At 67.2% G+C, this 222,272-nt stretch carries 206 protein-coding genes (1 of these 206 cut by a window edge); 86 read left to right on the top strand and 120 right to left on the bottom strand.

The features are described 5' to 3' along the window. Positions 1–115: 115 nt before the first annotated feature. Both AC3RCE_RS04365 and AC3RCE_RS04360 read right to left on the bottom strand, forming a co-directional pair. Positions 116–1,012: an amino acid ABC transporter substrate-binding protein gene (locus AC3RCE_RS04365; protein ID WP_218293249.1), complete on the bottom strand. Its 897-nt coding sequence runs from the start codon at positions 1,010–1,012 to the stop codon at positions 116–118. A 180-nt stretch (positions 1,013–1,192) separates the two neighbouring features. Beyond that, complete coding sequence (locus AC3RCE_RS04360; RefSeq protein ID WP_218293248.1) at positions 1,193–2,125, bottom strand: LysR family transcriptional regulator; 933 nt, start codon at positions 2,123–2,125, stop codon at positions 1,193–1,195. Between the two features lie 236 nt (positions 2,126–2,361). Here AC3RCE_RS04360 and AC3RCE_RS04355 point away from each other — a divergent pair, with 236 nt between their 5' ends. The 3 genes from AC3RCE_RS04355 to AC3RCE_RS04345 are packed head-to-tail and all read left to right on the top strand — an operon-like array spanning position 2,362 to position 5,299. Then, positions 2,362–2,925, top strand: coding sequence for a TRAP transporter small permease (locus tag AC3RCE_RS04355; protein WP_218340468.1), 564 nt, complete (start codon positions 2,362–2,364; stop codon positions 2,923–2,925). After that, the gene (locus AC3RCE_RS04350) at positions 2,922–4,220 is read left to right on the top strand and encodes a TRAP transporter large permease (RefSeq protein WP_218293246.1); all 1,299 of its coding nucleotides are present in this window, start codon (positions 2,922–2,924) and stop codon (positions 4,218–4,220) included. The genes AC3RCE_RS04355 and AC3RCE_RS04350 overlap by 4 nt, the downstream gene beginning before the upstream one ends. 41 nt (positions 4,221–4,261) lie before the next feature. Next, entirely contained in the window at positions 4,262–5,299 is a 1,038-nt protein-coding gene (locus tag AC3RCE_RS04345; RefSeq protein WP_218340469.1) for a DctP family TRAP transporter solute-binding subunit, read from the top strand. A gap of 141 nt (positions 5,300–5,440) precedes the next feature. Here AC3RCE_RS04345 and AC3RCE_RS04340 read toward each other — a convergent pair whose 3' ends face one another. The 3 genes from AC3RCE_RS04340 to AC3RCE_RS04330 form a co-directional block, all read right to left on the bottom strand. After that, positions 5,441–5,773, bottom strand: a complete 333-nt coding sequence (locus AC3RCE_RS04340) for a nucleotide pyrophosphohydrolase (protein WP_369641398.1) — start codon at positions 5,771–5,773, stop codon at positions 5,441–5,443. A 76-nt stretch (positions 5,774–5,849) separates the two neighbouring features. Next, entirely contained in the window at positions 5,850–6,782 is a 933-nt protein-coding gene (locus AC3RCE_RS04335) for a 2-hydroxyacid dehydrogenase (protein ID WP_492244319.1), read from the bottom strand. 147 nt (positions 6,783–6,929) lie between these two features. Then, positions 6,930–8,792 (bottom strand): ABCB family ABC transporter ATP-binding protein/permease, encoded by a 1,863-nt coding sequence (locus AC3RCE_RS04330; RefSeq protein ID WP_218293242.1) that lies wholly within the window; start codon positions 8,790–8,792, stop codon positions 6,930–6,932. Positions 8,793–8,920: 128 nt separating this feature from the next. Here AC3RCE_RS04330 and AC3RCE_RS04325 point away from each other — a divergent pair, with 128 nt between their 5' ends. Beyond that, positions 8,921–9,346 (top strand): acyl-CoA thioesterase, encoded by a 426-nt coding sequence (locus AC3RCE_RS04325; protein WP_218293241.1) that lies wholly within the window; start codon positions 8,921–8,923, stop codon positions 9,344–9,346. 68 nt (positions 9,347–9,414) lie between these two features. Here AC3RCE_RS04325 and AC3RCE_RS04320 read toward each other — a convergent pair whose 3' ends face one another. The 4 genes from AC3RCE_RS04320 to AC3RCE_RS04305 all read right to left on the bottom strand — a co-directional run bounded on the left by AC3RCE_RS04320 (position 9,415) and on the right by AC3RCE_RS04305 (position 12,775). Continuing rightward, positions 9,415–10,386, bottom strand: coding sequence for an amidohydrolase family protein (locus tag AC3RCE_RS04320; RefSeq protein ID WP_492254609.1), 972 nt, complete (start codon positions 10,384–10,386; stop codon positions 9,415–9,417). 203 nt (positions 10,387–10,589) lie between these two features. Next, positions 10,590–11,165: a bactofilin family protein gene (locus AC3RCE_RS04315; protein WP_218340474.1), complete on the bottom strand. Its 576-nt coding sequence runs from the start codon at positions 11,163–11,165 to the stop codon at positions 10,590–10,592. Between the two features lie 218 nt (positions 11,166–11,383). Beyond that, positions 11,384–11,869, bottom strand: a complete 486-nt coding sequence (locus tag AC3RCE_RS04310; protein ID WP_218293238.1) for a thioesterase family protein — start codon at positions 11,867–11,869, stop codon at positions 11,384–11,386. Between the two features lie 108 nt (positions 11,870–11,977). Further along, positions 11,978–12,775 (bottom strand): crotonase/enoyl-CoA hydratase family protein, encoded by a 798-nt coding sequence (locus AC3RCE_RS04305; protein WP_492254608.1) that lies wholly within the window; start codon positions 12,773–12,775, stop codon positions 11,978–11,980. Between the two features lie 217 nt (positions 12,776–12,992). On the opposite strand from AC3RCE_RS04305, the gene AC3RCE_RS04300 reads away from it, so the two are divergent. From AC3RCE_RS04300 to AC3RCE_RS04270, 7 genes are all read left to right on the top strand, one after another. Next, positions 12,993–13,868, top strand: coding sequence for a branched-chain amino acid ABC transporter permease (locus tag AC3RCE_RS04300; protein ID WP_218293236.1), 876 nt, complete (start codon positions 12,993–12,995; stop codon positions 13,866–13,868). Positions 13,869–13,872: 4 nt separating this feature from the next. Beyond that, positions 13,873–14,949: a branched-chain amino acid ABC transporter permease gene (locus AC3RCE_RS04295; RefSeq protein ID WP_218293235.1), complete on the top strand. Its 1,077-nt coding sequence runs from the start codon at positions 13,873–13,875 to the stop codon at positions 14,947–14,949. Between the two features lie 186 nt (positions 14,950–15,135). Further along, positions 15,136–15,975 (top strand): ABC transporter ATP-binding protein, encoded by an 840-nt coding sequence (locus AC3RCE_RS04290; RefSeq protein WP_492254607.1) that lies wholly within the window; start codon positions 15,136–15,138, stop codon positions 15,973–15,975. A 61-nt stretch (positions 15,976–16,036) separates the two neighbouring features. Further along, on the top strand, positions 16,037–16,855 hold the full coding sequence (locus AC3RCE_RS04285; RefSeq protein ID WP_218340477.1) for an ABC transporter ATP-binding protein: 819 nt from the start codon (positions 16,037–16,039) through the stop codon (positions 16,853–16,855). Positions 16,856–16,862: 7 nt separating this feature from the next. Beyond that, on the top strand, positions 16,863–18,719 hold the full coding sequence (locus AC3RCE_RS04280) for an AMP-dependent synthetase/ligase (RefSeq protein WP_492254606.1): 1,857 nt from the start codon (positions 16,863–16,865) through the stop codon (positions 18,717–18,719). A gap of 96 nt (positions 18,720–18,815) precedes the next feature. Then, positions 18,816–19,982 carry an ABC transporter substrate-binding protein gene (locus AC3RCE_RS04275; protein WP_218340479.1) on the top strand — a complete coding sequence of 389 codons (1,167 nt, stop codon included), beginning with the start codon at positions 18,816–18,818 and terminating at the stop codon, positions 19,980–19,982. Between the two features lie 127 nt (positions 19,983–20,109). Then, on the top strand, positions 20,110–21,273 hold the full coding sequence (locus AC3RCE_RS04270; protein ID WP_492254605.1) for an acyl-CoA dehydrogenase family protein: 1,164 nt from the start codon (positions 20,110–20,112) through the stop codon (positions 21,271–21,273). A 48-nt stretch (positions 21,274–21,321) separates the two neighbouring features. Here the strand turns inward: AC3RCE_RS04270 and AC3RCE_RS04265 are convergent, their stop codons facing one another. Further along, positions 21,322–21,624 carry a hypothetical protein gene (locus AC3RCE_RS04265; RefSeq protein WP_225584958.1) on the bottom strand — a complete coding sequence of 101 codons (303 nt, stop codon included), beginning with the start codon at positions 21,622–21,624 and terminating at the stop codon, positions 21,322–21,324. Between the two features lie 186 nt (positions 21,625–21,810). Between AC3RCE_RS04265 and AC3RCE_RS04260 the strand changes: the two genes are divergently transcribed. Together AC3RCE_RS04260 and AC3RCE_RS04255 are read left to right on the top strand one after the other, a co-directional pair. Continuing rightward, entirely contained in the window at positions 21,811–23,016 is a 1,206-nt protein-coding gene (locus AC3RCE_RS04260) for an acetyl-CoA C-acetyltransferase (RefSeq protein WP_492254604.1), read from the top strand. Between the two features lie 183 nt (positions 23,017–23,199). After that, positions 23,200–25,371 (top strand): 3-hydroxyacyl-CoA dehydrogenase NAD-binding domain-containing protein, encoded by a 2,172-nt coding sequence (locus tag AC3RCE_RS04255; RefSeq protein ID WP_492254603.1) that lies wholly within the window; start codon positions 23,200–23,202, stop codon positions 25,369–25,371. 509 nt (positions 25,372–25,880) lie between these two features. Here the strand turns inward: AC3RCE_RS04255 and AC3RCE_RS04250 are convergent. From AC3RCE_RS04250 to AC3RCE_RS03975, 56 genes are all read right to left on the bottom strand, one after another. After that, entirely contained in the window at positions 25,881–26,522 is a 642-nt protein-coding gene (locus tag AC3RCE_RS04250; protein WP_492254602.1) for a LysE family translocator, read from the bottom strand. Positions 26,523–26,887: 365 nt separating this feature from the next. Then, positions 26,888–29,662 carry a midcut-by-XrtH protein gene (locus AC3RCE_RS04245; protein WP_492254601.1) on the bottom strand — a complete coding sequence of 925 codons (2,775 nt, stop codon included), beginning with the start codon at positions 29,660–29,662 and terminating at the stop codon, positions 26,888–26,890. Between the two features lie 329 nt (positions 29,663–29,991). Continuing rightward, complete coding sequence (locus tag AC3RCE_RS04240) at positions 29,992–30,879, bottom strand: beta-keto acid cleavage family enzyme (RefSeq protein ID WP_492254600.1); 888 nt, start codon at positions 30,877–30,879, stop codon at positions 29,992–29,994. An 18-nt stretch (positions 30,880–30,897) separates the two neighbouring features. After that, positions 30,898–32,070, bottom strand: coding sequence for an acyl-CoA dehydrogenase family protein (locus tag AC3RCE_RS04235; RefSeq protein ID WP_218293223.1), 1,173 nt, complete (start codon positions 32,068–32,070; stop codon positions 30,898–30,900). Next, complete coding sequence (locus AC3RCE_RS04230; protein ID WP_492254599.1) at positions 32,067–34,091, bottom strand: acetyl/propionyl/methylcrotonyl-CoA carboxylase subunit alpha; 2,025 nt, start codon at positions 34,089–34,091, stop codon at positions 32,067–32,069. Before AC3RCE_RS04230 ends, AC3RCE_RS04235 begins: the two co-directional genes overlap by 4 nt. Further along, positions 34,091–34,891: an enoyl-CoA hydratase/isomerase family protein gene (locus tag AC3RCE_RS04225; protein WP_492254598.1), complete on the bottom strand. Its 801-nt coding sequence runs from the start codon at positions 34,889–34,891 to the stop codon at positions 34,091–34,093. Before AC3RCE_RS04225 ends, AC3RCE_RS04230 begins: the two co-directional genes overlap by 1 nt. A 171-nt stretch (positions 34,892–35,062) precedes the next feature. Next, positions 35,063–36,232 (bottom strand): acyl-CoA dehydrogenase family protein, encoded by a 1,170-nt coding sequence (locus AC3RCE_RS04220; RefSeq protein ID WP_492254597.1) that lies wholly within the window; start codon positions 36,230–36,232, stop codon positions 35,063–35,065. Positions 36,233–36,270: 38 nt separating this feature from the next. Continuing rightward, positions 36,271–37,401: a DNA alkylation repair protein gene (locus AC3RCE_RS04215; protein ID WP_492254596.1), complete on the bottom strand. Its 1,131-nt coding sequence runs from the start codon at positions 37,399–37,401 to the stop codon at positions 36,271–36,273. A gap of 29 nt (positions 37,402–37,430) precedes the next feature. Further along, a complete protein-coding gene (locus tag AC3RCE_RS04210) occupies positions 37,431–39,044 on the bottom strand; it encodes an acyl-CoA carboxylase subunit beta (RefSeq protein ID WP_492254595.1) in 1,614 nt (537 codons plus the stop codon). Next, on the bottom strand, positions 39,041–39,982 hold the full coding sequence (locus AC3RCE_RS04205; RefSeq protein WP_492254594.1) for an SDR family oxidoreductase: 942 nt from the start codon (positions 39,980–39,982) through the stop codon (positions 39,041–39,043). Before AC3RCE_RS04205 ends, AC3RCE_RS04210 begins: the two co-directional genes overlap by 4 nt. 30 nt (positions 39,983–40,012) lie before the next feature. Beyond that, a complete protein-coding gene (locus tag AC3RCE_RS04200) occupies positions 40,013–40,762 on the bottom strand; it encodes a TetR/AcrR family transcriptional regulator (RefSeq protein ID WP_218293216.1) in 750 nt (249 codons plus the stop codon). Between the two features lie 1,022 nt (positions 40,763–41,784). Further along, positions 41,785–42,561, bottom strand: coding sequence for an enoyl-CoA hydratase (locus AC3RCE_RS04195; protein WP_218293215.1), 777 nt, complete (start codon positions 42,559–42,561; stop codon positions 41,785–41,787). Positions 42,562–42,633: 72 nt separating this feature from the next. Continuing rightward, positions 42,634–43,494, bottom strand: a complete 861-nt coding sequence (locus tag AC3RCE_RS04190) for an acyl-CoA thioesterase (RefSeq protein WP_218340493.1) — start codon at positions 43,492–43,494, stop codon at positions 42,634–42,636. A 27-nt stretch (positions 43,495–43,521) separates the two neighbouring features. Then, positions 43,522–44,409, bottom strand: a complete 888-nt coding sequence (locus AC3RCE_RS04185) for an alpha/beta hydrolase family protein (RefSeq protein WP_218293213.1) — start codon at positions 44,407–44,409, stop codon at positions 43,522–43,524. A gap of 291 nt (positions 44,410–44,700) precedes the next feature. Beyond that, on the bottom strand, positions 44,701–45,900 hold the full coding sequence (locus AC3RCE_RS04180; protein ID WP_492254593.1) for an acetyl-CoA C-acyltransferase: 1,200 nt from the start codon (positions 45,898–45,900) through the stop codon (positions 44,701–44,703). A 15-nt stretch (positions 45,901–45,915) separates the two neighbouring features. Beyond that, positions 45,916–46,425: a DUF4442 domain-containing protein gene (locus AC3RCE_RS04175; RefSeq protein WP_492254592.1), complete on the bottom strand. Its 510-nt coding sequence runs from the start codon at positions 46,423–46,425 to the stop codon at positions 45,916–45,918. 11 nt (positions 46,426–46,436) lie between these two features. Next, complete coding sequence (locus AC3RCE_RS04170) at positions 46,437–48,839, bottom strand: 3-hydroxyacyl-CoA dehydrogenase/enoyl-CoA hydratase family protein (protein ID WP_492254591.1); 2,403 nt, start codon at positions 48,837–48,839, stop codon at positions 46,437–46,439. A gap of 85 nt (positions 48,840–48,924) precedes the next feature. Beyond that, positions 48,925–49,362: a DUF2147 domain-containing protein gene (locus tag AC3RCE_RS04165; protein WP_492254590.1), complete on the bottom strand. Its 438-nt coding sequence runs from the start codon at positions 49,360–49,362 to the stop codon at positions 48,925–48,927. A gap of 45 nt (positions 49,363–49,407) precedes the next feature. After that, positions 49,408–51,204 carry an acyl-CoA dehydrogenase C-terminal domain-containing protein gene (locus tag AC3RCE_RS04160; RefSeq protein ID WP_492254589.1) on the bottom strand — a complete coding sequence of 599 codons (1,797 nt, stop codon included), beginning with the start codon at positions 51,202–51,204 and terminating at the stop codon, positions 49,408–49,410. Between the two features lie 4 nt (positions 51,205–51,208). Next, on the bottom strand, positions 51,209–51,949 hold the full coding sequence (locus AC3RCE_RS04155; protein WP_218293207.1) for a TetR/AcrR family transcriptional regulator: 741 nt from the start codon (positions 51,947–51,949) through the stop codon (positions 51,209–51,211). Between the two features lie 177 nt (positions 51,950–52,126). Then, entirely contained in the window at positions 52,127–52,789 is a 663-nt protein-coding gene (gene slmA, locus AC3RCE_RS04150) for a nucleoid occlusion factor SlmA (RefSeq protein WP_218293206.1), read from the bottom strand. 175 nt (positions 52,790–52,964) lie between these two features. Then, the gene (locus tag AC3RCE_RS04145) at positions 52,965–54,413 is read right to left on the bottom strand and encodes a sensor histidine kinase (RefSeq protein WP_492255354.1); all 1,449 of its coding nucleotides are present in this window, start codon (positions 54,411–54,413) and stop codon (positions 52,965–52,967) included. A 95-nt stretch (positions 54,414–54,508) separates the two neighbouring features. Next, positions 54,509–55,201 carry a response regulator transcription factor gene (locus tag AC3RCE_RS04140; RefSeq protein WP_218293205.1) on the bottom strand — a complete coding sequence of 231 codons (693 nt, stop codon included), beginning with the start codon at positions 55,199–55,201 and terminating at the stop codon, positions 54,509–54,511. Positions 55,202–55,220: 19 nt separating this feature from the next. Beyond that, positions 55,221–56,111, bottom strand: coding sequence for an acetylglutamate kinase (gene argB / locus AC3RCE_RS04135; RefSeq protein WP_218293204.1), 891 nt, complete (start codon positions 56,109–56,111; stop codon positions 55,221–55,223). Positions 56,112–56,195: 84 nt separating this feature from the next. Next, complete coding sequence (locus AC3RCE_RS04130) at positions 56,196–57,299, bottom strand: MraY family glycosyltransferase (protein ID WP_218293203.1); 1,104 nt, start codon at positions 57,297–57,299, stop codon at positions 56,196–56,198. Between the two features lie 216 nt (positions 57,300–57,515). Further along, positions 57,516–58,166 (bottom strand): lytic transglycosylase domain-containing protein, encoded by a 651-nt coding sequence (locus AC3RCE_RS04125; protein ID WP_255591263.1) that lies wholly within the window; start codon positions 58,164–58,166, stop codon positions 57,516–57,518. A 53-nt stretch (positions 58,167–58,219) separates the two neighbouring features. Continuing rightward, positions 58,220–58,861 carry an acyltransferase gene (locus AC3RCE_RS04120; protein ID WP_218293201.1) on the bottom strand — a complete coding sequence of 214 codons (642 nt, stop codon included), beginning with the start codon at positions 58,859–58,861 and terminating at the stop codon, positions 58,220–58,222. Between the two features lie 17 nt (positions 58,862–58,878). Continuing rightward, positions 58,879–59,892, bottom strand: a complete 1,014-nt coding sequence (locus tag AC3RCE_RS04115) for a class I SAM-dependent methyltransferase (protein WP_492254588.1) — start codon at positions 59,890–59,892, stop codon at positions 58,879–58,881. Beyond that, the gene (locus tag AC3RCE_RS04110) at positions 59,879–60,730 is read right to left on the bottom strand and encodes a lysophospholipid acyltransferase family protein (protein ID WP_492254587.1); all 852 of its coding nucleotides are present in this window, start codon (positions 60,728–60,730) and stop codon (positions 59,879–59,881) included. Before AC3RCE_RS04110 ends, AC3RCE_RS04115 begins: the two co-directional genes overlap by 14 nt. Positions 60,731–60,774: 44 nt before the next feature. Continuing rightward, entirely contained in the window at positions 60,775–61,998 is a 1,224-nt protein-coding gene (locus tag AC3RCE_RS04105) for an ABC transporter ATP-binding protein (protein ID WP_492254586.1), read from the bottom strand. 4 nt (positions 61,999–62,002) lie between these two features. Continuing rightward, positions 62,003–62,827, bottom strand: a complete 825-nt coding sequence (locus AC3RCE_RS04100; protein ID WP_492254585.1) for an ABC transporter permease — start codon at positions 62,825–62,827, stop codon at positions 62,003–62,005. Continuing rightward, a complete protein-coding gene (locus tag AC3RCE_RS04095; RefSeq protein WP_492254584.1) occupies positions 62,824–63,687 on the bottom strand; it encodes an NAD-dependent epimerase/dehydratase family protein in 864 nt (287 codons plus the stop codon). Before AC3RCE_RS04095 ends, AC3RCE_RS04100 begins: the two co-directional genes overlap by 4 nt. A gap of 56 nt (positions 63,688–63,743) precedes the next feature. Continuing rightward, positions 63,744–64,967 (bottom strand): glycosyltransferase family 4 protein, encoded by a 1,224-nt coding sequence (locus AC3RCE_RS04090; RefSeq protein WP_492254583.1) that lies wholly within the window; start codon positions 64,965–64,967, stop codon positions 63,744–63,746. A gap of 2 nt (positions 64,968–64,969) precedes the next feature. Further along, positions 64,970–65,947, bottom strand: coding sequence for a glycosyltransferase family 2 protein (locus AC3RCE_RS04085; protein WP_492254582.1), 978 nt, complete (start codon positions 65,945–65,947; stop codon positions 64,970–64,972). A gap of 169 nt (positions 65,948–66,116) precedes the next feature. Then, positions 66,117–67,004 carry a peptidyl-prolyl cis-trans isomerase gene (locus AC3RCE_RS04080; protein WP_492254581.1) on the bottom strand — a complete coding sequence of 296 codons (888 nt, stop codon included), beginning with the start codon at positions 67,002–67,004 and terminating at the stop codon, positions 66,117–66,119. A gap of 16 nt (positions 67,005–67,020) precedes the next feature. Next, the gene (locus AC3RCE_RS04075) at positions 67,021–67,917 is read right to left on the bottom strand and encodes a hypothetical protein (protein WP_218293194.1); all 897 of its coding nucleotides are present in this window, start codon (positions 67,915–67,917) and stop codon (positions 67,021–67,023) included. Positions 67,918–68,295: 378 nt separating this feature from the next. Continuing rightward, positions 68,296–69,258, bottom strand: a complete 963-nt coding sequence (locus AC3RCE_RS04070; RefSeq protein WP_492254580.1) for a hypothetical protein — start codon at positions 69,256–69,258, stop codon at positions 68,296–68,298. 171 nt (positions 69,259–69,429) lie between these two features. Beyond that, positions 69,430–69,885, bottom strand: a complete 456-nt coding sequence (locus AC3RCE_RS04065) for a hypothetical protein (RefSeq protein ID WP_492254579.1) — start codon at positions 69,883–69,885, stop codon at positions 69,430–69,432. 75 nt (positions 69,886–69,960) lie between these two features. After that, a complete protein-coding gene (gene gspD / locus AC3RCE_RS04060) occupies positions 69,961–72,210 on the bottom strand; it encodes a type II secretion system secretin GspD (RefSeq protein ID WP_370628417.1) in 2,250 nt (749 codons plus the stop codon). Between the two features lie 206 nt (positions 72,211–72,416). Continuing rightward, positions 72,417–72,920 (bottom strand): hypothetical protein, encoded by a 504-nt coding sequence (locus AC3RCE_RS04055; RefSeq protein ID WP_255591266.1) that lies wholly within the window; start codon positions 72,918–72,920, stop codon positions 72,417–72,419. Continuing rightward, positions 72,917–73,471 (bottom strand): GspMb/PilO family protein, encoded by a 555-nt coding sequence (locus AC3RCE_RS04050; RefSeq protein ID WP_218293190.1) that lies wholly within the window; start codon positions 73,469–73,471, stop codon positions 72,917–72,919. Before AC3RCE_RS04050 ends, AC3RCE_RS04055 begins: the two co-directional genes overlap by 4 nt. After that, positions 73,468–74,469 (bottom strand): PilN domain-containing protein, encoded by a 1,002-nt coding sequence (locus tag AC3RCE_RS04045; protein ID WP_218293189.1) that lies wholly within the window; start codon positions 74,467–74,469, stop codon positions 73,468–73,470. The genes AC3RCE_RS04050 and AC3RCE_RS04045 overlap by 4 nt, the downstream gene beginning before the upstream one ends. Beyond that, on the bottom strand, positions 74,466–75,380 hold the full coding sequence (locus AC3RCE_RS04040) for a type II secretion system minor pseudopilin (protein WP_492254578.1): 915 nt from the start codon (positions 75,378–75,380) through the stop codon (positions 74,466–74,468). The genes AC3RCE_RS04045 and AC3RCE_RS04040 overlap by 4 nt, the downstream gene beginning before the upstream one ends. Next, positions 75,380–75,994 (bottom strand): prepilin-type N-terminal cleavage/methylation domain-containing protein, encoded by a 615-nt coding sequence (locus AC3RCE_RS04035; RefSeq protein WP_492254577.1) that lies wholly within the window; start codon positions 75,992–75,994, stop codon positions 75,380–75,382. Before AC3RCE_RS04035 ends, AC3RCE_RS04040 begins: the two co-directional genes overlap by 1 nt. Beyond that, a complete protein-coding gene (locus AC3RCE_RS04030) occupies positions 75,991–76,443 on the bottom strand; it encodes a prepilin-type N-terminal cleavage/methylation domain-containing protein (RefSeq protein ID WP_492254576.1) in 453 nt (150 codons plus the stop codon). Before AC3RCE_RS04030 ends, AC3RCE_RS04035 begins: the two co-directional genes overlap by 4 nt. Continuing rightward, complete coding sequence (locus AC3RCE_RS04025) at positions 76,440–76,937, bottom strand: GspH/FimT family pseudopilin (RefSeq protein WP_255591269.1); 498 nt, start codon at positions 76,935–76,937, stop codon at positions 76,440–76,442. The genes AC3RCE_RS04030 and AC3RCE_RS04025 overlap by 4 nt, the downstream gene beginning before the upstream one ends. Before the next feature lie 42 nt (positions 76,938–76,979). Continuing rightward, positions 76,980–77,423: a type II secretion system major pseudopilin GspG gene (gspG, locus tag AC3RCE_RS04020; protein WP_255591270.1), complete on the bottom strand. Its 444-nt coding sequence runs from the start codon at positions 77,421–77,423 to the stop codon at positions 76,980–76,982. A 24-nt stretch (positions 77,424–77,447) separates the two neighbouring features. Beyond that, a complete protein-coding gene (locus tag AC3RCE_RS04015; protein WP_218293185.1) occupies positions 77,448–78,656 on the bottom strand; it encodes a type II secretion system F family protein in 1,209 nt (402 codons plus the stop codon). Beyond that, positions 78,649–80,367 (bottom strand): GspE/PulE family protein, encoded by a 1,719-nt coding sequence (locus tag AC3RCE_RS04010; RefSeq protein WP_218340511.1) that lies wholly within the window; start codon positions 80,365–80,367, stop codon positions 78,649–78,651. Before AC3RCE_RS04010 ends, AC3RCE_RS04015 begins: the two co-directional genes overlap by 8 nt. A 72-nt stretch (positions 80,368–80,439) precedes the next feature. After that, positions 80,440–81,453: a glycosyltransferase family 2 protein gene (locus AC3RCE_RS04005; protein WP_369641348.1), complete on the bottom strand. Its 1,014-nt coding sequence runs from the start codon at positions 81,451–81,453 to the stop codon at positions 80,440–80,442. Beyond that, positions 81,450–82,637, bottom strand: coding sequence for a DUF1972 domain-containing protein (locus AC3RCE_RS04000; protein ID WP_369641347.1), 1,188 nt, complete (start codon positions 82,635–82,637; stop codon positions 81,450–81,452). The genes AC3RCE_RS04005 and AC3RCE_RS04000 overlap by 4 nt, the downstream gene beginning before the upstream one ends. Positions 82,638–82,639: 2 nt before the next feature. Further along, positions 82,640–83,185, bottom strand: coding sequence for a dTDP-4-dehydrorhamnose 3,5-epimerase (rfbC, locus tag AC3RCE_RS03995; RefSeq protein WP_218293183.1), 546 nt, complete (start codon positions 83,183–83,185; stop codon positions 82,640–82,642). 6 nt (positions 83,186–83,191) lie between these two features. Beyond that, complete coding sequence (gene rfbA, locus AC3RCE_RS03990; RefSeq protein ID WP_218293182.1) at positions 83,192–84,076, bottom strand: glucose-1-phosphate thymidylyltransferase RfbA; 885 nt, start codon at positions 84,074–84,076, stop codon at positions 83,192–83,194. A gap of 13 nt (positions 84,077–84,089) precedes the next feature. Next, entirely contained in the window at positions 84,090–84,980 is an 891-nt protein-coding gene (gene rfbD, locus AC3RCE_RS03985; protein ID WP_218293181.1) for a dTDP-4-dehydrorhamnose reductase, read from the bottom strand. Next, positions 84,977–86,071, bottom strand: a complete 1,095-nt coding sequence (rfbB, locus tag AC3RCE_RS03980) for a dTDP-glucose 4,6-dehydratase (protein WP_492254575.1) — start codon at positions 86,069–86,071, stop codon at positions 84,977–84,979. The genes rfbD and rfbB overlap by 4 nt, the downstream gene beginning before the upstream one ends. A 111-nt stretch (positions 86,072–86,182) precedes the next feature. Then, on the bottom strand, positions 86,183–88,171 hold the full coding sequence (locus AC3RCE_RS03975) for an SDR family oxidoreductase (RefSeq protein ID WP_369641344.1): 1,989 nt from the start codon (positions 88,169–88,171) through the stop codon (positions 86,183–86,185). 227 nt (positions 88,172–88,398) lie between these two features. Between AC3RCE_RS03975 and AC3RCE_RS03970 the strand changes: the two genes are divergently transcribed. From AC3RCE_RS03970 to AC3RCE_RS03960, 3 genes are all read left to right on the top strand, one after another. Next, positions 88,399–89,001 (top strand): phasin family protein, encoded by a 603-nt coding sequence (locus AC3RCE_RS03970; RefSeq protein ID WP_218293178.1) that lies wholly within the window; start codon positions 88,399–88,401, stop codon positions 88,999–89,001. A gap of 249 nt (positions 89,002–89,250) precedes the next feature. Further along, positions 89,251–89,913, top strand: a complete 663-nt coding sequence (locus AC3RCE_RS03965) for a TetR/AcrR family transcriptional regulator (protein ID WP_218293177.1) — start codon at positions 89,251–89,253, stop codon at positions 89,911–89,913. A gap of 76 nt (positions 89,914–89,989) precedes the next feature. Further along, positions 89,990–90,763, top strand: a complete 774-nt coding sequence (locus AC3RCE_RS03960) for a tetratricopeptide repeat protein (protein WP_218293176.1) — start codon at positions 89,990–89,992, stop codon at positions 90,761–90,763. Between the two features lie 101 nt (positions 90,764–90,864). On the opposite strand, the gene AC3RCE_RS03955 is transcribed toward AC3RCE_RS03960, so the two are convergent. After that, positions 90,865–91,632, bottom strand: coding sequence for a type III pantothenate kinase (locus tag AC3RCE_RS03955; protein ID WP_218293175.1), 768 nt, complete (start codon positions 91,630–91,632; stop codon positions 90,865–90,867). A gap of 177 nt (positions 91,633–91,809) precedes the next feature. On the opposite strand from AC3RCE_RS03955, the gene lysM reads away from it, so the two are divergent. Then, on the top strand, positions 91,810–92,292 hold the full coding sequence (gene lysM / locus AC3RCE_RS03950) for a peptidoglycan-binding protein LysM (RefSeq protein ID WP_218293174.1): 483 nt from the start codon (positions 91,810–91,812) through the stop codon (positions 92,290–92,292). Positions 92,293–92,379: 87 nt separating this feature from the next. Here the strand turns inward: lysM and AC3RCE_RS03945 are convergent, their stop codons facing one another. The 8 genes from AC3RCE_RS03945 to AC3RCE_RS03910 all read right to left on the bottom strand — a co-directional run bounded on the left by AC3RCE_RS03945 (position 92,380) and on the right by AC3RCE_RS03910 (position 100,114). Further along, complete coding sequence (locus tag AC3RCE_RS03945; RefSeq protein ID WP_492254574.1) at positions 92,380–92,799, bottom strand: rhodanese-like domain-containing protein; 420 nt, start codon at positions 92,797–92,799, stop codon at positions 92,380–92,382. 71 nt (positions 92,800–92,870) lie between these two features. Next, entirely contained in the window at positions 92,871–93,848 is a 978-nt protein-coding gene (locus tag AC3RCE_RS03940) for a M48 family metallopeptidase (protein ID WP_492254573.1), read from the bottom strand. A 4-nt stretch (positions 93,849–93,852) separates the two neighbouring features. After that, entirely contained in the window at positions 93,853–94,035 is a 183-nt protein-coding gene (locus tag AC3RCE_RS03935) for a hypothetical protein (protein ID WP_218340518.1), read from the bottom strand. Further along, positions 94,019–94,765: a lysophospholipid acyltransferase family protein gene (locus AC3RCE_RS03930; RefSeq protein WP_218293171.1), complete on the bottom strand. Its 747-nt coding sequence runs from the start codon at positions 94,763–94,765 to the stop codon at positions 94,019–94,021. Before AC3RCE_RS03930 ends, AC3RCE_RS03935 begins: the two co-directional genes overlap by 17 nt. A gap of 64 nt (positions 94,766–94,829) precedes the next feature. Continuing rightward, a complete protein-coding gene (gmhB, locus tag AC3RCE_RS03925; protein WP_218293170.1) occupies positions 94,830–95,444 on the bottom strand; it encodes a D-glycero-beta-D-manno-heptose 1,7-bisphosphate 7-phosphatase in 615 nt (204 codons plus the stop codon). A 52-nt stretch (positions 95,445–95,496) separates the two neighbouring features. Then, positions 95,497–97,638 carry a glycine--tRNA ligase subunit beta gene (gene glyS / locus AC3RCE_RS03920; RefSeq protein ID WP_492254572.1) on the bottom strand — a complete coding sequence of 714 codons (2,142 nt, stop codon included), beginning with the start codon at positions 97,636–97,638 and terminating at the stop codon, positions 95,497–95,499. Between the two features lie 11 nt (positions 97,639–97,649). Continuing rightward, positions 97,650–98,555, bottom strand: coding sequence for a glycine--tRNA ligase subunit alpha (glyQ, locus tag AC3RCE_RS03915; RefSeq protein ID WP_010462637.1), 906 nt, complete (start codon positions 98,553–98,555; stop codon positions 97,650–97,652). Positions 98,556–99,043: 488 nt separating this feature from the next. Continuing rightward, the gene (locus tag AC3RCE_RS03910) at positions 99,044–100,114 is read right to left on the bottom strand and encodes a type II asparaginase (protein ID WP_218293168.1); all 1,071 of its coding nucleotides are present in this window, start codon (positions 100,112–100,114) and stop codon (positions 99,044–99,046) included. 169 nt (positions 100,115–100,283) lie between these two features. On the opposite strand from AC3RCE_RS03910, the gene AC3RCE_RS03905 reads away from it, so the two are divergent. Then, on the top strand, positions 100,284–101,189 hold the full coding sequence (locus AC3RCE_RS03905) for a LysR family transcriptional regulator (RefSeq protein ID WP_218293167.1): 906 nt from the start codon (positions 100,284–100,286) through the stop codon (positions 101,187–101,189). Positions 101,190–101,242: 53 nt separating this feature from the next. Here AC3RCE_RS03905 and fabB read toward each other — a convergent pair whose 3' ends face one another. From fabB to AC3RCE_RS03875, 6 genes are all read right to left on the bottom strand, one after another. Continuing rightward, positions 101,243–102,457: a beta-ketoacyl-ACP synthase I gene (gene fabB / locus AC3RCE_RS03900; RefSeq protein ID WP_492254571.1), complete on the bottom strand. Its 1,215-nt coding sequence runs from the start codon at positions 102,455–102,457 to the stop codon at positions 101,243–101,245. Then, entirely contained in the window at positions 102,454–102,984 is a 531-nt protein-coding gene (gene fabA, locus AC3RCE_RS03895; protein WP_218293165.1) for a 3-hydroxyacyl-[acyl-carrier-protein] dehydratase FabA, read from the bottom strand. Before fabA ends, fabB begins: the two co-directional genes overlap by 4 nt. Positions 102,985–103,144: 160 nt before the next feature. After that, positions 103,145–104,764, bottom strand: coding sequence for an apolipoprotein N-acyltransferase (gene lnt, locus AC3RCE_RS03890; protein ID WP_492254570.1), 1,620 nt, complete (start codon positions 104,762–104,764; stop codon positions 103,145–103,147). Then, complete coding sequence (locus AC3RCE_RS03885; protein ID WP_218293163.1) at positions 104,764–105,648, bottom strand: CorC family transporter; 885 nt, start codon at positions 105,646–105,648, stop codon at positions 104,764–104,766. The genes lnt and AC3RCE_RS03885 overlap by 1 nt, the downstream gene beginning before the upstream one ends. Positions 105,649–105,745: 97 nt before the next feature. Continuing rightward, entirely contained in the window at positions 105,746–106,483 is a 738-nt protein-coding gene (locus AC3RCE_RS03880) for a GNAT family N-acetyltransferase (protein ID WP_218293162.1), read from the bottom strand. Positions 106,484–106,755: 272 nt separating this feature from the next. Next, positions 106,756–107,238: an Lrp/AsnC family transcriptional regulator gene (locus AC3RCE_RS03875; RefSeq protein ID WP_218293161.1), complete on the bottom strand. Its 483-nt coding sequence runs from the start codon at positions 107,236–107,238 to the stop codon at positions 106,756–106,758. 165 nt (positions 107,239–107,403) lie between these two features. Between AC3RCE_RS03875 and AC3RCE_RS03870 the strand changes: the two genes are divergently transcribed. The 5 genes from AC3RCE_RS03870 to phhA all read left to right on the top strand — a co-directional run bounded on the left by AC3RCE_RS03870 (position 107,404) and on the right by phhA (position 112,587). Then, positions 107,404–108,342 carry a lipase family alpha/beta hydrolase gene (locus tag AC3RCE_RS03870; protein ID WP_369641338.1) on the top strand — a complete coding sequence of 313 codons (939 nt, stop codon included), beginning with the start codon at positions 107,404–107,406 and terminating at the stop codon, positions 108,340–108,342. Between the two features lie 3 nt (positions 108,343–108,345). Further along, positions 108,346–109,341 (top strand): lipase secretion chaperone, encoded by a 996-nt coding sequence (locus AC3RCE_RS03865; RefSeq protein WP_492254569.1) that lies wholly within the window; start codon positions 108,346–108,348, stop codon positions 109,339–109,341. Positions 109,342–109,521: 180 nt separating this feature from the next. Continuing rightward, positions 109,522–110,634, top strand: coding sequence for a 4-hydroxyphenylpyruvate dioxygenase (hppD, locus tag AC3RCE_RS03860; RefSeq protein ID WP_218340524.1), 1,113 nt, complete (start codon positions 109,522–109,524; stop codon positions 110,632–110,634). A gap of 73 nt (positions 110,635–110,707) precedes the next feature. After that, a complete protein-coding gene (locus AC3RCE_RS03855; RefSeq protein WP_492254568.1) occupies positions 110,708–111,685 on the top strand; it encodes a Bug family tripartite tricarboxylate transporter substrate binding protein in 978 nt (325 codons plus the stop codon). Between the two features lie 62 nt (positions 111,686–111,747). Further along, positions 111,748–112,587 (top strand): phenylalanine 4-monooxygenase, encoded by an 840-nt coding sequence (phhA, locus tag AC3RCE_RS03850; protein ID WP_218340525.1) that lies wholly within the window; start codon positions 111,748–111,750, stop codon positions 112,585–112,587. Between the two features lie 937 nt (positions 112,588–113,524). Here the strand turns inward: phhA and AC3RCE_RS03845 are convergent. Then, positions 113,525–114,421, bottom strand: a complete 897-nt coding sequence (locus AC3RCE_RS03845; RefSeq protein ID WP_369641335.1) for an esterase/lipase family protein — start codon at positions 114,419–114,421, stop codon at positions 113,525–113,527. 93 nt (positions 114,422–114,514) lie between these two features. Between AC3RCE_RS03845 and AC3RCE_RS03840 the strand changes: the two genes are divergently transcribed. The 10 genes from AC3RCE_RS03840 (at position 114,515) to AC3RCE_RS03795 (ending at position 126,997) form a co-directional block, all read left to right on the top strand. After that, entirely contained in the window at positions 114,515–115,261 is a 747-nt protein-coding gene (locus tag AC3RCE_RS03840) for an FFLEELY motif protein (protein ID WP_218293154.1), read from the top strand. 69 nt (positions 115,262–115,330) lie between these two features. Then, on the top strand, positions 115,331–117,016 hold the full coding sequence (locus AC3RCE_RS03835) for an AMP-binding protein (RefSeq protein ID WP_218340527.1): 1,686 nt from the start codon (positions 115,331–115,333) through the stop codon (positions 117,014–117,016). A gap of 442 nt (positions 117,017–117,458) precedes the next feature. Beyond that, positions 117,459–118,412 (top strand): sugar ABC transporter substrate-binding protein, encoded by a 954-nt coding sequence (locus AC3RCE_RS03830; protein WP_218293152.1) that lies wholly within the window; start codon positions 117,459–117,461, stop codon positions 118,410–118,412. A 38-nt stretch (positions 118,413–118,450) separates the two neighbouring features. Beyond that, complete coding sequence (locus tag AC3RCE_RS03825; protein ID WP_492254567.1) at positions 118,451–120,118, top strand: sugar ABC transporter ATP-binding protein; 1,668 nt, start codon at positions 118,451–118,453, stop codon at positions 120,116–120,118. Beyond that, entirely contained in the window at positions 120,115–121,107 is a 993-nt protein-coding gene (locus AC3RCE_RS03820) for an ABC transporter permease (protein ID WP_218340529.1), read from the top strand. The genes AC3RCE_RS03825 and AC3RCE_RS03820 overlap by 4 nt, the downstream gene beginning before the upstream one ends. A 56-nt stretch (positions 121,108–121,163) precedes the next feature. Next, positions 121,164–122,189 (top strand): LacI family DNA-binding transcriptional regulator, encoded by a 1,026-nt coding sequence (locus AC3RCE_RS03815; RefSeq protein WP_218293149.1) that lies wholly within the window; start codon positions 121,164–121,166, stop codon positions 122,187–122,189. Beyond that, entirely contained in the window at positions 122,186–123,136 is a 951-nt protein-coding gene (gene rbsK, locus AC3RCE_RS03810; protein ID WP_218293148.1) for a ribokinase, read from the top strand. Before AC3RCE_RS03815 ends, rbsK begins: the two co-directional genes overlap by 4 nt. Next, a complete protein-coding gene (gene rbsD, locus AC3RCE_RS03805; RefSeq protein WP_218293147.1) occupies positions 123,133–123,522 on the top strand; it encodes a D-ribose pyranase in 390 nt (129 codons plus the stop codon). Before rbsK ends, rbsD begins: the two co-directional genes overlap by 4 nt. Positions 123,523–123,742: 220 nt before the next feature. Next, positions 123,743–125,905, top strand: coding sequence for an NHL repeat-containing protein (locus tag AC3RCE_RS03800; RefSeq protein ID WP_492254566.1), 2,163 nt, complete (start codon positions 123,743–123,745; stop codon positions 125,903–125,905). A gap of 159 nt (positions 125,906–126,064) precedes the next feature. Next, a complete protein-coding gene (locus AC3RCE_RS03795; protein ID WP_492254565.1) occupies positions 126,065–126,997 on the top strand; it encodes an MBL fold metallo-hydrolase in 933 nt (310 codons plus the stop codon). Between the two features lie 92 nt (positions 126,998–127,089). On the opposite strand, the gene AC3RCE_RS03790 is transcribed toward AC3RCE_RS03795, so the two are convergent. Next, the gene (locus tag AC3RCE_RS03790) at positions 127,090–127,689 is read right to left on the bottom strand and encodes a DUF4124 domain-containing protein (RefSeq protein WP_492254564.1); all 600 of its coding nucleotides are present in this window, start codon (positions 127,687–127,689) and stop codon (positions 127,090–127,092) included. Between the two features lie 111 nt (positions 127,690–127,800). Continuing rightward, positions 127,801–129,786: a lytic transglycosylase domain-containing protein gene (locus AC3RCE_RS03785; protein ID WP_492246358.1), complete on the bottom strand. Its 1,986-nt coding sequence runs from the start codon at positions 129,784–129,786 to the stop codon at positions 127,801–127,803. 14 nt (positions 129,787–129,800) lie between these two features. Between AC3RCE_RS03785 and AC3RCE_RS03780 the strand changes: the two genes are divergently transcribed. The 3 genes from AC3RCE_RS03780 (at position 129,801) to AC3RCE_RS03770 (ending at position 131,521) form a co-directional block, all read left to right on the top strand. Next, complete coding sequence (locus AC3RCE_RS03780; protein ID WP_218293142.1) at positions 129,801–130,373, top strand: 5-formyltetrahydrofolate cyclo-ligase; 573 nt, start codon at positions 129,801–129,803, stop codon at positions 130,371–130,373. Between the two features lie 138 nt (positions 130,374–130,511). Further along, positions 130,512–131,204, top strand: coding sequence for a glutathione S-transferase family protein (locus AC3RCE_RS03775; protein ID WP_492254563.1), 693 nt, complete (start codon positions 130,512–130,514; stop codon positions 131,202–131,204). Between the two features lie 8 nt (positions 131,205–131,212). After that, the gene (locus tag AC3RCE_RS03770; RefSeq protein ID WP_492254562.1) at positions 131,213–131,521 is read left to right on the top strand and encodes an NIPSNAP family protein; all 309 of its coding nucleotides are present in this window, start codon (positions 131,213–131,215) and stop codon (positions 131,519–131,521) included. A 24-nt stretch (positions 131,522–131,545) separates the two neighbouring features. Here the strand turns inward: AC3RCE_RS03770 and AC3RCE_RS03765 are convergent, their stop codons facing one another. Further along, on the bottom strand, positions 131,546–131,989 hold the full coding sequence (locus AC3RCE_RS03765) for a hypothetical protein (protein WP_492254561.1): 444 nt from the start codon (positions 131,987–131,989) through the stop codon (positions 131,546–131,548). Positions 131,990–132,034: 45 nt separating this feature from the next. Here AC3RCE_RS03765 and AC3RCE_RS03760 point away from each other — a divergent pair, with 45 nt between their 5' ends. After that, on the top strand, positions 132,035–133,288 hold the full coding sequence (locus AC3RCE_RS03760) for a multifunctional CCA addition/repair protein (RefSeq protein WP_218293138.1): 1,254 nt from the start codon (positions 132,035–132,037) through the stop codon (positions 133,286–133,288). 134 nt (positions 133,289–133,422) lie between these two features. Next, positions 133,423–133,881, top strand: coding sequence for a GNAT family N-acetyltransferase (locus AC3RCE_RS03755; RefSeq protein WP_218293137.1), 459 nt, complete (start codon positions 133,423–133,425; stop codon positions 133,879–133,881). A 35-nt stretch (positions 133,882–133,916) separates the two neighbouring features. On the opposite strand, the gene AC3RCE_RS03750 is transcribed toward AC3RCE_RS03755, so the two are convergent. Together AC3RCE_RS03750 and AC3RCE_RS03745 are read right to left on the bottom strand one after the other, a co-directional pair. Next, positions 133,917–134,558 (bottom strand): NrsF family protein, encoded by a 642-nt coding sequence (locus tag AC3RCE_RS03750; protein ID WP_492254560.1) that lies wholly within the window; start codon positions 134,556–134,558, stop codon positions 133,917–133,919. Next, complete coding sequence (locus AC3RCE_RS03745) at positions 134,545–135,189, bottom strand: sigma-70 family RNA polymerase sigma factor (RefSeq protein ID WP_218340541.1); 645 nt, start codon at positions 135,187–135,189, stop codon at positions 134,545–134,547. Before AC3RCE_RS03745 ends, AC3RCE_RS03750 begins: the two co-directional genes overlap by 14 nt. 207 nt (positions 135,190–135,396) lie before the next feature. On the opposite strand from AC3RCE_RS03745, the gene AC3RCE_RS03740 reads away from it, so the two are divergent. From AC3RCE_RS03740 to AC3RCE_RS03725, 4 genes are read left to right on the top strand one after another with little or no spacing between them, the layout of a single operon-like run. Further along, entirely contained in the window at positions 135,397–135,684 is a 288-nt protein-coding gene (locus AC3RCE_RS03740) for a BufA1 family periplasmic bufferin-type metallophore (protein WP_218293134.1), read from the top strand. Between the two features lie 4 nt (positions 135,685–135,688). Then, positions 135,689–136,534 (top strand): MNIO family bufferin maturase, encoded by an 846-nt coding sequence (gene bufB / locus AC3RCE_RS03735; protein ID WP_492254559.1) that lies wholly within the window; start codon positions 135,689–135,691, stop codon positions 136,532–136,534. Further along, positions 136,525–137,292 carry an HvfC/BufC N-terminal domain-containing protein gene (locus AC3RCE_RS03730; RefSeq protein ID WP_492254558.1) on the top strand — a complete coding sequence of 256 codons (768 nt, stop codon included), beginning with the start codon at positions 136,525–136,527 and terminating at the stop codon, positions 137,290–137,292. Before bufB ends, AC3RCE_RS03730 begins: the two co-directional genes overlap by 10 nt. Positions 137,293–137,301: 9 nt before the next feature. Then, entirely contained in the window at positions 137,302–137,775 is a 474-nt protein-coding gene (locus AC3RCE_RS03725; RefSeq protein WP_218293131.1) for a DoxX family protein, read from the top strand. A 15-nt stretch (positions 137,776–137,790) separates the two neighbouring features. On the opposite strand, the gene trxC is transcribed toward AC3RCE_RS03725, so the two are convergent. After that, entirely contained in the window at positions 137,791–138,228 is a 438-nt protein-coding gene (trxC, locus tag AC3RCE_RS03720; RefSeq protein WP_492254557.1) for a thioredoxin TrxC, read from the bottom strand. A gap of 206 nt (positions 138,229–138,434) precedes the next feature. Between trxC and otsB the strand changes: the two genes are divergently transcribed. Genes otsB through otsA form a run of 3 tightly spaced genes read left to right on the top strand, consistent with a single transcriptional unit; the run spans position 138,435 to position 142,402 of the window. Beyond that, positions 138,435–139,172 carry a trehalose-phosphatase gene (otsB, locus tag AC3RCE_RS03715; RefSeq protein WP_369641323.1) on the top strand — a complete coding sequence of 246 codons (738 nt, stop codon included), beginning with the start codon at positions 138,435–138,437 and terminating at the stop codon, positions 139,170–139,172. Further along, positions 139,169–140,974 carry a glycoside hydrolase family 15 protein gene (locus AC3RCE_RS03710; RefSeq protein WP_218340545.1) on the top strand — a complete coding sequence of 602 codons (1,806 nt, stop codon included), beginning with the start codon at positions 139,169–139,171 and terminating at the stop codon, positions 140,972–140,974. Before otsB ends, AC3RCE_RS03710 begins: the two co-directional genes overlap by 4 nt. A gap of 48 nt (positions 140,975–141,022) precedes the next feature. Then, complete coding sequence (gene otsA, locus AC3RCE_RS03705) at positions 141,023–142,402, top strand: alpha,alpha-trehalose-phosphate synthase (UDP-forming) (protein ID WP_218293127.1); 1,380 nt, start codon at positions 141,023–141,025, stop codon at positions 142,400–142,402. A gap of 51 nt (positions 142,403–142,453) precedes the next feature. Here otsA and AC3RCE_RS03700 read toward each other — a convergent pair whose 3' ends face one another. The 5 genes from AC3RCE_RS03700 to AC3RCE_RS03680 form a co-directional block, all read right to left on the bottom strand. Further along, positions 142,454–142,648 (bottom strand): DUF2905 domain-containing protein, encoded by a 195-nt coding sequence (locus tag AC3RCE_RS03700; protein WP_056164478.1) that lies wholly within the window; start codon positions 142,646–142,648, stop codon positions 142,454–142,456. Positions 142,649–142,753: 105 nt separating this feature from the next. Further along, positions 142,754–143,629 (bottom strand): ABC transporter permease, encoded by an 876-nt coding sequence (locus AC3RCE_RS03695; protein WP_369641322.1) that lies wholly within the window; start codon positions 143,627–143,629, stop codon positions 142,754–142,756. Continuing rightward, a complete protein-coding gene (locus tag AC3RCE_RS03690; RefSeq protein ID WP_492254556.1) occupies positions 143,626–144,651 on the bottom strand; it encodes an ABC transporter ATP-binding protein in 1,026 nt (341 codons plus the stop codon). The genes AC3RCE_RS03695 and AC3RCE_RS03690 overlap by 4 nt, the downstream gene beginning before the upstream one ends. Positions 144,652–144,664: 13 nt before the next feature. After that, a complete protein-coding gene (locus AC3RCE_RS03685; protein ID WP_369641321.1) occupies positions 144,665–145,717 on the bottom strand; it encodes an ABC transporter substrate-binding protein in 1,053 nt (350 codons plus the stop codon). A gap of 86 nt (positions 145,718–145,803) precedes the next feature. After that, positions 145,804–146,724, bottom strand: coding sequence for a TauD/TfdA dioxygenase family protein (locus tag AC3RCE_RS03680; protein WP_218340549.1), 921 nt, complete (start codon positions 146,722–146,724; stop codon positions 145,804–145,806). Positions 146,725–146,919: 195 nt separating this feature from the next. Here AC3RCE_RS03680 and AC3RCE_RS03675 point away from each other — a divergent pair, with 195 nt between their 5' ends. Next, positions 146,920–148,329 (top strand): ethanolamine ammonia-lyase subunit EutB, encoded by a 1,410-nt coding sequence (locus tag AC3RCE_RS03675; RefSeq protein ID WP_218340550.1) that lies wholly within the window; start codon positions 146,920–146,922, stop codon positions 148,327–148,329. Next, complete coding sequence (gene eutC / locus AC3RCE_RS03670) at positions 148,326–149,141, top strand: ethanolamine ammonia-lyase subunit EutC (RefSeq protein WP_492254555.1); 816 nt, start codon at positions 148,326–148,328, stop codon at positions 149,139–149,141. Before AC3RCE_RS03675 ends, eutC begins: the two co-directional genes overlap by 4 nt. On the opposite strand, the gene AC3RCE_RS03665 is transcribed toward eutC, so the two are convergent. Beyond that, positions 149,142–150,260 (bottom strand): class I SAM-dependent methyltransferase, encoded by a 1,119-nt coding sequence (locus tag AC3RCE_RS03665; RefSeq protein ID WP_492254554.1) that lies wholly within the window; start codon positions 150,258–150,260, stop codon positions 149,142–149,144. A 15-nt stretch (positions 150,261–150,275) separates the two neighbouring features. Between AC3RCE_RS03665 and AC3RCE_RS03660 the strand changes: the two genes are divergently transcribed. From AC3RCE_RS03660 to AC3RCE_RS03625, 8 genes are all read left to right on the top strand, one after another. Next, positions 150,276–151,061, top strand: coding sequence for an SDR family oxidoreductase (locus AC3RCE_RS03660; RefSeq protein WP_492254553.1), 786 nt, complete (start codon positions 150,276–150,278; stop codon positions 151,059–151,061). A gap of 29 nt (positions 151,062–151,090) precedes the next feature. Beyond that, on the top strand, positions 151,091–151,462 hold the full coding sequence (locus AC3RCE_RS03655; protein WP_218293118.1) for a dihydroneopterin aldolase: 372 nt from the start codon (positions 151,091–151,093) through the stop codon (positions 151,460–151,462). Further along, complete coding sequence (locus tag AC3RCE_RS03650) at positions 151,459–153,258, top strand: LTA synthase family protein (RefSeq protein WP_492254552.1); 1,800 nt, start codon at positions 151,459–151,461, stop codon at positions 153,256–153,258. The genes AC3RCE_RS03655 and AC3RCE_RS03650 overlap by 4 nt, the downstream gene beginning before the upstream one ends. Positions 153,259–153,282: 24 nt before the next feature. Further along, on the top strand, positions 153,283–154,218 hold the full coding sequence (gene ttcA, locus AC3RCE_RS03645) for a tRNA 2-thiocytidine(32) synthetase TtcA (protein ID WP_218293116.1): 936 nt from the start codon (positions 153,283–153,285) through the stop codon (positions 154,216–154,218). A 63-nt stretch (positions 154,219–154,281) separates the two neighbouring features. Further along, complete coding sequence (locus AC3RCE_RS03640) at positions 154,282–154,893, top strand: DUF4136 domain-containing protein (protein WP_218293115.1); 612 nt, start codon at positions 154,282–154,284, stop codon at positions 154,891–154,893. Positions 154,894–154,953: 60 nt separating this feature from the next. Continuing rightward, positions 154,954–155,592 (top strand): histidine phosphatase family protein, encoded by a 639-nt coding sequence (locus tag AC3RCE_RS03635; protein WP_218293114.1) that lies wholly within the window; start codon positions 154,954–154,956, stop codon positions 155,590–155,592. Continuing rightward, entirely contained in the window at positions 155,576–156,745 is a 1,170-nt protein-coding gene (locus AC3RCE_RS03630; RefSeq protein WP_218293113.1) for a DSD1 family PLP-dependent enzyme, read from the top strand. Before AC3RCE_RS03635 ends, AC3RCE_RS03630 begins: the two co-directional genes overlap by 17 nt. Before the next feature lie 85 nt (positions 156,746–156,830). After that, positions 156,831–158,684 (top strand): lysoplasmalogenase family protein, encoded by a 1,854-nt coding sequence (locus AC3RCE_RS03625; RefSeq protein ID WP_218293112.1) that lies wholly within the window; start codon positions 156,831–156,833, stop codon positions 158,682–158,684. Here AC3RCE_RS03625 and AC3RCE_RS03620 read toward each other — a convergent pair. From AC3RCE_RS03620 to ruvA, 4 genes are read right to left on the bottom strand one after another with little or no spacing between them, the layout of a single operon-like run. Further along, on the bottom strand, positions 158,626–159,537 hold the full coding sequence (locus tag AC3RCE_RS03620) for a hypothetical protein (protein ID WP_218293111.1): 912 nt from the start codon (positions 159,535–159,537) through the stop codon (positions 158,626–158,628). The genes AC3RCE_RS03625 and AC3RCE_RS03620 overlap by 59 nt on opposite strands. A 54-nt stretch (positions 159,538–159,591) precedes the next feature. Further along, positions 159,592–160,653 carry a Holliday junction branch migration DNA helicase RuvB gene (gene ruvB, locus AC3RCE_RS03615; RefSeq protein ID WP_218293110.1) on the bottom strand — a complete coding sequence of 354 codons (1,062 nt, stop codon included), beginning with the start codon at positions 160,651–160,653 and terminating at the stop codon, positions 159,592–159,594. A 31-nt stretch (positions 160,654–160,684) separates the two neighbouring features. After that, on the bottom strand, positions 160,685–162,226 hold the full coding sequence (locus AC3RCE_RS03610; RefSeq protein WP_492254551.1) for a trypsin-like peptidase domain-containing protein: 1,542 nt from the start codon (positions 162,224–162,226) through the stop codon (positions 160,685–160,687). 26 nt (positions 162,227–162,252) lie between these two features. Next, positions 162,253–162,828, bottom strand: a complete 576-nt coding sequence (ruvA, locus tag AC3RCE_RS03605) for a Holliday junction branch migration protein RuvA (RefSeq protein WP_218340557.1) — start codon at positions 162,826–162,828, stop codon at positions 162,253–162,255. Positions 162,829–162,909: 81 nt separating this feature from the next. On the opposite strand from ruvA, the gene AC3RCE_RS03600 reads away from it, so the two are divergent. The 5 genes from AC3RCE_RS03600 to AC3RCE_RS03580 all read left to right on the top strand — a co-directional run bounded on the left by AC3RCE_RS03600 (position 162,910) and on the right by AC3RCE_RS03580 (position 168,572). Next, complete coding sequence (locus AC3RCE_RS03600) at positions 162,910–163,863, top strand: PhoH family protein (protein ID WP_218293107.1); 954 nt, start codon at positions 162,910–162,912, stop codon at positions 163,861–163,863. Positions 163,864–163,921: 58 nt separating this feature from the next. After that, the gene (gene ybeY, locus AC3RCE_RS03595; protein ID WP_218340558.1) at positions 163,922–164,383 is read left to right on the top strand and encodes an rRNA maturation RNase YbeY; all 462 of its coding nucleotides are present in this window, start codon (positions 163,922–163,924) and stop codon (positions 164,381–164,383) included. A gap of 188 nt (positions 164,384–164,571) precedes the next feature. Next, positions 164,572–166,398 carry a hypothetical protein gene (locus AC3RCE_RS03590; RefSeq protein ID WP_492254550.1) on the top strand — a complete coding sequence of 609 codons (1,827 nt, stop codon included), beginning with the start codon at positions 164,572–164,574 and terminating at the stop codon, positions 166,396–166,398. Between the two features lie 132 nt (positions 166,399–166,530). Beyond that, complete coding sequence (locus tag AC3RCE_RS03585) at positions 166,531–167,271, top strand: sulfite exporter TauE/SafE family protein (RefSeq protein ID WP_492254549.1); 741 nt, start codon at positions 166,531–166,533, stop codon at positions 167,269–167,271. An 83-nt stretch (positions 167,272–167,354) separates the two neighbouring features. After that, on the top strand, positions 167,355–168,572 hold the full coding sequence (locus AC3RCE_RS03580; RefSeq protein WP_218340560.1) for an MFS transporter: 1,218 nt from the start codon (positions 167,355–167,357) through the stop codon (positions 168,570–168,572). A 10-nt stretch (positions 168,573–168,582) separates the two neighbouring features. Here the strand turns inward: AC3RCE_RS03580 and dtd are convergent, their stop codons facing one another. Next, positions 168,583–169,065 carry a D-aminoacyl-tRNA deacylase gene (gene dtd / locus AC3RCE_RS03575; RefSeq protein ID WP_492254548.1) on the bottom strand — a complete coding sequence of 161 codons (483 nt, stop codon included), beginning with the start codon at positions 169,063–169,065 and terminating at the stop codon, positions 168,583–168,585. Next, entirely contained in the window at positions 169,062–170,012 is a 951-nt protein-coding gene (locus AC3RCE_RS03570; protein WP_492254547.1) for a cation diffusion facilitator family transporter, read from the bottom strand. Before AC3RCE_RS03570 ends, dtd begins: the two co-directional genes overlap by 4 nt. Positions 170,013–170,130: 118 nt before the next feature. On the opposite strand from AC3RCE_RS03570, the gene AC3RCE_RS03565 reads away from it, so the two are divergent. The 4 genes from AC3RCE_RS03565 (at position 170,131) to AC3RCE_RS03550 (ending at position 173,802) form a co-directional block, all read left to right on the top strand. After that, positions 170,131–171,720, top strand: a complete 1,590-nt coding sequence (locus tag AC3RCE_RS03565; protein WP_492254546.1) for an ATP-binding protein — start codon at positions 170,131–170,133, stop codon at positions 171,718–171,720. Continuing rightward, the gene (locus AC3RCE_RS03560; RefSeq protein WP_218340564.1) at positions 171,717–172,340 is read left to right on the top strand and encodes a response regulator transcription factor; all 624 of its coding nucleotides are present in this window, start codon (positions 171,717–171,719) and stop codon (positions 172,338–172,340) included. Before AC3RCE_RS03565 ends, AC3RCE_RS03560 begins: the two co-directional genes overlap by 4 nt. Positions 172,341–172,525: 185 nt before the next feature. Next, entirely contained in the window at positions 172,526–173,023 is a 498-nt protein-coding gene (locus tag AC3RCE_RS03555) for a GlcG/HbpS family heme-binding protein (protein WP_369641308.1), read from the top strand. 86 nt (positions 173,024–173,109) lie between these two features. Then, positions 173,110–173,802 (top strand): ankyrin repeat domain-containing protein, encoded by a 693-nt coding sequence (locus tag AC3RCE_RS03550; RefSeq protein ID WP_369641307.1) that lies wholly within the window; start codon positions 173,110–173,112, stop codon positions 173,800–173,802. 52 nt (positions 173,803–173,854) lie between these two features. On the opposite strand, the gene AC3RCE_RS03545 is transcribed toward AC3RCE_RS03550, so the two are convergent. The 4 genes from AC3RCE_RS03545 to dbpA form a co-directional block, all read right to left on the bottom strand. Next, positions 173,855–174,673, bottom strand: a complete 819-nt coding sequence (locus tag AC3RCE_RS03545; protein ID WP_492254545.1) for an amidohydrolase family protein — start codon at positions 174,671–174,673, stop codon at positions 173,855–173,857. A gap of 3 nt (positions 174,674–174,676) precedes the next feature. Further along, positions 174,677–175,687, bottom strand: coding sequence for a tripartite tricarboxylate transporter substrate binding protein (locus tag AC3RCE_RS03540; protein WP_492254544.1), 1,011 nt, complete (start codon positions 175,685–175,687; stop codon positions 174,677–174,679). 122 nt (positions 175,688–175,809) lie between these two features. Beyond that, positions 175,810–176,553, bottom strand: coding sequence for a GntR family transcriptional regulator (locus tag AC3RCE_RS03535; RefSeq protein ID WP_218340568.1), 744 nt, complete (start codon positions 176,551–176,553; stop codon positions 175,810–175,812). A gap of 199 nt (positions 176,554–176,752) precedes the next feature. Then, positions 176,753–178,156, bottom strand: a complete 1,404-nt coding sequence (dbpA, locus tag AC3RCE_RS03530; RefSeq protein ID WP_369641303.1) for an ATP-dependent RNA helicase DbpA — start codon at positions 178,154–178,156, stop codon at positions 176,753–176,755. Between the two features lie 139 nt (positions 178,157–178,295). On the opposite strand from dbpA, the gene AC3RCE_RS03525 reads away from it, so the two are divergent. The 3 genes from AC3RCE_RS03525 to AC3RCE_RS03515 all read left to right on the top strand — a co-directional run bounded on the left by AC3RCE_RS03525 (position 178,296) and on the right by AC3RCE_RS03515 (position 183,110). Further along, entirely contained in the window at positions 178,296–180,395 is a 2,100-nt protein-coding gene (locus AC3RCE_RS03525) for a putative bifunctional diguanylate cyclase/phosphodiesterase (protein WP_492254543.1), read from the top strand. Positions 180,396–180,461: 66 nt separating this feature from the next. Beyond that, positions 180,462–181,943 (top strand): AMP nucleosidase, encoded by a 1,482-nt coding sequence (locus AC3RCE_RS03520; protein ID WP_218293092.1) that lies wholly within the window; start codon positions 180,462–180,464, stop codon positions 181,941–181,943. Positions 181,944–181,973: 30 nt separating this feature from the next. Then, positions 181,974–183,110, top strand: coding sequence for a GGDEF domain-containing protein (locus tag AC3RCE_RS03515; RefSeq protein ID WP_492254542.1), 1,137 nt, complete (start codon positions 181,974–181,976; stop codon positions 183,108–183,110). A 27-nt stretch (positions 183,111–183,137) separates the two neighbouring features. On the opposite strand, the gene AC3RCE_RS03510 is transcribed toward AC3RCE_RS03515, so the two are convergent. Both AC3RCE_RS03510 and AC3RCE_RS03505 read right to left on the bottom strand, forming a co-directional pair. Then, on the bottom strand, positions 183,138–183,764 hold the full coding sequence (locus AC3RCE_RS03510; protein ID WP_492254541.1) for an FMN-binding negative transcriptional regulator: 627 nt from the start codon (positions 183,762–183,764) through the stop codon (positions 183,138–183,140). 72 nt (positions 183,765–183,836) lie between these two features. After that, entirely contained in the window at positions 183,837–184,643 is an 807-nt protein-coding gene (locus AC3RCE_RS03505) for a helix-turn-helix domain-containing protein (protein ID WP_492254540.1), read from the bottom strand. A gap of 109 nt (positions 184,644–184,752) precedes the next feature. Between AC3RCE_RS03505 and AC3RCE_RS03500 the strand changes: the two genes are divergently transcribed. Then, positions 184,753–185,694, top strand: a complete 942-nt coding sequence (locus AC3RCE_RS03500; RefSeq protein ID WP_492254539.1) for an ATP-binding cassette domain-containing protein — start codon at positions 184,753–184,755, stop codon at positions 185,692–185,694. Positions 185,695–185,850: 156 nt separating this feature from the next. Here AC3RCE_RS03500 and purT read toward each other — a convergent pair whose 3' ends face one another. Then, positions 185,851–187,053 (bottom strand): formate-dependent phosphoribosylglycinamide formyltransferase, encoded by a 1,203-nt coding sequence (gene purT, locus AC3RCE_RS03495; protein ID WP_218293087.1) that lies wholly within the window; start codon positions 187,051–187,053, stop codon positions 185,851–185,853. A gap of 233 nt (positions 187,054–187,286) precedes the next feature. Between purT and AC3RCE_RS03490 the strand changes: the two genes are divergently transcribed. Further along, positions 187,287–187,862, top strand: coding sequence for a DUF3455 domain-containing protein (locus AC3RCE_RS03490; RefSeq protein ID WP_492254538.1), 576 nt, complete (start codon positions 187,287–187,289; stop codon positions 187,860–187,862). Positions 187,863–187,948: 86 nt separating this feature from the next. On the opposite strand, the gene cynS is transcribed toward AC3RCE_RS03490, so the two are convergent. Then, entirely contained in the window at positions 187,949–188,392 is a 444-nt protein-coding gene (cynS, locus tag AC3RCE_RS03485; protein WP_492254537.1) for a cyanase, read from the bottom strand. 142 nt (positions 188,393–188,534) lie between these two features. On the opposite strand from cynS, the gene AC3RCE_RS03480 reads away from it, so the two are divergent. Genes AC3RCE_RS03480 through AC3RCE_RS03470 form a run of 3 tightly spaced genes read left to right on the top strand, consistent with a single transcriptional unit; the run spans position 188,535 to position 191,252 of the window. Next, positions 188,535–189,389, top strand: coding sequence for an ABC transporter permease (locus AC3RCE_RS03480; protein WP_369641296.1), 855 nt, complete (start codon positions 188,535–188,537; stop codon positions 189,387–189,389). A gap of 16 nt (positions 189,390–189,405) precedes the next feature. Next, positions 189,406–189,900 (top strand): hypothetical protein, encoded by a 495-nt coding sequence (locus AC3RCE_RS03475; protein WP_218340577.1) that lies wholly within the window; start codon positions 189,406–189,408, stop codon positions 189,898–189,900. Further along, on the top strand, positions 189,897–191,252 hold the full coding sequence (locus AC3RCE_RS03470; RefSeq protein ID WP_492254536.1) for a GAF domain-containing protein: 1,356 nt from the start codon (positions 189,897–189,899) through the stop codon (positions 191,250–191,252). The genes AC3RCE_RS03475 and AC3RCE_RS03470 overlap by 4 nt, the downstream gene beginning before the upstream one ends. 4 nt (positions 191,253–191,256) lie before the next feature. On the opposite strand, the gene AC3RCE_RS03465 is transcribed toward AC3RCE_RS03470, so the two are convergent. Both AC3RCE_RS03465 and AC3RCE_RS03460 read right to left on the bottom strand, forming a co-directional pair. Continuing rightward, on the bottom strand, positions 191,257–191,994 hold the full coding sequence (locus AC3RCE_RS03465) for a hemerythrin domain-containing protein (RefSeq protein WP_218340579.1): 738 nt from the start codon (positions 191,992–191,994) through the stop codon (positions 191,257–191,259). A 190-nt stretch (positions 191,995–192,184) separates the two neighbouring features. Beyond that, complete coding sequence (locus tag AC3RCE_RS03460) at positions 192,185–193,774, bottom strand: GMC family oxidoreductase (RefSeq protein ID WP_218340580.1); 1,590 nt, start codon at positions 193,772–193,774, stop codon at positions 192,185–192,187. Between the two features lie 116 nt (positions 193,775–193,890). Here AC3RCE_RS03460 and AC3RCE_RS03455 point away from each other — a divergent pair, with 116 nt between their 5' ends. The 10 genes from AC3RCE_RS03455 (at position 193,891) to AC3RCE_RS03410 (ending at position 202,803) form a co-directional block, all read left to right on the top strand. Beyond that, complete coding sequence (locus tag AC3RCE_RS03455) at positions 193,891–194,739, top strand: 3-hydroxybutyryl-CoA dehydrogenase (RefSeq protein ID WP_218293079.1); 849 nt, start codon at positions 193,891–193,893, stop codon at positions 194,737–194,739. An 83-nt stretch (positions 194,740–194,822) separates the two neighbouring features. Further along, positions 194,823–195,644: a crotonase/enoyl-CoA hydratase family protein gene (locus AC3RCE_RS03450; protein ID WP_492254535.1), complete on the top strand. Its 822-nt coding sequence runs from the start codon at positions 194,823–194,825 to the stop codon at positions 195,642–195,644. 178 nt (positions 195,645–195,822) lie between these two features. Beyond that, the gene (locus tag AC3RCE_RS03445) at positions 195,823–196,287 is read left to right on the top strand and encodes a MarR family winged helix-turn-helix transcriptional regulator (protein ID WP_369641294.1); all 465 of its coding nucleotides are present in this window, start codon (positions 195,823–195,825) and stop codon (positions 196,285–196,287) included. A 77-nt stretch (positions 196,288–196,364) separates the two neighbouring features. Continuing rightward, entirely contained in the window at positions 196,365–196,781 is a 417-nt protein-coding gene (locus tag AC3RCE_RS03440; protein WP_218293076.1) for an organic hydroperoxide resistance protein, read from the top strand. Positions 196,782–196,784: 3 nt separating this feature from the next. Further along, entirely contained in the window at positions 196,785–197,168 is a 384-nt protein-coding gene (locus AC3RCE_RS03435; protein ID WP_369641293.1) for a DUF1304 domain-containing protein, read from the top strand. A 148-nt stretch (positions 197,169–197,316) separates the two neighbouring features. After that, entirely contained in the window at positions 197,317–198,075 is a 759-nt protein-coding gene (locus tag AC3RCE_RS03430) for a metallophosphoesterase family protein (RefSeq protein ID WP_218293074.1), read from the top strand. A 111-nt stretch (positions 198,076–198,186) separates the two neighbouring features. Further along, the gene (locus AC3RCE_RS03425) at positions 198,187–199,638 is read left to right on the top strand and encodes a protein kinase domain-containing protein (protein WP_492254534.1); all 1,452 of its coding nucleotides are present in this window, start codon (positions 198,187–198,189) and stop codon (positions 199,636–199,638) included. Positions 199,639–199,712: 74 nt separating this feature from the next. Next, the gene (locus AC3RCE_RS03420) at positions 199,713–200,813 is read left to right on the top strand and encodes a DUF2855 family protein (RefSeq protein ID WP_492254533.1); all 1,101 of its coding nucleotides are present in this window, start codon (positions 199,713–199,715) and stop codon (positions 200,811–200,813) included. Positions 200,814–200,858: 45 nt separating this feature from the next. Then, positions 200,859–201,911, top strand: a complete 1,053-nt coding sequence (locus AC3RCE_RS03415; RefSeq protein ID WP_492254532.1) for a serine/threonine protein kinase — start codon at positions 200,859–200,861, stop codon at positions 201,909–201,911. A 199-nt stretch (positions 201,912–202,110) separates the two neighbouring features. Further along, on the top strand, positions 202,111–202,803 hold the full coding sequence (locus AC3RCE_RS03410; protein WP_218293070.1) for a response regulator transcription factor: 693 nt from the start codon (positions 202,111–202,113) through the stop codon (positions 202,801–202,803). Positions 202,804–203,013: 210 nt separating this feature from the next. Here AC3RCE_RS03410 and AC3RCE_RS03405 read toward each other — a convergent pair whose 3' ends face one another. After that, positions 203,014–206,424, bottom strand: a complete 3,411-nt coding sequence (locus AC3RCE_RS03405) for an IPTL-CTERM sorting domain-containing protein (RefSeq protein ID WP_492254531.1) — start codon at positions 206,422–206,424, stop codon at positions 203,014–203,016. A gap of 382 nt (positions 206,425–206,806) precedes the next feature. Here AC3RCE_RS03405 and AC3RCE_RS03400 point away from each other — a divergent pair, with 382 nt between their 5' ends. Then, positions 206,807–207,115 carry a hypothetical protein gene (locus AC3RCE_RS03400; protein ID WP_218293068.1) on the top strand — a complete coding sequence of 103 codons (309 nt, stop codon included), beginning with the start codon at positions 206,807–206,809 and terminating at the stop codon, positions 207,113–207,115. A gap of 146 nt (positions 207,116–207,261) precedes the next feature. Here the strand turns inward: AC3RCE_RS03400 and htpG are convergent, their stop codons facing one another. Then, positions 207,262–209,238 (bottom strand): molecular chaperone HtpG, encoded by a 1,977-nt coding sequence (gene htpG / locus AC3RCE_RS03395; RefSeq protein WP_492254530.1) that lies wholly within the window; start codon positions 209,236–209,238, stop codon positions 207,262–207,264. 329 nt (positions 209,239–209,567) lie between these two features. Between htpG and aqpZ the strand changes: the two genes are divergently transcribed. Then, entirely contained in the window at positions 209,568–210,263 is a 696-nt protein-coding gene (aqpZ, locus tag AC3RCE_RS03390) for an aquaporin Z (protein ID WP_492246303.1), read from the top strand. 11 nt (positions 210,264–210,274) lie between these two features. Here the strand turns inward: aqpZ and AC3RCE_RS03385 are convergent, their stop codons facing one another. The 6 genes from AC3RCE_RS03385 to AC3RCE_RS03360 all read right to left on the bottom strand — a co-directional run bounded on the left by AC3RCE_RS03385 (position 210,275) and on the right by AC3RCE_RS03360 (position 217,690). After that, positions 210,275–211,210: an exopolyphosphatase gene (locus tag AC3RCE_RS03385; RefSeq protein WP_218293065.1), complete on the bottom strand. Its 936-nt coding sequence runs from the start codon at positions 211,208–211,210 to the stop codon at positions 210,275–210,277. 111 nt (positions 211,211–211,321) lie between these two features. Then, the gene (locus AC3RCE_RS03380; RefSeq protein WP_492254529.1) at positions 211,322–212,611 is read right to left on the bottom strand and encodes an esterase/lipase family protein; all 1,290 of its coding nucleotides are present in this window, start codon (positions 212,609–212,611) and stop codon (positions 211,322–211,324) included. A 64-nt stretch (positions 212,612–212,675) separates the two neighbouring features. Next, the gene (locus tag AC3RCE_RS03375; protein WP_492254528.1) at positions 212,676–213,701 is read right to left on the bottom strand and encodes a pseudouridine synthase; all 1,026 of its coding nucleotides are present in this window, start codon (positions 213,699–213,701) and stop codon (positions 212,676–212,678) included. Positions 213,702–213,807: 106 nt separating this feature from the next. Then, on the bottom strand, positions 213,808–216,147 hold the full coding sequence (locus tag AC3RCE_RS03370; RefSeq protein WP_492254527.1) for a putative bifunctional diguanylate cyclase/phosphodiesterase: 2,340 nt from the start codon (positions 216,145–216,147) through the stop codon (positions 213,808–213,810). Next, positions 216,147–216,725 (bottom strand): methylamine utilization protein, encoded by a 579-nt coding sequence (locus AC3RCE_RS03365; RefSeq protein ID WP_218294373.1) that lies wholly within the window; start codon positions 216,723–216,725, stop codon positions 216,147–216,149. Before AC3RCE_RS03365 ends, AC3RCE_RS03370 begins: the two co-directional genes overlap by 1 nt. A 68-nt stretch (positions 216,726–216,793) precedes the next feature. Further along, a complete protein-coding gene (locus AC3RCE_RS03360) occupies positions 216,794–217,690 on the bottom strand; it encodes a DUF4394 domain-containing protein (RefSeq protein ID WP_492246300.1) in 897 nt (298 codons plus the stop codon). Between the two features lie 395 nt (positions 217,691–218,085). On the opposite strand from AC3RCE_RS03360, the gene AC3RCE_RS03355 reads away from it, so the two are divergent. Next, positions 218,086–219,789: a methyl-accepting chemotaxis protein gene (locus AC3RCE_RS03355; RefSeq protein ID WP_492254526.1), complete on the top strand. Its 1,704-nt coding sequence runs from the start codon at positions 218,086–218,088 to the stop codon at positions 219,787–219,789. A gap of 13 nt (positions 219,790–219,802) precedes the next feature. On the opposite strand, the gene AC3RCE_RS03350 is transcribed toward AC3RCE_RS03355, so the two are convergent. After that, positions 219,803–220,540, bottom strand: a complete 738-nt coding sequence (locus AC3RCE_RS03350) for a Crp/Fnr family transcriptional regulator (protein WP_218293061.1) — start codon at positions 220,538–220,540, stop codon at positions 219,803–219,805. Positions 220,541–220,700: 160 nt separating this feature from the next. On the opposite strand from AC3RCE_RS03350, the gene AC3RCE_RS03345 reads away from it, so the two are divergent. Beyond that, complete coding sequence (locus tag AC3RCE_RS03345) at positions 220,701–221,888, top strand: ABC transporter substrate-binding protein (protein WP_492254525.1); 1,188 nt, start codon at positions 220,701–220,703, stop codon at positions 221,886–221,888. 82 nt (positions 221,889–221,970) lie between these two features. On the opposite strand, the gene AC3RCE_RS03340 is transcribed toward AC3RCE_RS03345, so the two are convergent. Next, positions 221,971–222,272, bottom strand: the 3' portion of a protein-coding gene (locus AC3RCE_RS03340) for a glycosyl hydrolase family 18 protein (protein WP_492254524.1). 2,104 nt of this gene lie beyond the right edge of the window; the window shows 302 of its 2,406 coding nt (coding positions 2,105–2,406); the start codon falls outside the window, past its right edge; the stop codon is at positions 221,971–221,973.

Here is a 222,272-nt window from a genome sequence, read left to right as displayed (position 1 = left end):
TGGTATCTCCTTGTGTGTGAAGCGAAAAAAGGGATGGATTCTAGAGATTCGACCCTGCCGGGGGTACCGGCAGACCGCATTCTCCAAAAATGGAAACCTCGACCAGGGATATTAGTCAGAACGGGACCTGGTCGGTAGGGTATTTCCAGAAGTCCCGCAACAAGTAGCTGACCGGAAGGTTCAGCACCGTGTTGTTCGGGGGGATGGGTTTGTTGAACCATTTGTCATAGATCGGGTAGATGTCGCGGCTGGTGATCAGGCGGCGCATCTCCTCGTCGATGAGCTTCTTGAACTCGGGGTCGTTCCTGGGCAGCATGATGGCCAGGGGCTCGGTGGTCATGAAGCGGCCCACCACCTTGAGCGCCTTGGGGTCGGGCCGCCCGGCCGCCAGGCCGTACAGCAGCACGTCGTCCATCACGAAGGCGTCGGCCTCGCCCTTTTCCACCATTTCGACGGCCTTGGCATGGTCGGGCGCCTCCACGATGGTGATGCCCATCAGGCGTTCGCGGTTGGCCTGGTCGGCCGCCTTCAGCGGCGTCGTGCCCTTGGTGGACACCAGTTTCTTGCCGTTGAGGTCTTCCACGCGGTCGATGGGGCTGGCGGACTTCACCAGCAGGCGCGCGCCGGTAATGAAGTGTGGGATCGTGAAGGCCACTTTCTGGCGCCGCTCGGCGTTGTTGGTGGTGGAGCCGCACTCCATGTCGGCCTTGCCCTGCTCGATCACCGCGATGCGGTTGGCCGGCGTGACCGCCACGAACTCGACCTCCATGTCCTTCTTGCCGGTCTTCTTGCGCACCACCTCGGCCAGCCGCAGGCACAGATCCATCGCGTAGCCCACCGGCTTGCCGGACTGGGTGTCGATGTACGAGAAAGGCACCGACGATTCCCGGTGGGCGATCACCAGCTTGCCGCCAGCGCCGATGCGCTCGAGCACCGAGGCCTGCGCAGAAGTCGCAAAAGCGCTGCACAGGGCGGCAAGGCCCCAGGCAATTCCCCAATGCTGAACGTTCATACGGTGTCTCGGTGAGTGGATGGATCGGATTTGCAATGTTCGTGCCACCGTGGGGCCTTCAGAGGGCGCGCGCTGCGGTAACCGACCCGTCGATGGCGCAGACTGTACGTGTCGTTACCGTGAAATTCCAATGCCGTTTGCGCGCGCAACTATGCAAAGTGTTTATATCCGTATTTACCCTTAGCATGACCCTGCCTGGGATTGCAGGTAAGTCCACAGGGCCTGCGCCGTGCCCTTGGGGGCTTCCTTGCCTGCGGGCTTTTCGCGGTAGGCGCGCACGTCCATGGTCATCTGCAGTCCTTCGGTATCGGGCGGCGCCGCACTGACCAGGCGGCGCGAGCGCAGTTCCTTCTTCACCGCGCTGTGCGGCAGGAAGGCCACGCCATGGCCCTCGAGCGCCATGGCCTTGAGGCCCTCGGCCATGTCCGTCTCGTACACCCGCTCCAGATGGATGGGCGTGCCGGACTCCTTGAGGATCAGCTCCGTCACGCGCCCCAGGTAGGCACCGGGCGCATAACCCAGGTAGGGCAGCGGCTGCCCGGCGCGGCCCGGCAGGCGGTGCAGCGGCTGGCCTTCCGCGTCGGCCTTGCTGTAAGGGGAGAGCACCTCCTGCCCCAGGCTCACCATCTCGTAGCGGTCGGCATCGAGCTGGAACGGCTGCGACGGGTGGTGGTAGGCGATCAGCAGGTCGCAGCCCCCCTCCACCAGCCGCATCACGGCGTCGTGCACGTTCAGGGCGATGAGGCGGCTCTTGAACGGGCCGAACTTGTCGTGCAGGCTGGACACCCAGGCGGGGAAGAAGGTGAACGCGAGCGTGTGCGGCACCGCGAACTCGATCATGTCCTTGCCGGCGCTGGTGTGCGCGCGCAGCATGGCGCGCGTGTTCTGCAGTGCCTGCAGCATTTCCAGCGCCTGGTCGTACAGGGTCTTGCCGGCGGGCGTGAGGCGGGTGGGGTAGGAGCTCCGGTCCACCAGATCGGTGCCCGCCCAGGCTTCCAGGGCCTGGATGCGCCGGGAGAAGGCGGGCTGCGTCACGTGGCGTAACTGGGCGGAGCGGCTGAAGCTGCGCGTTTCCGCAAGACTGACAAAATCCTCTAGCCACTTGGTTTCCATGGGCGCATTATCCGCGCGCGCCTGCGGACGTGCTTCGTAAAGATATGAGGGTTTTCACAGCCCGCCCCAGGCGCACCAATGGTGTGCATGCATAGCAACCATCGCATAATAGAAAGCAGCGCTTACCGCGCTTTTTTTGCGCTCGGGGCGGGATTCGCCCCAGCCCCCGGTGCACAACACCGCCGGGCAGGGCTGCCGGCATTCGCATATGTTTGTTCCCCTCCACCCCTGCTCCCATGTCCTCCTCTTCCCCCCCCGGGCCCGCGGCCGATGCATCGCCCGGCGCTGCCAGCCCCGACGCCGAGCCCCGCTCGCTGCGCCTTGAAGACTGGCTCACCGTCCTCGTGATGGCGGCGCTCGCGCTCATCACGTTCGCCAATGTCCTGGTGCGCTATTTCACCAACTCCTCCTTCGCCTGGACGGAGGAAATCTCCGTGTTCCTGATGATCGTGCTGGCCCTGGTGGCGGGCTCGGCCGCCGTGGCGCGCGACCAGCACATCCGCATCGAGTATTTCGCCGAAGGCGGCTCGGCCCTGCGCAGCAGGCGCCTGGCGCAGCTGGGAGCCATCACCGTGGCCCTGCTGTTCGGGCTGATCGCGGTGCTGAGCGTGCGCGTGGTGTGGGACGACTACCGCTTCGGCGAGACCTCGCCCGGAATCGGCGTGCCGCAGTGGTGGTATTCAATCTGGCTGCCCGTGCTGTCCACGCTGATCGCGGCGCGGGCCGTCGGGCTGCTGGTGCGGCGCACGCGCGCGGCGCCCGGGGCCACCGATGAATCTGCCGAGGACGCCCGGCCATGATCGCCACGCTCCTGTTCGTGGCCTTCCTGGGCCTGATGTTCGTGGGCGTGCCGATCGGCGCCGCGCTGGGCCTGGCGGGCGCCGCCGCCATCGCGCTGGCCAATGCCGACAGCCAGTGGTTCGGCCTGCTGGCCGTGCCGCAGAACTTCTACGCCGGGCTGGGCAAGTACCCGCTGCTGGCCATCCCCATGTTCGTGCTGGTCGGCTCCATCTTCGACCGCTCGGGCGTGGCGCTGCGCCTGGTCAACTTCGCCGTGGCCATCGTCGGACGCGGCCCGGGCATGCTGCCGCTGGTGGCGATCGCCGTGGCCATGTTCCTCGGGGGCATCTCGGGTTCGGGCCCGGCCAACGCCGCCGCCGTGGGCGGCGTGATGATCGCGGCCATGTCGCGCGCGGGCTACCCGCCCTCGTTCTCGGCCAGCGTGGTGGGCGCGGCAGCGGCCACGGACATCCTGATCCCGCCCTCGGTCGCGTTCATCATCTACTCGGTGCTGGTGCCCGGCGCCTCGGTGCCGGCGCTGTTCGCCGCCGGCATGATCCCCGGCATCCTGGCAGGCATCGCGCTGATCGTGCCGGCCGTGTGGATGGCCCGCAAGCACAAGATGGGCGCGCTGGAAGCCACGATGCCCCGCCCCCCGTTCTGGAAGAGCCTGCGCGAGGCCACCTGGGGCCTGGCCGCGCCGGTGCTGATCCTGGGCGGCATGCGCGCCGGCTGGTTCACCCCCACCGAGGCCGCCGTGGTGGCGGTGTTCTACGGCCTGTTCGTGGGCATGGTGATCCACCGCACGATCAAGGTGCGCGACCTGTTCCCCATCCTGCGCGAATCGGGCGAGCTGTCGGCCGTGATCCTCATCGTGGTGTCGCTCGCGGGCATCTTTGCGTATTCGCTGTCCACGCTGGGCGTGATCGACCCGGTGGCCAACGCCATCGTGAACTCCGGCCTGGGCGAGTACGGCGTGCTGGCGCTGCTCATCGTGCTGCTCATCACCGTGGGCATGTTCCTCGACGGCATCTCGATCTTCCTGATCTTCGTGCCGCTGCTGCTGCCCATCATGCAGTTCTACAAATGGGACCCTGTCTGGTTCGGCGTGATCCTGACCCTGAAGGTGGCCCTGGGCCAGTTCACACCGCCGCTGGCCGTGAACCTCATGGTCTCGTGCCGCATCGCCGGCGTGCGCATGGAATCCACCGTGCGCTGGGTGGGCTGGATGCTGTTCGCCATGTTCCTCGTGATGGTGCTCGTGATCGCCTTCCCGCAACTGGCCCTGTGGCTGCCCGCCAAACTCGGTTATTGATTCACACATTGACCCCTGATTTCTACAAGGAGACTGAAACAATGAAACTGCGCACTTTCCTCACTTCCGCCGTCGCCACTGCGGCCGCCCTCGCCTTCACCGCCCCCGCCGCCATTGCCCAGACGGCCTACAAGAGCGAGTACCGCATGTCGCTGGTGCTGGGCACCGCCTTCCCCTGGGGCAAGGGCGGCGAACTCTGGGCCAACAAGGTCCGCGAGCGCACCAGCGGCCGCATCAACATCAAGCTGTACCCCGGCGTCTCGCTGATCCAGGGCGACCAGACGCGCGAGTTCAGCGCGCTGCGCCAGGGCGTGATCGACATGGCTGTGGGCTCCACCATCAACTGGTCGCCCCAGGTCAAGCAGCTCAACCTGTTCTCGCTGCCCTTCCTGTTCCCCGACTACGCGGCGGTGGACGCGGTGACGCAGGGCGACGTGGGCAAGCAGATCTTCCAGACCCTGGACAAGGCGGGCGTGATGCCCCTGGCCTGGGGCGAGAACGGCTACCGCGAGATCTCCAATTCCAAGAAGGCGATCAAGACCCCCGAGGACCTGAAGGGCCTGAAGATCCGCGTGGTGGGCTCGCCCCTGTTCCTGGACACCTTCACCGCGCTGGGCGCCAACCCCACCCAGATGAGCTGGGCCGATGCACAGCCCGCGTTTGCCAGCGGCGCCGTGGACGGCCAGGAGAACCCGATTGCCGTGTACATGGCCGCCAAGCTGCACACCGTGGCGCAAAAGCACGTGACGATGTGGGGCTACGTGAACGACCCGCTGATCTTCGTGGTCAACAAGGACATCTGGGCGTCCTGGACACCCGCCGACCGCGAGATCGTCAAGCAGGCCGCCATCGATGCCGGCAAGGAGGAGATCGCCATTGCCCGCAAGGGCATGGTCGAGGCCGACAAGCCCCTGCTCAAGGACATCGCCGCCAATGGCGTGACCGTCACGCAGCTCTCCACCGCCGAGCGCGATGCCTTCGTGAAGGCCACGCGCCCCGTGTACGAAAAGTGGAAGGGCCAGATCGGCGCCGACCTGGTGGGCTCGGCCGAGAAGGCGATCGCCGCGCGCAAGAAGTGAGCAATGCCATCACCGGCGCACGGAAGTAAGCCGGTGCGTGCAGCATGAAAAAGCCCCGCCCTGGCGGGGCTTTTTCATGGGCGTCCCGTCACCGCCAAATGGAGAGCACCCGGCATGCAACACCGGTGCAGGCGCCCTCGTTCACTTCAGGTTTTCTGGTGCGGGGTGCTTGACGGCGTTCTTGCGCAGCTTGTGCTCCACCGCTTCGGCCAGGTCCACGCCCGCATGGTCGGCCAGCTGCAGCAGGTACAGCAGCACATCGGCCACTTCATCGGCGATGGGCTCCTTGAACGCCGGGTCGTCGCGCACCGACCGCGACTGCTCGGGCGTCATCCACTGGAAGATCTCGGCCAGCTCGGCCGCCTCCACCATCAGCGCCATGGCCAGGTTCTTGGGGGTGTGGAACGGCTGCCACTGCCGTTCGGCCGCAAACACACGCAGCCGGGCCTGCAGCGCATTCAAATCGACGGACATGAGTCGCTCCTGATGGAATAGCTGCCAGCGCTTGTCCAGCAAGCGCCAGCAGCCGATATCACTATTGAACCTTCTGTCACACCACCGTGACGGGCGCCTCGCCCGCCAGGTGGCGCCGGGCGTTTTCCATGAACCGGTCCACCGAGGCCTGCACCGCCTCGGGCGACCAGCCCGCCACGTGGGGCGTGAGCACCACGTTGTCCAGGTCCAGCAGCTCGGCCGGGGGCGCGGGCTCGCTTTCGTACACATCGAGGCCCGCCGCCGCGATGCGGCCTTCGCGCAGCGCGGCGGCCAGGGCGGCCGTGTCGATCACGCTGCCGCGCGCGATGTTGACCACCACGCCGCGTGCGCCCAGGGCATCCAGCACAGCGGCATTGACGAGGTGCCTGGTACCTGCACCACCCGGCGTGGCGACCACGAGGAAGTCCGCCCATCCGGCCAGCGCCGCCACGTCTGCGAAGTAGCGGTAGGGCACATCGGTGCGCACGCTGCGGTTGTGGTAGCCCACCTCGATCTCGAAGCCCAGCGCGCGCTGCGCGATCTTCTTGCCGATGGTGCCCAGCCCGATGATGCCCAGGCGCTTGTGCGACACGTTGGGCGGCAGCGGCAGCGCCGTGCGCCAGATGCCCGCACGCGTGGCCTTGTCCAGCGCCAGGATGCGGCGCTGCGCCGCGATCAGCAGGCCCCAGGTGTGGTCGGCCACGCAGTCGTCGTTGGTGCCCGCGCCCGTGGCCACCACGATGCCGCGCGCCTTGGCGTGCGCAACGGCCACGTTCTCATAGCCTGCGCCCAGCACGCAGATGAGGGTGAGCGCGGGCAATGCGTCGATCTGCGCGGGGCTCAGGCCCACGGCACCGATGGTGAGCACCACGCGCACGCGCCCGCCATGCTGCGCAATGGCAGCCGCGGCCTGGGGCGCGTCGGGGGCGTAGACCACCTCGAAGGTCTGAGCCATCTGGGCGATGTGCTCTTCGGACAGGAACATGAGGGCAAGCAGGACAGGCTTCATGGGTCAATGCAATGTCAATGGAAAAAAACTGCGAGAACAAGAGCCGTGCGGCGTGCATCGTCTCCTTGCGCGCAGAGCGTACAAAACCGGCGCGGCCCGCGCGAGAGGCACCCGGCAAGGGCCGCCCCATGGCGGGGGTGCCGCCCCTCAGGGGGAAAGCGCCGCAGGCGACTCGGGGGGGCTTTCCTGTTGCAAGGACCACATGCCCGCGTAGCGGCCACCCAGGGCCAGCAGCTGGGCATGCGTGCCGCGCTCGATGATGCGTCCCGCGTCCATGACCAGGATCTCGTGCGCTTCCACCACCGTGGAGAGGCGGTGGGCGATCACCAGGGTGGTCTTGTTCTGCGAGACGTTCTGCAGCTCGGCCTGGATCGCGCGCTCGTTGGCCGAGTCCAGCGCCGAGGTGGCTTCGTCAAAGATCAGGATGGGCGGGTTCTTGAGCAGGGTGCGCGCAATGGCCACGCGCTGCTTCTCGCCGCCCGAGAGCTTGAGCCCGCGCTCGCCCACCATGGTGCCGTAGCCCTTGGGGGTGCTGGCGATGAAGTCGTGGATGCGGGCGGAGCGCGCGGCCGCTTCCACCTCGGCCTGGCTGGCGCCGGGGCGGCCGTAGGCGATGTTGTAGGCCACCGTGTCGTTGAACAGCACCGTGTCCTGCGGCACGATGCCGATCGCCTGGCGCACGCTGGCCTGCGTCACGGCGCGGATTTCCTGCCCGGCGATGGTGATGCGGCCCTGCTGGATGTCGTAGAAGCGGAACAGCAGCCGCGCCAGCGTGGACTTGCCCGAGCCCGAGGGCCCGACCACCGCCACCGTCTTGCCCGCGGGGATCTCGAAGCTGATGCCCTGCAGGATGGGGCGGCCGCTGCCAAGGTCGCCGCCCTTGCGCACCTCGTAGGCGAAATGCACGTCCTCGAAGCGCACGGCGGGCTGGTCCAGCCCGGCCAGGGGCAATGCGCCGGGGCGGTCGGCCACCTCGCGCTCCTTGTCCATCAGCGTGAACATCTTGTCCAGGTCGGTCAGGCTCTGCTTGATCTCGCGGTAGATCACGCCCAGGAAGTTGAGCGGGATGTACAGCTGGATCATGAAGGCGTTGACCATGACGAGGTCGCCCAGTGTCATGCGGCCATCGACCACGCCCTGCGTGGCGCGCCAGAGCATGGCCACCAGCCCGGCGGCGATGATGAGCTGCTGCCCCGTGTTGAGCAGGGACAGCGTCGTCTGGCTCTTGAGCCGCGCGCGGCGCAGGCGCTCCAGGCTTTCGTCGTAGCGGCGGGCCTCGAAGCCTTCGTTGTTGAAGTACTTGACCGTCTCGTAGTTGAGCAGCGAATCCACGGCCTTGGTGTGCGCGGCCGAATCGAACTCGTTGGCCTCGCGCCGGAACTGGGTGCGCCACTCGGTCACCAGCACCGTGAAGACGATGTAGAACGCCAGCGCCGCCAGCGTGATCCAGGCAAACCAGGCGTCGAACTTCACGGCCAGCACGGACAGCACCAGCACCACCTCGACCAGCGTGGCCACCACGTTGAACAGCGTGAAGGAGATCAGCGACTCGATGCCGCGCACGCCACGTTCGATGTCGCGCGTCATGCCGCCGGTCTGCCGCTCCAGGTGAAAGCGCAGGCTCAGGGCATGCAGGTGCTCGAAGGTCTGCAGCGCAATGGAGCGCGCCGCCCCCTGCGTGGCCTTGGCGAACACCAGTTCGCGCAGCTCGGTGAACAGCGACGTGGACAGCCGCAGCGCGCCGTAGGCCACCAGCAGCCCCACGGGCACCACCAGCAGCGCCGCCGGGTCTCCGGGCTTGAAGCTCATCGCATCGACCAGCGTCTTGAGCAGAAGGGGCACGCCCACGTTGGCCACCTTGGCACCCACCATGAACACGATGGCGGCGATCACGCGCCACTTGTACTGCCACAGGTAGGGCAGCAGGCGGTTCAGGGTGCTCCAGTCGGACTGTGCAGGCGGTGCAATGGTGGCAGTGGCGGAAGGGGCGGTTTCGCCGTGGTGGCGCATGGGGGACAATTCCAGTTGTTGTTTTTACCGACCCGGCTGATGCCCAGGTGGTTTTTTGCAGGGCGCGAGCCTGTGATGAAACCCCTGGTTCCCCAAGGATTGGCTCAGCCCCAACCGAGATTGTGCCCATGTCTGCCGTTTTCAGCCCGCCCCCCGCCGCATTGCCCTCCGACAAGGAACTGGTGCTCAAGGTGATCCCCATGCCCGCCGACACCAATGGCAACGGCGACATCTTCGGGGGCTGGGTGATGGCACAGGTCGACCTCGCCGGCTCGGTGCTGCCCGCGCGCTACATGCAGGGCCGCATGGCCACCGTGGCAGTGAACGAGTTCATCTTCAAGCAGCCCGTGCGCGTGGGCGACATCCTGTCGTTCTTCTCGTCCATCACGCGCGTGGGCAACACCTCGGTCACCGTGGAGGTGGAGGTGTATGCCGAGCGTTTTGCCGAGCAGGGCCGGTACGTGAAGGTGACGGAGGCGCGGCTCACCTACGTGGCCATCGACGAGCAGGGACGCCCGCGCCCCGTGCCCAAGCTGGCGCCGAATCCGTCGTAGGGGAGAAACGGCCCGCATGGCCCGGCCTTTGCGCAGGCTTTCCGGGAAGGCCCGGACCGGCATGCGGCCTAGGGCTGCCCGAGCCCCACCAGCCGCATCAGCGTGCCCCGCGCCACCTGCTGGCGCGCGCCAGGCGACAGCTGGGCCAGGAAGCCCTGCACGCTCGCGTACTTCATGTCGTCGCTCGCGGCCGAGCGGTGGCTCGCATCCGTTCCCACCAGAAAGCGCCCGGGCTGCTCCTCGATGAGCGCCAGCCACTCGGGCCAGACGCGCGTGCCATCGCGCAGGATGGTGTAGTCCGGCGAGCGGGGATGGTGCGGCCAGGTGCGCGCACTCAGTTCGTAGTAGAGGTTGGGATGCCGCTCCAGCATGCGCCGCGCCAGGAACAGCGGCGTATAGCCCCCGTGCGCCCAGATCACGGGCACATCCGGGAACCGCTGCAAGAGCTGTGAAAGCTCCGCCATGCGCGTGCTTTCGACATGCACCATCACCGGCACCTTGTGCTTGCGGGCCAGCTCCAGGATGCCCGCCATCATCGGGCCGGCCACGCCGAAGTCCGTCTCCGCGAAGCCGGCCGAGGGAAAGTGCGCCACAGAGATCTCGCCGATGCCCTTGTAGAGGCCGGTCGCCAGCATGGCGTCGAGCTGTGTGAGCAGCTCGACGCCGTTGTGCTCCCAGTGCGGCCGGTACGCCGTGCGTTCGGGCGATATCGAGGCGAACGGAATCAGCACGCCGGGGTGCTGGCGCGCGGCCTCGGCCACGGACTCATTGCTGCTGCGCCCGCCCCAGAACACCACCGCGTGGCTGGCCCCCCAGCGCGCCATGAGCTCCAGCTGCATCGGCAGGCTGTTGAGGTGCACATGGGCATCCACGAAGGGCGTGAGGGCGCCGGCCGGTGCGGGTGCCTGCGCGGGGCCGGGCGCGGCATCGCGCTGCACCGGCTGCCGCGTGGCGCGCCGCACGGGCTCGGACGGCTCGGCCTGCGGCCAGGCGTTGAGCGCAGCCAGGGCAAGGCACGTGGCAAATAGAACTCGTGTCATGGTGGCGATGGCGCGAAGAAAGCGCGCCCGGAGTGCAGGACGACGTGGAAATTTTACAAAGCCATTTCCATGCCGCCTTCTCCGCACCCGCGCCGCGCCGCCACCGGCACGCAGGACGGCACAAGGCACCCGTGACGGCTCCAGCCAGGCCGGGCTGCCGCGGGTGCCTGAATGCCCTGGTTATCTGTGTGCCGCGATGCGGATCAGGCCGCCATCGCCGTGGGCTCGGCCCGCAGCGGTGCAGACGCCGTGCGCTGCGCGCCGGACGACGACGCGCCGCTGGCAAAGCCCGCCTCGATCTCGCCCGCGAGCTGCCCGCCCTCCTCCACCACCAGCTTGCCGTAGCGGATCTTGCCGTTGACCTTGCCGGTGCTGTAGATCACGAGCTTCTGGCGCACGGTGAGCGTGCCATTGAACTCGCCATGGATTTCGGCGATGTCGATCTCGGCCGAGCCGCGGAAGGCGCCGTTTTCAGAGATCTGGATGACGCGCGAATCCATGGTGGCCTCGACCGTGCCTTCGACCACGAGCGTGTCGCAATCGGTGATCTCTACGCCCTTGAGTTTGATGTTGGGGCCCACCGTGAGCTTGCTGCCCGAGGAGTCGCTGGAAGACCGGTTGGCGGCGGTGCCGGCCACGGACTGCGCCGTCGCCGCGCTGCTGGCCGCCGTGCCGCTCAGGCTGGAGGCGGCAGATGAGGATGATGAAGTGGTGGTGCCATGGCGGGGTTGGAACGACTCAGGTTCACGCTTGCCAAAGAAGGGATTTTGCACGGCCATCAGATCTCCTTGAAAAGAAGTCATCGTAGGTTTGGGGCCCTGTGAAAGATGCCTTCGTTACGCAAGAACGGTAACCAAACGGTTCGTCCGTAGCATGCGCTTGCAAGGCTTGCGGGATCACACATCCACGCGATGGGGCGCGGCAACGGCCGTGACCTCGCCCCCGTGTCCGAAGAGGGTGCGCGCGCAGCGCGTTGGCGGTGAAGCCGCTCAGGGCGCTACGACACGATGTACGCCGCGGCCCCCGCCGACATGATCTCCCCGTCCGGGCCGAGGAATTCCATGCGCGTGCTGGCCACGCGCGAGCCCAGCCGCAGCACGTTGGCGCGCAGCTCGAAGTGGCTGCCGATGCCGGGGCGCAGGTAGTCGATGCGCAGGTCGATGGTGCCCAGCTTGGCAAAGCGGTGCAGGCGCTGCTCGGGCGCCTCGTCCATGTGCTTGGCGCCGATGGCCGCCATCACGGCCAGCCCGCCCATGGCGTCCAGCCCCGCGCTGATCACGCCGCCGTGGATGCGGTTGTACGCATAGTGGCCCACCAGGTCCGGCTTCATGTCGATGCGGCCCACCACGCCATCGGGCTTGAGGGAGGTGATCTTGAGGCCCAGCACCTGGTTGAACACGATCTTCTCTTCAAAGATGGCCTTGAGCCCGGCAATGAAGTCGGGCTCGAAGGCTTGCGGGGGCGGTGTGGTGGATTTGCTCATGGGTTTCCTGGGGGAGTGCGCGCGGGCAGCTCGGGCCCACGAACGTCATTTGCTATATTTTATATAGCGCACCACGCTTTCACGATAAGCGCTGGCGGCCATTTTCACTCAAAACTCACCATGGCGTCCCTGCCCGTCGGCGAACCGCGCCGCTCCCCGCAGGGCGTCGGCCAGGCACGCCCGCCCCCCCGCCCACTCGCGCAGCAGGGCCTCCTGCAGCGGCAGCCCTTCGGCCGCGAGCGCGCTGGCCCGGTCGGCACGCAGCGTGGCCTGCGGGAATGCAGCGATCTCCCGCGCCAGCGCGAGCGACGCCTGCAGCGCCTGCCCCGGGGGCACCACGCGGTTGCACAGCCCCATGCGCAAGGCCTCCGCCGACCCGACCTTGCGGCCGGTGAGGATGAGGTCCAGCGCGTTCGACAGGCCCACCAGGCGGGGCAGGCGCACGGTTCCGCCATCGATCAGCGGCACGCCGAAGCGGCGGCAAAAGACACCGAAGTACGCGTCCTCCTCCATCACGCGCAGGTCGCACCACAGCGCCAGCTCCATGCCACCGGCCACGGCCGCGCCGCTGACCGCGGCGATCACCGGCTTGGTGAGGTGCAACCGGCTGGGGCCCATCGGCCCCAGCGGCAGCGGGGTGTCGGCCGTGAAATCGAGCGATCCGGCCAGCGCCTCGGCCGCCACGCCCTGCGCCTGCAGCCGCGCCCCCGACTGCAGGTCCCAGCCCGCGCAGAAATGCCCGCCAGCGCCATGGAACACCGCCACGTCGGCCGCGCCGTCCTGCTCGAACGCCAGGAACGCGGCGTGGAGCGCTCGCGCGGTCGCCGCGTCCACGGCATTGCGCACGTCGGGGCGGTGCAGTGTCACCAGCGTGACACGGTCCTCGGTCTCTATCTGTACGGACATGGCGTTCTCTCAGAGGGTGTTGCGCGCCTTCCCCGGCCCTGCCGGAGGGCGCCCCGGGGTGCGCCTATCGGACGCAACCCTTATTGCGCCCCGCCGCGCACTGCGTCAATATGCGCCGGGACCGATCAGGGTTAGCCCCGAGTGCGGGATGCGTCCGGCACAGGCACCATTATTTATGCAAAGCAATCGCTTTGTAAAAATATTCTGGAGCGCCAGGGTGCAATTCTTGCAACTGTTGATCAGCGGTATCTCCCAGGGGTGCATCTACGGCCTGATAGCGCTGGGCTTCGTGCTCATCTACAAGGCCACGGAGACCGTGAGCTTCGCCCAGGGCGAGCTGATGATGCTGGGCGCGTTCTGCGGCCTGGCGCTCATGACGGTGCTGGGCTTTCCCTTCTGGGTGGCGGTGCTCGCCAGCATCCTGGCCATGGGCCTTTTCGGCGTGGTGCTCGAACGCGCGGTGATCCGCCCCATCCTCGGCCAGCCCGCGTTCTCCATCGTCATGCTCACCATCGGCATCGGCTACGTGCTGCGCGGGCTGGTCACCATGATTCCCAACATCGGCACCGACACGCACACGCTGCCCGTGCCCTACAAGGACCTGTCGTTCCGCCTGGGCGCGCTGGTGCTCAACGCCGAACAGCTGGTGGTGATCGGCGCCACGGCCGCGCTGTGCGTGCTGCTGTTCGCGATGTTCCGCTACAGCAAGCTGGGCATCGCGATGCAGGCCTCGTCGCAGAACCAGCTGGCCGCGTACTACATGGGCATCCCCGTGCAGCGTCTGAACGGCTTGGCCTGGGGCCTGGCCGCCGCCGTGGCCGCCGTGGCGGGGCTGCTGCTGGCGCCCATCACCTTCGTGCACGCCAACATGGGGCTGATCGGGCTGAAGGCGTTTCCCGCCGCCGTAGTGGGCGGCTTTGGCAGCCTGCCGGGCGCCATCGTGGGAGGGTTGGTCATCGGGATCGTCGAATCGCTCTCGGGTTTTTATCTGCCCGACGGCTTCAAGGACACGGCGGCGTACATCGTGGTGCTGATCATGTTGATGGTCAAACCGAATGGACTGTTCGGCGAAAAGCTGCGCAAGAAGGTGTGACCCCATGAGATTCATCTTCAAGACCAGCTACGAACAAGACCTGCGCCTCGCCAAACATGGCGGGCATGTCTTCTGGTACAGCCTGCTGGCCGTAGGGCTGGTCGCAGCACCCTGGGTGGCGCCCGAGTACTGGCTGGCCCAGCTCACCTTTGTGCTGATCTACGCCATCGTGGGCCTGGGGCTCATGCTGCTGGCCGGGTTCACGGGCCTGTTCTCGCTGGGGCATGCGGCCTTCCTCGGCGTAGGGGCGTACACGCAGGCGGTGCTCACGGGCATGGGCTGGCCGTTCGCGCTGTCGCTGGCCTGCGCGGCGGGGCTGTCGGCCGCCGTGGGCGTGGTGGTGGGGCTGCCCGCGCTGCGCGTGAAGGGCATCTACCTGGGCATGGCCACGCTGTCGTTCGGCTTCATCGTCGAGGAGGTGTTCGCGCGGTGGGAGTCGGTCACCGGGGGCAACTCCGGCAAGCACCTGGTGCCGCCCGAGATCTGGGGCTTCAAGTTCGAATCCACCGAGTCCTTCTACTTCCTGTGCCTCGTGATCGCCGTGGTCAGCACCCTGGCCATCCTGAACCTGCTGCGCTCGCCCACGGGCCGGGCCTTCGTGGCAATCCGTGATTCGGAGATCTCGGCGCAGAGCATGGGCATCCACCTCGCGCGCTACAAGACGCTGTCGTTCTCGATCTCGGCGGCCCTGGCCGGCATCGGTGGCGCGCTGTATGCGCACAAGCTGCAGTTCATCTCGCCGGACCAATTCAACATCCTGCAGTCCATCGACCTGCTGCTGATGATCGTGATCGGCGGCCTGGGCTCGGTGCACGGCGCGTTCCTGGGCGCGATCTTCCTGATCTCGATGCCCCAGCTGATCTCGCTGAGCAAGGACTGGCTGCCCGCCGCCGTGGGCCAGGCGCCGGGCCTGCAGGCGGTGGTCTATGGCGCGGTCCTGATCGCCTTCGTGCTGTTCGAGCCCATGGGGCTGTACGGCCGCTGGCTCAAGGTGCGCACCTGGCTGCAGATGTTCCCGTTCTACCGCAAGGGCCTGTTCAAGCGGCAGAAGTCCTTCCAGAAGTCGGACAGGCTGAGATGAAGCACCCCCTGAGTCGCTTCGCGCCTTCCCCCTCTCTCGACCCGCTGTGCGATTCGGGAGGGGAACGCCCCCAGCGCGGTGGGGCGGCCCTTGCGCGGGGGCATTGGCCTCGGTCACGCCAGTCGCAAAGGCAGCGAGCGGCATTCAGCGCAATGGACCAGTGAAATGACCCCAATTGCTGTACCCATGACTGACGACATCTTGCTCAGCGCCCAGAACCTCAGCGTGCGCTTTGGCGGCGTGCTGGCGGTCAACAACGTGAGCTTCGACGTGCGCCGGGGCGAGGTGTTCACCCTCATCGGCCCCAACGGCGCTGGCAAGACCACGGTGTTCAACCTCATCAGCCGCATCTACACGCCCACCACCGGCACCATCGCCTACGCGGGCCCGGGGGGCGCGATGCTGCCGCTCACCGACCAGCCGCCGCACAAGGTGGCGGGCCTGGGGATAGCGCGCACCTTCCAGAACATCGAGCTCTTCGAGCACGCGAGCGTGCTGCACAACCTGCTGATCGGCCGCCACACGCGGCGCGAGACCGGCCTTTGGGCCGACATGCTGTTCACCCGCAAGGTGCGCGACGCCGAGGTGCGAGCCCGCGAGAAGGCCGAGCAGGTCATCGACTTTCTCGACCTGCAGCACTACCGCGACACGCTGGTGGCCGGCCTGCCCTACGGCGTTCGCAAGGTGGTGGAGCTGGCCCGCGCGCTGTGCACCGAGCCGCAGCTGCTGCTGCTCGACGAACCCTCGTCGGGCCTGAACGTGGAGGAGACCGACGACATGGCCTTCTGGATCCAGGACATCCAGCACGAGCTGGGCATCACCGTGCTGATGGTGGAGCACGACATGTCGCTGGTCTCCAAGGTGTCCGACCGCGTGCTGGCGATGAACCAGGGCGAGGTCGTGGCCATGGGCACGCCGCGCGAGGTGCAGTCGCACCCCGGCGTGATCGAGGCCTACCTGGGCACCATCGACGATGTGAGCAACCTGCGCCGCCCGGCGGGTTCCCACCTGGGGGTCCGGGCATGAGCGCCGCCCCGGGCCGCCCCCAGCAAGCTCGCACCGCAGTGCGCAGCACGGAGGTTTCCGAATGAGCGCCGTACTTGCCGCCGTCAACACACCAGCCGCCGCGGCGGCCGACCAACCTCTGCTGCGCCTGCAGAATGTGGAAAGCGCCTACGGCCCCATCAAGGCCATCCGGGGCGTGAGCCTGCAGGTGCGGCGCGGCGAGATCGCCGCCGTGCTGGGCAGCAACGGCGCGGGCAAGACCACCATCCTGAAGACCATCAGCGGCATCATCGATCCGCGCAAGGGCTCCATCGAGTTCCAGGGCGCCGACATCACCGCCAACGACCCGGCGGCCATCGTGCGCCGGGGCCTCATGCATGTGCCCGAGGGGCGCGAGGTGTTCGCGCTGCTGTCGGTGCGCGACAACCTGCTCATGGGCGCCTACACCCGCGGCGACGCCGACGCGGTGGCGCGCGACATCGAAACCGTGTACGGCTACTTCCCCATCCTGAAGGAACGCGCCGCGCAGGACGCGGGCCTGCTCTCGGGCGGGCAGCAGCAGATGCTGGCCATCTCGCGCGCGCTCATGGCCAACCCCGAACTCATCCTGCTCGACGAGCCCAGCCTGGGCCTGTCCCCGAAGCTCACCAAGGAGATCTTCGAGATCGTGGTGCGCATCAACCGCGAGCGCGGCACCACCATCCTGCTGGTCGAGCAGAACGCCAACATGGCGCTCAACGCATCGGACTACGGCTACGTGCTGGAGAACGGCCGCATCGTGATGGAGGACAGCTGCGAGCGCCTGCGCGAGAAGGACGACATCAAGGAGTTCTACCTGGGCATGAAGGATGTCGGCGTGCGGGGTGAGCGGCGGTGGAAGAAGAAAAAGACTTGGCGGTGAGGACTACATGAGCAATCTCTGGGACCTCGATCACATCCAGCCCGCCGGCACCGACGTGCTGGCCGGCAGCACCATCTCGGCCATGTTCTGGAACGCCGTGGCCGAGCGCGGCCCGCGCGTGTGGATGCGCCAGAAGGAAATGGGGATCTGGAAGAGCTGGACCTGGGACCAGACCGCCGAGGCCGTGCGCGAGATCGCGGGCGGACTCATGTCGCTGGGGTTTGCGCGCGGCGACTGCGCCTCCATCCTGTCGAGCACCAACATCGAATGGGTGCTGGCCGACCTGGCCGTGCTCAGCTGCGGCGGCGTGTCCAACGGCATCTACCCCACCGACGCGGCCGCCCAGGTGCACTACCTGAGCGAAGACTCCAGCACCAGCGTGCTGTTCGTCGAAGACGATGAGCAGCTCGACAAGGCACTGGAGGTGCGCGCCAACCTGCCGCTGCTGCGCAAGATCGTCGTCTTCGACATGGAGGGCCTGCGCGGCCTTCAGGACCCGGGCGTCATCAGCCTGGATGCGCTGCGCGACATGGGCCGCGCCTGGAACCAGCAGAACCCCGACGCGCTCATGCGCCGGGTACAGGCCTGCCAGCCCGAGGACGTGGCCATCCTCGTCTACACCTCGGGCACCACCGGCAAGCCCAAGGGCGCGATGCACACGCACGCCGCGCTCACCTACACGGTGCGCGGCTACAACACGCTGATATCGCGCACCGAAGACGACGAGGCCATGTGCTTCCTGCCGCTGTGCCACATCGCCGAGCGCATGGGCGGCGAGTACTTCTCGCTGTACACCGGCTCGCGCCTGAACTTCGTCGAGAACCCCGACACCGTGCCCGAGAACGTGCGCGAGATCGCGCCCACGGTGTTCACCGCCGTGCCGCGCGTGTGGGAGAAGTTCTATTCGGGCGTGATGATCGCGCTCAAGGAATCCACGCGCCTGCAGCAGGCGGCCTATGCCTGGTCGATTGGCGTGGGCACCCGCATTGCAGACCGCGTGCTGGCGGGCCAGCCGGTAGGGGGACTGCTGAAGGCGCAGTTCATGCTGGCGCGCATTCTGGCGCTGAACAACGTGCGCAAGCTCATCGGCATCCACCGCGCGCGCTTCCTCGTCACGGGCGCAGCGCCCATCTCGCCCGAACTGGTGAAGTGGTACCTGGCCCTGGGCGTGCCCATGCTGGAGGTGTGGGGCATGACGGAGACCTGCGGCGCCGCCACCGGCGTGCCCGCCAGCCGCATCAAGCCCGGCTCCATCGGCCCGGCGGCCAGCTACAACGAGGTGCGCATCGACCCCGCCACGGGCGAGATCCTGGTGCGCGGCCCCAATGTGTTCAAGGGCTACCTCAACCTGCCCGAAAAGACGGCCGAGACCATCGACGCCGACGGCTGGCTGCACACGGGCGACGTGGGCACCATCGACGCCGACGGCTACCTGCGCATCACCGACCGCATGAAGGACATCATCATCACGGCCGGGGGCAAGAACATCACGCCCAGCGAGCTGGAGAACGAGCTCAAGTTCAGCCCCTACGTGACGGACGCCGTCGTCATCGGCGACAAGCTCCCCTACCTCACGGTGATCATCATGATCGACCAGGAGAACGTGGAGAAATATGCGCAGGACAACGACGTGCCCTTCAGCAACTACGCCAGCCTGACCCGCGCCCGCGAGGTGCAGGACCTGATCCAGGCTGAGATCGACCGCGTGAACACCCGGTTCGCACGAGTGGAGCAGATCAAGAAGTTCTTCCTGCTCGACACGCAGCTCACCGCCGAGGACGAGGAGCTCACGCCCACCATGAAGCTCAAGCGCAAGCTGGTGCAGCAGAAGTACGCGCCCCAGATTGACGCCATGTACCGCTAGGCAGCCTGCGCCAGGTGGCGCGCGGCATAGGGAAAGTGCTGGTGCCCCACCCAGGGCATCGTTCTATAACGACTGATCCATTCAAGGAGACGTGCCATGAAACTTCATCACATTGCCGCGCTGGCCATCGTGGCCATGGCCGCAGGTGCTGCGCAGGCGCAGCCCAGCCAGGGCGTGAGCAAGGACACCATCACCCTGGGCTCCATCCAGGACCTGTCCGGCCCGCTGGCGGGCTTTGGCAAGCAGGTGCGGCTGGGCATGATGCTGCGCGTGGACGAGGCCAACGAGCAAGGCGGCGTCAACGGCCGCAAGCTCGACCTGAAGGTGGAAGACTCGGGCTACGACCCGAAGAAAGCCGTGCTGGCCGCGCAGAAGCTCGTGAACCAGGACAAGATCTTCATGATGGTGGCGCACATCGGCACGGCACAGAACCTGGCCGCCATGCCCGTCCAGTTCAGCAAGAACGTGATCAACTTCTTCCCGGTCACCGCCGCGCGCGAGATGTACGAGCCCTTCCACAAGCTCAAGTATTCGTTCGCCGCCACCTACTACGACCAGATCCGCCTGGCCGCACCCAAGCTCATCAAGGAAAAAGGCGCCAAGAAGGTCTGCACCATCTACCAGGACGATGAATTCGGCCTGGAGGTGATGCGTGGCGGCGAGGCGGCGCTCAAGTCCCTGGGCATGGAATTCACCGAGAAGACGTCGTACAAACGCGGCGCCACCGACTTCTCGTCGCAGGTCGCTAAGATGAAGTCGTCGGACTGCGACTTCGTGATCCTGGGCACCATCATCCGCGAGACCATCGGCACCATCGGCGAGTCGCGCAAAACGGGCTTCAACCCCACGTTCCTGGGCTCCAGCGCCGCGTACACCGACCTCATCCACAAGCTGGGCGGCAAGCCCATGGACGGCCTGTACGCCACCATGACGGTGCAGCACCCTTACCTGGACGAGGCCAGCCAGCCCATCCGCTTCTGGGCCAACAAGTACAAGACCAAGTTCAATGAAGACCCCACGGTGTTCTCGGTCTACGGCTACGGGGCGGTGGATGCCTTCATCAAGGCAGCCCAGAAGGCAGGCACCAGCCTTACCACCGACAGCTTCATCAAGGCCATGGACACCATGGTGATCCCGCCCGACATGTTCGGCAGCGCCGAGGCCACCTACGGCCCGCAAAAGCGCCTGGGCAGCGATCTTTCGCGCCTGTCGCAGATCACCGATGGCAAGTGGAAGGTGGTGTCCGACTACGTCAAGCCATGAGGGCCTGACCACCCGCTCCCAAGCCGCCTTCGGGCGGCTTTTGTGTTTCAGGGGATGCGCTCGGCCCCAGTCGGTGGCAGAATTTAACCAAGCAGTAACTTTGCATAAATAGACCGAATCCACCGCCATGATCGAACGCACCCTCTTCCAGCCCGACCACCAGGCCTTTGCCGACAGCTTTCGCCGGTTCATCGACAAGGAGGTGGCGCCCCACCACGCCGACTGGGAAGACCAGGGCTACGTGGCGCGCGAGGTGTGGAGCCAGGCGGGCGCCAACGGCTTTCTGTGCATGAGCCTGCCCGAGGAATACGGCGGCGCCGGGGCCGACAAGCTCTACTCCGTGGCGCAGATGGAAGAGCTGGCGCGCGCCGGCACCACGGGCATCGGCTTCGGGCTGCACAGCGAGATCGTGGCGCCCTACATCCTGCACTACGGCACCGAGGAGCAAAAGCGCCGCTACCTGCCACAGATGGCCAGCGGCGCCATGGTAGGCGCCATCGCCATGAGCGAGCCTGCCGCGGGCAGCGACCTGCAGGGCATCAAGACCACCGCCATGAAAAGCGCAGATGGATCGCACTACGTGCTCAACGGCAGCAAGACCTTCATCACCAACGGCTGGCATGCCGATGTGGTGATCGTGGTCGCCAAGACCGACCCGGCGGCCGGGGCCAAGGGCACCAGCCTCTTCCTGGTGGAGCGCGGCATGCCCGGTTTTGAAAAAGGCCAGCGCCTCAAGAAGATGGGCATGAAGGCGCAGGACACCTCCGAGCTGTTCTTCACCGACGTGAAGGTGCCCGCCGCCAACCTGCTGGGCGGCCCCGCCATGGAAGGGCGCGGCTTCATCTGCCTGATGGAGCAGCTGCCGTGGGAGCGCCTGCAGATCGCCATCACCGCCGTGGCGTCCGCGCAGGCCGCCATCGACTGGACGGTGGACTATGTCAAGCAGCGCAAGGTCTTCGGCCAGAGCGTGGCCTCGTTCCAGAACACCCGCCACACCCTGGCCGAGCTGCAGACCCAGGTGCAGGTGGCCCGCGTGTTCGTGGACAAGTGCTGCGAGCTGATCGTGGAGGGCCAGCTCGACACCGATACCGCCAGCATGGCCAAGTACTGGACCACCGACCTGCAGTGCAAGGTGATGGACGAATGCGTGCAGCTCTTCGGCGGCTACGGCTACATGTGGGAATACCCCATCACCCGCGCCTACGCGGATGCGCGCGTGCAGCGCATCTACGGCGGCACGAACGAGATCATGAAAGAGGTGATTGCGCGCGCCATGGGCCTGGGCAAATAGCACCATGACCAGCGCCACGGACTGCGCCGCGACGGGCGCCCAACACCGTCACAGGTACCAGGCGGCGCGGGCTTCCTCGGGGCTGAGCGGCGCGCCGGGGCGGCGGTCGGTGACATTCAACCAGGAGCGGACACCCTGGCTGCCGCTCAGGGCACGCATCAGCAGCAAACCCGCGCCGATGCCGCGAATGGCTGCCGAGCTGCGGCTGGGTGCCATGAAGGCCGCCACCGCCAGCGCGCTGGATGCGGCCAGTACCACATGGTGTTCCAGCGCAAACCCATCGCGCGTGTCGTCGTATTCCACAGCGCCACGGACCATGCGCTGCAATGCAGAGGATGTATTTCGTTTCATAGCCAAAAATGAGAGAGCAACCGCAGAAAGATAGTGCAAAAACCACCGCACGCGCGTCAGAAAGCGCGCTGTTGTGGTGTGCGCCGCCGAGGCACCGCTCGCTGCCGACCCGCATGGGGCGCGCCTCCCAAGCGCCTGCCCAATCACCCAGCGAGCTTCCAGTTTAAAGACCACCGGAGACCATTCATGACCGAAGCCTATGTATTCGACGCGCTGCGCACCCCGCGCGGCAAGGGCAAGAAGGACGGCACCCTGCACGAGGTCAAGCCCATCGACCTACTCGTGGGCCTGCTCACCGAGCTGCAGGCTCGCCACCGCTTTGACACGGCGGCGGTGGACGACGTGGTCATGGGCATCGTCTCGCCCGTGGGCGAGCAGGGCTCGGTGCTGCCCAAGGTGGCCGCACTCAAGGCCGGGTGGGACTTTCGCTGCGCGGGCGTGCAGGTCAACCGCTTCTGCGCATCGGGCCTCGAAGCGGTGAACCTGGCCGCGCAGAAAGTGCGCAGCGGCTGGGAGGATTTGGTGGTGGCGGGCGGCGTGGAGAGCATGAGCCGCGTGCCCATCGGCTCCGACGGCGGCGCCTGGGCGCAAGACCCCGCCACCAATTCGGAAACCCTGTTCGTGCCCCAGGGCATCGGCGCCGACCTGATCGCCACGCTGGATGGCTACACCCGCGCCGACGTGGATGCCTTCGCCCTCGAATCGCAGCGCCGCGCCACCGCAGCGCGCGCAGCGGGCTACTTCAAGAACTCGGTCGTGCCCGTGCGCGATTTCATCGGCCAGACCATCCTGGCCGAGGACGAATTCATCAAGCCCAAGACGACCCTTGAAGGACTGGGTGCGCTCAAACCTTCGTTCGAGCAACTGGGCGGCATGGGATTTGACGCCGTGGCGCTGCAGCGCTACCCGCAGGTGGAACGCATCCACCACGTGCACCACGCGGGCAACTCGTCCGGCATTGTGGATGGCGCCGCCGCCGTGCTCATCGGCAACGAGGCCGCCGCCAAGGCCCATGGCCTGACGCCGCGCGCACGCATCGTGGCCACGGCGCTCAGCGGCGCCGACCCCACCATCATGCTCACCGGCCCCGTGCCCGCCGCCAAGAAGGCGCTGGCCCGCGCGGGCATGACCATCGACCAGATCGACCTGTTCGAAGTGAACGAGGCCTTCGCCGCCGTGCCCATGCGCTTCATGCGCGAGCTGGGCGTGCCGCACGACAAGGTCAACGTGAACGGCGGCGCCATCGCCATGGGCCACCCGCTGGGCGCCACGGGCGCCATGATCCTCGGCACCCTGATTGACGAACTGCACCGCCGGGGCCAGCGCTATGGCCTGGCCACGCTGTGCGTGGGCGGAGGCATGGGCATCGCCACCATCGTTGAACGCGTATGAGGAACAACCCCCTGAGCGGCTGCGCCGCTTCCCCCTTCTCTCATCGCTGCGCGATGGGAAGGGGGACGACGCCACTGGCCTGGCAAAGCCAGTTCCACGGCGTCCGCTGGCCTCGGCCACGCTTCATCCAAGGCCGCGCCCCATAGCTGCGCCATGGCGCATTACCGATTCGGAGACATCAGCATGCAAACCATCCGCTACGAACTCATCCCCGCCCAGGACACCGAAGGCCAGGTCGCCGTCATCACGTTTGACGAAACCAACTCGCCCGTCAACACCATGTGCCGCCAGTGGCAGCAAGAGCTGGGCGAGGTCACCGCACAGGTGCTGGGTGACCGCGAACGCCTGGGCGCTGCGCTCAAAGGCATCGTGCTGGCATCCGCTAAGACCAGCTTCTTTGCCGGTGCCGACCTCAAGGCCACCATGCGCCTCACGCCCGCCGATGCGCCCAACGCGTTTGGCGAAATCGAGCGCATGAAGAAGCACTTCCGCACGCTCGAAACCTTGGGGCTGCCGGTGGTGGCCTGCCTCAACGGCGCCGCGCTGGGCGGCGGGTGGGAGGTGGCCCTGATCGCCCACTACCGCATCGCCGTGGCCGACCCCAAGATCCAGTTCGGCCTGCCCGAGGTCACGCTGGGCCTCATGCCCGGCGCCACCGGCGTGACCAAGATGACGCGCCTGCTGGGCCTGATGGGCGCGCAGCCCTTCATCCTGGAGGGCAAGCTCTTCAACCCCGCCGAGGCGCTGGAGCTGCAACTGGTACATGAACTGGTGGCTACCCGCGATCAGCTGCTGCCCGCCGCCCTGGCCCACATCGCCACCCACCCGCACGCGGTGCAGCCGTGGGATGACAAGAACTACAAGATGCCTGGCGGCACGCCCGCCAACCCCAAGATCGCCAGCGCCCTGACGGTGGCGCCCGCCATGCTCAAGAAGACCACGCGCGGCCGCTACCCCGCGCCCGAGGCTGCCTTGGCCGCCATGGTCGAAGGCGCCATGGTGGACTACGACACCGCCCTGCGCATCGAAAGCCGCTACCTCGCCCGCCTGATGACCGGCCCCGTGGCGCGCAACATGATCAACACGTTCTTCTTCGACATGAACGCGATCAAGAGCGGCAAGTCGCGCCCCGGCACCACGCCACGCTACAAGCCCCAAAAGGTCGGCATCCTGGGCGCCGGCATGATGGGCGCGGGCATCGCCTGGGCTCAGGCCAGCCGGGGGATCGCCACCGTGCTCAAGGACGTGAGCGCCGAGAAGGCCGAGGCCGGCAAGGCCTACAGCGCCAAGCTCACGCAAGCCCGCGTGGACAAAGGCCGCATGACGGCCGAGGCGCAGCAGGCGCTGCTGGCGCGCATCACGCCCACCGCCAGCGCGGCCGACCTGGCGGGCTGCGACCTCATCATCGAAGCCGTGTTTGAAAGCCGCGACCTCAAGGCCAAGGTCACACAAGAGGCCGGACCGCAATTGGCGCCCGGCGGCTTCTTTGCCAGCAACACCTCCACCCTGCCCATCAGCGGCCTGGCCACGGCCAGCAGCCGGCCCGAGAAGTTTGTCGGCATCCACTTCTTCAGCCCCGTGGACAAGATGAAGCTGGTGGAGATCATCCGCGGCAAACAGACGGACGACGAGACCGTGGCCCGCGCTTTCGACTATGTGCAGGCCCTGGGCAAGGTGCCCATTGTGGTCAACGATTCACGCGGCTTCTACACCAGCCGCACCTTTGGCACCTTCGTGATGGAAGGCGCCGCCATGCTGGGCGAAGGCATCCCCGCCGCCGCGATTGAAAACGCCGCCATGCAGGCCGGCCTGCCCGTGGGCCCGTTGGCCGTGCTGGACGAAACCGCGCTGACCCTGAGCGTGCATGTGCTGGACCAGACCCGCGCCGACTACGCGGCCGAAGGAAAAACCTACACCGCCACACCCGGCGAGCTGCTGGTGGAGCGCATGGTCAAGGAACTGAAGCGCCCCGGCCGCGCGGGAGGCGGCGGCTTTTATGACTACCCCGCAGGCGCCAAGAAGCACCTGTGGCCGGAGCTGAAAACGCTGTTTGAGAAGCCCGGCGTGGAGTGGAGCGTGCAGGAGATTCAGGACCGCCTGCTCTACCGCCAGGCCATCGAGACCGCGCGCTGCCTGGCAGAGGGCGTGCTGACCAGCGTGCATGACGCGAACATCGGGTCGATCTTTGGGATTGGGTTTCCGGCGTGGACGGGGGGGGCGATGCAGTTCGTTTATGGAACCGGGGTGGAGGCATTCCTTCAGCGTGCCGATGAACTGGCGGCGAAGTACGGGGCAGGGTTTGTTTTGGAAGCAAAAGCCCGAGATGTCATTCGAGATTTTCAGCCGACCTATTGACTGACCATAGTTCAGTCAAACCGGATAGCTAAAGGAGCTCGCTTCTGGCACACCCAGCGCATCCCCGACCAGCTGCCATATCTGCTGATTCGGTGTTGTGGAGAGCACAAACCACAGCTCTGCGATGCGCAGAGCTGGAAGCATCAAATCTTCCAGCGAGAAGCGTCCTTCCCTATTGAGACAGATCGCCACAACCAAATCGTCACCAGAATACTTGCTCAGTCCATCGACCCAACGCCTGGACTGTTGCGCTTGCGTTCAAATGATCAGGCACCAGCTCTTGAGGACAGCAGCATGGCCAAGATCTTTCAATTTCTTGCCAGGCGTACACACCAATTCTCACGCGAGTCAGTGACTGATAGCCGCTAGAACGGCGCGCTTGATCCTGTACTTAAGAAATGCGGTTCGCCAACCCGGGTTGGCAAGGATCCCTGATTCGGTGCGCCCCGGAAACATCCCTGCAAATTGATCGCACCCCGATCAATTTGCAGGGATGAGAATTGGCGGAGTTACCGCGCCACCATCCGCAATCCCAGCGCAATAAACACCGTCCCCGCCAGCCGATCCAGCCATACACCCACCTGGGGCTTGCGGTTGATCCACCCACCGACGCTGCCTGAGAAGTAGCCCAGCAACCCGAACAGCACCGCCGCCTGGGCAGTGAACAGCAGCCCCAGCAAGCCCAGTTGCAGTTCTATGCTGCCGCGCGATGCGTCCACGAACTGCGGCAGAAATGACAGGAAGAACAGCACGACCTTGGGGTTGATGGCGTTGGCTATCAGGCCCTTGCAGAAGGTGCGGCCGAGAGATTCAGCAGCGGGTTGGCTGCTGGAGTTGCTATTGGCGCTTTCGATGCGCACAGCGCCTGCGTGGCGCAGGGCCTGGGTGCCGAGCCAGATCAGGTACCCGCCACCTGCCCACTTGAGCGCAGTGAAGGCCACTGGCGATGCGGCCAGGATTGCGCCTACGCCGATGACGGCCAGCACGGTGTGGCTGAGACAACCCAATGCGCAACCCAGGCCAAACACGATGCCAGCGCGGCGGCCTTTGGACATGCCGACGCTGAGCACCATGAGGTTGTCGGGGCCGGGCGTGGCTGTGAGCATGACGGCGGTGAGAAGAAACGCGATGGCTTGGGCGGTGGTCAACATGGTGGTGGATGCTTGGCTTTTTATTGCTGGCCGCCCCTGGCTGGCAAGGGCAGACGGTGATGGTGCTGTGCTGAGCTTGCCCTGAGCGTCCAAGGCATCGCAATCAATTACATACTATCAAATCAATAGCAATCACTCCTTTACCAACAGGCGGCAGAGGCCTAAAAATATTGAAATCTAGTATGCCAACGGCCGCCACTTGGGCTGCAGGGCCAGATGCCAGGCTGCATCCAGGGGGTCTAAGGACCAGCAGCCCAGCCGCCAACCGCTCGTGGCTGCATCGGAGCCGGGCTGATGCCCTGCCTGTCAGATACACCCCCGCCCGCAACGGCAGGCACTGGCCGAGCCCGGCCAGCTCGCCGCCATCAATCCACGATGAGTTTGTTGTTGTTCAGCAGCTGGGTAATGATCTGCTGGTCTGTGGTGGCGCCCGAGTAGAGAGACTGCAGGTCGTCCCCCGAAAGAACGATCTGCTGGGTTTCGGTGGCGCTGGTGTAGGCCGCTCCTACGATGTGAGAATCCGCAGCAAACCCACCCGTGTGGCTGATGTGGATGATGGTGTTGCCCCCCGATATCTCGAAGTGCAGATAGTTCGCCAGGTTGCCCGCGCCGTTGGATGGGCCCACGTGCTCTCCTTGCAGCAGGTCGCGCAGGTCAAGCACGTCGCCTCCCGCGGTATTGCTGCCCGCTGCCGCCGTTGAGAAGTTCTCAATGGTGTCCACCGCAGGAGTCCCGGCAGCGCCCTGGTCGCCCAGGTTCCAGACAAACACGTCCACGAAGCTTTCACCTGCATCGCCGCCGATCAAGGTGTCGTTGCCCGGGCCGCCCGAGATCACGTCGGCACCGCTGCCGGCGTTGATGGTGTCGTTGCCGCTGCCGCCGTAGAGCATGTCGGACCCGCTACCAGCAGAGAGGTCGTCATCGCCACCACCACCGTGGACGATGTTGTTCCCATTGGAGGCATTGATGGTGTTGTTGCCATTCCCACCCTGGATGAATTCGCTGGCCGAGCTGCCGGTGTAGCTGCCACTCTCCGTCGTGGCGATGTCTATCGTGGTGTAAGCCGCCTTGAGCGTCACGATACTGCTCACGCTGGCAGTGACGCCACCGTTTATTTCTGTGGATGTGACCTGAACGGTCAGGTGGGTTGCATTGGTGGCGTAGCTGCCTGGAAGATTCAGCATCAGGTTGGGCAGGTCCGCCTCGACAAGCTGCCACACGCCGCCACCCAGGTTGAGCCCTGCATTGAATGAAACGCCCGTGGGCACGTTGCTCACCCTGATCGACAGGCTCTCGGAGCCATCCGTGTCTCCAAGGGTCGTAGTGATAGGGAACCTGGCGCTGATTCCGCCAGTGCCGTGCGCATTGACCACCAGGGACCTCAAAATCACCAACGAAGGCGTTGTGGCCGAGCCGACAGTCATATTGACCGTGGCCGTGCTGCTGGCACCGGAGGGATCCTCTATGGTGTAGGTGAAGCTGGCGGCGCCTTCGAAGCCGCTGGCTGGCGTAAAGATGACGTTGTTGCCGATGCGGCTGACCGTGCCGTTCACTGCCGCCTGTACCGACACCAGGGTCAGCACGTCTCCATTCGCATCGGTGTCGTTGGCCAGTAACATGGACACGGGAATGGAAATGGCCGTATCCATGCGCGTGAGGGCCGTGTCGTTGGCAGCGACCGGCGCCTGGTTACCGATGGGATTCACGGTCATCGTGACGGTGCCGGTACCTGTATTGCCATGTCCATCGTCGACGGTGTAGGCGAAGGTGTCTGTACCGGTGAACCCGGCATTGGGGGTGTAGATGGGGTTGCGTGTAACGGCATCGATCACCACCGAGCCATTGGCGCCCTGAGTCACTCCAACAATCGTGAGCGAATCGCCATCGGGGTCCGTGTCGTTGCTGCGCACGGCAATGATCACCGAGCTACCTTCATCCACTGTCGCAACATCGTTATTGGCCACGGGCGCGCCATTAGACGGTGCATTGACCGTGACCGTGACGGTTGCGGTGGATGTTGCGCCTTTGCCGTCGCTGATGGTGTAGGTGAAGCTGTCACTACCGACAAACCCTGCGTTGGGTGTGTAAATGGGGTTGTTCATGACGGTATCGATCACCACCGAGCCGTGAGTGCCCGCAGTCACACTGGCAACGGTGAGGGGGTCACCGTCGGCATCGGTGTCGTTGCCGCGCACAGCGACGGTCACCGGGGTGTTGGCATTGGTGGAGACTGTGTCATTCACCGCCACGGGCGCATGGTTCACGGTGATGCTGAGAGTGCTGGACGCGCCCGTGTGCACGGTGTAGGTCACCGCCAGCGGGCTGGCGCCAGTGAACGGCGAGGCCGCCACAAAGGTGTAGGCACCGTTGCTCTGCATGGTCAACATGCCCAGCCCTGCCACCGTGGCCGGCGTGCCGGCCTCGTACCGCGTGCCCTGGTAAGTGAAACTGGCCAGCACCAGCGGGCCGTCGGGGTCCAGGTCATTGAGCAGCACATCGCCCGTGGCCTGCGCTCCCGCCACCACCGACACGGTATCGGCCTGCAAGGTGCTGGACTGATGGCCCTGCGCCGCGGTGGCCGCAGCAGCGCACAGTGCCGCCACATCGGCCCAGCACGCGCCGCCTGCAGGCAGTGCAGTGCCAACGGCACATACGGTGCCCGGGCGGGCCGGTGTCACAGGCAGGGGCGACGGAATGCCCAGTGGAAAGCAGGTGCTCCAGGTCGGCTGCGTGATGCTGGTGATGCGCAAGCCGGTCGCTGTCTGGTTGGTGTAGACCACCGGCAGGAATCCCGAAGGATCGCCACCGGGGGTGGTGCCCGTGGACTGCACGGGAATCGTGAGCGTTTCTCCACCCGCCTGGTTGAAGGCAGCCTGCAGTTCCTGCAACTGGGCCTGCACAGCATCACCCCACACCACCAAGGCGCCCAGCACCATGGCCATGGCACCCAGCGCCACGCTGCGCAAGGTGGAGGAAGACACGAGGCCCTTGTTGCGCACCATCCAGCCCATGCAGGCCACCATGGCCACTGCCAGCAGCAGCAAGGCGCCAGGGTGGTCGACTGGTATCGCTGAGGTCGCGAGCGCGCCTGCCGTAATCGTCTGCGCCTGGGCCGCCGGTAATGCGGTCACCATCAGCATTGCAGCCGCCAGGCGCCGCAGTGCACTGCGTGCAACGAGAGGGACAGCGAAAAATTGGGCGCAAGACCAAGGGCGCAACATCGATAGTCCTTCGTTGTTGGAAGAATGAAAGCTAGTGGGGGTGCCTGCTGGGCATGCCTGCGCAAGACCTGCGGCAGGCCGCCTAGGTGGGTGGCGTCGGCACTCTACCTTGTAAAGGCAGGTAAGCCATCATAGAAAATTGCAACAGACCAACGGGGCACAAAGACCTTGCTCGAATGCCGGTGGGGGTGCAAGTACGCGACCTGCCTGCCAAAGCCGCGCCAGAGGCGGGCAATGCGTGGCCTGCGCTATGCGCCAGCCAACCCCAACATCCCACGCGCCTCCTGCGGCGAAGCCACCTCCCGCCCCGCATTGCGCGCGTATTGCGCCAACTGTTCAATCAACGGTCCATTTGAATCCGCCTTCGTCCCATCCGGCAGATAGAACGTGTCCTCCAGCCCACTGCGCAAATGCCCGCCCAGCTCGGCCACGCGCTGGTGCACGGGCCAGATCTCGCTGCGGCCGATGACGGTGGCTTGCCAGGGGGCGTCCTTGATTTTCAGCTTGAGCAAGATGGGCAGCAGGTCCGCGTCCGCAGGCATGCCGGATTCAACGCCCATCACGAAGTTGTATTCAGGCAGGCCCTGCGTGTACATACCGGTCTGCACATACATCTCCACGCAGCGCACGATGCCCACGTCGAAGCATTCGAACTCGGGCAGCGTGCCGGTCTCCAGCATCACGTCGATGAAGTCCTTGACCTTGGCGGGCTGGTTGTCGAACAGCATGGGCGGCCAGGCCCAGGTGCCGTTGCTGCGCACCTTCAGGTAGTTGAGCGAGCCGGCGTTGCACGCCGCCATCTCGGGGCGGGTGGCACGCAAGCAGTCGAGCGGGCCCTGGTAATGGGGGCCGACCACGCCGGTGGTCTGGTTGATGATCAAGCCCGGGCAGGCCTCGCGCATGGCTTGCACGCAGTCGCGTGCCACCTGCGGGTCCCAGCTGGGCAGGTGGCCTTTGCCGGGCTCCTGGTTGCGAAAGTGCACGTGAACCACGGCGGCGCCTGCGTCGTAGGCGCGGCGGGCTTCTTTCGCCAATTGCTCGGGCGTGACGGGCACATGGTGCTGGCCGGGGTCCGTCAGCACGCCGGTGATGGCGCAGGTGATGATGGCTTTGCTGCCGTGGTCGGTGCTGTGCATGGGGCCTGTCTCCTTCATTCAAATGCCGAGCTGGCGTGCAGCCAGGTCTTTCATGATTTCTTCCGCCCCGCCGCCGATCATCATGACCTTGACCTCGCGGTAGATGCGCTCGCTGACGGTGCCGCGCATGAAGCCCATGCCGCCCAGGATCTGCACGGCCTGGTCGGCGCAGAACTGCATGGTTTGGGTGGCGTGGTTCTTGAGCAGACAGACGTTTGCGACCCATTCAGGGCCTGTGCGGCCTGCATCAGCCTGTGCGGCCACGGATTCGCACCACGCGGCGGTGGACTGGATGCGCATCTGCATGTCCACCAGCTTGTGGCGGATGACCTGGTGCTCCACCAGCGCGGCGCCAAAGGTCTTGCGCTGGCGGGCCCAGGCCAGGGCCTCGTCGTAGCAGGCCTCGGCAAAGCCCAGGGCCGATGCGGCGAGGCCAAAGCGCTCGCCATTGAAGTTGGCCATGATGATGCGAAAGCCCGCGCCCTCTTCGCCCAGCAGGTAGCGCGCAGGCACGCGCACGTTGTCAAAGCGCAGGTGGGCGGTGTCGGAGCAGAGCCAGCCCATCTTGTCGAGCTTGCTGCGCGACAAGCCTGCGCTGTGGCCGGGCACAAGCAGCATCGATATGCCGCCACTGCCCTTGCTTCCAGCTTCTCCCGTTCTGACAGCGACCGTGATCCAGTCCGCGCGCATGCCGGAGGTGATGAACACTTTTTCGCCGTTGACGATGTACTCATCGCCCTCGCGCCGCGCGGTGATCCGTAGCTGGGCTACGTCTGACCCGCCACCGGGCTCAGTAATCGCCAATGCCGCGATCTGCTCGCCTGCCAGCACGGGCGGGATGACCTCGGCACGCACAGCGTCGCTGCCATGGGCCAGTACCGGCGGCAGGCCGATGTTGTGCGACAGCAGGCTGGCCAGCACACCGCCGCTGGCGCCGTGGCGGCTGAGCGCGCGCCACAGCGGCAAGCGCAAGGCGTAGCTGGCAGGCGTGCCGCCGTACGGCTCGGGGTAGCCCAGGCCCAGCAGGCCCAGGTCGGCCGCGCGGCGGTACAGGCTGCGGGGGAACTCACCGGCGGCATCCCAAGCATCCACATGCGGCGCGATCTCGGTGCGGGCAAAGCGGGTGACGGTGTCGGTGAGTGCGGTGCGGTCTTCGTCGCTCACAGAACTTGCATCGGACGTGGCGGTCATGCGGGCGCTCCTTGCGTGGCGGGTGCAAAGCGGGCCAGCACCTGGCCGGGCGACACCTGCTGGCCGGGCGCTACCAGCAGCTCAGCCACCGTGGCGGCGGCGGGGCTGGCCAGGCTGTGTTCAAGCTTCATGGATTCGATGACCACCACCGTATCGCCCGCCGCCAGCGCCTGGCCTGCAGCCACGGGCAGCGCGACGACCTTGCCGTTGAAGGGCGCGCGCAGCTCGGTGGCGCCACCAGTGGCGCCCGCGCGGGCTGCCGGCTCCCACGATGCGTCTTCCACCCAGCCGTCCACACCGCCGATCTGCCAATGCCAGCGCAGCGGCTCCACGGCGACGTAGTGCACACCGCGCTGAGGCAACTGCAGCGTGATGGTGGTGGGCCCTACCCCGGCCTGCTCTACCTGCAGCCGCCCCCTGCCCAGCTCTCGCACGGCGACGGCGTGCACCTCGCCCTGGTGGCGCAGGCGCAGGGGCCGCGCCATGGGGCACGGCAGGATCGATGCGGGTTTTGAAGCAAGAATGGCCTCCAGCGCAGGAGGGAAAAGCGCTGATAGCTCCTCTTTCAATAGCAATCCTTGCAAGCCAGCAGCATGTTCTGCCAGGAACGGCACCAGCGCCTCCCCGCTGGCAAACACCGGGTGCTGCAGGCACGCCGCCAGAAACGCGCGGTTGGTGGGCAGGCCCAGCACGCGGGTGCTGTGCAGCGCTCGGACCAGCGCGTCGACGGCCTCGGCCCGCGTCGGCGCATGCACGATGAGCTTGCCCAGCATGGCGTCGTAGTGGGGCGAGACCTCGGCGCCCTCTTCCAGCGCATGGTCAAAACGCAGCGCGCCGGGGGTGGCCCGTTCAAACGCGGTGGCTTGTGGCGCACTGAACTGCAGCACGCGGCCGGTGTGGGGGCGGAAGTGCGCGTCTTCGGCACACAGGCGCACTTCGATGGCGTGGCCTTGCAGATGCACATGGTCTTGCGCGAGTGGCAGCGGTTCGCCCCGTGCCACGCGGATTTGCCATTCCACCAGGTCCAGCCCCGTGAGCGCCTCGGTCACCGGGTGCTCCACCTGCAGGCGGGTGTTCATCTCCATCAAGTAGAAACTGGCCCCCACGCTCCCCGCGTCGCGTGGTTCGCTGCCCCCCGAGGGGGCCTTCGCGACTTGGGGCGGCCCGGCGTCGCTCAAGCCACTGCCATCCAGCAAAAACTCCACCGTGCCCGCCCCCAAATAGCCAGCAGCCTGTGCCAGCGCCACGGCACAGGCGCCCATGCGTTCGCGCAGCGCGGCGTCCACGGCCGGGCTGGGGGACTCTTCGATGATCTTCTGGTGGCGGCGCTGCACCGAGCAATCGCGCTCGCCCAGGTGGATGCACGCGCCGTGGGCGTCGGCAAAGATCTGCACCTCCACATGGCGCGGCTGCAGCAGCGCGCGTTCGATCAGCAGGTCACCACAGCCAAAGCCCGCCAGCGCCTCCGACCGGGCACTGGCCAGCGCGGCAGGCAACTGCGCCAGGTCGGTGACCAGGCGCATGCCACGCCCTCCCCCGCCTGCCACGGCCTTGACCATGAGGGGTGTACCGATGCGCGCAGCCTCGGCGGCAAAGCGCTCGTCGCTCTGGTCATCCCCCGCGTAGCCGGGCAGGCAGGGCACGCCATGCGCCTGGGCCAGCGCCTTGGCACCGGCCTTGCTGCCGAGTGCACGGATGGCGCCGGGAGGCGGGCCGATCCAGGTCAGGCCCGCATCCACCACGGCCTGGGCGAAGTCGGCGTTCTCGCTGAGGAAGCCATAGCCGGGGTGCACGGCATCGGCCCCGGCGGCGCGGGCGGCGGCCAGCAGCTTGTCGGTGCGCAGGTAGGTGTCGGCGCTGGTCTCGCCACCCAGCGTCACGGCTTGGGTGGCTTCGCGCACATGCAGGGCGTTGGCATCGGGGTCGGAGTAGACGGCAACCGTTTCGATGCCCATACGGTGGGCGGTGTGAATCACCCGGCGGGCGATTTCGCCGCGATTGGCGATAAGGATTTTTTTCATCAGGTCGCACTCCACGGCGGCGCCTTGCGCGCAGCAAACGCCGCCAGCCCTTGCGGCGCCTCGGGGCCACGCAGCGCTTGCGAAAAAGCAATTGCTGCTTCGTCCAGCAGCGCGGGCAACGGCGTTTCGACTTGGGCCAGCAACAAACGTTTTGTGGCGGCCACGGCCTTCGGCGCTGCGGCGGCGTGGCGCGCGATGGCGGCTTGCACAGCAGCCTCCATGTCGCCAGCTACCACCTCATCCACCAGCCCCGCACGTTGAGCCGTCGCGGCATCCCAGCGCTCGCCCGTCAACAAACACCGCCGCGCTGCCGCTTGTCCAATGCGCCGCACGACAAACGGCGCGATCTGCGCCGGCACGATGCCCAGCGTGACCTCGGGCGTGGCGAACTGCGCGCTGGTGTGGGCCAGCACCTGATCGGCACAGCACACGAGCCCAAAGCCACCGCCCATGGCAGCGCCCTCCACCGCCACGATGAACCACTGCGGCAACGCACACAGGGCCTGCAGCAACGCACCAAAGCGGCGGTTCAGCGGTACCAGCGGGTCAGCTTCGCCCGCAGCCAGCGGCTGGCCAATCGTCTTGGCAAAGTCGCCCAGGCTGCCACCCGCGCAGAAATGCCCACCGGCACCCCGCAGCACCACGCCGCGCAGATCGGAATCGGCCGCAGCCCGCTCACACGCGGACAGCAGGGCGTCCACCATCGCCTCGGACAGCGCATTGCGGCTGGCCGGGTCGTTGAGCGTCCAGGTTTCCACACAGCCGCTGGCCAGCGGCGCGCGGGTTATCTGTAAAGGCATGTCAGGTCTCCACCGTGCTGCGCGCTACGCACGACATACGAAACTGGCGCGGCCCAGTGCCAGGGCAGCCGAGCAAGGGCCGCCCCGCAGCGAGGGCTGCGTCCCCCTGCCCGCACTGCGCAGCAATGCGAGAGCGGGGGGAAGCGACGAAGTCGCTCAGGGGGGTGTTGCTCATCTCTTGGCGATGCCCATGAGCTTGGCGAGGATGCCCAACATCACCTCGTCGGCGCCCCCACCAATCGACGCCAGCCGCCCGTCCCGGTACATCCGCGAGACCTTGTTCTCCAGCGTGTAGCCCATGCCGCCCCAGAACTGCAGGCAGGTGTCGGGCACCTCGCGGTTCAGGCGGCCGGCCTTGAGCTTGGCCATGCTGGCCAGCTCCAGCACGTCCTGCCCGTTCACATACAGGTCGGACGCGCGGTAGGTGAGCGCGCGCAGGGCCTCGACCTCGGTCTTGAGTTCGGCCAGCTTGAACTGCACCCACTGCTGGTCGGCCAGCGTGCTGCCAAAGAGCTTGCGCTCCTGCGCATAGTCGATGGTCCACTGGATGCAGTGGTTCAGCGATTCGAGCGTGCTGGCGGCACACCACAGGCGCTCCTCCTGGAACTGCTGCATCTGGTAGATGAAGCCCTGCCCCTCCGCACCGATGCGATAGCGCTGCGGCACGCGCACCTCGTCAAAGTAGATCAGGCCGGTGTCGCTGCTGTGCATGCCGATCTTGCGGATCTTCTGCGCCACCTCGACGCCCGGGGTCAGCTTGCCGCCGGGGCCATCGCGCAGGGGCACCATCACCAGGCTCTTGTTCTTGTGCACGGGGCCTTCGCCGGTGTTGACCAGCATGCACATCCAGTCCGCCTGCAGGCTGTTGGTGATCCACATCTTCTGGCCGGTGATCACGTAGTCGTCACCATCCTTGCGCGCCACGCTTTTAATGCCGGACACGTCGCTGCCCGCCGCCGGCTCACTCACGCCGATGCAGCCCACCATGTCGCCCGCGATGGCCGGGGCGAGAAACTGGCGCTTGAGCTCTTCGCTGCCGTAGCGCGCGAGCGCCGGGGTGCACATGTCGGTCTGCACGCCAATGGCCATGGGCACGCCGCCGCAGTGGATGTGGCCCAGCGTCTCGGCCATGGCCAGGCTGTACGAATAGTCCAGGCCCTGCCCGCCGTATTCCTCGGGCTTGCACAGGCCCAGCAGGCCCAGGTTGCCCATCTTCTTGAAGACCTCGTGCGCGGGGAAGATCTCGGCCGCCTCCCACTCGTCCACGTGGGGGTTGATCTCTTCGTCGATGAAGCGCTTGAGGGTCTTCTGGATCTCGCGGTGCTCGTGCGTGAACTGCATGGTGTTTGTCTCCGGTGTTTTGTTTGTGTGGATCTCGATCACGACAACTGGAACTGCCCCAGCGGCTGCGGCCGCCCGTTGAGTACCAGTTCCACCTGGTGCGCGCCGGGGTAGTGGGTGCGCGTGGTCATCTGCTGCAGCGACAGCGTCTTGCCAACGGCCACCGTGGCGCCAGGCGCTATGTCCAGCGTTTGCAGCTTGAACACCTTGGGCGCGGCACCGCCGTGGGCCTTGACGTAGTGCACCTTCAGGTCGGCCAGCACGCGCTGGGGCCGTGGCGTGGGGTTGTGCAGCTCGGCCTCGATGCGCACCTTGTCTCCGATGCGTGCGCTGGCAGGCAGCACGCGCGCGGCCCGCACGTCCAGCGCCACGGCATGCCCCACGCCCAGGGCATCGAGCGCACCAGCGTCGCCACGCTTGATGAGAAAACGCAGGCCGTGGCGCACCAGGGCTTCACGCGGGGCGGATGCGCCCTGCAGCCAGGTGCGGGCGGTGCCCACGGCCAGGTCGGGGTGATCCTTGGCGATGTCGCCTAGGTGGTTGGCCACCGAGCGGCGCACATAGGACGACGGGTCGTCCTTGAGCGCATCGAGCAACGGCAGGGCCAGTTGCGGGTTGGCCTGGAACGCGGGCAGGCGCGGTGCCCAGGGCAGGCGGGGCCGCGTGCCTTCGCTCACCAGGCGGCGCACGTGGGCATTGCCGTCCTGCGCCCAGTTCCGCAGCCGCGCGAGCGTGGCGCCCTGGTGGTGCAGCAGGTAGGGGCGGATGCAGAACTCGGCGGTAAAGCGCTGGGTCAGCGCGTGCTGCGCGGCCATGGCCGCCTCGAAATGCGGCAGGCCGTGTGTGCCGATGTAGATGCTGTGCGGCAGGTACAGGAAGGCGCTGTAGGGCCGGTCGCCCGCGTCGGGTTCGCCAGCGGCATCGAGGCCCATGGGTGGGTCCATCGAATCGACCAGCACGGCCAGTGCGCGCGGTATGTCTTGCGGCAGGTGCGCCTGCAGGGACTGCGCGATGCGCTGGCCGCGTGCCATCAGCTCCAGCGATTCGTAGCCGGGCTCTACTTGCTGCAGAAACGCGGTGGTATCGAACTTGCGCCACGCACGCCGCACCATGGCCGCAATGCGCGGCGGCACGGTGTCGTTGAGCAGGTGTTTGAGAGGCTCGGCCATCGTGGTGATTGCGTGCTTTGGCGTGGCTCTTACATCCGCGCCACGCCAAAGCTCAGGGGCCGCAGCGTGCGGGCCTGTGCCTCGGCGCAGGTGTCCAGGCAAAACGCCAGCACGGCACGGGTGTCACGCGGGTCGATCACGCCGTCGTCCAGCAACAGGCCACTGGTGTAGAACGCATCGGCCTGGGCCTCGAACATGGCGACGATCTTGTCGAACTGGGCCTGCGACTCGGCCGGGTCGGGCGTGATGCCTTTGCGCGCCAGTGCCGCCTCGGTCACGATCTGCATGGTGCGCGCGGCCTGCTCGCCGCCCATCACGGCTGTCTTGGCCCCCGGCCAGCTGAACAGGAAGCGCGGCGCATAGCCCCGCCCGCACATGCCGTAGTTGCCCGCGCCAAAGCTGGCGCCGCACTGGATGGTGATCTGCGGCACGGTGGCGTTGGTCACGGCCTGGATCATCTTGCTGCCGTGCTTGATCATGCCGCCCTGCTCGCTGTCCTTGCCCACCATGTAGCCCGTGGTGTTCTGCAGGTAGATGATGGGGTGGCCCAGCTGGCACATCCACTGGATGAAGTGCGTGGCCTTGTTGGCACCCGCCACGTCGATGGGGCCGTTGTTGCTGATGAAGCCCACGGCGTGCCCGCCGATGTGGCCCTGCGCGCACAAAGTGGCCATGCCGTAGCGTGCCTTGAATTCGAGCAGCTCAGAGCCATCCACCATCCGCGCCATCACCTCGCGCATGTCCACGGGTTGGCGCAGGTCGGCAGACATCAGGGACAGCAGGTCGTCTGCCGGCAAGAGAGGTACAGGCGCGCTCGGTCGCTGGGGCATGCTCCAGCCCAGCTGCGCGACCACATCGCGCGCCAGGCCGATCGCCTCGCGGTCATCCTGGGCCAGGTATTCGCCCAGGCCCGAGACGGCGGTGTGCATCTCGGCACCGCCCAGTTCCTCTTCGGTCGCCACCTCGCCCGTGGCGGCCATGAGCAGCGGCGGCCCGGCCAGGAAGGCGCGCGAGCGGCCCTGCACCATGATGACCACGTCCGACAGCCCCGGCATGTAGGCCCCGCCCGCAGTGCCCGAGCCGTGCTGCACGGTGATCACCGGAATGCCCGCCGCCGACAGCCGCGCGAGGTTGCGGAACAGTGTGCCCCCGTGCACGAAGCCTTCGACCCGGTAGCGCATGAGGTTGGCGCCGGCACTCTCGACGAGGTGCACGAAGGGCAGGCGCTCGCGCAGCGCGATCTCCTGCACGCGCAGGATCTTTTCCAGTCCCATGGGCTGGATGGCCCCCGCCTCGATGCCGGAGTCGCTGGCTACCACCATGCAGCGCACGCCACTGACAAAGCCGATGCCCGCGACCATGCCGCCACCGGGCACGGACTTCTCAGGGTCTTTCACATCCTGCAGGTAGCCCGCCAGGGTGCACAGCGGCAGCCAGGGCTCGCCCGCATCCAGCAGCAGCGCCACGCGCTGGCGCGGCAGCAGCTGGCCGCGTTTGTCGAACTGGGGCTGCGACCGGGCCGAGGCGGCGGCGGCACGCTCTTCCAGCGCGCGCAGGGCATCGAGGCGCGCGGCCAGGGCAGCGCGGCGCTGTTGCGCATCGGGTGCGCCGGAGTGAAAGCGCGAAGCAAAGGCGGTGGTCATTCAGAGTCCTTGGACGCACTGGAAGCCTGCTCGGCAGACGCCGCAAACACGCGCGGCACCTGTGCGCGGTGAAAGCCCCCATAGGGCTTCACGGCGGCGCGCTGCTGCGTGGCGGCATCGGGCACGCGCAGCGGCCAGCCCAGGCGCACCTGCGGCCGCGCGCCATCCACGCGCAGCGTGCTGCCGCTGATGAAGCTGGCTGCCGGGCTGAGCAGGAAGACGATGGCCGCCGACACCTCGGCCTCGTTGCCGAAGCGGCCCAGCGGCACGGTCTGCGGCATGGCGCGCAGCGTGTGCGCGGCGGCGGGAGGGTAGTTGTCCATGCCGCTCGATGCGATGTAGCCCGGCGCGACGGCGTTCACGCGCACGCCGCTGCAGGCCCATTCGAGCGCGGCGGTTTCGGTGAAGCTGACCATGCCCGCGCGCGCCGCGCCGCTGTGCCCCATGCCCGGCATGGAGCCCCACATGTCGGCCACGATGTTGACTACTGAGCCGCCGTTCGACGCCATCCACTGCCGGTAGCACTCGCGCGCCACCAGGAAGCCGCCGGTGAGGTTGGTGTGCAGCACCGCCTCCCAGCCCTTGGCGCTGATGGATTCGAGCGGCGACATGAACTGCCCGCCCGCGTTGTTCACCAGTCCATCGATGCGCCCGTGCGCGGCCAGCACCTGCTGCACCAGCACCACCACCGCGTCTTCGGAGCGGATGTCGCACGCGTGCCAGGACGCTGGGCCGCCATCCGCGGCAATCTCATCGGCAACGGCCTGCAGCTTCTCTGGCTTGCGGCCCACCAGCACCACCTGCGCGCCCAGGCGGGCCAGCTCGTGCGCTGTGCAGCGGCCGATGCCCGAGCCGCCGCCCGTGACGACGACCACCTGGCCGGCGAACAGGCCCGGGGCAAACACAGACTGATAAACATTCGGAGCCGTCGGGGCCATGGTGGTCCAGCCTTTTTTGTATTTTTTTGTTTATGCGCGGATGAAAAGGGCCAGGGCCTCGTCGGTCAGCGCATCGAGCGACTTGCCCTTCTTGGGCGAGAACCACTGCACGGCCCAGTTGAGCGCGCCAAAGATGAACAGCCGCGCCACGCCAGGATTTGCCTGCAGCGCGCCCTGCTGCGCGAGGGCATCGAGCGCGGGCATCCACGCGGCCTCGTAGCTGTCCTTGATGCGCGCAATGCCCTTGCGCTGCGCGGGCGTGAGCGAGCGCCATTCGTAGAGCATCACCGGGATGAAGCTGCTGCGCGGGCCGAGCAGGATCTCGAAGTGGTGGCGGATCAGCGTGCGCAGCTGCGCGCGTGGCGCTGCGCCAGCAGGCAGGGCCTCCAGCGCCTGCTGCTGGCTCTGCGTGGCCATGGTCATGCCCTCGCTCATCACGGCGTAAAGCAGCGCGCTTTTGCTTTCGAAGTGGTAGAAGGGCGAGCCGCTGTGCATGCCTGCGGCGGCGGCAATATCGCGCGTGCTGGTGGCCGCGAAGCCCTGCGTGCGGAACAGTTTGGCGGCGCCGTCCATGAGCTTGCGGCGGCGGTTGCCGTCGTCGAGTTCTTCGGCGGTCTTGCGCGGGCGGCCGCGGGGGCGGCGTGGGGGGTCTTCGGCTGCCGTGGTTTCTGTGGGGATGGGGTTGGCGACGAGGGACGCTGCGGCCTTGCCACGGGGGCGGGCCGGGGTTTTCTTTTGCGGGGGGGTGATGGCGCGGGCGCGCGGCACGGGTGAGTCCATGCAGGCACGATAGCAAAACTGTTTATTTTTAGCAAGCAAGTGCTTGGTAAAAATAGGTGCTGCGATTGCGGGTTGTTTTGCCTGGCGGGATTTTGGATGTTTTTTTGCCTTTAGCGCTTATCCATCAAGCGCTAGAAGCTATTGTTTTTATAGTATGCAGCGTGCCTGAACGAAGGGCGGAGGCCGGGGTGTGCGCCCGGCGGCGCAGTAACTTTCTCTTGGGTCGCCAAGAGAAAGTCACCAAGGAGAAGGCGACCCTGCCGTCTGCGACCCCTTCGCTGCGCTACGGGGCAACCTGGGGTGCTCGGTCACGGGGTGCACCGCAGAACTCGCTGCGCGCCGTTGGCGCATCCAGAAGGGAACCCGCAGCCGGACATCCATTCGGGCCGTCGCTGCGCTCGGCCCAGCCTGCGCAGCGCGTGGCGCTTGGCGCTTGCGCCCGCGAGATGGGGCCGAGCGAAGCAAAGGCCCGTGTGGCTATTCGGCTGTCTGGATGTTTGGCGGTCCACCCCCCCTGCTGGCTGCGCCTGCGGCGGGGCGGTTGCGGGGTGAGCATGGGCGTCGCAGCGCCCATGCCTCGTGCTCTGACTCGCCGTGGTTGTCCGAGCGGCGCTGCGCAGCAGCAAAGCGAGTTCCAAGGCGCACCCAGCAACCGCCCCGACGCAGGTGGCCCCTTCGCACTGCGAAGGGGTCGCAGACTGGGGGGCGCCCTTTCTTTGGTGACTTTCTCTTGGCGACGCGAAAGAAAGTTACTCGCATGCCGGGCGACTCCCGGCCTCTGCCCTCAAACCAAGCATGCTTTTCAAACCAGCACGCCCTGGCTTCGATGGGCTCAGCCCGAACGGTAGGCAGAAACTCGATAACTATAAAAACGATAGCTGCTAGCGCTTGATAGAAAAGCGCTAGCAGCCAAAATGACCAAGAACCGGGGGCCCAGAGTGCGCCGAAATCCAGCCGGCGCTTTTACCAAAAGATCGTTCAGCCCGCTACGCGGTCTGCACCGCTATCGCGGCGGCCAGATTTCAGCTCTTGCTGAAATCTGGCTTTCTCTTTTCCATAAACGCCGAGAACGCTTCCCGCGCTGCCGGCTCGCGCAGCATGCGACCAAAGCTCGCGCCCTCTTCCGCCATCACCGCCAGCACCTTCCCCGTCTGCCCCCCCTTCATCAGCCGCTTGGTCTCGATCAGCGCCGACAGCGGCTTGGCCGCCAGCTTGCGCGCCTGCGCCTGCGCCACGCCATTGCACTCGGTCGGCGGCACCACGCGGTTGACCAGGCCCACCTCCAGGGCGGCCTCGGCCATGAACGGCTCTCCCAACAGCAAGGCTTCCGCAGCGCGGTGATACCCCAGCATCTGCGGCACCAGCAGGCTCGATGCGGCCTCGGGGCACAACCCCAGGTTCACGAAGGGCATGGAGAACGCCGCGTTGTCGCCCGCATAGACCAGGTCGCAATGGAACAGCATGGTCGTGCCGATGCCCACGGCGGGGCCACACACCGAGGCGATGATGGGCTTGGGAAAGGCCGCGATGCCGTGCAGGAAGCGGAACACGGGCGAATCCTGCGTGGCGGGCGGTTGCTTCAAAAAGTCGCCGATGTCATTGCCCGCGCTGAAGATCGCCACGTCGCCCTGGAACACCACCACGCGCACGCTGGCATCGGCCTCGGCAGCGGCCAGGGCATCGGCCATGGCGGCATACATGGTGGTGGTGATGGAGTTCTTCTTGTCCACACGGTTGAAGGTGATGGTGGCCACACCGGCTTCGGTGTGGACGAGGATGTCTTGGGTGGCGTCGGTCATGGTGGTGAAGGTTCCGGGGTCGGATGGATGAGGACGGGAGGAATGCACGGTGCAGAGCAACAGGCCGACTTCCTATTCCTTGTAGTAAACGATCTGGTGGCTCGTGGCCAGCATGGTGCCAGCCTCGTTCCACAGCTGCACGGTCTGGTCGAAGAAACCGTTGCGAAACTCCTGCCCGCGCGCCTGGCCGAGCAGGTAGCCGGAGCCCGTGGCCTGCAACTGCTCTGCCGTGGCATGGAAGTACACGGTGATGGACACCGTGCCCGCAGGCACCTGGCGCGCACGGCGCAGCCACACGCGGGGGAAGAACACGTCGGCCAGTGCCGCCAGCGAGGTGAAGTCGAGCGGGCGCGGCGGCGCGTCGCGCATCCACAGCTGCGTGAGGCTGTGGTCGCCGCTGCCGTCCCAGGTGCGCGGGATGAAACCCGCGATGGGGCGCATCTCATAGCGGCTGAGCCATTCCACCGCCCCCTTGGGCGCGACGATGGCCTTGTGCTCCGCGGGGGGAGGCACCTCGGGCATGGGCACATCGCCCACACTCCAGGTCTCACGGCGCACCGCCGTGACGGCCGTGGCGGTGGTGGTGACCACCTGCGCGCCGTCAGCACCGGCCTGCAGGATCGACAGCGTCCAGTGCTGGGTAGAGCGGTTGGTGCGCACGGGCGTTGCCTGCACGGTGAACACACCGGCTGTCAGTGCGCCCGCGTAGTTGACGGTGAGCGACAACGGGTCGCCGAGCCGGTCAGGGTGCTGCAGGATGGCCTGTAGCAGCGTGGCGGCGGTGATGCCACCAAACGGGCCCACCATGTTCCAGTAGCCGGGGTGGGTTTGCCCTTCGTACTGGCCGGTCGGAGCGGACGAGGCCGTCAGTTGCAGCGCCTCGTCCAGCGGGTGGGCTGCGGAGGACGAAGAAGTGGATGAAGAGGAAGTCATGCTGCGAGTGTGCCGCGAAACGACCGCTCAGGCCGTCGTACCGGAGACTTCGCCGTGGTGCACGCCGCCACCCAGGGCGGCCAGCGCAGCCGCCGCGCGCGGCCACAGGCTCTGGCGAAACTGGTCGCGAAAGAAACCGAAGTGCCCGATGCGGCGCACCTGCAGATCGGCCGGCGTGATGCTCTCCACGCGGCGCTCGGTGTTGGCGTACAAATTCACCAGGTTGTGCGTGCCCCGCAAGGTCATCAGCTCATCGTCGGCCATCGACAGCGCCAGCACCGGGAACCGCACCGCGCCATAACTCTGCGCCACCGCAGGCCCCTCGGCACCCACGCTGTAGGCAGGATGCAAGCACCAGCGCCGCCACTGCAGGATCACCCCCGCAGGCAGGTCGCCCACCTTCTTGAGCGTGCGCCCCGGAAAGTACCCGCACAGCCGCGTGGCCAGCGGCACCAGCACCCACCAGAAATACGGAACGATGCGCTTGAGCTGCGGCGCGTTGTCGCGCCAGTAGCCGCTGCCCGCGGCCACGCTCAGCAAGCCATCCACCTGCTCGGGCTTTTTCAACAGGCCCGGCAACTGCGCCCCCAGGCTGTGGCCCAGCAAGTACAGCGGCTGCGACGGCAGCGCGGCCTTGGCGGCTGTGATCACCGCCTCGTAGTCCTGTGCCCAGTCGAACAGATCCGCCTTCACATCGCGCATGGCGCCCTGCAACGAATCGCCATGGCCCCGGTAGTCGAACGTGGTGACCCGAAACCCTTGCTGCGCCATCCACAGCGCAAAGGCCTCGTAGAACGACTGCCGCACCCCCATCGCGCCGCCGATCACGACACTGGCGCGCGGAGCGCCCTCGGGTTGGTAGACACGCAGCGCCAATGACACTGCCCCGTTGACCTGCAAAGTTTGCTTGTCCATGTCTGTCTCCTTGGTTCGAAACCGATCTGCGCCGGCTTGAAAAGAAAACTATCGCTGAGGGCAGAACCCTGGCTTCGACAGGCTCAGCCCGAACGGGCGGGGTCGGGTAAGGGTCGGGACGAGACCATCCAAATACCTGCCCCGGTTCCCCTGCCTTCACACCCCACCTTCCAGGGCGCAGCGAGCGGGATCAGCTGCTAGGCGGACGGAGCGGAGCCACCGGAACGTACTCAAGGTACGTGAGGATGGCGAGCACCGCCCGACGACGCAGATGACCCGCGCAGTAGCCAGTTACAACGCTTCAATAATTCCAGCTGCACCTTGGCCGGTACCTACGCACATGGTGACCATGCCGTACTTCAGCTTGTGCCGGCGCAGCGCATGCACCACCGTCGCCGCCCGGATCGCACCCGTGGCGCCCAGCGGGTGTCCCAGTGCGATCGCGCCGCCCATCGGGTTCACCCGGCTCGGGTCCAGCCCCAGCGTATTGATCACGGCAAGCGACTGCGCGGCAAAGGCTTCGTTCAGCTCGAACCAGCCGATGTCTTCGTGCTTCAGGCCTGCATACCGCAGCGCCGCAGGAATCGCCTCGATGGGACCAATGCCCATGATCTCCGGCGGCACGCCACGCGCTGCGTAGCTCACAAAGCGGGCCAGGGGCGTCAGGCCGAATTGCTTCACTGCCTTTTCGCTGGCCACGATCAGCGCACCGGCGCCATCGCTGGTCTGCGAGCTGTTGCCCGCCGTGACGCTGCCGCGCGCGGCGAACACGGGCTTGAGCTTGGCCAGACCTTCGAGGGACGTGTCGGGCCGAGGGCCTTCGTCCAGGTTCACGGTGCGGCGCTTTTCCACCACTTCGCCGGTAGCGAGGTTGGGCGAACGCTCCACGACCTCGAAGGGCGTGATTTCGTCGCTGAACTCACCGGCCTTCTGCGCCTTGATGGCGCGCAGGTGCGATTCGAGCGCGAAGGCGTCCTGCGCCTCGCGGCTGATCTTCCACTGCTGCGCGACCTTCTCGGCCGTGAGGCCCATGCCGTAGGCGATGCCCACGTTCTCGTCGCGCGCGAAGATCTCTGCGTTGAACGATGGCTTGTTGCCGCCCATGGGCACGAGACTCATGGACTCGGCGCCGCCGGCGATCAGCACGTCGGCCTCGCCCACGCGGATGCGGTCGGCGGCCATCTGCAGCGCGGTGATGCCCGATGCGCAAAAGCGGTTCACGGTCACGCCGCCCACGGGGTGGTCGAACGCCAGGCCCACGGCAATGCGTGCCATGTTCATGCCCTGCTCACCCTCGGGGAAGGAGCAGCCGATGATGGCGTCCTCGATCGCCTTGGGGTCCAGCGTGGGGACCTGCAGCATGGCGCTCTTGATGGCGGCGACCAGCAGGTCATCGGGGCGGGTGTTCTTGAAATAGCCGCGGCCCGAGCGCCCGATGGGCGTGCGCGTGGCGGCAACGATGTAGGCGTCCTGGACTTGTTTTTGAGCCATGGTGTTGAAACTCCTTCAATGCTTGGCGGGGCGGCTGGAAGGAATCCAGGCCCACGTAAATACACATTCGACCGGCTCCACGCCGGCTTCGTCGGTCACGGTGACGGTGACCTGCACCTCGCCCTTGTCGCTGGCCAACATGGCGGCGCGCTGCTCGGCGGTGAGCGTGGCCACGGCCTTCAAGCCACCCGTGGCGCGCTTCTTGAACGCCATGGAGAGCTCCTTGGCCAGCGGTATGCAGTCATCGCGCACGTTCATGCCCACCACCATGCCGGTGGCCGTCTCGGCCAACAGGTTCATGGCCGAGGCGTGCACGCCGCCGATGTGGTTCTGCACGCGGTGCTCATTGGGCAGGCGCACTTCCACACGCTCGGGCGTGAGCGACACGAACTTCACCCCGGCCGTGCCGGTGAAAGGCACGGCCCGGCGCAAGATGATGTTCTGCACGAAGCCGCGCAGGAAGGCGGGGGCCTCGTCCAGGCGCATCAGCGAGCGCTGGAGTTTGTTGGGGGCTTGGCTCGTCATGGTGATGCCGGTCAGTTGCGAACAGGCTTGCCCGTGGAGAGCATGCCCAGGATGCGCTCGTGCGTCTTGGGCTGGGCGATCAGGTGGCAGAACACCTTGCGCTCCAGCGTGAGCAAATATTCCTCGCTCACCATCGCACCCGCATCCACATCGCCGCCACAGACCACCTCGGCGATCATGGTGCTGACCTTGAAGTCGTAGGCGCTGATGAAGCCGCCGTCGCGCATGTTCACCAGCTGCGCCTTGATGGTGGCCAGGCCGCTGCGGCCCGCCACGGGGAACAGGCGCTTGTGCGGCGCGCGCCAGCCGCTGGCGGCCATGGACCTGGCCTCGTTGATGGCCACGAACAGCAGTTCGTCCTTGTGCGGGACGATGACGTCGGACTCCAGCAGGTAGCCGAGCTTGCGCGATTCGAGCGCGCTGGTGCCCACCTTGGCCATCGCGGCGGCGGTGAAGCCTTCGGTCAGGAAGGGCAGGATGTCCTTGCCGGTGGATGCCGCCATGTTCTCGGCCGCGCGGCGGGCGATGTAGGTCAGGCCGCCCGCGCCGGGCACCAGGCCCACGCCCACTTCGACCAGGCCGATGTAGCTTTCCATGTGGGCCACGCGCTTGGCGGAATACACCGCCAGCTCGCAGCCGCCGCCCAGCGCCATGCCGTGGATGGCCGCGACGACAGGCACCTGCGCGTAGCGGATGCGCATCATCAGGTTCTGCAGTTCCTGCTCGATGCTTTCGACCGCATCGGCGCCGCCGACCATGAAGGCGGGCATGGTGGCTTCCAGGTCAGCGCCCACGCTGAACGGGGCGTCGCCGGACCAGATGACCATGCCCTGGTACTCGGCCTCGGCCAGCTCCAACGCTTCCATCAAGCCTTCCATCACTTCGGGGCTGATGGCGTGCATCTTGTTCTTGATGCTGGCGATGAGTACCTGGCCATCCAGCGTCCACGTGCGCAGGGCTTTGGACTCTGCAATGGTCGTGCCGGCGGTGCGCCAGTCGGGCAGGTTGGTCTCGCCCAGCAGCGTCTCGGGGAAGATCTGGCGCTCGTACACGGGCAGCTGGCGGCGCGGCACGAACTTGTTCTGCGATGCGCTCCACGAGCCTTGCGCGGTGTGCACGCCACCGGCTTCGGCCACGGGGCCCTTGAAGACCCACTCGGGCAGCGGTGCCTTGCACAGCGCTTTACCCGCGTCGATGTCTTCCTGGATCATCTTCGCCACGTCGAGCCAGCCGGCTTCCTGCCACAGCTCGAAGGGGCCCTGCTTCATGCCGAAGCCCCAGCGCATGGCCTGGTCCACGTCGCGCGCGTTGTCGGCGATGGTGCCCAGGTGCACGGCGGCGTAGTGGAAGCCGTTGCGCAGGATGGCCCAGAGGAACTGGCCGGGCGCGCCTTCGGCGTTGCGCAGCAGGCGCAGGCGCTCGGCGGCGGGCTTCTTGAGCATGCGGGCATACACCTCGTCGGCCTTCTGGCCGGCGGGCACGTACTCTTCGCTGTCCAGCTCGAAGCGCATCACGTCGCGGCCGACCTTCTTGAAGAAACCGGCCTTGGCCTTCTGGCCCAGGTTGCCCAGCTCCAGCAGCTTCTTCAGCACCGCGGGCGTGCCAAAGCTTTCGTAGAACGGATCGGTCTCGATGCTCAGGTTGTCCTGCAGCGTCTTGATCACGTGGGCCATGGTGTCCAGGCCCACCACATCGGCGGTACGGAAGGTGCCGCTCGATGCGCGGCCGAGCTTCTTGCCCGTGAGGTCGTCCACCACGTCATAGGTGAGGCCGAAGTTCTCGACCTCCTTCATCGTGGCCAGCATGCCGGCGATGCCCACCCGGTTGGCCACGAAGTTGGGGGTGTCGTGCGCGCGCACCACGCCCTTGCCCAGGCCGCTGGTGACGAAGGCTTCGAGCTGGTCGAGCACTTCAGGCTGCGTGGTGGGCGTGTTGATCAGCTCCACCAGCGTCATGTAGCGCGGGGGGTTGAAGAAGTGGATGCCGCAAAAGCGCGGCTTGATGCTCTCGGGCAGCACTTCGGAGAGCTTGGTGATCGACAGGCCCGAGGTGTTGGACGCCAGGATGGCGTGCTTGGCCACGTGGGGCGCGATCTTGGTGTACAGGTCGAGCTTCCAGTCCATGCGCTCGGCAATCGCCTCGATCACGAGGTCGCATTCCTTGAGCAGGTGCAGGTGCTCTTCGTAGTTGGCCTGCTGGATCAGCGCCGCGTCGTCGGCCACGCCCAGGGGCGATGGCTTGAGCTTCTTGAGGCCTTCGACGGCCTTGGTGACGATGCCGTTCTTCGGGCCTTCCTTGGCGGGCAGGTCGAACAGCACCACGGGCACCTTCACGTTGACGAGGTGGGCGGCAATCTGCGCGCCCATCACGCCTGCGCCGAGCACGGCGACTTTCTTCACTTGAAATCGGGACATGGGTTGGTTCCTTGTTGGTGGCCTGGCGCCGCCGCGCGCCGGGCACGGCGCAGGCAGACGGGCAGGCAGGCCACGGGCGTTGGGTTTACTGGACGCGGATCCAGGTCTGCGAGCGGCCGAAGGGGCCGATGGAGCCCCGCACTTCGAGCTTCTTGCCGCCGTCGATGGGGGTCATGCGCAGGGTGTAGTTGCGGCCGTTCTCGGGGTCGAGGATCTTGCCGCCTTCCCACACTTCCTTGCCCTCGGCCTTCTTGGCGCCACGGATGATCTCCAGCCCCAGGAGGGGCTTGCCCTTGCGGTCGTCCGAGCATTCGTCGCAGACATCGTCGGGCTTGGCGTCCTTGGACAGGCGCTTTTCCAGCGCTCCGTGCAGCACGCCGCCGCCGATGTCGCGGATGCGGATCTCCGCCTTGGCCTCGCCGGTCTTGTCGTCGATGTTGCGCCACAGGCCTTCAGGCGTCATCTGCGCCCAGGCCGGCACCGCACCCGCTACCAAAACAATAGCTGCTACCGCTTTGTACATAAGCGCTCCGTGGCAAAAAGGCTTGAAATCCGCACGATGCACCGATCAGGCCAGGGCCAGATCGGTGTCCATCAGCACCTTGCTGCCGGCACGGGCCGTGCGCATCAGCGTCGCCGTTTCAGGGAACAGCTTGGCGAAGTAGAAACGCGCGGTCTGCAGCTTGGCGCCGTAGAACGGGTCGGTGTTGCCGGCGGCGATCTCGCGCAGCGCGACCTGGGCCATGCGGGCGAACAGGTAGCCAAACACCAGGTGGCCGGCCACGCGCAGGTAGTCCACGGCGGCGGCGCCCACTTCGTCGGGGTTTTGCATGCCCTTGAAGCCGATTTCGGTGGTGAACTTGGTCATCTGGTCACCCAGCATCGCGACGGGGTTGATGAACTCGGCCATCTTCTCGTTCACGCCTTCTTCTTCCACCAGCTTGCCGATCAGCTTGCCCAGCTTCTTGAGCGTGGCGCCGTTGTTGCCCAGGATCTTGCGGCCCAGCAGGTCCAGCGACTGCACGGTGTTCGTGCCTTCGTAGATCATGTTGATGCGGTTGTCGCGCACGTACTGCTCCATGCCCCATTCCTTGATGAAGCCGTGGCCGCCGAAGACCTGCATGCAGGCGTTGGTGCTGATGTGGCCGTTGTCGGTGATGAAGGCCTTCACGATGGGCGTGAGCAGCGCCACCATCTCTTCGGATTCGGCACGCACCTTTTCATCGGGGTGGCTGTGCACCTTGTCCAGCAGCAGCGTGCAGAAGATCTGCAGCGCGCGACCGCCTTCGGCGTACGCCTTGGCGGTGAGCAGCATCTTGCGCACGTCGGGGTGCACGATGATGGGGTCGGCATCCTTGTCCTTGGCCTTCACGCCCGACAGGCTGCGCATCTGGATGCGGTCCTTGGCGTAGGCCAGTGCGTTCTGGTAAGCCACTTCGGTCAGGCCCAGCGACTGGTTGCCCACGCCCAGGCGGGCGGCGTTCATCATCACGAACATGGCGGCCAGGCCCTTGTTGGGCTGGCCCACCAGGGTGCCGATGGCGCCATCGATGGCGATCTGCGCGGTGGCGTTGCCGTGGATGCCCATCTTGTGCTCCAGGCCCGTGCAGTAGATGGGGTTGCGCTCGCCCAGCGAGCCGTCGGCCTTCACGTTGAACTTGGGCACGACGAACAGGCTGATGCCCTTGCTGCCCTTGGGCGCGTCGGGCAGGCGGGCCAGCACCAGGTGCACGATGTTGGCGGTCATGTCGTGTTCGCCGGCGCTGATGAAGATCTTGTTGCCGGTGATCTTGTAAGTGCCGTCGGCCTGGGGCTCGGCCTTGGTGCGCAACAGGCCCAGGTCGGTGCCGCAATGGGGTTCGGTCAGGCACATGGTGCCGGTCCACTCGCCGCTGGTGAGCTTGGGCAGGTAGATCTTCTTTTGCTCGTCGGTGCCGTGGGCGTGCAGGGCTTCGTACGCGCCGTGCGACAGGCCGGGGTACATGGTCCACGCCTGGTTGGCCGAGTTCATCATTTCGTACAGGCACTGGTTCAGCACGAAGGGCAGGCCCTGGCCGCCATAGGCGGGGTCGCACGACAGCGCCGCCCAGCCGCCTTCGACGTACTTGGCGTAGGCGTCCTTGAAGCCCGACGGGGGCTTGACTTCGTTCGTGGCCTTGTCCAGCACGCAGCCTTCGGTATCGCCGCTGATGTTGAGCGGGAAAGTCACTTCGGCGGCGAACTTGCCGGCTTCTTCCAGCACGGCATTGATGGTGTCCACATCCACCTCGGCGTGGGGCGGCATTGCCTTGAATTCATCGCTGACCTTGAGCACTTCGTGCATGACGAATTGCATGTCGCGCAGGGGCGGCGTGTAGGTAGGCATGGGTTTACTCCTTGGAGGTGGTGGTTTGGTTGGAAACTTTGCGGCGCTTGGCGGCAGCAGGGGTGGCTGGCGCGGCGGCGGCCGGCGTGTCGGCGCTGTAGCGCGCCAGGATGTTGTGAAAGCCCTGCACGGCCCGGCCCATGGAGCCGGGGGTCTGCAGGAAGCGCGCTTCGTAATGCAGCGCGAGGATGAGGCCGTGGATCTCGAACAGCATCTGCTCGGCATTGGTGTCCGCGCGCAGCTCTGCGAGGCCCTTGCACTGCTCGATGGCGCGGCGCATGGCGGCGTGCCATGTCAGCACCGAGCTGGCCAGCGCGTCGCGCACGGGGCCGGTGCGGTCGTCGAACTCGACCGCGCCGCTGATGTAGATGCAGCCCGAGTCGATTTCGATGGAGGTGCGCTTCATCCAGTTGTCGAACATGGCCGACAGGCGCGCCACGCCGCGCGGCGCGGACATCGCGGGGTAGAACACCTCCTGCTCGAAGCGGGTGTGGTATTCGCGGATGACGGAGATCTGCAGCTCTTCGCGCGAGCCGAAGTGGGCGAACACTCCCGACTTGCTCATGCCCGTGACATCGGCCAGCGCCCCGATGGACAGGCCTTCCAGCCCGATGTGCGTGGCCAGGCCCAGCGCCGCCTCGACAATGGCCGCCTTGGTTTGCTGGCCCTTTTGCAGGGCGCGGCCGGTACCGCTGCGGGCGCGCGGGATGCGGGTGACCTGGCTGGATGAAGAGGTGGCGGACATGCTGGCAAATAAAAACGAACGTTCGTTCTATTCTGCAGCAAATTCAGCGACCGGCCAAAACCCCGGGAAAAAATAGGGAGCGGCCCCCAAATCACCCGTTGCGGCGGCGCCACCGCCTGGCGGGCCCGCTCTCCAGCGTGCCGGGGCCCCGCCGGCGGCACCGCCAGCGTGGCGGTGCTAGAGGATCAGCGCGAGGCTGGCTTCCAGGTGCTCGGAAGGCGGGCGCTTGAAACCCGAGCGCGCATAGCGCTGCAGGCGACCCACCGCAAACGCCGTGAGCACGCTGGCCGCCACCTGGGCATCGACCGTGGGCGTCGCGGAGCCCGCCGCGGCCGGGCGCAGGCACTGGCGCAGGGTGGACTCGATGCGGTCAAAGAACTGGTTCATGCGCTGCTGCAGGCGCTCGTGCTCGAACACCAGGGCGTCTCCCACCATCACCCGCACCATGCCGGGGTTGCGCTCGCCAAACTGCAGCAGCACGGCCACGATGCGCGCCGCCTGCCGCTGGCCCACGTCGGGCGGCTGGGCGGGGTCGGGCACCTCGCGGCCGGTGATCTGCTGCACGAGGGTGAACACGGACTGCTCGATGAAGTCGATCAGCCCCTCGAACATCTGCGCCTTGCTCGCGAAGTGGCGGTACAGCGCCGCCTCGCTCACCGACAGGCGCGCCGCCAGCGCGGCGGTGGTGATGCGCTCCGCGCCCGGCTGCTCCAGCATGGCCGCCAGCGCCTGCAGGATCTGCACGCGGCGCTCGCCCGGCTTGGGCCGCTTGCGCGCGGCCGGCGTGTCACCCGCGTCGTCGGTACTGGCGGGCTCTGGAAGGGGAGAAAGTTCGGACATGCAGGACAGGGGCTCTGGTAGGGCCATGCGGCCAGTGGCACCCGGCGCCCGGTTCACATGCCGGATGGGCATGCACGGGCCAGCGGCAGGCGTAAATCATGTATGGAAATGATTCTCGCACAGGCTTTTGCCCGGCCCGCACACGGACACGCGCAAGGAGCGCGCGGGGGCGGATCTACAGCGGAAACACCACAGCCACCAGCAGCCCGTGCCCTTGGGGGCCCGTCCCGAGCGTCAGGGAGGCGCGGTGCACGCGCGCGATCTCGTCGGCGATGGCCAGCCCCAGGCCCGTGCCCTCCCCCACCGTGCCAGGCACGCGGTAAAAGCGCTGCATGACGCGGGCGCGCTCCGCCTCGGGCACGCCCGGGCCGTCGTCCTCGACCTCCAGGTACACGCGGGGTGGCCCGGTGCGCCCCTGGCGCATGCCGCAGCGGATGGTGACAATGCCCCCCGCCGGCGTGTACTTGATGGCGTTGTCCACCAGGTTGGACAGCAGTTCGCGCAGCAGCCAGCCATGGCCGGTGACATGCACGGGCTGCACGTCGAGCCCCAGGTCCAGCCCCTTGCCGGTGGCCGGATCGAGAAAGGTCTCGAGCAGCGCCTCGCACAGGTCCTTCAGGTCCACGCGCTGCGGCGGCTGCGCATCCAGGCTGCGCGCGTCGGCGCGCGACAGGGCCAGCAGCTGGTGCGCGAGCTGCGAGGTCCGGCGCGTGGCATTGCGCAGCTTCTCGATCTGATCAACTCCTAAAACAATAGCGCCTTTCGCTTGACCATCCTGCGCCAGCGGCATTTGTCGATCAAAATCCGGCAGCGGTACCCGCGGGCCGGCGGCCTTGGCCATCATCGCCCAGGCCTCGACCTGCGCCTGCAGGCCCGCCAGCGGGGTGCGCAGCTGGTGCGCCGCGTCGGCCACGAAGCGGCGCTGCCCTTCCGCCTGCGCATTGACCAACGCGAACAGCCGGTTGAGCGAATGCACGAGCGGGCGCACCTCGGCGGGCGACGAGGCCTCGTCGATGGGGCTGAGATCGCGCGGCGAGCGGTGCTCCACCGCTTCGGCCAGATCCACCAGCGGCTTGAACGCACGCCCCACGGCCCAGTGGATGGCCAGCGCGGCGGCGGCCACGAGCACCAGGTTGGGCAGCAGCACGCGCAGCAGAAGCTGCTGCGCCCATTGCTGGCGCGGGTCCGACCCGTCGGCCAGCGCCACCACCAGCTCGCCGGCCCCCGTGCGGCCGCGCTGCACGGCCACCCGGTAGGTCACGCCGCCAAATTCGACGCTGTGGAATTCGGGGGCCTGCGTGGTCGGCACGGCGCTGTGCACCCAGTCGTCCCCCAGCAGCAGGCGGCCCGAGGCGTCGCGCACGCTGTACCCGGCAAACCCGGCGTTCTGGCGCAGGAAGTCCTCGACCGGCGGCGCCAGCAGCAGCAGGGGCGGCTCGTTGTCACGGATCGCGGGTGCCAGCACCGAATCGGCCAGCGCCGGAAGCAGCCGCAGCAGGCGCTGGTCATGCCGTCCGGCGGCCTCATCGGCCGAGCGGTAGTCCAGCCACACGCCCGCGAGCGCGAGCAGGCACAAGGGCAGCACCAGCAAAAGCAGCAGCCGGTTGCGCAGGTCGGAGGTCATGGCGCGCAGGCCAAGCCGCTGGGAAGGAGGGGCCCGGTCCGGCATCGTCATGGTGGGTCTTCACCGGCGCGGGCGCTGAGCCAGACCGATTCCGCTCAGGCGGCCTGGAGTTCCAGCCGGTAGCCGAACCCGCGGATCGAGCGCAGCGCCACGCCATGCGGCTCGAGCTTGCCGCGCAGGCGCGAGACGTAGACCTCCACCGCATTGGGCGTGATCTCCTTGTCCCACCCCGTCAGGGCCTGCAGGAGCTTGTCCTTGCTCGCAGGCTTGGGGGCGTTGATGAGCAGGTATTCGAGCACGGTCCATTCACGGGGACCCAGTTCGATCACCTGCTCCCCTTCGCCGGTGCGGATGCTCGCGCGGCGGCCTGCCGTGTCCAGCTCCAGCGGCCCGAAGCTGAGCACCGCCGTCGTGGCGGCCTGCGAGCGGCGCAGCAGGGCCCGCAGGCGGGCCAGCAGCTCGGGCAGCTCGAAGGGCTTGACCATGTAGTCGTCCGCCCCCAGGTCCAGCCCCTGCACGCGGTCATGCAGGGCATCGCGCGCGGTCAGGATCAGCACGGGCATGGCGGGGCTGATCATGTCGGGACGGCGCAGGCGGCGGGTGAGCTCCAGCCCATCCATGGCGGGCAGGCCGATGTCGATGATGGCCGCGTCGAAAGACTCCGTGCGCAGCACCTCTTCGGCGCGCTCCCCGCTGCCGACCCAATCCACGGCGTATCCGGCGTCGGTCAGGCCCAACTTGATGCCGCTGGCCACCATGACATCGTCTTCAACCAACAGCAGGCGCATAGCAGGCTACGAAAAAGGGTCAATGCGAGCGGATCATGGTCCCGTAGGCCTGGTCGGTCAGGATTTCGAGCAGCATGGCATGCGGCACACGGCCATCGATGATGTGCACGGCGTGCACGCCGGCCTTGGCGGCATCGAGCGCGCCCGCGATCTTGGGCAGCATGCCGCCGGAGATGGTGCCATCGGCGAACAACGCGTCGATCTCGCGGGCCGTGAGGTCGGTGAGCAGGTTGCCCGCCTTGTCCAGCACGCCGGGCGTGTTGGTCAGGAGCATGAGTTTTTCAGCTTGCAGCACCGTGGCCAGCTTGCTGGCCACCACGTCGGCGTTGATGTTGTAGCTCTCGTTGTTTTCGCCGAAGCCGATGGGGCTGATGACGGGGATGAAGGCATCGTCCTGCAGCGCCTTGACCACGCTCGGGTCGATGGCCACGATGTCCCCCACCTGGCCCACGTCGTGCTCGATGCTCGGGTTCTTGTTGTCCACCATCTTGAGCTTCTGCGCGCGGATCATGCCGCCGTCGCGGCCCGTGAGCCCCACGGCCTTGCCGCCGGCCTGGTTGATCAGGCCCACGATGTCCTGCTGCACCTCGCCGGCCAGCACCCACTCGACCACTTCCATGGTCTCGGCGTCCGTCACGCGCATGCCCTGGATGAACTCGCCCTTCTTGCCCAGGCGGTTCAGGGCCGTCTCGATCTGCGGGCCGCCGCCGTGGACCACCACGGGGTTCATCCCCACGAGCTTGAGCAGCACCACGTCTTCGGCAAAGTCGGCCTGCAGCGCGGGGTCCGTCATGGCGTTGCCACCGTATTTGATGACCATGGTCTTGCCATGGAACTTGCGGATGTAGGGCAGCGCCTGGGCCAGGATTTCAGCCTTGTCGCGCGGAGCAATCGAAAGAAGGTCGGTCATGGAGGCGGGCCATCCAGAGAAAACGGTGAGGCGCAAATTGTGCCGCATTCGCGCGGCACCCTGGGGTGGCCTGCGCAACAGCCCTCAGTGGCGCAGCCAGTGCGGCACCTTGAACCGCACGATGGCAAGGTATGCCATCACATAGCTGATGACGAACAAGCCGCAAAACGCCATCAGCAGCGGGGTATTGCTCCAGAACAGCACCGCCGGCACCACCGTGAGCAAGGTGAAGCCCCAGAGGTAGGGCGACGTGCGGTTGTTGCGCATCAGCACCCTGCGGGATTCGTCGTCGTGGAAAACGCCCCGCACGATGCGCCGGTAGATGAGCTGGTGAAAATGCAGTGCATCGGCCACGCCGGGTGACACGCCCCGCACCGTCTTGCGATAGATCGAGAAGATCGTTTCCCAGACAGGGTAGATCAGCAAAAGCATGGGGAACCACGGTGACACGTCGGCGTTGCGCTGCACCAGCGAAATGCTGGCCAGGGCGATGACCACGCCCCAGATATACGCCCCGCCATCTCCGGCAAACAGCATTCCCCGTGGGTAGTTCCACACCAGGAATCCCCCGGTGGCGGCGGCGGTGGACACCAGCAGCGCCGCCAGGGCGCGATCCCCCACCTGCAATGCCACGTGCGCCAAGGCCAGGCACACGATCAGTGCGACCATGCCCGCCAGGCCGTTGTAGCCGTCGATGATGTTGAACGCGTGGGGCAGCCCCGCAACGGCAAGGACAACGATGGCGATGCCCAGCCACGGGGCAGCGGCCAGCACGGAGTCCAGCCAGGGCCACCCCATGCGGGGCAGGGACAGGTCCAGCAAGACCACCGCCAGGGCACCGGATGCGCCCGTCAGGCTTAACCGATACCGGACGGACAGGCGCTGGGTCATGTCCTCCGCGATCCCCCCCAGAGCAGCCGGCAGCATGACCACCAGCCAGCCGCCGACCCATGCCCCCAACCTGAGGGAACCAGGATCTCCCCAATGGGACGACTGCAGCATGCCCAGGCTCCAGCTGCACCCGATACCCAACAGCAGCGCCCCTCCGCCCAGGCGGGGAATATCCCCGAGGTGAAAACGCTGTGGCATGGCGCTGCCATACACGGAAGCGTGGCTGCGCATCCACCGCACGATGAACCCTGCCGCCAACGCTGCAACGATGAATGCCACCACAGATAACCAGATCATGAGCGGCCGATGGTACCCGTACTCTGCGCGGATGCCTGTAAGAAAGCGCTAGCTGGCGCTGCCCGCGACGGCATCCCCGCGCCGTTTGCGTGAAATACGGCCGCCCGCCGCAGGAAGTCGGCAGTGGCGCCTCGGCTGCCTGGACACAGGGTCAACCCAGGCCAGCGCCGGCGCAGACGGTTCACGAAAAAGCCCACGCTGCAGGGTCCAGGGCCACTACCGCGCCATGCCGCGGTAAAAGCGCATCACCTTTTCCACGTATTGCTGTGTTTCGGGATACGGCGGAATCCGGCGGCCGTGCTTGATCACGGCTCCTTCCCCGGCGTTGTAGGCCGCCAGTGCCAGCTCCTTGTCGCCATCGAACATGCGCAGCAGGTCCGCCAGGTAACGGGTGCCGATCTGCGCATTCACCTTGGGCTCCATGGCGGCATGTTCTCCCTCTGAAGGCGGACGGGCCGCGACCCCATAGCGCTCGGCCGTCGCGGGCATCACCTGCATCAGGCCCAGGGCGCCCTTGCGCGAAACGGCCTTCACATTGAAGGCCGATTCCGCAGCGGCAACGGCGATCACGAATGCCGGATCCAGCGACTGCGCCTCCGCCGCCGCCTCCAGGTGCTGCTTGACATCGTCGTAGCCAGGAAACTGCAGTGCGGAGGTGCCGCGCTCCTTGCTCCTCATCACGGAGGCAGGAGGCACACGTTGGAGCCAGACCAGCCCCCGCGACGCGGCCGCCCCCGGCGCCACGTTGCCAATGTGTGTCACTCCATCCTTGTCCACGAACTCCCACACCTGGTCGGCCCAGGAAGAGGCAGGGAGCCCCATCAGGAAGATCACTGTGAGCGCCGCCCTGCGCAGGCTTTCCACCATGTTCGATCCCCATCCGCGCCCGTCGGAGCTTCTGCGAAATTCACTCTTGCTTGTCATTTGGCACCGCGTCCCTGGTACAAGAAGCTCTTCAGCCGGACCCCGACCCGTTCAAACCAGGGGGATGGCACGGGGGCCTGTGCCGCCGGCCATGCATCGCCACGGCGCGAGCGCAGCAGCCGAGCGGGCATTCCCGCCGCCACCATCCCCGCGGGAACATCCTGCCGCACAAGCGCACCGGCAGCCACCACCGCGCCGCGCCCGATGGTAACCCCCTCGAGCACGATGGCTCCAGCCCCTATCCAGGCGCCGTCCTCGACGACGATCTTTGCGCGGGTGATGCGGTTGCGCGCGATGACCGCATCCCCTTCGTCTATGGCGTGGCCGGCCGACAGCAACTTGACGTGGGGGCCGATCAAAACGTCCTCGCCAATCTCCAGGCCCCCTTCGCCAGACAGATAGCCGCCCACGTTGACAATGGTGCGGGCGCCGATGCGGATTCCCACGCAAGGGTCCGCGACCACATCCCCCAGCACCAGCCTTGTCTGCGCGTAGATGCTGACCCCGTCCGACAGGCACAGCACGCCAGGGCGCTGCCCAAACCGCATGACGGAAACGGACGGATCGATCCGGCAATCCGCACCGATGCTGTCCACGCCGTCATGCGATGCCGTGAAATCAGGAACCCCGAGCAACATGTCCGTTCCGCAATCCGTCACGCGCCGTCCGCGCGGCCCAGGAGTCTGCGCTGCAGCCGCAGCCATGGGCCTGCCGGAGGAGGAGGTTCGGGCTGGGGCTGCGCTTGCAGCGCGGAGAGTTCGGCCTCCACCGCGGTCTTTTCCGTCCGCAGCAGCTCCATGTCAGCGCGCAGATCCTTGATCTCCAGCTGCATCTTCGCGATGATTTCCTTGGCTTCCGAAAAGGCTTTCTGGTGCTCCAGCAACGATGCACGCTCACGCTGGTGCACCACCGTGAGGGCCTGCAACTCGTCGCGCAGCCTGTCCGCTGTGCCACGTGCCTCGGCCAACTCCCAGGCGGAAGCGTCGATGGAGGGCGTGACCACCACCATCCACTGGTACACATCGAAATCCTGCCACCCCGCCAGCAAGGCCTGGCGCTGCTCGCCGGGTAGGGCGCTCCAGTACCAGGCGAATTCGCTGCATTCGACAGGCACCCTGTTGGCCTCCCAGATCCGGGGAGCCCACCCGCAGTCCAGCAGTACTTTTTCAATGCTGCGCTTGGTAAAGAACCGGACATGGGTCCTGTCCAGCTGGCCCTTGTCCGAGTAGTCGAAGATGCCATTGCGCATCGCCGCCAGCACCCCGGCATAGGCAATGTTCGGGACGGAGATCAGCAGGCGGCCCATGGGGGCCACAAATTCGCTCAACCGCTGCAGCACGTCCTCCGGTTTTCTGAGGTGCTCCAGCACATCGCAGGCCATCACCGCATCAAACCGCCTGCCCGCGATCGCATCCAGCCAGTCCGTGCCATCCAGATTTCCGGGAATGACCTCCACGCCCAGCGTCTTGAGCACCTCCAGTGCCTCGGGGTCGTTTTCAACCACCGTGACGCGATGGCCCCGCGCCAGCAGGACGCGGGTCATGGCGCCGGGCCCGGGCCCCAGCTCCAGCACCGAGCCTCCGTCGGACGGAATACGGCGCAGCAACCGGGCCGCCCACTCCTTGCCGTCCGGGTCGAATGCGTAGTCGTATCGCTCAATATTGGTCATGCGTTGCCTCCGATGCGGACGGTGTCCACATCTGCTCCCACTGCCCCCAGTGCCACCAAGCCCATGGACGCTCCCGTACATCCTGCTCCAACCGTTGAATCACCGCATCAATGGCCTGGCGTGGATTCTCTGGCAAAGTCTCCACCACCACCCGAAGCCGATCAGGTCGCTCCGAATATGTCACCGCGTGCAACAAAGGGACCTTGGCTGCTTCCGCAAGGCGCTCGATCCCTGTAGGCAGGTGCAACTGTCCTCCGAGGAAAGGGTGGCTGCGCAATCGGGTGAACCCTGGAGCCCATGCATCCGCAAGAATTCCCCACGCCTGCCCCGCCCTCAAGCTCTCATACACCGGGCGCATTCCCTCGGTGGAGGTCCGCCACTGGCCCCGGGCGATCTGCGTGAATGAACGCACCTTCCGAATCAGAAAGTCACGCTGGACAACTCCCAGACCAGGATTTTCGAGAATCGGCATTGTCAGCGTGTTCAGCGACAGCCCTCTCAGAGCCAATGCGACTGCCGATGTCAGCAAACGGTCGAAATGATTCAATACCAGAACAAAGCCTTGCTTTCTTCTAATCAGGGCATCCACATGCTCCCATCCTGTGACCTCAATGGCAGGACCATTGGGCTGTCCCAAACGGTGCAGCGCGGACGCATCCATGATTTCCTGAGCCAGCATCGCCAAATGCGCACGCGCCCACTGACGATGAGCCACCGCCGTGGATTCAGGGAATACCTGCTCAAAACGCGCCACTAGAAATTGCTCTGTCAGACGACGTGCCGAAGAAGGGTCGCGCCCGATGACCGAGGCAAGGTGCCACGGAAGGGTGGTGGGCATTCTGCTCAGAGCAGGGAACGCAAACCGCAGGCGCCACTCATTGATCATTCGCTCGGCAGCCATTCGTGATCCAGCCACACAAGACCCACTTCGCGATTCTTCTGATTCAACACCGTGAACGGCTGAATCAGCTCGGCCATGTCCAACACCTGAAGGCCCGTATCGTCCAAGGTGTAGACATTCCAGAGATACTCGCCAGAGAGCAAGGGCAGACGAGGAAATCGGACACGCAGCCGATGCGTTCCTGCTCCGCACAGAGGGCGCGGAGGATTGTGAAACTGCGTGCTGGTTCCAAACACGTTGTCCTTGTCCGGCCGGACTATGGAGAAGCCTATGTGAAATTTGGCATCGCAGTAGGATTCGACCTGTATTTCTACCGTCAGGTCCTGGAACGAGTCGACTTGCGCCGGATTGGTGCCATCGCTTGTTTCCGTAATCAGGTGTGTGATTTTGACAAGCGGGGCCGTGGTGATTCCCGCCGCGGTCGCGGGAGACGCGGCATTCGGGGGAGCATCGGCCACTGCATCCGTCCGCAAATGGGCGTACCGGCGCCGCTCGTGGGCTTCATAGGCAGTCACTACACCCTCGGTGGCACCGATGGCCTGTATGCGGCCACCGTGAATCCACGCCGCCCGCTGGCACAGGCTGCGCACCTGGTACAGGTTGTGGGAACAGAAAAGCACGGTGGCGCCACGCTCGCGCAGCTCCAGGATGCGGTTCAGGCTCTTCTTCTGAAAATGCAGATCCCCCACCGACAAGGCCTCGTCCACGATCAACACGTCGGGATCGATGGCCGTCGCTGCGGCAAATGCCAGCCGCATGAACATGCCTGAAGAGTAGGTCTTCACCGGCCGTTCGAGCGTCTCCCTGGTCAACTCGGAGAATGCGGTGGCCCGGACGATGAAATCCTCCATGGCACCGCCTTCCAGGCCATGCAGTGCGGCCATGAAGCGGATATTGTCGTAGCCTGACTCCTCCGGGTGGAATCCGGCACCCAGTTCCAGCAGCGCGGCAACACGGCCTTCCTGCGACACCTGGCCATGGGTAGGCCGAATGGTGCCGGCGGCAATCTTCAGCAAGGTGCTCTTGCCCGCGCCGTTTTCACCGATCAGCCCAAACGTTTCTCCTGCCTGGACTTCAAAGTCCACCCCGGTCAGCGCCACGTGCACGCGGTGGCGCTGCCTGCGGGTCACCCACTCCCACAGCCTGTCCTGGGGGCGGCCGTACACCATGTAGGTTTTTTCTATGCCCTCAAAGCGTATGGTCATGGCGTTACAAGGCCTCGCCCAATGCCGACTTCATGGAACGGAAAAACCACCATCCGCCCCCCGCCAGCAGCACGACCCAGACGGCCAGGGCCACCGGAGTTCCCGGCGGGACAGGCATGTGCAGCACCGTGCTTTGCACCATCAGCACCAGGCACGCCAAGGGATTGAAGAGGAACCAGCCATGGAACTTCTCGGGCACCTGGGACAGCGGGTAAACAATGGGCGTCACATAGAACCAAAGCTGCAACGCGAAAGCCACCATCGAACCCACATCACGCCAGAGAAAGTGGGCCATGCTCAACAACAGGGTAAGGCCAAAGGTCAAAGCAATCTGTGCCAGCACCAGCACAGGCAGCCACGCCATCGATGCGTAGGGCCCCACGCCCTGCGCCACGGACAGCACCAGCAGCAACCCATAGCCGATCCCGAGAACCAGCAGGCTCCCGCCCACCGATACCGCAGGCAGGATTTCGGCCGGCATGGGCTGCTTGCGCAGAAAATCCTCATAGGCGGCCAGGCTTCCCACGCCCCGTCCAATCGCATCGGTGAAGGGGAGCCAAACGGCCAGCCCGGCGAGCAAGTGCAGCAGGTAGCCATTGCCCACGTCCAGTCCCGGAACGCGCACGGCAAGAACCAGACCAAACAGGACGTAGAAGATGGCCAGGGTGGCAAGGGGTTGGACGAACGCCCACGCAAAGCCCAGTACCGAGCCCGCATAGCGGGTCTTGAACTCACGCATCATCCAGTACCGCCACAACACCCACAACTGGCGCGGATTGCGTGGCGCGGCCGAAGACACGGCGGACGAAGAAGATACAGGACGCGTCATGCCACCGTCCGGAGCCATTCGACCGACTTGGACACCCCTTCATCGAAAGCCATGGCCGGCTTCCAGTGCAGTTCTTCCTGGGCGCGCTGAATGTCCAGCACATTGACGGGCGGATCAAACGGGCGTGCCGGAAATACACGCCGTTCCACAGGGTGCCCGATCAATTGTTCCAGCGTGCGCACGATGTCATTGACACTGTGCCCCGCGCCGCCACCAATGTTGAAGACCCGGGTCTCCCCCTCATGGCGCGAGGCGGCCACGAAAGCCCGCCCCACATCGGCGGCATAGACAAAGTCGCGCACCACGGAACCATCCCCCCATACATCCACAGGCAGGGCCTTGAGCGCGCGGTGCGCAAAAACAGCGATCACCCCCTGGACGCCGTGGGGCTGTTGCCATTCCCCATACGGATTGCTCAAACGCAGTATCCGGCACGGCAGGCCGTGTTGCGCCTCCTCGATGCGCAAATGGTGCTCGATCGCCAGCTTGGTGGCCCCATAGGCGCCCATGGGCATGGTGGGGTGTGTCTCTGCCAGAGGTACCGACTGCGGCCGGCCATAGACGGCGCCTCCCGAGGATGCGAACAGCAACCTGGGACGTGCAGCCTTCTGACGCAGCGCCTGCAGCAGGCGCAAGGTGCCCACCAGATTGGTCTGCACGTCCTGGATCGGATCTTGACTGGCCGTGGCTGGCACCGTGGAGGAAGCAAGGTGAACGATGACGTCCGCCCCTCCCACCGCATCCCACCAGGAGGGCAAGTCAAAACAGTCCGCCTGCACTGCGCCAGCCAACCAGGGGGCGCTGCCCGGCGCGGGCAATGCGCGGTCGACCGACCACACATGTGCTCCTTCGGCCGCCATGGCCCGGCCAATGTGGCGCCCCAGGAAACCCGCCCCTCCGAGAATCGCGCAACGCATCAGGATTCGCCCCGCGGATTCTGGGCCCGGGCATGCAACAGGGCCGACTCGAAGTCCTTCGCCACCATGTCCCAGGTCTGCGCCCGGGCAAACACTTCGGCGCGCTCGCTCAGGGCATGGCGCCGCGCATCGTCCTGCAGCAGCGCGCAAACCGCATTGGTCAAGCCCTCCGGAGAAGAATCGGCGAGCATGGCTACGTCGTCGTTGAGCAGCCATTCCACATTGGGGCCCCGGTTGGACACCACGGCGCAGCCGGAGGCCATCAGCTCCAGGGGCAGCAACGAGGCATTCGTCAGCGAGAGCACCAGCGCCACGTCGCACTGGCTGTACAGATCGGGCAAGTCATCCAGCGCCACGGTGCCGCAGGCAAGGTGGGGGAACGGAATATGGTAGCCGGCGGTGTCCCAGCCTGCGAGCACGAACTGCGTGTCGGGCATGCGCTCCCACACGGCATTCAGCACCAGCAGGCCAATTTCAAATGCCCGCCGGGGCGTGGGCGGGCGCGCATAGAAGAAAACCCGGCGTATCTCGGGCTCCCTGCGCGGCAGGCGCCGGTAGCGCTCCAGTTCCACGCCGAACCCCACAGGATGTGTGACCATCCCATACTCCTGCGCCAGCTTGGTGGCCAGCCAGCCCCCTGCCGTGATGCCGAAGAAACCGAAGTGGTAGGTATTCTGCGCCAGCACCGACTCCGACCCCACCGGGTAGAAATGCGGCTCGTAATCCTGCACAAAATACAGCTTGTGCGTGGCACCGGTGAATGCGCGGACCGCGTACGCCGTGTCCCAGCCTGTGGCAACCGCAAATTCGCATGGCGGCAAGTTCTCCAGCCCCAGAAGCACCTGCGCCTGCAGGGGAAAGAAATGCTCGCGAATGGCATCGCGGGCCTCTTGCGCATCCTGGTGCATGACGGGCGCACCGATCACGATGCTGGACGTGTACCCCATCTGCTCCAGATGCCAGATGGTGCGGAAAATATTCAGATGACCGCCGGAGCCGAGATTGAAGTCCGGGATGAACCACAGCAGCGACCCCTTTGCGGGCTCGCCCGGCTGGGCCGGCAGGACATAGGGCAACGCAAAGCCGTAGTGCCGAAAGACATCGACATACCGCCCAGGCCCCTGGCGCAGGCGGCGCACCACGGCCCGCAAGGCGGCGAACACCCCTTCCTTGCGCGCCATCTCCTTCACGCGCCAGAGCTTCTTTGACAGGTTCAACGCCATGGTCAGGCCGCCCCCGCGCGCTGCAATTGCTCATCGCGCGACACCGAGCGCAATAGCCATGCCGGCAAGCGGTCGTGCCGGGTGCCCAGGTACTGCCCTGCGACCCGCGCCATTTCCACGAGGCTCATGTAGCCCGCGTTCTTGAAGAGCCGCCAGCCGCGCAACCCGCCGCTGCGCAGCCAGCCCAGATCACGCTTTGCAAGGTGCACGCCGGACTTCAAGGCCTGCACCAGGCTGTCCTGAATGCGGTAGCCAAAATAGAGGTTGAAGGAGCGCGCTTCGTCAAAATTGCGCTGCAGTGTCTCCCAGACACCAAAGTCGTGCGAGTGGTACACCATGGCCTCAGGCGCGTAGGCCTTGCCGTAGCCCGCCTCGATCGCTCGCAAGGCCCAGGTCTGGTCCTCTGCAAAAGCCACGTCCGGCAGCGGAAGCCGCTCCCACACCGACCGGCGGATACAAGAATTGTTGCTGGAGAAAAAATGCAGCCACTGGCGGTAGCCCGGATCGACCGCAAAACGGTTCTTGTCCTCCAGGCGAACCACCGAGAGTTTGTCCCCAAATCCCGCGAAGTGCAGGCTCAGTTCGCAGTGCGTGACATGCCTAGCATGGGGATGTGCTCTGTGGGGGCCAAACGCCCCAGCCACGGACTCTTCTGTGCTGCATGCCTCCACCATATGACGCAGCCAATGCGCACTCGCAGGTTTGGCGTCCTGGGTCAGAAAAACTAGGAATTCCCCCTTGGCCAGAGACGCAAGAAAATTCCGCGTGCGGCCATGACCGAACTCTTCTGGTGGGATGACTTCGCACCGCACGCCGCGTCCCCGGACCAGTTCCACAGATCCGTCCCTGGACCCCGAATCCACCACAATGACTTCAAAAGGCCAAGGGGTTTGCTGCTTCAGAATGGTGTCCAGCACTTCACCGAGCAGGAGGCCGCCGTTTTTGACAGGGATTAATACGGAAGCGCGGACATCGGTCATTCAATAGGGCTGCTGTTGCAGTCGCTCAAAGGGAAGGCTTGACTAGCCCGAAGGCTGCAGAACGTTTGGCATGGCAAAGCGCTCCGTTCCAGGCAACCTAGTATTGTACTGTTCACCTCTTGCGAGGCAAGGCCACTTGTAACCGAGCCAACACACCGCTTCGACAGCTCTATTTGGACTTTGGCTTGTCAAACAAGCTGTTGATAGCCGCGGGATCCATGACCACGCCGTACTTGGCAAGCAGATCAGCTTCGAGCTTCTGTGTGCCGACCTGGCGGCAATAGCTTACCGCCCGCGCAGGAACCGAAACGGCCACCTCGTCCCAGGCAAGCTGACGCCCCTCGCGCTTCTCGACCATTGAGAAAAAGTACACAAAGTCCCCTTCTCGCACGGGCCCCACCATGTCTCCCGCCTTGGCCGATGCCAGCGTGCGCAAAATAGTGTTTTCATTCACAAGCGCCACCCAGCCGACGTCACCTTGGGGATCTAGGCGGTAAAGGGTGTCGGCCTTCTTGACGAGGTCGTCGAAAGTCTTGCCCCCCGCTGCAATGGCCTGCGCCTGCGCCATCAGCCACGCCATTGCGTCCTGCGACTCGATCGTTTCCCCCGCTGGCAACATCACCCGGCTCACACGTGCCATGGGGGGCACGAGGAATGCCTTGGGATTCTCGTCGTAGAATTTTCGCGCAGCTGCGCTATCTGCCGGCGGACTGCAAGCCGGAGCCAGCTTTTTGAAAATGGCAAAGGCATAAGCATCGTCAAAGCGCTCAGACTCCTTACCGGACGGACGCGGTTCGCCCATGCGCGTACCCTCCTGTGTGAGGGCACGCGCAATCGCCATCTCACGGAGGACTTTCTCCACGCCCCATTTGTTGCGGACGCTAGCCCGCAGATCCACTCGGCGGTCCAGGTACTGCGACAGATCTGACGAGGTGATGACTTCACCATCCGCGAACTTGACCAAGTCAGCGGCCCCGGCCGGTACACCCCAAATACCCGCCAGCAACAACAAGGACGCGCCCAGAACACTGCGGTAACCACCAAAACATTTACTCATCTTTTTTACAACTCCATCAGCGTGCGCGTTTCCGCGGCACACGTTGCACCTTGGCGCCATCCCAAAGAGGGCCGTACACGACATCAATTACCTCGCCACCAGAATTGAAAACGACCACATCGCGCTCACCGTCCTGGTCCACATCCAGAATCTGCAGACGCGTTGCGAAGCCGCTGACGTTCTGCCAACGGGTTTCAAGAACCTCGCCCTTGGCGCCCAAACGCTGCAGATAGAGCTCCTGATCCTCTCCCCACATGACAAGATCGTCTTCAAGGGGTGCAACTGACACGCTGCCGGTCAGAGGGGATTGAATCCATTGGAGTTCCCCGGTTTCCATATGGACGCGGGCATTGCGAGCACCCGTTTCCAGCGAAACATACACCCAGTCGCCCGACGGGGAAGGCGCGGCATTGCGCGAAATGACAGGGAAGGATGCCAGAACGACCGGCGATGACAGCACGCTGGATTCGGGAACCGCAACCAGGCGCTTGCCATCCAGACACGCCACGGCGATGGCTGGCCCGGTGATGCCGCGCGCACGGCTCAGCTTGACGGGATGCCAAGGTGCTTCGCACCAGCCCACCTTCTTGACAGTGGGTGCCTGGCGATCATCGACAGACCAGTCCATCACCCATGCAACCTCTTTACCACTATAAGGAGTAGCCAACAATGTGTACCGGCCCCGCTCCGCTTTTGCCACCATCACGTCACGCGGCGGAAAACCCACAGGGATTTGCTGCAGACGCTCGAGCTTCGAACCTTTGACGCGAAAGACGTCCAGACTGGCCGTGGCCTCCACCGCGGCCACGAGCAAGTCATCCGCTAGCCACACGGCTGAATCGGGATGGTATGCCACGGGCTGGCGGTCGAGTTGCACGGATTTGCGACCGTCTACGCGATGCAATGCAACCATATTGTTTTCGTGCTCCACCGCCACGAGCAAACACCCCCCCGTACCACACCGCAACTCCCCCCCCCAGGAAACAGGAACCGGGATCGAAAGCTGCCGTGAGACTGGAGCGGGCTCGGCGCCACGCCCTCCCGCAGAATCCTCTTGTAAGCCAGCCGTCTGACAGCCCGCCAGAATCCCTGCGGCCATAAAAACCAATGCGCAGCAAGACACAAATCGAGACTTCAATGCCATAACCCACACCCCCTTACAACGCAAAAAAAATAGCGCCTTGCGGCGCTATTTTTATTGCCATCTGCATGCCGCCCTCTTGAGAACGGCAACGATCAGGCGAATCCTAATAAGCAAGTGCCGTAGCACTTGCAATATCAGGCTGTCCTATTAAGGAGCGACAACGGTGTGCGCGCCCAGCAGGGTTTGCACTGCACCGAAGGCCGTCGAGCTGATCGACGAGTACGTGAACACGGAACCTTGGGTCTGCTGAGCCAGAGCCGTACCGGGCGTGCCGCCCAGAGCAGCGAAGTCACCAGGAACCACGTTCGGCGTCCACTCGATGAAGCCATCGGTGAAGGTTGCGGGCAGGCCCAGGATGGTTTCTGGATCGAACCAGTCCAGCTCAGCCTTCTTCAGAGCGAAGTTGACAGACTTGCGGTTTTGCTTGTCGTCATAGATGTTGACGGTGTGCGTGCCGCGGTGGTCACCCGTGGACCAGACAACAACAGCCGTGTCCAGGCCGAGTTGGGCTTGGTCGATGGCGTAACGCATGCTGAACGTAGGAGCAACTGCACCAAAGGTCTGAGCAGCGCCGGCCACAGCGACCAGGCTGTTGGCATCCATCTTGGTGATGTCAACGGCCGAACCGATCAACAGAGGGCCATCGATCACGGGCGTGAAAGCGACGTCCTTGGCAACAGCGTTCACTTGGAATGCGTTGGCAGAAATGCCAACAGCGTCCGTACCGGTAGCCAGCACAGCGGCGCCAGAGCAAGCAGTTTGAGCAGCGCCACCAGCGGTGGTTGCACCCAGCGCGAACACCAGGTAGCCACGCACGTTGGTCAGGCTGCCGCCCGATTCGTTAGCCCAGATGAAGGACTGGTAGTCCCGGTTGGTCATGGGGAAGCAACCGTCGGTGATGTGGTTGGAGTTCTGGTCGAAGAACGTCCAATACACAGCACGGGTGCCGCCGGATTGGTTGATCAGGCCAACTGCGGTCGTGTCTGCTGCGCCGTTGTGGATCACGTTAGGAACCACCACGCCATTGCTGTACGTACCCACGGTGTACGCCTGCGCCACACCAGCACTCAGCGCAGCGGCTGCAACGGCTGCCACTGCAAATTTTTTCATCTTCTCAGTCCTTAGATAATTGAAGGAAGCTTTCCCACCCTGTGCGGGATCTGCAACCCATCCGTACTCCGTTTGGGTTGATGCAATCTTATACTGATACCTTTAATTTTTTCAACCTATTTCCACCAGAAACTCGCTCCCTGTGCGTTTGTTGCACTCAAACAACGACGCTCACTCCTTGTCTTTGGTGAACATCACGCTGCGGCGAAGAACGTGGTGCCATACGCCATCAATGCGGCGCCATTCATCTTCTACTGCTGTTTCCTGATTTTTGAGGCGCAGCAGCGGGAGCGAATAGCGCATCCACAAGTTCACCACAGCACGGTCGCCTTCGATGCTACGCACGCCTCGCACCTCCACCGCGTCATAGGCCACTCCGCCGCGCTTGAGGTATTCCTCCACCGTTGCTTTCGGGTCCTTGGACGCTTCCTCATAGGGCCATGCCCCCAAGCTGTCATTGGCGCGCAACAATGCCCAATAGGCTTGGGCACGTTTCAGCAAAGCAGCCTTGTCCGCCTCGGGCGACACCGCCCCACCAGTGGTAGCACACCCCGCCAGTACAAGCATGACGGCAGCCGGAGCTGCAAGGTTCCTGAACAAGTGGCGGCGGGTAAAAGATTGCGTCATGTAAAGAATCTCCTGATGTCTAGGTGTCGGACGTGGGCTTAACGCTACTGATACTGACTCTGTCACAGAGACAGCTCAGCGCCATGGCTGAAGCGGCACATCGGCGGGACGAATGTTGAAAGGCTGCGCCTGCAAGGACAGCGAACGCATGCGCTCGCGCATTTCAGCGCTGGCCGAACGCAATTGGTCGTCATCCTCCAGGGCACGCGGCGTCATCAGCACCAGCAATTCGGTGCGATTGCGCTTGTTGGACGTGGTGGAGAACAATGAGCCCAACACCGGGATATCCGCCAGGCCTGGAATACCGCTGCGACTTCCGCTGTCGTTTTCACGAATCAGCCCACCCAGCACGATAGGCTCACCCGAACGCACGGCAACGCGCGTCTGAATCTGGCGGGTCTGGAACACCCGTTGAGTCGTCGCGATGTCTTGCTCACCAACGTCTGTGACCTGCTGGGAGATATCCATGCTGATCAATCCCCCCGCATTGACAGAAGGCGTCACTGAAAGCATCACCCCCGTGTCCTTGTAGGTGATGGATTCGGTCACCAAATTGCCTGTCGTGACCGCGGTAGAACTCTTGATAGGCTGCTGCTGGCCCACTTGGATGGTGGCGTTGTGGTTATTCAGTACCAGCACGGAGGGGCTGGACAGCAAGCGCACCTGCGACTTTTCGGCGAGTGCGTTAAGCGTGGCGCGCACCAGATTGGCCTTGCTCAAGTTCACGATGCTGTACGAAAAACCCGGTTGCTTTGGCCCTATTCCCCCGCTCGTGTTCATGTTCAGCGACGCCTGCCCTTCACGGCCGCCACTGAGGCCATTCTGCAGATACCACTCAACGCCGTACTCCAGATTTCCCGTTAGGCTCACTTCCACGATGCTGGCCTCAATCAGCACTTGCATCGGCGCCTTGTCAAGCTCCCGCAACGCCTGCTCAATGCGGCGGTACTCGGTTCGTGGGGCGCGGATCAGGAGGGCATTGCGTTTTTCATCAGCTACAACCCGCACATTGCCATCCAACTGGCTGGTCGAAGTGAGCGATGTGTTGTTGGGAGATGTTGTTCTATTCCCGCCGGCACCGAGGGCACCCCCCAGGGAACCGCTGCCCATGCCGCCCGTGCTGCCCGTGTTGCCAAAGGGGCTGGAACTGCTGCTTGAAAGACCGGAGCCAGCACCAAATCCCCCCCCACCCAGACCCGCGCCCTGGGAAAACTGCGTGGGAGCAGAGCCCGATGCCACACCGCCGGATCTGCCTTGCCCGGATTGCCCCCCACCGAACAGGCCATTGAGCATTTCAGCCAGTTGCAAAGCCGAGCCGTTTTGCACCGGATAGACAAACAGACTGGCCTCCAACGTATCGGTCGGGCGATCCAGGCGCCGAATCCAGGTTTCCACCTGGGCCAGCAGGTGGCTTCGCGGAGTGACCACGACCAGGGCATTGAGACGTTCAACCGGGAACACCCGAATGAGCCCGCCCAAGGGAGTGGCCACCTGCGCGGATGCTCCGCCGCCTCCAGCGCTCGCTCCGCCACCCGCATTTGGCAATCCACCCACTCCCGCTGGTGCTGGTGCCGCGCCTCCTGGTGGCGCCGCACCGGTGCCGCTGTCCGCACCCAACATCGCCTGCAGCGCATCACGCACTACATTGACGTTGGCATTCTCCAGCACGAACACTCCCAGCGACATTCCGGAAAGGAAATCCACGTCAAAGGCTTCGACCATCTCCAGCCAGCCACCCAACTGGGCCTTGCTTCCTTGCAGCACCAGCAGGTTGCGCATGGCATCCACGTAGACGATGGCTTCGCGCGGTGCGATGGGCGCCAGTATCTTGGCCATTTCGGCCGCAGCGATGTGGTTCAACGGAACGATGACGGTCCCGGCCCCCGACAAATCCTTGAAACGCGACGCGCCCACTACCGGGCGAGCTCCCAAGGTGACGGTGCGCTTGGTAACGTGGTAAACGCCTGCGTTGTCGCGGACGATCGCCAGGTCATGGGGAAGGAGCACAGCGTCCAGCACGTCCAGGACTTGGCTGCGCAGCAGCGGCTGGCGGGTATGCAGGCTCACCACCGTTTCGCCGCCGGCGTCAATGGTGTAGTTGAGCTTGAGCAAGTCACCCAGCAACGCCACCGCCAGATTGCTGACCGTGACATTCTCGAAGTTGAGTGCGACCTTGTCTCCTTTGGCGAGGACGGGGTCTACTTGCGGCGCAACGTCACGCTTGAAGAACTGGTCATTTCCAGGAAAAAGGCGGGTGCTGGAAGGCGCACTCTTTTGCTCCGGGACCTTGGCCCCCTTCGCAGCCTCCGCAGTATTGGGTGCCACAGGGGCAATTGGCGCAGGCGCAGCCGCCTTAGGCGACGGGCTTGCAGCAACATCGGATGATGCCGCCACCGTTTGCTCGGGCGAAGGAGCCGCGGCAGGCCCGCCCTGTGTGCTGGCGCAACCCGCAGCCAGCAACGCCAGCAAAAGGATGGATGGCCGAATGTTCATAGAGATATAGCTCCAATATGGGGGTATGCCGCAGTGGCTTACTGATTTATGGTGGGCCTGCGCAGGCGATCGCCAATAGGACCGGCTTTGGGCGCCGCAGCGCTTCCTGCTTCCAGCGGGCGTTCTACGCGTTGATCGTCCGCAGATAGAAACACCGCGTTGCGGCCGTCAAATGACTCTATCCGCCACGGTTTTGTTTCCCCGGTGATCTTGAGTGTGGTGCCATCCGCACGCTGAAGGATAGCTACACGCTGCAGGCCGGATTCCAGTACGGCCGTAAGGCGTGACTGCGTCAATTCCGTAACCAAGCTGGTCTTCTTTTCATCCACAACCACCGGGCGCCGAGACGTCCAGAACAATGGACGCTCTACGGCCTGCTTAGCGCGGACGCTTATTGGCTCGGGCATGGGTTCGACCTTGGGGAGGTCAGGCTTGCGCGGCGGCGGTGGACTCCATCGATCTTTTTCGTTATGCCACCAGTAAGCACTGGCCGCCAATGCGGCAACCGCCAGTACCGGGCCAAGATGCCAAGGTTTGATCATGGCTTGACCTTTTCTGGTGCCAAGGGAGCCTCCAATTGCAGCGTCAGACGGGCAGTCTGGGGACCGGGCCCGGAGCTCCCCCCCTCGCGCATGATGTTGGCAGTGCGCACCCAGAACGGCGCACGTTGCGTTTGCAAGCTTTCCATGAAATTCACAAGTTTGGCCCATTCGCCGCTGACGGTGGCCGTCAGGCGGATGCGCGCCAGCTTGCCCTCCCCCCCTGGCTCCAACGCAACCTGGGAGGAAACCAGCGTACTCCCAGAGGCCATGATCAACTGGCGGATCTTCTGCTGGATATCGTTCTGCGCAGCCTCACCGGCGGGGTGAAGCAAAGGGGCAACGGTATTGCTCGCGGAGCTGAGCAGCGTCTCGATTTCAGAGCCCGCGTTGACCACGCCCTCCAGCCGCTCGCTGCGAGGCTCCAACTGATGCAGCGCACCTTCGTAGCGTACCCAGAGTGCTCTATAGACCAATGCAGCACATGCCAGCGCACCAATGCACAGCACTAGCAGCAAAACGATCGAATGACGCCGCCAAACATTCATCTTCATGGCTTTGCCCCCTCACCTCGCCAGCGCAATTCGATCGTGAAGCGCTCCTTGTTCAACGCGCCATCGCGCACGTTCGCAGCAGTTGCCCGGACATCAGCAAATCCCGGTTGCCGTCCGAGGTGCCCAATGAGTTCGGTGGCATTGGCAGTCAGGCCAGTGATCTTTATCTCGGATCCATTGACTTCGAGACGATCGAGCCAGGTGTCGGCCGGGATCGCAGATGAGAGCCCGTCAATCACGCTGGCCAGAGGCATGTCGATGGCGATACTCTTGCGCAACTCTTCCGCCATTCCAGCCTGACTGCGCAGTTCATCCATCTTCTGGCGCAGAGGAGCCGCCTTGGGCTCAAGCATGCCGACATGCTGCACAGCGCGGACCACCGCCTGCCGTTTTAGTACGAGTGGCATCAATGCGGGCAGCGACAAAGCGACCAGCAACAGCAACAAAAATGCTGCGGCGGCTCCATCTATCCAGTGCTGGCGGCTGCTCTGCTTTTGCCATGCCGCACCATGGACAGGGAGAGCGCGCCCTTGGCGGACCATGTACACCGGTGCATTCCCCGCAAATCCGTGCTGCGCCAGTTGCTGCTCCAGGGAGCTGCGCCGGCACATACCCCACTCGACCACCCATCCGCCCTGGGCCTTCGGCTCAGCACGCCAGGCAGCCACGATTTGCTCTGGAGGCATGGGTGAAACCCGCCAAAGGGCTTCCTCCACCCCCCCGGCCAGGGAGCGCTGGGGCATGTCCGGCAACTGCACCGTGCCCCATAGGCAGTCAGCTTCTGGCACCAGCAGGCTGGCCGCCTTGCGGTTGTTGGTGCGCTTGCGCAGACGCGTTCCTGAAATGGACCAGCGTCCGCCATCGGAAGCCACGGCGGGATTCGCGATCGAGGGCCAAGCCCCATGCTCCACCAGGACTCGCTTCAGATCACCAAAACCCCAGGCCATTCGGTCCAGCACCTTTTGCGCACGAAGAGATAGTTGCCCCCAACCTGTCATGGCTTGAATTCCTGTTCTGGCTTGTTAAAGCGGCGTGTCGGCTCCAGCGAGAGCATTGTCCACGGCGTCAAGTTGCCTGGACGCTCGCTGAGATCAACCCATGCCTCACGCTGCCACCATCGATCACCCTCAGTCCGCACAAACGCCTTGACACGCACTGTTTGCCCACCGCCTGCCCGGGTAGGCGAGAAAAAGTCGGCTGCGGCTCCTGTTTGGAGCGCCGCAGCCCGCATTTCTGGAGAGGAGTTGTGGATGCGAGCCCCCAAGCCTGGCTGCCCCGAAAGGGCGTCGATCAGTGCTGGAGGAGCCGAACCGGTTTCGATGCGTTGCTGCCCATTGATACCCAAGTGGGGCGCGATTATCTCATAGAGCTCCGACGTCATTCCCAGCACCGATCTCAACTCAGAGAGGTCATCCAGGGCCGCATTGCGGGGCTTGGCGGGCCAGCCCGCCGCACGGTACTGAGCCAACTCGGCCCCCCCCACACCGCCAGGCGTATCGTCAGGATCGATGAAATCCCGCACGCGCGAAGCCAGGATAGCGGCTTCGCCGGATGTCAGGCCGCCCGCCCGTTGGAACAAGGCCTGCATCAAGGCTTCACTTGCGACATTCACATCCACCAGCCCGCCGGAGGGCGTGATCTCCACCCAAACTTCATTGCCCCCCAGGGACAAACGCTGAATGCGGTATCCACTGTCCGCAGTCTTCTCCGACATGACCCGCTGCACCGCCAGCTGGATGACCGCATCCAGCACGGTCTCCGAACGCATGCGCTCCAGATCTAGAGCCGCGCGTTGTGTCTGCTGACGAACACCCCGAGCACTCGCCATCACAACCAATGACAGGGAAGCCACCAGCCACAGCACCAGAATCAACGCTGCGCCTTTGCTACGGCGTTTACTGCGGGCCATCATCTTGCCCTCGTCAAAGGGAAAATCAGCATGGGCCAGTCCCCCTGCGCATCGGCAAGCTCAACCTTGACCCGCGCAGGATACTGTGCTTTGGTGGAGTCCCACTGTTGCGTCCACTCCCCTGTCTGACCATCCTGGTAGTACCACTGGAGTGTTCGAACGTCCGGCAAAAGCGTCTCTCGCAAGGCACGACTCCAATCCAACGCCATCAGAGCCCCGTCATAGGGGATAGCCTCGACAGACAGATCGACACGACCATTCTCATGGCGCAACGGTGTTGTGCGGAACACATACAGCCCTCCCGCATCGCCACGCTCCGGCAAAGGGGCTACCCAAATGACACCCGCCGCATTGCCGCTGAAAAATGTCACAACCTTGTTTTCGCTCGTACGCTGCATCAGCAAACGCAGGGTGTCAAACTTGCGCCCCAGCCACTGGCTGACCACCATCATCCGCTCGGACCGGTCGATCACCCGCTGGTTGCGCTCCTCGGAGCGGCCTATCACGCCGACACCCGCAAACATCAGCGCCACCACGGCTGCCGTGACGGCCAGGGCGATCAGCAGCTCCAGCAAGGTGAACCCGCGAGAGGTTTTGCGAAAGGCCTGGCTCATGACGCAGACCTGTATGGTTTCCAGGTGGTCCACGTCACCGCGGTCACCCCATCTCTGCTGACCTCCACCGTGACCCGCGCCGCGCGCACGGGCCCTCCTGGCGCAGGACGACCGCTTTCGTCCATCATGGGAACCTGCTCGGGCACCACCTGGATGCGCCAGCGCCACACGCCCGACTGCCCGGAATCCTGCTTGATCAGATCTTCGGCATAAACCCCGGCGGCCAGCGCTGACTTGGCCACCAAAGAGGCCTCCACGCGAGCCTCCACATCCATGACATTCTTGGAGCTTTGCCCCACGCTTCGATAGAGGCTTGCCAGTGCAATGGAAGCGATGGCCATGGCAACCAGCGCCTCCAGCAGGCTGAACCCCCGCTGCGGTCGAGGCTCTCGCCTGCATTGCTGAAAAAGCGGGTTCAGAAAAGGGGGCAGGCAGCGTTTCACCGTCATGACGGGGCCACGGTCGTGGCTTGCTCCACCGTTCCGAGCAACCAGTTCACGCGAAAAGTGACACCTTGCCCGCCGCGCAGGACCGCCAACCGCCCGCCTCGAGCACCACCGTCTGCACTGAATACAAAAATCGGCTCTCCCGCTGCGCCTGCTGCAGCCTTGGTGGACTTGGGATTGCGTTCGATGGCTTCCCACTGAACCAGCAATGGTCCAGGCACGTCCAGGGTCAACCGTCCGTCCACTACAAGCCTGCGGATTTCCGGCTGGTAGGTCACGGTCACCGGCCGACCCTCCTGGACACTGAGTGCGCGCGCCTTGTTGAGCTGGCTGGAGACGTCCCGCACCACCTGGCTGTAGCGAGACCGCTCCATGTACGCCTGCCCCCCGGCGCCGACCACCGACACGGTAATGGCGGCCAGTACCAACACGACCAGCATCTCCAGCAAAGTGAAGCCCTGGACGCGGCGCAATGGCGCCATCAAGAGAGGGCTCATGCGAAAGAAACCACCAAGCGGTGCTGCAAACGGGGACGCGGCTCAGTTAAAAACGTCCGAGTTTTCGCCATCCCCGCCCTGCTTGGCATCGGCCCCCAGGGAAAACACGTCCGGCCCCCCGTTGCGGCCCGGGTTCTTGTAAAGATAGGCGGCACCCCATGGGTCAGAGGGCAAGCCCTTCTTCAGGTACGGTCCATTCCAGCCCGGCGCTGTCGCGGGCCGGTCCGCCAGGGCGCGCAGCCCCTCGGCGTCGTTGGGGTAACGGCCCACATCCAGTTTGAAGAGATCCAGGCTTTGTTCGATTTCAGAAATCTGAATACGGGCGGTCTTGGACTTGGCGCCGCCAAGCTGATCCAGCACCTTCGGGCCCACCAGCCCTGCAAGCAGCGTGAGGATCACCAGCACCACCAGCAATTCGATCAGTGTGAAGCCCGACGAACGCTTCGCCCGCGCCATTCCGTTGCTGCCAGAATTCTTTACATTCATATCAAATCTCTTAAACAATCAAAATCAAATTGTGTCGTTAATCGACAAGACACCACCCAGGATTGCAATAATGATGAATGCAACCAAGGCCCCCAGAATAATAATTATCAAAGGCTCCATGGCCGCCAAGACACGCCCCATGGTCCGGCGGCCCTCATCCTCGTAGCGATCCGCCAAGCCCAGCAGCGTAATATCCAGTTGGCCGGTTTCCTCTGCCACGCGAATGAGCTGCGGAGTGCTGGATTTTGCAAAGTACGGAGACGAAAAACCCGTGGAAAGCCGCTTGCCGGTTTTCACGATACCGACCAGCGGCTCGATATCCTTGCGCAGCGCGGTATTGGTCAACGTATCCACTGCAATGCGCAAGGCATCCACCATCGGAACGCCCCGCTGCAGCAAAATGCCGAAGGTCCGGAAATAGATGGCGAACTGCAGGTTCCGCAGCACCTTGCCGAACAGGGGAAGATCCAGCAGCACGCTGTCGAGACGCAACCGCCCCGTGGGCGTTGCGCTCCATCGCGAGCCCAGGAACAGCGCAACTGCCAAGCCTAACAGGATCGCCATCCAGTGGGAGCGGATCAGATCGCTGAGGTCGACCACCAGCCGGGTCGAATAGGGCAGCTTGTCGCCCATGGAGTCGAAGATTTCCCGGAACTGGGGAACCACGAACGCCAGCAGGAGAACGACGGACAAGACAGCGACCACCAGCAAGATGACCGGGTACGTCATGGAAGAAATGACGTAGTTGCGCAGCTTGTCCTCGGCCTCGAGCTGGACCGTGAGTTCCTTCAGGACCACATGCAGCGAACCAGAGGTTTCCCCAGCCCGTATCAGGACCAGATACTGGCGCCCCAGGTCCCGCTCGAAAGGCAGCAGAGACTGGTACAGCGATTTCCCGCCCCGTACCCCCTCCTCCACCTTGGCAATGAATGCTTTCAGCCGCTCCGTGTTCGCCGTCTCCTTGAGCATGACCAGCGCCTTGTCGAGCGGCATGTTGGCCTGCTTGAGATGTGCCATCTCACGGCTGAACAGCAGTATTTCGCTGCGCTTGAGCTTTGCGCCCCGACCTTGCGGCTCATCCTGGGAGACCGCCCCCGATCCATCCGCGATGCGCACCGGTGTCACGCCCTGCCCGATAAGCCGCAGCCGCGCACTTTCCAGATTCAGCGCGCGGACGGTCCCCTGGCAGGCCTTGCCGTCGGACGTGATGCCATCGTATTGAAATTCAATCATTTTGACGAGCGACGCGCAGGACTTCTTCTGCCGTTGTCAGACCCTTGAAGACCTTGGTGGCGCCATCCTGCAACAAGTTCCCCCCGGCATAGGCGCCGTCTTCGCTGCTGAGCTTGGAGCCCCTCTCAAGGACCACCTTCTTGACGTCTTCCGTAAGGACCAGCAGTTCATGGACGGCGATCCGCCCCCGATAGCCCGTGCCCCGGCAGGCGGCACAACCCACGGATTTGTAAATGACCTGCCCCTCTTGCAAAGGCACCCCCAGGGATGCCGCCGCGGCCTGCGCCTGGTCCGGCAAAAGCGGGGTCTTGCACTCCTCGCACAGCTTGCGCACCAGGCGTTGCGCCAGCACGCCGACCACGGATGCCGTGATCAGATAGGGCTCCACCCCCATGTTGATCAGGCGGACGATGGCGCCGAGCGCACTGTTGGTGTGCAGCGTGGACATGACCAGGTGACCCGTCAGCGCGGCCTGCACGGCGATTTCGGCGGTTTCGCCATCGCGCATTTCTCCGATCATGATGACGTCCGGGTCCTGGCGCAGGAAAGAGCGCAGCACCTTGGCAAAGGTCAGTCCGATCTGGGGCTGCACCTGCACCTGGTTGAGCCACTGCAACCGGTACTCCACCGGGTCTTCCACCGTCAGGATCTTGAGGTTTTCGCCCTCCAGCTCCTGCATCGAGGCATACAGCGTAGTGGATTTACCCGACCCCGTGGGCCCTGTCACCAGAAAGATGCCATGCGGCACGCTCAGAAGCTGGCGCATGGTTTTCAGCGTGGGCGGCGTGAAATGCAGGCTTTCCAGTGAAAGCAGGTCGAAGTTTTTTTCCAGCAACCGCATGACGACGGATTCGCCGAACATGGTGGGGATGGTGGACACGCGCGAGTCCATTTCCTTTCCATGCACGCGCAGCTTGGTGCGGCCATCCTGGGGCATCCGGCGTTCCGCAATGTCCAGTTGCGAGAGGATCTTGATGCGGGACACGACCGCGGGGGCATCCTTGTTGTCGATCTCGTCGATGGGATACAGCTCGCCGTCCACCCGAATGCGGACCACCGATTTTTCTTCGTAGGTTTCGATATGGATGTCCGAGGCCTGGGCTGCCACCGCCTGTGAAAGGATGTGGCTCACCCGCTGGATGATGGGGGCCTCCGAGGCCATGTCCCGCAGGTGCTCGATGAATTCGGAGGCCTCGAACTGGTCGCCCCCGGTTTCTTCGTTCTGTTCGGGGTCCTGGACGTACCACTCGTTGAGCTGGCTGGATATTTCGGTTTCGAGGCCGAAGAATATCTTCGGCACATCCCCGAACACCAGGCGCAATGCATCGCGCAATGCAGCGCTCCGGGGGTCCACCGATGCAAACTCCGGCATGGAGTCCGCATCCTCCGCATTGCCCAGGGGAAGCAGGTTGTTGGCCAGCAAGAAGCTGGTATTGAGCCGCGACGTGGCGGGCTTCTCCTTGGGGAAGGCGTCTTGGCGCACCAGAGGCAGGTCAATCTGCCGGGAGAGTGCGGCGTACACGTCGACCTCGGAAACCAGTCCCAGGCTGATGAGCAGGCGGCCCAGGCGTCCGCCCATGGAGCGCTGGACCTCCAGCGCCCTCTCCAGGTCGTTGCGCGACAATTTCTGGTCCGCAAGGAGCATCTCCCCGAGCCTGGGCGCAGCGACATCAACGCTTTCCACTTCACCTACTTCAGCCGAGAGCTTCATTACCGACGCCTTTGAACATTCTTTCAACAACCAAAATACCCAGGCATGATTTGCATCACCCGCAGGGGCGAATCACTTGAACCACAACAAACAGCGGCTTAATCGATCCAGCTCGGGACCCACATAATATTGGCGATATCCCACAATCCTCGCCACAAGCGGCCCGTCCCTCCACGCCAAGTATTTTGACACGTAGCCCTCGTCCAGCCCCAGGGCTCGCAACCGCTGCTGCAGCGCCCGGGCCTGCAGATAGGTGCCCTCTCCCAGCGACCTGACGCGCCTGACGACCCCGCGGCCGTTGGTGAAAAAGCGCAGCAAGCGCGTCCCCAGGCTGCGGTCCTTGGCGCCCAGTTGATTGGCGCCATGCTGGCGGTACAGGATCTGCGGGGTGCGAAGGAAGCTCCGACGGCCACTCCCGCTCACCAGCGCACACCACCAGTCATGCATGATGGCATGGGGCGGCATGGGCAAGGCCATCTGCAGCAGGGTGCGGTTCACCATCATCGTGCATCCCGTCACCTCGTTCACGCTGAGCAGGGAGAGCGGGGAACATTGCCGGGGATCCATCCTCTGGTACGCGGCGAACGAATCGGAGATCACATTCAGGCTCTCGTCGACCACGGTCAGATCGCCATGGACCAGGCAGGGCAGGCCACGCCCTCCTTCCTCCTCCATCCGCATCATCTCCTGCAACGAAACCTCTATTTTCCGGGGCAGCCAGACATCGTCCTGGTCCGAGAACACGGCCCATTCCGCCAGCCCGTCACGCAGGCTGGCTGCCATGAGATTCTCGAAATTGCGGACAACCCCATGGCCACGCGACGGATGGGGCAGCACCACCAGCTGCTCGCCAAAGCGCTCCTTGGAGCGCTCCAGGATCGCCAGCGTCGCATCCGAGGAGCCATCGTCGCTGACCAGGAGCCGGAAGTTCCTGTGTGTCTGGGCCCAGATCGAGTCGAGCTGGCCTTCGAGGTACTTGGCCCCGTTGTAGGTTGCCAGCAGCACATCCACCAGCGGCAGCGCCGTGGTGGCAGCCCCGCCGGATCCAGCGGGCAAGGAAATGGGCCCATCCGCGTGGGAGATCACGGCGCCCTCGTGCCTGCCGCCGCGCTGCGAGGGCGGCATTCCGAATGCATCAGCGCCTCATAGGCATCCGTGATGCCATCCCAGGTGTAGTGCTCCGCCACAATGCCCCGCGCGCGCTGGGCGCGCCGGTGCCGCAGGGCGTCCGACTCGCGCACCACCAGATCCAGGCTGCGCGCGAGCTGCTCGGGGGTCGCAAAATAGTCGGCCGCATCGCGCGCAACCTCGCGGTTGAACGGGTTGTCGTGCGCGATCACCCAGTTTCCACAGGCCAGGGCCTCCAGAAGCGAAGGGTTCGTCCCCCCCACCGAATGGCCATGCAGGTAGCAGGCGGCATGCACGCGCAGGCTCGCCAGCTGCCCGCCGTCGTAGATGCCCCCGATGAACCGCACGCGCTCACTCGCGTGCTGCTGCAACTGCCGCTGGTAGGCCGTGGCACCCGAGACATCCCCCACGATGACGAGTGGCCAGTCTCCGCCGTGCATCACATGGCCCTGGATGATCTCGAGGATATGGTTCTCTGGCTCGGGCCGCGCCACCACCAGCATGTACCGATGGGCTTGCAGGCCCCAGAGGGAAAGCACGGCAGGGTCCACTTGCCGCCCCTCGACCAGTTCCGCGCCGTAGGCGATGAAGCTCGACGGCGCCCCCCGGGGATAGGTCTGGCGGAACCGCTGCGCAATGGCCTCGGCGTCGGCGATGAGGCGCGTCGCGGCCTTGGTGGTTACCCATTCCATGCAACGCAAATACAGGCGCGCGCCCCGGCCCCATTTGCTGCGGGCCCATTCGAGCCCATCCACGTTGATCCAGACCGGGACACCGAACACCCGGGGCCACCAGCAGGCCCATGCAGCGCCATAGCCCAGCATGTAGACAAGGTCGTAGCCACGGCAGGCATCCCAGAGGCAAGCACAATCGTAGGCCAGGACCGATGCCGCCCCCCACCGCGGACGGCGCTTGTACCGCACGCGAACACCCTGGTAGAAAGTGTCCTGCACCGACGACTCGCCGGTTTCCGCATACACGGTGACCTCATGGCCCCGCGCCACCAGGCGGGTAGCGAGCTGTTCGGCGAATGTCTCGAACCCCCCATAACTCGCCGGAATGCCCCGGGCTCCGAGGATGGCGATCCGCAGCGCGGCCGGATTTGTGCGGGCGCCGGTCGCAAGCACCTGCGTCGGTGCCAAGCTCAAAGGTCCGCCTCGGCGAACCAGCGTCCCGCCTGGTCCTTCGCGGACAGCTGGATGGCGGCATCGACGGCAGGCCAGGCGATGGCCAGCTGTGGATCGTCCCAGCGGATGCAGCGTTCGTGCTCAGGGCTGTAGTAATCGGTGGTCTTGTAGAGGAAATCAGCCGATTCGGACACCACCAGGAAACCATGGGCAAGCCCCGGCGGCACCCAGAGCTGCCGGTGGTTGTCTTCCGTCAGCAGCGCTCCGACCCACTGGCCAAAGGTGGGCGATCCCTTGCGGATGTCAACGGCGACATCAAACGCCGCGCCCCGCACCACCCGCACCAGCTTGCCCTGGGCCCTGGGAGGCAGCTGGTAGTGCAGGCCACGCAGCACGCCCTGGCTGCTTCGGCTGTGGTTGTCCTGCACGAAGTCGCACTGGACGCCGGTAGCCTCCTGGAAGGCCTGCTGGTTGAAGCTCTCGTAGAAGAACCCCCGGCTGTCGCCGAACACCTTGGGCTCGATCAGTACGACATCAGGGATGGATTGGCGGATGGAATGCATGGCGGTTCAATAAACTTTGTCGTTCAGCAGGCGCTGAAGGTACTGGCCGTAACCGTTCTTGGACAGAGGCTGGGCCAGGCGCTCGAGCTGGGCACTGTCGATCCAGTTCGAGCGCCAGGCGATTTCTTCAGGGCACGCGATCTTGAGGCCCTGGCGGTGCTCCAGCGTGGCAATGAACTGGCTGGCCTCCAGCAGGCTCTCGTGGGTGCCCGTGTCCAGCCAGGCGTAGCCACGGCCCATGATCTCGACATTCAGCTGGCCCTGGTCCAGGTACAGGCGGTTCAGGTCGGTGATTTCAAGTTCACCCCGTGGCGACGGCTTGAGGCTCTTGGCCATCTGTGCCACCTGGCTGTCATAGAAGTACAGGCCGGTGACGGCATAGCTGCTCTTGGGCTGGGCGGGCTTTTCCTCCAGGGACAGCACCTTGCCCTGCGCGTCGAATTCAGCCACGCCATAGCGTTCCGGGTCGTGCACATGGTAGGCAAACACGCTGGCACCCACCGTGCGCTGCTGTGCATTGCCGAGCAGCTCATGGAAATCATGGCCGTAGAAGATGTTGTCCCCCAGCACCAGGGCACTGGGCGCGCCGTCCAGGAATGCTTCACCGATGATGAAGGCCTGGGCCAGGCCATCCGGGCTGGGCTGCACGGCATATTGCAGGTTCAGCCCCCACTGGCTGCCATCGCCCAGCAGTTGCTCGAAGCGCGGGGTGTCCTGCGGCGTGCTGATGACCAGGATGTCACGGATGCCCGCGAGCATCAGCGTGCTCAGCGGGTAGTAGATCATGGGCTTGTCGTAGACCGGCAGCAGTTGCTTGCTGATGGCCAGGGTGGCCGGGTGCAGCCGGGTGCCAGAGCCTCCGGCGAGGATGATGCCTTTGCGTTGCGTCATGGTCAGGTGCCGTTCAGAGAGTTTCAGCCAGCATGCGCGCCACGCCAGACTGCCAAGGCGGCATCTGCAAGCCAAAGGCGGCCTGCAGCTTGCCGGTGTTCAAGCGCGAGTTGTGCGGGCGCACCGCAGGGGTGGGGAATGCGCTTGTCGGAACTGGCGCCACTTCTTTTGCTTTTATTTCAATAGCAGGTTGTACAAGCTGTGCTTGCGCAAGAACGTATTTTGCGTATTCGTTCCAGTTCGTCTCGCCGGCCGCCACGCAGTGGTAGAGCCCGGCGTCCTGCGGGCGCTGCTGCAGGTGGCGCAGTGCATGGGCGGTCACATCCGCCAGCAGGTCCGCGCCGGTGGGGGCTCCCCACTGGTCATCGATGACGGTCAGGCGATCGCGCTCCTGGGCCAGGCGCAGCATGGTCTTGGCGAAGTTGCCGCCGCGCGCGGCGTAGACCCAGCTGGTGCGCAGGATCAGGTGCTTGGCACCGGCCTCTGCGATCAGCTGCTCGCCTTCGAGCTTGGTGCGGCCGTAGACGCTCAACGGGGCAGGCGCATCGGTCTCCACCCAGGGGCGGCGGCCGCTGCCGTCGAACACATAGTCGGTGCTGTAGTGCACCAGCCAGGCGCCCAGCCGCGCAGCCTCCTGCGCGATGGCGCCGGGAGTGGTGGCATTGAGCGTGCGCGCAAAGTCGGCCTCGCTCTCGGCCCTGTCCACGGCGGTATGGGCCGCGGCATTGACGATGACGTCGGGGCGCAGGGCGCGCACCGTGTCGACCACCCCCGCCGGGTTGGCAAAGTCGCCGCAGTGGTCGGTGCTGTCATGGTCCAGGGCCGTCACCGTGCCCAGCAAGGACAGGCTGCGCTGCAGCTCCCACCCGACCTGGCCGCCCTTGCCAAAGAGCAGGATGTTCATGCGCTGGCGTCCGCGACGGCAGCGGCTGGTGCCTCCTGCGCGTACTGGGTCTGCACCCAGTCGCGGTAGGCACCGGTCTGCACGCTGGCCACCCAGTCGGCATGCTCCAGGTACCACTGCACCGTCTTGCGGATGCCGGTGTCGAAGGTTTCGGCAGGCTTCCAGCCCAGCTCGCGCTCGATCTTGCGCGCGTCGATCGCGTAGCGGCGGTCGTGGCCGGGGCGGTCCTTCACATAGGTGATCTGGGAGCGGTAGCTCTGGCCGTCGGCACGGGGGCGCAGCTCGTCGAGCAGCGCACACACCATGTTCACGATCTCGATGTTGGGTTTCTCGTTCCAGCCGCCCACGTTGTAGGTCTCGCCGGGCGCACCGGCTTCCAGCACGCGGCGGATGGCGCTGCAATGGTCCTTCACGTACAGCCAGTCGCGCACCTGCATGCCGTCGCCATACACGGGCAGGTTCTTGCCGGCCAGGGCGTTGACGATCATCAGCGGGATCAGCTTCTCGGGGAAGTGATAGGGACCGTAGTTGTTGCTGCAGTTGGTGGTGAGCACCGGCAGGCCGTAGGTGTGGTGCCAGGCGCGCACCAGGTGGTCGCTGGCGGCCTTGCTGGCGCTGTAGGGGCTGTTGGGCTCGAAGCCGCGTGTCTCGGCGAAGGCCGGGTCGGTGGGGGCCAGCGATCCGTACACCTCGTCGGTGGACACATGCAGGAAGCGGAACGCCGCGCGCTCGCCCTCGGGCAGCGCGCTCCAGTGGGCGCGCACGGCCTCCAGCAGGCGGAACGATCCCACGATGTTGGTCTGGATGAAGTCTTCCGGCCCGTGGATGGAACGGTCCACATGCGACTCGGCCGCGAAGTTGACCACGGCGCGGGGCTTGTGTTCGGCCAGCAGGCGGGCCACCAGGGCGGTGTCGCCGATATCGCCCTGCACGAAGATGTGGCGCGCATCACCCTGAACACTGTCCAGGTTGTGCAGATTGCCAGCGTAGGTGAGCTTGTCGAGGTTGACCACGGGCTCGCTGGAGGCAGCAAGCCAGTCAAGAACGAAGTTGGCGCCAATGAAACCCGCGCCGCCAGTAACCAGAATCATAGGGAGGGCTGTGTGAAATGCCAGCTCGGCAGAACCCGCGATTATCCCACCCTGCCCGGCCACCAGGTAACAGAGTTCAACGCATGGGCATCTGCGCGGGCCGGACGGTCATCAGAAGTGGATGCCGCGCATCATCTGCTGCAGCGCCACCGCCTCGGCCGACAGCTGCGGCTTGGCGCCCTTGTCACCCTTGGCGGCGGCAGTGGAATCCGGGAACATGCGAAAGCTGGTGTTCATCGTGATCTGCGCCACGCGGGGCACCAGCGCATGCAGCAGCTGGCCGGTGATGCCCAGGCGCGTGGCGATGCGCACCGGCTTGAAGATGCAGGCCTGGGCGATCATGTCGGCCGCCTCCTCGGGGCTCAGCGTGGGCACGTTGTTGTAGATCTTGGTGGGCGCGATCATGGGCGTGCGCACCAGCGGCATGTTGATGGTGGTGAAGGTGATGCCCTGGTCGGCGAACTCGCTCGATGCGCAGCGTGTCCAGGCATCCAGCGCCGCCTTGCTGGCCACATAGGCCGAAAAGCGCGGCGCGTTGGTCAGCACGCCGATGGAGCTGATGTTGACCACATGGCCCTTGCGCTTGGCCACCATGCCGGGCAGAAAGCCCATGGTCACGCGCAGGCAGCCGAAGTAGTTGAGCTGCATGGTGCGCTCGTAGTCGTGGAAGCGGTCGTAGCTCGACTCGATGGCACGGCGGATGGAGCGGCCCGCGTTGTTGATCAGGAAGTCCACGCCGCCGTGGTTGTCGATCAGCAGCTGCACGAAGCGGTCGCAATCGGTCATGTCGGCGATGTCGGCCGAATACGCGATGAAGGCGTAGCCCTTGGCCTTGGCCTCCGCGCACGCCTCGTCGAGCTTGTCCTGGTCACGCCCGCAAATGATGGTGGTCGCACCCGCCTCGGCGAACTTGTGCGCCGCCGCCAGGCCGATGCCCGAAGACCCCCCGGTGATCAGCACGACCTTGCCCGCCACCGTGCCCTTGAGCGTGCGGTCGATGAACAGCTCGGGATCAAGATTGCGCTCCCAGTAGTCCCACAGGCGCCAGGCGTAGTCCTTGAGGTTGGGGCAGGTCACGCCCGAGCCCTTGAGCGCCGCCAGCGTTTCGCGGCAGTCAAAGCGCGTGGGGTAGTTCACGAAGGTGAGCATGTCCTCGGGCAGGCCCAGGTCCTTCATGACGGCATTGCGCACGCGGCGCACGGGCGCCAGGGCCATCAGGCTTTTCTTGATGCTCTTGGGGATGAAGCCGAGCAGCGCGGCGTTGACGAACAGGTTCATGCGCGGCGCATGCGCGGCGCGGCTGAAGATGTCGAGCACATCGCCCACGCGGTAGCCGACCGGGTCCACCAGATGGAAGCACTTCTTGCCGATGTCCTTCTGGTGGCTGATGACGTTGAGCGCGTTCACCACGAAGTCCACCGGCACGATGTTCACGCGCCCGCCCTCCAGGCCCACGGTGGGCATCCAGGGCGGCAGCAGCTGGCGCAGGCGCTGGATGAGCTTGAAGAAGTAATACGGGCCGTCGATCTTGTCCATCTCGCCGGTCGTGCTGTCGCCCACCACCATGGCGGGGCGGTACACCGTCCAAGGCACCTTGCAGTCCTGGCGCACGATCTTCTCGCTCTCGTGCTTGGTCTGGAAGTACGGGTGGTCCAGGCCCTCGGCCTCCTCGAACATGTCCTCGCGGAACACGCCTTCATACAGGCCCGCGGCAGCGATGGACGAGACGTGGTGGAAGTGCCCGGCGTCGATGGCCTTGGCCAGATCGACCGTGTTGCGCGTGCCCTCGATGTTCACGGCGACCTGGGTTTCCTCGTCGGCGGAGAGGTCATACACGGCGGCCAGGTGGTAGAAGTGGTCGATCTGCCCCTTGAGCTTCTTGACGTCTTCCGCAGCCACACCCAGCTTCTTCGCGGTGAGGTCGCCAAACACGGGAATGGCGCGCGTGGCACCCACGCCCCAGAAGCTGCGCAGGTCGGCCACCTTGTCCGCGCTTTCCTTGCGGAGCAGGAAATGCACCACCGCGCCCTTGCGCTCCAGCAGCTTCTTGACCAGCCGCTTGCCAATGAAACCCGTTGCCCCCGTCACGAAATACTGCATGGAAAACTCCTGTGAGATAGCTTCATTCTTGCCCAAGGCCTGCGCGCACCGATTCAGCAGAAACCCGCGCCGATCCTAGGGCCCGCAGCCCGGCGCGGGCTAGACGGCACGCTCTACATTTTTAGGAGCGCGCGCCTACACCTTGCGCGCCGCGCGGCGTACAGTGCGGCCATGCGTCAGAAGCAATCCGCCCTGGCAAACCCACCCAACCGCACAACGGAGGCCCCATGGTCAAGAAACTGCAGAAACTCAGCGCCGACAAGAAAAAGAGCAACGCCCAACTGTCCAGCACCGTCAAGGACTCCGCCCAGCAGATCTGGCTGGCGGGCCTGGGCGCCTTCTCCAAGGCGCAGGAAGAAGGCGGCCGGGTGTTCGAAGCCCTGGTCAAGGAAGGCCTGACCATCCAGCGCAAGACCCAGGCCGTGGCCGAGGAAAAGATCACCGAGGCCACCAGCCGCGTGACCACCATGGCCAGCGACATCGGCTCCAAGGCCCAGGGCCAGTGGGACAAGCTCGAGAACATCTTTGAAGACCGCGTCGCCAAGGCCCTGTCCAAGCTGGGCGTGCCATCGGCCCGCGACCTGCAGGCACTGAGCGCCCGCGTGGATGCACTGGCCAAGGGCGGCAAGGCAGCCCCCGCCAAGGCCGCAGCTGCCGCAAAGCCCGCCGCCAAGGCCCCGGCCAAGAAGGCCCCCGCGAAAAAGGCGGCCCCTGCCAAGGCGGCTGCAAAGCCCGCCGCCAAGGCCGCTCCGGCCAAGAAGGCCGCCGCCAAGAAGCCTGCCGCACGCGCGGCAGCCGACACCGGCGCCAACACCCCATCGGGCAGCTGATTGCACATCAGGCAGGCGGCAGGCAACACCACCGTGCCGCCCCTGAAAAAAGGCGGTCAATGCGCGAGAGCGTGTTGGCCGCCTTTTTTTGGCCGGAGCCCACGCCTTCGCGCCAGGCCGCCCACGGCAGGGCTACAGCGGCGCTGATATGCAGGCGCGATGCCGCAGTGCAGCATTTCTGTGTCGGTTAGAGTAACCACCAGAGACATCGAAACAACGACGCAAAACGACGCGAAGGGGCCCGCACACATGGTGAAGAAAGCGCCACGCCGCACCGCAGAACGCATTCTGGAAGTGACGCTGGACCTGTTCAACCGGTTCGGCGAACCCAACGTCTCCACCACCCTGATTTCCGCCGAGCTGCGCATCAGCCCGGGCAACCTCTACTACCACTATCCCGCCAAGGATGAGCTGATCAACGCGCTGTTCGACCGCTACGAACGCTCGCTCACCGAACTCCTCACGGCCAGTGACGGCGTGCGCAATGTGGAGGATGCCTGGTTCTTCATGCACACGCTGTTCGAGCTGATCTGGCAGTACCGCTTCCTGTACCGCGACCTGAACGACCTGCTGTCCAAGAACCGGCGCCTGGAAACCCACTTCCAGGCCATCCTCAAGAACAAGACCCGGGCCGTGCGCGCCATGCTCGATGGCATGGGCCGCGCGGACAGCCTGCACATCGACTCGCGCGAGCTGGAAGCCACTGCCACCAGCATGGTGGTGGTGCTGACCTATTGGCTGAGCTTCGAGTACGTGCGCGACCCGCGCCGCGCGCTGGAGCCTGAAAGCGCCCAGGCCGCGCTCCTGCGCGGCGCCCACCATGTGCTGAACCTGCTCATGCCCTACCTCGAAAGCAGCCAGCGGGCCCACCTGCTGGAGCTGGTGGGCGCTTACGCCGCTGCGCCGGGATAGGCGCAGACAGCAAGCACCCGCCTCACGGCAGCACGACAGGGCCCCCCTCCCACAAGAACTTCAGGAGACACACACCATGGCCAAATGGACCCCCTTCCCCCACGCAGGCGACTATGCGTTCGACGCCGCGAGCGTCAAGAAGCACTGGGCCCGGCTGCACAGCGGCGATGCCGAGCCCTGCCCCAAGGACACCGCGGTGCTCGAAGCCTGGGCGATGTTCCACAACGGCGACTTCGAGAAGGCAGCGGCGGCCGGCCTGGCGGCTGGCGGCCCTGGCATCACGGTGGCCAACAAGGCAGCCTCCATCTACGCCAACTACCTGGAGCAAAGGGAAAAGACCCGGCTCGACCTCTTCACCCAGGTGGCGGAGCGCGCCGAGGCGCAGGCCGCGGCGGAGCCCGGCAACGCCAATGCCTGGTACTGGCACGCCTACGCGCTGGGCCGCTACAGCCAGGGCATCAGCGTGGCCAAGGCGCTGGCGCAGGGCCTGGGCGGCAAGGTGAAGGAATCGCTGGAAAAGGCCATCGCGCTGTCGCCCAAGCACGCCGATGCACGCATCGCACTGGGCGCATTCCATGCCGAGGTGATCGACAAGGTGGGCTCGCTGATCGGCGGCATGACCTACGGCGCGAAGAAGGACACCGGACTCAAGCTGTTCCAGGAGGCCCTCAAGCTCAACCCCGGCTCGGCCATCTGCATGATCGAATACGCCAACGCCCTGGTCATGCTCGAAGGCGACAAGAAGATGAAGGAAGCCACCGGGTTCTACGAAAAGGCCGCCGCCAGCGAACCCGCCGATGCGATGGAGCGCCTGGACGTGGAGATGGCGCGCGCCGAACTGGAAGATTGAATTCGGAACACCCCCTGGCCTGGCCGCGCCCGTCCTGAAAATCCAGGACCGCCCGTGGCGCCGCGGAATGCGGCCGGGCCGCGAAGCCCGCGCGCTCCAGGTCAGCCGGCAAAGCGGCGCAAGGCAATCTCCAGCAGGCCGTCGAAGATCAGGTTGTCCACCAGTTCGAAAGGGCGCGTCATGCTGGGCGCCATCTTCCAGCCCGCGCCGCCGGTCATCAGGCACGCCGGCTCCTCGCCGCAGTGCTGGATGACGTGCTGCACCATGCGCTCCACGGCCCCCGCGATCGCATAGGTGCCGCCGCTGGTGAGGGCATCGCTGGTGTTGGTGGGAAACATGCGCACCTCGCCCGTGGGCACGTGCAGCCCGGCGGTCCCGGACTCCAGCGCGCGCAGCATGATGCCGTGGCCCGGCAGGATGAGCCCGCCCATGAACCGTCCCTCGGTGTCGATGCACTCCACCGTGACCGCCGTGCCCACCATGACGACCACCAGCGGCCGCGCCGGGCCCTGGCGCAGCACATGGTGGCGCGCACCGACCATGGCGACCCACCGGTCGGAGCCCAGGCGCGAGGGATGGTCGTAGCCGTTGGCAAGGCCTGCCTCCTGCGCCGACGACACCACCCACGAGGGCTCGACGTTCCAGATCTCCATCTGCTCCTCGACCCGGCGCTTGACGGCGTCGCCCGCCACCACGCACCCCAGCATGCGCTGGGGGTGCGGCAAGGGCGCCCAGCTGCCCTCGGCCAGGCGGTCGATGTGGTCCAGAAACTCGGCGCCATGCGCCAGCAGCGCAGCCCCGGGGCGGGGAGCGTCGTACAACGCCCATTTGAGACGGGTGTTGCCGACGTCGATGGCCAGAAATGTCATGCGGGGGATTATCCCGAGTTTTGCGGCGCCCCCGCGTACCCGCGGCGACAGGCGCCGGCGGCGGGATGGCGCGGAAAGAATGTCAAAAATCGTTTCGCGCGCCTGTGCGACACACCAGCGCCACGCTTTGCACGCTACAGTGGTCGTTCCTGTTTCTGCAACTTTAGGAGGTACGACATGGGTCTTTTCAGTTTCATCAAGGAAGCCGGCGAAAAGCTGTTCGGCGGCAAGGAGGCCCAGGCAGCCACGGCCGCTGCGCCCACGCAGGATGAACTCAATGCCAAGGCGGCCAAGGCCATCGAGACCTACATCGCGGCCCAGAACCTGGGCGCCAGCAACGTGCAGGTGGCGTTCGACGGCACGCAGGGCAAGGTCACCGTGAAGGGCACCGCCCCCACGCAAGGCGCCAAGGAAAAAGTCACCCTGTGCTGCGGCAACGTGGCCAGCGTGACCAGCGTCGAGAACCTGATGGAGGTGACCAATCCCGAGCCCGAAGCCCAGTACCACGACGTGGTGCGCGGCGACACGCTCAGCGCCATCGCCAAGAAGTTCTATGGCGACGCCAACAAGTACCCCGCGATCTTCGAGGCCAACAAGCCCATGCTGACCCATCCCGACAAGATCTACCCCGGCCAGAAGCTGCGCATTCCGCCGCTTTGAGCAGGGCAAGACGTCCTGACGGGCAAGCGGGCCACCAGGCCCGCTTTTTTTTGGGCGCGCCCATCGCGCGCACCGGCGGGTCGTCTCTCAGTTCTGCCGCCAGGGCAGCCCGTGAAAGCGCCAGCCGCCCGTCCTGCCGCGCTGGCCCTGGGCGTCGGCATCTCCCTCGAAACCTTCCAGGATGTTGTAGGCCGTGAAGCCCAGTTCGGTGGCGCGCCGCGCCGCGGCGATGGAGCGCACGCCGCTGCGGCACAGCATCACCAGCGTGGCGCCGGCGGGTGCGGCCGCGCGCAGCTGGGTGTCGAATCCAGCGTTCAGGGCCATGCCTGGCCACTGCTTCCAGGCCACGGCGGCGCCCCCGGGCACCTGTCCCACCCATTCGCGTTCGGCGTCGCTGCGCACGTCCACCAGCACGGCCTGGCCGGCCTGCATCCACTGCCAGGCCTGCTGCGGCGTGACATCGCCCGCGTAGCCTTCGGCGGGAGTGATCGTTTGCGGGATGGTCATCAGCTAGCTCCTTTCATCTCGGTTAACCGGTCCACGGGACGGGCCCACGGCCCGCCACAGGGGCGAATGCGTCACTCCCACAATGGAGCGGGTTCATCGCGCAGGCGGCTGCGCAGCACCGCGTAGTCGGGCACCACGGTGGCCACGGTGTCCCAGAAGCGCGGGCTGTGGTCCATCACGCGCAGGTGGGCCAGCTCGTGCGCCACCACATAGTCGATGATGGCCGGGCGGTAGTGCAGCAGGCGCCAGTTCAGGCGGATGGAGCCGTCGGCCTTGGCGCTGCCCCAGCGGGTCTGCGCGCTGGACAGGCGCAGGCTGGCCCAGCGCACCCCCAGCAGCGGGGCGAAGTGGTCCAGCCGCGCGGTGAAGTGGCGGCGTGCATCGCGCATGAGCCAGGCCTGCACGGCGTCGCGGATCTGGGCGGCGCTGGCACTGTGGGGCAGGCCGATGTGCAGGCTGCGGGCGACGGCAATGCCCTCTTCCCCGGCCGAGGGCGGCGCGGACGGCACCAGCGCCCCGCCCCTGCCGGCAAAGCCATGGCTTGGGTCCAGCACCACCGTGAGCGGCTCGCCCAGGTACGGCAACACCGCGCCATGGGCCCAGAGGATGCGGCCGCCCTCCATGCGCTGTTGGCGCTCGCGGGCCTCCGACAGCTTGCGCAGGACCCAGTCCGACTTGTCGCGCAGCGCGGCGTCCACCGCCGAAAGGGTCACCCAGCTGGGCGCGCGCACGGACAGGCCATCCGCGCCCACGGTGAAGCCGATGGTGCGTCGCCGTGCGCGCTGCAGCGCATAGGCGACCACGGCGTCGCCCAGCAGCACTTCGCGGCTGGCCTGCGGGTGGCGGAACTCGGCCGGGGACAGCAGGGACGGCAAGGGCACCGCCGGTGCCGCAGGCCTGCTTGCTATCGTTCTAGGAGCTACCGGCGCTTGATCATTCTGCGCCAGCGGCGCTCCAGGCTTGAAACCTGAAGCCTGCGCCGCCGATGCCGCAACCGGTGCGGCCGGCGGGTCGAAAAGGTCGAGCGCCAATTGCACAAGCCGGTGCATGGAATCAATAGCTCCCCAGCGGCGAGCAGCCATCCAGGGCATCCGCCACCGGCGCTGCCCAGGCCAGCAGCCGCCGCGCCAGGGCCGCCCCGCCACGCTGGCGGCGCCTTGCCGGCATGCGCTGGTGGCGCCCTCCCTCCCGCGCGGCGCGGCACTTCAGGAGGAGCAGCTCAGGGGGTGTTCTCATAGGCCTCGGGGTCCAGGCGGCGCATCTCGGCCTCGATCCAGGCCTCGACCTCGCGCATCAGCTCGTCGGGCTGGCGGCCCACGCTGGAAATGGGTTTGCCGATGGACACGTCCACCACGCCGGGCCGTTTGATGAAGGCCTTGCGCGGCCAGACCTTGGCCGAGGTCACGGCGATGGGCACCACGGGCGCGCCGGTGTCGATGGCCAGGCGCGTGCCGCCGGTCTTGTAGTTGCCCTTGCGCCCGCGCTCGATGCGCGTGCCCTCGGGGAACATGATGATCCAGATGCCCTTGGCCAGCAGGTCCTTGCCCTGCTGCACCACCTTGTTGAACGCCTGCGTGCGCTGGTTGCGGTCGATGTGGATCATGTCCAGGCGGCCAATCGCCCAGCCAAAGAAGGGAACGTAGAGCAGCTCCTTCTTGAACACGTAGGCCAGCGGGCGCGGCATGATCGTGGGCATGAGGAAGGTTTCGTACGTGGACTGGTGCTTGACCAGCAGCACGGCCCCGGCGTTCTCGCCCTGCGGGAGGTTTTCCATGCCGGTCACATGGGCGCGGACGCCCAGGATCACCCGGGCACCGCTGATGCACAGCGACAGCCATGCCCGTGCGATGCGGTACAGCGGCCCTCCCCGCACGCCCAGCAGGGTGCCCAGCATGATGGCCAGCGCATAGGGCACGACGGTGATGCCCATCCAGAGAAGGTGAATGACGGAACGGATAAAAGCCATTTTTAGGAGTTTTCGGCTGCCAGCGCTTGATCATCAAGCGCTGTCAGCTATTAAATTAATAGCATCAAGACGATGGGGCACTGCCGTGCAGGGGCAGGGGAATGGCCGCCAGCGCTGCCGCCGGCACCTGCACCGCGGGCAGCAGCTGGTCCACGAAATCCCCCAGGCTGGCGTGCACCAGCGTGCCCGCCGGAATGCCCGCCGGCAGCGGCCCGCCGGGGTGCACCTGGGCCGACTGCCCCGTGCACACCAGGTGCAGCTGCGCGCCCAGCGCGGCGCCGGCCTGCAGATGGGCGGCACAGCTGCCCACCACCCGCACGTCCTGCCGCTCCACGCCATAGCGGTCGCTGATCTGCTCCAGCAGGCCCGGGGCGGGCTTGCGGCAGGCGCACTCCTCGTCGGCCGCGTGCGGGCAGTAGAACACCGCGTCGATGCGCCCCCCCACGGCGGCCACCTGCCGGTGCATCTTGGTATGGATGGCATTGAGAGCCACCACGTCGAACAGCCCCCGGCCCAGCCCCGGCTGATTGGTCGCCACCACCACATGCCAGCCGGCATGGTTCAGGCGCGCGATGGCTTCGAGCGCGCCCGGCACGGCGGTCCACTCGTCGGCGGAGGTGATGTAGTCCTCCCCCAGCGGGTTGAGGGTGCCGTCGCGGTCGAGGATGGCGAGTTTCATGGGGCTTGGTTACCTTGTGAGAATCGCCAGCCTATCAGCTTGGGCCATCCGGTCAAACGGCCAGGCGCGAGAGGTCGGCCACGCGGTTCATCGCGTTGTGCAGCATCTTGAGCAGGCCCAGGCGGTTCATCCGCACATCCAGCTGCTCGGCGTTGACCATCACGTCGTCGAAGAACGCATCCACCGGCGCGCGCAGCACGGCCAGGGTCTGCAGGCTGGCCGTGTAGTCGCCCGCGTCGAACTGGGCGTTGGCCTCGGGCACGAAGCGCTGCAGCGCGGCGTACAGGTCCTGCTCGGCCTTTTCCTGCAGCAGGTCGGGGTTCACGTGGGCATCCACCGGGCCCTCGACCTCGGCCTTTTTCAGGATGTTGCCCACGCGCTTGTTGGCCGCGGCCAGGGCCGGGCTTTCGGGCAGTGCGGCAAAGGTGCGCACGGCCGCCAGTTGCTTTTCGACCAGTGCCAGGCGCTGCGGGCGCAGGGCCATGACGGCGTCGACCTCCTGTGCGCGGTAGCCCTGCTCGCGCAGGCTGCCGGCGAGGCGGTCGTAGATGAAGTCGGCGAGTTGCGCGGATGCGTCGGTGATCTTGTCGCCAAAGGCGGGCACCGCACCGGCGAGCAGGTCGTTGAGCTGCAGCGGCAGGTCTTTTTCGACCAGCATGCGGATCACGCCCAGCGCATGGCGGCGCAGCGCGAACGGGTCGCGGTCGCCGGTGGGCAGGTTGCCGATGCCGAACATGCCCACCAGGGTTTCCAGCTTGTCGGCCAGCGCCACCACCACACCGGCGGTGTTGCGCGGCAGCGTGTCGCCCGCAAAGCGGGGCTTGTAGTGGTCTTCGATGGCGTGGGCCACGGTCTCGCCCAGGCCGTCGTTCAGGGCGTAGTAACCGCCCATGATGCCCTGCAGCTCGGGGAACTCGCCCACCATGTCGGTCACGAGGTCGGTCTTGGCCAATTGCGCGGCTTTGTCGGCATCAGCGACCAGCGCAGCATCGCCCAATTGCGTGGCAATGGCTTTGGCTATTGACCTAACGCGCTCCACGCGCTCGCCCTGTGTGCCCAGCTTGTTGTGATAGACCACCTTGGAGAGGCCCTCGACGCGCGAGGCCAGGGTCTTCTTGCGGTCCTGGTCGAAGAAGAACTTCGCGTCGGCCAGGCGCGGGCGCACCACGCGCTCGTTGCCGCCAGTGACGAAGCTGGTGTCTTCGGGGCTGATGTTGCTCACCACCAGGAACTTGTGGGTGAGCTTGCCCGCGGCGTCCAGCAGGGGAAAGTACTTCTGGTTGGCCTTCATCGTGAGGATGAGGCACTCCTGCGGCACATCGAGGAACTCGGTCTCGAACGAGCAGGTGACCACGTTGGGGCGCTCGACCAGCGCGGTCACTTCGTCGAGCAGCGCCTCGTCTTCAATGGGGCGCGCGCCGTTGCCCACCTGGGCGGCGGCCGCGGCCAGCTGGCGGGCGATCTCGGCCTTGCGCTCGGCAAAGGAGGCGATCACGGCGCCGTCCTTCTTGAGCGTGGCGGCGTAGCTGTCGGCGTCCTGCAGCACCACGGGCGACACGGCGGCTTCAAAACGGTGGCCCTGCGTGCTGTTGCCCGCCGTGAGGCCCAGCGCCTTCACCGGCACCACGGTGCTGCCGTGCAGCGCGACCAGGCCGTGCGCGGGGCGCACGAAGTTCACGCTGGTCCAGCCGGGCAGTTCGCAGTCGGTCTCGAGCTGGTAGCTCATGACCTTGGGGATGGGCAGCTTGGCGATGGCTTCCTGCAGCGCTTTCTGCAGGCCGTCCTGCAGCGTCGCGCCAGGCACCACGCTGTCGTAGAACAGGGCCTCGGCCTTGCCGTCCTGCGCGCGCTTGAGCGCCGCCACGGCGGCTGCCGGGTCGGACACATCCGCACCCAGGGCCTGCAGCTTTTTCAACAGCGCCGGGCTGGCGTTGCCGCTGGCGTCGAGCCCCACGGTCACGGGCATGAGCTTTTGCTGCACGGCCTTGTCAGCCGCCTTGCCGGCCACGCCGGTCACATGCGCGGCCAAGCGGCGGGGCGAGGCAAAGGGCGTGACCACGGACGCTGCCGTGGCCAGGCCCTGCGCCTTGAGCTGGTCGCCCAGCACGGTGGCAAAGGCATCGCCCAGCTTCTGCAGCGCCTTGGGCGGCAGCTCTTCGACAAACAGTTCAACGAGAAGGTTTTGGGTTGTCATCGTCATTTCTCTCACGCAGCCTTCTTCGTCATCTGTTCCACCCACTCGCGCGGCGCCATGGGGAAGCCCAGGCGCTCGCGGCTCTCGTAGTAGCTCTGCGCCACGGCACGGGCCAGGTTGCGGATGCGGCCGATGTACGCGGCGCGCTCGGTCACGCTGATGGCGCCGCGCGCATCCAGCAGGTTGAAGCTGTGCGCGGCCTTGAGGACCTGCTCGTAGGCGGGCAGCGCCAGCTGCTGCTCCATCAGGTACTTGGCCTGCTTTTCGTGCGCGTTGAAGGCGGTGAACAAGAAGTCCGCGTCGCTGTGCTCGAAGTTGTAGGTGGACTGCTCCACCTCGTTTTGCTTGTACACGTCGCCATAGCTCAGCGTGTCGGTCCACTTGAGGTTGTAGACGTTGTCGACGCCCTGCAGGTACATGGCCAGGCGCTCCAGGCCGTAGGTGATCTCACCGGTGGCGGGCTTGCAGTCGATGCCGCCCACCTGCTGGAAGTAGGTGAACTGCGTCACCTCCATGCCGTTGAGCCACACCTCCCAGCCCAGGCCCCAGGCGCCGAGCGTGGGGTTCTCCCAGTCGTCTTCGACAAAGCGGATGTCGTTCTTCTTGAGGTCGAAACCGAGGGCTTCGAGCGAACCCAGGTACAGCTCCAGGATGTTGGCCGGCGCGGGCTTGAGCACCACCTGGTACTGGTAGTAGTGCTGGAGGCGGTTGGGGTTCTCGCCGTAGCGGCCGTCCTTGGGGCGGCGGCTGGGCTGCACATAGGCGGCCTTCCAGGGCTCGGGTCCGATGGCGCGCAGGAAGGTGGCGGTGTGCGAGGTGCCGGCGCCCACTTCCATGTCGTAGGGCTGCAAAAGAGCGCAACCCTGCGCGTCCCAGTAGGACTGCAGCTTCAAGATGATTTGCTGGAATGTCAACATGGCGTCTGTGGCACTGGCAAGCCAGGGCCGGGCAAGTAGGAGGAGAAAAGAAAACGATGCAAGGCGTGGGCGCAAGGCCTGCCGACCACCCCGGGCAGCACGGACGGGCATCGCACACGCGAACCGATCATTTTACGGCGCCGCAGCAAGGCCGCCCTGCAAACACCGCGACGCCACCGCCAGTCGCTGCCAGCAGCCAGAGGTCGAAACCGCCCGCCCCATGAAAAAAGGCCAGAGCCCTCGTGGAGCCCCAGCCTTTCCAACCCATCCGCGCCGCCCATAAGCCACCGCGTGCAGGTGCCGCCCTTGCAGGCAACCATCGGCGCACAGCAGCACGCCAAATCAATAAAAATCCGTCGCTCGACTCGCACAACCCAAGGTCCAACTGGACACGCGGACATCGCGAGAGCACCCGTGGATCTGGCTCCGCCAGTCCACCAGGTGCGTCCCCCTCAGGGGGGAAGGCGCGCAGCGCCTCAGGGGGGAGCTCAATACTCCCAGAAGATGCGTTGCAGCTCTTTGCTGTCGTTGGTCTTGGTGAGCGCCACCATGGCAAGGATGCGGGCCTTTTGCGGACGCAGGTCATGCGCCACCACCCAGTCGTACTTGTCGTCGGGCTGCTCGGCGTTGCGCAGCACGAAACCGTCGGGCACGCGGGCCGAGCGCACGATCTGCACGCCCGCCGCACGCAGCGCCTTGAGCGAATCCACCGCCTGCGCGGCCACCGAGCCGTTGCCCGTGCCGGCGTGGATCAGCGCCTTCACGCCAGCCTTGCCGTAGGCCTCGATGCCCGTGGTGTTCATGTTGCCGTAGCCGTACACGATGTCCACGGCGGGCAGGGCCTGGATCTCGTCGATGTTGAACTCGGAATTGGCGGTGTGGCGCTTGACGGGCGCGCGGAACCAGTAGTTCTTGCCCTCCACCACCATGCCCAGCGGCCCCCACTGGCTCTTGAAGGCCTCGGTCTTGATGTTGATGGTCTTGCTCACGTCGCGGCCGCTCTGGATCTCGTCGTTCATGGTGACGAGCACGCCCTTGCCGGCGGCGTCCTTGCTGGCCGCCACGCTCACGGCGTCGTACAGGTTCAGCGCGCCGTCGGCCGACAGGGCCGTGCCGGGGCGCATGGAGCCGACCACGACGATGGGCTTGTTCGTGCGCACCACCAGGTTCAGGAAGTAGGCGGTTTCTTCCAGGGTGTCGGTGCCGTGGGTGATGACGATGCCGTCCACATCAGCCTGCTTGGACAGGGCCGAGACACGCTGGCCGAGCTTGAGCAGGTGCTCGTTGGTGAAGCTCTCGGAGGCGATCTGGAACACCTGCTCGCCCGAGACCTTGGCGACGCTGGCCAGCTCCGGCAGGCCCGCCAGCAGCTTGTCGACCGGCACCTTGGCCGCGGCGTAGGTGGCGCTGTTGGCGGCCGAGGCGCCCGCACCGGCGATGGTGCCGCCCGTGGCAAGCACCACGACATGGGGCTTGGCGGCCTGGGCCATGGCCACGGCCGAGGCGGCGGACAGCAGCAGGCCGGCCAGCCAGCGGTGCACGGGGGGGGAAATGCGCATGACAGAAATCTCCAGACAGTTGTTATGAAGAGGCCGCCAGCGGAATGCGCTGACAGCCCGGCCGCTCGTTGGCGGTGCCGGATCGTATGAGAGAGTCACACACATCGTTAGGGAATAATCAGCCTCTTCTTGTGAATTTCACTCATACCCCTACCACCGGACCCTGGCCATGAACCTGCGGCAACTCGAGGTGTTCCAGGCCGTTCTGCAAACCGGCAACATGAGCGCCGCGGCACGGCTGCTGTGCATCACGCCCTCGGCCGTGAGCAAGGCCGTGGCGCACACCGAGCTGCAGCTGGGCTACCGGCTGTTCGTGCGCACGCCGGCCGGCCTCACGCCCACGCCCGAGGCGCAGGTGCTGGCCACCGAGTCCACGGGCATCCACCGCCAGCTCGACGCCCTGCGCCGCACGGCGCGCAACCTGGGCACCAGCGACACGGGCGACGTGCGCCTGGCGGCCATCCCCTCGATCACGCACGAGTTCCTGCCCCTGGTGCTGCAGGAGCATGCGCTGCGCTACCCGCAGGTGGGCGTGGAAGTGCGCACCATCCACCAGGACCAGATGACGCAGGCCCTGCTCACTCGCAGCGTGGATTTCTGCCTGGGCTTCTACAAGCACCCGCACCCGCAGATCCGCAGCGATCTGCTGGTCAGCGGGCGCATGTACCTGGCGGTGGCGCAGTCCGTGTGGACGCGCGCGCCGCGCGCCGTGGCGCCCAGCGCCCGGCTGGCGCAGGTGCCGGTGATCCGCCTGGTGGGGGACGACCCCATGCGCCAGTCCATCGACGACCTCGCACAGCGCCTGGGCACGCCCGCGGGGCCGGGCCTGCAGGTGCAGACCTCGCGCCTGGCGCTGGACCTGGTGCGCCGGGGCATGGGCTGGACGGTGATCGACTTTCTCACCGCCACCCAGCTCGACCCCGGGACCATGGTGGCGCTGGAGCTGCACGAGCTGCCGCCCATGTCGCTGTACAGCTACCACGCCCGCGCCCTGCCCCAGGGCCTGCCCGCCACGCGCATGCTGGCCATGCTGCCGGGGCTGCTGCACCGAGCCCTTTCGGCAAAGGCGGTATGAAAAAACCCGCCCATCCCTCGCAGGATGGCGGGTTGCGCTGAAAACCTCGCGGCTCAGTTATCCCAGCGGCGCAGCACCAGGCTGGCGTTGGTTCCGCCGAAGCCGAAGCTGTTGGACAGTGCCGTGCGGATGGGCGCATCGCGCGTCTCGCGCACCAGGGGCATGCCCTCGGCGGCGGGCTCCAGCGTCTCGATGTGGGCCGAGCCCGCGATGAAGCCCTGGCGCAGCATCAACAGGCAGTAGATCGCCTCCTGCACGCCCGTGGCGCCCAGCGAGTGGCCGGTGAGCGACTTGGTGGACGAGAACGGCGGAATCGCGTCGCCGAACACCTCGCGGATGGCGCGCAGCTCCGGCACGTCGCCCACGGGCGTGGAGGTGCCGTGGGTGTTGATGTAGTCGATGGGTTCGCTCACGGTGGAGATGGCCTGGCGCATGCAGGCGATCGCGCCGTCGCCCGAAGGGGCCACCATGTCGGCGCCGTCGGACGTGGCGCCGAACCCGATGACCTCGCCCAGGATGGTGGCGCCGCGCGCCTGCGCATACTCCAGGCTCTCCAGCACCACGGCGCCGCCGCCGCCCGACAGCACGAAGCCGTCGCGGTTGGCGTCATAGGCGCGCGAGGCCTTCTCGGGCGTGGCGTTGTAGGCGCTGGACATGGCGCCCATGGCGTCGAACAGCAGGCCCATGCCCCAGGTGACCTCCTCGCCGCCGCCGGCGAACATCACGTCCTGCATGCCCCAGGCGATCTGCTGGGCGGCCGCGCCGATGCAGTGGGCCGAGGTGCTGCAGGCCGAGGTGATGGAGTAGTTGATGCCCTTGATGCCGAAGTTGGTCGACAGGCAGGCGGACACGGTGGAGCTCATGCAGCGCGTGACCTGGTAGGGCCCCACGCGGCGGATGCCCTTGCTGCGCAGGATGTCGGCCGCCTCGATCTGGTTGGCGGGCGAGCCGCCGCCCGAGCCCATGATGAGGCCGGTGCGCGGGTGCGACACCTGTTCGGGCGTGAGGCCCGATTCGGCGATCGCGTTGGCCAGCGAGATGTGCGCATAGGCTGCCGCATCGCCCATGAAGCGCAGCTGCTTGCGGTCGATCAGCTCTTCGAGGTTGATCTGCGGCACGCCCGCCACCTGGCTGCGCATGCCCAGCTCGGTGAACTGCGGCATGGCACGGATGCCCGAGCGGCTCTCCCGCAGCGACTGCGTGACGGTGCCCATGTCGTTGCCGATGCACGAGACAATGCCCGCGCCCGTGATCACCACGCGTTTCATGCTGCGGCTCCTTGTGCGGCGCCATCTTCCTCGCGTTTGAACAAGCCCACACGCAGGTCGTTGGCCACGTAGATTTCCTTGCCATCGGCCAGCAGCCGGGCATCGCCAATGGCCATGACCAGCTTGCGCTTGATGACGCGCTTGATGTCGATTTCGTAGGTGACGAGCTTCACGTCCGGGCCCACTTCGCCGGTGAACTTGACCTCGCCCGCGCCCAGCGCCCGGCCGCGGCCAGGCAATTGCAGCCAGGTCAGGTAAAAGCCGATGAGCTGCCACATGGCGTCCAGCCCCAGGCAGCCGGGCATGACCGGGTCGCCCTGGAAGTGGCAGGCAAAGAACCAGAGGTCCGGGCGCACGTCAAGTTCGGCGCGGATCTTTCCCAGCCCGTGCGCGCCACCATCGCTGTCGATGTGCGTGATGCGGTCAAACATCAGCATGGGCGGCAGCGGCAGGCGCCCGCTGTCAGCGCCGAACAGCCGGCCCTCGCCCGAGGCGATCAGTTGTTCGTAGGAAAAGGAATCAGCCATCTTCAGTCGTGCTCCAGAACAGCGGTGGGCCCGCTTCAAATCATCGTTGTATGCAAACACAAGCCCCCGCTTGTGGGGCTCCATTATCAAGGCAGAGAAAGACACATCCCGGTTTTGGCCCGGCAAGGCACCGGGACACCCCGGCAGCACATGACCTGGATCAATTCCCGCGCACCGTCTGCCACCGCCTCGCCACCAGGGCAAAAACCAGGGCCAGCCCCCCGAAGATCCACAGGGGCACCAGCCCCCAGCGCGACACCCACCACGCGTACGGGGTGATGTGCCAGCCACTGGCAGCATCCATCCCCCGGCCCCACACCTCGCCCTTGAGCACGCCCCGCGTGTGCCGCGCCAGCTGGTGGGTGACCACGCCCCGGTGGTCGATGATGGCGGTGGCGCCCGTGTTGGTCGCGCGCACCATGGGGCGCTCGAATTCCAGCGAACGCATGCGGCTGATGTGCAGGTGCTGGTCGATGGCCACGGTGTCGCCGAACCAGCCGATGTTGCTGAAATTGACGAACACCGTCGGCGCCTGCGCCGGGTTGGCGAACCGCGCGCCCAGTTCCTCGCCAAAAAGGTCTTCGTAGCAGATGTTGGGGGCGATGCGCTGGCCTGCCCAGGCAAACGGGGCCTGGCCCACGGTTCCGCGGTTGAAATCGCCCAGCGGGATGTCCATCATGGCCGTGAACCATCTGAAGAACGGCGGGATGAATTCCCCGAACGGCACCAGGTGGTGCTTGTCGTAGCGGTACGGCGTCTTCTGGTGGCCGGGGCCGATGCCCAGCACCGAATTGGTGTAGCCCAGCGTTTCGCTGCCCAGCGGAATGCCCAGCAGCGCCGCCTGGGAGCCCTGCGCGTAGCGCTGCTGGATGCCTTCCAGGTAGCCCGGCATGAGCTGCTGGGGCAGCAGCGGGATGGCGGTTTCGGGCGCCACCACCAGGTCGGCCCTGGCGTCGCGCAGCGCATCGGCATACCACTTGAGCGCCATCGGCACGCCGCTGCCCTGCTGGAACTTCTCGTCCTGCGGGATGTTCCCCTGCAGCAGTTCCAGGGTCATCGGCGGCGCCGCGCGGGCCGATGGCGTATGGCACAGGTTCACCGCGCAATGGCGCTCCAGCGTGGCGCCCGCCAGGCCCGCCGCGAGAACGCCGGCCAGCCCCCACAGGCGCCAGTGGCGCAGGTCCCCCGGGCGCCATTGCACGGCCAGCATCGCCAGCATCGCAGCCACCGCCCCGATGCCGTACACGCCCAGGATGCGCGCCAGCACCGCCAGCGGCCCGTCAACGTGGGCGTAGCCGCCCGCGCCCCACGGGAAACCCGTCCACAGCGTGCCGCGCGCCAGTTCGGCCAGCAGCCAGAACGCTCCGAAAACAATAGCTGTCAGCGCCCTGTTGGCAAGCGCCAGGCGGCAAAAAAGCCCCAGCATCACCGCGTAGTAGCTGCCCAGGAACGCCGCGAGGCCCAGCACCGCCGCCACCGCCAGCGGCGCGGCCAGCCCGCCGTAGGTGTGCATGGAGATGAAAAGCCACCAGAACGTGCCCGCGAGCCAGGCCGTGGCGAACAGGCCGCCGATGGCGGCACCGCGCCGCCAGGCCACGGACGCGGTGGCCTGCGGGCGCACCAGCCAGGCCAGCACCGCCATGGAGGCGATCTGCAGCCACCACAGGGGCTCGCCGCTCCACGGCCAGGCCAGCGAGGCCGCCTGCGCAACGCCGGCAGCCACGGCCAGCAGCGCCTGCAGGGCCAGCGGCAGCCCCGGCGTCGTGCGCGCGCGGGCCATCAGCCGCCGGCGCTGGCGTCTTCGACCCGCGACACCTTGAACCAGCGCACGGCGCCGCCCTTGGTGTGCAGCACGACGAAGTGCAGCCCGCCCAGCTGCAGGTGCTCGCCGCGCTTGGGCACATGGCCCATTTCGTGGGCGATCAGGCCACCGATGGTGTCGAAGGTTTCGTCGGGGTCGCTGCCCTGGACCAGCACGTCGAACGCCTCGGAAACCCGTTCGACCGAGGTGTCGCCGCTCACGCGGTAGGTGCGGTCGGCCAGCCCGAAGATGTCGCCGTCGTCCTCGGGAATGTCGAACTCGTCCTCGATCTCGCCCACGATCTGCTCGAGCACGTCCTCGATGGTGATGAGCCCGGCCACGCGGCCGAACTCGTCGATCACGATCGCCAGGTGGTTGCGGTTGCCGCGGAATTCGCGCAGCAGGTCGTTCAGGCCCTTGCTTTCGGGCACGAAGACGGCGGGGCGCAGCAGCGCGCGGATGTTCAGCTCGGGCGCCCGCTGCAGCTTGAGCAGGTCCTTGGCCATGAGGATGCCGATGATGTTCTCGCGCTCGCCCTGGTACACCGGAAACCGCGAATGCGCGGTGTTGATGACAAGGTGCAGCAGCTCGTCGAACGGCGCGTCGATGTTGACGAGGTCCATGCGCGGCGCGGCCACCATCACGTCGCCCGCCGTCATGTCGGCCATGCGGATGACGCGCTCGAGCATCACGCGCGATTCGGCCCCGATGACCTCGTTGTCCTCGGCCTCGGCCAGGGTTTCGATGAGCTCTTCCGTGGAGTCCGGCCCCGGATGGATGAACTCGGCCACTTTCTGCAGGAAGGTGCGCTTGTCTTCCCTCTCGGGCAAGCGCCCGGGGTGCGCAGGGTGCGGGTCAGACACTGAGGACGTGCGGGTAGTGAATCAGGCCCCTAGGATAGCGGATTGTTGTGACAGCGCGCCATGGCGCCCGCGCCTTGCGGCCCGGGCCCGCCGCTGGTCACTCGGCGGACTGGTGGCGCGCGTGCTGCACGCCGCTGCGCACTTCCTGCACGCCCGCCAGGAAATCCCAGAACTGCTTGGCCTGCTTCTTGATCTGGTAGTCCACCTCGGCAAACTGCTGCTCCACGATCTCGGCCATGCGCGTGTCCAGGCTGGCGGGCTGGATCTGGAGGTAGGCCTCGGACTCCGAGCCGTCGCGGCGCACGGTGGCGCCCGCCTTGCGGGCAATCTTGAGCATCGCGGTGTTCTCGGACAGCGCATGGATGAAGACCATGTTCACGCCTTCATTGCGCGCATGCATCACCGCGCGCTCGAACAGGCGTGCGCCAAAACCACGGCCCCGCGCCTGCTTGAGCACGGAAACGCCAAACTCGGCGCAGTGCTTGTGCTCGGGATGCTCCGAGAACGCCAGGTGGGCCATCGCGATGAGTTCCAGGCGGCGGTTGTAGATGCCGAAGATCTCGTCGCGGTTGAAATCGAGGTGCTCGGCATACCGGCGGATCTGCTCGTCATTGGCCGCGTAGCCGAAGCGCAGATAGCGGTCCGCCGGTTCGAGCTTCAGCAGATGCTGGGTGATCCGCTCGCGGTAGGACGGGCCCAGGGCGCGGATGGGAACCATCATGGGCACCTCCTGCTTTGCGTGCGTGTCATGGGGAGACGGGCCGCCCGTCACCGGGCGCAGCATGTCCCTGCCTGCGTGCCAGGATGCCTTGAGCCAGTCTTTCGTTGCGAACATGGCTGTAAATATAAGGGTTTTCCCTCATTATTTCCAGTACAAATTGCTGCATTGCAGCAAAGTAGTGAGATGCCTCAAATCAAGGCAGAAAATAGCTCTCGGCGCTTTGTCCATGGGCGCTATCCGCTACTAAATTCATAGCAATTGCCTTGCACCAGGGCCCACGGATGTCTTCTGCGCGACCCATCCCGGCCCCGCAGCGCCGGGTGCCGGCCGCCCGCAAGGGTATAGCGGCGGCCATCGCGCGGCAAGCGGCCCGGGGCGCGAGGCCATCACACCGGCACGGCGGTGGTGGCCTTGACCCGGTCGAGCACGAAACTGGTCTTGCAGTCCTGCACGCTGGGGTGCTTGAGCAGGGTGTCCATGATGAAGCGGCTGTAGTGCGCCATGTCCGCCACCACCACGCGCAGCAGGTAGTCCATCTCGCCCGTGAGCGATGCGCATTCCACCACTTCGGGCCACGTCTGCACGCTGGCGCGGAACAGGTCCATGGGGTTGCGCTTGTGGCTTTCGGTGTGCTTTTCCAGCCGCACATTGAGGTAGGCGGTCAGCCCCAGGCCCACGGCCTCGGGGGGCACCAGCGCCACGTAGCGGTCGATCACCCCGCTTTCCTCCAGGCGCTTGACGCGGCGCAGCACCGCGCTGGGCGACAGGCCCACCTGCTCACCGATGACATCATACGTCTCCCGGCCATTTTCTTGCAGACGGCGCAATATGGCCCTGTCCAGCTTGTCGAGTGCGCTTGAGGCTTGCATAGCGCAGGATTCTATGGAATCTGCGCATTTTTCGCTTGCCAGATTGCATGATGGGGTATGTCCCGATAGTGACACCACGCCCGGACCAGAAGAATGAATCCCGCAAAAACGCACGGTCGTTCGTTTTTTGCAGGCACAAAAACCATATCCAACGGAGACAACCACATGACCGGATTCCTCAGCCGCATTCTGCGGCGCCTCGCGCTGGCGGCCAGCGCCGGGCTCTTGCTCCTGGGGGCCAGCGCCCAGGCCCAGAGCGGCTACACCCAGACGCGCTACCCCATCGTGCTGGTGCACGGCCTTTTCGGCTTCGACTCGGCCCTGGGCATCGACTACTTCTATGGCATTCCCGACGCCTTGCGCCAGGGCGGCGCGAAGGTCTACGTGGCGCAGGTGTCCGCCGCGAACAGCACCGAGGTCCGGGGCGAGCAGCTGCTGGCGCAGGTCAAGACCATCCTGGCGATCACCGGAGCGGCCAAGGTCAACCTCGTGGGCCACTCCCATGGCGGACCCACCACGCGCTATGTGGCGGGCGTCGCGCCGCAGCTGGTGGCGTCGGTCACCTCGGTGGGCGGGGTCAACAAGGGATCGCGCGTGGCGGACATCCTGCGGGGCGTGGCCCCCGCCGGTTCGGTGTCGGAGGCCGTGGCCAGCGGCGCGGCCAGGGCGCTGGTCAGCCTGATCAACCTCACATCCGGAGGTTCGGCCCTGCCCCAGATGCCGACCGCCGCGCTCGATTCGCTGACCACCGCCGGGCTCGCGGACTTCAATCGCCGCTTTCCGCAGGCCCTGCCCAGCGGCTGCGGCAGCGGTGCGGAGCTGGCCAACGGCGTGCGCTACTACTCCTGGACGGGCACGCAGCCCCTGACCAACGTGCTCGATGCCAGCGATGGCCTGCTGAGCGTGCTCAGCCTGGTCTTTGGCGAGGCCAACGACGGCCTGGTCTCCGCCTGCTCGTCGCGCCTGGGCAAACACCTGGGCGACCACCGGCAGAACCACCTGGACGAAGTGAACCAGCTGCTGGGCCTGCGCGACTGGTTCTCCACCGACCCGGTGACGCTGTACCGCCAGCACGCCAACCGCCTCAAGGCGCAGGGTCTGTAAGCCGTGGAAAGAAGGTCCCGCGCCTTCGCCGCCGCAGTGGCCCTGGCCGCCGCCACGGCCGCCGTGGTCTGGTGGACGGCCCCGCACGGCCTGCAGGGCGCGGAGGACCCGCATCCAGGCGCCGGCGCCGCCGGCCCGCAGGCCGGCAGCGCGCGCCAGAACCCGTCGGGCTCGGCACGGCCGATGGAGAGCAGCTTCTTCGCCGCCCGCCGCGCCGCCGGCCCGGACCGCCACGAAGACCCCCTGCTGGTGCACGGCCTGCGCGATACGCTGGAGGCGCTGCTGATGGAAGCGCAGGACGGCGGCGCGGCGGACCCCGCCACGCTCAAGCAGCGCCTGGCGGGCCTGGTGGGCAAGCACTTCCCGGCGGCACTGGCCACCCGGGCACTGGCATTGGCCGAGCGCTACGTGGACTACCGCGTGGCGCTGGGCCAGCTGCGCACGCCCCCGGACCCGACCGACCCCGGCGCGCTGCGCGAAGCGCTGGAGGCGCGCCACAAGGTGCGCCAGCAGTTCTTTGACGGCCCCGAGCACGACGCCCTGTTCGCCCGCGAGGCGGACCTGGACCGCTACACGCTGGCGCGTCTGGAGATCGAGCGCAACCCCCGGCTCACCGCCGAACAGCGCACCCAGGCCTTGCGCGATGCAGAGAACGAATTGCCCCAGGCGCGCCGCGCGGAGCGCGCAGCGGCCACCGAACACCTGAGCGCGGCGGCCCAGACCGCCGCGTTCAACGCACAAAACACCGACGAACGCACCCGCCACGCCGCGCGCAGCGCGCAGTACGGCGAGGCCGCGGCCCACGCCATGGCCCAGCTGGACCGGGAGGAGCAAAGCTGGCAGCAGCGCCTGGACCAGTACAGCCAGGCCCGTGCCCAGCCGGGCGACGGCAGGGCACTGGAATCATTGCGCCAGCAGCTGTTCTCCCCGCAGGAGCAGCAGCGCCTCGATGCCGCCCTGGCGCTGCGAAAGCTCCCGCCGGCCACGCCGGGCTCCTGAGCGCAGGGCGCCGGTGTCATTCGACGGCGCGCCCGGGCGGCGCGCCTGTCCTGCGCCATTTTTTGACCATTCGCAACATTCCTGCAAATCAAAGGCCAAAGCCTCTTGATTTCGCCAGAAACATGAGGCAGGGCACGCCTACAGTCCATGGCATTCCTCAACGAATGCCGGAGACACCCCATGAACGCCGCCTTGCCCCAAACAACCGCCACCCAGCTGGAAGCCTGGGACAACCCCATGGGCCTGATGGGCTTCGAGTTCGTCGAATTCACCTCGCCCACACCCGGCGTGCTGGAAGCCGTGTTCGAGAAGCTGGGCTTCACCCTGGTGGCCAAGCACCGCTCCAAGGACGTGGTGCTGTACCGCCAGAACGGCATCAACTTCATCCTCAACCGCGAGCCCCACAGCCAGGCGGCCTACTTCGGCGCCGAGCATGGCCCCTCGGCCTGCGGCCTGGCGTTCCGCGTGAAGGATGCGCACAAGGCCTACAACCGCGCGCTGGAGCTGGGCGCCCAGCCCATCGAGATCCCCACCGGCCCCATGGAGCTGCGCCTGCCCGCGATCAAGGGCATCGGCGGCGCGCCGCTGTACCTGATCGACCGCTTTGAGGACGGCAAGTCCATCTACGACATCGACTTCGAATTCATCGAAGGCGTGGACCGCCGCCCCGTGGGCCACGGCCTGAACCTGATCGACCACCTCACGCACAACGTGTACCGGGGCCGCATGGGCTTCTGGGCCAATTTCTACGAGAAGCTGTTCAACTTCCGCGAGATCCGCTACTTCGACATCCAGGGCGAGTACACGGGCCTGACGTCGAAGGCCATGACCGCGCCCGACGGCAAGATCCGCATCCCGCTGAACGAAGAGTCCAAGCAGGGCGGCGGCCAGATCGAGGAATTCCTGATGCAGTTCAACGGCGAAGGCATCCAGCACATCGCGCTGATCTGCGACAACCTGCAGGACGTGGTGGACAAGCTGGGCATGGCCGGCGTCTCGCTGGCCACCGCGCCCAACGACGTCTACTACGAGATGCTGGACACCCGCCTGCCCGGCCACGGCCAGCCGGTGGCAGAGCTGCAGTCGCGCGGCATCCTGCTCGACGGCACCACGGCCGACGGCACGCCGCGCCTGCTGCTGCAGATCTTCTCCACGCCCATGCTGGGCCCGGTGTTCTTCGAGTTCATCCAGCGCGAAGGCGACTACCGCGACGGATTCGGCGAAGGCAACTTCAAGGCACTGTTCGAATCGCTGGAGCGCGACCAGATCCGGCGCGGGGTGCTCAACACCTAAGACATCAGACATCCCGGGTTAACCCTGACCAGATGCCTATACTGCGCGCTCCCCGGAACTCAAAAGGATCCCGATGTCGCTCCGTAGCACCTTGTCCAGTGTTGTTCTCGTCCTGCTCTGCGCCGCCACGGCGGCGCAGGCGCAGAACCCGTCCGCCCCCCTCACCATCGTGGTCCCCTACCCTGCCGGCGGCCCGCTGGACACCTCGGCACGCATCGTGGCCGAAGGCGCCGCAGCCCAGCTGGGCTCCATCACCGTGGAGAACAAGCCTGGCGCCGGCGGGGGCACCGGGGCCGACCAGGTGGCCAAGGCACCCAAGACCAGCAACCAGATCCTGATGGGCGCGGTGGCCACGCATGCGGTCAACCCCTGGCTGTACAAGAAGAACTTCCCGTACAACCCGCTCAAGGATTTCAAGCCCCTCGTGCTGGTGGCGCGCACGCCCAATGTGCTGGTGGTGAACGTGGAGCAGGCCGCCAGGCTGGGCATCAAGACAACGCCGGACCTGGTGCAGTACCTCAAGAAGAACCCGGACCAGGCCAAGTACGGCTCGGGCGGCAACGGCAGCATCGGCCACATCTCGGCCGAGATGTTCAAGTCGCTCACCAACACCCGCATGGGCCACACGCCGTTCCAGGGCTCCAAGCCCGCCCTGGCGGCGCTGGAGTCGGGGCAGGTGCTGATGGTGTTCGACAACCTGGCCTCGGCGCTGCCGCAGATCCAGTCGGGCAAGCTGCTGGCGCTGGGCGTGACCACGCTCAGCCGCAACGAGTCGCTGCCCAGCGTGCCCAGCATCAACGACAGCGTGCAGGGCTTCAACGTGTCCACCTGGTTTGGCCTGTTCGCGCCCGCCTCGCTGCCGGACGCCGACGCGCGCCGCTACGCCAACGCGTTCTCGGCGGCCATGCAGTCGCCCGCTGGCAAGGAGAAGTTCAAGAAGATGGGCATCACGCCCGAAGAGCTGACGCTCGACGGGTTCGCGCAATTCGTGCGCTCGGAAAACAGCAAGTACGAGTTCCTGATCCGGGCCGCAAAAATCAAGATCGAATAACCGCCGCCCGGGCAGGTGCGCGCCACCCGGCGCGCCGCACCAGGACGGCCAAGGAGCAAAAAATGGGACAAGCCCCCGTCGTCTATGGCCAATCCACCCGCCCACCCCGGGGCGACTACTCGCGCGCCAGCGAGGACTACACCTGCCCGCAGGACTACGCGGCCTATACCGCCGCAGACCACGACACCTACCGCCGCCTGTACGAGCGCCAGCGCGCCCTGCTGCCGGGCCTGGCGAGCCAGGCGTTCATCGACGCCCTGCCCTCGCTGGGCGCCAGCGACCGCATTCCGCGTTTTGAGGAAGTCAACGAGCGCCTTTACAAGGCCACGGGCTGGGAGCTGGTGGGCGTGCCCGGCCTGATCCCCGAGGTGCCCTTCTTCACGCTGCTGGCCCACCGCAAGTTCCCGGTGACGGACTGGATCCGCAAGCCCGAGGAGTTCGAGTACATCGTCGAGCCAGACATTTTTCATGACCTGTTCGGCCACGTGCCGCTGCTGTTCAACCCGGTGTTCGCGGACTATGTGCAGCGCTATGGCCAGGGCGGGCTGAAGGCGCAGGGGCTGGGGTCGTGCGAGATGCTGAGCCGCCTGTACTGGTACACGATCGAGTTCGGGTTGATCCGCGAGGCGGGGCAGTTGCGGGCGTACGGCGCGGGGATTCTGAGTTCTTCGGGCGAACTGGCGTATTCCGTGCAGAGCCCGGAGCCACAGCGCATTGCGCTGCAGCTCGAGCGCACCATGCGCACGCGCTACAAGATCGATACGTACCAGCAGACGTATTTCGTGATCGACAGTTTCGAGCAGCTGTTCGAGATGACGGCGGCGGACTTTGCGCCGATCTATGAGCGGCTGCGGGGGTTGCCGGAGTTTGCGGCGGATGAGCGGGAGGCTGTGGCGGCTTGATTTTTGGTGATATTGGCTGCTAGCGCTAGTGAATCATGCATTGACAGCTACGTCTTTGATAGCACCCCTTTTTGCACCCAGCAATACTTGGCCGAGGCTGTCGGAGGTTGTGGATGTATCGGTCTCTGTGCCTGGGTTGAGGGCGGAGGCCGGGAGTCGCCCGGCATGCGAGTAACTTTCTTTCGCGTCGCCGAAAGAAAGTCACCAAAGAAAGGGCGACCCTACTGCGCGCGTCCCTTCGCTACGCTACGGGCAACCTGCGATGCTCGGACAGGGGGTGCGCCGCAGAACTCACTGCGCGCTACGCGCTCCGTTCAAACAACTGCGGCAAGTCAGTACACGAAGTGCGTGTGTCCTTCGGCACACGCACGCACCCCCTGCCCTGCGCTTCTCGGCACGCGCAGAAGGGAACCCAAAAACGGACATCCACACGGGCCATTGCTTCGCTGGGCCCCCTCTCGCGGGCGCAAGCGCCACGCGCTGCTCAAACTGGGCCGAGCGCAGCAATGGCCCGAATGGATGTCCGGCTGTTCGGTTGTTTGGATGTTCTGCTGTCCACCCCCTGCTGGCTGCGCCTGCGGCGGGGCGGTTGCGGGGTGGCATGGGCGTCGCAGCGCCCATGCTTCGTGCTCTGACTCGCCGTGGCTGTCTGAGCGGCGCGCGCAGCGCAAAACGAGTTCCACGGCGCACCCCGCAACCGACACGACGCAGGTTTGCCCCGGAGCAAAGCGCAGGGGTCGCAGACTGGGGGTCGCCTTTTCTTTGGTGACTTTCTTTTGGCGAAGCAAAAGAAAGTTACTCGCCTGCCGGGGAGACAACCCGGCTCCCGCCCTCAGCAAAGGCATACGGCCAAATCAGCACACCTAACAAAAACTACAAAATTGATAGCTACCAACGCTTTATAGAAAAGCGCCAGCAGTCAAAAAAACTCACAGAATCACCCTCGACCTATCTCCTCCAGACAAGCCTCCATCACCCCAGGGTCAAACGCCATCTGCACATGCGCGACGCCCTCCACCAACCGGTTGTCCGCCCCTGGCAACGCCGCGGTGCTCGCCGGGAACACGATGTTGTCGCAGTTCGAATACCAGCACGTGAACAACGCCGCCCGCCCCGCCGGCTCGGCCCGCTGCAGCGCCACCACCCAGTCCCCCGCCAGGCTCATCTGCCGCCCATTCACCGCCCGGCTGAAGCGCCCGAGCCACGTGCCCCCATGCGGCGTGCCCAGCGTCAGCACCCGGTGCACCCGCCCGTCCGCCTGGTGCGCGCGCAGCCAGGCCCGCACCGCTAGCCCGCCCATGCTGTGGCACAGCAACACCGGCGCCTGGCCCGTGGCCGCCGTCACCTTGCGCACGGCCTCTTCGATGATGTCGGCGTACTCGTCAATCGAGCCCATCACCGGCTCCAGGTTCACCGCCACATGGGCATGGTCCCGGGCTTGCAATGGCGCGAACCACGGCAACCACAGGCCCCGGTTGCACATGAAGCCGTGCACCAGCACCACGCCGCGCTTTCCGGTCGGCTGCGCAGGCAGCCAGTCGGGCAATGACTGGTGGCGAAACGGCTGGCGCCAGCCAAAGACCATCAATGCCACCCACACCTCGGCCCACCAGGCGGCCAGCACCTGGGAGAGGCGCGCACGGGGCGCGGCGTCCTGGCGGTTGGTGAGGTGCATCAGCACAAACTCCACCGCCATCACCGCGAGGTATATCCCCAGGGGCAGCAACGCCCCCAGCACGGCCCGCAAGGGCGAATGCGGCCACTGCCACACCAGCCAGGCGGCCATGGTCAGCAGGATGAACAGGAGCAGGGTTCGTTGCCAGCGCGCGATCATGGTGGTGATGGGCAGATGTTGTAATTGACCAGCCGCATTGTGCGGTCTGGGCCCTGCCCTGGCGCCCCCCGCACGTAGAAAGGACCCCGCCCCATGGATGCCGCCCAGACCATCCGCGACTGCATCGCCGACGTCACGGCCCTGCGCCTGCACCGCACCGGCGATGCCGCACTGGGCGCGGCGGTGGGCCAGGTCAAGACCCTGCAGGCACGGCGCTTCAGGGGCACCTATGCCGACCTCATGGGCTCGCCCTCGTTCGGCCCCGCGGCCCGGTTCTTCCTCGAGGAGCTGTACAGCGACACCGACTACACCGAGCGCGACCTGCAGTTCGGCCGCATCGCGGGCACGCTGCAGACCATGTTCCCCCAGCCCGTGGTGGCCACCGCCGTGGCGCTGGCCGTGCTGCATGCGCAGACCGAGGGGCTCGACCAGGAGATGGGCCGCGCCTGGCTCGACGCCTCCGGCGGGGGCGGCATGCCGGACGCCGCCCGCTACACCGCCGCCTGGCGCGCCGTGGGGCAGCGCCATGCGCGCCAGCAGCAACTGCAGCGCGTGCTGGCCATGGGCACCGACCTCGCCCGCCTGACCCGCACCCCCGGCCTGCGCATGATGCTGCGCATGATGCGCGCGCCCGCCCAGGCGGCCGGCATGGGCGCGCTGCAGCGGTTCCTGGAGGCGGGCTTCGACACCTTTGGCCAGCTCGCGCGCCAGCGCGGCGGGGTCGAGCAGTTCCTGGCCACCATCCAGGAGCGCGAAGGCGCGCTGATGGCGCAGCTGTTCGATGCCGATCCTGTCACCTGCGAGACCCAACTGGCGCGCACCCTAGGACAAGCCCGGTAGCTGACTGCACGCCCGCGCTTCCACAATCTGTGCCCACCCTTTCACTGGCGAGCACAAGGAAACAAGCGCATGGAAAAGATCTGGCTCAAGAGCTACCCCCCGGGCGTACCGCACGATGTGCAGCCCGAGCAATACCGCTCCGTGGCCCACCTGCTGGAGGAATCCTTCCGCAAGCACGCAAAGAGCCCCTTCTCGGTCTGCATGGACCGGTGGATGACCTATGGCGAACTGGAGCGCCGCTCGGCCGCGCTGGGCGCCTACCTGCAGAGCCTGGGCCTGGCCCCCGGCGCGCGCGTGGCCATCATGCTGCCCAACATCCCGCAGTTCGGCGTGACCATGGCGGCCGTGCTGCGCGCGGGCTACACCTGCGTGAACGTGAACCCGCTGTACACGGCGCGCGAGCTGGAGCACCAGCTCAAGGACTCGGGCGCCACGGCCATCGTGATCCTGGAGAACTTCGCGCACACGCTGGCCGAGGTGGTGGACCGCACCGCCATCCAGCACGTGGTGATGACCTCGATGGGCGACCTGCTGGGCGCCGCGTTCGGCGCCTGGATCACCTTCGCGGTGCGCCACCTGGCCAAGATGGTGCCGGCCTACGAGCTGCCCCTGACCGGCGGCCGCAAGCTCGTCACCTTCAAGAAGGCGCTGTCGCTGGGCGAGCACAAGTCCCTGGCCCCGAGCCAGGCCACGCTCGACTCCATCGCCTTCCTGCAGTACACGGGCGGCACCACGGGCCTGTCCAAGGGCGCGGTGCTCACCCACCGCAACATCGTGGCCGCCACGCTGCAGGCCGAGGCCTGGTTCACGCCCGCGCTGTCGAAGGTGGGCGACATCAGCAAGGCCAACTCCATCGCCGCGCTGCCGCTGTACCACATCTTCGCGCTCACGCTGTGCCTGCTGGCCATCCGCCAGGGCTCCAGCCTCACGCTGATCCCCAACCCGCGCGACATTCCCAAGTTCGTGGCCGAGCTCAAGAAGCGCCCCTTCCACATGCTGCCCGCCGTGAACACCCTGTTCAACGCGCTGCTGCAGAACCCGCAGTTCCGCACCCTCGACTTCTCGCACCTGTGCGTGTCGCAGGCCGGCGGCATGGCCGCCAGCGAAGGCACGGCCAAGCAATGGCAAAAGGTCACGGGCAGCACCATGATCGAAGGCTGGGGCATGAGCGAGACCTGCGCCATCGGCACCAACAACCCGGTGAACAACACCACCTTCAGCGGCACCATCGGCCTGCCGCTGCCGGGCATCGACATCGCCATCAAGGACGACGCCGGCCACAGCGTGCCCCAGGGCGACCCGGGCGAGATCTGCATCCGCGGCCCCAACGTGATGACGGGCTACTACAACCAGCCCGAGGAGAACGCCAAGGCCTTCACGCCCGATGGATTCATGCGCACGGGCGACATCGGCATCATGGACAGCGAGGGCTACACGCGCATCATCGACCGCAAGAAGGACATGATCCTGGTGAGCGGCTTCAACGTGTTCCCCAACGAGCTGGAGCAGGTCATCAGCCTGTGCCCCGGCGTGGTGGAATGCGCGGCCATCGGCATCCCCGACGAAAAGCAGGGCGAGGCGATCAAGGTGTTCATCATCAAGAACGACCCCACGCTCAGCGAGGAAGACGTGGCCCGCTACTGCCAGGAGAACCTCACCGGCTACAAGCGGCCCAAGTACATCGAGTTCCGCGACGAGCTGCCCAAGAGCAACGTGGGCAAGATCCTGCGGCGGGAATTGAGAACCGCCGCCTGAGCGGCTCCGCCCCCTTTCCTCTTCTCCTTCCTTTCCCCCTTCTCCTCACGCGCTTCGCGCCAGGAAAAGGGGGCACAACACCGGCGCGGCGGGGGCGGGCCTTGCGCGGTGTTTCTGGCAAGGCAGCGCGCAGGTTTCCACGCCCTGGCGCCACGGCCCGGCCCTTGCTCTTTTCTGCGGGGCCCCTCCTCCCATCCACCCCCTCCAAGCCCCGCGAAGCCAGGGCCGGGCTCCGCGCAGGGCGGCACGGCGGCAGAGCCGTTCCCGGCTTTCTCCCCGCCAGGCCATTGCGTGCTATTTCAGGGTTTTCACCAACCAGCAAACGTTTGCGCAAACGTTTGCTTTCGATATGATTCGCGCCGCGGCATCGCTTTGGCGGGTCGCCCGAAGCGTTTTTGTGGGCGCCGCTGGCGCTTGAAGCCCCATTCCAACAGGAGACACCATGCAGTTCACCCGCCGTTCCGTTCAGACCGCCGCCGCCCTTGCCGTCGTGGGCAGCCTGCTGGCCAGCCCTGCGTTCGCGCAGGACAAGCCCAAGATCGCCCTGGTCATGAAGTCGCTGGCCAACGAGTTCTTCCGCACCATGGAAGACGGCGCCAAGGCGCACCAGAAGGCGCACGCCAGCGAATACACGCTGGTGGCCAACGGCATCAAGAACGAGACCGACACCGCCGCGCAGATCAAGATGATCGAGCAGGCCGTGGCGCAGAAGGTCAGCGCCATCGTCCTGGCCCCGGCCGACTCCAAGGCGCTGGTGCCCGTGGTCAAGTCCGCCATCGACAAGGGCATCCTGGTGGTCAACATCGACAACCAGCTCGATGCCGACGCGCTGAAGGAAAAGAACATCACCGTGCCCTTCGTGGGCCCCGACAACCGCGCGGGCGCCAAGCTGGTGGGCGACCACCTGGCCAAGACACTGAAGGCCGGCGACAAGGTGGGCATCATCGAAGGCGTGTCCACCACCTTCAATGCGCAGCAGCGCACGCTGGGCTACCAGGACGCGATGAAGGCCGCCAACATCACCGTGGTGGGCGTGCAGTCCGGCAACTGGGAAATTGAAAAGGGCAACACCGTGGCCGCCGGCATGATGCGTGAGCACCCCGACTTGGTGGCGCTGCTGGCCGGCAACGACAGCATGGCCCTGGGCGCCGTGGCCGCCGTGAAGGCCGCCGGCAAGACCGGCAAGGTGCAGGTGGTGGGCTACGACAACATCGGCGCCATCAAGCCCATGCTGGCCGACGGCCGCGTGCTGGCCACCGCCGACCAGTACGCCGCCAAGCAGGCCGTGTTCGGCATCGAGCTGGCGCAGAAGGCCCTGGCCGCCAAGACACCCCAGGCGCAGCTGCCCGCCCTGGTGAAGACCGACGTGGTGCTCGTGACCAAGGGCAGCAAGTAAGACGCACCCCGACCCCAGCCGCACCCGCTTCGCCCGCCATGCCCCGCACGACCGCCGCCCCCGCCCTGGCCACTCCCCTGCTCACGATCGACGCCGTGGGCAAGGACTACACGGCCACGGTGCTGGACGGCGTGACGCTGGCGCTGAACGCGGGCGAGGTGCTGGCGCTGACGGGCGAGAACGGCGCGGGCAAGAGCACGCTCTCCAAGATCATCTGCGGGCTGGAGTCGCCCACGCGGGGCGGCATGCGCCTGGCGGGGCAGACCTACACCCCCGGCTCCCGCCGCGACGCCGAACGCCAGGGCGTGCGCATGGTGATGCAGGAGCTGGGCCTGGTGCCCACGCTCACCGTGGCCGAGAATCTGCTGATGGGCCGCCTGCCGCACCGCCTGGGCTGGCTGCGGCGCGATGCGCTGCACACGGCCGCGCGCGCGCAGCTGGACAAGATTGGCCTGCGCGGCATCGACCCCGCCACGCCGGTGTCGCGGCTGGGCATCGGCCAGCAGCAGATGGTGGAGATCGCGCGCAACCTGCAGGACGACACGCGCATCCTGGTGCTCGACGAGCCCACGGCCATGCTCACGCCGCGCGAGACCAACTACCTGTTCGAGCAGATCGCGCACCTCACCGCGCGCGGCGTGGCCATCATCTACGTGTCGCACCGGCTCGAAGAGCTGCGGCGCATCGCCGACCGCGTGGCCGTGCTGCGCGACGGCCGCCTGGTGGACGCGCGCCCCATGGCCGGAATGAGCGAGGACGACTTGGTGCAGCGCATGGTGGGCCGGTCGGTGAGCGACCTGGAGCACCGCCCGCGCCGCCCCGCCGGCCCGGTGGTGATGGGCGCCCGGGGCCTGGGCCGGGGCACCGCCGTGCAGGACGTGAGCCTGGAACTGCGCGCGGGCGAGATCTTCGGCATTGCCGGGCTGGTCGGCTCCGGCCGCACCGAGCTGGTCCGGTTGCTGTTTGGCGCCGACCGGGCAGACCGGGGCAGCATCACGCTGCACCCGGAATTTGAGCAAAAACAGCCCCCAGCGCTTGATGGACAAGCGCAAGCAGCTACACAAAACATAGCAAACCAGGGGGCCAAGGCGCCCCTCGCCACACCACGCACCATTGCGCGTGGCTTCGCCTCCCCCCTGCAGGCCATCGCCGCCGGCATGGGCCTGGTCACCGAAGACCGCAAATCGCAGGGCCTGCTGCTGGCGCAGCCCATCCGCATCAACGCCACGCTGTCCGACCTGTCGGCCGTCTCGCGCGGCGGCTGGCTGCTGCGCGGGCTCGAAAGCCGGCTGGTGCAGGGCTTTGTGCGCACGCTCGGCATCCGCTGCCGCAGCCCCGAGCAACCCGTGGGGCAGCTGTCGGGCGGCAACCAGCAAAAGGTGGTGTTCGCCCGCTGGCTGCACCGCCAGGGCCGCGTGCTGCTGCTCGACGAACCCACGCGCGGCGTGGACGTGGGCGCGCGCGCCGAGCTGTATGGCGAACTCGACCGCATGGCCTCGGAAGGCCGCGCGCTGCTCATGGTGTCGTCCGACCTGCGCGAACTCATGGCCATGGCCGACCGCATCGGCGTGATGAGCGCGGGCCGCCTGGTGGCCGTGTTCGAGCGCGGCGAGTGGTCCGAGCAATCGCTGCTGGCGGCCGCGTTTTCCGAGCCCGGCGGCCGTACCGGCACCACCCCTTCCACCCCTTCTCCTGTCACCGCATGAACGCCCCCGCACACTCTGCCGCCCCCGCGGCGGCACCTTCCGCCTCCTCCGTCTGGCGCAGCCAGCTGGGCACCTACCTGGGCCTGCTGGCCGTGCTGGCGGGCATGGTGGCGCTGTTCTCGTCGCTGTCCGACTACTTCTGGAGCGCCGAGACCTTCATCACCATCGCCAACGAGATCCCGGCCCTGGCCGTGATGGCCGTGGGCATGACCTTCGTGCTCATCATCGCGGGCATCGACCTGTCGGTGGGCTCGGTGATGGCGCTGGCCGCCGCCACCTCGGCCGCCGCCATCCTGCAATGGGGCTGGACGGTGCCCGCCGCCGCAGCCCTGGCGCTGGCCACCGGCCTGGTGTGCGGCACCATCACGGGCGCCATCTCGGTGGCCTGGCGGCTGCCCTCGTTCATCGTGTCGCTGGGCATGCTCGAAGCCGTGCGCGGCAGCGCGTACGTGGTCACCGACTCGCGCACGCAGTACGTCGGCGATGCGATCTCGTGGCTGTCGGCGCCGTTTTTCGGCGGCATCTCGTTCGCCTTTCTGCTGGCGGTGCTGCTGGTGGTGGTGGCGCAGCTGGTGCTGTCGCGCACCGTGTTCGGCCGCTGCGTGGTGGGCATCGGCACCAACGAGGAAGCCATGCGCCTGGCGGGCGTGGACCCGCGCCCCATCCGCGTCATCGTGTTTGCCATGACCGGCCTGCTCGCGGGGCTGGCGGGGCTGATGCAGTCGGCCCGGCTCGAAGCCGCCGACCCCAACGCCGGCACCGGCATGGAACTGCAGGTGATCGCCGCCGTGGTGATTGGCGGCACCAGCCTCATGGGCGGGCGCGGTTCGGTGGTGAACACCGCGTTTGGCGTGCTCATCATCGCGGTGCTGGAGGCGGGCCTGGCCCAGGTGGGCGCGAGCGAGCCCAGCAAGCGCATCATCACGGGGTTCGTGATCGTGGCGGCCGTCATCGTGGACACGCTGCGCCAGCGCCGCGCCGCCGCCTGACACCCCTCCCTCCTTGCCCACCGACTTCCTCTCCTCCCAATTTTTTTCTTCTTCCCATGGCCACTATCAAGGACGTTGCGCGCCACGCCGACGTGTCGGTCACCACGGTGTCGCACGTGGTCAACGGCACGCGCCGCGTGAGCCCCGAGGGGCGCGAGCGCGTCGAAAAAGCCATCCGCGCGCTGGGCTACGTGCCCAGCGCCATCGCGCGCAGCCTCAAGAGCAACAACACGCGCACGCTGGGCATGCTGATCCCCAACAGCTCCAACCCCTACTTCGCCGAGATCGTGCACAGCGTGGAAGACCGCTGCTTCGGCGCGGGCTACAACCTCATCCTGTGCAACACCAACGACGAGGCGCACCGCCAGGGCACCTACCTGCAGGTGCTGGCCGAGCGGCGCATCGACGGACTCATCGTCGTCTCCACCGGGCATGACGCCACCCTGCCCACACAGCTGGCGGGCCTGTCCATCCCCACCGTGCTGGTGGACCGCGAGATCGAGATCGCCGAGCAGCCCTGCGACCTCGTCGAGACCGCGCACATGCAAGGCGGGCAGCTCGCCACGCAGCACCTGCTGGACCTGGGGCACCGCCGCATCGCCTGCATCAGCGGGCCCGAGGGCCTGGTGCCGAGCGAGCAGCGCATCGCGGGCTGGCGCGCCGCCCTGTCCGCGGCTGCGGATGCCCGCGGCGAGGCGCCCATGCTGTGCAACGGCCACTTCACCAGCCAGGGCGGCTACGACGCCATGCACGCCCTGCTGCGCGCGGACACGCCGCCCACCGCCGTCTTCGTCTGCAACGACCTCATGGCCATGGGCGCGCTGTGCGCCGCGCATGAACGGGGCCTGCGCGTGCCCGAGGCGCTGTCCATCGTGGGCTTCGACGACATCGAGCTGGCCGCCTTCACCAGCCCGCCGCTGACCACCGTGGCCCAGCCCAAGCAGCGCATCGGCGCGCTGGCGGTGGACATGCTGCTCGAACGCATCGACGGCAAGCGCCAGGACGCGCGCAAGGTGATGCTGCAGCCCGAGCTGCGCGTGCGCGCCTCCACCGCGCCGCCCGCCCTGGAGACCCGCGCATGAGCGCCTCCGCCGCGCGCGTGCCGCGCATCGCCGTGGTCGGCAGCCTGAACATGGACCTGGTGCTGCAGGTGCAACACGCCCCCGGCCCCGGCGAAACCGTGCTGGCCGACGCCCTGCACCTGGTGCCCGGCGGCAAGGGCGGCAACCAGGCCGTGGCCTGCGCCCGCCAGGGCGCCCGGGTGGCCTTGTTTGGCCGCGTGGGCGACGATGGCTACGGCCACACGCTGCGCGCGGGGCTTGACGCCGACGGCATCGACCACGGCGGCGTGCAAACCGACACAGAAACCACCACCGGCGTGGCCGCCATCACCGTGGAGGCCAGCGGGCAAAACCGCATCGTGGTCGTGCCGGGCGCCAATGGCCGCTTTGTGCTGGATGCCGCCGCGCTGGGCACCGCACTGCAAGGCGCAGGCGGCCTGGTGCTGCAGTTTGAAACGCCCCTGCCCCAGGTCCTGGCCGCCGCCGAGATGGCGCATGCCGCTGGTTGCCCTGTGGTGCTCAACCCCTCGCCCATCCAGCCCCTGCCCGAAGCCCTGTGGCCGCTGGTGCACACGCTGGTGGTGAACGAATTGGAAGCCACGGCGCTGGCAGGCCAGAACGTGACCACGCCCGTGGAAGCAGCCAAGGCCGCGCAAGCCCTGCGCGCCAAGGGCCCGGCCCAGGTGGTGGTGACGCTGGGCGCGGCAGGCGCCGTGGCCGCCGACGCTGCCGGCAGCCGCCACCACCCCGGCAGGGTGGTGCGGGCCGTGGACACCACGGCGGCGGGCGACACCTTCCTGGGCGCGCTGGCCGTGGCGCTTGCGCGCGGCGAGCCCCTGGATGCCGGCGTGCGCGACGGCATCCGCGCCGCCGCGCTGTGCGTGACGCAGCCGGGCGCCCAGCCCTCCATCCCCACCCGCGCCGCCGTGGCGCACAGCCCCCTGCCTCCCGACTGGATCGCCCTGTGAAACGCACCACCCTGCTGCATGCCGAACTCTCCCACGCCATCGCCAGCCTGGGCCACGGCGACATGCTGGTGATCGGCGACGTGGGCCTGCCCATCCCGCCCGGCCCCCGCCGCATCGACCTGGCACTCACCCCGGGCATCCCGGCCGTGGCCGACGTGCTGCGCGTGGTGCTGTCGGAGATGCAGGTGGAAAAGGCCGTGATCGCCACCGAGGCCGTGGAGCGCGGCGCAGGCCATCTGCCCGGCTGGTGCCAGCTCCCGGTGGAGCCGCAGGCCGTGCCCCACGACGACTTCAAGCGCCTGACCCAGCAGGCCCGCGTGATGGTGCGCACGGGGGAGTGCACGCCGTATGCCAACGTGATCCTGGTGGCGGGTGTGACGTTCTGATGCCCGCTGCCTCAACCTCAGGCTGTGATAGACGACCAGCCTACAAGATCTGAGGGGTGCTTTTTCAGGTCTGCAGTTCTCCAAGGCCCACAAGGCGCCAGAGTCGACTTGCAACGGATTGAAACAGCGGTCACGTTTTTTTAATGTCTACGCATAATCATTTCACAGACAAAGCACCACATTGGTGCGGCTTTTTTACACGCATCGGGAGAATCCGCCCATGAAAACCATGTCGCGAAAGCGCCCGGCTGCCCGTACCTGGCTGGCCTTACTTCTAGGTGCGTCCGTTCTAATCATCTCGTGCGGCGGCGGAAGCGATCAGGGTACGCCGGTTACACCACCCGCAGTCAAGGCTTCGCTCAGCCTGCTCGCTGGGGCCACCAGCGGCTCTGGCTATCTAGATGGCCCCGCTGCTGACGCACTTTTTGCCAGTGCGCCTGCACTGGCGCTCTCCTCCACGGGCGACTTGCTGCTGGCCGACACGGGCAACCACGCCATCCGCAAGTTGACGGCCTCCGGCATGGTCAGCACGGTGGCTGGCGGCAAAAGCCCCGAACCATCCCCGTCCATACAGGGGCAATACGCTGATGGACCGGGTACTACAGCCCGCTTCTACTATCCATCGGCGATCGTGTCGGACGCAGCAGGCAATACCTACGTGGCGGACACCGCCAACCACCTGGTGCGCAAGATCGACAACACAGGCGCAGTCACCACCTTCGCGGGCAAGGCCGGGGTGTGTGGCAATACAGACGGTGCGCCACAGGACTCGACAGTCTGCGCCCCCCGGGGGCTGAAGCTGGACAGCGCCGGAAATCTCTATGTCGGCCAAAGCTCCTACACCTATCCGAAAATTCGCAAAATCACGCCCGCGGGTCTGACGAGTACGCTGGACGCTGCATTGCCGATACCGGAACGCTCCAGCTTCGTCGTGGATGCCTCCGGCACCATCTACGTCACGGATGGCAGTTCCATCAAGAAATATGCCCCGACTGGCGAACTGACCCACATCTCCGGCGACAAAGACATCCAAGGAACAACCGATGGTGATGCAACAACGGCCCGGTTCGGCATCCTCCAGGACCTGGCAATCGATGCTGCCAACGAGCTCTACGCGCTGGATGGACTCCGTTCCGCCACCATTCGCCACATCGCCAAGAACGGAACAGCATCCACAGTAGCGACCAATGCTCCTGAGGCGCTGGGCGGCACCAGCCTGGTGATTGATCGCAGCGGCAACTTCGTTGCCAGCCTCTCCAACGGCCTATCCACGTGGGTCCAGAAGTATCAGCGCGACGGCACCCGCACCATCCTTGCCGGTAGGCCGACGCAACCAGATCTCGAAGGCCCCCCGCCCGATGGACCCGGCGTGGATGCACGGTTCAGGGCACCTCTGGCCCTGGCATTGGCGAAGTCTGGCTCTTTGTATGTGAGTGACTACGACAAATCGCGGATGCGCATCGTCAACCCGGATGGCACCACGAGGACCCGCGCGCTTCAGTGGCCCGCAGGCGCTGAAGGCCCTTCCTGGCGGGCCATGGCGGTGGACGGACAAGACAACATCTACGTTGCGTCGACGGCCAGCATGCGGGACTCGCCCAATCTCATTTACCGGTTCACCCCCGCAGGCCAGGGCGCTGTATTGGCAGATGTGTCCACATGGATCGCCCCCTTTGTATCGGGCGGTCGGACCTACAGTTACTTTGCAGGCATCAATGGGATTGCTGCCGACGACGCTGGCAACGTGTACGCAAGTGGCGTCAATGGCGTCATCCTCAAGATCACTGCGGCGGGCTCGGTCAGCGTGCTGGCCGGAAGTCCCGGCACTTTGGGCCATGTAGATGGGCCGGGCAGCACCGCACGCTTTGCCATCCTGGGGAACATGACTCTGGATCAGGCAGGTAACCTGTATGTGGTGGATGGACTCAACGACGCGTTCACCGGCATTGGCCCCACCATCCGGAAGATCACCCCGGCAGGCATGGTGAGCACCATCGCCGGTCGAGCCGATCTGCCTGCGGGCCTGGCGGATGGCCCTGCCGGTAGCGCACGCTTTGCTGTCGCCAGTTACAGCACCTATACGGCCGGCGGGGTCTACCTGGGCCAGGACTTCGGCTCCAGCCACGGGGAGGATGGCGCAACGGCCAGTCTTGCCGTGGACTCCAAGGGCCATTTGTACCTCACCGACCCCGTCAATAGCGTAATCCGCAAGATCTCCGCAGAGGGCCAGGTGACGACCTTGGTGGGCCAAGCAGGGCAAAGAGGATTCGTGGGCGGAGATCTCCCAGGAGTGATCCACACGCCTGTGGGCGTCGCGGTGCGCGACTCGAAGCTGTACTTCACCACGCGCAATGCTGCATCACAAGTGAGCCTGCCGCAGTAGCGACGCGCTGCCAGTTACCGCCACCCGGCCGCAGCAGCCATCGCAGGCCGAGCTGCGGGTTTTGGAGGGCTTCGGGCGGCCCCCACCTGCGGTACGCTGGGCAGCAGCCCACGGCGCGGCACGCATGCCCGCCACAGACGCCATCGAATTCCCGCCCCCATGCCCACCACCGCGCCCCACGACCTCCTGCCCCCCGAAATCACCGTCCTCGAACGCGGCTGGCTGTCTGCCAACAACATTCTCTTCATTGGCCACCACGACACCGCGCTGGTGGACACGGGCTACTGCAGCCATGCCGAGCAGACCGTCGCCCTGGTGCGTGACGCGCTGGCCGGCCGCCCGCTGGACCGCGTGCTCAACACCCACCTGCACAGCGACCACTGCGGCGGCAACGCCGCGCTGCAAAAGGCCTGGCCGGGCGTGCTCACGGCCATCCCGCCCGGCCAGGCGGACCATGTGCGCCAATGGGACGCCTATGCGCTGAGCTACACCCCCACGGGCCAGGAATGCCCGCCCTTTCGGGCCGACACGCTGCTCACGCCCGGCTCCTGCGTGCTGCTGGGCGACAAGCCCTGGCAGGTGCATGCCGCCCCGGGGCACGACCCGCATTCGGTGGTGCTGTTCGAGCCCCAGGGCCGCGTGCTGATCTCGGCCGATGCGCTCTGGGAAAGCGGCTTTGGCGTGGTGTTTCCCGAGCTGGAAGGCGACGATGCCTTTGCCGAGGTGGGCGCCACGCTGGACGTGATCGAGAAACTCTCGCCCCAGGTGGTGATCCCCGGCCACGGGCCGGTGTTTGCCGATGCGCCCCGCGCCATCGACGGCGCGCGCCGGCGCCTGGACGGCTTCGTGCGCAACCCGGCCAAGCACGCGCTCTACGCCGCGAAGGTGCTGCTCAAGTACAAGCTGCTGGAGTGGCAGCAGATCAGCATGGCCGACCTCACGGCCTGGGCCGACGCCACGCCCTATTTCGGGATGCTGCGCGAGCGCCACTTCGCGGAGCAGACGCAGGCCGAATGGCTGCGCAGCCTGGCCGATGACCTGGTGCGCTCCGGCGCCGCGCTGCGCCAGGGCGAGGTGCTGCACAACGTGTAAGCCGCGCGGGGGCGGCTGCAGGCGGCCGCGCCACCGCACGCGGCCCGGCGGCGCCCCCCCTGCGGGAAGGCGCGCGGCGCCTCACGGCAGGCTCAATGCTTGTACTGCTTGTCGCACCCCATCACGTGGTTGTAGCTGCTGGACATGCACTGGTAGAACGACTTCTTGTTGCCCGACGCGCCCTGGCAGTCCGACACGCTGTACTTGCCCTTCGCCTCGCGGATCTTGGGCACCGTCTTGTCGAAGTCGGCCTGGGCCATGTAGCCATCGCGCACATTCTTCTGCCCCACTTCCAGCATGGAGTCGGCCTGGTCGTGGATGTTGCCCACGGCGGCCTGGCAGTTCAGCGGCACCTGCTTGCTGTCGACCGTGCCCAGGGCCTTCGTGGCCCCCTCGGCAAACTCCTGCACGTCCTTGGGAATCTTCTTGGTGCCGTCCGCGTTGTACTGGACGCTGCCGGGCTTGCCGCCCCCTTTGCCGCTCGCACCGGCGCCACCGGTTCCGTTGGTGCCCTGCAGCTTCAGCGGCTCGGCATCCTGCTTGGACGGCGGCGGCTGGGAGCCATAGTGGGTCTTGCCCTCGGCATCCACCCATTTGTAGACCGGCTGCGCCTGGGCACCGGTGCCCAGGACCATGGCCATCACCGCCACCGCCATGGCGGCACGGGCCGCCATCTTTTTGGCATCTCTCATCTCGCTTCCCTCCGTAGTTTTTGATTCCAATGGGCTCCACCGCTTTTCCCCAAAACGCCGACAGCTCATGTTTTTATAGCAATCCCATGCGGCGGCCACCCCCTCCCCGTGTCAGGGAAGGTCCTTGTTCACCTCGGGCGCGGAGGCATCGCGCGGGCCGATGGTGCCCAGGCGGCTCTTGAGCGACTGGGGCTGGCCCGTGAGCATGGCGGCGTAGTTGGTGGTGTTGGACAGCACCTTCTTCACATAGTCGCGCGTTTCGGCAAAGGGCACGTTTTCGGCCCAGATGGCGGCGTCCAGCACCGGGCCGTTGCGCCAGCTGCGCGGGCGCCCCGGGCCGGCGTTGTAGGCAGCCGCCGCCATGGGCATGGAGCCCGCGAAATCGTCCAGCGCGAGCTTGAGGTAGGCCGTGCCGATGGTGATGTTGGTGTCGCGGTCGTTGATCTGGTCGGGCGTGAAGTTGGCGAGGCCGATCTTCTTGGCCGTCCAGCGCGCCGTGGCGGGCATCACCTGCATCAGGCCCGAGGCGCCCACGTGGGAGCGCGCATCCATGATGAAGCGGCTTTCCTGGCGGATCAGGCCGTAGACATAGGCCGGGTCGAGGCCGATGCCGGTGGCGCGCTCCACCACGGCGCTGCGAAACGGCGTGGGAAAGCGCTGCGTGGTATCCACGACGGCCTTGGTGCGCTCGCTGGTGTTGATGCAGCGGTCCCACACCTCGCGCTGGCACGCGAAGTCGGCGGCGGCCAGCAGCTCGCGGTCGGCCATGCCGCCGCTCTGGTGCAGGTTGGTGGTGTAGTTCCACTCGCGCACGCCCTCGCTGCGCAGGCCGAGCAGGATGGCGTACAGCGCGCGGTTCAGGCCCGGGTTGGCGCGGGCTGCCGCCTTTTCTTCCGGCGTGAGCGGCGCGGGCGCGGGCGGCACGGTGATGCGCTGGCCCAGTTCTTCCAGCGCGAGTTGCTCGTAGAAACCGCGCGTGCTGGCAATGCCTTCGAGCAGCTGGCGCGCCTCGGCGCGCTCCGCGTCGGTCACGCGGCCCGCCAGGAGCGAGCGCGCCTTCCAGTACACCCAGGTGCTTTCCTGGCGCGCCTCGGCGCCCATGGCGTCCACGGCCTTGCCCACTGTCTTCCACTGGCCGGCGCGCAGCGCGGCCCGCACCTTCCAGCCCAGCAGGTCGTCGTTCAGGTCGCTGTCGCGCGTCACGTTGGCGAAGTAGCCGTGGGCGTTGCTGGCCAGCTTCTGCGCGGCGGTCTTGCCGATCACGGCCCAGGCCCAGTTGCGCTCCTCGGACGAGAGGTGCACGCCCCACTTGCTGTCGAGCTGGTGGGCAGCGCCTTCCGGGTCGGTGGTGGCCAGCTTCAGGAGCGCGAGCAGCACCAGTTCCTGCCTGGCCTTGCCGGCGGCCGTGGCGCGCGAGAGCAGGTACTTGGCGGGCGCGTCGAGCACCTCCTTGACCTGCGGCAGCGATTCGGGCGAGACGATCTCGACCGCCGTGCGCACGACGCGGGGGCGGTTGGCCTCCACGCCCAGGCGGGCCTTGCGCCAGATGTCCAGGGCCGACAGCTTCTTGTAGCCATGCAGCTCCCGCGCCGCGTGGGTGCAGCCGTCGTCGCCATCGCGCTGGGCGTACCAGTTGCTGCGCACGTCCTCGGCCACCGTGGGGCTGGCCGTTCCCTTGATCTGGTCGATCAGCAGTGCGTAGCAGCGCACCTCGCGGTCGTCCGACATGCGGTAGCCAGGGTGCTGCTCGGCGAACTGGCCCCAGTCGCGCCGCTGGCCCAGCAGCAGCAGCCAGTCGTTGCGCAGGCGGTCTTCCTGGTAGCTGCCCGCGTAGCGCTGCAGGAAGGACTGGATCTCCGATGGCGACGCCTCGCCCAGGCGCAGCTTGAGCTCCCAATAGGCCGCCCAGGGCTCCAGCGCATGGCCGCGTGCGGCGGGCAGGAGCTGCTCGAGTTTCTTGCGGTCTCCCTTGCGGAAGGCCTGCTGCATTTCGAGCAGGGTATCGTCACCACGGTTTTGCGCCATGACAAGGGGCGCGGTGGCGGCCAGCAGGCTGGCCGCGACAAGGGGTGTCAGAATCGCTCTGAGAAATTGCATGGGGGAATTATCTGATGGACAAAGCAGCCCTTCGGCGCGCGTTGATAGAAGAACGCCTCAACCTGCCCGACCGCCTACAGCGGGCCGACCTGTTACAGCAGGTGATGCGCATCTGGCTGGTCAACCGGCCCGACACCGTGATCGGCGCCTACTGGCCCATCAAGGGCGAATTCGACCCCCTGCCCGCCCTGCACCGCTGGAAGGAAGACGGCGAGCTGCTCGATGAACCCCAGCTGCGCCGCATCGGCCTGCCGGTGGTGAACAAGCTGCACAAGACCCTCACCTTCCACGCCTGGTACCCCGGCTGCCCCATGGAGGAAGACGCCTACGGCATCCCCAAGCCCAAGGACACCGAGGTCATCGTGCCCACCCTGCTCTTCGTGCCCTGCGTGGGCTACGCGCCGGGCGGCTACCGGCTGGGCTATGGCGGCGGCTTCTACGACCGCACCCTGGCCACGCTGCAGCCCAAGCCGTTCACCGTGGGCCTGGGCTTCACCCATGGCTACCTGGACGACTTCGAGCCCGAAGCGTTCGACCTGCCGCTCGATGCCATCCTGAACGACAACGGCGTGGTCTGGCCGGTCTGACCCGCCAACAGGGCCAGCACGGCCCGTGATGCGTGCCGCGCATCATTGAGGCCGCGTTTTCGCATCGCTGGCGCGCGCCACTGCCGCTAGCATGGCGGGCTGGCTTTCTTTTCTCTGATTTCCATCGGCAGGTGCCCCATGCTCAAGCTCTATATCGGCAACAAGAACTACTCGTCCTGGTCCATGCGCCCCTGGGTGCTGCTCAAGCAGGCGGGCATCGTGTTCGAGGAAGTGCGCGTGCGCTTCGACAGCTTCGAAGCCAATTCAGAATTCAAGCGCGCCATCGGCGCCGTGAACCCCACGGGCAAGGTGCCCGTGCTGGTCGACGGCGACCTGGTGGTGTGGGACACCCTGGCGATTGCCGAATACGTGGCCGAAACCCACCCCGTCCAAAAGCTCTGGCCCGCCGATGCCAAGGCCCGCGCACGCGCCCGCAGCATCTGCGCCGAGATGCACAGCGGCTTCACCGCCCTGCGCAGCCACTGCCCCATGAACATCGAGGCCAACCTGGCCGACACCGGCGCCCTGATCTGGCGCGACCAGGCCGGCGTGCGCGCCGATGTGCAGCGCCTGGTGGACATGTGGAGCGCGCTGCTGCAGGAACATGGCGGCCCCATGCTGTTCGGCCAATTCACCGTGGCCGACGCCTACTTCGCCCCCGTGTGCATGCGCCTGCACACCTACGCCCTGCCCGTGCCACCCCACATCGCCGACTACGTGCAGCGCGTGCGCGCCCTGCCCGGCGTGAAGGACTGGATCGACGAGGCCCTGGCCGAGAAGGACTTCCTGGACTTCGAAGAGCCCTACCGCCTGCGCCACACGCAAGGCTGAGCAGCGCCATGGCCGTCACCATCTACCTGCGCTACGTGCTCAACACCAGCAAGTTGAAAGAGTTCGAGCACTACGGAAAACTTTGGATCCCGCTGGTCGAGAAGTTCGGCGGTAAACACCACGGTTATTTCATGCCCAGCGAGGGCGCCAACAACATCGCGCTGGCGCTGTTCACGTTCGAGAGCCTGGCGGCCTACGAGGTGTACCGCCAGCAGTCGATGCAGGATGCGGAATGCCAGGCGGCGTTCCGCTATGCCGAGGAGACGGGGTGCATCGTGAGCTACGAGCGGAGTTTTTTCAGGCCGGTGTTCAGCTGAACGGGCACGGGCAGCCCGGCCACGCTACCGGAACTGCTTGCGCAAGAACGGCTTGTGCCGCGCGATGTGCGCCAACTGGGCGGGGGCCACGGTGCCGCCCAGGTCCTCCTCTTGCGCGTTGAGCACCTGGTTGGCATAGGCCAGCGCACGCGCCACCACCTCTTCCTCGCTCACCCCCTGCTGCGCGGCCAGGTCCAGCGCCACGCGCTTCATGGCGCGCTGCGACAGCATCCACATCGCGCCAAAGGCATCCCACGCGGCCATCGCTTCCTTGAACTTGTCGCGGTCGGCCAGGATTTCGTTCAGCGGCTTGGCCAGGATCTCCTGCAGGTCGTCCACCTTGGCTTTCAGGGCTTCGAGCTGCGCCTCGCGCTGCAGGGCCTCGGCGGCCGCGTCGGGCGCCGTGGGCACGGGCACGCTGCCGTCGGGGTTGAGCTGGGCAATGGTGAGGTCGGACGATAGGGGCATGGTGGGCTGGAATATACGGCCGGGGGCCCGGCCTAAACTACACCGATGCAAATCTACATGGTGGGCGGCGCCGTCCGCGACAAGCTGCTGGGCCGGCCCGTGAACGACCACGACTGGGTGGTGGTGGGCGCCACGCCCGAGCAGATGCTGAAGCTGGGCTATCTGCCCGTGGGGCGCGACTTCCCCGTGTTCCTGCACCCCGAGACGCGCGAGGAATACGCGCTGGCCCGTACCGAACGCAAGAGCGGGCGGGGCTACCGGGGTTTTGTGGTGCAAAGCTCGCCCGACGTGACACTGGAAGAAGACCTGTCGCGCCGCGACCTTACTATCAATGCGATAGCTAGCAGCGCCGATGGGACAAGCGCCACAGGCCTATTTGATCCCTATCTGGGAGCCAGAGACATCGCGGCGCGGGTGCTGCGCCACGTGACGGATGCCTTTCGCGAAGACCCGGTGCGCATCCTGCGCGTGGCGCGGTTTGCGGCGCGCTTCACCGACTTCACGGTGGCGCCCGAGACGATGCAGCTGATGCGCGAGATGGTGCAGCACGGCGAGGCGGACCACCTGGTGGCCGAGCGCGTGTGGCAGGAGCTGGCGCGCGGGCTGATGGAAGAAAAGCCGTCGCGCATGTTCGAGGTGCTGCGCGAGTGCGGCGCTCTGCAGGTGCTGCTGCCCGAGGTGGCGCGCCTGTGGGGCGTGCCCCAGCGGGCGGAGTACCACCCCGAGGTGGACACGGGCGTGCACCTGATGATGGTGCTGGACATGGCCGCCCGCCTGCAATCCCCGTTGACGGTGCGCTTTGCCTGCCTGGCGCACGACCTGGGCAAGGGCACCACGCCCGCCGACGTGCTGCCGCGCCACATCGGGCACGAGGAGCGCAGCGCCGCGCTGCTCAAGGACGTGGCCGAGCGTCTGCGCGTGCCCGTGGACTGCCGCGAGACGGCCGAGGTGGTGGCCCGCGAGCACGGCCACATCCACCGCAGCAACGAGCTGTCGGCCGCCGCCCTGGTGCGGTTGCTGGAGCGCTGCGACGCCATTCGCAAGCCTGCGCGCTTTGCCGACATCCTGCTGGCCTGCGAATGCGATGCGCGCGGGCGCCTGGGGTTCGAGGAATCGGCCTACCCGCAACGCCCCCGGCTCCTGGCCGTGCTGGGTGCCGTGCAGTCGGTGGCCACGCGCGACATTGCCGCGCAGGCGGCGGCCAAGGGCCTGAGCGGCCCGCAGGTGGGCACGCTGATCCACCAGGCGCGGGTGGCGGCGGTGGCGCGGTGGCAACACCCCCGCAGCGAGGCTGACTGACCCCGCGCAAAACGCCGCCACAGCGCGGGCAGAACCCTGCCTACAATCCGCGTCCGCTCGCACCCCCTCCGGGGTGCGCCTCTTGCCAGCCCCGGGGGCGCATTTTCGCGCCCCGCGGCCCTCTCCACGCCTCCATGACCACTGTGCACATCCGCCTGGCCACCCCGGCCGATACCGACACCATCGCCCCGCTGTTTGATGCCTACCGGCAGTTCTACGAGCAGGCGCCGGACCTCGCCGGAGCACGGGCATTCATTGCGGAGCGGCTGGAGCGCGCAGAGTCGGTGATCCTGCTGGCGCAGGACGCGTCCCGGGCGGCAGTGGGCTTTTGCCAGCTGTACCCCACGTTCTGCTCGGTGGAGGCGGCGCCCATCTACACGCTGTACGACCTGTTCGTGGCCCCCACGGCGCGCAAGGCGGGCGCCGGGCGCAGCCTGCTGGTGGCCGCCGAGGCCACGGCCCGCGCCCACGGCAAGGTGCGCATGGACCTGACCACGGCGCACACCAACACCGCCGCGCAGGCGCTGTATGAATCGCTGGGGTGGACGCTGGACACGGTCTTTCGCGCCTACAACAGGCGGGTGGCGGCCTGAGCGGCGGCCCGCCGCCGGGCCTGCGCCGATAGCGGCTACCAGCGCAGCAGGCGCGGCCCCAGCACGGCCCCCAGCGCCGTCGGGAGGGCCATGCCCGCCAGGTACCAGACCGCCAGGAACGGCGCGGCCATCTCGGGGCAATGCAGGGCATACACCAGCGCGCCCAGCGCGCCCGCCAGCAGGCCGGCACCCGCGCCCGTCCAGGCCAGGCGGGTGGGTGCGGCACCCTTCAGGGCCCAGAAGCCCGCGGCCAGCGCAGGCACCGACAGCGCGGCGATATTGAACGGACAGGTGCGCCAGGTGCTGCCCAGGATGAGCGGCACCCGCTCCGCCGCCGTCACCTGCGACAGGGCCAGCAGGGCCAGGGCCCACAGCAGCAGCGGCGGCACCGCCAGCAGCAGCGCCGCAGGCCGCACCGCCATGCCCGGCCGGGCCATGCGGCGCAGCAGCGCCAGCCCGGCGGCGGCCAGTGCAGCGGCAAACACCAGCTTGCCCCAGAACATGGGCTGCGCCAGGGTCGCCGGCAGGTCCGGGCGCAGGCCGAACAGGCCCAGCATCAGCACCCCGGCACCGGCAATGCCCACGGCGGCGGCCACGGCAAACCGTTGCTCTATCGCGGTGGTCCGCACCGGTCCGCCATCAGCGGCCAGCAGGTGGATCAATTCATCGGTTTTCATGCCATTCCTCCTGGGACTTGCGCAAATCAGGACGCGCCAACGACCCGTCGGCCGTGGCGGGGGATTTGCGCAAGCCCTGTTTTGCGTGAGTCATATCCCTGATCCTGGCGGCCAGGGCCTTGAGCCCCCGGTGCACGCCGACCTTGACGGCCGACTCCGACAGCCCCGTGAGGCGCGCCGTCTCGACCACCGACAGACCTTCCAGCTTCACGTACTCGATCGGCAGGCGCTGCTTGTCCGGCAAGGTGCGCAGCAGCTGCCCCAGGTCGCGCCGGGCTTCGGCGGCCTCGCTGTCGCTGCTGGCAAACAGCTCGCTGGCATCGTCCAGCGGGTCGTTGCGCCCTTCCTTCACGGCGTGCGAACGCAGCCAGTCGATGAGCTTGTAGCGCGCAATCGCATGCGCCCAGGCCGTCACCGGCATCTCGGGCCGGTAGGTGTGGCGCTGGTTGTGCACCGCCAGCAGTGTTTCCTGCACCAGGTCCTCCACCTCATCGGGCCGCTGCGCCAGGCGGCGGCGCAGGAAGGCGCGCAGGTGCGCGCTCAGCTCCTTCAGAAAGCGCTGGTAAGCGGCTGCATCGGCATCCAGCCCCTGCAGCAGCAAACCGCGCAGGCGCTCTTCCACAATCTCCATGGCGTCTCCCTGCAGGCAATTCGTATGCCGGGGCCAACGGGTTACAGGCACCGCAAAAAATTTTCTTGCACTGCCACCGCATTTTTTTGCGCAGCGCCGTAACCGGCCCGCCGCACTGCGCGAATTACAACGCAGATCGGGCAGCTGGAATCCACCTTCGTGCAGCGCCCCGGTCGGATGCAACTCTCAACCCTTGGAGATCCCACCATGACCACACGCACCCTCAGCCTCGGCGCCCTGGCCCTTGCCGCCCTGGCCTCTGGCGCCGCCATCGCCCAGACCGCCCCGATGGACGGCGCCAAGCCCGCCATGGAGAAGTGCTACGGCGTCTCGATGGCCGGAAAGAACGATTGCGCCGCCGGCCCCGGCACCACCTGCGCCGGCACCTCGAAGATGGACTACCAGGGCAACGCCTGGAAGTTCGTGCCCGCGGGCACCTGCGCATCGATCAAGACGCCCAAGGGCATGGGTTCGCTGACACCCGCCAAGGCCTGAGGCCATGGCGCTTTCCACCGCCGGCCTGGGCCTCAAGCCCCTGCACTACGACGAGGCGCTGCGGTGCACCGCCCCCGGCCTGTGGTGGGAGGTGCACCCCGAGAACTACCTGGCCGACGGCGGCCCGCGCCTGGCCTGGCTGGAAGCCATCCGCGCGCGCCACCCCGTGGCGCTGCATGGCGTGTCCCTGTCGCTCGCTGCCGATGAACCGCCCGACACAGCGCACCTGGCCCGCCTGGCCGCACTGGCGCGGCGCGTGGAACCCGTCCTGGTGTCCGAACACCTGGCGTGGTCCCGCTGGCGCGGGCAGTACCTGCCCGACCTGCTGCCGTTTCCCCGCACGCACGCGGCGCTGCACCGCATCGCTGGCAACATCGCCCGCACGCAGGACGTGCTGCAGCGGCCCATCGCCATCGAGAACCCCGCGCACTACCTGCACATCGACGGCCACGACTGGGCCGAAACCGAATTCCTGGCCGAGCTGGTGCGCCGCACCGGCTGCGGCCTGCTGCTGGACGTGAACAACGTCCATGTCAGCGCGAGCAACCTGGGCTTTTGCGCGCAGGCGTACCTGGAGGCGTTCCCTCTGCACGCCGTGGCCGAGATCCACCTGGCGGGCCACCACGCCGACCCGGTGCATGGCAACGCCTTGCTCATCGACAGCCACGACGCCCCGGTGGCGCCCGCCGTGTGGGCGCTGTACCAACGCGTGATCGAGCGCACAGGTCCCATCCCCACCCTCATCGAGCGCGATGGCAACCTGCCCGGCTTCAGTGAACTGCTGGGCGAGCGCAACCAGGCCCACCACGCACTCATGGCCGCGCACGCCGGGGAGGCCGCATGCAGCTGACCGAATTTCAGGACGGTTTCTCGGCCGCCCTGCTCGGCACCGGCCGTGCCCCGGCCACCGCGTGGTCAGCGGCCCTGGAGGCCCAGCCCGGCTTTGCCGTGTACCGCAACACCGTGCTCAAGGGCTGCATCGACGCCCTGCAGGCCAGCTACCCCACGGTGTGCCAGCTGGTGGGCGAAGACTGGTTCCGCGCGGCAGCGGGGGTGTATGCCCGTGCGCGGCCGCCCCGTGACGGGCTGCTGATGGACTACGGCGCGGGGTTTGGCGGTTTTCTGGCCGGGTTCGAACCGGCCGCCGGGCTGCCCTACCTGCCCGCGGTGGCGCGCCTGGACCGCTGCTGGACCGAATGCCACCTGGCGGCGGATGCCACCGCCGTGGACCGTGGCTGGTGGGCCCGGCAAGCGCCCGGTGCGCTGCCCGGCATGCGGCTGCGGCCGCACCCCGCAGCGCGCTGGCCCTGGTGCGACGAACACCCCGCCTACGCCCTGTGGCAAAGGCACCGCGATGGCCTGGACATCCCCACGCACCTGGCCTGGGTAGGTGATGGCGGCCTGCTCACCCGGCCCCGGGCCGAAGTGGCATGGCGCCCCCTATCGCGTGCGGGGATGGCCCTGCTGGACGCCTGTGCCGGGGGCCTGCCCCTGGAGGCTGCCGCCACCTGCGCACTGGCCACCGACCCCGCCACCGATCTTGCCGCGCTGATGGGCGCCCTGCTGGACGCGGGCGCCCTGGTCCCGCCCCCTTCACACACAGGCTGAGGAGCCCCCATGGCAACAACCACCCACTTCCCCACCGCCCCCGCCAAGGGCCCCCGCGTGCTGCTGGCACGGCTGGCCGATGCCGCCGCCCGCCTCACCCCGCACGGCCTGCTGGCCCTGGTCAACCGGGTGGCGGTGGCGGGCATCTTCTGGCGATCGGCGCGCACCAAGGTCGAGGGCTGGTTCACCCTCTCCGACAGCGCCTATGCGCTCTTCCGCGAGGAGTACCGGCTGCCCCTGATCGCGCCGGAGCTGGCTGCGCAGATGGCCACCGTGGCCGAACATGTGTTCCCTGTCCTTCTGGTGCTGGGCCTGTGCACGCGCCTGTCCGCACTGGCCTTGCTCGGCATGACGCTGGTCATCCAGGTGTTTGTCTACCCCGATGCCTGGCCCACGCACCTGTCGTGGGCGGGGTTGCTGCTGTACCTGGCGGGGCGCGGCGCGGGCAAGGTGTCGCTCGACCGGGCGCTCGGAATTCGCTGACGCGTGGGCTTTTTTTTAGCCCACCGCCGTCCGCACCCAGCGCACGATGTCCGCCGCGCCGAGCGCCCCCGAGATGCGCGCCACCTCGCGCCCCTGCTGGAAGAGGATCATGGTCGGAATGCTGCGGATCGCATAGCGCGCCGCGATCGCCTGGTGCTCTTCGGTGTCGAGCTTGGCCAGGCGCACGCGCGGCTCCAGCTCGCGGGCGGCCTGCGCGAACGCCGGGGCCATTTGCCGGCATGGCCCGCACCACGGCGCCCAGAAATCGACCAGCACCGGGATGTGGCTTCGGCCCACATGGCGATCAAAAGTGTCGGCGTCGAGCGCAAGCGGCGCGCCCGCGAACAGGGGCTGGTGGCATTTGCCGCAGTCGGGCGCGCTGGCCAGGTCGGCGCCTTGCACGCGGTTGGTGGTGTGGCAGTGCGGGCAGACGATGTGCAGGGCGTCGGTCATGCGGTGGACGTGGTGGGTGGAGGGGTAAGGGGATCGCTTCCTTCTGCACAGTGCGGCCAAGGCGCGGCATTTCAAGCCGCGGCCGGCAACTCTTCGCCCGGCGCAAACCCGCGCACGGCCAGTGGCAGGAAGTTACGCACGATTACCACGGCCAAAGCCCCCTTCCACGGGAGGCGGTTTAGCGCCATCTGCTAAGGTCCTGCCCCATGCAGCTGCTCCCGTTACTGACAACTGCCCATGCGCTTTTTCTCGATTTCGACGGCACGCTGACCGAGTTGGCACCGCGCCCCGAGGCGGTGCGCGTAGCCTCCGGCCTGGTTCCCACACTGGCGTCCCTGCATGCCCATCTGGGGGGGGCGCTGGCCATCGTGACCGGGCGGCCCGAGTCCGACATCGATGGATTCCTCGCGCCGCTGCGCCTGCCGCTGGCCAGCGAACACGGGGCGCAATACCGCCTGGGCGACACCTCCCACCCCGCCATCGAGCCGCCGGACCTGGCGCCCGTCCTGCAGGCCGCGCGGAACCTCGCGGCGCGGCACCCCGGCCTGCTGGTGGAGGCCAAGCGCGCCAGCGTGGCCTTGCACTACCGCCTGGCCCCCCCGCTGGAAGCGTTGTGCCACGACACCCTGGTGCGCGCGATGCAGCATGTGGACGGCGTGGAACTGCTGCGCGGCAAATGTGTCTTTGAAGTCAAGCCCCGTGGAGTCCACAAGGGCCAGGCCATCGTCGACTTCATGACCCAGCCGCCGTTCGCGGGCCGCACGCCGGTCTTCGTGGGCGACGACGTCACCGACGAGGCCGGCTTTGCCGCCGTGCAGGCGCTGGGGGGATGGGGCATCAAGGTCGGCGAGGGGCCGACCATGGCACAACACCGCTGCATGACATCCGCCGCGCTGCGCGGCTGGCTGTCTTCTGCACGCACCACCTGGGAGCGCGAACGATGAACACGCCAGCCACCGAACCCCAGCCCGGGTCCTTGAACCTGGGCATGATTGGCAACTGCGCCATCAGCGCGCTGATCGACGACCACGCCCGCATGGTGTGGTGCTGCCTGCCCCGGTTCGACGGCGACCCGGTCTTCAACGCCCTGCTGCAGCCCGGCGATGAGGGCAGCCACTTCGCCGTCGAACTGGAAGACCTGGCCTCGGCCCACCAGTGGTACGAGCCCAACACCGCGATCCTGCGCACGCAGCTGTTCGACAAGGCGGGCCACGGCATCGAGATCACCGACTTCGCCCCGCGCTTCTACAGCCGCTCGCGCTACTTCCGGCCCATGACGCTGGTACGCCGGGTGCGCCCCATCCAGGGCGCGCCGCGCATCCGCGTGGCGCTCAAGGTGCGCTACGACTGGGGGCAGACGGAACCCCGGATCACGCGCGGCAGCAACCACATCCGCTATGTGGGCGAGGGCATGACGCTGCGCCTGTCCACCGATGCGCCGGTCTCGCACGTGCTGTCGGGCCAGGCCTTCGTGCTCACGCGCGAACACAACTTCCTGCTGGGAGCCGACGAGACGCTGGTGGAGGGCATCGCCGACACCGCCCGCCTGTTCGAGCAGGAAACCACCTCGTACTGGCGCAACTGGACCCGCGCCCTGGCCGTGCCGCTGGAGTGGCAGGACGCGGTGATCCGCGCGGCCATCACGCTCAAGCTCTCGCTGTACGAGGACACCGGCGCCATCGTGGCCGCCATGACCACCAGCATCCCCGAATCCGCCCACAGCGGGCGCAACTGGGACTACCGCTTCTGCTGGCTGCGCGACGCGTTCTTCGTGGTGCGCGCGCTCAACAGCATCTCCGAGGTCGGCACCATGGAGGACTACCTGCGCTGGCTCAGCAACGTGGTGGTGGAAGGCGGCGACGGCCACATCCAGCCGCTGTACGGCATTGGCCTGGAGCACGACCTGCCCGAAAGCCTCGTGCCCCAGCTGGCGGGCTACCGGGGCATGGGCCCCGTGCGCGTGGGCAACCAGGCAGCCGAGCATTTCCAGCATGACGTGTACGGCAACATCGTGCTGGGCGCGGCCCAGGCCTTCCACGACCACCGCCTGCTGCACCGCGCGGGCCTGGCCGAATTCACGCGACTGGAACAGGTGGGCGAGAACGCGGTGCGCGTCTATGGCCAGCCCGATGCGGGCATGTGGGAGCTGCGCACGCGCGCCCGGGTGCACACCTCGTCCGCGCTGATGAGCTGGGCGGCCTGCGACCGGCTGGCCAAGATCGCCGCCACCCTGCAACTGGCAGACCGCGCCAGCCACTGGCAGCAGCATGCGGACCGCATGCGCGCCGAGATCCTCGACAAATCCTGGTGCGAAGCGCGCCAGGCGTTCGCCGAGAGTTTTGGCGGCCATGAACTCGATGCCAGCGTGTTGCTGATGGCCGAGGTCGGCCTCATCGACCCCAGGGACCCGCGCTTCGTGAGCACGGTGGAGGCCATGGAAAAGAGCCTGTGCGACGGCCCGTACATGCGCCGTTATGAAGCGGCCGACGACTTCGGCAAGCCCGAGACGGCGTTCAACATCTGCACCTTCTGGCGCATCGACGCGCTCGCGCGCATCGGCCGCAAGGCCGAGGCCCGCGCCATCTTCGAGACCATGCTGGCCGCGCGCAACCCGCTGGGCCTGCTGTCCGAAGACACGCACCCCGAAACGCGCGAGATGTGGGGCAACTTCCCGCAGACCTATTCGATGGTGGGCGTGATCAACGCCGCCGTGCGCCTGTCCGCGCCCTGGGACAGCGTGATTTGAGGCCGTGTCCGACAGGCGGCGCCCCCCAACCCCGCCGATGATCGGGGGATGAGCCGCCTCGTCGTCGTATCCAACCGCATCGCAGACCCCCGCAAACCCGCAGCCGGAGGTCTGGCCGTGGCACTGGGCGACACTCTCAACCGTACGGGCGGCCTGTGGTTTGGCTGGAGCGGCAACATCGCGGAGGCGGGCACGCCCGGCGAAGGCGAGCTCCAGACCCGCCAGGCGGGCCCCGTGACGCTCGCCACCGTGGACCTGTGCCGCGAAGACCATGACACGTACTACCACGGCTACAGCAACAGCGTGCTCTGGCCGGTGTTCCACTACCGGCTGGACCTGGCGGACTTCAACACCCGCTACATCGCGGGGTACCGGCGCGTGAACCAGATGTTCGCGCGCAAGCTGCTGCCCCTGCTGCGCGACGACGACATCATCTGGGTGCACGACTACCACCTGATTCCGCTGGCCGCCGAGCTGCGTGCCATGGGCTGCAGGCAGCGCATCGGCTTCTTCCTGCACATCCCCATGCCGCCGCCGCTCATCATGGCGGCCATCCCGCAGCACGAATGGCTGATGCGCTCGCTGTTCGCCTACGACCTCGTGGGCCTGCAGAGCGAAGCCGACGTGTCGCACTTCACGCGCTACGTGCGCAATGAAGGCAGTGCCGAGGAGGTGGATGCCCAGCGCCTGCGCGCCTTTGGCGCCACGGTGCACGTCAAGGCCTTTCCCATCGGCATCGACGTGGACGAGTTCACGCGCCTCACGCAGGCCCCCGACGCGGTGGAAACCTACGAGAACATGCGCGACGAGTACTCGCGCCGGCGCCTGCTGCTGGGCATCGACCGGCTGGACTACTCCAAGGGCATACCGCACCGCGTGCGCGCCTACCGCGAGCTGCTCGACCGCTACCCCGAGAACCGCAACAGCGCCACCATGATCATGATCGCCTCGCCCTCGCGCGACGACGTGCATGCCTATGCCGACCTGCGCCAGGAGCTGGAGGGGCTGTGCGGCGCGGTGAACGGCGACTATGGCGAGCTGGACTGGATGCCGGTGCGCTACATCCACCGCATGGTGGCGCGCAAGCGGGTACCGGGCCTGTGCCGCGCCGCCGCCGTGGGCCTGGTCACGCCGCTGCGCGACGGCATGAACCTGGTGGCCAAGGAATACGTGGTGGCGCAAGACCCGGACGACCCGGGGGTGCTGGTGCTGTCCCGCTTCGCGGGGGCGGCCGAGCAACTCAAGGAAGCGCTGCTGGTGAACCCCTACGACACCCAGGGCATGGCCGACACCATCCAGCAGGCGCTGCAGATGCCGCTGGCCGAGCGCCAGGCTCGCCACCAAAAGCTCATGGCCCGCATCCGCGAACATGACGTGCACTGGTGGCGCAGGTCGTTCCTGCAGGCGCTCCAGGCGGCAGGCGACTGAAGCCGCCACGCGCGGCGGCACATTCTGCCCCGGTGCGCGTGCCGCAGGGGGTCAGAGCAACTTCGTGAGCAGGCTCACCACAAAGCTCAGGAGCAGCGTCGACGCCAAGGGCACGTCCCAGTCCCGGCCCAGCCAGCGAAAGCGCAGGTCGCCGGGCAGGCGGCCAAACCCCATGCGCCTGAGCAGGGGCGACAGCCAGCTCAGCAACATCAGAGCCAGGAAGATGACGAGAAGCCAGCGGATCATGCCCACAGTGTAGGGCTGCAGACCCGGTCGCCCCCCCACGGCGCAGGCATGCGGCGTGCCCTCACGGCATCCCGCGCCACGAGCGCCGGGCTGGCGCCGACCCCTTCAGCGCTGCACACCCCAGCGCCGCACCGTCAACCGTTCCAGCGTGTGGAAACCCAGGCTCTCCACCGCCAGGCCGATCAGGATCACCAGCACCAGTCCCGCGAACACCTTGTCGGTATAGAGCTCATTGCGGTTCTGAAAGATGTACCAGCCCAGGCCGCCCTTGCCCGACGAGGCGCCGAACACCAGCTCGGCCGCGATCAGCGTGCGCCAGGCAAAGGCCCAGCCGATCTTCAGGCCCGACAGGATGGACGGCAGCGCGGCCGGCACCAAGATCTGCAGCACATAGCGGATGCCGGTGAGGCCGTAGTTGCGGCCGGCCATGCGCAAGGTCTCGGGTACGGACTGGAAGCCCGCGTACGTGTTGAGCGCCAGCGGCCACAGCACCGAGTGGATGAGCACGAACACCAGGCTGCCCTGCCCCAGGCCGAACCACAGCAGCGCCAGCGGCAACAGCGCGATGGCTGGCAAGGGGTTGAACATGGAGGTCAGCGTGGACAGCAGGTCGCGCCCGAACTGGGTGGACACGGCCAGCGTGGTGAGCACGAAGGCCCCGAGGATGCCCGCGAGGTAGCCCTTGAGCAGCACCGACAGCGAGATCGCCGTCTTGGCGATCAGCTCGCCCGAGGCCAGGCCTTCGACCAGCGCCCTGGCGGTCTGCAGGAAGGTGGGCAGCAGCAGGTCGTTGTCCTGCCAGCGCGCCACCACCTCCCACAGCACGGCCAGCACCGCCAGGATCACGAGCTTGCGCACAAAGGCCTGCTGCCAGATGCGCGCGGCCAGGGGCAGGGGCAACACGGGCGCGATACCGCCCAGCGGCTCCAGGCTGCGCTCGAACTCGGGGCGCACGGGAGGGGTCAGCAGGGAGGCACTCATACGGAAATCTGGAAGGGCAGCGAACCCGCAGGCCGCTGTGGGGGAATGAGCGGCACGCCACCACGGCGGCCAGGTGCCAGAGCTTCGGCATCGGCCTGCACCGACCCCGGCACGGCCCCGGCATCGGGTTCGTCGAACAGCAGGCGGTGGATGCGCTGGGCCGTGGCCTGGAACTCGGTGCCGCCCAGGCTGTGCAGCCCGAACTGGTGGCTGTTGACCTCGGCGCGCAGCCGCCCCGGGTGCGGCGAGAGGATGGCGATGCGGTTGCCCACCACCAGTGCCTCTTCGATGGAGTGCGTGACGAAGATCAGCGTGAAGCGAAACTCGTCCCACAGCGAGAGCAGTTCTTCCTGCATGCGCCGGCGCGTGAGGGCGTCGAGCGCGGCAAAGGGTTCGTCCATCAGCAGCACCTGGGGCTGCATGGCCAGCGCGCGCGCAATGGCCACGCGCTGCTTCATGCCGCCCGAGAGCTGGTGCGGATGCACGTCGGCGAACTTGGACAGGCCCACCTTGTCGATGTACAGAGCCGCGCGTTCGGCCGCCTCCTTGCGGCCCACGCTGCGCGAGGCCAGCAGCGGGAACATCACGTTCTCGCGCACGGTCTTCCACGGGGGCAACTGGTCGAACTCCTGGAACACCACCACCCGGTCGGGCCCGGGCCGCGTGACGGCGCGGCCGTCCAGCAGGATCTGGCCCTCGCTGGGCGCGATGAAGCCGGCGATCGACTTGAGCAAGGTGGACTTGCCGCAGCCCGAGGCCCCGAGCAGCACGAAGCGGTCGCCCGCAAACACGTCGACACCCACGCGGTGCGTGGCGCGCACCACGCGCTCGCGCGTGCGGTAGTCGATGCTCACGCCCTGCACCTGCAGCAAGGCGGCGTTGGGGCGGGTGGGCGCGGCGGAGGCACGGCCCTCGCCCATGGCCCAGCCCAGTGCCAGTGCCTGCGCCTCGTCCTCCAGCGCATTGCGTTCGCTCTGCAGCGGCGGCGAGAAGGGGCCCATGCGGAGGGTGTGCTCGCTCATGCCCGAGACTCTCTCAGTTGCCCGACGCCGTGTGCGCGTCTTCGAAGAAATAGTCCTTGAGCGCGGTCGGCTGGTTCTTGATGGCGCCCACGCGGTGCAGGAACTGGCCCATGCCCAGCGTGTTTTCGGGGCGCACCTTGAACTGCACCTCGGGGTTCTGGATGATTTTGAGCAGCAGGCCCCGGTCGGTATTGCCGCCCGACACCTTGAGGTAGATGTCGGCCGCCTTCTCGGGGTTGGCGGCGACGAACTTCGCGGCCTCGTCGAGCGCATCGACGAAGGCCTTGTAGGTCTTGGGGCTCTCGGCGCGGAACTTCTCCGTGGCGTAGAGCACGGTGGCCGATGCCGGGCCGCCCAGCACGTCGTACGAGTTGAGGACGATCTTCGCCTTGGGGTTGCCGGCCAGCTCCTGCTCCTGGAAGGGCGGGTTGCCGAAGTGGCCGGTGATCTCGGTGCCGCCTTTGATGATGGCGGCCGCCGCATCGGGATGCGGCAGGGCCACCTGGTTCTTGTCCAGGCGGTTGAACTCCTTGTCGCCCCAGAGCTTGGCCGAGGCCATCTGCAGCACGCGCGACTGCACCGAGACACCGACGGCCGGCAGCGCGATGCGGTCCTTGTCGGTGAAGTCGGCAATGGTCTTCACGGCCGGGTTGTTGCTCACCAGGTAGTAGGGGAAGTTGCCCAGCGAGGCCACGCCCTTGACGTTCTGGCGGCCCTTGGTGCGGTCCCACAGCGTGAACAGCGGGCCCACGCCGGCACCGGCGATGTCGATGTTGCCCGACAGCAGCGCATCGTTGACGGCCGAACCGCCCGACAGCTGCAAAAACTCGACCTTGATGTCCACGCCCGCGGCCTTGCCGTGCTTCTCGATGAGCTTGTTCTCCTGCGCCACGTTGAGCAGCAGGTAGACGATGCCGAACTGCTGCGCGATGCGCAGCTGGCCTTCAGCAGCATGGGCCGTGGCGCTCAACCCACCGGCCAGCAGCAGGCCCGTGGCAGCGAGCCACGCGGCGGTCTTGCGGCCGAGGCTTCGGCGGTCAAAACGGTGGTGGGTGGAGGTGGTCATGGAAGTCCTTCAAATCAAAAATCAAACAAAATATGGCCTCAGCGCTTATCCAACAAGCGCTGACAGCTATTAAAAACAGAGCAAACTCAGAAAGGCAGGTCGCCTTCGATCGTGGTTCTGTACAGCTTGCGGCGTTCGGTGTCTGGCGTGCCCGCCGCCAGGTGCATGACAGACCGGTTGTCCCAGAACACCAGGTCGTGCGGCTGCCACGGGTGGCGGTAGGTGAACTCGGGGCGCACGCTGGCGGCGAACAGCTCGGCCAGCAGGGCCTGGCTTTCGTCCTCGGGCAGGCCGACGATGCGCGTGGTGAAGTGCTCGCTCACGAACAGGGCCTTGCGGCCCGTCTCGGGGTGGGTGCGCACCACGGGGTGGATGGAGGGCGCCACCTCGGCGATCTGCGCCTGGGTGAGCTTCGGGCGCCAGGGGCTCCTGGCGCGCAGTTCTTCGTACTTGGCCAGGTAGCTGTGCTCGGCCTGGAGCGGCGCGATGCGCGCCTTCAACGCTTCGGGCAGCGCATCGTAGGCGGCATGCTGGTCGGCGAACAGGGTGTCGCCGCCTTCGCCCGGCAGCTCCTGCGCGTGCAGCAGCGAGCCCAGGCTGGGCTTGTCCTTGTACGACAGGTCCGAATGCCAGTAGTGGCCCGCGTCGCCCAGGCCGATGGGCTGGCCGGCCGCATCCTTGATGTTGGAGACGATCAGGATCTCGGGGTGGTCCGCGAGCTGGAAGTTCTTGAGCACGTGGATCTGCAGCGGCCCGAACAGGCGGCTGAAGTCGATGTGCTGCTGCGGCGTGATGCGCTGGTCGCGGAACACCAGCACATGGTGGTCCAGGTGCGCGCGGTGGATGCGCGCGAAGTCCTCGCGGCCCAGCGGGCGCGACAGGTCCAGGCCCAGCACCTCGGCCCCCAGCGGGCCGGCAGAGCCCGCCACAGTGCGGATCACCAGACCTTGCGGTGGCGCGTCGCCATCGGTGGCGGAAAGGGACGGGAATGACGGAACAGCCGACATGGGAGCCTCGTGGGGAATGGGGACAGGCGTGCCCCGAGGTCTGCACTCTAGGCCGCGTTGCTTATTCAGGGAACGAAGGTTTTCTCAGTTGTTAACAACCAAAACAGCTAACGTGCCCTGTGGCTCCCACCCGCTATGGCGCTCTGCGGCACGCACATGCCATCATCGCCACCGGGCCCACTTCCATCCTTGCCGATGCCTGCGACCTACCACCACACCGTCAGCGGCCAGCGCTGGTCGTTCTGCGACCTGCGCGAGGTGATGGCCAAGGCCACGCCCGCGCGCTCGGGCGACACGCTGGCCGGCATTGCCGCAGGCTCGGCGGTGGAGCGCATGGCCGCGCGCATGTGCCTGGCCGACGTGCCGCTGGCGCGCTTCCTGAACGAGGCGCTGGTGCCCTACGAGAGCGATGAGGTCACGCGCCTCATCATCGACACGCACGACGCGGCGGCTTTTGCGCCCATCGCCCACCTCACCGTGGGCGGGCTGCGTGACTGGCTATTGGCAGCTGACACGGCCGCCCTGACCGCCGTGGCACCGGGCCTCACGCCCGAGATGGCGGCCGCCGTGAGCAAGCTCATGCGCAACCAGGACCTGATCGCCGTGGCGCGCAACTGCCGCGTGGTCACGCGCTTTCGCAACACCCTCGGTCTGCCCGGCCACCTGGCCGTGCGCCTGCAGCCCAACCACCCGACCGACGATGTGCGTGGCATCGCGGCGTCGATGGTCGATGGCCTGCTGTACGGCGCGGGCGACGCGGTGATCGGCATCAACCCGGCGACGGACAGCATCGCTGCCCTCACGGGGCTGGTGCACATGCTGGACGACGTCATCACCAAGCTGCAGATTCCCACGCAGTCGTGTGTGCTCACGCACGTGACGAACACGGTGCAGATGATCGAGCAGGGCGCGCCGGTGGACCTGGTGTTCCAGTCCATCGCAGGCACCGAGAAGGCCAACACCGGCTTCGGCATCAACTTGGCGCTGCTGCGCGAAGCACGCGAGGCGGCCCTGTCCCTGAAGCGCGGCACGGACTTTGGCGATGGCCGGGGCGACAACGTGATGTATTTCGAGACCGGCCAGGGCAGCGCGCTGTCGGCCAACGCCCACCATGGCGTGGACCAGCAGACCTGCGAGGCCCGGGCCTACGGCGTGGCGCGCGCGTTCTCGCCGCTGCTCACCAACACGGTGGTCGGCTTCATCGGCCCGGAGTACCTGTACGACGGCAAGCAGATCATCCGCGCCGGCCTCGAAGACCATTTCTGCGGCAAGCTGCTGGGCGTGCCGCTGGGCTGCGACGTCTGCTACACCAACCATGCCGAGGCCGATTCGGACGACATGGACACGCTGATGACGCTGCTGGGCGTGGCGGGCGTGGCCTTCATCATGGGCGTGCCGGGGGCGGACGACATCATGCTCAACTACCAGAGCACTTCCTTCCACGACGCGCTGTACCTGCGCGAGGTGCTGGGTCTGCAACGCGCGCCCGAGTTCGAGGCCTGGCTGCAGCACATGCACCTGGCCGATGGCGCGGGCCGGCTGCTGCCTGCCGCACAGCAGCAGGCCGCCATTGCGCAGCTGCGGCAGATCGGGATGCGGAGATGAGCGAGCCGGCCCCTATCACCGGCCCTCTGCCCGACCCCTGGGATGACCTGCGCGCCCACACCGCCGCGCGGCTGGCGCTGGGCCGCGCGGGCACGGCCGTCCCCACGCGCGAGCTGCTCCGTTTTGGCCTGGCCCACGCGCAGGCGCGCGATGCCGTGCACCTGCAGCTCGGCGCGGAGGCGCTGGCGGCACAAATCAGGGCGCTGGGCTGCAGCACGCTGCAGGTGGCCAGCGCCGCACCCGACCGCGCCACCTACCTGCTGCGGCCCGACCTCGGCCGGCGGCTTGGCGATGCGGATGCGGAGCGGCTGCGCGGTCTGGGGGACGGCCACACACCCTGCGACCTGCTTGTGGTCGTGGCCGACGGGCTCTCGTCCCTGGCCGTCGAACGCAACGCCGTGCCCCTTGTGGAAAACATCGTGCGCACCGCGCCGCAGGGCTGGCGGATCGGCCCGGTGGTCGTCGCCACCCAGGCCCGCGTGGCGCTGGGCGACGAGGTGGGCGCGCTGCTGGGCGCACGCCTGGTGGCGGTGCTGATCGGCGAACGCCCGGGCCTGAGCTCGCCCGACAGCCTGGGCATCTACCTCACCTGGCACCCGCAGGTGGGCCGCAGCGATGCCGAGCGCAATTGCATCTCCAACGTGCGGGCCGAGGGGCTGGCGCCGTCGGCTGCCGCAGCACGCCTGTGGTGGCTGTGCCAGGAGGCCCGGCGCCTGGCCCTGACGGGCGTGGGCCTGAAGGACCGCAGTGATGGCGTGGTGGTGGGGAGCGCGGCAGGCAAGGTGTTGCCCGGCGGGCCCGCCACGGCCTGACTACAGCCGGTGCGACCGGTCCCCGTGCACGAACCCCACGGGCTCCCACGCCTCGCCCGCGCCGAGGGCCAGCACCTTGAACAGCTCGCCCATTTCATGTTCCATGATCAATTTGGCCGCTATCGCCCGCTGTGCTTGCGGTAGTTGCTCCATTTTTTGCAGCAACCCGCAGTTGATGAGGAAGTGCGCCTGCGTGGTGTAGCCCAGCACGTTCAACCCGGCCTCCTGCGCGGCCAGGGCCATGGCGGTGAAGTTGACATGGGCGGTGATGTCCTTGCGCCCCACTTCCACCAGCGGGTCGCCATCGGCCTGGTGGCCTTGGTGGCACATCACGGTGCCCATGTGGCGCTGGGGGTGGTAGTACTCGCTCTCGCCAAAACCGTAGTCCAGCAGGAAAGCCGCGCCGCGCGTGAGCCGGTCGGCCAGCGTGCGGATGAAGCCCTCGCCCTGGGTGTGGATCTCGGTCAGGTAATCCTGCGGGCCGTCGATGTCGACGGGCGGGCGCAGGCCGGTGGGGACGTCGGCCCAGGCAAAGCTGCCGTCAGCCTGCACCACCACGCCGCGCTCGTGCCACGCCCCATTCTGCTGGCCGCCGTGGCGGGCGAGCAGTTGCACGGGCATGGCATCGAGCACTTCGTTGCCCACCACCACGCCGCTGAATTGGTCGGGCAGTGCATCCACCCAGCGCAGCTTGTCGGCATGCGCCACCAGCTTGGCCTGCTGGCGAGCCCGCAGGCTGCCCGACAGATCGACGATGGTGTAGCGCCGCACCTGGTCGCCCAGGGCATCCAGCAGTTGCAGCGCCAGCGCGCCTGAGCCCGCGCCAAACTCCCACACCTCGGAGGTACCAGTCTGCGCCAGGGCCTCGCCCACCTGCACGGCCAGCGCCTGGCCGAACAGCGGGGTCATCTCAGGTGCGGTGACGAAGTCGCTGCCGGACTCGGGCATGGCGCCGAACTTGGTGGAATCGTTGGCGTAATAGCCCAGGCCCGGGGTGTACAGGGCCAGCGCCATGAAGCGGTCAAAACCCAGCCATCCCCCCTCGGCGGCAATGGCCTGGGCAATGTGCTGGTGCAGGGCGGTCGTTAAACTGTCGGGTCTTTGGGTCACGGCCCGCATTGTCTCCCACCCCACATGTCTCACCCCGCCCCCGCACGCACCGTTCTGGTCACAGGCGCCGCCAAGCGCCTGGGCCGCAGCATTGCGCTGGCCCTGGCGGCGGGGGGCTGGCAGGTGGCGGTGCACTACCGTTCATCCAAGCAGGATGCTATCGATACCGTAGCTGCTTGCGCACAGCTGACAAGCGCCAGCGCCCATTTTGACGCTGATTTCGAGGACGAGGCCGCCGTGCGTGGCCTGCTGCCCCGCGTGGTGGCGCACTTTGGCGGCGTGGATGCGGTGGTCAACAGCGCCTCGCTGTTCGAGCATGACAACGCCGCCACCTTTGGCTTTGCCGCGCTCGAAAAGCACCTGCGCAGCAACACCGCCGCCCCCGTGCTGCTGGCCCAGGCGCTGCACCAGCACGTGGCCGACCGCGTTGCCAAGGGCGAGGCCGACGCGCAGGGCGCCGTGGTCAACCTGCTGGACCAGAAGCTCTGGAACCAGAACCCCGACTTCGTGAGCTACACGCTGTCCAAGGCGGCGCTCGAAGCCGCCGGCACCATGCTGGCGCTGGCCCTGGCACCGCGGGTGCGCGTGGTCGGCGTGGCTCCCGGCCTCACGATCACGAGCCACATGCTGGCGCAGGAAAAGTTCCAGCAGCTGCATGCGCTGAGCCCGCTGGGCCGATCGTCCACGGCCGAGGACGTGGCAGCGACCGTGAAATTCGCGCTGGAGAACCGCTCGATCACCGGCACCACGCTGCTGGTCGACGGCGGCCAGCACCTGATGAAGTTCGAGCGCGACTTCTCCATGATGTGAGCACATGCTCACGCAGAAAGCATCCATCCATGAACAACGCCGCTGGCACCCAGATCCTCACGCTCACCGGACTGCGCTTTGACGCCAACCTGGGCATCCTGTCGCATGAGAAGACGACGCCGCAGCCCATCCAGGTGGATGCCGAGCTGAGCCTGGGCGTGCAGCCGCTCACGCCGCGCGACGACGACATCCTGCATGTACTGGACTACCGCAAGGTGCGCCAGATCATCATCGACGAATGCCGGGCCGAACATGTGAACCTGCTCGAGAGCCTGATCGGCAAGCTGGCCCACCGCCTCATGCAGCTGCCCGGCGTGCTGGGCGTGCGCGTGAAGATCGCCAAGCTGGAGATTTTTGATGACTGCGAAGTGGCGATTCGCGTAGAGACAGGACAGTGGTGAGCAAGCGCAGCACTCTTTTTTGGAGCTTGATTCTCGCCCTGGCATGCACCGGTCTGATGTTCGTCCGGCTCTCCCACATACGCCATGCCATCGTTCTTGCCACCGACTGCCGCCATTGCGGCTGGAGCTGGGAAGCCCCAGCTTACGATGCGGGAGTTTTTGGACTGCTGGTGCTTCTGCTAGGGTTTGCCGGAGTACTACCTCGCTGGGCCCGGCCTTTGAAGGCCGCCGTGGGAGGAGTGATTCTCCTGCTTTACAGCACGGACGTTTTTGTTGCCGATCTGCTGAACATTCGCCTCGACATCGCCGACATCATCAAATATGCGGACGATGTAGAACTGAACAAAACCGTGGCCCTACCCCACTTCGCGTCACCATCTGGGGCGGCGCTGTTCACCTTGACCTTGGCGGGATGCCTCGCATTCTGGGTGTTGGCGCTGCGCATGCGCCATGGCGCCAAGCATTTGGGCGTGTTCACGGTGGCGGCGCTGGGCCTTCTCGCGGCCCGCACCCTCCCAGCCACGACGCCCTACGCTGCTGGGCAGGTCTACACGGACTACATCACCAACAATCTCCCCAGTGGCATCGACACGCCCTACACACCGCAAAAGCGCGCAGAGTTGGAGCGTCAGGCACCGCCCGCGCAAACATGCGCCAAGCCCCGGCATGCACCTCGCCCCGTGATCCTGCTGGTGGTCGAATCACTTTCGCTTTACCACAGCAAGAAGTTTTCCGGCATCGAAGACTACACCCCAGAACTGGACACCATCGCGAGCAAATATGGTCATCTGGAGTCCTTCTATGCCAACGGGTTTTCCACCGACGGCGGGCTGATTGCGCTGCTGACCGGCTATGCCCCCATTCCCAACATCAACCGTTACCACAGTATCGACATTTACCAAGGGTATGACAGCCCAAAGCAGGATATGTTGGGCCCGCTGCAGGCGGCAGGTATTCCAACGTCGTATTTTTCGACTTCCGACCTGGGGTTTATCGGCATGGGGGACTGGCTGAAAAAACTCCAGTTCTCGTATATCGAAGGGCCCGAACACCCCTTTTACAACAGCATGCCCCGGGGCTCGTTCAATGATCCTGGAGACGAAGCCCTATACCAACGCTACCTGCAGTGGTTTGATCACGAACGCGCTCCTGGGCCTTTTTTCTCGGTGATACAAACCATCACCACCCACCCGCCCTTCGTGATCCCGGGCTCCAGTCAGCATGGCGAGGAGGCTGCGGTGCGGTACGCGGACCGCGCCCTGGGTCACTTCGTGCGCCAGCTGGAAAAGCGGGGCTTTTTGGACCAAGGCATTCTGATCATCATGGGGGACCACCGAAGCATGACCATTCAGCGCCCCGGTGAGGCCAGGACCATTGGACCTGCGGCGCATGCGCGGGTTCCGGCCGTCATCGCTGGCGTTGGCTACCGAGGCATCGGCAGCATTGCCGGGCAATGGCAACAGGCAGACCTCGTTCCATCGGTGCTGTCCACCCTGGGCATGCGCTCATGCACCAGCGATTTTCAAGGCCGCTTTGTCGAGCCTCGGCAGCAGCCAAGGTACATCTTTCACGCACAAGGAATGGAGAGAGACCGCGTGCTGATCAAGGTCAAGGACGAGCCTGATCTGCTGTTCGTGCAGCTGGACGGCGATCGCACACACTGGGTACGCCCACCCGATCCGCCCACAGCGCATCACGGCGTCATTGCCGAAATCAATCGACAGAGAGCGCGCGTCCCCCCGGCGGAGGCCAATCTGGCGGCGGGGTTCTTGCGCTGGAAAGGCCTGATGCCCTGAAGGCCGAAGGGCGATAATCCCGCCATGCTTCCTACCGCCCAGTCCGCCTCCGTTAGCCTGCCAGAAGGCATCCCTGCGCCACTCAAGATCGAGCGCGAAACCCACAAGCTCGAGAAGCGCCTGTGCCGCGAGGTCGGCAAGGCCATCGTCGACTTCAACATGATCGAGGAAGGCGACAAGGTGATGGTCTGCATGTCCGGCGGCAAGGACAGCTATGCCCTGCTCGACATCCTGCTCAAGCTCAAGGCGCGGGCGCCCATCCATTTCGACCTGGTGGCCGTCAACCTCGACCAGAAGCAGCCCGGCTTTCCCGAGCACGTGCTGCCCGAGTACCTCCGGAGCACCGGCGTGCCGTTCCACATCGAGAACGAGGACACGTACAGCATCGTCAAGCGCCTGATCCCCGAGGGCAAGACCACCTGCAGCCTGTGCAGCCGCCTGCGCCGGGGCATCCTGTACCGCGTGGCCGACGAGCTGGGCTGCACCAAGATCGCGCTGGGCCACCACCGCGACGACATCCTGCAGACCCTGCTGCTCAACATGTTTTTTGGCGGCAAGATGAAGAGCATGCCCCCCAAGCTGGTGAGCGACGATGGCAGGCACGTGGTGATCCGCCCGCTGGCCTACGTGGCCGAGAAGGACACCGCCCGCTGGGCCGCGCACCGCGACTTCCCCATCATCCCCTGCAACCTGTGCGGCAGCCAGGAGAACCTGCAGCGCAAGCAGGTGGGCGAGATGCTGCGCGAGTGGGAGAAAAAATTCCCCGGCCGCGTGGAGAACATGTTCAACGCCCTGCAGAACGTGGTGCCCTCGCACCTGCTCGACGGCGGCCTGTACGACTTCAAGAATGCCAAGGCCACGGGCGTGGCGAACGAGGACGGCGACAAGGCCTTCGACAAGGAGGAGTTCTCGGCGCCGGCGCCCTCGCTGCCGGGTGTGCAGGTGGTCCAGCTGTCGTGAACCTCCCGGGTGCCGCAGCACTCTGACGGGAATCCCTTTTCCTTCCGCCCAGGAGGCTTCACCATGACGCGCCGATGGATTTCCACCCTGTTCCTGCATGCGGCCGCGGCCGTCCTGATGGGCTGCAGCAGCGCCCCCCGGATCGTCGAGGGCCAGGTGCAGAGCTTTTCCACCCTGGCGGCCCTGCCCACGCCCGCCACCTACCGCATCGAGCGCCTGCCATCGCAACAGACGCCGTCGTTCGACCCGATCGCCACCCTGGCTGACCAGGCGCTGGCGCGCGCGGGCCTGCAGCGCGACGAGACCGCCCCCCGGCTGCTCGTGCAGATCGGCGCCCACGCCGACGCCGTGCCGCGCCACGACCCCTTCCGTCCGTACGGCCCCTACGGCCCCTATCCCTGGGGTTTTGGCGGCTGGTACGGCCGGGGCTGGGGCATGCAGGGCGCCTGGCGGTTCAACGAACCCACGCCCCTGCACCGCCGCGCGGTCAGCATCGTGCTGCGCGACGCGGCCACGCAGGCCGTGGTGTACGAGACCTCCGCCGTGCACGAGGACGTGTGGGTGAGCGACCCGGCCGTCTATGGCGTGCTGTTCGATGCCGCGCTCAGCGGATTCCCCAAGCCGCCCGGCGGGGTACGCCAGGTGCGGCTGCCGCTGGCGCCGCCCGCGCCCTGAAGAACGCTCACCAAACACTGTTTCATTTCCGCCCGCCCGCCCACACACACCGCCACCTGCATGCACGCCACCCGCATCGTCGCCATCCGCCACGGCGAAACCGCCTGGAATGTGGACACCCGCATCCAGGGCCACCTGGACATCCCCCTCAACGACACCGGCCTGTGGCAGGCCGACCAGGTCGCCCGCGCCCTGGCGGGCGAGTCGATCGCCGCCATCTATACCAGCGACCTTCAGCGCGCCCAAGCCACGGCCCAGGCCGTGGCCCGCGCCACCGGTGCGCCCCTCACGGCGGAGCCCGGCCTGCGCGAGCGCAGTTTCGGGCATTTCCAGGGGCGCACCTTCTCGCAGATCGAGGCCGAGCTGCCCGAAGATGCCCTGCGCTGGCGCAAGCGCGATCCGCACTACACGCCCGAGGGCGGCGAATCGCTGGTGGCGCTGCGCGAGCGCATCGAGCGCACCGTGACGGCCCTGGCCCAGCAGCATGTGGGCGAGCAGGTGGTGATGGTGGCGCACGGCGGTGTGCTGGACGTGCTGTACCGCCTGGCCACCCGCCAGGACATCCAGGCGCCGCGCACCTGGCAACTCTCCAACGCGGCCATCAACCGGCTGCTGTGGACCCCGGATGGCCTGACCCTCGTGGGTTGGGCCGACACCCAGCACCTGGACAACGCAGCGCGCGATGAAACCCATTCCTGACGCCCTCCAGGCCACCGTCGGCCTGCGGGTGGACCTGATCGACACCCCCTCCCTCGTCATCGACCTGGACGCCATGGACCGCAACATCCAGCGGATGGCCGACTTCGCGCGCAAGCACCAGGTGCGCTGGCGCCCCCATGCCAAGCTGCACAAGAGCGCCGAACTCGCGCTGCAGCTGCAGCGCGCGGGCGCCCAGGGGGCGTGCGTGCAGAAGGTCGCCGAGGCCGAGGCCCTGGCGGCGGGCGGCGTGGACGACATCACCATCACCAACCAGGTCATCGCCATGCCCAAGCTGCACCGCGTGGCACGGCTGGCGGCCCTGCTGGCGGCACGGGGGGGCCGCCTGGGCCTGGCGGTGGATCACCTGGAGGGCATCGAACGCCTGAACGAGGCGATGGCGCAATCCGGCAGCGACGCGGGCATCGACGTGCTGGTCGAGATCGACGTCGGCCAGGGCCGCTGCGGCGTGCCGCCGGGCGAGGCCGCCGTGCCGCTGGCACTGGCCGTGGCGCGCAGCCCCCGCCTGCGTTTTGCGGGGCTGCAGGCCTACCACGGACGTGCCCAGCACCTGGCCAGCACGGTGGGCCGCAGGGAGGCCATCGCCGCCGTGGTGCGCGCCGCGGAACACACGCGCCAGCTGATCGAGGCCGCCGGCGTGCCCGTGCCGCTGGTCACGGGCTCGGGCACCGGCACGCTGGTGCACGAGGCGGCCAGCGGGGTGTTCGGCGAGCTTCAGGCGGGATCCTTCCTGTTCATGGACGCCGACTACGCGCGCAACGAACGCGAACCCGCGCAGCCCCCGTTCGAGCACGCGCTTTTCATCAAGACCCAGGTGGTATCGGTGCGCGACACCCATGCGGTGTGCGACGCGGGCCACAAGAGCCACGCCATCGACTCCGGCCTGCCCACCGTGGCCCTGCTGCCCCCGGACCGCGCGCTGCGCTTTTCCAATGGAGGCGACGAACACGGCGTGCTCCACGCCGATGGCCCCAAGGCCCGCCTGCCCGCGCTGGGCCGCATGCTGTGGCTCATCCCGGGGCACTGCGACCCCACGGTGAACCTGCACGACTTCATGACCGGGGTGCGCGGCGGCCTGGCCGCGGGCGTGGTCGAGCGCATCATCAGGGTTGATGCCAGAGGCGCATTGACCTGATTGGGGCAAGAATGCTGCGGCATGAGCGCCGCACCGGGCCGCGCCAGCCAGCTCGCACCGCAATGCGCAGCACCGAGGTAATCCAGTGAGCCCCAGCCAGATCATCGTTCTCGCCACCCCCGTCTTCTTCCTGCTGATCGCCATCGAGCTGGTGGTGGGCTACCGGCGCCGGCGCAATACCTACCGGCTGGCCGACGCGGTCAGCAGCATCAGCCTGGGGATGCTCAGCCAGACGAGCGCCGTGTTCACGCGGCTGCTGCGCATCGGCATCTACACCGCCCTGTTCGAGCACGTGGCCCTGTGGCGCAACGACGCGTTCTGGACCAGCCTGCCCGGCTGGCTGCTGGCGCTGGTGTTCTACGACCTGTGCTACTACTGGCTGCACCGCATGGGGCACGAGTCGGCGGTGCTGTGGGCGGCGCATGCCGTGCACCACCAGAGCCAGGACTACAACCTGTCCACCGCGCTGCGCCAGACCAGCTCTGGCGCAGCGCTGGGCTGGATCTTCTATGTGCCCATGGCGCTGGCGGGCGTGCCGCCGCTGGTGTTTGCGGTGGTGGCGCTCATCGACCTGCTCTACCAGTTCTGGGTGCACACCGAGCAGGTGGGGCGCCTGGGCTGGTTCGACCGCTGGTTCTGCAGCCCCAGCAACCACCGCGTGCACCATGCGGTGAACGACGCCTATCTCGACAAGAACTACGGCGGCATCCTCATCGTGTGGGACCGCCTGTTCGGCACCTTCAAGGACGAAGACGACCAGGACCGCTGCGTGTACGGCACGCGCGGCCTGCTCAACAGCTGGGACCCGCTGTGGGCCAATGCCCAGGTATACGCGGGCCTGGCGCACGACAGCTGGCATGCGCGCAGCTGGGCCGACAAGCTCCGGGTGTGGCTCAAGCCCCCGGGCTGGCGGCCCGCCGATGTGGCAGAGCGTTTTCCCAAGCCCCCCTTCAGCATGGCGCAGATGCAGCTGTACCACCCGCCGATGGCACGCGCGGTGCAGTGGTTCGCGCTGGTGCAGTTCGCGCTGCTGCTCACGGGGGTGGCGGCCTTTCTGTGGCAGGCCGACAGCGCGCCGCTGGCCAGGAACGCCGTCTGGTTCGCCACGCTGTTGGTCGCGCAGTGGGCGCTGGGCGCGGTGATGCAGGGGCGCATCGGCATGCTGATGGCCCTGGTGCTGCAAAGCGGCGCGCTGGCCACGGCCACCAGCGCGCTGGGGTTCGTGCAGTGGCACTGGGTGTTCAAGCCGCTGACCATGGTGATTGCTATTGTCTTGGTAGCTGCCAGCGCTTACCAGTCAAGCGACAGGGGCAGATTTGCATCAAAAACCCTGGCACTGCTGGGTGCCGCGCTGGCAGGGTCGCTGGCGGGCGATGTGTTTCTGATGTTCGAGGGCTTTTTCATCCCCGGACTGGTGAGCTTCCTGGTGGCCCATCTGTTCTATGTGGCGCTGTTCAAGACCGGGCAGCGGTGGTTTCCGCACCGCGGCGCGCTGGCGGGCACGCTCGGTGTCGGCGTGGCGATGTATGCCTTTCTGTGGATGGGCGGGTTGCCCGCCGCGCTGCGGGGGCCGGTGGCAGCCTATGTGCTGGTGATTGCACTGATGGCCGCGCAGGCCATCGGTCGGGCCAGCGTGCTGCGCGATGGAGCGTCGGTGCTGGTGGCGGTGGGGGCGGTGTTCTTCATGCTCAGCGATTCCCTGCTGGCCACCCACCGCTTCGTGCAGCCCCTGCCGTGGTCGCAGGTGTGGGTGCTGGGCACCTACTACGTGGCGCAGGCGTGCATCGTGGCGGGGGTGCTGAAGGCGTTGCTGGTGCCTGCGCTCGAGGCCACGGTGCCTGACAGCCCGCCGGTCGTTGTTGCTTCTGTTCCTGTCGTGGCTAATGCGACCACGTGCGGGCCAGCGCTGCGGCCGGAATGTACGCCGCACCCGCAATGAACAGCACACCGGCGAGGGTGAACGAGCCGGCGCTCAGCAACCACAGCAGGGTGTCGGCGTTGTACCAGCCAGGCCGCGCCTGCAGCAGGGCGGCCATGGCCGCTTCCTGCACGGCAATCAAGCCCCGCCCGGCGGTGTAGTGGTACACGGCGCCTCCCAGGGCCCAGAAGCCGGTCAGCACCAGCGCCAGGCCATAGAAGGCGTACCCGGTGCGCCACCGCTTGGTGGAGCCTGCCGTGCACCACACCCCCAGGCAACCGGCCAGCACCGCACCGGCCACCAGCCAGGCCTGCAGGCGGTCGCTGGCCACCGGCAGCAGCCAATGCCAGGCCCAGGGCAAGGGCGCCAACAGCCATTCCGATTGCGCGGCCAGCCCCGGCCAGCGCTGCGCAGGCAGGTCCATGGAGAAGCGCGGCCTGTCCACCATCCACAGCACAAAGGTCACCGGCACCAGCACGGCGAACAGGATGTAGGCGCTGGCACGCCACACCAGCAGGCGGTGCGACCACGCGGCGGTCGTCCTGCCCCGCCTGTGGCCGTCGATCAGGTGCAGTGCCAGGCCTGCCACCAGTGCGGCCTCGGCCACCGCCGCGCACACGGCGACGCGGCCGCGCAGGTCGGCAAAGCCTTCCAGCACAAAGATGGACAGCTGGCCATAGATGAGCGCGCCCAGCGCATGCAATGCGACCGTGCCCGCCAGCAAGGCCACGGCGCAGGACCGCAGGAACTGTTGCTCGGGCACGGTCACGGGTCCGTCCGACCCCGCCCAGCCCCGCGCAGCGCGCGTCCGGGCCTCGGCGCGCAACTGGCGGCGTCGGTCGCTCTTCTTGGGATGCTTGCGCGGTGTTGCCATGGCGGTGCTGCGCGGCCTGGGCGGCGGCGGACGTGAAGGTCGGTAGGAGGCTTCTCAGGCGCCAAACAACCCCGGCGCCCCGGCGCTGGGCGGCGCCACCCCCAGGTGCCGGAATGCCGCCAGCGTGGCGATGCGCCCGCGCGGCGTACGCTGCAAAAAACCTTGCTGGATGAGATAGGGCTCGATCACGTCCTCGATGGTGCCGGCCTCTTCGCCAATGCTGGCGGCGATGTTGTCCAGGCCCACGGGGCCGCCGTCAAAGCGGTGGATCACGGCTTCGAGCAGCTTGCGGTCCATCACGTCAAAGCCCTGCGGGTCCACGTCCAGCATGGCCAGCGCCTTGTCGGCAATGCCTTTGGTGATGCGGCCGTCACCCTTGACCTCGGCATAGTCGCGCACGCGGCGCAGCAGCCGGTTGGCGATGCGCGGCGTGCCGCGCGAGCGGCGGGCGATCTCGAAACCACCTTCGTCGTCCATGGGCGCGTTGAGCAAGCCAGCGCTGCGCTTGACGATGCGCGCCAGCTCTTCGGATGTGTAGAACTCCAGCCGCGCCACGATGCCGAAGCGGTCGCGCAGCGGGTTGGTCAACATGCCCGCGCGCGTGGTGGCGCCCACCAGGGTGAAGGGCTGCAGGTCGAGCTTGATGCTGCGCGCCGCGGGCCCTTCGCCGATCATGATGTCGATCTGGTAGTCCTCGAGCGCGGGGTAGAGGATTTCCTCGACCACGGGCGAGAGGCGGTGGATCTCGTCGATGAAGAGAACGTCGTTCTTCTCCAGGTTGGTGAGCAGCGCCGCCAGGTCCTTGGGCTTTTCGAGCACAGGGCCGCTGGTCTGGCGCAGGTTCACGCCCAGTTCGGCCGCGATGATGTGGCTGAGCGTGGTCTTGCCCAGCCCCGGCGGGCCAAACAGCAGGACATGGTCGAGCGCCTCGCCGCGCTTCTTCGCCGCGCCGATGAAGATCTCGAGCTGCTCGCGCGCCTTGGCCTGGCCCACATACTCCTGCAGGAGCTTGGGGCGCAGGGCGCGTTCAATGGCTTCTTCCTGGGGCGATGCGGGCGCGGCGGAGATCACGCGTTTGGAGGGCGCAGGGGCGAAATCGTCGGTCTGGATGGTCATCTTTTTGTGTGCGCTCTCGCCGTCTCCGGCATCAGGAACCGGGCATCAACCAGGTCTTGAGAGCCAGCTTGAAAGGCAGGTCGAAGCGCCCGTAGTGGTCAAGGCCCGTGGGCGCCGCGCAACTGGACGATCCGCCGTAGAGCTGGCCGACCAGGTACCGCCTGGAGCCGATGGTGAAGAACAGGCCGGAGCCGCTGCTGCCGCCCTCTGTCGTGCCCTCCGTCCATCCCACCGCGTAGAACTTTCCGTCCTGCTGCGTTTCGGGGAAGCACCGTTCGCCGCTGCAATAGCTGAACTGGGCCACCGAGCCAGCGCTCGTCTTTTGCAGGTCGCCACGGGGATGGTGGATGCCTACCACGGCGGCGGAGGTGTTCACGGACCCGACGTACGAACCCGCATACACAACGCCCTGCGGCGGCGCGCTGTTCAGGCGCATGAAGGACGTGTCAGTCTGCGAGTCGGCAAACAGCAGCTCTGCGCCGCCCCTGACCTTTTGCGTACCGGGATTTGCGGTAGCGTTGTTGCAGGCCGACGAGCGGTAGAACCAGTCGGTGGTGAGGGACGATGCGACCGTCTGGGTGGAAATGCAGTGGTGCGCCGACAGGAAGTGCGGCTTCTTGCTCGACGGGGCGTCGTTGAGCAAGGTGCCCGTGCACAGGAAACTGCCGCCCTCGACGACAAACACCATGCGCGCCACCGATCGGCTTTCGGCGCTGAGTTCGGGCTTGCAAGATACGTCGATGTTGCAGGTGCCGGATTCACCCACCTTGGCAAAGCTTGCGGCCGTGGCCTGGTCGGGCGACACGAAGAAGTGCGAGAGCATGGGCACCGCGATGTCCAGTTCCTGCTCCAGCCGCGCGGCCACGGGAACCTCCAGCTCCAGCGTGGTCTCGGCCCCGCCAAAATCCGGACTCCAATAGGTGCGTGCCGCATCGCCGGTGTCGCCGGCATCCAGGTTGCGCTGGATGCTGCGCAGCACTTCGGCGTCCGAAACCTGCACCGAATCGCCGCCGGCCTGGGCGTAAAACCGCAGCACCGTACCAGCGGGCAGTTGGCGCACCACCAGCCCCAGCCGGACGCCGAGGGCGCCCTCTGCTGTGAAACTGATGGCGGCCCGCTGCAAGCCCGCACCTACCGGCTGCCAATTGAGCTGGCCCATCAGGTCGCGCGCCTTGGCGGTGGCCGCCACCGGGCGGGCCACACCAATCTGCTGGGGATCACCCTTGGTGAGCCCCGCGGGTTGCATGGCCTTCTTCACGAGGGCCTGGGTGTCGCCTTCCAGCGGGCCGAGGCGGATGGACGTCGCCTGCACGGCGGTGCCGCTACGCACTGCGACCTTGGCTCCGGCGCTGCTGGCGGATTTGGGAAGCCCCGTGTCGAGCGGCTCGATACGGTCGGTGCTCACCGGCGTTGGCGTGACGGGAACGGTGGGGGTGGTAGGCTGTTCCGGGCCGGCCGGGGTGGTCGGCACCGGGGGCGCTGCAGGTGAATCCCCCCCGCCGCCGCCGCCACAAGCCGCCATGGCCAGCGCGACCAGCAGTCCGGCAAATTTGAACGAAGCGCGATACGTCATCTCGGTTATCCCTCCGGTTGAACCCGTTACTTGGCCAGCGCCTTCAGCGCCAGCTTGATCCCGTCACTTACCCCTACGTCCGCCGGCAGCGCCTTGAGCGCCGCCGCGGCTTCCTTGTCGTTGTACCCTAACGCCAGCAATGCCTGGAGGATATCCGCCTGCGCGTCGCTGGTGGCGCCACCGTGCACGGCCCCCATGTCGGCCCCCAGCTTGCCCTTGAGCTCCAGCAGCAGCCGCTCGGCCGTCTTCTTGCCGATGCCCGGCACCTTGACCAGGCGGCCCGCTTCCTGCAGCGTGATGGCCTGCGCCAGGTCGGCCACACCCATGCCGGACAGGATGGACAGCGCAGTGCGCGGCCCCACGCCCGAAATCTTGATCAACTCGCGAAATGCCTGGCGCTCCGGCGCCGTGGCGAAGCCATACAGCAGCTGCGCGTCCTCGCGCACAATGAACTGGGTGAGCAGGCTCACCCGCTCGCCCACGGCGGGCAGGTTGTAGAACGTGCTCATGGGCACATTCACCTCATAGCCCACGCCGTGGCAGTCCAGCAGCACCTCGGGGGGATTCTTCTCCAGCAGGGTGCCGGTCAATTTGCCTATCATTGATGTCCTTTGACGCCGCTGGCATGACACCCTGCGCCGTCGTTCTTGCTGTTTTTCCGTTGCCTGACTGGAATTATCCGCGTGATCCTGCGCCACACCTTCACCCCCCACAACAACACCCGGCTCACGCACCTGTGCGGGCCGGCCGACGCGCACCTGCGCACCATCGAAGTGGCCCTGCAGGTGAGCATTGCGCACCGCCATGAGCAGTTCAAGGTCGATGGCCCCAAGGCCAGGGCGACGCAGGCTATGGAACTGCTGCAGGCCCTGTACGAAATGGCGGAACGCCCCATCACCGAGGACTACCTGCAGCTCATGCTGGCGGGTGATACCGCTCTGGTGGAGGCGCCCGAGGGCGCCATCGTGCTCAACACCCGCCGAGCCGACCTGCGCGGCCGTACGCCCACGCAGAACCTGTACCTTGAAAACATCGCCAGCCACGACATCACCTTCGGCATCGGCCCCGCGGGCACCGGCAAGACCTACCTGGCCGTGGCCTGCGCCGTGGATGCGCTGGAGCGCAGCGCCGTGCAGCGCATCGTGCTCACCCGCCCGGCGGTCGAGGCCGGCGAACGCCTGGGCTTCCTGCCCGGCGACCTGGCGCAGAAGGTGGACCCCTACCTGCGCCCGCTGTACGACGCGCTGTACGAACTGATGGGCTACGACAAGGTGCAGAAGGCCTTCGAGCGCAACGCACTCGAAATCGCGCCGCTGGCCTTCATGCGGGGCCGCACGCTGAACAATGCCTTCGTGATCCTGGACGAGGCACAGAACACCACGCCCGAGCAGATGAAGATGTTCCTCACCCGCATCGGCTTTGGAGCCAAGGCGGTAGTCACGGGAGATGTGAGCCAGATCGACCTGCCCAAGGGCGCGATGAGCGGCCTGATCGACGCCGAGCGCGTGCTCAAGCGGGTGAAGGGCATTTCCGTCACCCGCTTCACCTCCGCCGACGTGGTGCGCCACCCGCTGGTCGCGCGCATCGTGGATGCATACGACGCGCCACGCCGTGCGGCGCCCGCTGCGCGCCGCTGAGCATTTGCTCCTGTTTCTATAGCTATCTGCGCCTTCCAATCAAGCGCCTGAGGCCCCAATGCCCTTGAACCACCTCTCCCTGTCGTTGCAATTCGGCGCATTTGACGGCGCGGCGGCACACCGCGCCGTGCTGCCACGCCACAAGGTCACGCGCTGGATTCGCCACGCCCTGGCCACCGACGCCGAGATCACCGTGCGCATCGTGGGTGAGGACGAGGGCCGCCAGCTCAACCACGCGTACCGCAAGAAGGACTACGCCACCAACGTGCTCACCTTCGACTACACCCAGGAGCCGGTCGTGACCGCCGACTTGGTCCTGTGCGCCCCCGTGATCGAGCGCGAGGCCAAAGAGCAGAACAAAAGCCTGGAAGAGCACTACGCCCACATGCTGGTGCACGGCACGCTGCATGCGCAGGGGTGGGACCACGAGACCAGCGAAGAAGATGCGCAGGAGATGGAAGCGTACGAAACCGACATCCTGCGGGAGCTGGGATTTGCCGATCCGTACGCGACCTCCTGAACGCCATCCCTACTGCCGAGGGCAGCGGCGCAATTTTTACCATTTGGTACAAAGTGCTCGCATCTGCCGGGGCCCGGCGTTGTCTTGATAAGCGACGATTGACTCCTCCAGTGGGCGTCTCGCAGACCTGCCAGCACTCCCGCCGCGCGCCCTGCCTGTCTTCCCCCATTCTTTCAGGAGTCTTCTCTGTGACCAATTTCCCGCGGCACCCTGCCCCCATGGCAAATTCGGGCCTCCCATCCTTGCATCGCGCATTGCTGCTGGCGGCGCCACTCGTTCTGGCGGCGTGCGGGGGCGGCAATGGCGAATCGGAGCCCGCCGGACTCTCGGCCCCTTCCGGCTTCAGCGTGGCGAGCTACGGCCCCAAGACCTACAACTTCGGTTGGGCCGTCACCCCGGGCGCGATACGCTACGAACTGTTCGAGGACCCTGATGGCGCGGGAGGCTCCCAACCCGAATCGCTGTTCGGCAGCGCCAACGCCAACAACGTCACCAGCTTCTCTCTACAGATTCGGGTGCCGCTGCACGAGCGGGTGAACGCGAGTTACCGGCTGCGCGCCTGCGACGCGAGTGGCTGCGGCCCGTTCACTGCCGCGGTAACACCCGACCTCACCCAGGCAATAGGGCGCTTCGACCTTGCTGGCGGCGATCCGACCAAGCGATTAGGTGCCTACACGAACGCAATTGCCCTGTCGGCCGACGGTGCAACGCTGGCCGTCGGTTCGCCCAGCGAGGGCAGCTCAGGTGACCTGGCAGGGGCGGGCGCGGTGTACGTCTTCAGCCGCAGCATGCCAGGCCCAGGCCACAGCATGCCAGGCGACAGCATGCCAGGCGGTGCCTGGAGCCAGCGGGCGCGGCTGGAAGGCGGCATTCCCGCCGCAAAGATGGCCTTTGGCGCCAGCCTGGCACTGTCGGCCAACGGTCGCACGCTGGCAGTGGGTGCACCAGAGGAAAGAAGCAATGCACGCGGCATCAACGGCGATGCGGCCAACCGCGACGCGTATGGCGCGGGGGCTGCGTATATCTTCATGGACAACGGCAGCACCTGGAGCCAGCAGGCCTACATCAAGTCCCGCAACACGCCTGCGAAAGTCGAAACCTGTAGCCGCCTGGACATCATGGGCACGGCTATATTTCCCTGCACCCCCCAACACTTTGGCTTCAGCGTGGCTCTGTCAGCCGACGGGAACCTGCTGGCGGTAGGAGCGCCCGAAGAAGGCGCTAACTTCACCCCGGGGTCTGCCGCCGTGTTGGGTGGGCTCTCCTTCACCGGCGAAACCATTTTTGGGGGCGGCGTGGGAGCCGTTCACACCTTTGCCCGCAACAACGGCGGCTGGGCCGAGCAGGCGCACCTGCCAGGCAGCAGCGCCGACCCGACCATGGCCCGCTTCGGGGCGGTTGTAGCCCTGTCCAGCGACGGAACCGTGCTTGCGGCGAACACCGACAAGGACGTCTCGGTCCTGACCCATCTCGGGGGTGCCTGGAGTGCACCCACGCAGGTGTGGCGCGTTCCAGCCGCCGGTGTGCTACCGGCTTCGCACAATCCCTTTGCAATGTCCAGGGACGGAAGCACACTGGCCGTCTTGGACCGCTCTGGAGGTACTGACGTTCAGCTGCGAACATTCACACGCACGGCGGGGGACGCCTGGACGCAGCAGCCCGCACTGCCGGTCAAGGCTGCCGGCGGGTTCTTTACAAACAGTGTCATGTTGTCGCTTTCTGCGGACGGCCGCACGCTCGCCGTGGGCGACCTCAACGATGCCAGCAACGCCTCTGGCATCAATGGCAACCCCAACAACCAGGCCTTATATTCAGCCGGAGCCGTCAATGTCTACCGCCGCGACGGCACGACTTGGGGCCACCGCGCCTATCTCAAGCCCCCCCAACCGCAAGCACTCGCGAGCTTCGGCGCTGGCGTAGCGCTTTCCGGTGATGCCAGCACCCTGGCCGTGGGCACCAGCAGCGCTACGGATGGCGTAACACCCGCCGTGCCCAACGCAGCCTATCTGTACTGAGGCGCTGAAAGCGCCGGTCGTTGTGCGGCCTTGGCCGCAATGGCAACCGGCCCCCATCGACGTGGTCGCAAGCAAAAGTGTTGCATCCGCGCCGTCGCCAATGGCGGCAGCGCCACCCCCTACCATCGGTGCATGCTCGACATCCCTTTGCTGCTCACCGCCGCCTTCGTCGCCGGCGCCCTCAACGCCGTCGCCGGAGGCGGCAGCTTCCTGACCCTTCCCGCCCTGGTCTTCACCGGCGTGCCGCCCGTGGTGGCCAATGCCACGGGCACGGTGGCGCTGCTGCCGGGCTACATGGCCGGCGCATGGGGGTTTCGAGAGGACACGGCACCGCCGCCAGGGCTGTCGATGCGGCTGCTGGTGGTGTTGTCGCTCATCGGCGGCGCGGCGGGTGCGGCGCTGCTGCTGGTCACGCCCGACGCCACCTTCCGCCGCGTGGTGCCCTGGCTGCTGCTGGCGGCCACGGCGCTGTTTGCATTCGGGCCTCAGCTGCGCCGGATGCTGGCGGGCGGCAAACCCTCCACCGCCAAGGCCACGGTGGGCGTGCTGGCGGTGGCCGCCTATGGCGGCTACTTCAACGGCGGGCTGGGCATCCTTCTGCTGGCGCTGTTCGGCCTGCTGGGGCAGACGAACCTGAACGCCATGAACGGCCTCAAGAACTGGGTGTCGGCCCTGCTCACAGCCATTGCCGTGCTCATCTATGCAGCGGGTGGCGTGGTGCTGTGGCCGCAGGCGCTGATGATGATGGTGGCCGCCACCGCTGGCGGGTACGGCGGTGCACGCGTAGCGCGCAAGCTGCCTGCCAACGTGCTGCGCTGGGGCATTGTGGCTACCGGGCTGGTCATGGCCGCTCTGTTCTTCTGGCGGCAGTGAGCGGCAATCCCCTGCCGTCCTCGTCGGCGCCTCCATCCTTGCCCGCGGGCAGCGGCCGGCCATCACCGCGTGCGCTGTGGGCCATGCTGCTTGCGCTGCTCAGCGGGTTTGCACTGAGCCAGGCCTTTCGCACCACCACGGCCATGGTGGCCCAGGGACTGACGGCGGACTTCGGGCTCTCGCCAGGGTCGCTGGGCGCGTTTGCGGGGCTGTTTGGCCTTTCCTTCGGCGTGGCCCAGTTGCTGATGGGCGTGGGGCTGGACCTGTACGGCCTGCGGCGCACGGTACTCACGGCGTTTCCGCTGGCGGTTGCGGGGTCGGCGCTCTCGGCCACCGCGCCGGCCTACCCCTGGCTGATGGCAGGGCAATTGCTGATCGGCGTGGGCTGCTCGCCCGCGTTTCTGGCCTGCACGCTGTTCATTGCGCGGCATTTTCCGGCAGAGCGGTTTGCCTACCTGTCGGGCGTGGCGATGGGTGTGGGTGGCCTGGGCCTGCTGTTCACCGGCACGCCGCTGGCCTGGCTGGTGCAACACGGCGGCGGCTGGCGCACGGGTTATGCCGTGTTGGCGGTGCTCAGCGCGCTGTCGTGGCTGCTGATCTGGCTGCGCGTGCATGAGCCCACCCCGCTGGTGCAGCCCCCGGCGCAGCGCGAAACCTGGGGCCAGGCGCTGCTGGGCTTTGGCCAGTTGCTCACGGTGCCGCACACCTGGGGCATCCTGCTGCTGGGCATGTCGGGCTACGCCGCGTTTCTGTCATTGCGCGGCCTGTGGCTGGCACCGCTGCTGATGGACCGCTACCACCTCTCGCTGGTAGACAGTGGCAACGTTGCGCTGGGGCTCTCGCTGATTGCCCTCTTCGCACCGGGTCTGGGCGGTCGGCTGGACCCGGGCATCGCCCGCCGCAGGCGCTGGATCGGCAATGCCTCGCTGCTCATGGCGAGCCTGTTCATCGTGCTGGCGTTCCTGCACGGGAACGCTTGGGCCAGCGTGGTGCTGATTTTGCTGATGGGCCTGCTGTCGGGCTACGGCGTGCTGCAGTACGCCGATGTGCGGGCCTCCTATCCGCCCACGCTCACAGGCCGGGCACTGTCGGCCTACACCATGGCGATGTTCCTGGGGGTGGCGCTGATGCAGTGGTTCACTGGCATCGTCGCCACCTGGGCGCAGCGCCAGGGGTGGGATGCCTACACGGCCGTCATGCTGGCCATTGCCACCTGGCTGGCGCTGGCGTCGGCAGGGTTCCGGGTGCTGCCGGTGTCGCCCTTGGTTTCCCTCGAAAACAAGAAGGAAACAAGGCCATAGCGATTATCCATCAAGCGCTGAATGCTATCTTTTTTGACTGCCAATCCGCTCTAGGAGGTATCCGCAGCGGGATGGTCACCGGGCCGTCATTGATGAGATGCACCTGCATATCGGCGGCAAACTGGCCCGTGGCCACCTCGGGGTGCACCTTGCGCGCCTGGGCAACCACATAGTCGTATAGCCGCCGCCCCTCATCGGGTGCAGCCGCCTGGGTGAAGCTGGGGCGGTTGCCGCCGGTGGTGTCTGCCGCCAGGGTGAACTGGCTGACCAGCAGCAGGCCGCCACCGGTGTCCTGCACGCTCTGGTTCATCTTGCCTGCGGCGTCCGAAAAAATGCGCAGCTTGAGGATCTTGGCCAGCAGCTTGTCGGCCTCCATCTCCGTGTCACCGCGTTCGGCACACACCAGCACCAGCAGGCCTGCGCCGATGGCGCCCACGGTCTGCCCGTCCACATCTACGCGCGCTCCGCGCACACGTTGCAATACGCTGATCACTTCACGGCATCCTTCAAATCGTCACGGGGGTCGTCGAAATGCGCTTCCACGTCGGAGGGCAGCAGCTCGATGGTGGCGCGCAGGCCGGGCACGGCGGCCATCAGCGCGCGCTCGACCTGGCCGCGCAGCTCGGCGGCGTGGCGCAGGGTCCAGTGGGCGGGCATGTGCAGGTGCATGTCCACAAACCGGCGCTGGCCCGCGCGGCGGGTGGAGACATGGTCGAACCGCACGGCGCCGGGCGCCTGCGATTGCACGAACTGCTGCAAGGTGGCGTCGATGGTGGCTTGCACCTCGGGTTCCACCGCCGAATCCATGAGGCCCTGGGACGAGCGCCAGACCAGCTCCAGCCCCTCTTTCAGGATGTTCAGCGCCACCACGATCGCCGCCAGCGCATCCAGCCACAGCCAGCCGGTCAGGGCCGCGCCGGCGATGCCCACCAGCACGCCGGCGGAGGTCCACACATCGGTGACAAGGTGGCGGGCATCGGCCTCCAAAGCGATGGAGCGGTGCTCGCGCGCCGAACGGAACATGAGCCAGGCCAGCAGGCCATTGAGCACCGAGCTGAGCACCGACAGGCCCAGGCCCCAGCCGACCTGCTCCAGGGGCTGGGGCGCCACCAGGCGGTGGCCTGCCGCCCACAGGATGCCCACGGACACGCCCACGATCAGGATGCCCTCGAACCCCGACGAGAAGTATTCGGCCTTGTGGTGGCCATAGGGATGGTCGTCGTCGGCCGGGCGCTGCGCCACGGTCACCATCGCCAGCGCGAACATCGCGCTGGCCAGGTTGACGAACGACTCCATCGCATCCGACAGCAGCCCGACCGACCCCGTCACCAGCCAGGCCAGGGTCTTGAGCAGGATGGTGACCACGGCCACCGCCACGGAAGCCCACAGCAGGTTGCGGGGCGAGAACCAGCGATGGACCACGGGGGCAGTTGCAGGCATGAGAGAGGCATCCAGACGCGACAGGGGAAACGGAAACCGGCGAGCGCAGCCGATTACACCAGAGCCAGAGAGGCTGCGCCGCGCAGCCACCGCCAGGGCCCCATGCCAGAATCGGCGCATGACCAGGGCATGGCGCCGCCGTTTCGCGCGGGTTCATTTCACCGGCCTGCTGCTGTGGGCCGTGGTGGCCTGCGCGGGCGCGGGCTGGCTGGTTCACGCGCGCCTGCAGCAGCTGCGGGAGGCCTTCGAGACCGATGCCCGCATCGTGCACCGGCTCCTGAGCCAGCGCGTGGTGCAGCACGACGCGGTGATGGCCACCCTGGCCCTGCTGCAGCCTCCGGAGCCAGGCGCCACCCCGGATGCCGCGCGCGCCATCGAAGAGGCCACGGCAGCCTCCCCGCTGCCGCGCCTGCCTTCGGTCTACCCGCAGATCCTTTCCGTGCTGCAGCGGCCTGCGGGGGGCGCATGGCCCACCGCGCTGCAGCCGGCCCTGGCGGCCGCCGAGGCCGCATCGCGCCAGTCAGGCCATGCCGAAATGGCACTGCCCGACCTGCCTGCGGGCCGCTACCACCTGGTGCTGGCCAGCACCCCCGCAAGCTATGCGCTGCAGATTGACCTGCGCATGACCATCCCCCGGGACGAATGGCCGATGGCCGTGGACAGCAGTCCGGTGCGCGTCACGCTCGCCCAGGGCGGCACGGCCTTCGTCGTGCAGCCGGGCCGCACGGGACCGGGCCGCTGGGGCCTGGGCTGGTCGTATGGTTTTCACAAGCTGCTCGCGGCGCCGAGCCAGCCCCTGGATGTGGTGGCGCAGCGCCATGTGGGCCTGCGCGAGCTTCCCTGGCTGGGCATGCTGGGCTGGTGCGTGCTGACCGCCGCGCTGTGGGCGGCGGGCCGGGCGCTGTGGCGCCAGCGCATTGCGCGCCAGCGGGCGGAAGAGCTGCTGCGGCTCGGCCAGGTCGCCCGCCTGAACACCCTGGGCGAGCTGGCCGCGGGCATGGCCCACGAGCTGAACCAGCCGCTCACGGCGCTGCTGTCCAGCACCCAGGCCGCGCAGCGGCTGCTGGCGGACGACCCGCCGGATCTGGAGACGGCCCAGACAGCCATGGCGCGCGCGGTGGAGCAGGCCCGGCGTGCCTCCACGGTGGTGGGCCGCCTGCGCCGCCTGGTGGAGCGACCCGACCTGTCGGCGCAGGCCCAGCCGCTGCACCTGGCCACGGCGCTGCAGGATGTGCTGCACCTGCTGGAGCCCGAGCTGGCGCAGCGCGCCATCGCGGCCGAGGTGACGGTGGCGCCCGACCTGGCGCCCGTGCTGGCCGAGCCCGTGGCCTTGCAGCAGATCATCCACAACCTGCTGATGAACGCCATGCAGGCCATGGAGCAGGTTCCCCCCGCCGAACGCCGGCTCACGCTGCGGCTGTCGGCGCGGGATGGCACGCGGATCGCCCTGTCGGTTCGCGACCACGGCCCCGGCGTGCCGCCCGAAGCCCGCGAGCATCTGTTCGAGCCCTTCTACACCACGCGCTCGGGCGGCCTGGGGCTGGGCCTGACACTGTGCGAAAGCCTTGCCCAGGCCATGGGCGCCAGCCTGGAACTGGCCCCTGCGGCGCCAGGCAACGCCGCCGCCCAACGCGGCGCCGAGTTCGTGCTGGTGCTGCCCGCGGCGCCTGGCACCCCTGCCGCCGCGCCACCCTCTCCGCAGCCATGAGCGACAGCGCCACGTCCCTTTCCCCCCTCATTCACCTGGTGGACGACGACGCCGCCGTGCGCGACAGCCTGGGCCTGCTCATCAGCACCGTCGGGCTGCGCGTGCAGACCTGGGCCGACCCGCATGCCTTCATGGCCGGGTTTGACCGGGCCAGCATCGGCGCCATCGTGCTGGATGTGCGCATGCCCGGCATCAGCGGCCTCGCGGTGCTGGAGCAGCTGCTGGCGCAGGGCGTGGACCAGCCGGTGGTCCTGCTCACCGGCCACGGCACGGTGGAGATGTGCCGCCGCGCCTTCAAGACAGGCGCGGCGGAGTTCCTGGAAAAACCGGTGGATGACGAGGTGCTGATCGAAGCCCTGCAGAACGCCGTGCGCCAGCATGTGCGTTCGCGCGAACGCCACCAGGCCGACCAGCAGGCCCGCGAGCGCTACGCCCAGCTCTCGGGCCGCGAGCGCGAGGTGCTGGGCCTCATCGTCGAGGGCCTGACCAACAAGGAAATCGGCCGGGTGCTGGCACTCTCGCCCCGCACGGTGGAAACCCACCGCGCCAACCTGTTCGCAAAGCTCGGGGCCGAGTCGCTGGCGCAACTGATCCGGCGCTACGCAGCCCTGGTGCAATAGCCAGCCCGCGGGCTGCGGATGCGGCCTTCATCCCGCCCACCGCCTGGCGGGCACTGCGTAGTTCTACGGAGGCTCTGGCGTAGGCGTACGAATGGCCGGAATCCACGCCGTTTCCTACAGTTCTCCCACGGCGCCACAACGGGTGGCACCGGACCCGAAACCACCGAACGCCCACGGAGAACACCATGCAGAACCCCCTTGCCAAAGCCGCCGCCCTCACCCTGTCCCTGGCCGCCTGCGCCGCTGCCAGCGCCGAAGGCGTGCGCACCGAAAAGAACATCTCGCTGGACCTGGCCAACCAGATCGCCGCCCACACCGTGGCCGCGTGCACGGCCTCCGGCTACAACGTGACCGCCACCGTGGTGGACCGCGCCGGCACCGTGCGCGCCGTGCAGCGTGCCGACAACGCCGGCCCCCACACCCTGGAAGCCAGCCGCCTGAAGGCCTACACCTCGGCATCGGCCAAGAACACCACGCTGGCCATCATGGAAGGCTCGCAGAAGAACCCCGCCGCCGCCAACCTGGGCCAGATCCCCGGCTACCTGCTGCTGGGCGGCGGCGTGCCCCTGAAGGTGGGCAATGAAGTCATCGGCGCCGTGGGCGTGGGCGGCGCGCCCGGCGGCCACCTGGACGAGCAATGCGCCATGGCCGCCATCGCCAAGGTGGCGGACCAGCTGAAGTAAGCCCACAGCGCAGCGCCCCGTCCTGGGGCGCTCGCCCGCTGCGCAGACACCCGCCAAAGCACCACGAACCGCTGAACGGACACGCCATGAACCGACACACCGCAATGCCCCTGGCCCTGGCCGCGGCCCTGCTGCTGGCGCAGCCCACCCAGGCGCAGATGGCGCCCACCGCGGCGCAAACGGCGGCCTACCAGGGCCTGCACGCCGCCGCCGCGCGCGGCGATGTGGGCATGCTGCAAAAGCTCGTGGCGGCACGCGCCGATGTGAATGCCCGCGATGCCCACGGCCGCACGCCGCTGCACGTGGCCACGTTCGCCCGCCAGCGCGATGTGATCCGGCAGCTGGTGCAGGCCCGGGCCGATGTGAATGCGCTGGAGAACGACCGCTACGACGCCGTGACCATCGCGGCGGTGGCGGACGACGAAGACACCCTGCGCCTGCTGCTGGCCCTGGGCGCCCGCGCCGGGCAGGTGACGAGCCGGTACGACGGCACGGCACTGATCGCCGCGGCCCACCTGGGGCACGACGGCGTGGTGCGCCAGCTGATCGCCGCCGGCGCTCCGCTGGACCATGTGAACAACCTGCACTGGACGGCGCTGATCGAGTCCATCGTGCTGGGCGACGGAGGCCCGCGCCACCAGGCCACGCTGCAGGCGCTGCTGCAGGCTGGCGCCAGCCATGCGCTGACCGACCGGCAGGGCAACACGCCGCTGCAGCTGGCCCGCCAGCGGGGCTTCAGCGAGATGGTGCGGATGCTGGAGGCCGCGGGCGCCAGGTAGGTAGCCAGCGGATGCGGGATGCACCCGTGCGGGCGCACTGCCCCCACCCACTTCAGCGGTACAGCGCTGCGCCCGCCATGCGCACCCTGTCGGCGCGTACCGCGCCCAGGGCATTCACCACCGGCTCCCACACACTCGCGTAGGCGGGCATGGAGTCCGGTGCAAATGCGGTATGCGGCCAGTCCGAACCCCACACCAGCCGCTCCCCCGCCAGCCCGGCCACGCGGCGGATCGCATCGTGCAGTTCGGCGTAGGGCGCCGCGGCCTGCAGGCGGTACCAGCCTGACAGCTTGATCCACGCCCCCAGGCCGGCCAGCCTTGCCAGCGCCTGCCAGGCCGCATCGTCCCGCGCCAGGGCGGCATGCATGCCCGCCAGGTGGTCCAGCACGCAGGGCAGGCCCGTTTGCGCATGCAGCTGGGCGATCTGCGCCAGCTGGGCAGGCGCCGCATACCACTGCACATGCCAGCCCAGCGCCTTCAGGCGGGGCGCCAGCGACTGCATGGCCTGCGCCCCGTTGCCCACCGGGGACACCAGATTGAAACGCACGCCGCGCACGCCCAGCGTGTGCATCGTCTGCAGCGCGTCATCGGCAATGTCGGTATCCACCACGACCACCGCGCGGTGCCGACCCGGCTCGCGCGCCAGGGCCTCGAGCACAAGCCGGTTGTCGGTGCCGTACACGCTGGGCTGCACCAGCACGAGGTGCCCCACGCCCAGCCTCGCGGCTTCGGCCTCAATGCGTTCGAGGGGCTGGTGCGCGGGCTGGTAGTGCCCGGCCTGGACCGGGGCGGCGGCATCAAAGACATGGACATGCGTGTCCCATCCCTCCGGGACATCCCGCAACGGCGCGGAGGGGGCCAGCGCACCCATGGGTCAGCCCACCACGATCTTGCGCTCGCGGATGACCTTGCCCCATTGCGCTTGCTGGGCCTGGATGAACCTGCCGGCGCTGGCCTGGGTCGCGTCGGGAAAGGCATCGCCGCCCAGCGCGCGGATGCGGCCCAGCACCTCGGGGTCGGCCAGCGCCTTGCGGATGGCGTTGACCAGCTGCGTGCGCACCTCGGGCGCAATGCCCGCCGGGGCCAGCACCGGATTCCATTCCAGCACTTCGTAGTCGGCCACGCCGGCCTGCGCCATGGTGGGCACATCCGGCAGCGATCGGGCGCGCAGCGCACTGGTTACCGCCAGCGGCCGCAGCTTGCCTGCCTGGATGTGGCCCAGGGACGAGGCCACATTGGCAAAGAACAGCGGCACTTGGCCGCCCATCACGTCGTTCATGGCAGGGCCGCCCCCACGGTAGGGAATGTGGGACAGCCTCACGCCCGTGCGCTCTTCAAACAACGCCCCGGCCAGATGCTGGGCCGAGCCATTGCCGGACGACGCATAGGCCACGTCCTCGGGCTTGGCCTTGGCGCGCGCGATGACTTCCTTGACGGAATTGACACCGAAGCCCGGGTGGCACACCAGCACGTTCGGAAAGGTCGCCAGCACGGCCAGCGGCACAAAGGCGGTGTTGCTGTCGTAGGGCAGCTTGGGATACAGCGATGGATTGACGGCGAACGACGACGCATCGAGCAGCAGGGTCGTGCCATCCGGCGTGGCGCGGGCCACGGCCGATGCGGCCAGCTGGCCGCTGGCGCCGGGCTTGTTGTCCACCACCACGCCTTGCCCCAGCGCTTCGGCCATGCGGGGCGCGATGATGCGCGCCATCAGGTCGGCGCCGCCGCCTGCGGGGTAGGAGACGACCAGGGTCATGGTGCGCCCGCCCCCCACGCCCGCAGCGTGGGTGCGCACCCAGGGCGCTGCCAGCGTGACACCCACGGCAGCCAGCGCCGCACGACGCGACAGATCTGGTGAATTCAGAGGATCGGATAGATGGTGCATACGGGTCTCCTTGGTTTCGTCTTCAGTCGTTCATGGGAGTGCGCCTGAAGCGGCGCGCCCCAGGCCGGCAGGCGCAGCGGCACGGGCCTTGCCAGGCCCGTGGCACCGCACAGGGGTGCCGTTCATGTAATGGTCACGGTGTAGTGAAAGGCGTGGGCATCGCCGCGCGTGGTGCGCCATTCGATGCAGCGCCCGCCCAGGTCGTAGGCGGCCCGTTGCACCACCACGCCCGGATGGCCTGCGGCCAGCCCCAGGTGGACGGCCTGCGGGGCTGTCAGCATGGCAAAGCCAATGTCGTCCACGGCCCGGTGCACATGCACACCGCAGCGGCGCGCGAACATGGGGTACAGCAGGTCGTCCCACTCGGCGGTGTTTCCTTCTGCCAGGGGCGCAAACACATCCAGCGGCAGCCACATGTCTTCCAGCAGGCAGGGCTGGTCGGCCAGCAGGCGCAGGCGCTGCAGCCGCAGCACCATCTCGCCCGTCGCCAGGCCCAGCCTGCGGGCCACGGCAGCCGGGGCCGCCATGCGCTGGCGCGACAGGATGCGCGAGCGCGGCATTTCGCCGCCGCCGCTGTCAAACCGGAAAAACCGCAGCATCGAGGCGCCGGCAATGCCCTGGCGCACAAAGGTGCCCCGGCCGTGGATGCGCTCCACCAGCCCTTGCGCCACCAGGAGTTCCAGCGCACGGCGCATGGTGCCCAGCGCCACCTGGTGCTCCGTGGCCAGCAGGCTTTCTGCCGGCAGGGCCGAGCCGGGCGGCCATTCGCCGGCCACCACGCGGGCACGCAGTGCAGCCGCCAGGGCGGCGTACCGGCTCAGGCCCGGGGAGGAATCCAGCGCCACGACTTTTGAATGGGAGATCATGGCAAAGAACTATAGTCCTCTATAGGTCTTTGCACAATAAGTGAATACCACAAGCACGGCGGCGGATGCCCAGGCTTCGGAATGGGGGTCCCGTTGCGGACGATCAGCTACCCACAAAAAGGAGCAAAAAAAACCGCCGGACAAGGTCCAGCGGCATTTGCCATCCTGAGGGGGGGGGTGCCCGCTCGGCAAGCCGCCATCAATCCATCACCAGGCGGGCTTTCACGGCCTTGCCCTTCACCCGGCCCTGGTTCAGGCGCTGCGCGGCCTGGGCGCCGATGGCGCGGTCCACCGCCACGTAGGTGGAGAAGTCGTTCACGTTGATCTTGCCGATCTGCTCGCGGGTGTAGCCCATCTCGCCGGTCAGCGCGCCCAGCACGTCGCCCGCGCGGATCTTCTCCTTGCGGCCGCCGATGATCTGGATGGTGACCATGGGCGGCACCAGCGGGCCGCTGCCCGCGGGCGTGAGCTCCGCCACCGGGAACCAGCGCGACTCCCGGCCCTGCAGCACCTCGATCTTGCCCACGCTGCCCATCTCGTCCAGGCTGGCCAGGTTGAGCGCCAGGCCCTCGGCGTCGCCCCGGCCCGTGCGGCCGATGCGGTGGATGTGCACCTCGGGGTCGGGCGTCACGTCCACATTGATGACGGCCGCCAGGTTGGCGATATCGAGCCCGCGCGCCGCCACGTCGGTGGCCACCAGCACCGAGCAACTCCTGTTGGCGAACTGCACCAGCACCTGGTCGCGCTCGCGCTGCTCCAGCTCGCCGTACAGCGCCAGCGCGCTGAAGCCCTGCGCCTGCAGCACGCCCACCAGGTCGCGGCACTGCTGCTTGGTGTTGCAAAAGGCGATCGACGATTCGGGCCGGAAGTGGTTGAGCAGCTGGGACACCGCGTGCAGGCGCTCGCTGTGCTTCACCTCGTACCAGCGCTGCTCGATCTTGCCCTCGGCATGCTGGGCCTGCACCGTGATCTGCACCGGCGCCTTCATGAACTGGGCGCTGAGCTTGGCGATGCCCTCGGGGTAGGTGGCCGAGAACAGCAGGGTCTGGCGGGCCGAAGGGCACTGGCGCGCCACGATGGCGATGTCGTCGAAGAAGCCCATGTCGAGCATGCGGTCGGCCTCGTCGAGCACCAGGGTGTTGAGCGCTTCCAGCGAGAGGTGCTGGCGCTCCAGGTGGTCCATCACGCGGCCGGGCGTGCCCACGATGATGTGGGCGCCGTGCTCCAGGCTCAGCGTCTGGGCGCGCAGCGGCACGCCGCCGCACAGGGTCACGACTTTGATGTTCTCTTCCGCGCGCGCCAGGCGCCGGATCTCGGTGGTCACCTGGTCGGCCAGCTCGCGCGTGGGGCACAGCACCAGCGCCTGCACGGCGAAGCGGCGCGGGTTGAGGTTGGCCAGCAGGGCCAGGGCGAAGGCGGCGGTCTTGCCGCTGCCGGTGCTGGCCTGGGCGATCAGATCCTTGCCCAGCAGCGCGGGCGGCAGGCTGGCCGCCTGAATCGGAGTCATTTGCATGTAGCCCAGCTGCTGCAGGTTGGACAGCATGGCAGGGCTCAGGGCCAGCGTGCTGAAGTCAGTGCCGGCTTGGTTTTCTTTGGAGGTCATGGCCCGATTATCCCGCCCGGGGTATCCGGGCAACTACCTTGCACGCGCGCAAGGTCTATCGGCTATAACGGAAGAACGTGCTGGCGATCTCCACGGGGCCGCGTGCAGACCGCCACACCTTCTCAGCACCGGGTGGGACATGCCAGATTCAATCAACGCAGCCAACGCCCCTGGCCAGGGGGGCTCCAGCGACTCGCTGCTGCGCCTGATCGCCGATTCCGTGCCCGCATTGATGGCGTACTTCGACCTGCCCGGCCTGCGCTGCCAGTTCGCCAACCAGGGCTACGCCGCCTACAACGGCCACACGACCGAATCGATCCTGGGGCTCACGGTGCAGGAAGCCATTGGCGACAAGGCCTGGCAGGTGATCCAGCCGCATGTGGAGCGCTCCACGCGCCGCGAGCACGTGAAGTACACGCGCGAGCAGATCCTGCCCAATGGCGAGACGCGCATGATCGAGGTCAACCTGATCCCGCACTTCGGCGCCGGCTCGCAGCAGCTGGGCTCGTTCGTGCTGATCACCGACATCACCGAGCGCTGGCGCGCGGAACGCCAGGTGCGCCAGAGCGAAGAGCGCATGCGCAAGTTCACCGAGGCCACGGACGAGGCCATCGTGTTCCACCGCGACGGCATCATCACGGACGGCAACGAGGCGCTCACCCGCCTGGTGGGCTACGGGCTGCAGGAGGTGCTGGGGGTCTCGATCTTCCACTTCATCAGTCCCGAATGGCGGGCCGTGGCGCTGGACTACACCCGCAGCGGGCGCGAAGACCCCTACGAAGTGACCATCCGCCACAAGGACGGGCATGCCATCCCCGTCGAGGTGGTGGGCAAGACCATGCCGCTGCACCATGCGGACTACCGCATCGTGGTGGTGCGCGACATCACCGCGCGCAAGCAGGCGCAGGAGCGCGAGGCCTTCATCGCGCTGCACGACACCCTCACGCAGTTGCCCAACCGGCATTTCCTGATGGAGCAGCTGTCGCAGGTGCTGTCGCTGGCGCGCAGGCGCCACGGCCGCGCGGCCGTGCTGTTCGTGAACCTGGACCATTTCAAGACGGTGAACGACTCGCTCGGCCACCACGCGGGCGACCAGTTGCTGTGCAACGTGGCCGAGCGGCTGCGCCAGGGCGTGCGCGATGCCGACGTGGTGGCGCGGCTGGGCGGCGATGAGTTCGTGGTGGTCCTGACCGACGTGCAAAGCCCCGATGACGCCGCCAGGGTGGCCGACAAGCTGCTCGACTCCATGCACGGCGTGTTCACGCTCGACCAGGTGCCGCTGACCGTCTCGCCGTCCATCGGCATCAGCCTCTTTCCGGAGCATGCCGCCACCGGCGACGCGCTGCTGCGCTGCGCCGACGCGGCCATGCACCACGCCAAGGAAAGCGGCCGGGGCAACCGCCAGTTCTACGAACCCAGCATGGAGGCCAGCGCCATCGATGTGCTGCAGCACGAGCGGCTGCTGCGCGAGGCCATCGTCCACAACGCCTTCGTGCTGCACTACCAGCCCCAGATCTGCCTGGAAGACGGCTCGCTGCGCGGCTTCGAGGCCCTGGTGCGCTGGCGCCATCCCCAGCGCGGCCTGGTCGGGCCGGATGAGTTCATCACCTTCTCGGAATCCCGCGGCCTCATCACCCCCATTGGCCGCTGGGTGATGCGCGAGGCCTGCCGCCAGCTCCGGGAGTGGCAGGACCAGGGCTTGGCCATGGTGCCGGTGGCGGTGAACCTGTCGGCCCTCGAATTCCGCCAGCGCGACGTGGCGGGCGAGATCGCGGCCATGCTGCACGAGACCGGGCTGGCAACGCAGTACCTGGAGATCGAACTCACCGAATCCGTGCTGATGCACCAGACGGGCCAGGTGCTGGACACCCTCAATGCCCTCAAGGCACTCGGCGTCGGAATCTCCATCGATGATTTCGGCACCGGGTACTCATCGCTGGCCTACCTCAAGCGCTACCCGATCGACAAGCTCAAGATCGACCGCTCCTTCGTGGTCGACACCCCGGACAACGCCGACGACGTGGCCATCGTCACCGCCATCATCCAGATGGGCCGCAGCCTGCAGATCAGGACCGTGGCCGAGGGGGTGGAGACACAGGCGCAGGTGGATCTGCTGGCGGGCCTGGGGTGCGACCTGATCCAGGGCCATGTGGTGTCGGTGCCCCGGGACGCCGCGTCCATCCTGCGCTGGATGCGCGACTTCCACGGCCTGGAGCCCCTGCTGGCGGTCAATTCCTGAGGCCCTCCGCGGCCCCGGCGCCAGCCCGTCACACAAACACGTTCCCGGCTTGTGGACAATAGGGGCATGCCCCTCATTCCCGACTTCATCGCCCCCACCCGCCACACCGACCCGGCCGAAGCGCTGGCCCAGGTGCAGCGCATCTACCAGCAACAGATCGGCCACCTGCGCGATGCCATGCAGCGCTTCGTGGCGGGCGAGACGCCCGAAAGCGCGGTGCGCGCGTTCTATCCCTTCGTGCGGGTGCACACCACCACGGTGGCACGGGCGGATTCGAAGCTGGCCTACGGCTTCGTGGAAGGCCCCGGGCGGTACGAAACCACCCTCACCCGCCCCGACCTGTTCGCCAACTACTACGCCGAGCAGTTCCGCCTGCTGCGGGCCAGCCACAACGTCGAGCTGGAGGTGGGCACCAGCGCGCACCCCATCCCCATCCACTTCTCGTTCGCCGAGCACGACCACATCGAGGGCACGCTCACGGCCGAGCGCCGCATGCTGATGCGCGACGTGTTCGACCTGCCGGACCTGGCGGCCATGGACGACGGCATCGCCAACGGCACCTGGCAGGCGCGCCCAGGCGAGGCGCAGCCGCTGTCGCTGTTCACCGCGCCGCGCGTGGACTACTCGCTGCACCGCCTGCGCCACTACACGGGCACCGCGCCCGAATGGTTCCAGAACTTCGTGCTGTTCACCAACTACCAGTTCTACATCGACGAGTTCGTGCGCCTGGGCCACGCCGAGATGGCCAGGGAAGACAGCGAGTACGTGGCCTTCATCGAGCCCGGCAACGTGGTCACTCGCCGCGCGGGCCTGCCCGCGCAGCCGGGCGACGAGCTGGGCATCGCCCCGCCGCGCCTGCCGCAGATGCCCGGCTACCACCTGGTGCGCAAGGACGCGAGCGGCATCAGCATGGTCAACATCGGCGTGGGGCCGGCCAACGCCAAGACCATCACCGACCACATCGCCGTGCTGCGCCCGCACGCGTGGATGATGCTGGGCCATTGCGCGGGCCTGCGCAACAGCCAGCAGCTGGGCGACTATGTGCTGGCCCACGCCTACGTGCGCGAGGACCACGTGCTGGACGAGGAGCTGCCGCTGTGGGTGCCCATCCCGGCGCTGGCCGAGATCCAGATGGCGCTGCAGCAGGCCGTCGCCGACGTGACGCGGGTGCCGGAGGACCAGCTCAAGCGCATCATGCGCACCGGCACCGTGGCCAGCACCGACAACCGCAACTGGGAACTGCTGCCCGACAACATGCCCCAGCGCCGGTTCAGCCAGAGCCGCGCCGTGGCGCTGGACATGGAAAGCGCCACCATCGCGGCCAACGGCTTTCGCTTCCGCGTGCCGTATGGCACCCTGCTGTGCGTCTCCGACAAGCCGCTGCACGGCGAGATCAAGCTGCCGGGCATGGCCAACCACTTCTACCGCGAGCGCGTGGACCAGCACCTGCGCATCGGCATGCGCGCCATCGAGATCCTGCGCAACGGCGGCGTGGACAGGCTGCACAGCCGCAAGCTGCGCAGCTTTGCCGAAGTCGCCTTCCAGTGACGACAAGAAAGAAGCAGCGCCCCGTCTCCCATGCCCCTGGACTTCCTCACGCTCATGGCGGCGATGGCCGTCAACCTGTTCATGATCTCGGCCGTCCTGCCGCTCATCATGGGGCGGGATGTGAGCCGCGCCGCACGCCACGTGCAGGCCAGCATGCTGCTGCAGGCGCTGGCCTGGGCCGCCATCATCGCGTCGTCCTCGCTATGGGACCGGGCGCTGTCCACGCTGTCCATCGCATGCAACGCCGCTGCCCAGTGGATGCTCTACCGCGCGCTGGAAGAATGGCTGGGCCCTCGCCCCCTGCGGCGTGTGCTGCTGGCGCTGGTGGTGGCCGCGCCGCTGGGCTACACGCTGGGTTTTGACCACTACGCCTGGCGCGTGGGCTGGGCCAACGGGCTGATGGCGGTCATCCTGTGCATCGTGGCGCGGGCCACGCTGTACCCGCTGGTGCTCGCCGACGTGCGCTGGCGCAGCCTGCTCCTGGGCTGCCTGGCCACCTCGGCCGCCTTCACCCTTGCGCGCGGGCTGCTGGGCGCCTTCACCGACGAGTACCCCAGCTTTCGCACGCCGCACCCGGTCAACCTGGCCGCGGCGCTGGCCACCAACGTGAGCCTGGTGCTGGGCACCGTCGCCGTGCTGGTGGCCTGGCGGTACGAGGCAGAGCAGAAGCTGCGCACGCTGGCCATGACCGATGGGCTCACGGGCCTGCTCAACCGCCGAGGTTTCACCACCCAGGGCGAAAACCTGCTTTCGCATGCATGGCGCCACCGGCTGCCGCTCACCGCGCTGATGCTGGACCTGGACCACTTCAAGCAGATCAACGACACCCACGGGCACGACGCGGGCGACCGTGCGCTGCAACTGTTTGCGCGGCTGCTGGGCGACACCTGCCGCAGCGGCGACCTGATTGCGCGGCTCGGGGGCGAGGAGTTCGGCGTGCTGATGCTGCACAACACGGCGTCGGCGGGCGTCTCGTTCGACCGGCGCCTGCGCCACAAGCTGCATGACGCCAGCGCGGCAGAACTGGGCTTCATCCTGGACTACAGCGCCGGCATGGCCGTGCTGCAGCCCGGAGAATCCAGCCTGGCGGCCCTGATGGCACGGGCCGACAGCGCGCTCTACGACGCCAAGGCCACGGGCCGCGGCCGGCTGACCGCCGCCACCTGAAGACCACCTCCGGGCAACGGCAGGCGGTCAGGGAACGATCAGCGCCGCGACATCGTGCGCCGCCCCCTGGCGCTCCAGCGCCAGGTGCGCGACGAGGCTGGACCGGTCCGCGGGCGTGCGCTGCTGGGACAGGAAGCGCTTGCCCTCGAGGCGGGTGACTTCGATCTCGAAGCCCCGCAGATGCAGCGCCGCCTCGTCGATGAAGGCGGGCGAGGCATCGTGCAGGGACCACGGCTGCGCGCGGTGCGCCTCCTGGGACGCCGTGAGCGCGGCAAGGTGGTCCCTCATCCAGCCGCCGTCGTCGACGAAGCGGATTCGCCCCCTGGCTTCCACCGCCACATAGTTCCAGCTGGGGGCCAGGCGCGCGCTGCGCTGGCCGTTCACGTACCAGCGCGGAGAAATATAGGCATTGGGACTCTGGAACACCGCGAGCACCTCCGCGCCCTGCGGGACAGACCGCGCCAGCGTGTGCATGCGCGCCACATGGCCCTGAAGCAGCCCCAGGCCGCCGCCTTCGGCCAGCAGCAGAAGCGGAAGCAGGTGGGCCTCCAGGCCCGCGTGCGCCGCCGCGACCACGGTCGCCAGGGGGTAGGAGCGCACCAGGCCCTGCAGTTCGCGGACATCGTCGATGGAGAAGAGGGATTGGCTGTACATCGCACGGGCTCAAAAAAGAGGGAAGTCTGGCCGTTGCGCACGCGCGCGTCTTGAAGGTTTCGGCCAACGCCGTCAGGGCAAGCAGGGCGCCCGCCGGACCAGCGGCGCCGGTGCCGGCGCGGCGGGCGTGAAGCCCCCGTAGCGGCGGAACTCGCGGGTCATGTGCGCCTGATCGGCATAGCCCGCCGCCAAGGCGACCTCGCCCAGCGAAGGGCGGCCGGCCTGCAGCAGGTCCATGGCGCGCTGAAAGCGCAGGATGCCCGCCAGGCTCCGCAGGGGCAAGCCCGCCACCGCCGCCATGTCCCGGCGCAGCGTGCGCGAGGAGGGTACGGCCCAGCCGCCACCGCCTTCCTCCACGGTCTGGCCCTGCCGCACCATCTGCTCGATGGCCGCGAGCGCCCGACCCTGGGCCGCTGCCACCGAGGCCCGGGCCGCCAGCGCGCGGGCGGTGGAGCGCAAGGCCTGCTCCACGCCCCGCAGCGTGCGCGCCTGCAGCAAGGGGTTGGTGGCACAAGAAGGACCCAGCATCCGCGCGGCCTCGGCGCCGAAAACCGTCCGGTTGCGCAGCGCCCCGGGCGCCGTGCCCAGGCAGGCGCCGCCCCAGCCCATGTGAAAACGCACCCCAAGGACGACCGTCGCGGCGCGCAGGCTCACGAACGCGGGCTGGTCGGCGGGGCCCGCGATCACCGGCCAGACGGACGCCACCATGCCATCGGGCCGCAGGGCGCAATGCACCACCAGGTCCATCCTGCCGTCCGGCAGCACCAGTTGCCGGCCTTGGGCCGCCGCGTCGTAGCGCCAGACGGCTTCGATCCGGGTCGCATCCAGGGCGTCCAGTGGCAATTCGACATAGCTGGTATCGGCGGGGCTGGGTTTCATGGTGCAGGCAGGATGGCGCATTTCTCGTTCAAAGGGGCGGGCGCTCTGCGGGGGGGCGGCCATCATCCGCCGCGCGGCCCGGGGTGCCAGCATGGCACACAATCAGGCCATGACCGCACTCTTCGAAGCCCTGCAACTGCGCAAGCGCTATGGCAACACCACCGTGGTGGACGATGTCTCCTTTTCCATCGCTCCCGGCGAATGCCTGGGCGTCATCGGCCCGAACGGCGCGGGCAAGACCACCACCATCCGCATGTGCCTGGGCCTGACGGCGCCCGACGGCGGTGCGGTGCACTTCACACCCGGGCCGTGCGGCGCCCCGCTGCACATGCCGCGCGATGCCCTCGCCATCAAGGCCCAGCTGGGCGTGGTGACCCAGTTCGACACCCTGGACCCCGACTTCACCTGCGCCGAGAACCTGCGCGTGTTCGGCCGCTATTTCGGGCTCAAGGGCCCGGTGATGGACGAGCGCGTGCCGCGCCTGCTCGACTTCGCGGCGCTCACGCACAAGGCGAACGCCAAGCCGGGCGAACTCTCGGGGGGCATGAAGCGGCGCCTGAGCCTGGCCCGCGCACTCGTCAACGACCCGCGCCTGCTGCTGCTGGACGAACCCACCACGGGGCTGGACCCGCAGGCCCGCCACCTCATGTGGGAGCGCCTGCAGTTGCTGCTCCAGCAGGGCAAGTCCATCCTGCTGACCACCCACTTCATGGACGAGGCCGAGCGCCTGTGCTCGCGCCTCCTGGTGCTGGACCACGGCAAGAAGATCGCCGAGGGCCGCCCGCGCGAACTGATCGCGCAGCACCTGGAGCCGGACGTGGTGGAAGTGTTCGGCGTGGGCGCCGTGGCGCTGGCCGAGAATGCCGCCCTGCGGGCCCTGGCGGCGCGCGTGGAGATCAGCGGCGAGACGGTGTTCTTCTACACCCAGAACGCAGGGCCCCTGCTGCAGGCGCTGGGCGCGCACCCGCACCTGCGCACCCTGCACCGGCCGGCCAACCTGGAGGACCTGTTCCTCAAGCTCACGGGGCGGCAGATCCGCGAGGATGGCTGAACTGAAGTCTGGATCAGTGCACTCCGGTGCGCCACGCTTCACGCAACGGCGAAAACTGACACAGCGCAAGCCGGTGCCACCGTGGAACTGGCTTTGCCAGGCCACGGGTGGCGTCCCCCTCCCGCGAAGCGAGACAGAGGGAAGGCGCGAAGCGGCTCAGGGGGTGCGTGGTTTCACCTTGCTGGCCGCCAGCTTGGCATTGGTGCGCGCCGTTTCCACCTCGGCCGCACGCGCCAGTGCCACGCCCATGCGGCGCTTGGCAAAGCTCTCGGGCTTGCCGAACAGGCGCAGGTCGGTGCCGGGCACGGCGAGGGCCTCGTCCACGCCGTCGAACACGATGCCCTGGGCCTCCACGCCGCCGTAGATGACGGCGCTGGCGCCGGGGTTGCGCAGGCTGGTATCGACTGGCAGGCCCAGGATGGCGCGGGCGTGCAGCTCGAACTCGCTCTGGTGCTGGGTGCACAGCGTGACCAGGCCGGTGTCGTGCGGGCGCGGGCTCACCTCGCTGAACCACACCTGCTCGCCCTTGACGAACAGCTCCACGCCGAACAGGCCCTGGCCACCCAGGTTGTCCGTGACCGCCTTGGCGATCTGGCGCGACTTCTCCAGCGCGGCCGGGTGCATGGGGTGGGGCTGCCAGCTTTCCACGTAGTCACCGCTCACCTGCACATGGCCGATGGGGTCGCAGAAGCTGGTGGCGATCTGGCCGTCAGCCCCCACCGAACGCACGGTGAGCTGGGTGATCTCGTAGTCGAAGTCGATGAAGCCCTCGACGATGACACGGCCATGGCTCACGCGGCCGCCGGCCATGGCGTAGTCCCAGGCCTTTTGCACGTCGGCCGGGCCGTCGATCTTGCTCTGGCCCTTGCCGGAGCTGCTCATCACGGGCTTGACGATGCAGGGGTAGCCGATTCCGGCATCGATGGCCGCCTGCAGTTCCTCAAGCGAGTTGCAGAACTTGTACGGGCTGGTGGGCAGGCCCAGCGTCTCGGCGGCCAGCACGCGGATGCCTTCACGGTCCATGGTCAGGCGCGCGGCGCGGGCGGTGGGGATCACGCGCACGGTGCCGGCGGCTTCCAGCTCTTCGAGCATGGGCGTGGCGATGGCTTCGATCTCGGGCACCACCAGGTGGGGTTTCTCGGCCTCGACCAGGGCCTTGAGCTGGGCCGGGTCGCTCATCGTGATGGTGCGCTGGTGGTGGGCCACCTGCTGGCCGGGGGCGTTCTCGTACCGGTCCACGGCGATAGTTTCCACACCCAGGCGCTGCAGCGCGATCAGCACCTCCTTGCCCAGCTCGCCCGAGCCCAGCAGCATGACTTTGGTGGCATGGGGCGACAGCGGGGTTCCGAGGGTGGTCATGGGAGGCTTTCCAGAAAAAAGTGAGGACGGGCGGCAGAAAGGGTCGTGAAGCCGCGGCGATCGGCCAACTTTAATGCACGGGTTGCGCGCCCCGCCACCCCGGCCACAGGGCGTGCGGACTATTTTTTGCGCCGGGTGGATCCAGGCGGCGCTGGCGCGCGTACTCCCAGGGGCAGCAGACCGTTCTTGGGACCGCTGCGCTTTTTCAACCCACTGAAGAAAAGGGAAATACCATGCACACCCAGCCATTGCGCTCCCGTTTCGCGGCCCTGACGGGCGCACTTGCCGCCACGGCCCTGCTGGCCGCCTGCGGGGCGATGAAGCAGCCCACCCCCAGCCCCATGTTCTCGCAGGACAGCCTGCCGGACGCCATCAAGGTACCCGCCGGCAACCGGGTCGCCATGGAAACCGTGGGCGTGGGCGACATCACCTACGAATGCCGCGACAAGGCCAACGCGCCCGGCCAGACCGAATGGGTGTTCGTGGGCCCCAAGGCGGTACTGAACGACCGCAGCGGCAAGCAAGTGGGCACCTACTACGGCCCACCCGCCACCTGGGAGTCGGCCGATGGCTCCAAGCTGACGGCCACCCAGTTGGCCGTGGCGCCATCGGGTGCAGGCAACCTGCCCTACCAGCTGGTCAAGGCCCACCCCGCCATGGGCGGCGGCGCGATGGCAGGTGTGACCTTCATCCAGCGCGTGGCCTTGAAGGGCGGCGTGGCGCCTGCCTCGCCCTGTGCGGCCGCCAACAAGGGCGAGCGCCAGAGCGTGAAGTACCAGGCCGACTACATCTTCTGGAAAGCGGCGTAGGCCGCTGCCCGCCCCGCCGCGCCCCGCTCCGCGCATCCATCCGCATTGCGGGGCCAGCGCGGGGGGGTAGGGATTGATGGCACGCCCTAGTACTGCTTGTACGGCAGGAACTTGCCCGACAGCACCACCTTCACGCGGTCGCCCTTGGGGTCGGCCTCGCGCGTGATGTCCATGCTGAAGTCGATGGCGCTCATGATGCCGTCGCCGAACTCCTCGTGGATCAGTTCCTTGATGGTCGTGCCATACACGCTCACGATCTCGTACCAGCGGTAGATCAGCGGGTCGGTGGGCACGGACGTGGGCAGCGAGCCCTTGTAGGGCACGACCTGCAGCCACTTCTGCTCCTCGGCCGTGAGGCCGAAGATCTTGCCCAGCACCTTGGCCTGCACGGGCGATGCGGTCATCTGGCCCAGGCACAGGGCGGTGGTCCACTCCTTGGACTGGCCGACCTTCCTGGCAATGGCATCCCATTGCAGGCCCTTGGCGACCTTGGTGCTGATGATCTTCTCGGTGACGTCGTTGCGGTTCATGGGGGCTCCTTGGGGGCGGGTGTCGGATCAGTGCGCTATGGCACGACCGCAAGCAATGCCCGTGCCTGCCGGTCCCACGGGCCCGTGGGGCGGTGGACACGGCCACCTATCCACCCCCGGCCCGACACAGCACAATAAGCCCATGCAATCCGTATCCCCCTCCACGGCAACCGCTGCCGCCCCGCCCCTTGCCTCCGTCTGGCGCGCGCCCAGCCTCTCGGCGCGCTGGTGGCCCGTGTTCCTGCGAAACCTGCTGGTCTGGCGCAAGCTGGCCATCCCCAGCCTGGTGGGCAACATCGCCGAGCCGCTGATGTGGCTGGTGGCGTTTGGCTACGGCATGGGCGCCCTGGTGGGACAGGTGAACGTGGGGACGGCGGGCGGCGCGACGACGCAGGTGCCGTACATCCTGTTCCTGGCCAGTGGCTCGATCTGCATGAGCGCGATGAACGCCGCCAGTTTCGAGGCGCTGTACTCCGCCTTCTCGCGCATGCATGTGCAAAAGACCTGGGACGGCATCATGAACGCGCCGGTGCGGCTTGACGACGTGGTGCTCGCCGAAATGCTGTGGGCCGCCTTCAAGGCGCTGTTCACGGTGACGGCCATCCTGGGCGTGATGCTCGCGCTCTCCATCAGCCACAGCCCCAAGCTGCTCGTGGCCTGGCCGGTGCTGCTCTTCGTCGGCATCATGTTCTCCAGCATCGCGCTCATCTTCAACGCGCTCGCCAAGGGCTACGACTTCTTCACCTACTACTTCACGCTGGTGCTCACGCCCATGATGTTCCTGTCGGGGGTGTTCTTCCCGCGCGAGCAGCTGCCGCCCATCGTGCGCGCCATCTCGGACTGGCTGCCGCTGACCAATGCGGTCGAGCTGGTGCGGCCCCTGTTCATGGACCAGTGGCCTGCCAATGCGCTGCGCCACGGGCTGGTGCTGGTGGTGACCACGGTGGTGGCCTTCTGGGTGGCCCTGGCGCTCACGCGCAGGCGCTTCAAGGCCTGAACCGGCGGCACCCGCCATGGCCCTTCCCCCGCTGCTGGATCCGGACCGCATGGCCATGGTCGCCAAGGGCGTGTCGGCCATCGTGGCATCGTGCAACGCCCAGCTGCAGCCGAGCATCATGCGCGCGGTCGGCTCCCACATCAGCGCGGACGGGCATCAGGTCACCGTCTTCCTGCGCCGCAGCCAGTCGCGGCAACTGCTGCAGGACATTGCCGAGACAGGGCAGATCGCCGTCGTCTTCAGCGAGCCGTCCACGCACCGCACGCTGCAGCTCAAGGCCAGCCGGGCGGTGCAGCGCCCGGCCGCCGCCGCCGACGCGCCGCTGCTGGAGGCGTACCTGCGCTCCATGGAACACGAGGTGGGCCTGGTGGGGTACGGTCCGCGCTACGTGGGCGCGATGCTGGCAGCGCCGCTGGCGGACGTGGTCGCCGTCAGCTTCACGCCGGCCAGGGCCTTCGACCAGACACCGGGGCCGCGCGCGGGCGCCGCGCTGCCCGCGCCGCAGCCATGAGCCAGTCCCTCCTGTCCCTGCACACGATCCGCCCCTGCCTGGAAGGAGCGATACCGGCCGTCATGGCCACCTGCGACGCCGATGGAACCCCCAACGTCGCCTACATCTCGCAGGCGGTGTACGTGGACGAAGGGCATGTCGCCCTGTCGTTCCAGTTCTTCAACAAGACGCGCCAGAACATCCTGCGCAACCCCCGCGCCTCGGTGCTGGTCCTGGACCCGCGCACGGCCAGCTTCTACCGCCTGCACCTCGTCTACCAGCGCACGGAAGCCACGGGCCCGGTGTTCGAGAGCATGCGCGCGCAGCTGGCGGGCATTGCCTCGCACGCGGGAATGGCGGGCGTCTTCGAACTCAAGGGGGCCGACATCTACGCGGTGGACCGCATCGAATCCGTGGCGGGCGAGAGCCTGCCTCCGCCAGCGCCGCGCCCCGGCATGCTGCACGCGCTGCGGGCCTGCAGCGAGCGCATGGCCCGCTGCACCGCGCTCGACGAGCTGCTGCAATGCACCCTGGGCGCATTGCGCGAGCAGCTGGACATCGAGCACGCGATGGTGCTCCTGCTCGACGCGCCTTCCAGCCAGCTCTACACGGTGGCCAGCTGCGGCTACGCAACCTCGGGCGTCGGATCGGAGATCCGCCTCGGCCAGGGGGTGATCGGCGTCGCGGCCCAGGAAGGGACACCCGTGCGCATCAGCCATTTCACCAATGCCGCCCGCTACAGCCACGCCATCCGCGAGAGCCTGGATGCCCATGCCGGCACCAGCGATCCCCAGCCCGCCCGCGGCCTGGACATTCCCTACCCGGGCCTGGCCCAGCCGCACAGCCAGGTGGCGGTGCCCCTGATGTCCGCCGGACGCCCGCTGGGCGTGCTGTTTGCCGAAAGCCCCCAGGACATGCGCTTTGGCTTCGAAGATGAAGACCTGCTGGTGGCCATTGCGGGCCAGCTGGCTGCCGCCATCGACCTGCTGCAGGCAGCGCCCGATGCGACCGAGCCCCTGCCCGCCCCCGCTGTAGCAACGCCAGTGAGCGGCAGCGCGCTGCGGGTGCGCCACTTTGCGGCCAATGACAGCGTGTTCATCAACGACGACTACCTGATCAAGGGCGTGGCAGGAGCCATCATCTGGAAGCTGCTGCGCGACCACCAGCACACCGGGCGCGTGGACTTCACCAACCGCGAACTGCGGCTGGACCCCACCCTGCGCCTGCCCGATGTGGCCGACAACCTGGAGGCCCGCCTGCTGTTGCTGCAGCGCCGCCTGCAGGAGAACTGCCCGCACATCCATATCGAAAAAACAGGGCGCGGGCGTTTTCGGCTGTGCGTGCTGCGCCCCGTGGTGCTGGAAGACGCCTGACGCCTCAGTGCACCAGACCAGGCACCACCGGCAGGCCCAGGCTGCGCATCAGCTTGGTCCACTCGGGCTGCGTGAGGTGCGGCTGCACTTGCGCCAGCACGGCGGCCAGCACGGGGGCGGGCGCATGCTGCTGCATGTCCGACAGCATGGCCGTGCGCTCGGCCGGTGACATGTAGGGCACCATCCAGCGGGCTACCACCATCATTTCGTGCGGCGGGATCGAGGCCACCAGCGCATCGTGCACACCCGCCAGTTCCGCGTCGGTGTAGCACTGCCAGAGCACGCGGTTGTGCGCAGTCTCTTCCTCGTGCATGTGCTCGAAGTTGTGTGCCACAAACAGCGCCAGCTGGCGGTACAGGGCCAGGTTGGCCGCAGCCCGTGCGGGCTTGGCACAGGCCATAAGGTGGTTCACCCCGTCTGCCAAGGCCGTGATGGCCTGTTCGTGCTCCACATGCTCACCCGCAATGCTCTGGCTGGAGCCGGGCTGGCGCGCCTCCATGGCGGCGTGCACAAACTGGTTCTCGTGGTGCAGGTGCGCGCGGCACAGGTCCAGCAGCTGCATCACACGGTCGCAGGTGTGGGCGAACTCCAGGTCGTCGTCCACATCCATGCGGCCCAGGCCCAGCAGCGTGTCGGCCATGAAGGCGCGCAGCGCCTTGTGGATGCTGGCGTACATGTCCATGCGGGGAGCGGCGGGCTGGGCTTGGGTCAGTGCGGCAATTTCGCGGGCATCAATCTTCATCTGCTTCTTTCATGGCCTCGTGGGGCCTCTCAACACCCTGCTTCTAGGGGTGCCGGGCCGGGTGCACCATGCACCCGCTTCCATGAAAAGAAGTCTAGAAAAGCGCGGCCGGTTTGCCTGTTAAAAACTCCTTAAGCAGACCTTCTTCGAACCTTAAAAACCGCGTTCAGTGCCACAAATGTGAATTCCTTCACACCCGCGCACGCAGCAGGTCCACCGCCTTCTCCGCGATCATCACCGTCGGTGCGTTGGTATTGCCGCTCACGATGCGAGGCATGATGGACGCGTCCACCACGCGAAGGCCCGACAGGCCATGCACGCGCAGTTCGGCATCCACCACGTCCATGGGCCCCGTCCCCATGCGGCAGGTTCCCACGGGGTGGTAGATGGTGTCGGCGTACTGGCGGATGAACTGCTCGATCTCCACGTCGGTGCGCGCGTTGGCGGATGCCGCCAGCTCCTTGGCGCCGAACTTCGCCAGCGCAGGCTGCGCGAGGATCTCGCGCGTGCGCTGGAAGCCGCGCACCATGCGCCGCATGTCATCGGGGTCGGCGAGGAACTGCGGGTCCACCAGCGGCAGGGCCATGGGGTCTTTGCTCGCCAGCGTCACCGAGCCCCGGCTGCGCGGCTGCAGCAGGCACACGTGGGCCGAGTAGCCGTGGCCGAACACCGTCTTGCGGCCGTGGTCCACGAGCTTGCCGATCACGAAGTGCAGCTGCAGGTCGGGCGCGGGTTCGGACGGATCGCTCTTGATGAAGCCACCGGCCTCGGCGAAGTTGGTGGTCAGCATGCCCGTGCGGCTGCGCCGCCATTCGCGGATGCCGCGCAGGGTTTGCGCCATGCCCGAGAGCGACAGCCCGAACAGGTCCTTGAGCGCGGGCGCATCCATGACCTGCACCACGTCGGGATGGTCGTGCAGGTGCGCGCCCACGCCGGGCAGGCCATGCAGCACCGGGATGCCGTGGCTTTGCAGCTGCGCGCCCGGCCCCACGCCGGAGAGCATGAGCAGCTGCGGCGACAGCAGCGCCCCCGCGCTCAGCAGCACCTCGCGCGAGGCCTTCACCTGCCGCAGCGCGCCGCCCTGGCGGTATTCCACGCCCACGGCGCGCCGGCCGTCAAACAGGATGCGGGTGGCCTGCGCGCCGGTGACGACCTGGAGGTTGGGCCGTGCCAGGTGCGGCGTGAGGTAGCCCTTGGCGGCGCTGTGGCGCTCGCCGTTCTTGTGCGTGACCTGGTACGGCCCCACGCCCTCCTGCGTGGCGCCGTTGAAGTCGGCGTTGTACGGATGCCCGGCCTGCACCCCCGCGTCGGCGAAGTACTGGCTGAAGCGGTTTGGCGCGCGCAGGTCCGCCACGTTGAAGGGGCCGCCCTGGGCATGCCAGGCATCGGCGCCGCGCTCGTTGTTCTCGGCACGCAGGAAGTAGGGTTTCACATCCTCCCAGCCCCAGCCGGGATTGCCCTGGGCGGCCCAATGGTCGTAGTCGGCATGCTGGCCCCGGATATAGACCATGGCGTTGATCGAGCTGGAGCCCCCGAGCACCTTGCCGCGCGGCTGGTAGCCGCTGCGGTGGTTCAGCGCGGCCTGCGGCGTGGTGTTGAAGCCCCAGCCGTTGAGTTCGAACTTGGCCATCACGGCCAGCCCCGCGGGGCAATGGATGAGCACGCTGCTGTCGGCCGGGCCTGCTTCGAGCAGGCAGACCCGCACGGCGGGGTCTTCGGTCAGCCGGCCCGCCAGGACGGAGCCCGCCGAACCGCCGCCAATGACGATGTAATCGAACATGTTGTGTTGCCTCCTGCGCCGTACATGGCGGCGGTGTGGAGGCACGATAACCGAACGGGCGTTCGATTCGCTTTACCATGCTGCCCGTCTGTTTCACTTTGAAGAGAGCTCTCTATATGACGATTCGAACGGTTGGCATCATCGGCGCGGGCACCATGGGCAATGGCATTGCACAGGCCTGCGCGGTCTCTGGCATCGACGTGGTGATGGTCGACATCTCCGATGCCGCGGTGCAAAAAGGCCTGGCCACGGTGTCGGGCAGCCTGGACCGCCTGATCAAGAAGGACAAGATCACGGCGGCCGACAAGGACGCGGCGCTGGCGCGCATCAAGGTCTCCACCAGCTACGACGACCTCAAGGCCGCGCAGCTCGTGATCGAGGCCGCCACCGAGAACTACGAGCTCAAGCTCAAGATCCTGAAGCAGGTGGATGCGCTGGTCGCGCCCGAGGTGCTGATCGCCTCGAACACCTCCTCGATCTCCATCACCAAGCTGGCCGCCGCCACGTCGCGTGCCGACCGCTTCATCGGCATGCACTTCTTCAACCCCGTGCCCATGATGGCGCTGGTGGAGATCATCCGCGGCCTGCAAACCAGCGATGCCACGCACGACGCCGTGAAGGCCCTGGCCGAGGCCCTGGGCAAGAGCCCCATCACCGTGAAGAACGCGCCCGGCTTCGTGGTGAACCGCATCCTGGTGCCGATGATCAACGAGGCCTTCTTCGTGCTGGCCGAGGGCCTGGCCACGCCCGAGGACATCGACGCGGGCATGAAGCTCGGCTGCAACCAGCCCATCGGCCCGCTGGCGCTGGCCGACATGATCGGCCTGGACGTGTGCCTGGCCGTGATGGACGTGTACCTGACCGAGTTCGGCGACAGCAAGTACCGCCCCTGCCCGCTGCTCAAGGAAATGGTGGCGGCCGGCCGCCTGGGCCGCAAGACGGGCCAGGGCGTTTACACCTACTGAGGCCCCCAGGCGCGCTGTCCCTCCGGGGACGGCGCGCCCATCGCGTTGGGTTTTCAATCATGGGCAAGGAGACATTTGCGCCCATGACCAGCAGCATTACCCCCACCACGCCCCCGGCCGAAGGCTGCATCGACACCCAGGTACTCGGCCACGTGCTGCTGATCGGCATCAACCGCCCGGCCAAGCGCAATGGCTGGACGCCGCCCATGTTCCGCCAGCTGGCCGAGGCCTACACCCGGCTCGACGATGACCCAGAGCTGCGCGTGGGCGTGCTGCATGCCTTTGGCGACCACTTCACCGCCGGGCTGGACCTGCCCGCCGTGAGCGCCTACATGCAGCGCGGCGAAAAAGCCATCCCCGAAGGCCTGGTGGAGCCCCACGACTACGGCCTGCCCGGCTACCGGCGCCGCAGCAAGCCCATGGTGGTGGCGGTCAAGGGCATCTGCTTCACGGTGGGCATCGAGCTCATGCTGGGCGCCGACATCGTGGTCGCCGCCGATGACTGCCGTTTCTCGCAGATGGAGGTGCAGCGCGGCATCATGGCCACGGGCGGCGCCACGCTGCGCATGGCCGAACGCGCGGGCACCGGCAATGCGCTGCTGCATTTGCTGACCGCCGACGAGTTCGGAAGCAGCGAGGCGCTGCGCTTGAACTTCGTGCAGAAGGTGGTGCCCGCCGCGCAGGTGCTGGACGAGGCCATCGCCATCGCCCGGCGCATCGAGGCCCAGGCGCCACGGGCCGTGGTGGCCACGCGGCTCAACGTGCTCAAGGCCATCGAGCAGGGGCAGGCCGCCGCGGTGGCCGATTTCATTCCCGTGCAGAAACAGCTGGCCAACAGCGAGGATGCGGCCGAGGGCGTGCGCGCCTTCGTTGAAAAGCGGCCCGCGCGTTTCACCGGGCGTTGACAGCCCGCAGAGGCCGCGGCCAGGCTGGGCCGGGCCTCTTGCGCCTTGATGGCACGCGCTGCGCGCGGATAGCACCGTGGGCGAAAGGCCGCCGCGTCCGTCCGCAAAAACCAACCCAGCAACAAAAGATTACACAATTCAATTGCACGCAATTGAATTGCACCGCACAATCCACCCCATGGCACGCAGCAACACTTCCACCACCCCCAGCCCGGCAGCGCTGCGCCTGGACAACCAGGTGTGTTTCGCGCTGTATTCCGCCTCGCTGGCGATGACCAAGCTGTACAAGCCCCTGCTGGAGGCCGTGGGCCTGACCTACCCCCAGTACCTCGTGATGCTGGTGCTGTGGGAGCAGGACGGCGTGACCGTCTCCGACCTCGGCGAGCGCCTGTTCCTCGACTCGGGCACGCTCACCCCGCTGCTCAAGCGCCTGGAGACCTCGGGCCTGATCGCCCGCATCCGCGATGCGCAGGACGAGCGCCGCGTGCGCATCAGCCTCACGGCCCCGGGCCGGGCGCTGCGCGACAAGGCGGAAAACATTCCGCCCTGCGTGCTCGAAAGCAGCCAGTGCACCCTGCCCGAGCTGACCGCCCTGACCGGCCAGCTCAAGACCTTCCGCGACCGGATCAACCCGCCGCGCTGACCCTTTTCTTTCACCGTTCGTTTCCACCCCCCGTCCGCATCGCGGACATTCATTGACCCACTGCAAAGGAAGACACCATGACGCAACTCGAAAAAGTCCTCTACACCGCCAAGGCCCACGTGACCGGTGGCCGTGACGGCGCCGCCAAGACCGATGACGGCCGCCTGGACGTCAAGCTGTCCTCGCCCGGCACCTCCGGTACTGGCACCAACCCCGAGCAGCTGTTCGCCTCGGGCTACGCAGCCTGCTTCATCGGCGCGATGAAGGCCGTGGGCGGCAAGATCGGCATCCCCGTGCCGCAGGACGTGTCCATCGACGCCGAAGTGGACCTGGGCCCCATCCCGAACGCCTACGGCATCGCCGCGCGCCTGGCCATCAGCCTGCCCGGCCTGGACAAGGCCACGGCCCAGAAGCTGGTGGACGCAGCCCATCAGGTCTGCCCCTACTCCAACGCCACGCGCGGCAACATCGACGTGACCATCACGCTGGTGTAAGCCATGGGCCGGCTGCTGCTTCCCCGCATCGCGGTGGCCCTCGTGGCCATCGAGCATGTGTACATCCTGGTGCTGGAGATGTTCTTCTGGAACAAGCCCCTGGGCCTGAAGACCTTCAACCTGACCCAGGAGCTGGCCGATGCCACCGTGACGCTGGCGGCCAACCAGGGGCTGTACAACGGCTTCCTGGCCGCCGGGCTGTTCTGGGGGCTGTTCACCGGCAACCGGCTGTTCAAGATCTTCTTCCTGGGCTGCGTGATCGTGGCCGGGGTCTTCGGCGCCGCCACCGCCGTGCCCAAGATCTTCTTCACCCAGGCGCTGCCGGCCATCATCGCCCTGGCCCTGGTGCTGGCCCTGGACAAGCCCGCGCGCCAGCGCAGCCTGTAATAGCTACAAAAATCATAGCTTCCAGCGCTTGCCAGCCAAGCGCTGGAAGCTATTTTTACATGCGACATGACGCTCCCCGGCGCCCGGCCCGCGCGCTGCAAGCTGGCATTCAGCCACGCGCGCGATGATGGTGCCCAATACTCGCGCCATGAAGACCGCCCTCCTCTCCGACATCCACGCCAACCGCCAGGCCCTGGACGCCTGCCTGCAGCATGCCCGCGCGCAGGGCGCCCAGCGATTCGCCCTGCTGGGCGACCTCGTGGGCTACGGCGGCGACCCCGTGGCCGTGGCAGACCAGGCCATGGCGCTCGCGCAGAACGGCGCGCTGTGCGTGCTGGGCAACCACGACGCCATGGCGCTCGCGCCGCCCGCCACGCCCCGCAACCGCGCAGAGCTGGGCGCGCGGTGGACGCACGACCGCCTCGCGTCGCGGCACCACGCCTTCCTGCAGGCCTTGCCGCTGACCGCGCGGCTGGGCGGCAACGCCCTGCTCGTGCACGCCAGCGCCGACGCACCTGCCCAGTGGCGCTACGTGGACGACTCCAACGCGGCCGAGCGCTGCATGATGGCGGCGCAGGCCATCGACCCCGCCATCCGCTATGTGTTCTGCGGCCATGTGCACGAGCAGGTGCTGTACTTCCTCACGCCCACCGCCAAGCTCATGCGCTTTGCGCCCGAGCCCGGCGTGCCCGTGCCCGTGCCGCCGCACCGCCAGTGGCTCGCCATCGTGGGCTCCGTGGGCCAGCCGCGCGACGGCGACGCACGCGCCATGTACGCGCTGTTCGACGACGCGGCGGCGCAGATCACCTTCCACCGGGTGCCGTACGACCACCTGGCCGCCGCGGCGGCCATCCGCGCGGCGGGCCTGCCCGGCTTCTATGCGGACCGCCTGGAAAAAGGCCAGTAGGGATGAAACACCCCCCTGAGCGGCTGCGCCGCTTCTCCCGCCCCCGCATCGCTGGGGGATGCGGGCAGGGGGACGGCGCCAGCGCGGCACGCGGCGCAAGGGAAAATCAACATGAAACTGCTTGAGCCCGGCACCGAGATCGACGGCTTTCGCGTGGCCGAATGCATCCACGCGGGCGGGATGGCGCATATCTATGCCGTGGAGTACGCGCAGGCAGGCCGCAGCCCCGGCTTTCCGATGGCGATGAAGATCCCGCGCATGACCGCGGGCGACGGCGCGGAGAACATCGTGGGCTTCGAGGTCGAACTGCAGATCCTTCCGGTCCTCACCGGCCCCCACGTGCCGCGCTTCGTCGCCGCCGGCGACCTGGTGCGCCTGCCCTACCTCGTCATGGAATACGTGCCGGGCCAGACGCTGCAGCACTGGCTGGACGGCGCCGCCGGTCCGGGCATGGCGCCCACCCCGCCAGAGACCATTGCGCGGCTGGGCGCGGCCATTGCCCACGCCGCGCACAGCCTGCACCAGCAGAACGTCTGCCACCTCGACCTCAAGCCGGCCAACGTGCTCATCAAGAGCAACGGCGACGCCGTGCTGCTGGACTTCGGGCTCTCGTGCCACGCGCACTACCCCGACCTGCTGGCCGAGGAAATGCGCCAGGCCGTGGGTTCGCCCACCTGGATCGCCCCCGAACAGGTGGTGGGCGTGCGCGGCGACCCGCGCAGCGACATCTTCGCCATCGGCGTGATGCTGTACGAGCTGGCCACCGGCGAGCTGCCCTTTGGCTCGCCCACCACGCAGGGCGGCCTGCGCCAGCGGCTGTGGATGACGCCCGCGCCCCCCCGCAAGCACCGCGCCGACATCCCGCCCTGGCTGCAGGAAGCCATCCTGCGCTGCCTGGAGCCCGAGGCCGCCAGCCGCTACCCCTCGGCCGCCCACCTGGCGTTCGACCTGACCCACCCGGCGCAGGTGCCCATCACCGCGCGCGGCCAGCGCACGCAGGGCACGCCGCTCACCACGCACCTGCGCCGCTGGGTGCGCGCGGCGGGCATGCACTACCAGCCCAGCCCCCTGCCCGCGCAGCAGATCGAGGAGACTCCCATCCTCATGGTGGCCGTGCCACATGCCGACGTGAGCGATGCCACGCTGTATTCGCTGCGCCAGGCGGTCGCGCGCTCGCTGGGCATCCGGCCCGGCGCGCGCCTGGCCTGCGTGACGGTGATCTCGCCCTCGGCCAGCAGCACGAGCGACAGCGAACGCAGCGAGACCACGCTGCACCGCCAGCACATGGCGCGCCTGCGGCAATGGGCGCAGGGGCTGGACCTGTCGGGCCACCACGCGAGCTACCACGTGCTGGAAGCCAGCGACGTGGCCCAGGCGCTGGTGCGCTACGCCGCCAGCAACCACGTGAGCATGATGATCCTGGGCGCGGCCACCCACGGCCTGCACACCCAGCGCTTCATCGCGACGGTGCCCATGCGCGTGGCGCGCGACGCGCCCTGCACCGTCATCCTGGTCAAGCAGTCGCTTCCGTTCGAGCAGCTGGCGCACCCCCTGGGCGGCTGAGCGGCCGTGCCGCGCTGTCGCGCAGGCGGCGCGGGCATCTTGAGCCGGCGGGGGGTTTCGTTTAGCGTCGCGGCATGAGCACCACCACCACCCTCCTCGTGCGCCAGGACCAGCTGGCCACCACCCGCCAGTGGGCCGCCGAAGAACCTGCACTCGCCGAGGGCCAGGTCCGCGTGCGGGTCGAACAGTTCGCCCTCACGTCCAACAACATCACCTATGCCGCGCTGGGGAACATGCTCAACTACTGGCAGTTCTTCCCCACCAGCGAGCCCGGCTGGGGCATCGTGCCCGTGTGGGGGTTTGGCACGGTGACCGAGTCATCGCACCCCGACGTGGCGGTGGGCGAGCGGCTGTACGGCTACTGGCCCATGGGCACCCAGGCGGTGCTCTCGCCCCAGCGCGCCAACGCGGCCGGCTTCAACGACGGTGCCCCCCACCGCGCGGGCCTGCACGCCGTCTACAACCACTACCTGCGCACCCGCACCGACCCGCTGTACCGCGCCGACAACGAGGACGTGCAGGCGCTGCTGCGGCCGCTGTTCATCACCTCGTGGCTCATCGACGACTTTCTGGCAGACCAGCAGTTCTTCGGCGCCAGGCGCATGCTGCTGTCCAGCGCGTCGAGCAAAACGGCCTACGGCACCGCGTTCCAGCTGGCGCAACGGGGCGGCATCGAGGTCGTGGGGCTGACGTCGCCGGGCAATGTGGCCTTCTGCGAAAGCCTGGGCTGCTACGACCGCGTGGTCACCTACGACGCGCTGGAATCGCAGCTCGACGGCGCCACGCCCAGCGTGTACATCGACTTCGCGGGCAGCGTGGGCCTGCGCCAGCGCATCCACGCCCACTTCACGGGCCTGGCCTACAGCTGCTCGGTGGGTGCAAGTCATGTGGGCGATCTGGGCGGTGTCGGCCAGCTGCCCGGCCCGCGCCCGGTGATGTTCTTTGCGCCCGCCCAGGTCAAGAAGCGCCACGCCGACTGGGGTGCGCAGGGCCTCAACGACCGCCTGGTGGCGGCCTGGAACCAGTTCAGCGCCGCCGTACAGACCGCCTCCAACCCCTGGCTGGTGGTGCACAACCATGAGGGGCCCGAGGCCACGCAGGCGCTGTTTGCCGCCGTGCTGGCCGGCAGCGGCGACCCGCGCGCCGGGCACATCGCCACCATGCTGCCCCGCTGACACGCAACGCGCGGGACATGCCGGGGAGGGCGGCGACAATGGGGCATGACCCCATTGCCTCCCGACACCCGCCCCCCCGCCGACCAGCACCCCTACGCCCGCCTCACCCCCGACCAGGTGCTGGACGCGCTGGCCGGCGTGGGCCTGTATGGCGACGGGCGCCTCATGGCCCTGTCGTCGTACGAAAACCGGGTGTACCAGGTCACGCTGGAAGACGGCGAGCGCGTGGTGGCCAAGTTCTACCGCCCGGGCCGCTGGAGCGAGGCGCAGATCCTGGAAGAGCACGCCTTTGCCGCCGAGCTGATGGCCGCCGAGGTGCCCGCCGTGGGGCCCCTGGTGCTGAACGGCAGCACCTTGCACCAGCACGACGGGTTTGCGTTTTCGGTCAGCCCCTGGCGCGGCGGCCGCCAGCCCGAGCTGGATGACTTCGAGGTGCTCGAATGGATCGGCCGCTTTCTCGCCCGCATCCATACCGTGGGCGCGGCCCGGCCGTTTGTGCACCGCCCGCTGCTGGACGTGCAGACCTTTGGCACGGCGTCGTACGACTGGCTGCTTGCCCGGGAAATCATCCCGCTCGACATGCAGGCCCAGTGGAAGGCCCAGTGCGAAAAGGCTCTTGAATTGATAGCTGCCAGCGCTTATCCATCAAGCGCTGGAGCCCCATTTAGCTTGAAAGATGCCACCCCCATCCGCCTGCACGGCGACTGCCACCCCGGCAACATCCTCTGGACGCCGCTGGACGAATGGGGCCGGGGCGGCCCGCACTTCGTGGACCTGGACGACGCCCGCATGGGCCCGGCCGTGCAGGATCTGTGGATGCTGCTGTCGGGCGACCGGCGCCAGCGCACCCACCAGCTCGGCGCCCTGATCGACGGCTACGAGCAGTTCCGCGGCTTCGACCGCCGCGAGCTGGCGCTCATCGAGCCGCTGCGCACGCTGCGCCTGATCCACTACAGCGCCTGGCTCGCGCGCCGCTGGCAGGACCCGATCTTCCCGGTCAACTTCCCGTGGTTCGGCACCAGCGACTACTGGCGCGGGCAGGTGGACATGCTGATCGAGCAGATCGAGGCCATGCAGGAAGAGCCCCTGTCCGCCTGAGGCAGCCCCGCGGCCTGCGTGCCGCGCCACGGGGTTCACGCCGCGGGTGCCGGCGATGCCCTTGGCGCCTCTTCATTGCAAACGATTGTCAACCCGTGTGCACGCGGGTGCGATGTCGCGCACCATCAGAAAAACGACCTTCAAGAAGGGCATTTTTCTGACTTGCGAAGGGCCTCCAGGCCCGAAGACTCACACCACCATGCGCATTGCCGTCCTCAACGACGACCCCCTCCTGCCCGACATGATCAAGGGCGCCCTCGAGCGCCTCCACCACGTGTGCCACTTCTATGCCAGCGGCGCGAGCCTGCTCAAGGACGTGCGCCACGAGACCTTCGATCTGCTGATCGCAGACTGGCATCTTCCCGACATGAACGGGATCGAGGTCATACAGCGCATGCGCGAGATGATCGGGCACCAGCTTCCCATCCTGCTGGTCACCCGGCGCAACGAGGAGCGCGACGTGATCGAGGCCCTCAACCGGGGCGCCGACGACTTCATGACCAAGCCGGTGCGCATGGGCGAGCTGGTGGCACGCGTCTCGGCCCTGCTGCGGCGGGCCTACCCGCAGACCATGGGCGAGGCGCTGGTCTTCGGCCCCTACCGCTTCGACGCGGAGCGGCGGCTGCTGACCCTGCACGGCGCTCCGCTGGCGCTGAAGAACCGCGAGTACGAACTGGCCCTGTTCATGTTCCGCAACGCGGGGCGGCTGCTGTCCCGCGCGCACCTGCGCGAAGTCGTGTGGGGCGAAATCAGCGAGGCGGCTTCGCGCTCGCTCGACACCCATGTATCGCGCCTGCGCGCCAAGCTGCAGCTGACCCCGGGCAACGGCTACACGATCACTGCGATCTACGGCATGGGCTACCGGCTGGACGCCGCGGATTCGCGCGGCTAGACGGCCCCCGCGCCCTCCCCCGCCAGCGTGCGGGCCGGCCCACGCGGCGCACACGCAGCCCGCGGCACACACCCGGCGGACCTCCCGCACCCCACACGCATCCCGGAATGAAAAAAGGCCAGCACGCAGGCAGCGTGCTGGCCTTGGACCGGGCCGCGAGCAGCAGGCTATCCCGGCGCGATCACCACGATAGCCGCTGCCACGCGCGCACTACCGGCGGCGACCCACGGCAGGGTGCTGCCAGGTCATCAGCCCCAGCAGGACTGCCAGCAGGATCAGGCCCCACTCGGACAGCGTGGGGATGCTGCTGGTGGTGTTGGACACCGTGGTCGTGGCGCTGGCCGTGTTGTTGGGCGGGTTGGTATCGCCCGGCGCATCCACGGTGGCGGAGTTCACCAGCGGACGTGCGCCGCTGTAGGGGGACGACAGCATGGTGCTGATCGTGAAGGTGCGCGAAGCCCCTACCGCCAGTGCGCCGACCGCACAGCGCACGGTGCCCGAGGCATTGACGCACCCGGCAGCGGAGACGAAGTTGACACCCGCCGGCAGCACATCCACCACCTGCGCGCCATCGCTGGCCAGCGGGCCGTTGTTGGTCACCACCAGCGTGTAGTCCAGCGCCGCGCCCGGTGCGATCGGGCCCGCGGGCGCCGTCTTGGTCAGAGCCAGGTCCGTGGCCACGGTGAAGCGGCGCGCGGTCGTGTCATGCGTCACCACGTTGTTGGCCAGCGTGGTCTCGGTTTCCTCCACCACCACGCTCGCCTGGTTGAACGCGGTGCCGCTGGTGGCCCCCGCGACGGTGAGGGTTTCAGCGCGCATCACGTAGGTGATGGTGGCGCTCTGGCCGCTGCTGAGCCCCGGGAAGGAGCAGATCAGCGTGCCGCTGGTCGCACCCACCGCGGGCTCGGTGCAGGAGCCGCCCGCATTCACCGTGAGCGAGCCCCGGTAGCTGAAGGTGGCCGTGGGCGAGGAGCCCGGCGCGGGGAACACGTCGGTCATCACCACGTTGGTGCCGAAGGACGGGCCGCTGTTGTTCACCGTGATCGTGTACGTCGTCGACTGCCCCAGGTCCACCGGGTCGGAGCTGTCCACCTTGTTCACCAGGATGTCCAGCTGCGGCGCCGTGACGGGCGTCGTGGTGGTGGCGCTGTTGTTGGCCAGGCTCGACTCGGTGGTGGCGGTGGTCGCGGCGACGCTGTTGACCACGCTGCTGCCTGCCGCGTTGCCCAGGGGACGCATGCGGTAGTTCACCGTCTGCTGCACGCCGGCATTGATGCTGGCCCAGTTGCAGGTGAGCGTTCCGCCCACCGTGCCTGCCGCGACGGGGACGCAGCTGCCGCCCCCGCTCACGCTCACCACGTCGATAAAGGCGGCATTGGACGGCAGGGTGTCCACCATCTGCACGGTCTGTGCGGTGGAAGGCCCCGTGTTGCCGATGGTCGCCACGAAGGTGATGGGCGCACCGGCCGCGACCGTGGAGGGCGTGGCCGTCTTGGCGGCGGTCACGTCCACGATGGCCGTGACCTGGCTGGTCACGCTGCCGCTGTTGTTGGCCTGGTTGGGGTCGCCCACGTCGGCGGAACGCACGGTGGCGGTGTTGGTGCGCGGGCCGGTGACGGCGATGCTGGGGCGCACCACCACGGTCACCGTGGCCTGCGCGCCGGAGTTCAGCGTGCCCAGGTTGCAGCTCAGGTTCTGCGGGGTGCCGTTGGTGACGCCGTTGGGCGTGCAGCTGCCCTGCGAGGCCACGGCGGACTGGAAGCCGCCGGTGGTCACCAGGCTGGCCAGCGTGTCCGACACGATGACATTGCTGGCGGCCGCCGGGCCGACGTTGTCGACCGTGATGACGTAGGTCAGGTTCTGGCCCGCGACCACGGGGTCCGGCGCTGCGGTCTTGGACACGACGCGCAGGTCGGCCTGGGTGGCGGTGGCGGTGACGCCCACGCCCACGCAGTTGTTCGTCCCGTTGCTGTCCACTCGCGCACCTCCCCCCAGCGCCACACAGGCATTGTTGGTGACGGTACCCGCGCTGGCCAGCACGGCGGACACCGTGACGGCAGGCGCATTGGAGTTCGCGTTCAGGCCCGTGGAGCGGGTGCAGTTCCAGGCTGCCACGCCGTTGCCGACAAAGGGCAGTGCATCGCAGGTCCAGCCCGTGGCGCTGACAAGGCTGTTGAGCGTCACACCGGCAGGCACCACGTCGGAGATGGTGATCGCCTGGCCGTTGGGTACCGCCAAGGGGCCGGTGTTGCGCGCCGTCAGCGTGTAGTTGAACGCCTGGCCCGGCACTACCGGGTTGATGCTGGCCGTCTTGGTCAGCTGCATGTCCGCATCGTTGCTGGCCGTCACGTTGACCGAGGCCGAGTTGTTCGCGGGCACCGGGTCGGCCAGCGGCGTGTTGACGGCGGCCGTGTTGCCCAGCGTGCCCGCGCTGTCGGCCGTGGCGGTCACGGTGATGACGGGCATGTTGGTGAAGTTGGCACCGGTGTACTCCGTGCGCGTGCAGGTGATCGTGGCGTCACAGGTCCAGCCCGTGCCCACGGCGGACACGAAGGTGAGCCCCGCGCCCAGCGTATCGGTCACCGTGACGGGCCGGCCCACCAGCGACTCCCCGCCATTGAGGCGCGGCGTGAGCGTGTACACCACGTTGGTGCCCTGGGCCACATTGGAGCTGGCGGCGCTCTTGGTGATGGCCACATCGGCACCGGAGGCGGAGGTCACGTCGGCGGAGGTGGTGTTGTTGGAGGTGTTGCCGTCCGGCATGGCCGAGTTGTCGGGCTTGAGGCCGTCGATGGCGAATGCGGCGGTCACCGTGCCGTTGACGTTGGACACGGCGGGGACCGTCAGCACGGCGGCGGACGCTCCGTTGGCGAGCGTGCCCGCGCGGGTGCAGGTCACCGTGCCGCTGTTCAGCGGGTAACCGCCCGAGGCCGTGCACGACCAGCCCGTGCCCGTGGGCGTCGACGTGATGGAGGCGCCGGCCGGCACGGTGAAGGTGATGCGCTGGCTCCCATCGGCCGCATTCGGGCCGTTGTTCGCAGCCTGCAGCGCGTAGCTGTAGGCCTGCCCGGCCACCACGTTGGCCGTGGAAGGCGTGGCCACGAGCGCCAGGTCGGCCGCCTGCGTGGCGGTGGTGTCCTGCACGCTGTTGACGTTGTTGCTGGTGTTGGGATCGGACGTGGCGCTGGAGGCCGTGGCGGTGTTGGTCCACACGCCCGCGGAAGGCAGCCGCACGCGGATCGTCACGGTCTGGTTGGTGTTGAACGCGATGTTGCCCACGGCGCAGTTGACGGTGCCGCCGGCCTCGCTGCACGAGCCCGCCGTGGTGTTCACGTCGATGAACGTGGAGCCCGCGGGAAGGGTGTCTACCAGCGTGACGCCGGTGGCGCCGTTCGGGCCGTTGTTGTCGATGCGCAGCGTGTACGTGAAGATGCCTCCGGCGGGCCCCGGGTCCGGGGAATCCGCATGGTTCACCACCAGGTCGGCGGACTGCGCCAGGGCGGCCCCGGCAAACAACCCGCTGGCCAGCAAGAGCCAGCGGAAGCGGCGCACGGCGCGCTGCGCGGGCGCAGCCGCAGGAACCTCGCGTGCCTGCGCGGTGGCATCGCTGGCAGGCTGCATGGACCCGCTGGATGTCTGCGCGCGCCAGGGAGCGCGGCCGCTCGTCCATAGTCGCGTCAATCGATAGGGCATTGAATTCTCCTGAAGTGGATGGCTCGAACTTCCGGCCACGCCGCGACCTCACCAGGCCCCTCAGGGCTGGCAAAAAATGCGAGGGAGTGCGTGAACGCGCCTGGGCCGCCATGGGCAAAGGCAGGGCCTGAATTTATCGAGCGCGGCAGGCGTAATCCGCGCAGAAACAATCGTTAACGTTCGTGAACCGTATTGCGTATTGTTTCCACCACGCAGGCCGTGGCGCGCAGGCGCCCCCGGGCAGTGGACCGACTCCACGGCACTGGGCTATGCTGCGCCATCCCAGATCCCCCAGCGAGTTGCCCCGGCCATGAAGGATTTGTTCCGCAACCTCTTTTCCATCCGCCAGCAGCGCCGGCCTGCCCCGGTGGGGCCCTTGCCGGCGGTGGGCACGTTCATCATCCGGGGGCCGGTCAAGATGGCGATCACCTGCCCCGTGCCGCCCGAGCTCTGGGACTGGCTGGTGCTCTCGGGCTGGCGCAACCTGCCCGTCAAGAATGACCGGCGCAAGGGGCTGCTGGCGCCGCAGGGCGCGCTCAAGGAGCTGATCGACGCCGACCCGCAGGAGCGCAACCGCGCGCACGACCGCCTGCTGGAGCAGGCGCGGCCGGAGGATTGAGGCGCACCGCCCCCGCCCGCTGGCGCGGAGGACGCCAGCGCCGGCGCAAAAAAACCCCGTGATGCCCTGGCATCGACGGGGTTTGCTCTATTTTTAATAGCTATCGGCGCTTGATGGCCGGGCGCCAGAAGCCTATTTCATGCCTGTCACACCAGCAGCGCATTCACCCGCCGCACGTAGGCCGCCGGGTCTTCGGGCAGGCCGCCTTCGGCCAGCAGCGCCTGGTCGAACAGGATGTGCGCGAGGTCGTGGAAATGCACGCTGCCGTCGAGCTTCTTGACCAGCGCATGCTCGGCATTGACCTCCAGCACGGGCTTGGTCTCCGGGGCCTGCTGGCCAGCCTGCTTGAGCATGCGCGCGAGCTGGGTGCTCATGCCGTCGTCCTGCACCACCAGGCACGCGGGTGAATCGACGAGGCGCGTGGTCACGCGCACGTCCTCGGCCTTGTCCTTGAGCGCCTCCTTGAGCTTGGCGAGCACGGGCTTGAAGGTCTCGGCGGCCTCTTCGGCGGCCTTCTTCTCGGCCTCGTCCTGCAGCTTGCCCAGGTCCACCGCGCCCTTGGCCACGCTTTGCAGCGGCGTACCGTCGAATTCGTGCAGGTAGTTCAGCGCCCACTCGTCCACGCGGTCGGTCATGAGCAGCACCTCGATGCCCTTCTTCTTGAAGACTTCGAGCTGCGGGCTGTTCTTGGCCGCCGCCAGGGTGTCGGCGGTGATGTAGTAGATGGCCTCCTGGCCTTCCTTCATGCGGGCCTTGTAATCGGCAAAGCCCACCGTCACGGCATCGCTGGTGGTGGACGCAAAGCGCAGCAGCTTGGCCAGGCGCTCGCGGTTGCCAAAGTCTTCGCCCAGGCCTTCCTTGAGCACGGCACCGAACTCGCTGTAGAACGCGGTGTACTTGCCTTCCTTGGCCTTGTCGTCGGCATCGACCACATCGGTCACGCCGTCCGCGTTGGCCGTGGTGTCGTGCTTGTCATGTTTGGCGAGGTCCTCGAGCATGCTAAGCACGCGCTTGGTCGAGCCTTCGCGGATGGCGCGCACGTCGCGGCTTTCCTGCAGCAGCTCGCGGCTCACGTTCAGCGGCAGGTCGGCCGAGTCGATCACGCCCTTGACGAAGCGCAGGTAGGTGGGCATCAGCGCCTCGGCGTCGTCCATGATGAACACGCGCTTGACGTACAGCTTCACGCCGGCCTTCTTGTCGCGGTTCCACAGGTCGAACGGCGCCTTGGCGGGGATGTACAGGAGCTGCGTGTACTCGGTGTTGCCCTCAACGCGGTTGTGCGCCCAGGTCAGCGGGGCTTCATGGTCGTGGCTGATGGTCTTGTAGAACTCGGCGTACTGCTCGTCGGTCACGTCCTTCTTGGGGCGGGTCCACAGGGCGCTGGCCTTGTTGATGGTTTCCCACTCGCCGGTCTTGACCATGGCGCCCGGCTGGCGGCCGCCGTTCTCGTCCGAAGGGTTGATCAGCTCGCCGTCTTTCCACTCTTCCTTTTCCATCAGGATGGGCAGGCTGATGTGGTCCGAATACTTGGCGATGACGGACTTGAGCTTCCAGGCGTTGAGGTATTCCTCGGCGTCGTCGCGCAGGTGCAGGATGATGCTGGTGCCGCGCTGCGGACGGGTGATGGTTTCCACCTCGAAGTCACCCGTGCCGCCGCTCACCCAGCGCACGCCCTGGTCGGCAGGCAGGCCCGCGCGGCGCGACTCGACCGTGATCTTGTCGGCCACGATGAAGCCCGAATAGAAGCCCACGCCGAACTGGCCGATGAGCTGCGCGTCCTGCTTCTGGTCGCCCGAGAGCTTGCCCATGAAGTCCTTGGTGCCGCTCTTGGCGATGGTGCCCAGATGCTCGATGGCCTCCTGCTGGCTCATGCCGATGCCGTTGTCGGTGATGGTGAGCGTCTTCGCGTCCTTGTCGAAGGTCACGCGCACTTCCAGGTTGGGAGCGTCCTCGAACAGCGCGGAATTGTTCAGGCCTTCGAAGCGCAGCTTGTCGCACGCGTCCGAGGCGTTGGAGATCAGCTCGCGCAGGAAGATCTCCTGGTTGGAGTACAGCGAGTGCGTGACAAGGTGCAGCAGCTGGGCCACTTCGGCCTGGAAAGACAGGGTCTGTTTGGTGCTCATGGTGTCTTGGAGATTGCTGTGTAAGGTGCAAGGGAACGCCTTTCACGGGCCACGGGGGTGGCGAGGAAAGGCGTTCGCGCGTGTTCACCTCGGGGCGGACTGGCTGATTTCAAGGGTGTTTCGCACACGGCGGCCTCCGGCGCGGCCTGCCGTCCGTCCCTGCAGACGGCGGGCAGACGGGGCCGGGCGCTGAAGATTGTTGACAATCTGCAGGCAACTGGCAGTATTTTTTGTCATTTGCCCCCCATAAGATGCACGCGCCGCCGCTGTTCCGAAGAGAGCAGCCTTCCAGAGCCCTGTGCCCTTTTTTCTTTCGGAGCCGTCCTGCCATGCCCACATCCCTTCAAAAATGGTCCGCCGAGTTCCTCGGCACGTTCTGGCTGACCCTGGGAGGCTGCGGCAGCGCCGTGCTGGCTGCCGCCTTCCCGCAGCTGGGCATTGGTTTTGTCGGCGTGTCCCTGGCCTTTGGCCTCACGGTGCTGACGGGGGCCTATGCCCTGGGACCGATCTCGGGCGGGCACTTCAATCCCGCCGTGTCGGTGGGGCTGGCGCTGGGTGGCCGCTTCAAGGCGTCCGAGCTGCCCGGCTACGTGGTGGCCCAGGTGCTGGGCGCCATCGCCGCGGCGGGCGTGCTGTACCTCATCGCCACCGGCAAGCCGGGCGCGGACATCGGGGGTTTCGCCACCAACGGCTATGGCGAACACTCCCCCGGCGGCTATGGCCTGGTGGCCGCCGTGGTGACGGAGGTCGTGCTGACGGCCGTGTTCCTCATCGTGATCCTGGGCGCCACGGCCAAACGCGCGGCCAGCGGCTTTGGCGGGCTGGCGATCGGCCTGTGCCTCACGCTCATCCACCTGATCTCCATCCCGGTGACCAACACCTCGGTCAACCCCGCGCGCAGCACCGGCCCGGCGCTGTTTGGCCCGGCCTATGCGCTGTCGGAACTGTGGGTGTTCTGGGCAGCGCCCATCGCAGGCGCGCTGCTGGGCGCCGCCATCTACCGCGCGCTGCTCAGCGACGACTGAGGGGGCGGGCTTCAGCCCTCGATCGTGATGCGCTGCACCAGCGTCTGCAGGATCTTGTCGGCCTTGTCGTTGGCCACCTGGCAGGTGCCCGCGGCCGCATGCCCGCCGCCGCCAAACTCCAGCATGAGGTTGCCGATGTGCACCTGGCTGCTGCGGTCGAGGATGGACTTGCCCGTGGCGAACACCGTGTTCTGCTTTTGCAGGCCCCACATCACGTGGATGGAGATGTTGCACTGGGGGAACAGCGCGTAGATCATGAAGCGGTTGGTGGCCCAGATGGTTTCTTCCTCGCGCAGGTCCAGCACCACCAGCTTGCCGATGCGGATGGCGCAGCGCTGCAGCTGCTCCTGGGCCTTGGGGGCATGGTCGCGGTACAGCTGCACGCGCTCCTGCACGTCGGGCAGGGCCAGGATGTCGGCGATGTCGTGGTCGCGGCAATACTGGATGAGGTCCATCATCAGCGCATAGTTGCTGATGCGGAAGTCGCGGAAACGCCCCAGTCCCGTGCGCGAATCCATCATGTAGTTCAGCAGCACCCAGCCCTGGGGGTCCAGGATGTCTTCGCGGGAGTACTGGGCGGAGTCGGCCTGGTCCACCGCCGCCATCATTTCGTCGGTGATGCGCGGAAAGGCCGCCTTGCCGCCATAGTGGTTGTAGACCACGCGGGCCGCCGACGGCGCATGGGCCTCGATGATGTGGTTTTCGTCGCGCCGGCCCGAGTTGCGCACGGTTTCCGATTCGTGGTGGTCGAAGACCAGGTGGGCCCCCGGCACATAGGGCAGGTTGGTGGTGATGTCGCGGCTGGTGATGGCGATCTTGCCGTCCTGCATGTCCTTCGGGTGCACGAAGGTGATCTCGTCGATGAGATTGAGCTCATTGAGCAGCACGGCACACACGAGGCCGTCGAAGTCGCTGCGGGTTACCAGCCGGTATTTCACGTCGCTCACTAGTTTCTCCTTGTCACATATTCATGGCCACATGGTAGCCGCGGGCCAAGGCCCCACAAGGCCGTTGGCATGGAAAAGCGGACCACCGGACCGCTTTCCTCCCTTTGCCGCTCACGCGGGCCGAAGCCACTGCTCCAGCTGCCGCGCCACGCCCGCATCGCCCAGCAGCGCCAGATGGCCCATCCGGTGGAACACGGCCTGCCGATCCTTGGCAAAACCCAGGGTCCGCCGCGCATCATCGTGGATGCCCAGGGCACTGTGCAACGGCACCAACCCGTCGCCCACCAGCCGCTCAGCCACCGGACTGCGCCGCGCGGCCAGCGTGGCGGCGATGGCATGGCAGGCCACGCCCTCGGGCAGCGGCACCGGAACGCGCCGGTCAGGCTGGCGGTGAAAGCGGTCGCGCCCCTGCCCGTCGGATTCCAGCACGTGGCCGTGGCGCAGGTCGGTGATGCCCGCGCTGCGCAGCTGCGCCAGCCGTGCGAAGGGACGCGAATACGGCGTGCTGCCCAGCAGGATGTCCACCCAGTGGCCGGCTTTTTCCAGCGGCGCGCCATGGTGGGGCGTGCCCAGGCACACCAGGTGGCGCAGCAGCGCCGGCCAGCCCAGCCCCCGCGCCACCGCCTGGTGGCACGCACTGCGCGCGACCAGCCCGCCCATGCTGTGGGCCAGCACCGCCACCTCCGTCACGGGCACCGGCCAGTCCCTCACGAGGGATTCCAGCTGCGCCGCGAGCTCCGCGCCATTGGCGCAGGTGTGCAGGCCCGTGTTGTAGCGCAGGTAGACCGGCGTGCAGCCCAGCGCCTGCGCGAGGTAGGCGCCATGGTCATGGCCGCCGTGCCGCCACTGCAGATCGTTCATGCACAGGCCGTGGACCAGCACCAGCACCTTGCCGGTGGCCGCGCCGCTGGCGGCCAGGGCGGGCAGGTCGAGCGGCAGCCCCTCCCGGTGGAACCCCATGCGGGTGCACAGCGGGTTGCCGTCGCGCTGGAGGCGGTCCCCCATCACGCCGTTGAGGGCGGCCAGCACGGCCTCGCGCTCCCACTGCACGCCGGTGTGCGGCACGGCAGGCTCGAAAAACGGCTCCAGCCGCGCCAGGCCCGCCTGCAGCCCCGCATCCACGAGCCATGTCACGCCCCGAATGCTCTGGTAGACCAGCCCCGTGAGGCCCCGCGCCTGCCCGGGCTGCGCCCCGCCAGGCAAACCCAGGGTGCCCAGCACCGACTGGTGCACGCCCTCGGCCACGCGGCTGATACCCGTGGTGGCCTGCGTGGCCAGCCGCGCCACGCCGCGCAGGTCGGAAACGCGCAACTGCCGCAGGGGGCCCGGCGTGGAGGGTTCGGCGGGGCGCCTTGCCCCGGGGCCGGCTGCATTGGCGCCGCGGCGCGGTGATGGGGACATGGGTGGAAAGGCTCCGTTCAGGAATGGTCAAGCGACACAGGAAGAAGCCGGGGCGCCCGGCCTGTCAGAACCGTTCGCCGGGAGAAAGGTAGCGCCACTGCCCGACCGGCAGGTTGCCCAGGGTGACGCGGCCGATGCGAATGCGCTTGAGCCCCACCACCTTGAGCCCCACCAGCTCGCACATGCGGCGGATCTGGCGCTTCTTGCCTTCGGTGAGCACGAAGCGCAGCTGCTCGGGGTTCTGCCAGTCGACCTGGGCGTGCTTGAGCGGCTGGCCGTCGAGCGCCAGGCCGTGGCACAGCCGCGCGAGCTGTTCGCGCGGGAAGGCCGACTGCACGTCGGTGGCGACATCGCCGTACTGCACGCGCACCAGGTACTCCTTGTCCACCGTGGAGTCCTCGCCGATGAGCTGGCGCGCCACGCGGCCGTCCTGGGTGAGAACGAGCAGGCCCACCGAATCGATGTCCAGCCGCCCGGCCGGCGCCAGGCCACGCAGCTGCGGCGGCGAGAACCGGTTGCGGCTGGGGTCGTCGCGCCAGTGCGTGCGGGGGTTGATCAACGCCACGGCGGGCGTGTGGCCGTCCTCGGCCTGCCCGCTCACATAGCCCATGGGCTTGTGCAGCAGGATGGTGACGCGCTGCTCCTGGAACCCCTGGGCGACCTTGTCGACCTCGATGCGGTCGGTGGGCAGCACCTGCACGCCCATCTCCGCGACCTCGCCATTGACCTTGACCCAGCCCTGGGCGATCCAGTCATCCGCCTCGCGCCGGGAGCACATGCCCAGTTCGGCCATGCGCTTGTTCAGGCGGGAGCTGACCAGGCCGTTGGGTGCCACGGTGCGTGCGGCAGGCGGGGGTGCCTGCCGCACCGCCGCGACAAAGCCACCCGACGCCGTGCGGTAGGTGGGCGGTGCGGGCGCGCGGGAGGGCCGGGGCGCCGGCGCGGGACGGGCGGGCGCTGCCTTGGCCGCCTTGGCTTCGATGACGGGACGGCGAAGCACGGGGCGCGGCGCGGGTGCGGACGGGCCGCCGGCATCCGGGGCGGGAGCCGCTGCGGGGCCGGCGGGCGGACGGGAACTGGAAGAGGACATTGCGCGTATTTTCGCCTGTGGGCCGCACGGGCCTTGCGGGCCCGGCGCGGAAAGGCCGGCCGACGGTGCCTCTGCGACATCCGCCTCCGGTGAAAAACCGGACAGCTTACCCCTGGCGCGCCTGCCAGGCCAGGAAATCATCGACGGGCAGGGGCCGTGCAATGTGGTAGCCCTGCGCCTCGTCGCACGCCAGTGAGCGCAGCCGCTCCAGGATGTCCGCGGTTTCCACGCCCTCGGCCACCACGCTGAGCCCCAGGTTGTGCGCCAGGTCGATGGTCGAGCGCACGATCATCGCGTCGTCCTCGCCCGCCGCCATGCCCATCACGAACGATTTGTCGATCTTGAGCTCGTCCACCGGCAGGCGCTTGAGGTAGGCCAGCGAGGAGTACCCCGTGCCGAAATCGTCGATGGAGAGCTTGAAGCCCTGCTGGGACAGGCGGTTGAGCATGGCCTCGGCGCGCTGGGGGTCGTCCATGATGGCGCTTTCGGTGATCTCCAGGCAGAAGGCGCTGGCGGACACGCCATGGCGCACCAGGATGTCGGCCAGCCGCGCGCTGAGCTCCGGGTCCAGCAGGTCGCGCGTGGACAGGTTGACCGAGACCCTGAGCGGCAGGCCCCGGGTGCGCGGGTCGGCCAGCAGGCGCGCGACCTCCTCGAACATCCACAGCGTGAGCTGGCGCACAAAGCCCGTCTGCTCGGCGAACGGGATGAACTGCATGGGCGGCACCAGGCCGCGCTGCGGATGCTGCCAGCGCACCAGGGCCTCGGCGGCCAGGCCGGGCTGGCCGCGCAGCGCCACCTTGGGCTGCAGGTACAGGCGCAGTTCGCGGTGTTCGACGGCGCGGCGCAGTTCGGTCAGCAGGGACAGGGTCTGCGTGCTGGCCGAATCGAACGACGCGTCGTACTGCAGCGCCCCGCTGAGCTTGCGCTTGGCGGCGTACATGGCGATCTCGGAACGGCTGAGCAGCGTGTCGGCATCGTCCGCGTCGCCTGGCCAGCAGGCAATGCCGATCCCGGCGCTCAGGTCCACCGTCTGGTCCTCGAAGGCCAGCGGCTCCTCGAACGAGCGCGTGATGCGCAGCGCGGTGTCGTGGGCGGCGGCCGCATCGGCGCCCTGCAGCAGCACGGCGAATTCGTTGCCGCCCAGGCGTGCCACCATGTGGCCTGGCAACGGCACCTGCTGGCGCAGGCGCTCGGCCACGGCCTGCAGCAGGCGGTCGCCGAAGGCATAGCCGAGCACGTCGTTCACATGCTTGAAGCGGTCCAGGTCGAGCGTGAGCACGGCCAGCGGCTGCGGTGGCCCTGCCGCCACGCCGCCCGCGATCGCCTGCACCACCGCTTCGCGAAAGCGCTCCCGGTTGGGCAGTCCGGTGAGCCGGTCCCAGTAGGCCAGGCGGCGGATTTCCGTTTGCTGCGCGCCGATGTCCACGCGCATATGGTCGAACGAGCGCGCGAGGTTGCCGATCTCGTCGCTGCGGGCGGTGTGCGCCAGCGGCACGTCGTACTCGCCGCGCGAGAGGCGCTGCGTGGCGGCCAGCAGCGAGCGCAGCGGCGTGGTCAGGCGCTGCGCCACCAGCCCCGTGCCCACCGCGAACAGCAGCACGCCGGCGACGGTGATGATGGCCAGCAGCACCTGCAGCTGGCGGTAGGGCGCGAGCACCTCGTCCACCGAGCGCAGCAGCAGCGCCTGCACCTCGCCGCCCACGCTGTGCAGGCGGATGGTGCGCGCCAGCAAGGTGCCTTCCAGCGTCTGCAGTTCACCCGAAGCAATGCCCTGGCGCTGCAGCAGCGCCAGCGGGCCGGGCGGCAGCGTGCTCACGGGCACCTGGACCGAGCCGTCCGCGCCCTGGACGACCAGCGCCACATGCACCGACAGCAATTGCCGCATCTCGTCGGCCAGCGGCTGGTGGATGGGAAAGCCCATCAGCACCCAGCCGATGACCACCGGTGCGCGCAGCGGCACCATCACGAACTGGTAGGGCACGCCGTCCATCACCGCGATCTGGCTGCCCTGGGCCTGCGCGGCCAGCGGCGGCACCAGTTCGCGCAGGGTGGCCGGAAACGCCTCCATGCTGCCCGACAGGCTGACCGCGCGCAGCGTGAGGTCGGTGCCCAGCAGCGCCGTCACGGCGGCGCCGATGCGGCTGCCGTGGTTCTCCAGCACGGACTGGATGGTTTCCTCGTCGCCCGAATTCACGGCGGAGCGAAAGCCGTAGTCGGCCGCGAGCAGGGCCGAGCCCTGGCGCAGCTTGTCGGCGTTCTGTTCGAGGAGCCGGCGCCAGACGTTCTCGTCCAGGTCCAGGGCCTGGGCGATCTGGGCGCGCGCATTGCGCTCAATGGTGGCGCGCACCACCGCAAAACCCGCCGCCTGCACGATGAGCAGCAGCAGCAGCGAGAGTCCCACCAGCCGCAGGATCAGGCTGCGCCGCAGCAGGCGCAGCTGCATCAAGGCTGCAGCCCCGCCAAACGCACCGACGCGGCGGCGCCGCCGGCGGCGGGCACCGTCAGCGCCTGCTCCTGCGCGGGGGCGCCCACCGGCAGCCGCGTGTGCCAGGCGCGCAGCGTGTAGGTGCCGGGCGGCACATTGTCGAGCTGCGCCCTGCCCGTGGCGGCGGAGCTGCGCGCGTAGTGCGGGGTGTCCACCACCAGGATCCAGCCCACCATCTGGTCGTGGATGTTGCAGCCGAGCACCACCACGCCCGGCCGGTCGAACAGCACGGGATTGGAGGGCGTACCGGTGTAGAGCTTGAGCTCGAATTTCTTGGCGGGCGAGAACGAATAGACGTGGTGGCGCACCGAGTCATGGTTGGGAAAGCGCACCTCGGTGCCCACCGGCACCACGAGCACGCCGGGCACGAACCTTCGCTTCTCCTGCGCCATCTCCACACCGGCCAGCGGCCGGGCCTGCCGGGCCGCGTCGGCCGAGTCGAGGAACACCACGGCGTCGGCCAGCGGCTTGCCCGCGGTGTCCAGCACGTCCACCTGCACCGTGGCACCCCGCGCCGCCGTGGCCAGGCCCGCCATGCACGCACCGGCCAGCAGGAACGCGGCCACCGGGCGCCCGGTGCGGCGCGCGGGAAAGCAGGCATGCGTCATGGTTCGATGGCCATGCCCAGCAAGGGCGCGCCCTCGCCCACCCTGCCCAGCGCACGGGTGGCGCCAGTGTCCAGGTTCACCAGGTGCAGCCGCGTCTGGCCGTCGGCCGGCGTGCGCACGGCGATCAGCGCGGTGTTGCCGACATCCGAGATGTCGAACGACACATCGGTCAGGGGCCCCAGGCCCAGCGGCCCCACGGTGCGCAGCTGGCCGGTGTTGGGCGACACCACGGGCGTGGCGCCTTCCCGCGAGCCCTGCGTCACCAGCACGCCGAGCGCACGGTCGATGGCGTAGTTGGTGGTGAGCTTGCCGTCCTGCGCGTTGTAGGTATAGGCGGCGCCCGCGATATCGGGCGCGCGGCCGGCGTTCGTGTCGCTCCAGGCATAGCGCAGGGCCGGGTCGGGCTGCACGCCCTCGACGGCCGGGTCGCCGTCCACCACGGCGCCGGTGTCCGGGTGCAGCCGCAGGTTCTGGCCCGCGTTCGAGACGACGCGGATGCGGTCGGCCACGGGGTTGAAATCAAAGCCGAAGGCCGTCCCCCGCAGGGCCAGGACGGCCGGCGTTGGGCCCACGGGGCGCAGGGCGCCGGTGGGGATGTCGAGCGTGTACAGCCGCCCCGCCTGCGAGAGCGCATACAGCACGCCGCGCGCCACGCGAAAGTCCAGGCCCACCAGCCGCTCGCCCGGGGCCAGGCCCGTCACGGAGCGGCGCTCCAGGATGCGCTCCGGCTGGCCGGCATGGAAGGTGATGAGCTCGTGCGACGCCGTGACCGCGACGACCAGTTCGCGCTGGTCCGGCCCAGGCGCGGGTGCCGTGGCGCAGCTGGCGAGCGCGGCGACCACCAGCGCGGCGGCGGCGGCGCGGCACGCCAGGGGGAGGGAAAGCGGGTTCATCCTGAGGCCTCACATCTGTAACGGGTTTATACATGATGGGGTGCGCCACCGGGGGCCACCGGCCAACGAAGCACCCGCCAAATGCTACCAATCAAATAGCAAAAAGCCCAATGCAGTACACCGCTTTGCCGTATTTTCCCTCATTTTCCCACAGCCTCCACCCCGCCTCTTGCCCTGCGGGAGTGGTGCACGCCCTGGAAGGCCATTTGTAACAAACACCCATGCACAACGGGCATGGCGCCATCCGCAAGCCTCATGACACTTCTTGTCAATTCTGCCTACACTGCCCTGGGCCGGCGTGCGGGGCGCGGCCGCCGGCCCGGCTGATGCGGGCCCCGTTATTGCTTTGCCTTGTGCATCCCGATCCATTGCACCCAGAGACCTCAAGGAACACCATGCCGGCCGCTTCATCACTCAAATCCCTGTCGATCTCCAGCCGGCTCGGCCTGGGCTTCGGCTGCATGCTGGTGCTGGTGGTGGCCGTCGCTGCCGTGGGCCAGCTTTCCGTGGGCAAGGTGCATGAGCAGATGCGCCAGGTCACCGGTGCCGGCGCCAGCAAGTCCAAGCTCGTCAACGGCATGCTGGAGAGCGTGAGCGCCATCGGCATCCAGAGCCGCTCGGCGGCCATGCTCAACGACATCGACCCCAAGCAGGCACACGAACAGATCGCTGCCATTTCCGCGACGCTCAAGGAATACGGCCGCCAGGAAACCGCCCTGGGCGAACTCCTCACCCCCGCCGGCGCCACGCGCGCCGAGATCAAGCTGCTGGGCGAGGTGCAGGCGCTGGGCCGCAAGGCTCGCCCCGAGCTCGACAACGCGATCAAATCGGCCGACGACGGCGACACGGTGAGCGCGACCCTGGCACTGATGACCCGCGTGGCGCCCGTGGAAACCGCGTGGCGCGCCAAGCTGCGCGAACTCATCGAGCTGCAGAACAGCCTCAACGCCGACGCCACGGCCTCGGCCGAGCAGACCCAGAGCAACGCCCGCATGGTGGGCGGCCTGCTGGTGCTGCTGGCCATCGGGCTCGGCGCGCTGATCGCGTGGCGCATCACCGCCAGCATCACCGCCCCCATCGGCCGCGCCGTGGTGGTGGCGGAACGCATCGCGCGCGGCGACCTCACCTCGCAGGTGGAAGTGCGCATCCAGGACGAAACCGGCCGTCTGCTGGAAGCCATCGCCGCCATGCAGGAGCGCCTGCGCACGCTGGTGGGCGAGATCGGCCAGACCGCCGACTCCATCCTCGTGGCCAGTTCGGAAGTCGCCTCGGGCAACCTGGACCTGAGCCAGCGCACCGAGCAGACCTCGCACAATCTGCAGGGCGCGGCCACCGCGCTGGTGGACCTGACCGGCACCGTGTCGCAAAGCGCCGACTCGGCCCGCCAGGCCAACCAGCTCGCGTCCACCGCGTCCGACGCGGCCACGCGCGGGGGCGAGGTGGTGTCGCAGGTCGTGCGCACCATGGACACCATCAGCGCCAGTTCGCGCAAGATCGCCGACATCATCAGCGTGATCGACGGCATCGCCTTCCAGACCAACATCCTGGCCCTCAACGCCGCGGTGGAAGCCGCCCGCGCCGGCGAACAGGGCCGGGGCTTCGCCGTCGTGGCGGGCGAAGTGCGCAGCCTGGCCGGCCGCTCGGCCAATGCCGCGCGCGAGATCAAGGCCCTGATCGGCGCCAGCGTCGATCAGGTGCAGGAGGGCAGCACCCTGGTGAACCACGCGGGCAAGACCATCGAGGAGCTGGTGCTGTCGGTGCGCCGCGTGTCCGACATCATGGGCGAGATCACCGCCGCCACGCAGGAACAGAGCCAGCGCATCGGCCACGTGAGCCATTCGGTGGGCGAACTCGAGGAAATGACGCAGCAGAACGCCGCCCTCGTGGAGGAAGGGGCCGCGGCGGCCGACAGCCTCAAGGACCAGGCGGGCCGCCTCACCCAGATGGTGGGCACCTTCCGCCTCACGCGCGATGGCGGCGGCGAGAACCACTGGAGCGGCGGCGCCGCATCGCCCGCGCCGGTGCCCGTACCGGCGCCCCCGCAGCGCGCCAGCCTGCAGCCCCCTTCGCGCGGCCAGCAACCCTCGCTGCCGGGCTGAGGCCCGCCGCCGCTCAAACGCCCTGCTGCAGCGGGAAGATGCTCGAGCGCAGCGCCAGCAGATCCAGCACGCGCAGGCCGCCGTATTCCACCCGGATCGCGCCCTGCGCCTCCAGCGCCGCCAGCGCCTCGTTCACGCGCTGGCGCGACAGGCCCACCAGATAGGCCAGCTCCTGCTGCGTGATGCGCAGCACCTCCCCCACGCCGGGGTACAGCACCGGGTTGAACAGCGATGCCAGGCTGCGGGCCACGCGCACGTCGGGGTTGTTCAGGCGGTCGATCTCGCGCGCGGCGATGAACTGGCCCAGCCGCTCGTTGAGCTGGTTCATCACGAAGCGGTTGAAGCCGATCGAGTGGTCCAGCAGCCAGTGGAAGCTGTCGATCGGCAACCCGGCCACCACGCTCTTGCGCAGAGCCTGGATGTTGTAGCGGTAGGGCTCGCGCTTCAAGGCCGTGCCCTCGCCAAACCAGCCCCCGGGCGGCAGGCCGGCGTAGGTCATGGTCTGCCCCTGCGCGTTGTCGCTGCTCATCTTGAGCAGGCCCTCCACCACGCCAAACCAGTAGGTCACCGGCCGCCCCACCCGGCAGACGTAGTCGCCCGCGTTGGCGTCCCCCACCAGCAGCGACGCCACGGCCCGCTCGCGCTCGGCGGGCAGCAGCAGGCTCAGCCAGGGTATGCCGCCGAGCTCGTCCACCGTGGGCGGCCGGCGCCGCTGGTGGAGCGAAAGATCCTGGTTCATGCGTGAGTCCATGGCGGTGCGGGTCCGGGGGAGAGCGACAAAGGGGGCATGCGATGCGGGAATACCACGACCCGGATTGTCGTCAGAACGACAAAAAAATGTCAATTGTGACGGGATGATGTCGCCTCCCCAGCAGCCGATGCGCCCGCCTGGGCCACCCGAGGAGACACGCATGCCCGACAACCACCCGCCCGCAGGCCTGGCACGGCCAGCCATCCGCCCTTCGCCACGCCTTGCCCGGCGCCAGCTGCTGGCCGCGGCCGTCAGCCTGCCCTGGCTGGGACTGGGCAGCGCCCGCGCGCAGGAAGGGGCCATCCGGATTGCACAGTCCACCGCCCTCACCGGCCCGCTGGGCGATCTCGGCTCGGCCATGCACCAGGGCGCCAAGGCGGCGTTTGCAGGCATCAATGCACGGGGCGGCATCCACGGCAAGACCATCGAGCTGGTCACCCAGGACGACAGCTACGACGTGCCCAAGGCGCTGGCCAACGTGACGCAGTTCCTGGCCGATCCGGGCACCTTCGCGCTGTTCAACTGCATGGGCACGCCCATGATCGACGCCATGCTGCCCAAGGTGGTCGACAGCGGGATCCCGTTCTTCGCGCCGTTCACGGGCGCGCAGCTGAGCCGCACCAAGAGTGCCCGCAACGTGTTCAACATCCGCGCGAGCTACGCCGACGAGGCCGAAAAGCTGGTGCAGCACCTGTCCACCATCGGCATCCAGCGCATCGGCATCGTCTACCAGAACAACTCGTTCGGCAAAGAGGTGTTCACCGCCGCCAAGCAGTCGATGGACCGCCTCAAGCTGCCCGAGGCGCTGACCGTGACGGTGGAGAACAATGCCTCGGACGCGGGCACGGCGGCGGCCAAGCTGGCGGGCGGCAACCTCGAGGCCATCGTGATCGGCCTGGCGGGCAAGCCCACGCTGGAGTTCGTGAAGGCGTTCCGCGCCATCAAGCGCGGCGTGACGCTGTATGCGCTGTCGGTGATGGGCACGCCCGCCACCGTGAAGGCCCTGGGCGCGGACGCCACGGGCATGGCGATCTCGCAGGTCGTCCCGCTGCCCTCCAATGCGGTCATGCCGGTGGTGCGGGACTTTCAGGCGGCCTGGAAGGCGGCGGGCGCCACCGCAGAACCTTCGCACCTGGCGCTGGAGGGCTACATCAACGCCCGCGTGTTCGCCGAGGCACTGCAGCGCGCGGGGCGCAACCCCACGCGCGCCGCCTTCATCGATGCCACCTGGAACCTCAAGAAGTGGGACCTGGGCGGCTTCGAGATCCATGCCACCACCCCGGACCGCAACGCCTCGCGTTTTGTCGAGCTGACGCTGGTCGGGCGCGACGGGCGCTTCCTGCGCTGAGCCCGGGCCTCGGCGGCCTTCGGCCGTTCTGCCCTCCCCCGGCCACCGGACGGGCGCCGCCCGCCCCGTGGCGCGGGCGGAATCAGGGCACCTGAACCACCACCGCGGCGGACAGGGGGCCTTCGTTGCCGGACGCATCCAGCATGCTGACCTGGTAGCTGTGGCTGCCGCTGGGCGCGGTGGTGTCGGTGTAGGCCGGATCGGTGACCGTGGCGATCGCCACGCCGTCGCGGTACACCCGGTAGCTGGCGGCACTGCTTGCAATGAAGGACTTCTTGACCGCCTGCATCTGCGGGTTGGTGCCGGACTGCGGCAGATAGCCGTAGTTGATGGTCCACACCAGCGTGCCGCCCAGGCCCTGCTCGCGCACCCATTTGCCCTTCT

Source organism: Acidovorax sp. GW823-FHT05D11, from assembly GCF_058795695.1.
This window is presented reverse-complemented; position numbering and strand designations above follow the sequence as displayed.

What these genes read in the sequence shown, in the direction of transcription:
- AC3RCE_RS04365 (WP_218293249.1), bottom strand. Translation starts at nt 1,012, where the DNA reads ATGAACGTTCAGCATTGGGGAATTGCCTGGGGCCTTGCCGCCCTGTGC.
- AC3RCE_RS04360 (WP_218293248.1), bottom strand. Translation starts at nt 2,125, where the DNA reads ATGGAAACCAAGTGGCTAGAGGATTTTGTCAGTCTTGCGGAAACGCGC.
- AC3RCE_RS04355 (WP_218340468.1), top strand. Translation starts at nt 2,362, where the DNA reads ATGTCCTCCTCTTCCCCCCCCGGGCCCGCGGCCGATGCATCGCCCGGC.
- AC3RCE_RS04350 (WP_218293246.1), top strand. Translation starts at nt 2,922, where the DNA reads ATGATCGCCACGCTCCTGTTCGTGGCCTTCCTGGGCCTGATGTTCGTG.
- AC3RCE_RS04345 (WP_218340469.1), top strand. Translation starts at nt 4,262, where the DNA reads ATGAAACTGCGCACTTTCCTCACTTCCGCCGTCGCCACTGCGGCCGCC.
- AC3RCE_RS04340 (WP_369641398.1), bottom strand. Translation starts at nt 5,773, where the DNA reads ATGTCCGTCGATTTGAATGCGCTGCAGGCCCGGCTGCGTGTGTTTGCG.
- AC3RCE_RS04335 (WP_492244319.1), bottom strand. Translation starts at nt 6,782, where the DNA reads ATGAAGCCTGTCCTGCTTGCCCTCATGTTCCTGTCCGAAGAGCACATC.
- AC3RCE_RS04330 (WP_218293242.1), bottom strand. Translation starts at nt 8,792, where the DNA reads ATGCGCCACCACGGCGAAACCGCCCCTTCCGCCACTGCCACCATTGCA.
- AC3RCE_RS04325 (WP_218293241.1), top strand. Translation starts at nt 8,921, where the DNA reads ATGTCTGCCGTTTTCAGCCCGCCCCCCGCCGCATTGCCCTCCGACAAG.
- AC3RCE_RS04320 (WP_492254609.1), bottom strand. Translation starts at nt 10,386, where the DNA reads ATGACACGAGTTCTATTTGCCACGTGCCTTGCCCTGGCTGCGCTCAAC.
- AC3RCE_RS04315 (WP_218340474.1), bottom strand. Translation starts at nt 11,165, where the DNA reads ATGGCCGTGCAAAATCCCTTCTTTGGCAAGCGTGAACCTGAGTCGTTC.
- AC3RCE_RS04310 (WP_218293238.1), bottom strand. Translation starts at nt 11,869, where the DNA reads ATGAGCAAATCCACCACACCGCCCCCGCAAGCCTTCGAGCCCGACTTC.
- AC3RCE_RS04305 (WP_492254608.1), bottom strand. Translation starts at nt 12,775, where the DNA reads ATGTCCGTACAGATAGAGACCGAGGACCGTGTCACGCTGGTGACACTG.
- AC3RCE_RS04295 (WP_218293235.1), top strand. Translation starts at nt 13,873, where the DNA reads ATGAGATTCATCTTCAAGACCAGCTACGAACAAGACCTGCGCCTCGCC.
- AC3RCE_RS04290 (WP_492254607.1), top strand. Translation starts at nt 15,136, where the DNA reads ATGACTGACGACATCTTGCTCAGCGCCCAGAACCTCAGCGTGCGCTTT.
- AC3RCE_RS04285 (WP_218340477.1), top strand. Translation starts at nt 16,037, where the DNA reads ATGAGCGCCGTACTTGCCGCCGTCAACACACCAGCCGCCGCGGCGGCC.
- AC3RCE_RS04280 (WP_492254606.1), top strand. Translation starts at nt 16,863, where the DNA reads ATGAGCAATCTCTGGGACCTCGATCACATCCAGCCCGCCGGCACCGAC.
- AC3RCE_RS04275 (WP_218340479.1), top strand. Translation starts at nt 18,816, where the DNA reads ATGAAACTTCATCACATTGCCGCGCTGGCCATCGTGGCCATGGCCGCA.
- AC3RCE_RS04270 (WP_492254605.1), top strand. Translation starts at nt 20,110, where the DNA reads ATGATCGAACGCACCCTCTTCCAGCCCGACCACCAGGCCTTTGCCGAC.
- AC3RCE_RS04265 (WP_225584958.1), bottom strand. Translation starts at nt 21,624, where the DNA reads ATGAAACGAAATACATCCTCTGCATTGCAGCGCATGGTCCGTGGCGCT.
- AC3RCE_RS04260 (WP_492254604.1), top strand. Translation starts at nt 21,811, where the DNA reads ATGACCGAAGCCTATGTATTCGACGCGCTGCGCACCCCGCGCGGCAAG.
- AC3RCE_RS04255 (WP_492254603.1), top strand. Translation starts at nt 23,200, where the DNA reads ATGCAAACCATCCGCTACGAACTCATCCCCGCCCAGGACACCGAAGGC.
- AC3RCE_RS04250 (WP_492254602.1), bottom strand. Translation starts at nt 26,522, where the DNA reads ATGTTGACCACCGCCCAAGCCATCGCGTTTCTTCTCACCGCCGTCATG.
- AC3RCE_RS04245 (WP_492254601.1), bottom strand. Translation starts at nt 29,662, where the DNA reads ATGCTGATGGTGACCGCATTACCGGCGGCCCAGGCGCAGACGATTACG.
- AC3RCE_RS04240 (WP_492254600.1), bottom strand. Translation starts at nt 30,879, where the DNA reads ATGCACAGCACCGACCACGGCAGCAAAGCCATCATCACCTGCGCCATC.
- AC3RCE_RS04235 (WP_218293223.1), bottom strand. Translation starts at nt 32,070, where the DNA reads ATGACCGCCACGTCCGATGCAAGTTCTGTGAGCGACGAAGACCGCACC.
- AC3RCE_RS04230 (WP_492254599.1), bottom strand. Translation starts at nt 34,091, where the DNA reads ATGAAAAAAATCCTTATCGCCAATCGCGGCGAAATCGCCCGCCGGGTG.
- AC3RCE_RS04225 (WP_492254598.1), bottom strand. Translation starts at nt 34,891, where the DNA reads ATGCCTTTACAGATAACCCGCGCGCCGCTGGCCAGCGGCTGTGTGGAA.
- AC3RCE_RS04220 (WP_492254597.1), bottom strand. Translation starts at nt 36,232, where the DNA reads ATGCAGTTCACGCACGAGCACCGCGAGATCCAGAAGACCCTCAAGCGC.
- AC3RCE_RS04215 (WP_492254596.1), bottom strand. Translation starts at nt 37,401, where the DNA reads ATGGCCGAGCCTCTCAAACACCTGCTCAACGACACCGTGCCGCCGCGC.
- AC3RCE_RS04210 (WP_492254595.1), bottom strand. Translation starts at nt 39,044, where the DNA reads ATGACCACCGCCTTTGCTTCGCGCTTTCACTCCGGCGCACCCGATGCG.
- AC3RCE_RS04205 (WP_492254594.1), bottom strand. Translation starts at nt 39,982, where the DNA reads ATGGCCCCGACGGCTCCGAATGTTTATCAGTCTGTGTTTGCCCCGGGC.
- AC3RCE_RS04200 (WP_218293216.1), bottom strand. Translation starts at nt 40,762, where the DNA reads ATGGACTCACCCGTGCCGCGCGCCCGCGCCATCACCCCCCCGCAAAAG.
- AC3RCE_RS04195 (WP_218293215.1), bottom strand. Translation starts at nt 42,561, where the DNA reads ATGACCGACGCCACCCAAGACATCCTCGTCCACACCGAAGCCGGTGTG.
- AC3RCE_RS04190 (WP_218340493.1), bottom strand. Translation starts at nt 43,494, where the DNA reads ATGACTTCCTCTTCATCCACTTCTTCGTCCTCCGCAGCCCACCCGCTG.
- AC3RCE_RS04185 (WP_218293213.1), bottom strand. Translation starts at nt 44,409, where the DNA reads ATGGACAAGCAAACTTTGCAGGTCAACGGGGCAGTGTCATTGGCGCTG.
- AC3RCE_RS04180 (WP_492254593.1), bottom strand. Translation starts at nt 45,900, where the DNA reads ATGGCTCAAAAACAAGTCCAGGACGCCTACATCGTTGCCGCCACGCGC.
- AC3RCE_RS04175 (WP_492254592.1), bottom strand. Translation starts at nt 46,425, where the DNA reads ATGACGAGCCAAGCCCCCAACAAACTCCAGCGCTCGCTGATGCGCCTG.
- AC3RCE_RS04170 (WP_492254591.1), bottom strand. Translation starts at nt 48,839, where the DNA reads ATGTCCCGATTTCAAGTGAAGAAAGTCGCCGTGCTCGGCGCAGGCGTG.
- AC3RCE_RS04165 (WP_492254590.1), bottom strand. Translation starts at nt 49,362, where the DNA reads ATGTACAAAGCGGTAGCAGCTATTGTTTTGGTAGCGGGTGCGGTGCCG.
- AC3RCE_RS04160 (WP_492254589.1), bottom strand. Translation starts at nt 51,204, where the DNA reads ATGCCTACCTACACGCCGCCCCTGCGCGACATGCAATTCGTCATGCAC.
- AC3RCE_RS04155 (WP_218293207.1), bottom strand. Translation starts at nt 51,949, where the DNA reads ATGTCCGCCACCTCTTCATCCAGCCAGGTCACCCGCATCCCGCGCGCC.
- slmA (WP_218293206.1), bottom strand. Translation starts at nt 52,789, where the DNA reads ATGTCCGAACTTTCTCCCCTTCCAGAGCCCGCCAGTACCGACGACGCG.
- AC3RCE_RS04145 (WP_492255354.1), bottom strand. Translation starts at nt 54,413, where the DNA reads ATGACCTCCGACCTGCGCAACCGGCTGCTGCTTTTGCTGGTGCTGCCC.
- AC3RCE_RS04140 (WP_218293205.1), bottom strand. Translation starts at nt 55,201, where the DNA reads ATGCGCCTGCTGTTGGTTGAAGACGATGTCATGGTGGCCAGCGGCATC.
- argB (WP_218293204.1), bottom strand. Translation starts at nt 56,111, where the DNA reads ATGACCGACCTTCTTTCGATTGCTCCGCGCGACAAGGCTGAAATCCTG.
- AC3RCE_RS04130 (WP_218293203.1), bottom strand. Translation starts at nt 57,299, where the DNA reads ATGATCTGGTTATCTGTGGTGGCATTCATCGTTGCAGCGTTGGCGGCA.
- AC3RCE_RS04125 (WP_255591263.1), bottom strand. Translation starts at nt 58,166, where the DNA reads ATGGTGGAAAGCCTGCGCAGGGCGGCGCTCACAGTGATCTTCCTGATG.
- AC3RCE_RS04120 (WP_218293201.1), bottom strand. Translation starts at nt 58,861, where the DNA reads ATGTTGCTCGGGGTTCCTGATTTCACGGCATCGCATGACGGCGTGGAC.
- AC3RCE_RS04115 (WP_492254588.1), bottom strand. Translation starts at nt 59,892, where the DNA reads ATGACCAATATTGAGCGATACGACTACGCATTCGACCCGGACGGCAAG.
- AC3RCE_RS04110 (WP_492254587.1), bottom strand. Translation starts at nt 60,730, where the DNA reads ATGCCCACCACCCTTCCGTGGCACCTTGCCTCGGTCATCGGGCGCGAC.
- AC3RCE_RS04105 (WP_492254586.1), bottom strand. Translation starts at nt 61,998, where the DNA reads ATGACCATACGCTTTGAGGGCATAGAAAAAACCTACATGGTGTACGGC.
- AC3RCE_RS04100 (WP_492254585.1), bottom strand. Translation starts at nt 62,827, where the DNA reads ATGACGCGTCCTGTATCTTCTTCGTCCGCCGTGTCTTCGGCCGCGCCA.
- AC3RCE_RS04095 (WP_492254584.1), bottom strand. Translation starts at nt 63,687, where the DNA reads ATGGCGGCCGAAGGAGCACATGTGTGGTCGGTCGACCGCGCATTGCCC.
- AC3RCE_RS04090 (WP_492254583.1), bottom strand. Translation starts at nt 64,967, where the DNA reads ATGGCGTTGAACCTGTCAAAGAAGCTCTGGCGCGTGAAGGAGATGGCG.
- AC3RCE_RS04085 (WP_492254582.1), bottom strand. Translation starts at nt 65,947, where the DNA reads ATGACCGATGTCCGCGCTTCCGTATTAATCCCTGTCAAAAACGGCGGC.
- AC3RCE_RS04080 (WP_492254581.1), bottom strand. Translation starts at nt 67,004, where the DNA reads ATGAGTAAATGTTTTGGTGGTTACCGCAGTGTTCTGGGCGCGTCCTTG.
- AC3RCE_RS04075 (WP_218293194.1), bottom strand. Translation starts at nt 67,917, where the DNA reads ATGGTTGCATTGCATCGCGTAGACGGTCGCAAATCCGTGCAACTCGAC.
- AC3RCE_RS04070 (WP_492254580.1), bottom strand. Translation starts at nt 69,258, where the DNA reads ATGAAAAAATTTGCAGTGGCAGCCGTTGCAGCCGCTGCGCTGAGTGCT.
- AC3RCE_RS04065 (WP_492254579.1), bottom strand. Translation starts at nt 69,885, where the DNA reads ATGACGCAATCTTTTACCCGCCGCCACTTGTTCAGGAACCTTGCAGCT.
- AC3RCE_RS04055 (WP_255591266.1), bottom strand. Translation starts at nt 72,920, where the DNA reads ATGATCAAACCTTGGCATCTTGGCCCGGTACTGGCGGTTGCCGCATTG.
- AC3RCE_RS04050 (WP_218293190.1), bottom strand. Translation starts at nt 73,471, where the DNA reads ATGAAGATGAATGTTTGGCGGCGTCATTCGATCGTTTTGCTGCTAGTG.
- AC3RCE_RS04045 (WP_218293189.1), bottom strand. Translation starts at nt 74,469, where the DNA reads ATGACAGGTTGGGGGCAACTATCTCTTCGTGCGCAAAAGGTGCTGGAC.
- AC3RCE_RS04040 (WP_492254578.1), bottom strand. Translation starts at nt 75,380, where the DNA reads ATGGCCCGCAGTAAACGCCGTAGCAAAGGCGCAGCGTTGATTCTGGTG.
- AC3RCE_RS04035 (WP_492254577.1), bottom strand. Translation starts at nt 75,994, where the DNA reads ATGAGCCAGGCCTTTCGCAAAACCTCTCGCGGGTTCACCTTGCTGGAG.
- AC3RCE_RS04030 (WP_492254576.1), bottom strand. Translation starts at nt 76,443, where the DNA reads ATGACGGTGAAACGCTGCCTGCCCCCTTTTCTGAACCCGCTTTTTCAG.
- AC3RCE_RS04025 (WP_255591269.1), bottom strand. Translation starts at nt 76,937, where the DNA reads ATGAGCCCTCTCTTGATGGCGCCATTGCGCCGCGTCCAGGGCTTCACT.
- gspG (WP_255591270.1), bottom strand. Translation starts at nt 77,423, where the DNA reads ATGAATGTAAAGAATTCTGGCAGCAACGGAATGGCGCGGGCGAAGCGT.
- AC3RCE_RS04015 (WP_218293185.1), bottom strand. Translation starts at nt 78,656, where the DNA reads ATGATTGAATTTCAATACGATGGCATCACGTCCGACGGCAAGGCCTGC.
- AC3RCE_RS04010 (WP_218340511.1), bottom strand. Translation starts at nt 80,367, where the DNA reads ATGAAGCTCTCGGCTGAAGTAGGTGAAGTGGAAAGCGTTGATGTCGCT.
- rfbC (WP_218293183.1), bottom strand. Translation starts at nt 83,185, where the DNA reads ATGCATTCCATCCGCCAATCCATCCCTGATGTCGTACTGATCGAGCCC.
- rfbA (WP_218293182.1), bottom strand. Translation starts at nt 84,076, where the DNA reads ATGACGCAACGCAAAGGCATCATCCTCGCCGGAGGCTCTGGCACCCGG.
- rfbD (WP_218293181.1), bottom strand. Translation starts at nt 84,980, where the DNA reads ATGAACATCCTGCTCTTTGGCAAGGGCGGCCAGGTCGGGTGGGAGCTG.
- rfbB (WP_492254575.1), bottom strand. Translation starts at nt 86,071, where the DNA reads ATGATTCTGGTTACTGGCGGCGCGGGTTTCATTGGCGCCAACTTCGTT.
- AC3RCE_RS03975 (WP_369641344.1), bottom strand. Translation starts at nt 88,171, where the DNA reads ATGCAGTATTTCGTGACGGGGGCAACGGGTTTCATTGGCAAGCGGCTG.
- AC3RCE_RS03970 (WP_218293178.1), top strand. Translation starts at nt 88,399, where the DNA reads ATGGTCAAGAAACTGCAGAAACTCAGCGCCGACAAGAAAAAGAGCAAC.
- AC3RCE_RS03965 (WP_218293177.1), top strand. Translation starts at nt 89,251, where the DNA reads ATGGTGAAGAAAGCGCCACGCCGCACCGCAGAACGCATTCTGGAAGTG.
- AC3RCE_RS03960 (WP_218293176.1), top strand. Translation starts at nt 89,990, where the DNA reads ATGGCCAAATGGACCCCCTTCCCCCACGCAGGCGACTATGCGTTCGAC.
- AC3RCE_RS03955 (WP_218293175.1), bottom strand. Translation starts at nt 91,632, where the DNA reads ATGACATTTCTGGCCATCGACGTCGGCAACACCCGTCTCAAATGGGCG.
- lysM (WP_218293174.1), top strand. Translation starts at nt 91,810, where the DNA reads ATGGGTCTTTTCAGTTTCATCAAGGAAGCCGGCGAAAAGCTGTTCGGC.
- AC3RCE_RS03945 (WP_492254574.1), bottom strand. Translation starts at nt 92,799, where the DNA reads ATGACCATCCCGCAAACGATCACTCCCGCCGAAGGCTACGCGGGCGAT.
- AC3RCE_RS03940 (WP_492254573.1), bottom strand. Translation starts at nt 93,848, where the DNA reads ATGCACCGGCTTGTGCAATTGGCGCTCGACCTTTTCGACCCGCCGGCC.
- AC3RCE_RS03935 (WP_218340518.1), bottom strand. Translation starts at nt 94,035, where the DNA reads ATGAGAACACCCCCTGAGCTGCTCCTCCTGAAGTGCCGCGCCGCGCGG.
- AC3RCE_RS03930 (WP_218293171.1), bottom strand. Translation starts at nt 94,765, where the DNA reads ATGGCTTTTATCCGTTCCGTCATTCACCTTCTCTGGATGGGCATCACC.
- gmhB (WP_218293170.1), bottom strand. Translation starts at nt 95,444, where the DNA reads ATGAAACTCGCCATCCTCGACCGCGACGGCACCCTCAACCCGCTGGGG.
- glyS (WP_492254572.1), bottom strand. Translation starts at nt 97,638, where the DNA reads ATGACAACCCAAAACCTTCTCGTTGAACTGTTTGTCGAAGAGCTGCCG.
- glyQ (WP_010462637.1), bottom strand. Translation starts at nt 98,555, where the DNA reads ATGTTGACATTCCAGCAAATCATCTTGAAGCTGCAGTCCTACTGGGAC.
- AC3RCE_RS03910 (WP_218293168.1), bottom strand. Translation starts at nt 100,114, where the DNA reads ATGCGCATTTCCCCCCCCGTGCACCGCTGGCTGGCCGGCCTGCTGCTG.
- AC3RCE_RS03905 (WP_218293167.1), top strand. Translation starts at nt 100,284, where the DNA reads ATGAACCTGCGGCAACTCGAGGTGTTCCAGGCCGTTCTGCAAACCGGC.
- fabB (WP_492254571.1), bottom strand. Translation starts at nt 102,457, where the DNA reads ATGAAACGCGTGGTGATCACGGGCGCGGGCATTGTCTCGTGCATCGGC.
- fabA (WP_218293165.1), bottom strand. Translation starts at nt 102,984, where the DNA reads ATGGCTGATTCCTTTTCCTACGAACAACTGATCGCCTCGGGCGAGGGC.
- lnt (WP_492254570.1), bottom strand. Translation starts at nt 104,764, where the DNA reads ATGGCCCGCGCGCGCACGACGCCGGGGCTGCCGCTGGCCCTGCAGGCG.
- AC3RCE_RS03880 (WP_218293162.1), bottom strand. Translation starts at nt 106,483, where the DNA reads ATGTTCGCAACGAAAGACTGGCTCAAGGCATCCTGGCACGCAGGCAGG.
- AC3RCE_RS03875 (WP_218293161.1), bottom strand. Translation starts at nt 107,238, where the DNA reads ATGCAAGCCTCAAGCGCACTCGACAAGCTGGACAGGGCCATATTGCGC.
- AC3RCE_RS03870 (WP_369641338.1), top strand. Translation starts at nt 107,404, where the DNA reads ATGACCGGATTCCTCAGCCGCATTCTGCGGCGCCTCGCGCTGGCGGCC.
- hppD (WP_218340524.1), top strand. Translation starts at nt 109,522, where the DNA reads ATGAACGCCGCCTTGCCCCAAACAACCGCCACCCAGCTGGAAGCCTGG.
- AC3RCE_RS03855 (WP_492254568.1), top strand. Translation starts at nt 110,708, where the DNA reads ATGTCGCTCCGTAGCACCTTGTCCAGTGTTGTTCTCGTCCTGCTCTGC.
- phhA (WP_218340525.1), top strand. Translation starts at nt 111,748, where the DNA reads ATGGGACAAGCCCCCGTCGTCTATGGCCAATCCACCCGCCCACCCCGG.
- AC3RCE_RS03845 (WP_369641335.1), bottom strand. Translation starts at nt 114,421, where the DNA reads ATGATCGCGCGCTGGCAACGAACCCTGCTCCTGTTCATCCTGCTGACC.
- AC3RCE_RS03840 (WP_218293154.1), top strand. Translation starts at nt 114,515, where the DNA reads ATGGATGCCGCCCAGACCATCCGCGACTGCATCGCCGACGTCACGGCC.
- AC3RCE_RS03835 (WP_218340527.1), top strand. Translation starts at nt 115,331, where the DNA reads ATGGAAAAGATCTGGCTCAAGAGCTACCCCCCGGGCGTACCGCACGAT.
- AC3RCE_RS03830 (WP_218293152.1), top strand. Translation starts at nt 117,459, where the DNA reads ATGCAGTTCACCCGCCGTTCCGTTCAGACCGCCGCCGCCCTTGCCGTC.
- AC3RCE_RS03825 (WP_492254567.1), top strand. Translation starts at nt 118,451, where the DNA reads ATGCCCCGCACGACCGCCGCCCCCGCCCTGGCCACTCCCCTGCTCACG.
- AC3RCE_RS03820 (WP_218340529.1), top strand. Translation starts at nt 120,115, where the DNA reads ATGAACGCCCCCGCACACTCTGCCGCCCCCGCGGCGGCACCTTCCGCC.
- AC3RCE_RS03815 (WP_218293149.1), top strand. Translation starts at nt 121,164, where the DNA reads ATGGCCACTATCAAGGACGTTGCGCGCCACGCCGACGTGTCGGTCACC.
- rbsK (WP_218293148.1), top strand. Translation starts at nt 122,186, where the DNA reads ATGAGCGCCTCCGCCGCGCGCGTGCCGCGCATCGCCGTGGTCGGCAGC.
- AC3RCE_RS03800 (WP_492254566.1), top strand. Translation starts at nt 123,743, where the DNA reads ATGAAAACCATGTCGCGAAAGCGCCCGGCTGCCCGTACCTGGCTGGCC.
- AC3RCE_RS03795 (WP_492254565.1), top strand. Translation starts at nt 126,065, where the DNA reads ATGCCCACCACCGCGCCCCACGACCTCCTGCCCCCCGAAATCACCGTC.
- AC3RCE_RS03790 (WP_492254564.1), bottom strand. Translation starts at nt 127,689, where the DNA reads ATGAGAGATGCCAAAAAGATGGCGGCCCGTGCCGCCATGGCGGTGGCG.
- AC3RCE_RS03785 (WP_492246358.1), bottom strand. Translation starts at nt 129,786, where the DNA reads ATGCAATTTCTCAGAGCGATTCTGACACCCCTTGTCGCGGCCAGCCTG.
- AC3RCE_RS03780 (WP_218293142.1), top strand. Translation starts at nt 129,801, where the DNA reads ATGGACAAAGCAGCCCTTCGGCGCGCGTTGATAGAAGAACGCCTCAAC.
- AC3RCE_RS03775 (WP_492254563.1), top strand. Translation starts at nt 130,512, where the DNA reads ATGCTCAAGCTCTATATCGGCAACAAGAACTACTCGTCCTGGTCCATG.
- AC3RCE_RS03770 (WP_492254562.1), top strand. Translation starts at nt 131,213, where the DNA reads ATGGCCGTCACCATCTACCTGCGCTACGTGCTCAACACCAGCAAGTTG.
- AC3RCE_RS03765 (WP_492254561.1), bottom strand. Translation starts at nt 131,989, where the DNA reads ATGCCCCTATCGTCCGACCTCACCATTGCCCAGCTCAACCCCGACGGC.
- AC3RCE_RS03760 (WP_218293138.1), top strand. Translation starts at nt 132,035, where the DNA reads ATGCAAATCTACATGGTGGGCGGCGCCGTCCGCGACAAGCTGCTGGGC.
- AC3RCE_RS03755 (WP_218293137.1), top strand. Translation starts at nt 133,423, where the DNA reads ATGACCACTGTGCACATCCGCCTGGCCACCCCGGCCGATACCGACACC.
- AC3RCE_RS03750 (WP_492254560.1), bottom strand. Translation starts at nt 134,558, where the DNA reads ATGAAAACCGATGAATTGATCCACCTGCTGGCCGCTGATGGCGGACCG.
- AC3RCE_RS03745 (WP_218340541.1), bottom strand. Translation starts at nt 135,189, where the DNA reads ATGGAGATTGTGGAAGAGCGCCTGCGCGGTTTGCTGCTGCAGGGGCTG.
- AC3RCE_RS03740 (WP_218293134.1), top strand. Translation starts at nt 135,397, where the DNA reads ATGACCACACGCACCCTCAGCCTCGGCGCCCTGGCCCTTGCCGCCCTG.
- bufB (WP_492254559.1), top strand. Translation starts at nt 135,689, where the DNA reads ATGGCGCTTTCCACCGCCGGCCTGGGCCTCAAGCCCCTGCACTACGAC.
- AC3RCE_RS03730 (WP_492254558.1), top strand. Translation starts at nt 136,525, where the DNA reads ATGCAGCTGACCGAATTTCAGGACGGTTTCTCGGCCGCCCTGCTCGGC.
- AC3RCE_RS03725 (WP_218293131.1), top strand. Translation starts at nt 137,302, where the DNA reads ATGGCAACAACCACCCACTTCCCCACCGCCCCCGCCAAGGGCCCCCGC.
- trxC (WP_492254557.1), bottom strand. Translation starts at nt 138,228, where the DNA reads ATGACCGACGCCCTGCACATCGTCTGCCCGCACTGCCACACCACCAAC.
- otsB (WP_369641323.1), top strand. Translation starts at nt 138,435, where the DNA reads ATGCAGCTGCTCCCGTTACTGACAACTGCCCATGCGCTTTTTCTCGAT.
- AC3RCE_RS03710 (WP_218340545.1), top strand. Translation starts at nt 139,169, where the DNA reads ATGAACACGCCAGCCACCGAACCCCAGCCCGGGTCCTTGAACCTGGGC.
- otsA (WP_218293127.1), top strand. Translation starts at nt 141,023, where the DNA reads ATGAGCCGCCTCGTCGTCGTATCCAACCGCATCGCAGACCCCCGCAAA.
- AC3RCE_RS03700 (WP_056164478.1), bottom strand. Translation starts at nt 142,648, where the DNA reads ATGATCCGCTGGCTTCTCGTCATCTTCCTGGCTCTGATGTTGCTGAGC.
- AC3RCE_RS03695 (WP_369641322.1), bottom strand. Translation starts at nt 143,629, where the DNA reads ATGAGTGCCTCCCTGCTGACCCCTCCCGTGCGCCCCGAGTTCGAGCGC.
- AC3RCE_RS03690 (WP_492254556.1), bottom strand. Translation starts at nt 144,651, where the DNA reads ATGAGCGAGCACACCCTCCGCATGGGCCCCTTCTCGCCGCCGCTGCAG.
- AC3RCE_RS03685 (WP_369641321.1), bottom strand. Translation starts at nt 145,717, where the DNA reads ATGACCACCTCCACCCACCACCGTTTTGACCGCCGAAGCCTCGGCCGC.
- AC3RCE_RS03680 (WP_218340549.1), bottom strand. Translation starts at nt 146,724, where the DNA reads ATGTCGGCTGTTCCGTCATTCCCGTCCCTTTCCGCCACCGATGGCGAC.
- AC3RCE_RS03675 (WP_218340550.1), top strand. Translation starts at nt 146,920, where the DNA reads ATGCCTGCGACCTACCACCACACCGTCAGCGGCCAGCGCTGGTCGTTC.
- eutC (WP_492254555.1), top strand. Translation starts at nt 148,326, where the DNA reads ATGAGCGAGCCGGCCCCTATCACCGGCCCTCTGCCCGACCCCTGGGAT.
- AC3RCE_RS03665 (WP_492254554.1), bottom strand. Translation starts at nt 150,260, where the DNA reads ATGCGGGCCGTGACCCAAAGACCCGACAGTTTAACGACCGCCCTGCAC.
- AC3RCE_RS03660 (WP_492254553.1), top strand. Translation starts at nt 150,276, where the DNA reads ATGTCTCACCCCGCCCCCGCACGCACCGTTCTGGTCACAGGCGCCGCC.
- AC3RCE_RS03655 (WP_218293118.1), top strand. Translation starts at nt 151,091, where the DNA reads ATGAACAACGCCGCTGGCACCCAGATCCTCACGCTCACCGGACTGCGC.
- ttcA (WP_218293116.1), top strand. Translation starts at nt 153,283, where the DNA reads ATGCTTCCTACCGCCCAGTCCGCCTCCGTTAGCCTGCCAGAAGGCATC.
- AC3RCE_RS03640 (WP_218293115.1), top strand. Translation starts at nt 154,282, where the DNA reads ATGACGCGCCGATGGATTTCCACCCTGTTCCTGCATGCGGCCGCGGCC.
- AC3RCE_RS03635 (WP_218293114.1), top strand. Translation starts at nt 154,954, where the DNA reads ATGCACGCCACCCGCATCGTCGCCATCCGCCACGGCGAAACCGCCTGG.
- AC3RCE_RS03630 (WP_218293113.1), top strand. Translation starts at nt 155,576, where the DNA reads ATGAAACCCATTCCTGACGCCCTCCAGGCCACCGTCGGCCTGCGGGTG.
- AC3RCE_RS03620 (WP_218293111.1), bottom strand. Translation starts at nt 159,537, where the DNA reads ATGGCAACACCGCGCAAGCATCCCAAGAAGAGCGACCGACGCCGCCAG.
- ruvB (WP_218293110.1), bottom strand. Translation starts at nt 160,653, where the DNA reads ATGACCATCCAGACCGACGATTTCGCCCCTGCGCCCTCCAAACGCGTG.
- AC3RCE_RS03610 (WP_492254551.1), bottom strand. Translation starts at nt 162,226, where the DNA reads ATGACGTATCGCGCTTCGTTCAAATTTGCCGGACTGCTGGTCGCGCTG.
- ruvA (WP_218340557.1), bottom strand. Translation starts at nt 162,828, where the DNA reads ATGATAGGCAAATTGACCGGCACCCTGCTGGAGAAGAATCCCCCCGAG.
- ybeY (WP_218340558.1), top strand. Translation starts at nt 163,922, where the DNA reads ATGCCCTTGAACCACCTCTCCCTGTCGTTGCAATTCGGCGCATTTGAC.
- AC3RCE_RS03585 (WP_492254549.1), top strand. Translation starts at nt 166,531, where the DNA reads ATGCTCGACATCCCTTTGCTGCTCACCGCCGCCTTCGTCGCCGGCGCC.
- AC3RCE_RS03580 (WP_218340560.1), top strand. Translation starts at nt 167,355, where the DNA reads ATGCTGCTTGCGCTGCTCAGCGGGTTTGCACTGAGCCAGGCCTTTCGC.
- AC3RCE_RS03570 (WP_492254547.1), bottom strand. Translation starts at nt 170,012, where the DNA reads ATGCCTGCAACTGCCCCCGTGGTCCATCGCTGGTTCTCGCCCCGCAAC.
- AC3RCE_RS03565 (WP_492254546.1), top strand. Translation starts at nt 170,131, where the DNA reads ATGACCAGGGCATGGCGCCGCCGTTTCGCGCGGGTTCATTTCACCGGC.
- AC3RCE_RS03560 (WP_218340564.1), top strand. Translation starts at nt 171,717, where the DNA reads ATGAGCGACAGCGCCACGTCCCTTTCCCCCCTCATTCACCTGGTGGAC.
- AC3RCE_RS03555 (WP_369641308.1), top strand. Translation starts at nt 172,526, where the DNA reads ATGCAGAACCCCCTTGCCAAAGCCGCCGCCCTCACCCTGTCCCTGGCC.
- AC3RCE_RS03550 (WP_369641307.1), top strand. Translation starts at nt 173,110, where the DNA reads ATGAACCGACACACCGCAATGCCCCTGGCCCTGGCCGCGGCCCTGCTG.
- AC3RCE_RS03545 (WP_492254545.1), bottom strand. Translation starts at nt 174,673, where the DNA reads ATGGGTGCGCTGGCCCCCTCCGCGCCGTTGCGGGATGTCCCGGAGGGA.
- AC3RCE_RS03540 (WP_492254544.1), bottom strand. Translation starts at nt 175,687, where the DNA reads ATGCACCATCTATCCGATCCTCTGAATTCACCAGATCTGTCGCGTCGT.
- AC3RCE_RS03535 (WP_218340568.1), bottom strand. Translation starts at nt 176,553, where the DNA reads ATGATCTCCCATTCAAAAGTCGTGGCGCTGGATTCCTCCCCGGGCCTG.
- dbpA (WP_369641303.1), bottom strand. Translation starts at nt 178,156, where the DNA reads ATGACCTCCAAAGAAAACCAAGCCGGCACTGACTTCAGCACGCTGGCC.
- AC3RCE_RS03525 (WP_492254543.1), top strand. Translation starts at nt 178,296, where the DNA reads ATGCCAGATTCAATCAACGCAGCCAACGCCCCTGGCCAGGGGGGCTCC.
- AC3RCE_RS03520 (WP_218293092.1), top strand. Translation starts at nt 180,462, where the DNA reads ATGCCCCTCATTCCCGACTTCATCGCCCCCACCCGCCACACCGACCCG.
- AC3RCE_RS03515 (WP_492254542.1), top strand. Translation starts at nt 181,974, where the DNA reads ATGCCCCTGGACTTCCTCACGCTCATGGCGGCGATGGCCGTCAACCTG.
- AC3RCE_RS03510 (WP_492254541.1), bottom strand. Translation starts at nt 183,764, where the DNA reads ATGTACAGCCAATCCCTCTTCTCCATCGACGATGTCCGCGAACTGCAG.
- AC3RCE_RS03505 (WP_492254540.1), bottom strand. Translation starts at nt 184,643, where the DNA reads ATGAAACCCAGCCCCGCCGATACCAGCTATGTCGAATTGCCACTGGAC.
- AC3RCE_RS03500 (WP_492254539.1), top strand. Translation starts at nt 184,753, where the DNA reads ATGACCGCACTCTTCGAAGCCCTGCAACTGCGCAAGCGCTATGGCAAC.
- purT (WP_218293087.1), bottom strand. Translation starts at nt 187,053, where the DNA reads ATGACCACCCTCGGAACCCCGCTGTCGCCCCATGCCACCAAAGTCATG.
- AC3RCE_RS03490 (WP_492254538.1), top strand. Translation starts at nt 187,287, where the DNA reads ATGCACACCCAGCCATTGCGCTCCCGTTTCGCGGCCCTGACGGGCGCA.
- cynS (WP_492254537.1), bottom strand. Translation starts at nt 188,392, where the DNA reads ATGAACCGCAACGACGTCACCGAGAAGATCATCAGCACCAAGGTCGCC.
- AC3RCE_RS03480 (WP_369641296.1), top strand. Translation starts at nt 188,535, where the DNA reads ATGCAATCCGTATCCCCCTCCACGGCAACCGCTGCCGCCCCGCCCCTT.
- AC3RCE_RS03475 (WP_218340577.1), top strand. Translation starts at nt 189,406, where the DNA reads ATGGCCCTTCCCCCGCTGCTGGATCCGGACCGCATGGCCATGGTCGCC.
- AC3RCE_RS03470 (WP_492254536.1), top strand. Translation starts at nt 189,897, where the DNA reads ATGAGCCAGTCCCTCCTGTCCCTGCACACGATCCGCCCCTGCCTGGAA.
- AC3RCE_RS03465 (WP_218340579.1), bottom strand. Translation starts at nt 191,994, where the DNA reads ATGAAGATTGATGCCCGCGAAATTGCCGCACTGACCCAAGCCCAGCCC.
- AC3RCE_RS03460 (WP_218340580.1), bottom strand. Translation starts at nt 193,774, where the DNA reads ATGTTCGATTACATCGTCATTGGCGGCGGTTCGGCGGGCTCCGTCCTG.
- AC3RCE_RS03455 (WP_218293079.1), top strand. Translation starts at nt 193,891, where the DNA reads ATGACGATTCGAACGGTTGGCATCATCGGCGCGGGCACCATGGGCAAT.
- AC3RCE_RS03450 (WP_492254535.1), top strand. Translation starts at nt 194,823, where the DNA reads ATGACCAGCAGCATTACCCCCACCACGCCCCCGGCCGAAGGCTGCATC.
- AC3RCE_RS03445 (WP_369641294.1), top strand. Translation starts at nt 195,823, where the DNA reads ATGGCACGCAGCAACACTTCCACCACCCCCAGCCCGGCAGCGCTGCGC.
- AC3RCE_RS03440 (WP_218293076.1), top strand. Translation starts at nt 196,365, where the DNA reads ATGACGCAACTCGAAAAAGTCCTCTACACCGCCAAGGCCCACGTGACC.
- AC3RCE_RS03435 (WP_369641293.1), top strand. Translation starts at nt 196,785, where the DNA reads ATGGGCCGGCTGCTGCTTCCCCGCATCGCGGTGGCCCTCGTGGCCATC.
- AC3RCE_RS03430 (WP_218293074.1), top strand. Translation starts at nt 197,317, where the DNA reads ATGAAGACCGCCCTCCTCTCCGACATCCACGCCAACCGCCAGGCCCTG.
- AC3RCE_RS03425 (WP_492254534.1), top strand. Translation starts at nt 198,187, where the DNA reads ATGAAACTGCTTGAGCCCGGCACCGAGATCGACGGCTTTCGCGTGGCC.
- AC3RCE_RS03420 (WP_492254533.1), top strand. Translation starts at nt 199,713, where the DNA reads ATGAGCACCACCACCACCCTCCTCGTGCGCCAGGACCAGCTGGCCACC.
- AC3RCE_RS03415 (WP_492254532.1), top strand. Translation starts at nt 200,859, where the DNA reads ATGACCCCATTGCCTCCCGACACCCGCCCCCCCGCCGACCAGCACCCC.
- AC3RCE_RS03410 (WP_218293070.1), top strand. Translation starts at nt 202,111, where the DNA reads ATGCGCATTGCCGTCCTCAACGACGACCCCCTCCTGCCCGACATGATC.
- AC3RCE_RS03405 (WP_492254531.1), bottom strand. Translation starts at nt 206,424, where the DNA reads ATGCAGCCTGCCAGCGATGCCACCGCGCAGGCACGCGAGGTTCCTGCG.
- AC3RCE_RS03400 (WP_218293068.1), top strand. Translation starts at nt 206,807, where the DNA reads ATGAAGGATTTGTTCCGCAACCTCTTTTCCATCCGCCAGCAGCGCCGG.
- htpG (WP_492254530.1), bottom strand. Translation starts at nt 209,238, where the DNA reads ATGAGCACCAAACAGACCCTGTCTTTCCAGGCCGAAGTGGCCCAGCTG.
- aqpZ (WP_492246303.1), top strand. Translation starts at nt 209,568, where the DNA reads ATGCCCACATCCCTTCAAAAATGGTCCGCCGAGTTCCTCGGCACGTTC.
- AC3RCE_RS03380 (WP_492254529.1), bottom strand. Translation starts at nt 212,611, where the DNA reads ATGTCCCCATCACCGCGCCGCGGCGCCAATGCAGCCGGCCCCGGGGCA.
- AC3RCE_RS03375 (WP_492254528.1), bottom strand. Translation starts at nt 213,701, where the DNA reads ATGTCCTCTTCCAGTTCCCGTCCGCCCGCCGGCCCCGCAGCGGCTCCC.
- AC3RCE_RS03370 (WP_492254527.1), bottom strand. Translation starts at nt 216,147, where the DNA reads ATGCAGCTGCGCCTGCTGCGGCGCAGCCTGATCCTGCGGCTGGTGGGA.
- AC3RCE_RS03365 (WP_218294373.1), bottom strand. Translation starts at nt 216,725, where the DNA reads ATGGCGGGCCTGGCCACGGCGGCGCGGGGTGCCACGGTGCAGGTGGAC.
- AC3RCE_RS03360 (WP_492246300.1), bottom strand. Translation starts at nt 217,690, where the DNA reads ATGAACCCGCTTTCCCTCCCCCTGGCGTGCCGCGCCGCCGCCGCCGCG.
- AC3RCE_RS03355 (WP_492254526.1), top strand. Translation starts at nt 218,086, where the DNA reads ATGCCGGCCGCTTCATCACTCAAATCCCTGTCGATCTCCAGCCGGCTC.
- AC3RCE_RS03350 (WP_218293061.1), bottom strand. Translation starts at nt 220,540, where the DNA reads ATGGACTCACGCATGAACCAGGATCTTTCGCTCCACCAGCGGCGCCGG.
- AC3RCE_RS03345 (WP_492254525.1), top strand. Translation starts at nt 220,701, where the DNA reads ATGCCCGACAACCACCCGCCCGCAGGCCTGGCACGGCCAGCCATCCGC.